The following is a 230,036-nucleotide window of genomic DNA, read 5'->3' on the forward strand; positions in this document are numbered from 1 at the left end:
CAAAATTCTTGGTCTCTCTCCGGGTACGATTGCAGTAAATGGCTTGTGTATTCGGGTCGGTGTGATCCGTTGCCATAGTGCTGCAATAACCCTGAAGCTCAAGCGTGAAGTCAGCGAAGAAGAATTTGCAGAGCTTGTGACGCATTCCCATCCATGGGTTAACTATGTGCCCAATAATAAGGATGACAGTGTCAGTAAATTGACTCCCGCTAACATTAGCGGTTCGCTGCAGGTGGGTATTGGCCGTTACAAGAAAATGTCGCTTAACAATGACCCTATTTACTCGGTTCTGACGGTCGGCGATCAGCTGTTGTGGGGCGCTGCGGAACCCTTGCGAAGGATGTTGAATATTCTGTCTGGCAAAGTCTAATCACGCTCACACGGCCGTGGCGCGCTGCGCGTAAGGCGTGGGTTTAACGAGAAGCTGGAGACTTAACTCCAGCCTTAAGGAATGGGTTTCAATCTGAGGCCGTTTCGCCTGGGGCTTCCTTTAACGATTCGATACTTATCTCTGAGTCATTAGTTTCGAGTAGCTGGGTTAATAAAATCAGGTTATTGAATTCGTTCAGTAACATTTCAGCGTCGGATTTGAGCGGCGTATCCGCTGCTTCAAGTGCCGCGTTGATCGCTTTTCTGACATTCTCGAGCATTTCGTTCATACCGCCATTTTTACCAATGGTCAGTAACAACGCGCCTATCAACAAAGACTGTGCTTCTACTTTGGCCGCCAGCTCTTTAGCTTCAGCGTCCATTTTGGAAATTTTTGCGATAACACTGAGTATCAAGTTTTTCATAATGCCCCCTTATTTTCTTTGCGAGATTAACTCCTTAATAAATTTTGAGCGAGGTTTATTTTATGGTGACAGCAATTGTCTTTGTTGATGAAGCAGGGCACGGTGCCAGCAGTGATCAACACCGTGCGCTTCCTGTTAACGGAAGAAGTCTGCCAGGGCCTCACTCAGTGCCTGAGGTTGTTCATCGGGAATGAAATGACCGCAATGAGCAAGCGTAATGCCACTCACCGTCTCTGCAAACTGGCGAAGCGGGGCAGCCATATCGGCAATCGAACCCTGATCGGCACTGACAGCCAGCAGCGGCACCCGAAGTTCTTGCGTTTCAGCCAGCGTCCGGTTCTGAACAGCGGAGACCGCCGCTTCTCTGTAAGGTGCCAGCCCGGCACGCAGCGCGCCGTTTTGCTGCATCAGGCGGACATACCGGGCGATATCCGCATCGCTAAAGGCCATCGGACTGGCGGTTTTTCGCCGCAGGAACCATTCGAGGTAAATCTCTTCACGCCCGCTAATTAAGGCTTCCGGCAGGTCGGGGAGAAGATGAAACGCGAAGTGCCAGGTTTTCCAGGCTTTTTCTGGCGTCGCGGGCAGGGCGTCCGGCAAAGTAATACCCGGGATACCGGCATCAAGCAGAGCCAGCTTGATTACCTGCTGTTCATAACGAAGGGCATACGGCCAGGCAACCCATGCACCTACATCGTGGGCGGCCAGGTAATGTCTTGTGATCCCGAGTGCCTGCACCAGCCCAAAAACCGAACTGGCAAGCGTAAGGGTATCGTAGCCAGACTGTGGCTTATCGGAGTCGCCCTGGCCCGGGAGGTCGAGTGCGATGATATCGTAACGATCGGCTAAAAGAGCCATCACCTTATGCCAGGCAAACCCGCTTTGCGGGAAGCCTGCAAGCAGCACGATTGTTTCACCTTGCGTCTGTCCGCCTCTGACATAGTGCAGACGAACCCCATCGACCGTTGAGTAATAGTGCGCAAAACCGGGCAAGCCCGCGACAGGCTGCGACCACGGAAGGGGGATTGAATTCTCAGACATGACTACCTCCAGCTATTTAGGAAATGATCATTTCCTTTATGGATAAATTTTTTAGGCGAGTAGCGCCATCACCGTCTCTACCAGCCGTTCGCGTGCCGGTAATTCTCCGGCTTTGCCCGCCACACGCATGCCCAGGACCAGGCACAGCAGAACGCCGCTCAACGCTTGTGCGTCGTGACGTGAATTAACTGAACCGTCCTGCATACCCTGTTCGATCAGCTGGAGGATCGCGTGCTGATTTCGCGCAAGCGCGCTCTGCACCAGCCCGGCAATTTCGCCGTCAAACTGGCTGAGTTCAAGGGTGCTGCCGACCACCAGGCAGCCGCGGCGCCCTTCGACAGCGCTGGCCGATTCAAGATAAAAGTTCAGCAGCTCGGCTATTTTGGCCCGGCCATCAGGTTGTCGCGCCAGACGCTCGCGCAACGATTGATTACGCAGGGAGGTATAACGTGCGAATACCTGCAGGAAAAGGCCACGTTTATCGTGAAAGGCTTTATAAATACTGCCCGCAGTGAGCTGCATCGCGTCGCTCAGGTCACTAATCGACGCGCTGTGGTAACCCTTTTCTCTGAATACCGGCATCGCCAGATCCAGGGCCGCATCGAGATCAAACTGCCGCGGACGTCCGCGCTCGCGTGCGTTCTGTAGCTTCTCAGACATTGTGCTCATCATTTAGGAAACAATCGCTTCCTAAATACTCCCATAAATGGGCGTATCTGGAAAGCGTGAAGTTCTAAAAAAGAGTTTGCCGCGGCAGAAGAGTGGAGAGGTCATTTTAGCTTCAACACGCTCCGGTATACTGCATCGTGATTTTAACAGGGCGTCGAACGTAAAGGCCGTCGCTAACAGAGCCAGCCAATATGCAAAAGGCAGGAAGTATGTCTCTTCGTTCACTGCGGGCGTTGTGCCTGACAAGTTTTTTCATTGCTGATGTTCGCGATGGCCTCGGGCCCTTTTTCGGCATCTTCCTGACGGAACGTCACTGGACCCCGGATGATATCGGCATCCTGATGACCGCCGGGGGGCTGGCGGGATTATTGGCAACGCTGCCGGCGGGATTTATTACGGATACCTCCCGCAATAAGCGTTCGGTTCTGGCACTGCTTTGTATCGCCATTACGCTGAGTACGCTGCTGCTCTGGTTTAGTCAGCAGAGCGGCGTCGTCGCCGTCTCGCAAATTATCACCGGTATCTGCGCGGCGTTTGTGGGGCCACTGATTGCGGGTATTACGCTGGGTCTGACGGGCCCGAGCGGGTTTAGCGCGCAGATGGGGAAGAACGAGGCGTTCAACCACGCCGGCAATTTCCTGACGGCGGTGATTGCGGGCGGCATTGCCTGGTTCTGGGGCGTCGGGGGCATTTTCCTGCTGATGACCTGTACGACGCTTCTGACGTTGTGCGCGCTGCTTGCCATTCGTCATACAGATATCGACAACGATGCGGCGCGGGGGCTGACCTCTTCAGACCGTCAACCGGTCCCCGGCGTCGCGGTGCTGATTAAAAACCGGGCGCTGTTGATAACCGGGCTGACGCTGCTGCTGTTCCATCTGGCCAATGCCGCACTGCTGCCGATGCTGAGCATGAGGGTTGCTGCGGCACCGGCAACAATCAATCCCGGATTATTTGCGGCGGCCACCGTCATCATTTCTCAGGCGGTGATGATCCCCGTCGCCATTGGGGTGGCAGGCCGAATTGAGCGCTACGGTTACTGGCGTTTCATCATGCTGGCCCTGCTGATCATGCCCGTTCGGGCGGCACTGGCAGCCTCCACAGACGCCCCGTTGATGATGATCCCGGTACAAATTCTTGATGGTCTGGCCGCGGGGATCCTGGGCGTTGTCGTGCCGTCGTTTATCGTGGTGCTGTTGCGCGGGAGTGGGCACGTGAATGCCGGGCAGAGCGTGGTAATGCTGATGCAGGGTGTCGGGGCAGCAATGAGCCCGGCGTTAACCGGCACAATTGCCGGTCATTACTCTTTTGCGACGGCCTTTAGTGTGCTCAGCGCCATTGCGCTGCTGGCTGTCGTGCTCTGGTGGTGCTTTGCTCACCGGAGCTGGACACCAGACCGGGCGTAGCTGGCCGGGCAGGGCAGAGCCGCACCCGGCACATAGGTTTACACGATAGCGTTAGGGCACTCTTCACCCTTTTCAAGCTGCTGCAAGTTCCCCAGCGTGGTTTCTGAAATGCTGATCAGCGCTTCGGCAGTCAGAAACGCCTGGTGTCCGGTGAACAGGACGTTATGGCAGGCAGACAGACGGCGGAATACGTCGTCCTGGATCACGTCATTAGATTTGTCTTCGAAGAACAGATCGCGCTCATTCTCATACACGTCCATCCCCAGCGCGCCAATCTTCTGGGTCTTCAGCGCTTCAATAGCGGCCTGGGAATCAATCAACCCGCCGCGGCTGGTGTTGATGATCATCACGCCATCTTTCATCTGGTCAAACGCCGCCTGGTTGAGCAGGTGGTAGTTTTCCGGCGTCAGCGGGCAGTGCAGGGAGATAACGTCAGACTGTGAAAACAGCGTCGGCAGGTCGACATATTCCACGCCCAGATCCAGCGCGGCAGCGCTTGGGTACGGATCAAACGCCAGCAGACGCATACCAAACCCTTTCAGAATGCGCAGGGCGGCGACGCCAATCTTACCGGTACCGATAACGCCCGCGGTTTTACCATACATGGTAAAGCCGGTCAGTCCTTCCAGAGAGAAGTTGGCGTCACGGGTACGCTGATAAGCACGGTGAATACGACGGTTCAGCGACATCATCATACCGATGGCATGTTCCGCGACCGCTTCCGGAGAATATGCCGGGACGCGGACCACCTTCAGCCCCAGCTCTTTTGCGGCATCAAGATCCACGTTGTTGAAGCCAGCGCAGCGCAGGGCGATATATTTCACGCCCTGTTTTTTCAACTCTTCCAGCACCGGACGGCTGCCATCATCATTCACAAAAATGCAAACGCCTTCACAGCCGTGCGCCGTTTTGGCGGTTTTTTCGGACAGCAGAAAGTCGAAAAATTCAAGCTCAAACCCGTAAGCCTCGTTAACATGTTGCAGATACTTTTTGTCGTACTGCTTTGTGCTATATACCGCGAGTTTCATAAGACTTTCTCCAGTGATTTTGCATTCACGTTAGCATGATTAAAATTATCTTACAATTTCTGAAATATTATTGAATTCAATAAGTTCTATCAATTATTTTAGAGCATCTATCCTTAAATTTGGCATTCTCTTCAACTGACTGGCTAAACATGCGACAATGATCGGCACTGTCGGCTTAATTCTTTCGCTAAATCAGGATATTAACTGCCCATGAGGGGTACATACAAAGCCGCAATCGCGCTCTTACTGCTGTTCATTCTGGTGCCGCTGACGCTGCTGATGACCCTTGCCCAGTGGGTACCAACCCTTGCCGGGATCTGGCTTCCTGTCGGGACGCGCATCGCCTTTGAACAAAGTCCCAGACTCACGCGTCATGCCCTGATTATCCCCGATCTTCGCTATCTTGTGGATGACTGCGAAATTGCCCGAGTCGATAACGCGACCCTGTCGCACCCCAGCCGCTGGAAACTGGATGTCGGCGCGCTCGAACTGAACTCCGTTTGCCTCAATAAAATTCCCCAGTCCGCACCGTCCACGGTCGCGCCCAAAACGCTGGCGCAGTGGCAGGCGGTGTTACCGAATACCTGGCTTACTGTCCATCGTCTGACGCTCTCGCCCTGGCAGCAGTGGCAGGGAGAACTTCAGGCGTCGCTGACGCCCGCCCGTCAGGAGATTGCCTACAACGGTGAGCAGGTTAGCATTAAAGGGATGCTCCGCGGTCAGACCCTCTCTGTCACCCAGTTCGATGTACAACTTCCCGACCAGCCACAGCCGATAAAACTGGTGGGACAATTCACCCTGCCGCTGGTGCCGGACGGCGTGCCGGTTAAAGGCCATGCTGTTGCGACCTTTAACGTGCCACAGTTAACCTCGCTGGTCGATGCCGATCTCGACTGGGAAGCCAATCAGGGGCAACTGGTGGTCATGGCGCGGGATAACCCCGATCCGCTGCTCGATCTGCCGTGGCAAATAACCGCGGAACAGCTGAATATCAGTGACGGACGCTGGAACTGGAACCTTTCCGGCATGCCGCTGAGCGGGCGCGTTGGCCTTCGTGTCGATAACTGGCAGGCGGGGCTTGAGAAAGCGACCCTGACCGGGCGTCTGAATGTGCTCACTCAAGGGGATGCGGGGAAGGGCAACGCGGTGCTGAATATCGGACCGGGCAGGCTCAGTATGGAACAAAGCGACATGCCGCTTCATCTGAGCGGCGAGGCGAAACATAACGACCTGGTGCTCTATGCCAGACTGCCGGCAAAACTGACCGGAAGCCTGTATGAACCGCAGCTCTCCTTTGAGCCGGGCGCGCTGCTGCGCTCACGTGGTCGCATTATCGATTCACTGGATATTGATGAAATTCGCTGGCCGCTGGCGGGCGTTAAGCTGACCCAAAAGGGGGTCGATGGACGCCTGCAGGCCATTTTGCGGGCGCACGAGAACGAGATGGGTGATTTTGAACTGCATCTGGATGGCCAGGCCAGTGACTTTTTACCCGACAACGGCCTGTGGCAGTGGCGCTACTGGGGCAAAGGGGGCTTCACCCCAATGAATGCGCGCTGGGATGTTGCCGGAAAAGGCGAATGGCGCGACAAACTTATTGAGCTGACCGCGCTTTCAACCGGTTTCGACCAGCTCAAGTACGGTGCCATGGAGGTCAGTAAACCCCGACTGGTGCTGGATAACCCGGTGCGCTGGTATCGCGATCCTGACAAGCCGACGTTCAGCGGAGCGCTGTCGCTGAATGCCGGGCAAACCCGTTTCAGCGGCGGCAGCGTATTGCCGCCGTCGGTGCTGACCTTCAGCGTAGACGGAACAGACCCGACACTGTTCCAGTTCAAGGGCGATCTGCATGCCGATGCTATCGGACCGGTACAGGTGAACGGACGCTGGGACGGGGAACGCCTTCGCGGGCAGGCCTGGTGGCCGAAACAATCGCTCACCGTGTTCCAGCCGTTGATCCCGCCAGACTGGAAAATGACGCTGCGTGACGGCGAACTGTATGTGCAGGTGGCCTTCTCGGCCGCCTCGGGTCAGGGCTTTGAGGCGGGCGGTCACGGCGTGCTGAAAGCCGGTAGCGCCTGGATGCCAGACAACCAGATCAACGGCGTCGACTTTGTCCTGCCGTTCCGGTTTAGTGAGGGCACCTGGTCGCTGGGAACGCGCGGCCCGGTAACTTTGCGGATTGGCGAGGTGGTAAACCTGGTGACCGCGCGGAATATCACGGCGGACCTGCAGGGTGACTACCCCTGGAGTGAGGCGAACCCGCTTTTGCTCACCAATGTGAAGGTGGAAACCCTCGGCGGAAAAATCACCATGCAGCAGTTGAGGATGCCGCAACACGATCCGGCGCTGTTGCGGGTAGACAATATCTCCTCCAGCGAGCTGATCAGCGCTGTTAATCCGAAGCAGTTTGCGATGTCTGGCCCGGTGAGCGGGGCGCTGCCGTTCTGGCTGGACAATGAAAAATGGATCATCAAAGATGGCTGGCTGACCAACCCCGGCCCGATGACGCTGCGTATCGATAAAGACACGGCGGACGCCATCGTAAAAGATAATATGGTGGCGGGCGCCGCAATTAACTGGCTGCGCTATATGGAAATTTCTCGCTCGTGGACAAGAATCAATTTAGATAATCTGGGTGAATTAACCATGCAGGCGACCCTTAAGGGAACCAGCCGGGTAGAGGGTAAAAGCAGCTACGTTAATCTGAACTATACCCATGAAGAGAATGTCTTTACCCTCTGGCGTAGCCTGCGTTTTGGAGACAACCTGCAAACCTGGTTTGAGCAACACGCGGCAATACCTGGTATCCGCAGTTCGACTGGCAAGGAAAGTGAGGAACAACAATGAAAAAGATGGCTGGTGTGCTCACCGTTGCCGTTGCCGCGCTACTGACCGGCTGTACGCCGCGCATTGAAGTCGCCGCGCCGAAGGAGCCGATTACCATCAATATGAATGTCAAAATCGAACATGAGATCCACATTAAGGTCGATAAAGACGTTGAAACCCTGCTGAAATCACGCAGCGATCTGTTCTGAGGATGCCATGAAACGATTAGCTCTGATGTTACTGGTGCTCGGCATGAACGTGCAGGCGGCAACGCTGACCTTAAATGACGCCCGGACGCAGGGGCGCGTGGGGGAAACCCTGAGCGGTTATCTTGCGCCAATCAAACAGGATGCGGAAACGCTGGCGCTGGTCAATCGCATTAACGCCGCGCGCACGGAAAGCTATCAGAAGCTGGCTGACAGCAACAATCTGCCGGTGGATGAAGTGGCGAAAATGGCAGGGCAAAAGCTGGTTGCCCGCGCCCAGCCGGGCGAGTACGTGAAAGGCATCAACGGGAAATGGCTGAAGAAGTAGTTAGCGAAAGCGCTTACGATATTCGCCAGGCGAGACGCCAAAACGCTGCTTAAAGGCGGTTGAAAAATGGCTGTGGTCGGAAAAGCCCCAGCTGTAGCCAATGCCCGCCAGCTTTTCATCATCGCTGGCGGAGCGCAACACTTGTGCGCACAGGTCGAGACGGCGGTTTTTAATGTACTGGGCGACCACCAGCCCCTTATCAGCAAACATGCGGTAGAGGCTTCGCACCGACATCCCGCTCTGTGCGGCAATCCATTCCGGTCGCAGTGATTCAGACTGAATATGATCGTCAATCAATGACAGCACATTGCGGAACAGGCGTTCTTTACGCGGCTGAGCCACGTCGCGCTGCTGGAACGCGGGGCGAAGCAGACAGATCATCGCCTCCAGCGCCGCTTCACTCTCCCGGTCACTCAGATCGGCATTCCCCATACTTTCCATCAGCAGGTGGTGGCTTAACTGAACGGTGGGCAGCGTGCGCGAAAGGGTGAGCGCGCAGCTTACCTCCTGAAAACGACACTGTTGCTCAATAATCTGGCGCGGAACCAGCAGCGAAATCTGGCGGGATTTTTCATGCCAGGCAATGGAGCACGGGCGGGAAGCATCAAGCAGCATGATATCGCCGGTCTTCAGTACCGCGCGGCGGTCGTCCTGTTCAATCTCCGCGCTGCCTTCCAGCTGAAATACGGTGTAGAACCAGGCATCGTTACTGTCGTTGATCTCATGGCGGGAGCGGAACAGGTTAACGCCACCTGCGGTTACGGTGCTTAACTTCAGGCTACGGGCATAGCTGGTTTCCAGCTCGCCGACGAATTCCCCCTCCAGCGGACGCGCATTAAAACGCCCGCAGACCTGGTTAATTTGTGCCAGCCACTGTTGATACTGTTCCTCTTCGCTTGCACACGCCATCGCTTATCTCGCTGCACCGTCAATGTTTTTGCATTGTTGCATTTGTGTTGCATTTTGTCAGAGCTATGAGGCTGACTATAGGAAAGAACACTCACCGGTAACAGCGTTATAAGACGGAATTATCACGATTTGCGGAGCCTGTCACAGGTGGCAAAGCGAATGTCACAGAGACAAAAGCGAGAATCCAAAACCCCTCTTAGACTGCATTAACACCCTGCGAATAAAAACGAAGGAGTACCCTATGTCTGAATCACAGGTAGCCGTTCAGCCTGCCGTACAGCAGTTTTTAGACCGACATCATGGCCTGTGGATTGAAGGGCGTCAGGCCGCGTCGGACAGTGAAAAGCGGCTCAATGTCTATAATCCGGCTACGGGCGACGTCATCGCCTCCACCGCCGATGCCAGCGTTGATGATGTCGACCGCGCCGTGATGTCCGGCTGGCGTGCGTTTGTTGCCCGTAGCTGGGCCGGAAAATTACCGGCAGAGCGTGAGCGTATCCTGCTGCATTTCGCCGATCTGGTTGAGCAGCACAGCGAAGAGCTGGCCCAGCTTGAGACGCTGGAGCAGGGGAAATCCATTCATATCTCCCGCGCCTTTGAAGTGGGCTGCACCCTGAACTGGATGCGCTATACCGCAGGGCTTACCACGAAAATTGCCGGTAAAACCCTCGACCTCTCCATCCCCTTACCGCAGGGGGCCCGCTATCAGGCGTGGACGCGCAAAGAGCCGGTTGGCGTGGTGGCCGGGATTGTGCCGTGGAACTTCCCGCTGATGATCGGGATGTGGAAAGTCATGCCTGCGCTGGCGGCGGGGTGTTCCATTGTCATTAAGCCTTCAGAAACCACGCCGCTCACCATGCTGCGCGTGGCGGAACTGGCAAGTGAAGCGGGCATCCCCGACGGGGTGTTTAATGTGGTCACGGGAAGCGGTGCGGTGTGCGGTGCCGCGCTGACCTCACATCCGCATATTGCCAAAGTAAGCTTTACTGGCTCAACGGCGACAGGCAAGCAAATTGCCCGCGCGGCGGCGGATACGCTCACGGGGGTGACGCTGGAGCTGGGGGGTAAAAACCCGGCTATCGTGCTGAAAGACGCTGACCCGGCCTGGGTAATTGAAGGTCTGATGACCGGCAGCTTCCTGAACCAGGGGCAGGTTTGTGCGGCGAGCTCCCGTATCTATATTGAAGCGCCGCTGTTTGACACGCTGGTTAGCGGGTTTGAGCAGGCGGTGAAATCCCTGAGCGTCGGGCCGGGCATGTCGCCGGAGGCGTTCATCAACCCGCTGGTCTCCCGCGCGCACTGCGATAAAGTGCAGACCTTCCTCGACGAGGCAAAATCGCGCAATGCGGAGTTGATCACCGGTAACCGGGGGCCGGATGGCAAAGGTTATTACGTGTCGCCGACGCTGGTGGTGAACCCGGATGCCGCGCTGCGACTCACCCGCGAAGAAGTGTTCGGCCCGGTGGTCAACCTGGTGCGCGTCGCGGATGGCGAAGAAGCGCTGGCGCTGGCCAACGACACCGAATATGGGCTGACGGCCAGCGTCTGGACGCAAAATATCAGCAAGGCGCTGGAATACACCGACCGGCTGCAGGCGGGAACCGTCTGGGTGAACAGCCATACGCTGATCGACGCCAACCTGCCGTTTGGTGGCATGAAGCAGTCCGGCACCGGGCGCGATTTCGGCCCGGACTGGCTGGATGGCTGGTGTGAAACCAAATCGGTATGTGTACGGTATTAAAACAAAGCCTGTCGGGCTGGCGCAACGGCCACCCGACACGGCTATCGTGACCAGCGGTCCCGTCCGGCCGCTTTCGCCCGGTACAGCGCCTCATCGGCGCGGGCGATAATCTCCGTCCCCGCCAGACCCTCTGCCATTCCTGCAATGCCCATGCTTACGGTGACGTGATCGCTGACTTTTGAGGCGTCGTGCGCTATCGCCTCCGCGCGCAGGCCGTCCTGAATACGCATGGCAACTTTTTCGGCTGTGTTTTCCGGGCAATCAAAGAGGATCACCACAAACTCTTCACCGCCGTAGCGAGACACGACATCGTCAGGTGTTCGCACCGACTGCCGGAGCACCTGCGCCACGCGGGTCAAACATTCGTCACCGGCCTGATGACCATAGGTGTCGTTGTAAAGTTTGAAATAATCTATATCCAGCATAATCAGCGAGAAGGCTTTTTTCTGCTCAACGGCATTCTCCAGCACCACTTCCATCTTGCGACGGTTGGCGGTCTGGGTTAACGGATCCTGATGCGCCAGCGCTTCCAGCCGCGAAATCAACAGCTGGTTTTGCTGGTTACGTCGCCAGGCCTCATCAAACCAGCTTATCAGGATGAAACGCCCGCAGAGCAAAATCAGCGTAAAGACGGTCCAGACGGCGGCAAAGTGAAGGTTGACACCATCATTGAGTACCCAGCTTGCGATCGGTAGCGTGACCCAGAGCGGGATCACGAAGGCGAGTAACCCACGGGGGTAAAAGTAGAGCGCCGTCAACCCGGCGAGTAACAGAATCGCGCACAGGGGCCAGACGTGAGGCAGCAACAGATCGGTGATAAACCAGAAACAGGATATCGACCAGATGACGCTACAGAAAAAGAGCACCACGCTGATGCCGGCAATACGTCGCCAGGCCATGATGATTAACGCAGCTGACAGAATAATAATGCCGAACATCGAGGCATCGATAAACTTCAGCAGAGGCAGCGACCGGAGGTAGAGGGGGTCGTCGGGCTTAAGCGAGACGTGGCGCAGCAGGATCATCACGGCGAAGCTGATGTTGACGAATGCCAGCCACGGCAGGTTCATCGCCAGCCCGTGCATGACCATCGCCTGACGCGTCGGCCAGGCAGCCCGCTCTGGCGTCGTTTTTTTTCTTTTTTCCATAAATGCTCTTTACCCTTTCCTGGGAGCAAGTGAAGCAGGAACGGGCGGAAGGACCGGACCGCCCGTCTGTTTTGCACCGTTACGGTGTCACAATATTAAACCAGAAATCGAACTTATCCATATAGCCAAGCATAGCGTCCAGTTTGGCACTGTCGCCGCTGATCTTGATATCGCCACTGTCCTGCGCCTGTTTGAGCGTGACTTCTTTCAGGATAATTTTATTCAGGGTATCACGGTTCAGGGTAAGCGTAGCGTCAGCGTCTTTCGCTTCGGCATTTGCCGTGTGGTTCAGCACGCCGTTTTCCAGTTCAAGTTTGTATTTGCCGCCATCGCTGCCCAGATCGATGTTAAACACCGATTTGGCATCGCCGGCTTTTTGGCCATTGATATGAACGGCAAGGTAGTCGAAGAACATCTCTGGCGTCATCGCCCGCACGGTATCCGGGCTGGCGGTGTTCGGGGTCGGGCCTTTCACCACGCCGTTACGCAGCTCTTGCGCGCCGGTCAGGTAGAAGTTACGCCACGGGCCGGATTCCGCCTGATAACCCAGCTGTTCCAGCGCATCTGCTTCCAGATTACGCGCGGCCTGATTGTTCGGGTCGGCAAACACCACTTTACTCACGACCTGCGCCACCCAGCGATAGTTGCCCTGATCAAAGTCAGTTTTCGCTTTGTTCAGAATGGCCTCCGCGCCGCCCATATACTCAACGAATTTCTTCGCAGCCTCTTCAGGAGGCAGTTCATCCAGCGTGGCGGGATTACCGTCGAACCAGCCCAGATAGAGCACATAGGTGGCTTTAACGTCATGACTGACAGAACCGTAGTAACCGCGGTTAGCCCAGGTATGGGCGAGGGAATCCGGGAGTTTAAAATTAGCGGCGATTTCATCACGCGTCAGGCCTTCATTCGCCATGCGTAACGTCTGGTCGTTGATGTAACGGTAGAGGTCGCGCTGGCTCTTCAGCAGTGTGACGACATTATCATTGCCCCAGGTTGGCCAGTGATGCTGTGCCATGATGATGTCGGCTTTATCGCCCCAGCGCACAATCGCCTGGTTAATATATTTTGACCAGGGCAGCGGTTCACGAATTTTTGCGCCGCGCAGCGAGTAGGTGTTATGCAGCGTATGGGTCACATCCTCTGCGGATTCAATGATTTTTTTCTCTTCGATAAACCAGAGCATCTCTGAAGGCGCTTCAGAGCCGGGGGCCAGCATAAAATCGTAGGTCAGCCCGTCAATGACCTCTTTTTGTCCGTCTTTTTCAATGATGTTGGTCGGCGCGATAAGGGTGACGGTACCGGCGGACGTGGTCGTCCCCAGACCCGCACCCACTTGTCCTTTTGCATCAGGCTTCAGCAGGTTGCCATACATATAACTGGCGCGACGACTCATAACGTTGCCCGCCATGATATTTTCCGCAACCGCCGCCTCCATAAATCCGGAAGGGGCATAAACTTTTACCTTGCCAGCCTTCACGTCTGCTTCATCAACCACACCCCGCACACCGCCATAGTGGTCAACATGACTGTGGGTATAAATCACCGCCACGACCGGTTTTTGGCCGCGATTTTTGTAATAAAGATCCATGCCGACTTTGGCGGTTTCTGCCGAGACCAGCGGGTCAACGACGGTAATCCCTTCTTTGCCTTCGATGATGGTCATATTTGACAGATCGAGATTGCGGATCTGATATACCCCTTCGGTAACTTCAAACAGACCGCTGATATTAATCAGCTGGGATTGACGCCATAAACTGGGGTTTACCGAATCCGGCGATTTATCACCTTCTTTAATAAATGAATACTGTTGGGGATCCCAGATGACATTGCCTTGTTCGCCTTTGATAACGTCCTGAGGAAGTGGAGCGATAAATCCTTTATGGGCATTGGTAAAATCAGTGTTATCGGAGAAAGGAAGCTGGTTAAAAAGGGCATTGTTGGCTTGTTGTGTTGCGGCAGACGCGTCCTTTGGTGCTTCCGCCGCATAAGAGGGACTGTTGGACATGATCATTCCAGCCAGCACGAAACTTCTGACAATCAGATTCAATTTCATTTAAAACCTCTCAGAGAAAGTACTACGTCGTTTGTGAAAACTTCGCGTCCTGGCTGAAAATGTTTCAAAAGATGCAATCGGAATGAGTGGAGTAAAATAACTATAATCAGGATGAGATATTCAGCAAATAAACGAATAAAAAACCGGGCATTACGCCCGGTCTGTTTTTATTTTTGTTCGTCTTTTTTCCTGCCGAGTGTCGGCGTTTCGTCGAAGAAGTTCCACGGTTTGAGCAGGGTATGCACCCATTCCGTTGGCATGATTGGCCACTCTTCGGCGCGGGCGACGTGGGTTGTGCCGGTGGTCATCCAGACGACGTCATCCTGATCGTTTAGCGACTCGTTATCTTTGCTGTATTTGCCAAGCCCCGTATCGTGGGTTGAGCGGTTTGGGAATTTGCCCTCCGGGTACATCTCATCCGGATGGTAACGCGTCACCCACAGCTGTTTATCCATAAAGCTCAGGCGGTGATAGATCCACTCGTCCGGGGCAAATTTCGCGCCGGTCGCCACCGGGTGCGTCCCCCCGGCGTAAGGGATTATCTGATACGAAATTGGGTTCCCCATGCGGTTCTCTTTGCTGGTGTTGCTCAGCAGACGAATGGTGCCCGGGTCAAATTTCTGCGCCGCCTGCTGCTCGGTATCAATAGCGTACTGATTGATCTGCATGGTGCTGGTTCGCGGGCCGCCGGCGGTGTTCGGTTTCACCTGTGGATCCATTGCCACCAGCGTGTTGTTGATGCCATCCACATCCATATCGAGACGGAAGTTATAGATGTGCTGGTGGGTGGTCCCGACGATGTTGTGATCAATTAATGTGCCGTATCGGGTATCGTCTTTGGCAGTAGGGTCATGCATCGTTTTCGCCTGTACGCCTTTCACCGCCTCAATCCCCGTTGCACCGGCATCAATCCCGATGGTGCCATTTTCGTGGAATACCCAGTCGAAAATGTAGTCGTAGTTGCCAACGGTGCTCACCCAGCGAACCACCAGCTCGCGCCGTTCGGTACTGACGTTAGGCTGACCCATCTCCTGGTGTTTATATTCCGGTCCTGCGTAGCGTTCAAAAATGGCGATGGCGCGGGGGATCTCCATCGGCGCACCGGTATAATCGGCAATGGTTTCATTGAGCATCACGGCGTTGGACGGCACGTCTTTGCCGCGCACCAGCGGAGAGGTCAGGGTGCCCATGCCGTAATCGCCGGAATCCAGATAGGCTTTGAAGTACCAGCCCACGTCAGGGTCACCGTAAGGAACGATCATCCCGCCCAGGGAGCCCTGATACATAATCTGGCGTTTTTTGCCGTTGTCATTGTAGGTGACGGTAGAAATCATTGGGCCCACGCGGGAATCCAGACTCAGATGGAAATCCCAGTTCTGCCAGTGAATCATATCGCCGGTGATGGTGTAGTTTTTGCCTTCCGGCTCAATGATGTCGAGCGGCTTTTTCGGCGTATTAATGCGATCACGTCCATCATACGGACGCGGCGTCATCGGCACCGGCACAACGGCACCTTCTTCAATCTTCTGGATCTTCTTCTGCTCAAGGTCGACCACTGCCACCAGGTTCTCAATCGGGTGCGCCCAGTAGTTGCCGTCGCCCACGTCCAGATAGCTCACCACTTTCAGCAGCCGGTCTTCCTGTTTCAGGCCATCTTTGCCGTCGAAATAGCCGACGGTCAGTGGCGTGGTGATCACTTTCTTCGTATCGGTAATACCGCGCTTTTTCAAAACCTCGGCAAACTCTGCACTCTCGTTGATGATCTGCTGAACGGTCGCAAAATCATCCAGCAGCACCATGCCGTGGGCATCTTTAACGGCGTCCCAGCGCAGGATCTTTTTATCCTTCAGGTCCACCAGACTTTCAATAACGTGTTTCCCGTCCAGCATGGTGATGTTCGCCTGGCGGGGAGAGTCCACCGCCGTGCCGTTGAGCACAAAGTCCCACACTTTGGCTTTCTCGGGTTCGGCCAGGGCTATCTGGGTAAAGCGGGTGTTCGGTTTATAATCCGCAGAGCCTTTCACAATCTCCACGGCTTGCTTAATTTCGTCAGCCGTTAGCGCGTTTAACGGGTGAGGGCGTTTTTCAACCTGGAAGGTCTGGTCGAGACCCGACTGGAAAACGTCGTTGATGAAGGTCTCGGAGATGAACGCTTTTTTGCCTTTCATGACCACCGGCACCTGCAGCGTGAGGGTTTTGCCGTTCACAATAGCGGTTTTCGCGCCGGGCTTGACCTTCACATATGCCCCGTCCTTCGCAAGGGTAAACATCTGTGCGTAATCATCCCACTGCACATCGGCGCCAAACGCCTGCAGCGTTTTGTCCATCGGAACCATATGCGCCTCACTGCCGTGTGCGAAAACAGGTGATTGCCAGGCGCAACACAGCGCAACGGCCATAGCCAGTGCCGTTCTACGGGCAGAAAAAGAAGAATTGCTTCCCATCGTAGACCTCATCTTGTTGTGTTTATTGTGTTGTGACAGCCTTATCCTGACAGGCGCCCGAGAAAAGCGTTTGCCTGCATCTGCCAGGTTATTTGTTAGTCTTGCCAGGTTAAAAAAAGACCGGGGCAATATCACACCCCGGTCAATGTGCGAGAGAGGAACGTGTCAGAAGTCGCCGTGCTGGCGCGCCACCAGCGTCAGGATGGAGTAGAGCGCGACCGCCTGCTGGTGCTGGTTAAAGATCTCAACGGCCCATTCGACCACGCCGGTCGGCTTCTCATCGGCGGTCCGTTGTTTCTTCAGCGTTTTACGTTTACAGGTGAGGCGCACCTGAATGGTATCGCCCGGCTTAACCGGTTCGATAAAGCGCAGGTTTTCCATGCCGTAGTTAGCAATCACCGGCCCAACGCCGGCATCAACAAACAGACCCGCCGCGGCAGAGATCAGGAAGTAACCGTGTACCACCCGTTCGCCAAAGATGGATTCTGCCGCGCCGATTTTGTCCATATGGGCGTAGAAGTGATCGCCGCTCAGGCAGGCAAAGTTAACGATATCGGCTTCCGTCAGGGTGCGGCGCGGGGTCAGCAGGCTGTCGCCCGGCTGCAGTTCTTCAAAGTATTTCCGGAACGGATGAACGCGATCTTCATGAACCGCAGCACCCCGTACCCACTGTTTGCCGATGGTGGCAAGCATGGTCGGGCTGCCCTGAATGGCGGTGCGCTGCAGATAGTGCTTCACCGCACGCAGTCCTCCCAGCTCTTCACCGCCACCTGCGCGGCCAGGACCGCCGTGCACCAGCTGCGGCAGCGGTGAGCCGTGTCCGGTGGACTCCCTGGCGGATTCGGCGTTAAGGATCTGAATTCGTCCGTGCGCCCGCGCCGCGCCGGCAATAAACTGGCGGGCGATAGCCGGGTCGGCGGTGACCAGCGTACCGGCCAGACTCCCGCCACCCGCCCGTGCCAGCTGCATCGCGTGGTCTGAATTGCGGGAGGGCATCAGCGTGGCGACCGGCCCGAAGGCTTCGGTGCAATGCACGGCGGGGGTTTCATCTGGCTGTGGGCAGAAAAGCAGCGTCGGCGGGAAGAATGCCCCCGCAACCTGCAGATCGGCTTTTCCGCCGAGTCTGATCTGGCAACCTGCCGCAATCAACAGATCGACTTTCTCCTGCACGTCTGCGCGTTGCTCGCCGTTCACCAGCGCGCCCATCTTCACCCCGTCCTCTGCCGGGTCGCCGACGACCACGTTTTGCAGCCGTGCGATCAGCGCCTGACTGACGGCATCCATCCGATCCTGAGGCACAATTATGCGGCGGATGGCGGTACATTTTTGCCCTGCCTTGGCGGTCATTTCGCGTACCACTTCGCGAATAAACAGCGCGAATTCTGGCTGTTCCGGCGTCACATCCTCACCCAGAACGCAGCAGTTGAGGGAGTCGGCTTCCATGGTAAAGGGAATGGAATTCGCCACGATATTCGGGTGAATGCGCAGGCTCTGGCCGGTGCTGGCGGAGCCGGTAAAGGTCACCACATCCTGGCTGTCGAGATGATTCAGCAGATCGCCCGCGCCGCCGCAGACAAGGCTGATAGCACCGTCCGGCACCAGACCGCTCTCGACAATCGCTTTCACCATCGCCTGCGCGACCTGCGCGGTGGCGGTGGCGGGTTTGATAATGGCAGGCATCCCCGCAAGCCAGGTGGGCGCCAGTTTTTCCAGCATTCCCCAGCACGGGAAATTAAAGGCGTTGATATGGACCGCCACGCCCGATTTTGACGTCAGTACGTGACGCGCAGCAAAGCCGCCTTCCTTCGACAACGGGATCAGCTCATCTTCCGGCCAGAGTGTGTCATCAGGCAGCTCGCGACTCCCCAGGCTGGCATAGGTGAACAGCGTCCCGATCCCACCCTCAATATCCACCCAGCTGTCCGCTCGGGTCGCCCCGGTCTGGGCAGACAGGGCATAGAACGTCTCTTTCTCACTAAGCAGATGTTTCGCCACCGCCTTCAGCATGGCGGCACGGTCGATAAAGGTCATGGCGCGCAGGGCTTCGCCGCCACGCGCGATCGCATAGCGACGTGCATCCGCCATGTCCAGCCCTTCGCTGGTCACAGACCACAGCGCTTCGCCACTGATGGCGTGATGGATAGTACGTTCGCGGCCCCGGCCAGACTGCCAGGTGCCGGACAAGAAGCTGGCTAACTGCTGCATCGCTTATCTCCAAGTGTTACGTAATTTCACTATCAATAGTTTAATCATGAATCATAAAAAGCAAGCTGAGTTTTAATGAATTGTTAACATTGTGATCCAGCGTAATGAAGTGGAAGGCCGGAAGCCCCGTTGTGCAGGCCTTGTGCAAAAAGCCTTGCGAGCACCATCACAAAATGGGGAAACATTTCTTGGGGTTATATTTAACCTTTGTGTAACTTTTAAGAAATGAAGTGATTCAGTATTTCACTTTAAGTGGTAAATAATCGAATCATAAAGGTGATGACGTGACGCAAGAACAACGCTTTGAGCAGCGCATAGCGCAGGAGACGGCGATTGAGCCTCAGGACTGGATGCCTGATGCCTATCGTAAGACGTTGATCCGCCAGATTGGTCAGCACGCGCACTCCGAAATTGTCGGCATGTTGCCGGAAGGAAACTGGATCACCCGCGCGCCGACGCTGCGCCGCAAAGCGATCCTGCTGGCGAAAGTGCAGGACGAAGCCGGGCACGGTTTGTACCTCTACAGTGCGGCCGAGACGCTGGGCTGCGCGCGGGAAGACATCTACCAGAAGATGCTCGACGGCAAGATGAAATACTCCTCCATCTTCAACTACCCGACCCTGAGCTGGGCGGATATCGGGGTGATCGGCTGGCTGGTGGACGGTGCGGCGATCGTCAACCAGGTGGCGCTGTGCCGTACCTCATATGGCCCCTATGCCCGCGCGATGGTGAAAATCTGTAAAGAAGAGAGTTTCCACCAGCGTCAGGGCTTTGAAGCCTGTATGGCGCTTGCGCAGGGGAGTGACGCCCAACGCCAGATGCTGCAGGACGCCATTAACCGCTTCTGGTGGCCCGCTCTGATGATGTTCGGCCCAAACGATGACAACTCGCCGAACAGCGCCCGCAGCCTCGCCTGGAAAATCAAACGCTTCGGCAATGATGAACTTCGCCAGCGCTTTGTCGACAACACGGTTCCGCAGGTAGAAATGCTGGGCATGACGGTCCCGGATCCTGACCTGCGTTTTGACGAAGAGAGCGGTCACTACCGCTTTGGCGAGATCGACTGGCACGAGTTTGATGAGGTCATTAACGGGCGCGGTATCTGTAACCACGAACGTCTGGCTGCCAAACGTAAAGCCTGGGAAGACGGGGCGTGGGTGCGTGAAGCCGCACTGGCGCACGCGGAAAAACAACACGCCCGCAAAGTGGCTTAAGAGGAAACACGATGAGCAATGTCTACTGGCCGCTGTACGAAGTGTTCGTACGCAGCAAACAAGGGTTGTCCCACCGTCATGTGGGAAGTCTTCATGCCGCCGACGATCGCATGGCGCTGGAAAATGCGCGTGATGCCTATACCCGTCGCAGTGAAGGCTGCTCTATCTGGGTGGTGAAGGCGAGCGAGATTGTCGCCTCTCAGCCGGAAGAGAGCGGCGAATTCTTCGACCCGGCGGAAAGTAAGGTTTACCGCCATCCTACGTTTTACACCATCCCTGATGGCATCGAGCACATGTGAGGTCAGGGATGAAAACATTATCCGCATATGCCCTGCGTCTGGGCGACAACGGTCTGGTGCTCTCCCAGCGTCTGGGCGCCTGGTGTGGTCACGCGCCGGAGCTGGAAATCGATCTCGCGCTCGCCAACATCGGCCTCGACTTGCTAGGGCAGGCGCGCAATTTCCTGACCTATGCTGCAGAGCTGGAAGGTCAGGGCGATGAAGACACCCTGGCGTTTGGGCGTGATGAACGCCAGTTTCACAACGTGTTGCTGGTGGAACAGCCTAACGGCAGTTTCGCCGACACGCTCGCGCGCCAGTACTTTATGGATGCCTGGAACGTAGCGCTGTATGAACGCCTGACCCACAGCAGCGACAGCCAGCTTGCCGCCATCGCCGCGAAAGCCATTAAAGAGGCGCGCTACCACCTGCGCTTCAGTCGTGGCTGGCTGGTGCGTCTGGGTGACGGAACGGAAGCATCTTCACAGCGTATGCAGCAGGCGGTCGACACCCTGTGGCGGTTTACGGCCGAGCTGTTTGAAGCCGATGACGTCGAGCTGGCGTTGATTGCCTCCGGCGTCGCGGTTGATCCGCGCGAGCTTCGTCAGCCGTGGGAGCAGGAAGTGTTTTCCGGTTTGCAGGAGGCCACCCTGAGCGTGCCGTCGGAAGTGGCGTATCGCACGGGGGGCAAGCGCGGGCTGCATACCGAACATCTCGGCCCAATGCTGGCAGAAATGCAGTATCTCCAGCGTGCCCATCCGGGTCAGCAGTGGTAAGTACGGAGGTTAAGATGCAGCGTTTTGCCGGGATTGCACCCGCGGAGATCCCTCAAATCTGGTCGCTGTTAAGCCAGATCCCGGACCCGGAAGTGCCGGTGTTAACCATCACCGATTTAGGCATGGTGCGTAGCGTATCGGCACAGGGCGAAGGCTGGGTTATTGGCTTTACGCCAACCTATTCAGGCTGCCCGGCGACGGAACATTTGCTTGGCGCGATTCGCGAGGCGATGACCGCACACGGCTTTACGCCAGTGCATATTGTGCTTCAGCTCGAACCGGCCTGGACCACCGACTGGATGACGGCGGATGCGCGTGAACGCCTGCGCGCATATGGCATCAGCCCACCGGTGGGCCACAGCTGCCACGCGCATGCCCCGGTCGAGGTGAGTTGCCCACGCTGTGCCAGCACACATACCTCGCTTATCAGTGAATTTGGTTCGACGGCCTGCAAAGCGCTTTATCGCTGCAACGACTGCCGTGAGCCTTTCGACTATTTCAAATGTATTTGAGGTTGCCATGACAACGTTTCATTCATTAACAGTGGCAAAAGTGGAACCCGAAACCCGCGACGCGGTGACCATCACTTTCGCGGTACCGCAGGCGTTGCAGGACGCCTATCGCTTTCGTCCCGGACAACACCTGACCCTGAAAGCGAAGCTGGGTGAGGATGAGCTGCGTCGCTGCTACTCCATCTGCCGCAGTACCGCGCCGGGTGAGATCAGCGTAGCGGTGAAAGCCATCGAGGGCGGACGTTTTTCCCGCTATGCCCGGGATGAGATCAAACAGGGCATGGCGCTGGAGGTCATGGTGCCGCAGGGCCAGTTTGGTTACCAGCCGCGCGCCGACCGGGAAGGGCACTATCTGGCCATTGCCGCGGGTTCAGGCATTACCCCAATGCTGGCCATCTTATCCGCCACGCTCGCCACCGAGCCGAACAGTCATTTCACCCTGATCTACGGCAACCGCAGCAGCCAGAGCATGATGTTTCGCGAGGCGCTTGCCGATCTGAAAGACAAATACCCGCAGCGTCTGCAGCTGGTCGCCATCTTCAGCCAGGAGGTGCTCGACAGCGATCTGCTGCATGGACGTATCGACGGTGAGAAGCTGCAGGCGCTGGCGAAAACCCTGATCAACTTCCGCCAGTACGACGAAGCCTTTATTTGTGGCCCGTCCGCCATGATGGACGACGCGGAAGCGGCGCTGAAAGCGCTGGGGATGCCAGAGAAATCGATCCACCTTGAGCGTTTTAATACGCCAGGCTCGACCGTCAAACGCACGGTCAGCGTGCAGGCTGAAGGGCAGAAAGTCACCGTGCGTCAGGACGGTCGCGACCGGGAAATTACCCTCACGGCAAACGATGAAAGCATTCTTGATGCCGCCCTGCGTCAGGGCGCCGACCTGCCGTATGCCTGCAAGGGCGGCGTATGCGCGACCTGCAAATGCAAAGTGCTGCGTGGCAAAGTTGATATGGCGACGAACTACAGCCTTGAGCCGGACGAACTGGCGGCCGGGTATGTGCTGAGCTGTCAGTCGCTGCCGTTAACCGCTGACGTGATCGTCGATTTCGACTCCAGGGGGATGGCATGAGCGAACTGATGGTCACCCGTCATGGTCGTGTCCTGCTGCTGACGCTTAACCGTCCGGCGGCACGCAACGCGCTGAATAACGCCCTGTTAGAGCAGATTGCTGACGCGCTCGACGCCGCTGCGGCCGATCGCGATCTCTCCGTTTGCGTGATTTACGGCAACGCACGCTGCTTTGCTGCCGGCGCAGATCTCAACGAAATGGCGGAGAAAGACCTGCCTGCCACCCTGAACGATATCCGTCCCCAGCTGTGGGCCCGGATCAACGCCTTCAATAAACCCCTGATTGCCGCCGTCAACGGCTTCGCGCTGGGTGCGGGCTGCGAGCTTGCGCTGCTGTGCGACGTGGTGATTGCCGGGGATAACGCCCGTTTCGGTCTGCCGGAAATTACGCTCGGGATCATGCCCGGGGCGGGCGGTACGCAGCGCCTGATTCGTAGCGTGGGCAAATCGCTGGCCAGCAAAATGGTGCTGACCGGGGAGAGCATTACCGCGCAGCAGGCGCAGCGCGCCGGGCTGGTCAGCGATGTGTTCCCGGCTTCATTGACGCTGGAATATGCCCTGAAACAGGCGGCGCTGATGGCACGACACTCACCGCTGGCGCTCCAGGCGGCAAAGCAGGCGCTGCGCCAGTCTCAGGAGGTTTCCCTGCAGGCCGGACTGGTCCAGGAGCGACAGCTGTTTACGCTGCTTTCAGCGACCGAAGACCGGCGAGAAGGCATCGACGCATTCTTACAGAAACGTACCCCCGACTTTAAAGGACGCTAATCGTGGAATTTATTCTCAGTCATGTAGAACAAGGCGTGATGACCCTGACGCTGAACCGTCCGGAGCGTCTGAACAGCTTTAACGACGTGATGCATCAGCAACTCGCTGAGTGCCTGAAGCAGGCCGAGCGCGATGACACCATCCGCTGTCTGCTTATTACCGGGGCGGGGCGCGGCTTCTGCGCGGGTCAGGATCTTAATGACCGCAACGTCGACCCTAACGGTCCGGCGCCGGATCTGGGAATGTCCGTGGAGACGTTCTACAACCCGCTGGTTCGCCGTCTTGCGACGTTGCCGAAACCGGTGATTTGCGCGGTCAACGGCGTGGCCGCCGGGGCCGGGGCCACGCTGGCACTGGGGTGTGACATGGTCATTGCCGCCCGTTCTGCCACCTTTGTGATGGCTTTCAGCAAGCTCGGATTAGTGCCGGACTGCGGGGGAACATGGTTCCTGCCGCGCGTCGCCGGGCGCGCCCGCGCAATGGGACTGGCGTTGCTCGGAGACAAACTCAGCGCCGAACAGGCTCACGCCTGGGGGATGATCTGGCAGGTGGTGGATGACGAACACCTCTCCGCCACGGCCCAGCAGATGGCGCTGCACTTTGCTTCTCAGCCCACCTTTGGTCTGGGGCTGATTAAGCAGGCGATTAACGCGGCAGAGACCAACACCCTCGACGCCCAGCTTGACCTGGAGCGCGATTATCAACGTCTGGCTGGTCGCAGCGACGACTACCGGGAAGGGGTCAGTGCCTTCCTTGCCAAACGCGCACCGATATTCACGGGGAAATAATATGGCGATCACGGTTCGTACTGTCGCCGTCATTGGAAGCGGCACGATGGGCGCGGGAATTGCGGAAGTCGCGGCGAGTCATGGGCATCAGGTTCTGATGTATGACATTGCTTCAGACGCGATTTCACGCGCGATTGACGGGATCCGCCAGCGTCTCGCCTCCCGGGTGACTCGCGGAAAACTTTCCGCCGATGCTGGCAGCCAGATTCTTGCCAGGCTGCTGCCGGTAACGGATATCGAAGCGCTCGCCGCGGCAGATCTGGTGATTGAAGCCGCGTCTGAGCGTATCGACGTCAAAAAAGCGCTGTTTGCGCAACTGGCTCAGATTTGCCCGCCGCAGACCTTGCTGACCAGCAATACCTCCTCCATTTCTGTTACGGCGATTGCGGCGGATGTTCACCATCCGGAGCGCGTCGCGGGGCTGCATTTCTTTAATCCTGCACCGGTCATGAAGCTGGTCGAGGTGGTGAGCGGTCTGGCGACATCGCCCGAAGTGGCCGATGCGCTGTGCGAGCTGGCGCTGAACTGGGGGAAACAGCCCGTCCGCTGCCAGTCAACGCCAGGGTTCATCGTCAACCGCGTTGCGCGTCCGTTCTATTCTGAAGCCTGGCGCGCCCTGGAAGAGCAGGTCGCCGCACCAGAAGTGATTGATGCCGCCCTGCGCGACGGCGGCGGTTTCCCGATGGGACCGCTGGAGCTGACCGACATGATTGGTCAGGACGTCAACTTTGCGGTGACCTGTTCCGTGTTCAATGCCTTCTGGCAGGAACGTCGTTTCCTGCCGTCGCTGGTGCAGCAGGAACTGGTGCTGGCGGGGCGACTGGGCAAAAAAGCGGGAAGGGCGTTTACGACTGGCACGGTGAGAAACCGGCTGTGCCGTGGCTTGACGCAGTAAACGACAGCTTTACCCCCATGCGCGTGCAGCGAAGAGGTGACGGTGTCACGGAAATTGATGAGCTCCTGTTGATTGAAACCCAGGGGGAGACCGCTCAGGCGCTGGCCCGGCGTTTTCACTGTCCGGTCGTGGTGATTGACCGCATTGAACGCGACGTGGCGGTGATCGCAGCCGCATCGGATAACCCACATACCGCCACGCAAAAAGCCGTCTGGTACCTGCAGCAGCAGGGACACCGGGTACTGCGCATTGCCGATTACCCCGGTCTGCTGGTCTGGCGGACGGTGGCGATGATCGCCAACGAAGCGCTGGATGCGTTGCAAAAAGGGGTGGCCAGCGAGAAGGATATCGACACCGCCATGCGCCTCGGCGTGAATTACCCGAACGGGCCCATTGCCTGGGGTGAGCGTCTGGGCTGGCAACGGCTGTTAACGCTGCTGGAAAATTTGCAACGCCATTACGGCGAAGAACGCTATCGCCCTTGTTCACTGCTGCGCCAGCGTGCGCTTCTGGAGAGTAGCTATGAGTCATAACGCCTGGCATAACGCCCGCACCATGTATGAACAGGACGCCTGCGCCCAGGCGCTGGGGATCGACATCATCGACATGGACGATGGCTACGCGGTAGTGACGATGACCATCACCCCGCACATGCTCAACGGCCACAAAACCTGCCACGGAGGACAGCTGTTTTCACTGGCCGATACCGCCTTTGCCTACGCCTGCAACAGCCAGGGGCTGGCGGCAGTGGCGTCAGGCTGTTCAATTGATTTTCTGCGCCCGGGGTTTGCCGGCGACACGCTGACCGCCACCGCGCGGGTTAAGCATCAGGGCAAACTGACCGGCGTGTATGACATTGAAATTCAGAACCAACAACAGAAAACCGTTGCCCTGTTTCGCGGAAAATCTCACCGCATCGGCGGCAGTGTGACAGGAGAAGCCTGATGCGTGACGCTTTTATTTGTGATGGCGTTCGAACCCCGGTGGGGCGCTATGGCGGGGCACTGGCCAGCGTTCGCGCCGACGATCTCGGCGCGGTGCCGCTGCGTGCGCTGCTGGCCCGTTATCCGCAGCTCGACCTCGAGCGGATTGATGATGTGATCTTCGGCTGCGCCAACCAGGCGGGGGAAGATAACCGCAACGTGGCGCGTATGTCGCTGCTGCTGGCCGGACTGCCTCAGACGGTCTCCGGCACCACGCTGAACCGCCTGTGCGGTTCGGGTCTGGACGCGATTGGCTTTGCCGCGCGGGCGATCAGGGCGGGTGATGGCGACATGCTGCTTGCAGGCGGCGTCGAGTCAATGTCCCGGGCGCCGTTTGTAATGGGTAAAGCCACGGCGGCGTTCCAGCGTCAGGCGGAGATTTTCGACACCACACTCGGCTGGCGATTTGTGAATCCGCTCATGCATCAGCAATTCGGAACTGACAGCATGCCGGAAACGGCAGAGAATGTAGCTGAATTGTTAAATATCAGCCGGGCCGATCAGGATGCTTTCGCGCTGCGCAGCCAGCAGCGTACTGCTCAGGCGCAGCAGAACGGCATTCTGGCGCAGGAGATTGTGCCGGTGCAGGTGCCCGGCAAAAAAGGAACGGTTACGGAAGTTTCGGTAGATGAGCATCCCCGTGCTGACACCACGCTTGAACAACTTGCCGCGCTGAAAACACCGTTTCGCAAGAACGGTGTCGTGACGGCGGGTAACGCCTCCGGTGTAAACGATGGCGCTGCGGCGCTGATTATCGCCAGCGAGTCGATGGCGCACGCGCAAGGGCTTGTCCCGCGCACGCGGATCGTGGCGATGGCTACCGCTGGTGTGGAGCCACGCCTGATGGGCTTAGGGCCGGTGCCAGCCACCCGCAAAGTGCTGGAACGTGCCGGGCTCAGCATCAACGATATGGACGTGATTGAGCTTAACGAAGCTTTCGCTTCTCAGGCGCTGGGCGTGTTACGTCAGCTGGGATTGCCGGATGACGCTGAACACGTTAACCCGAACGGAGGGGCCATTGCGTTGGGCCACCCGCTGGGCATGAGCGGTGCCAGACTGGCGCTGGCCGCGAGCAATGAATTGCATCGACGCAACGGGCGCTATGCGCTGTGTACGATGTGCATCGGTGTGGGTCAGGGCATTGCCATGATCCTTGAGCGTGTTTGAGCGAATAACAGTGTGAGTACCCTACAATGACAAATACAACAAAGCTTGATCCGATCGAAACGGCCTCCATTGACGAATTACAGGCGCTGCAAACCGAGCGTTTGAAATGGACGCTGCATCACGCCTATAACAACGTTCCGATGTACAAACGCAAGTTTGACGCCGCGGGCGTTCGCCCTGACGATTTTAAAACGCTGGAAGACATCCGTAAGTTCCCGTGCACCACCAAGCAGGACCTGCGTGATAACTATCCGTTCGATACCTTTGCCGTGCCGATGGAGCAGGTGGTGCGTATTCATGCTTCTTCCGGCACCACCGGAAAGCCAACCGTCGTCGGTTATACCCAACATGACATCGACAACTGGGCTAACCTGGTGGCCCGTTCTCTGCGCGCCGCGGGCGGCAGTGCGAAAGACAAAATTCATGTGGCCTATGGGTATGGCCTGTTTACCGGTGGGCTGGGCGCGCACTATGGCGCAGAGCGTTTAGGGGCGACCGTTATCCCGATGTCCGGCGGCCAGACGGAGAAACAGGCGCAACTGATCCGCGATTTCCAGCCGGACATGATCATGGTAACACCATCCTACTGCCTCAATCTGATCGAAGAGCTGGAACGTCAGATGGGAGGCGATGCCAGCGCCTGCTCCCTGCGTGTGGGGGTATTTGGCGCAGAGCCGTGGACGCAGGCCATGCGCCGCGAAATCGAGAAACGTCTGGGGATCACCGCGCTGGATATCTATGGGCTTTCCGAGGTCATGGGGCCAGGCGTGGCGATGGAGTGTATCGAAACCGCCGACGGTCCGACCATCTGGGAAGACCATTTCTATCCGGAGATCGTCAACCCGAACGACGGCACGCCGCTTAATGATGGCGAGCAGGGCGAACTGCTGTTCACCACGCTGACCAAGGAGGCGCTGCCGGTGATTCGTTATCGCACCCGCGACCTGACGCGCCTGCTTCCTGGGACCGCCCGCACCATGCGTCGTATGGACAGGATCAGCGGTCGCAGTGACGATATGCTCATCATCCGCGGCGTCAACGTCTTCCCGTCCCAGCTGGAAGAGGAGATCGTGAAGTTCGAACACCTCTCCCCGCACTATCAGCTGGAGGTCAACCGCCGCGGCCATCTTGATTCACTTTCCGTGAAGGTGGAGCTCAAAGAGAGCAGTCTGACCCTGACCCACGAGCAGCGCTGCCAGGTGTGCCATCAGCTGCGCCATCGGATTAAATCGATGGTCGGGATCTCCACCGACGTGATGATTGTCAACTGCGGCAGTATCCCGCGCTCAGAGGGCAAAGCCTGTCGGGTGTTTGATTTGCGTAAAGTTGCGGCTAACGGTTGAGTTTCCCTCACCCCCTCATCCTAACCGACGTTGTCCCCCTCTCACTTTGGGAGAGGGCCGGGGTGAGGGGAATATGCTATGATTCATCCAGACCAAAAATAACAACAGAATGAATCACATGAATAAACTCGATGCCTTTATCCAGCACGCGGTTAGCTCGGTTCCCGTTAGCGGAACGTCGCTTATCTCCTCATTATACGGTGACGCGCTTTCACATCGCGGTGGCGAGATTTGGCTTGGCAGCCTCGCCGCCTTACTGGAAGGCATGGGGTTTGGCGAGCGCTTTGTGCGCACTGCGCTGTTTCGTCTTAACAAAGAGGGCTGGCTGGATGTGTCGCGCATCGGACGACGCAGCTTTTACCGGCTGAGCGACAAAGGGCTGCGTTTGACCCGCCGCGCGGAGAGTAAAATCTACCGTGCTGAACTCCCCGCGTGGGATGGCAAGTGGCTGTTGCTGCTCTCGGAAGGCCTGGATAAAACCACCCTTGCTGACGTCAAAAAGCAGCTGATCTGGCAGGGTTTTGGCACCCTGGCTCCCAGCCTGATGGCCTCCCCGTCGCAGCATCTGGCGGATGTGCAGTCGCTTTTACACGACGCAGGCGTGGCGGAAAACGTCATCTTCTTCGAGGCCCATTCGCCGCTGGCGCTGTCCCGCGCGGCGCTGCGTGCCCGGGTCGAGGAGTGCTGGCAGTTGACCGAACAGAACGCGATGTACGAGACGTTTATCCACTCGTTCCGTCCTCTTCTGCCGCTGCTGAAAGAGGCCGCGCCGGACGAATTAACGCCGGAACGCTGCTTCCAGATCCAGCTGTTGCTGATCCATTTTTACCGTCGCGTGGTGCTGAAAGACCCGCTGTTGCCGGAGGAGTTATTGCCTGCACACTGGGCCGGACAAAGTGCGCGACAGCTGTGCATTAATATTTATCAGCGTGTGGCACCGGGGGCGCTGGCGTTTGTCAGCGAGAAAGGTGAAACCTCCGTCGGCGAACTGCCTGTGCCCGGCACGCTCTACTATCAACGCTTTGGTGGTCTTACTATCGTATAAGGAGTGGAGATGCCCGTTTATCAAATTGACGGTCTGACGCCGGTGGTGCCTGATGAGAGCTACGTTCACCCGACGGCAGTGCTCATCGGCGACGTGATCCTGGGCAAAGGCGTGTATGTTGGCCCGAATGCCAGCCTGCGCGGCGATTTTGGCCGGATTGTGGTGAAAGACGGCGCGAACATTCAGGATAACTGCGTCATGCACGGTTTCCCGGAGCAGGACACGGTGGTGGAAGAGGACGGACATATCGGCCACAGCGCGATTCTGCACGGCTGTATTATCCGCCGTAACGCTCTGGTAGGGATGAACGCAGTGGTCATGGACGGCGCGGTGATTGGCGAAAACAGCATTGTCGGCGCGGCGGCCTTTGTGAAAGCGAAAGCGGAGATGCCCGCCAACCATTTGATCATTGGCAGTCCGGCAAAAGCGATACGTGTGCTGAGCGAGCAGGAAATTGCCTGGAAGAAGCAGGGCACGCGTGAGTATCAGGTGCTGGTGGATCGCTGCAAGCTGACCCTGCATCAGGTCGAACCCCTGCGCGAAGTGGAGCCCGGTCGAAAACGTCTGGAGTTTGACGAGGATCTGCGACCAAAATCGGCGTCATGAAGGGGCGCGCACCTGCGGAAGTAAAGCAGCGCATCGAAAAAGGCCCCGTCAGGGGCCTGTGCATGTTTACGCTGGCCTGATGCGTTGCGCGAAATCAGAACCGGTATTGCAGACCGGCGGTAACGGTATAGTTTTTGTTGGAAATGCCCGCCGCATCACCGCCAATTGACCCGGATTCGCCCGTGTTAGTATCAATAATCTGCGTGCCGCCTTTGCCCTCTTTGTAACGGCTATACGCGAACTCGGCAAAGACTTTGGCGTGTGGCGTGACGTAATATCCTGCATCCACTGACGCACCATAATAGCGAGAGTCTGAAGTTTTCTCGCGGAAGGTCAGGTCGCGCATATAGTGCTCGTCGTTATCATGAGCGCGCACCCAGTCACTGAATTTAAACAGGCCATTAAATTCGAAATTATTAATACGATACTGCCCCACAAGCCCAATATAAGGCATTGAGAAGCGCTGGCTATAACCAATGCCGCGTTCGCCCGCCGGGAAATTCCCCGTGTTGGTACCGTTATCATAATTATAAGAGCCACCGGTGGCCGTCCAGCTAAAACGGGTTTCCTGATAACCGGCAGTCACGCCCGCTTTATAGCTTTCGCCCTGCAATATCCAGCCTTTTACATTGAGATCGTATTCATTGGCATAATTGACGTTAGTTGCCGGATGCGTCGAATGATCTGTCCAGCTGGATTGTCTTTCGTTCATCCAGTCATAGTCATCCATATGACCCGACCCGGATGCCAGCGAGGTCCAGCCGCGTGCGTTCAGGGTCAGGAAAGGGTACGCATCCCAGGAAATATCGCCTTTCAGGATAGCGACGTTTTTAATTTTCCAGTCCAGCTGGCTGATTTTTCTGCCTGTGACGTCGTCATACACCATTTCATGGGATTTCCCGCTGAGCATCCCGCCCGAGGCTGAAACGGTGACGCTGTCAGGTGAGAAATTCGGCGTAAATTGCGTTTCCCCTGCGTATACTGCGCCTGAAAAGGCGGCCATCATTGTCAGTAAAAGCGTATTTCTTGTCATTTTTATGTCCCTAATTAAAATTTAATAAATACCTTGCAATTAAATTTTAAAAGCCACGCAAATAACAATCAACTGCCAGTTTTAGTCATTATTCGCATTTGTGCTGTATATTCCTTTCACAAGAAACGTCCCTGAAAGAGATAATATTGCCGTCCGGCCTCCGACAATTAGCGTGAATATCTTTAGCAGGATATTAATCAAAGTACGGTTTTAAAATGACTTCCGTCCAGTGCATAAAAGCTCTGACACGCTGCGATAAATTACGCCGATGGGCGACCACGAAAGCGGCATTAAGCGGTTCAGGAGGCAAATGGGGAAGCACTTCAACCAGCGCGCCGCGCTGGATATGGGGCGCCAGCGCGGAATACCCGCCCTGAATTAAGCCCAGACCCGCCAGCCCGGCTTCATGATAGGCCGGTACGCTGTTGACCCGCGCGGCGCCGGGTAACATGACGGACCGGTAGCCATCACCGTCCGGGTATTGCCAGCCATCAGGCCGGGCACCAAAATTTCGCATGTAATGCACCATTCGGTGTCCCTGACGAAGCAGGTCGTCAATCGTCTCGGGCACCCCGACGCGCTCCAGATAGCGTGGGCTGGCGGCGTTAATCATCCGTAACTGACCCAGCGGTCGGGCAATGAGGGTCTCATCAACAATGGGCCCAAAACGAATGACGCAGTCAAAGCCTTCCTGAACCAGATCGACTCGCCGGTCTGTGCTTGAAAGTTCTATTTCAAGTTCAGGATGCGCGTCCAGCAGTTGTGGCAGGGCGGGAATCACTACGCTTTGGGCCAACACTGCTGGCATATCGACGCGTAAACGTCCCCGCAGTGACATGCCGCCAGGCGCGAACATGGACTGCAGATCTTCAGCATCTGACAACAAATCCCGGGCGCGGGAATAAAAAGCCCGACCGTCTTCGGTCAGCTGTACCGCGCGGGTAGTCCGGTGCAACAGCGTCGTCCCGAGGTCATGCTCAAGCTCACGTACGACCGTTGAAACGCGGCCTTTCTTAATGCCCAGGCTCTCCGCCGCCTGAGTAAAGCTCTGCATTTCTGCGACGCGCGCAAAAATAGTCAGTGCATGCAGGTTTTTCATTGTTCACCTTCCGGGTAACAGTGCGTTATTTTTTGGGTGATTTATTCCCTTATTGATGACTAATAGAGTGTCTTCATACCGCGTAACGCTGTCAAACAGGTTGATGCGCTTTACACCACCGGCAACAGTCCTCAGGAAGGATAAAGAAGATGAATAAAGGTTATTTAATCGCCCACGTGACCGTCACAGATCCTGCTGCCTATGCAGAATATGCGAACGCTGCCGGGGAAGCGCTGCAGGGGTTCAACCCCCGGGTCATCGTCTGGTCAGGGGAATATGAAAATCTCGAAGGGGAGGCGCATGAACGCCATGTCGTTTTAGAGTTTGATTCGTATGCTGAGGCCAAACGTTTTTATAACAGTCCCGGGTACGTGGCCGCCAGAAAGCTGCGCGCGGGGGCGGCAACCGGGACATTTGTTGTGGTTGAAGGGGCTTAATCCTGCGCCAGCGGCAGGAAGGTGTCAGCAAATATGTCCGGCTCATACCCGGCTGAGGTAAAGAGATGATGACGTGATTCATCAATGGCCTCGCGAAGGCGGGTGATGTCGACCCCCAGCACGTTGCCGTCTTGCTTCACGATTCGTCCGGCAATCATGACGGTATGGATGTTGCTGCGCTCTGCCGCATGGACCACCGTGCCAAATGCATTGCCGGACGGATAGAGGTTGAGATCGCCGGCGTTAATAAGCACCAGGTCGGCCTGTTTGCCCGGCGTCAGGCTGCCGATGCTCTCCTGTAACCCTGCACAGGCCGCACCATCGACGGTGGCTGCTTTCAGGAGCTGTTGGGTATGAAGCGTATTTACGGTGTGCGCTGAACCACAGCAGTGCTGCTGATGCATGCCCATGACGCGCTGGAGGTAAAAAGCCACGCGCATTTCCATAAACATGTCGCCGCTGTACGACGTTTCATTGTCAACGCTGAGGCCGGGGCTGATGCCGTGGCGCAGCGCGGACTGAAGGGCAAACATGCCGTCTTCAATCCCATAGTGCGCATCGGAACGGGGGCAGACGTTCACGCGTACGCCCGCGTCCCGCAGGATTTTCCATCCGTCGTCCGGCAGTGCGGTGCAGTGATTAAAAATATTGTCCGGTCCCAGAAGCCCCTGCTGATGCAGCGCCTCAAGCTGCGACGCCATTTCACCCCCAAAGAATTCGGTCACGATTGGCAACCCCAGCCTGCGGGCCTCCAGCCATTTCTCCGGTTCCAGCTGGGCCATGACCGCCAGCGAAACAAGACTTTCAGGGTTATTCTGGAAATACTTTTCTTGCAGGCGCTGCCAGTTACCGGGCCAGTGCGGGCGGTCCCATTCTCCGGACACCGGTGCACCGGAAGCGTGTACGGCGCGGATCCCCGCATCCAGCAGGGCCTCAACGGCCGCGTCCGAATGCGCAGCGGTGCGGCTGTTATGGGAATTATCAATCACCGTGGTGATACCGGCATCAATACACCCCAGGGCGGTGAGCAGGTTGCCGATATAAATATCGGCAGGGCGATAATACCTGGCGAATGAGAAGTGCGTGGCGTTGCAGTAATCTTCAAGCGTTTTGGCGTCGGGGTTAATGCGGCGCAGTTGTCCCTCCCAGGCATGGCGATGGGTATCTACCAGGCCCGGCATGGCAATCATATGTGTGGCATCTATTATGCTGGCGCCTTCTGCTGCCAGATTTTCACCAATGGCGACGATCTTTGCGCCTTCGATAAGGATATCGCCGCGTTCAAAATTACCCACCCTGTCATCCATGCTGAGCAGGGTTGCGCCCTTAATCAACGTGGCGGGTGGAGTTATGCTTTGATTGTTAATCATATTTCTCAGGTAATCGCTCATCTTCTTGTCCTTTGTCTCTTCATGGGTGAGAAATTACGCCACCCGATTACGGCGAAAAAGATGCTTAACGTGTTTTCATTATTCATAATCTACGAAGAATAATGTGAGCGACGGTCGGGGGAGAAAAAATGGATCGTATTCAGGCAATGCAGATCTTCATGCGGGTAGCGCAGGCCGGAAGCTTTGTCCGCGCAGCCGAAACGCTTTCTCTGCCTTCGTCAACGGTCACCAGCAGCATAAAAAATCTGGAGAGTTACCTCCAGGTGCGCCTGCTTAACAGAACGACAAGGCGGGTGAGCCTCACCGCTGAAGGTGTGCAGTATCTGGCGCAATGCCAGGAAATACTGGCGTTAATCGAGCATGCGGAAACGAGCCTGACGGCGTCAGTCCGGCGCCCGCAGGGACGCTTGCTGGTGGACATGCCGGGCGGGATCGCGGATTTCATCGTGATGCCTCACCTGAAAGATTTTTACCGGCTTTATCCGGATATCTACCTGATGTTGGGCGTCAACGATCGGCAGGTTGATCTGGTGCAGGAGGGGGTGGACTGTGTGATCCGAACGGGGGATCTGAATAGCTCGACTCTTGTTGCCCGTCCTCTGGGCCGGTTTCGCTGGGTGACCTGTGCCTCACCGGACTATCTCAGGAAGTTCGGTACTCCCCGCTCGCCAGACGACTTATCACAGCATCGGGCGATACACTATTTTTCCGATCAGACCCGACGGGCGGATGAGCTACGCTTTGTCCGCGGGACTGAGACCGTCTCCATCCCTGTCCGCGGCGAAGCGGCCGTAAATGCCACCGGGCTTTATATCAACATGTGCCTTGAAGGTTTCGGGCTGGCGCAGCTGGCTGAGCGTATTGTCTCAGCGCATTTGCGGGAGGGAAGGCTGGTTGAGGTTCTGGCTGACTGGCAACCGCCTTCGGTGCCCGTCACGTTGCTTTATCCCCATCAGCGTTTTCTCTCTCCCGCAGTGCGTGCCTTTGCAGACTGGATTGCCGGGCTTATCCCGGACGCCAGCCTGGCACCGTCAGGCGGCGGGCTTGATCCGAAACCAGATCGCATACATCGCAGGCAGGAAGACGAGGGTAATAATGGTTCCCCCTAGCGTTCCGCCAATCAGCGTGTAGGCCAGCGTTCCCCAGAACACGGAGTGCGTCAGGGGAATGAACGCCAGCACGGCGGCCATGGCCGTCAGTAAGACCGGCCTCGCGCGCTGTACGGTCGCCTCAACCACGGCGTGGAACGGATCGAGACCGTCCTTCTGGTTGTGATCGATTTGACCAATGAGTATCAGTGTATTTCGCATCAGGATCCCCGAAAGCGCGATCAGGCCGACGAGGGCATTGATGCCAAACGGCTGATTGAAAAGCAGCAGCGTAGGAACCACACCAATAAGCCCCAGCGGTGCGGTCAGGAATACCATGACCATGGCCGAGAGTGAACGCACCTGCAGAATGATTATCAGCAGCGTCAGGGCAATCATGATGGGGAACAGCGGGGCCATGGCCTGGGTGGCTTTGCCGGATTCCTCAATCGATCCCGCCATTTCGATGCGATAGCCAGGTGGAAGCGAATCAACAATGGGTTGCAGCTGTTTCATGATGGCGGTTGACACATCCGGGGGCTGAAGGTTTTCGGCAATGTCTCCCCGCACGGTAATCGTGGGCGTACGATCGCGGCGGCGCAACAGCGGATCTTCCATTCGGATCTCAATCTCCCCGATTTGTGACAGCGGAACGCGTTGTCCGGCGTTACCCACCAGGGTAAAGCCCTCTATCTTCGCCGGATCAAGACGGATATCACCCGCGGCGCGGCCCGTAACCTGTACCGAGCGAATATCTTCCCGCACGGACGTGATGGGAACGCCCGACAGCAGGAACTGAAGCTGCTGGGCAACGGCGTTCGACGTTAAGCCGGTAGCCTGCAGGCGGTTCTGATCGAGGGTGAAATGCAGGGTCGGTACGCGTGAACCCCAGTCGGTATTGACGGTTCTCATCATCGGACTGGCCTGCAGCACACCTTTAACGTTCTCTGCAATGTCACGCAGTTTATCGACATCCGGACCCATTACACGCCAGGCGACCGGGAAGGGAGAATAAGGCCCGAACACCAGCTGCGTGACCCGCACGCGAGCCTCCGGAGCCAGCCCGCGGGCGACCGCTTCGCGAAGGCGGAACTTAAGCGCTTCGCGTGACTTCTCGCTGTCCGTCATGACGACAACCTTCGCGAAAGAGGGATCGGGCAACTCAGGGGCCATCGCCAGATAAAAACGCGGCGAACCCTGGCCAATGTAGGCGGTGACGATGCTGGCTTCAGGCTGTTTGCGCAGCCACGCTTCGATTTTCGCGGTGGCGGCGCTGGTTTGCTCAATCGATGTGCCATACGGCATCTGCACTTCCACCAGCACCTCGGGGCGGTCGGACGTCGGGAAAAACTGTTTTTTAACCAGCCCCATCCCCAGTACTGCGAGGGTGAAGATGGCCACGACGGACGCGGCGACGATCCATTTTCGGGCGATCACGCGGCTCAGGGTATAACGAAAACGGTTATAGCGCGGGGTGTCATAGATGGCGGCATGACCGCCTTCGACTTTTGCGATGTCCGGCAGAATTTTGACGCCCAGATAAGGGGTGAACACCACCGCCACAAACCACGAAGCTATCAGGGCGAGGCCGACTACCCAGAACATATTGCTGGTGTACTCCCCGGCGGTTGACTGCGCAAAACCATTCGGCATAAACCCGATGGCTGTCACCAGGGTTCCGGCCAGCATTGGCGCGGCGGTATGGCTCCAGGCGTAGGCGGAGGCTTTGATTCTGTCGTAGCCTTCCTCCATTTTTACCACCATCATTTCGATGGCGATAATGGCATCATCAACCAGTAAGCCGAGGGCAAGAATAAGGGAGCCCAGGGTAACGCGGTCGAAGTTTATACCGGAGGCTTCCATCACGACAAAAACGACCGCCAGCGTCAGCGGCACTGCCGCCGCGACAACGATGCCCACGCGCCACCCCATACTGACAAAACACACCACCATCACCACCAGCAGGGCGACGAAGAACTTGATCATGAACTCATCGACCGACGAGCGGATATTCACCGACTGATCGGTGACTTTCGTCAGGGTCATCCCCAGAGGCATATTGGCATTGATGTTTGCCGTTTCAGCATCCAGCGCTTTACCCAGCGCCAGGCCGTTCCAGCCTTCACGCATCACAATACCGAGCAGGAGGGTGGGTTCTTGCTGGTTACGGATCTGCAGGGTCGGAGGGTCCTCATAGCCCCGTTCAACCGTTGCCACGTCGGACAGCCGGAGCGTTTTGCCCTGCGCGATCAGGGGCGTATCGCGGATCTTCTGCAATTTATCGAAAGCGCCGTCGAGGCGGATAAAGATTTGCGCCCCGCGCGTTTCAATCGAGCCCGCCGCGGTTAATGCGTTCTGGCTGTTGAGCGTGGTGAAAATATCCTGCGGCGAGAGTCCGAGGGTCGCCAGACGGTCATGCGAAAAGGAGATGTAAATCCGCTCGGCCTGTTCCCCGATGATGTTCACTTTCTTTACGCCCGGAACGTGCAAAAGCTGCTGGCGCAGGGCTTCGGCGTCACGCACTAACAGACGCTGTGGTTCGCCTTTCGCTTTCAGTGCAAAAAGGGCAAAGGTGACATCGGAAAACTCGTCATTGATCATCGGCCCCATGACGCCCGCCGGAAGGTTTTTGGTTTCATCCCCCAGTTTCTTTCGCGCCTGGTAAAACTCTTCCTGAACCTGAGAAGGCGGGGTTTTGTCCTGCAATGACAACGTGATAAACGCCATACCGGGGCGGGTATACGTTTCCGTACGGTCATACCATTTGAGTTCCTGCAGACGTTTTTCCAGCGGCTCGGCGACCTGATCCTGGATTTCCTGCGCGGTTGCGCCGGGCCAGACGGTGATAACTGTCATTTGCTTAACCGTGAAGGGCGGATCTTCCGCGCGGCCAAGGCCAAAAAACGAGAAAATACCGGCAAGGGTAACCAGAATAATCAAGAACAGCGTGACCGAGCGCTCGCGTACCGCAAGCGCTGACAGGTTGAAACGACCTCCACTCATGGTGTCATCCCCGCCTGAGTGGCATCGCGCTGTTCCGCCAGCCGGACCGCTTCGCCTTCGTGCAGAAGATGGACACCTAACGCAACAATCTTTTCTCCGGGCTGCACGCCGCCGGTTACTCTGGCGATATCATCCCCTACGCTAAGCACCCTGACAGGCTGCCAGACGACTTTTGTCGGCTGAGCGGAAATACGCCAGACGCCAGGCCCTTTCCCCGCATCGTAGAGAGACGCCAGAGGAACCTGCATAACCCGGCTGTCGCCTTTGCCGTGTTCGATGCTCAGCGTCACGGTCGCCCCCAGCGGCGCGTTCGCCAGCGCGCCGTTCAGCACGTATCGGGCCTCAAAGGTACGGGTGGTCGCATCGGCTGAATCAGACAGCAGGCGCAGCTTCGCGCTAACGGGCTGTTTTTCGTTACCGTAGAGCGTTGCCAGGGCTGTACTTCCTACGGCAGGGCGCAGGGTTTCCGGCAACTGGACCAGCGCCTCGCGCTGCCCCGCGCGGGCCAGACGGATCACCGCCTGCCCGGCGCTGACCACCTGTCCAGGCTCGGCAAGCGTCTCCATCACCACGCCGTCTGAATCGGCAAGTAGCACGGCATAACCGGTGGCGTTTTGCGCCACGCCTGCCTGTGCCCGGGCAGCGCTGAGCTCCGCTCTGGCGCTGTCGGCTGCGGCTTTAATCTGGTCGTATTCCGACGCCGACACTGCACCGGATGCCACAAGGCCGCGATAACGCGCCTCATCGCTGGACGCTTTACGTGCGCGCGCCTGGGCAGCATCCACCGCTCGCTGCTGGGCCTGCGCCTGTAATTTCAGATCAACAGGATCCAGACGCATTAAAGGCTGGCCCTGCTTAACGGTTTGACCCGTATCGACAAGACGTTCGAGAATTTTGCCCTGCACCCTGAAGCCTAAATCACTTTGCGTTCTTGCCACCACCACGCCGGTAAAGGCGCGTGACGTCTCGTTCGCAGGGATCACGGACGCAGACCTGACAAGCGGTGGCTGCGTGCGCGGATCGTCACTGGCGTGGTTATCGCCGCATGCCACCAGGGCAAACGGCAGGAGGCATACGGCAAGGCGGGCTGAATGAAGCCTGAGCATGGGAACCCTTATTACATTAACAGGACAGTATCCGCATTCTCATTCTAGTGACCAATAAAGTCAATGGTCACTAATCAGGGGGCCAGGCTTCGCAAAATCAGAGAGGAGAGGACAACCGCCGCGGTCGGGGCGGCTTCAAGGTTGTACTGCAGCTGAACAGGGTTAATGAAAGGGCACATCACCATATAGATCGCCAGTGTAGCTTCGTCCAGAGGGGTTTTTCTCTCGAACTCACCGGCTTTTCTGCCCTCGACAACAATGCTCTCAATCAGCTTCAGCAGACGTTCTGAATACCTTTCGGTTGAAGGCCACTTGTCCCGCGCGGCAACGGCGGCGATGTCGTAGAGTTTACGCTCATGGAAAAACAGTTCACTTCCCGCCTCGGTGAGCGCCCTGAACAGACGACGCAGCTTTTCGCTGGCGGATGGCGCATCAGCGATGGCTGCATTGACCGCCGCCATGATCATATCAAGACGGTTCGCGCAGATGACCTCGCCGATTGCCTGCTTGGAATCAAAAAATTTATAGATATAGGCTTTTGAAAAACCGATGGCTTTGGCAAGTTCGGCGACGGTGGTTTTTTCATAGCCGTAATGGCCGAAATGCTCATACGCAGCTTCGACGATTTGCTCTCGGACCGTGTGATCGAGTGGACCACGTGTGGATGGGGTGTTCATGTCTTTAGTCATTATTTCAGCTTAGCGTGACAGGCTCCGATTGACAACGTGTGACCATTTGGTGATTAGGTCACATGGTTGAGTGGGCAGATGGCACATGCACAGTCGTCTGTGGAACCCGAGGGATAATACTCGTTAGCCCTGAGCCGTTAAGACTGCATCATCAACCAGGTCGGCTAAGTGTATCACTGTTTTTCGCGGGATATTGTCAGTCTTTGCGAGAGGTTGCGCGCGTTTCAGTGCAATTGCGCGGCACTGAAACGTCACGCTTTGACCTGAACGGGATTATGCGTCTGAACGCGCACCCTGACCGGCGGGCTTAGGTCGTAATACTTTTTCAGCAATGATCGCCAGACGTCGGCGGGTGACAAACCGGTGTAACTGGCCCAGCAGCCAGTTACCGCAGCCGGGGATCAGCGTGTTGCGTTGTGTATCCACAGCTCGTAACGCCAGCGCGACCACGTTCTGCGCTGGCATTCTTTTGCCCACTGACGCTTCCTCGGCGTTCACCACCTCAAAAAAGGCGGTATCCGTTGCGCCGGGGCAAAGCGCCAGCACGCGGATGCCGTGAGCGCGGTATTCTCCCCACAGCGCGTTCGAAAAGGAGAGTAAAAATGCCTTTGTTGCCCCATAAATTGCCATATACGGATCCGGTTGCATGGCAGCGGTTGAGGCCACGTTAATCATCACGCCTGAACCTTTACGCAGCATGGCGGGCAGCAGGGCGTGCGCGAGTGCCACGGGGGCGACGCAGTTGACGTTGATCTCTTCACGCTGGCGCGCCAGAGATAGCTTTTCAAATCGCCCGTAGGTGGCAAATCCCGCGCTATTAATCAAAATATCGGGATAAAGCCGTAACGCTTCCAGCCGTTCCACAATGTAGGTAATGGCCTCAGGCAGCGTTAAGTCCTGCACGATAACGGTGAGTGATACGCCGTGCGTTTTGTGAAGCTCAGCCGCAAGCGCCTGCAGCGTTGCCTCGGAGCGGGCAACCAGGATCAACCCCACGCCACGGGCCGCGAGCTGGCGGGCGAACTCCCGTCCGATGCCCGAGGATGCACCGGTAACCAGTGCTGTTTTTCCTGTATAATCAAAAGAATTCATAACATAAATCCCGTTTTCCCTGTCTGTGCGGCACAGGATAAACCGTGTACTCAGGTACACGGTCAAGCGTGATTTTTACAAAGTGAGAACGACGCGATGAGGATCGGCGAGCTGTGTGCCAGAACGGGGTTATCGAAAGAGACGGTGCGGTATTATGAAAGGGCGGGCTTGCTGGAAAAAATTCCGCAGCCAAACGGCAGTAATAACTACAAAGTCTACTCGGCTGTGGATTTACAACGGCTGAAGCTGATCGGGCATGCCAAAATGCTGGGGTTTACCCTGGCTGAAATCGCCGAAGTTCTGGCGGTCTGGGTTGATGACCGCTTTACCGCGGAGGAAAAACAGGCCGCTTTGCGGCGCAAACTGGCGCAACTGGCGGAGAAAGAAGCGGCGCTGAATGAACTTCGGACCCGCTTGACCGATGCCCTTCATAAAGTCGGTCAGCCGTGTGTTGATGTATTTTAAACGGCTGACGCGGGCCGTTTAACGCAACAGGCGGCTTTACGACGTCATCAGCTCACCGCGTTCAGTCTTTTTAAGCCAGTCGATAAAAAACTGGCTAAATGCGGTGACCTGAAGCGGCTGGAGTTTCCGTTGCGGATAGACAAACTGTAGCCCGACATCTTTGCGATCAAACCGGCTAAAGCCGGTGAAGCTTCCGGCAAGCAACACTTTCAGCCTTCCTTTCTCGACATCGTCCTTCACGTCCCACCACGATTTGCCCGCAATGCCAGCCCCGTCGAGGGCCCACTGACGAAGCAGTGCCCCGTCATCACAGACCATGGCAGGCTCTACGCGAACGACGCGCGCTTTCCCCTCAACCTCAAACCGCCATTCATTCATCACCACCCCTTGCGACTCCAGCGCCAGACAGCGGTGGTCCGTCAGCGCGTCACAGGAGGCAGGGATACCCTGGTCGTTAAGATACGCTGCTGATGCGACCAGCACCCGGTGATTGGGACGGATATTTCTGACCACCAGGCTGCTGTCCGGCAGGTTGCCGAAGCGAATGCTCATATCCAGCCGGTTAGCGACCAGATCCTCTACGTGTTCTCTTAAGTAAATGAAAAATTTGATTTCCGGATGCAGGCGGGAAAATGCCATGATGGCGGGGCTGAGATACTGCCTGCCAAAGTCAGAGGGGGCGGAAAGACGAATGTTGCCGCTGAGCACGCCCTCTTTTTGTGCCAGTAACGACTCGGCATGATGCATCTCTTCCAGCACGCGCAGTGCCGCATGGTAAAACTCTTCACCCGCCCGGGTGAGGGAGATAGCCCGCGTGGAACGGTGAAACAGGCGCGTCTGGTAGCGTTCTTCAATCGCTTTGAGGCGGGCGGTCATGGTGGCCGGGGAAAGTGACAGGCGGCGGCCAGCGGCGGAAAGCCCGCCAGCCTCGGCCACTTCAACCAGCAGCGCCATATCTTCGAGTTTACCCATTATTCATATTTTCCGAAAAGTGCATCTGATTTTAGTGTAATTATCAAAATCAGATGCCGCCTGTAAAGTGATTTCATCGTAACCACAAGGGACGTCCAGATGAACCAGACCTCACTTTTTGAACGCTACAGGTTAGGGGATCTCAACCTGAAAAATCGCATCGTCATGGCACCCATGACCCGTGCCCGCGCTCTTCAGCCGGGAAATATTCCCTCGACGCTGATGGCTGAATATTACCGACAGCGGGCCAGCGCGGGCTTAATCATCACCGAAGCCACGCAGATTTCGCCTCAGGGCCAGGGCTATTCATGGACTCCGGGGATCCATACGCCAGAGCAGGTTGCGGGGTGGCAACTCACTACCGGCGCGGTCCATCAGGCGGGAGGGGTGATTTTTTCCCAACTCTGGCACGTGGGGCGGATGTCTCATGCCCGTTTTCACGAAGACGGACTGCCCGTCGCGCCCTCCGCGCTGGCACCCGATGCGAAAGTATGGGTGGTGAATGAACATGGCGAAGGTCAAATGGTTGACTGCCCGACGCCACGCGTGCTGTCGCGAAAAGAGATCGCGCTCGTCGTCGAACAGTACCGACAGGCGGCGCTCAATGCCATTCAGGCCGGATTTGATGGCGTGGAGGTGCACGGCGGAAACGGCTATCTGATTGATCAGTTCCTGAGATCCACGTCAAACATCCGCACGGATGAGTATGGCGGCAGTCTCGTGAACCGGATCCGCTTCGCGCAGGAAGTGCTCGATGCCATTGCGCAGGCCATAGGCGCTGAGCGCACCGGTATCCGGCTTTCGCCGTTTATTACACAGCGGGGAATGAACGATCCGCAGGTCATCGAAGCCATTCTCGCCCTCGGGGCCTGGTGCCAGCAACGAGGCATTGCGTTTATTCACCTGGCGGAAGCCGACTGGGATGATGCGCCACAGGTTCCGGAAAGTTTCCGCAAAAAACTGCGCGAAACATTCCGTGGCACCCTGATCGTGGCAGGAAATTATACTCCCGAAAAGGCGGAAAAAATCCTCGCAGCAGGGTATGCCGATTTGATTGCGTTTGGACGCCCGTTTATTGCCAATCCCGATTTACCACAGCGGCTGGCGCATCACTGGCCGCTGAATGACGTCAGCGATCCCGCCACGCTCTTTGGTGGTACAGCGGTGGGGTATACCGATTACCCCACTTACAACCTGTGTGAGGAAAAATGATGACCCGTAAGACGTTAATTATTGGCGGCGCGTCCGGTATTGGTTTTGCTGTAGCCCGTGCCCTGGCAGCACGCGGCGACGACATTATTCTCGCGGGACGCAATAAAGAGAAACTGAGCGCTGCCCGCGCGCGGCTCTGTCCATCTCCCGCCTCTGTTGAGACCCTCGTCCTCGATATTAGCAATGAAGCAGAGGTGATCGCGTTAAGCGAAACGCTGGGTGAGGTCGACAATATTATTGTCACGGCCGGCTCTCAGGCACCGGGAGGGCCGCTTTCGACCCTCGACCCTGGCGCGGCGAGACTGGCTTTTGATACCAAATTTTGGGGCAGCATGCATGTCGCCAGGTATCTGAGCGGGAATATTTCGCCCCGCGGTACGCTGACGCTGACCAGCGGATTTGTTGCACGCCGCGTGGTAGCCGGTGCCATAGTCAAAACCACCATGAACGCCGCCATCGAGGCGGCAACAAAAGTGCTGGCAAAAGAACTTTCACCGCGTCGCGTAAACGTCATCAGCCCGGGTCTGACCGATACCGAAGCCCACGCCGGGATGGATGCGGCTGCACGGGAAAAAATGCTGACTGTTGCAGCACAAACGTTGCCCGCTAAAGCGTGGGGACGAGCGGAAGACGTTGCTCAGGGCTATCTCTTTGCCATCGATAATGCCTTTGTTACGGGCTCGGTGATTGATATTGAGGGCGGGGCATTAATTAACTGACCCTGCGTTGATCCGAATTTATTCCGGCAGTGAACATGCTGGCGGAAAACGTAATCACAGGTTGTAAGCGTTTATGCAATATTCAACATATGCACGTCCAGCTGTGCTGGCATTAATTCTGGCTGGCGTATCCGGCGTGGCTTATTCGGCCCAGAGCGACCGGGTGAAACCGAATCTTCTAATCGTGGATAACACGCTGTCGCAAACGCAATTAACGGCGAGCGAACATGCGGCCGTTACGTATGCCACGTTCTGGGATACCGGTAAAGAGTCTCTGGCGCGGGAAGCGCTGGCGGTTAATTTTGTGGATAAAACCCCACCGGAAGGCCGTAAACAGGGGCCAGAGGGTGCCATTATGGCCTCGAGGGCATTTCGCACCGCGGTGCCGGATTTACGCTGCGAGGTGGAACAAATGATCGTTACGGGTAATCGTGTCGTGTCCCATTTGCATTTCCACGGTCATTTCAGCGGGACATTTGGCAAAATAAAAGGGCAGGGTCAGAACGTGGATTTTATCGCGACGGATATCTATGAGATCGGCAACGGTAAAATAGTGTCCAACTGGCATATTGAAGATAACCTGACGCTGATGAAACAGTTGGGTGTGATTTAAATAATAGTCTGCCTCTTTTTCGTGGTGTAAAAGATAAGCCCGCCCGGGTAACCGAAAGGTTACCCGGAGCGTATGACCCCCCGTAATGGCGAAGCATGATCCTGACGAAACCTACAGCCCCAGGTCGCTCAGTGAAGGGTGGTCATCAGGACGTCTGCCCAGCGGCCAGTGAAACAGGCGCTCAGACGCTTTTATCGGCATATCGTTGATGCAGGCGAAGCGGCGCTTCATCAGACCATCCGGCTCGAATTCCCAGTTTTCATTACCGTAAGAGCGATACCAGTTGCCAGAATCATCATGCCATTCATAGGCATAGCGCACGGCGATACGGTTTTCCGTAAATGCCCACAGCTCTTTGATCAGACGATAATCCAGCTCTTTTTTCCATTTGCGCTCCAGGAATGCCTGCGCTTCCTGACGGTTGGTGGCAAACTCCGCGCGGTTTCGCCACTGGGTATCCAGCGAATAGGCAAGTGCGATTTTGGCCGGGTCGCGACTGTTCCAGCCATCTTCTGCCAGTCTGACTTTTTCGATGGCACTTTCACGCGTAAAAGGCGGTAAAGGGGGGCGTGTGTTCATTTCGGCTACCTCTGGTTGGTATTGGGTAGACAGGTCTGTCTACTGGTGTTAATCTAGGCCTGAAAAATAACGCTGTCAACCTGTCAATTGAGGCCGTCGATCTGTGAACAGAGTCAACTTGAATAACGATAAAACAATCAGTGTGAGGGAAAAAATATTGCTTACCGCGCACGATCTGTTTTATTCCAGCGGATTTAAAGCAACGGGCGTGGATACCATTATCAAGCAGGCTAAAGTCACGAAAGTGACGTTTTATCGCCATTTTCCGGGAAAAAGTTTACTGATTGTTGCCTATCTCCACTATCGACACGAAATATGGATTGACTGGTTTGAAAGCACGCTGCGTCGACATCTTGCTGCGGGTAAAACCCCGGCCAGTGCATTATCTGACACGCTGTATGAATGGTTTATTTCGCCGTTATTCCATGGGTGCGCCTTTATTAATGCCAGCGCAGAAGCAAAATCTGAAGAAAATGAACGCGAAATAAAAGATATTTGCCGTAATCATAAAACCGAAACAAAGGCAAAAATAGCGTCCCTGACCGGCATAACCGATGAGAAAACCGTTAATGAAATCATGATGCTGATCGACGGCGCGATTATTCATGCGCAAATGGGGATCGCAGCGGATGAGGTCATAAGCTCATTGAAAAAGGGAGTAGAACGGCTGACAGAAAACGCCGCCTGACCCGGGGCACGATTGGCCGTCGACGAAATACGCTTAGCATGGAAGGGCTGGCGCTGAGCCTGGCAGTAAATGCCAGGCTCCTGCCTTTAGTCATCATCTTCTGCCCGTTCCGCCATCGCCAGCGAGCTGGCACTGGCCGGATCAAACAGGGAAATACTCTCGATCTGGTTCAGCATGATCACCTTTCTGAAGTCCATCGCACTTCCGGGTTCTGAATCCAGAGTAATGTCGTGGCGGGCATACCATTTGCTGTAATTATTTTCGATGCAAATTCGCATTGTCTTTTCATCGCGATAGCCGCTTAGCATAGGGATCAGCACGATATTGGCGGTTTTTTCATACTCGAGCGTTGCGGTGTGGATCATGCCGACATAAATCCGTCTCGAGCGCAGCGTCACCTGCGCCAGCTCCCCTTGCTCCATACACTGATACAGCAGTTGTTCGATACCGCTCGACTGCGCGAGACGTTTGTAGAGCTTCTTCCTGCCTTCTCCGTCCAGCCTGGCGCTGCCTGCCCAGTTAGAACGATAAAGACAAAACAGGATGGCGAAGGCCAGCATGACGACAACCGGTGCCTGAATACCTAAAAAGCTCCAGTTCATAAAATCTATTTGCCAGTCGGCATAGGTTTGCGCCGTGAAGTGGAAGGTGTTGTCGGCGGCAGAAAGTGCATAGAGCAACAGCCAGAGCAGCCCCGTGGCGATCACCCCTTGCAGAACGAAGATACAGCCATACAGGGCAACGAGAAAATAGACATCCCAGCCGAAAGATCGCTTGATTTTAAAACGGGTCGACAGGTCACGGCTGGTGTACCAGTACCCACAGACCATCAGCACCATAAAGATAGCCGTTCCCATATCAGGCCCTCTTCAGCGCGTTAACATGACGCAGGAAATCCTGTCGCACCTCGTTGCTCTTGTAGTTTACCGAGGCGTTCCCGTCCTGGTCGATGATGATGCGATCGCCATCCTCCACGGCTTCGATAATTTCCTGCTGGCTCATCACCTGGAGCAATGATTCCGGGCTGGAGAAAAGTGACAGAAAGAAACGTTTCATCTCGGGGTTTCCTCATCCTTATGATTAAAAAGGATAAGTCTGGAAGAAGAAGGGGAAATTCGCCTTAAGGTAAAACTGAAAAGCAAAACGGGAAACAGGTGCGTCAGAAAAGGTTCTGAAAAAAATATCGGCAACACAGGTGTAACTTTTTGAAAAATAATATAAATAAAAAATAGTTTTACACAAACTTGGACAAATAACGTTAATTGTGTAAGTTTTAATTATGCGATTACGCCACGTTGTTTACCGCCAGGATGTGACCCATGAGCACTTTGCCCTCTGTCGTGAGTCGGTTTGTTGAGTACTACACCGCACTGGATAGCCAGCCGCCCTCAGCGCTGGTCGGGCTTTATCATTCGGATGCCACGCTTATCGATCCGTTCGGCGAGCATGACGGGATTTTCGCGCTCCAGCGCTATTTCACCCATCTGCTGGCCAATGTTGAAAATTGCCGTTTTACCATTGATCCTCCGCTGTTTGGTGACCGCCGTTTCGTTGTCACGTGGATTATGCACTGGTCGCATCCGCGCATTGCCGGAGGCGAGCCGCTCGACCTGCCGGGATGTTCGGTGGTGGAGACCGAACATGGGTTGATTACTCGCCAGCGTGACTATTACGACGCCGGAGAGATGATCTACGAACACCTTCCGCTGCTCGGTTGGGCAGTGCGCGGCGTGAAGCGGAGGGTGAACGCATGAGCACGGTTCTGATTACCGGAGCAAGCTCGGGCATCGGCGCCGGGCTGGCGAAATCCTTCGCTGCTGACGGCCACACGGTTATCGCCTGCGGGCGCGATCCGGCGCGTCTGGACGCCCTGCATCAGCACAGCCCCACTATCACGGTTCGCCTGTTCGATATGACAGACAGGGACGCCTGTCGCCAGGCGCTGACGGGCTGCTATGCCGACCTGGTTATTCTCTGCGCCGGTACCTGCGAATACCTTGAGCAGGGCGTGGTGGATGCAGCGCTGGTAGAGCGGGTGATGACAACCAATTTCCTCGGGCCAGTGAACTGTCTGGCCGCGTTACAGCCGCAGCTGGTTTCAGGCAACCGCGTGGTGCTGGTCAGCTCCATGGCGCACTGGCTGACGTTCCCGCGCGCAGAGGCTTACGGCGCGTCCAAAGCGGCGCTGAGCTGGTTTGCCGACAGTCTGCGGCTCGACTGGGAGCCGAAAGGGGTCGCCGTGACGGTGGTATTCCCGGGCTTCGTTGATACGCCGCTGACGCGAAAAAATGACTTTGCCATGCCGGGCAGGGTGAGCGTTGAGGAGGCCGTGCAGGCCATTCGGGCCGGCCTGGCGAAAGGGAAAATGCATATTGCGTTTCCGGTGGGGTTTGGCCTTATCTTGCGGTTGCTCTCAGGGCTTCCCGCATTTCTTCAGCGCGCACTGCTGCGCAGGATGGTGCGTTCATGAAGATTGCCATTATCGGCAGCGGCATCGCCGGGTTGACCTGTGCCTGGCGTCTTGCTGGTCATCACGAGGTGACGCTCTTCGAAGCGGGGGCCACTCCCGGCGGTCATACCGCGACGGTTGACGTGCCGACGCCACAGGGCACTTTCGCCATCGATACCGGTTTTATCGTCTACAACGACCGTACCTACCCACGATTTATGGGCCTGCTGAGCGAGCTGGGTATCAGTGGGCAAAAGACGCAGATGAGCTTTTCGGTGCATAACCCGCAAACCGGGCTGGAGTACAACGGACACACCCTGACCTCGTTATTTGCCCAGCGTCGAAACCTGGTGAACCCGTCGTTCTGGCGGCTGCTCGGGGAGATTGTCCGCTTTAATCGCCTGGCGAAACAGGCGCTGGAGAGCGAGCCAGATCCGCACGCGACGCTGCAGACGTTTCTGGACAGGCACCGCTTTACGCCGTTTTTCGCGCGTCACTACATTCTGCCAATGGGGGCGGCCATCTGGTCATCGTCGTTGCAGGAGATGAAACGTTTTCCGTTGCCGCTCTTTTTGCGTTTCTTTGACAATCACGGCCTGCTGGATGTGACGCATCGTCCGCAGTGGTACGTCGTGCCCGGAGGTTCGCGGGAATACATCCGCGCCATGCTGGATAAACTCGGTGACCGCCTGACGCTGCACCTCAACGCCCCGGTGCTGCGGGTGATTCGTCAGCAGAATGGGGTAACGATCCAGCTCGACAACGCGAGCCACAGCGTTGATCAGGTGATTTTTGCCTGTCACTCCGGGCAGGCGTTGGCGATGCTTGACGCGCCGAGCGCGGCAGAGCAGGACGTACTGGGCGATATCGGCTGGCAGCGTAATGAGGTGGTGCTTCACAGCGATCCGCGCTGGCTACCGGTACGTCAGCGTGCCTGGGCGAGCTGGAACTACCGTCTGAGCCAGCAGGATCAGGCCAGCGCCTGCGTCACCTACAACATGAATATTTTGCAGGGGTTGCCTGCGGGTAGCCCGCTGTTCTGCGTCACCCTTAATCCGGACATCCCCGTGGATGAACGCTTTGTTCTGAAACGCTTTGTCTATGAACACCCGCTGTTTAACCCCAAAAGCTGGCGTGCACAGGCGCGTCGCGGTGAGATTAACGGCCACCAGCGTAGCTGGTTCTGCGGCGCTTACTGGTACAACGGCTTTCATGAAGATGGCGTGCGCAGTGCGCTGGACGTGGTGAATGCGATAGCCGCCGGGGAGGGGAACTGAAATGAACAGCTGCCTCTATCACGGTGTATTACGCCATCGTCGCTTCCGGCCGAAAGCGCACCAGTTCCGCTACAGCGTCTTTATGGCCTGGCTCGATCTCGATGAGCTGGAGACGTTGCCTGCGGTCGGGGTCCGTCGCAATCGTGTTGCCGCCGCCTCGTTCCATGATGCGGATTATCCGCTGGGCACGCCGCTTAAAGAGAATGTCCTCACCAGGCTTGAAAGCCTGACCGGAGAACGGCCGCAGGGGCGGGTTATGCTCCTGACGCAGCTGCGCTACTTCGGATTCCATTTTAATCCGGTCAACTTTTACTACTGCTATGACCGGGCGGAGACGCTGCGCTGGGTGCTGGCGGAAGTTCGCAATACCCCGTGGAATGAGCGTCATTACTACGCGGTGAATGGGCAGGATGCGCGTCCCACAGAAAAAGCGTTTCATGTTTCCCCTTTTAACCCGATGGACATGGTTTACCACTGGCGCTTTAACCCGCCTGACGACTCGTTGCATATGCACATTGAAAACCATCAGGAAGCGAAGGTGTTTGACGCCACGCTGGCGCTACGCCGGGAGCCGCTTACCCGGGCGGCACTGCGGTCGCTGCTGCTGCGCATTCCACTGATGACCCTCAAAACCGTTTTCGCTATTTACTGGCAGGCGCTGCGGCTGTGGCTCAAGCGCGTGCCGCTGTATAACCATCCCGTCAGCAGGAGTGAACGCTCATGACCGATCCCGTCTTTACGCTTGAACCCGATATCCCGCGCAACGTCCGCATCGCGCGCTGGCTGCTGTTTCGTCTCTTAAGCGGTATCCGCGGCGGCTCGCTAACCCTGCGTGAGGGTGCGCAGACGTTCCATTTCGGCGAGACATCCGCTGCGCTGCATGCCAACGTTCAGATCCTGAGCCCGGGCGTGTATTGGCGTGTCTTAACGGGGGGCAGCCTCGCCGCCGCTGAGGCCTGGATGGATGGCGAATGGGAAACCACACAGCTCACACCATTGCTTGAGATCCTGGCGCTTAACGGGCAGGTGCTTGGCCGGCTGGAAAAGGGATTTCGTCTGTTCAGCAGGCCACTTGAACGGCTTCGCCACTGGACGCGGCGAAACTCACGCGCCCAGGCCCGCGAAAATATTGCCGCGCATTACGATCTGGGTAACACCTTCTATGCCCATTTTCTGGACAACGAGTTGCTCTACTCCAGTGCGCTGTTCACCGCAGATGAGCAGGATCTCACGGCGGCTCAACAGGCCAAAATGGCTCGCCTGTGCGATCAGTTGGCGCTGAACGCCAATGATCACCTGCTGGAAATTGGCACCGGCTGGGGCGCGATGGCGGAATATGCCGCCCGTCATTATGGCTGTCGGGTGACCACCACGACGCTGTCGCAGGAGCAGTATCTCTGGGCGAAAGAACGGATTGTCCGCGCCGGGTTGCAGGATCGCGTTGAGGTACTGCTGTGCGATTACCGCGATCTCACCGGAGAGTACGACAAGCTGGTCTCGATAGAGATGATTGAGGCCGTGGGGCAGCGCTATCTGCCAACCTTCTTCCGCACCTGTCAGGCCAGGCTGCGACCGGGAGGTCGTATGGCAATACAGGCCATCACCATTCAGGACCAGCGCTATCGCGACTACAGCAAAAGCGTCGACTTTATCCAGCGCTACATTTTCCCCGGCGGTTTTTTACCAAGCATCACCGCCATGAATGAGCTTATGACGCGCCACACCGATTTCGTGATGCGCAATCTCTTTGATATGGGGCCCGACTATGCCCGCACGCTGGCTCTCTGGCGCCAGCGCTTCGTGCATGCATGGCAGGAGATTGAAAAGCTCGGGTTCGATGAGCGGTTTCGTCGGATGTGGCTGTACTACCTCGGCTACTGCGAAGCCGGGTTTAACGCCCGCACCATCAGCGTGGTGCAACTGACCGCCGAGCGCGTATGAAACATTATTTGCAGGTCTTTCTGCTGGCTATCGCGTTCGATTTTTACTGGGCGCTGGTGGTGCTCTTTCGCGAGCAGGGCCTGATTATCTGGATCGTGCTGGCGGTCGTGGCCTGCCTGCTGTTGCCGTCCGCGTACCGACTTTACGCCATTGCGCTGGCCGCGGCAGGGAGCCTGCTGGATGCGCTCTGGGCGTTGACGGGCCTGATTGCGTTTACGGGTGAGTCACTGATGCCGCTGTGGATGGTGGCACTGTGGCTGATGTTCGCCACCGTCTGGACTCAACTGACGCGCACAACAACATTACCCGGCTGGCTGCTGACCCTGCTGGCAACCGTGGGTGGGCCTGTCGCCTATCTGATTGGCGAACGGCTTGGCGCCATTACTTTTCTGGAGCCGACCTTTATTGTCATCAGTTGGATGGCACCGGGCTGGCTGGTATTGATGCTGTTTTTCCATCTGCTGGTGGGTAGACAAAAATGAGAGCTGCGGCACTGCTTCTCTTACTGATAATCCTGTCCCCCGTGGCTCAGGCTGCCGACTGGCTGACCTGGCGCAAGGTCGGTGACGCCACGCTGACCTGGGGGCCGTTCACCGTCTATACCTCACAGCTTCGCACGCCGGAGGGGCGTTACAGCGGGGAGAACGGAGATCGGGCGCTGATCATCACTTACGCGCGTGAAATCGACCGTGACGACCTGGTTGAGGCAACGCGCGATCAGTGGCAGGCTCAGGGGATCCTCGAGCAGGAACCCCAAAGCGAAGCCTGGCTGCGTATGCTCCAGTCGCTCTGGCCCGATGTTGGGCCGGGCAGCCAGCTGGCGTTTGTGGTCACCGACAGGCAGGGGCAGTTCTGGTACCGCGCTTCGGCGGTGCAGAAAAACTTTATTCCGCTGGGACCACGTCAGTCCGCCGCGTTCAGCACGCGCTTTCTGGCAATCTGGCTCAGTCCCCGCACGCAATATCCCGCGCTGCGTCAGCAGCTGACAGGAGGGCAACAATGAAACGTATACTGGTCATCGCGCTGGCGGTAACGATGCTGCTGGCCGGCTGCAGTACAGAGGTGACGGAATACCGTCAGCAGCAGCCGAAGCTGGATATCTTCCGCTATTTTCAGGGGAAAACCGAAGCGTGGGGCATGGTGCAGGATCGCAGCGGTAAACAGTTGCGCCGGTTTCACGTTGAGATTGCCGGGGACGTTATCGGCGATACGCTGACGCTCAATGAACATTTCGTCTATGACGACGGCGAAAAGCAGCAGCGGGTATGGCATATCCGACGGATGGGGGGCGATCGCTACGAAGGCACGGCAGGGGATATCGAAGGGGTGGCGACCGGGCAGGCGGCGGGAAACGCCTTCAACTGGCATTACAGCATGCAGGTGAAAGCCAATGGTAGCACCTGGCTGCTGCACTTTGACGACTGGATGTACCTGCAGGATGAAACCCATCTGTTCAATAAAACAGAGCTGAAGAAACTGGGCGTCACCGTCGCCACGGTGACGCTGTTCTTTACCCGCAAGGCGTGACGTTACTCGCTCCCGGGCGCCGGTTCGGCGGGGGTTTTGCTGCTGAGGTAGATGAAGATCAGCGCAATGGCCAGGCAGACGATGGCCCCGAGACGGCTCAGCGAAAACGGAATGACCGCGTTACCCAGCCAGCCAAAGCTGTCAATCAACATGCTCATGGTGAGCTGGCCGAAGATCACCGCGACCGTGGCAACGGCGGTACCGATACGTTGTACCGCCAGTACCATTATCACAATGTAGGGCACGCCGAACAGGGCACCGAGCAGCTGCCATTTGGGCACGTCCATCAGGGTAATGGCCTGTTTGGGTTCAAAGAAGAAGATCAGCAGGGCGGTGACCAGCGCACCAACGGAAAACGTCAGAAACGCGCTTTTAAAGACGCCCACGCTGCTTCCCAGCTGTCCGTTGATGGCGGCCTGGATGCTCAGCGTCGCGCCGCCACACACTGCCAACATAATCATAATCAGTGTCATTTTGTTACCCCTGTGCAACCAGAACCAGCGCGGCAATGATGAAAAGCAGCGCGATGATGCGTTTACCGTTAATCTTTCTGGGCGTGGTGCCCAGCAACCCATAGTGGTCAATGATAAGACTCTTAAAGACCTGACCTGCCAGAATGCCAATCATCGTCAGGGCAATGCCGATGGCCGGCGTGGCGAGGGTCAAAATGACGACGTAAACGGGCCCGAGTACGCCGCCGAGCAGTTGCCATGCGGGCTGTGTGAAAAACGACGGGCTGTTACGCGGGCTGAAAAACAGCATCAGCAGAAACGTCAGCGCGGCACCTGTACCGAAAATACTGAACGTGGCCCATAAATCGCCGACTTCCCCACCCAGTGGCCCCAGCAAGCCAGCCTCTACGGAGAGGCCCATGCCGCCGAGAATAACCAGTAAAATTAACATCCATTGCATATTCATTATCTCTACGTTCTGAAGGCGAAACAGACTAGCCCTGAACATCGATGAGAAAAATGCCATAATGCAGGAAACACCTTTGCAGGAAATGCACTAATGGTTGATGCCGGAAATATGAATATCCGCTCGCTGCGGGTTTTTATTGCGGTTTACGAAGCGCAAAACTTTTCTGTGGTTGCCCGGCGGGAGGGGATGTCTGCTTCGCAGGTTTCACGCGTTATCTATCAGCTTGAGGACGCGCTCGGCCAGCAACTTTTCTATCGTAATACCCGGGCGGTGATCCCAACGGAAAGCGGCCACCTTTTTATCCGCTACGCCAGAGCGATGGTGGAAAGCCTGGAGGAGGCGCGTCGGGAACTGGATGAGCGTTCGACGGAGCCTTCCGGCACGCTGCGCATTAATGGCCCGGTGTACTTTGGGCAGCGACACGTTGCCCCTGGCCTGCCTGCACTGGCGGCGCGGTATCCCCGGCTGAATATAGAGCTGACGCTGACCGATGACTTTATCGACCCGCACAAAGATGCCGCCGACGTTATCTTTCGCATCGGCACGCTGACGGATTCAACCTTTCACGCGCGGGTTTTTGGCCAGCAGCGTTACCATCTGGCCGCGTCGCCGGACTATTTGCGAAAACACGGTGTGCCAGACGGGCCGGATGACCTCAGTCGTCACCGGTGCCTGGTCTACCGCGGGTCGTCAGGTCCCAATCGCTGGCTGGTGCGAGGTCAGGGGGACGCCTGGGTGCATTACCCCGTGGTGCCGCTGATGACCTCCAATAATGCGGAGTCGCTGCTCATTGCCGCGCTGGGCGGGATGGGGATCGTGCTGTTTCCGGACTGGCTGATTGGCGACAGACTGCAGAAGGGGGAACTGGTCGCACTCCTCGTGGAATGGGAGTGCGCCATAAATACCGAGCCGCTGAACATTGCGGCGATCTATCCTCACGCCCGTCACCCGCCCCTGAACGTCAGGGCGGTGATTGATCATTACGTGGCGCTTTTCGGCACCCCGCCTTACTGGCAGACGTAGCGATTATGCGCCGAGTTCTTTACGGATAATGTCGGCGCCGGCGCTCAGGGCGTTGAGCTTTCCGTTGGCAACCTGACGTGAGAGCGGGGCCATCCCGCAGTTTGTTGATGGCCACAGCTTGTCGGCATCGACAAACTGTAGCGCTTTACGCAGCGTATCGGCCACTTCCTCTGGCGTCTCAATGGTATTGGTCGCCACGTCAATGGCACCCACCATCACCTTTTTGCCGCGGATCAGTTCCAGCAGGTCCATCGGTACGCGGGAGTTGTGGCACTCCAGAGAGATGATGTCGATATTGGACGTCTGCAGTTTAGGGAAGGCTTCTTCATACTGCCGCCATTCTGAACCGAGCGTTTTTTTCCAGTCGGTATTGGCTTTGATGCCATACCCGTAGCAGATATGGACCGCGGTCTGGCAGCGCAGACCTTCGATGGCGCGTTCCAGCGCGGCAATACCCCAGTCGTTCACCTCATCAAAAAACACGTTAAAGGCCGGTTCATCAAACTGGATGATATCAACGCCTGCCGCTTCTAACTCTCTCGCTTCCTGATTGAGAATTTTGGCAAATTCCCAGGCCAGCTTTTCGCGGCTTTTATAGTGAGCGTCATAGAGGGTGTCGATCATGGTCATCGGGCCGGGCAGAGCCCACTTGATCGGTTTATCCGTGAGCTGGCGTAAATACTTTGCATCATCAACGAACACCGGTTTTTGACGCGCGACGGCATCCACCACGGTCGGCACGCTCGCGTCATAGCGGTTACGAATTCGCACGGTCTGGCGGTTCTCAAAATCAACGCCGCTGAGGTGTTCAATAAAGGTGGTGACGAAGTGCTGACGAGTCTGTTCCCCGTCGCTGACAATATCAATGCCCGCACGGATCTGCTCATCCAGAGATAAACGCAGCGCATCCTGTTTACCGGCAAGTAATTCCTGATCCTGCAATTTCCATGGCGACCAGAGCGTTTCGGGTTGCGCAAGCCAGGTTGGCTTAGGCAAACTGCCAGCCGTTGAAGTCGGGAGCAATGTTTTCATAGTAGAAGACCTTTATTATCGATTAATTAAAGCGTGTTGTGACCTGACCACTGCTCAAGAAGAGGTTTATAGGGCTTGATAAAATACGCTTCCGTAAATTTGCCCTGTTCAATTGCCAGCCGGCTGCGTTCTTCACGGTCATAAACAATTTTTGTTAATGAATGATCCTCATGATTCAGATCGGGCTGGTAGCATTCTCCGGCGGTCGAGTTCGCATTGTAAATTTCAGGGCGATAAATTTTCTGGAAAGTCTCCATGGTGCTGATGGTGCTAATCAACTCCAGGTTGGTGTAATCCCGTAATAAATCGCCGGTGAAATAAAACGCAAACGGCGCTGCGCTATTCTCAGGCATAAAGTAACGAACCTGCAGACCCATTTTCCCGAAATACTGCTCGGTTAAGGATGTACCGTCCGGACGATACTCGATGCCCAGCACCGGGTGCTGGTTGCCCGTGCGGCGGTAGGTGTCTTTGCTGGAGACGCTCAGGCAGATCACCGGTGCCTTTTTGAAGTTCTCTTTGTATTCAGGTGAGTTAACGAAATGCCGGAAAATAGTGCCGTGCAGCTCACCAAAATTATCCGGGATCGCGAAGCGGGACTGATTTTTATTGTGCTCCGGCAGCAAGACGCTGAAATCATAATCGCGGACATAGGACGAGAAATTATTTCCAACGATACCGTCGATGCGCTCATGGGTCTTTTTATCAACGATCGTTGTCTGCAATATTTCGATAGCCGGGAAGGGCTTCTCAGCGCCGATATGCAAATCCACAGAAATAATGTCCAGTTCGAGCGCATAGCGATCGGCTTTTGGGTTATCCCAGCGCGCTAACGCGTTAAAACGGTTATTCATCATCACCAGCGTATTTCGCAGGTTTTGCTGGCGTTTTTCGCCACGGGCCAGGTTGGCGAAGTTGGTGGTGGTACGCGTATTTTCTGAAGGGTTATAATTTTCATCAAAGCAACTACGCTTAAGGCTAAATGTAAAAGCATTACTCATCGTCGTTATACATCCTAAGTTCTTGTTGCTAAGAAGTTACCAATGCATAATTTATGCCTGAGCCCGTGACGGAGGGGAAGTGACTTAATTTCACTGCAACATGAGCTATCTTCATGAACAGCGCCTTTCCAGGTATAATCCCCAAAATTTCAATACGGTTTAGAAACGATCATGACAAAACTCACCCTACAAGAGCAGATGCTGAAAGCAGGCTTAGTCAGCAGTAAGAAGATGGCTAAAGTTCAGCGCACGGCCAAGAAATCGCGCGTTCAGGCCCGTGAAGCAAGGGAAGCAGTAGAAGAGAATAAAAAAGCGCAGCTCGAGCGTGACAAGCAGCTGAGCGAGCAGCAGAAGCAGGCGACGCTGGCGAAAGAGTTTAAAGCGCAGGTCAAGCAGCTGATCGAAATGAACCGCATCACCGTGACCAGAGGCACCATCGCCTTTAACTTTACCGACGGCAATCTCATCAAAAAAATCGAGGTCGACAAGCAGACGCAGGCCCAGCTGATCAATGGCCGCCTGGCGATTGCGCGTCTGGTGATTAATGCCAATGGCGACTGCGACTATGCGATTATCCCGGCAGTGGTGGCCGATAAAATCGCCCAGCGCGATGCCGAGAGTATCGTGTTAAACAGCGCCCTGAGTCAGGAAGAGCAGGATGAAGACGATCCGTACGCAGATTTCAAAATTCCTGACGATTTGATGTGGTAAGTCGCGCTTAAAACGGTGCGGCGTGACGGGCGTTAATTGCCTCTGCGCTCACCGGATGCACAAAATCCAGCTCGCTGGCGTGCAGCATCAGCCGCGGTATCTGTTCGGTGCCCGGCAGTGCAAGACCACCATACAGATCGCAGCCTAAAATAGGGTAGCCCAACTGCTGGCAGTGAATACGCAGCTGGTGGGTTCGCCCGGTCTCCGGGGTCAGTCTGACCCGCGTCAACGGCAGTGCCGCATCATAAAACCGGTCCATCACCTGATAGCGTGAGCGTGCGGGTTTGCCGGTAATTGCACAAATCGACATCAGCGGAAACAGCGCCGGATCTTTAGCAATCGGGGCATCAATCACTCCCTCGTCGTGTTCCACATGCCCGCAAAGCAGGGCGCTGTATACCTTTCGCACGGCGCGCTGGCTGAACTGGTGACAGAGGGCGGCGTTAATCGCTTTATTGCGCGCAATTACCATCAGCCCGGATGTACCGAAATCCAGACGATGCACCAGCGTGCAGCCGGGAAACGTCTGTACCAGTCGATAATGCACTGAATCGCGATTTTGCGGATTTTTGCCTGAAAGGCTGAGCAGACCGGAAGGCTTATTAATCAGGACCAGATGTTCGTCCTGCCAGAGGATCTCGATCTCGTCGTGACACGGTGGGGCAATAAAAGAATCTATAATCGCAGACATCAGACGGCCCGACAGAAGAGTGGGTGCGGATGATAGCGAATTTTTAGCGGCGGGGACAGAAAGAAACCCTCCCACCAGGCGGTGAGAGGGGGATGATTAAGCGGCTACGAGGCTGTCGATAGCGGCTTTCGCGTCGGTCTGCGCTTTGGTCGCAACTTCCGGGCCGTAGGCAATACCTTCAGCAAACACGAAATTCACGTCGGTAATACCGATGAAGCCCAGGAACAGAGTCAGGTACGGTGCAACCAGGTCAGTTGGGGTGTCTTTGTGAATACCGCCACGGCTGGTCAGTACAATCGCACGCTTACCTTTCACCAGACCTTCAGGGCCGTTTTCAGTGTAACGGAAGGTTACGCCGGCACGGGCCACCAGGTCGAAGTAGTTCTTCAGCTGAGTAGGGATGTTGAAGTTGTACATTGGCGCGTTGATCACGATAACGTCGTGCGCCTGCAGTTCAGCAATCAGCTCGTCAGAGAGGGCCAGGGCTTCCTGCTGACGTGGCGTCAGGGGAGCGTCGCTTGGACGCAGCGCGCCAACCAGTTCGCCATCCAGCACAGGAATCGGGTTTGCAGCCAGGTCACGCACGGTGATTTCATCAGCAGAATGCTGTTCACGCCACTGTTCAACGAAGTAGTCAGAGAGCTGACCAGACTGTGAGTACCCTGCCAGAATACTGGATTTCAATACTAATACTTTGCTCATGGGTGATTCCTGTTTTTGCATTTGATTGAAGGGGGTTGCCCCGTTGCTTGTTGACACTCTATTCACAATCCTGTCGCAGGGATAGCGCAATATATCGAAGTCTATGTTCGAATTTTTTGAATAAGGCACTCAAAGCGCCAATGTGATACTCTATAGCAATCATTAAAAAGAGATTTTACCCGGCAGTGCACTGCCCGTTAACGCTATGACAGAACAACAAAAATTAACCTTCCCGATGCTCCTGCAACAGCTTGATTCACTGATGCTGCGTGATAAACAGCGGTTTGCCCGCCGTCTGCACGGGGTGAAGAAGGTTAAAAATCCTGATGCACAACAGGCCATTTATCAGGAGATGGCGAAAGAGATTGAACAGGCGGCAGGGAAAGTCGTGCTGCGCGAAGCCGCACGTCCGGAGATTACCTACCCGGAAAACCTGCCGGTCAGTCAGAAAAAACAGGACATTCTTGAAGCCGTGCGCGATCACCAGGTGGTGATTGTCGCAGGGGAAACCGGTTCAGGGAAAACCACTCAGCTGCCGAAAATTTGTATGGAGCTGGGGCGTGGGGTGAAAGGGCTGATTGGTCACACCCAGCCGCGTCGTCTGGCGGCGCGTACCGTGGCGAACCGTATTGCCGAAGAGCTGCAAACGCAGCCCGGTGGCTGCATTGGGTATAAGGTGCGATTCAGCGACCACGTTAGCGATAACACCATGGTCAAGCTGATGACTGACGGTATTCTGCTGGCGGAAATCCAGCAGGATCGTCTGCTGATGCAGTACGACACGATCATTATCGATGAAGCGCACGAACGCAGCCTGAATATCGACTTCCTGCTCGGGTATCTGAAAGAACTGTTACCGCGTCGCCCGGACCTGAAAATTATCATCACCTCCGCCACCATCGATCCGGAGCGTTTCTCAAAGCATTTCAACAATGCGCCGATTATCGAGGTCTCTGGCCGAACGTATCCGGTGGAGGTGCGCTATCGCCCGATAGTGGAAGACGCGGACGATACCGAGCGCGACCAGCTGCAGGCCATCTTTGATGCCGTCGACGAGCTGGGAAATGAAAGCGCGGGCGACATTCTGATTTTCCTGAGCGGCGAACGGGAAATTCGCGATACCGCTGACGCCCTCAGCAAGCGCGATCTTCGCCATACCGAAATTCTGCCGCTGTATGCGCGCCTGTCAAACAGCGAACAAAACCGCGTGTTTCAGCCGCACAGCGGACGTCGTATTGTGCTCGCCACCAACGTGGCGGAAACCTCGCTTACCGTGCCGGGCATCAAATATGTGATTGACCCGGGTACGGCACGTATCAGCCGCTACAGCTACCGCACCAAAGTGCAGCGCCTGCCAATTGAGCCGGTTTCTCAGGCTTCCGCTAATCAGCGTAAAGGGCGCTGCGGCCGTGTGTCGGAAGGGATCTGTATTCGCCTCTATTCCGAGGACGATTTCCTGTCGCGACCGGAGTTTACTGACCCGGAAATTCTGCGCACCAACCTGGCGTCGGTCATCCTGCAGATGACTGCGCTAGGGCTTGGCGACATCGCCGCGTTCCCGTTTGTCGAAGCGCCGGACAAGCGCAATATTCAGGACGGCGTGCGCCTGCTGGAAGAGCTGGGTGCCATCACCACCGACGAGCAGGCTAGCGCCTATAAACTGACGCCGCTGGGCCGTCAGCTCAGCCAGCTGCCGGTTGACCCGCGGCTGGCGCGCATGGTGCTGGAAGCACAGAAACACGGCTGTGTGCGTGAAGCAATGATCATTACCTCCGCGCTCTCGATTCAGGATCCGCGCGAGCGTCCGATGGACAAGCAGCAGGCGTCTGATGAAAAACACCGTCGGTTCCACGATAAAGAGTCCGACTTCCTCGCCTTTGTGAACCTGTGGAACTACCTCGGCGAGCAGCAGAAAGCGCTGTCGTCGAACCAGTTCCGCCGCCAGTGCCGCGTCGATTTCCTCAATTATCTGCGCGTGCGCGAGTGGCAGGATATCTACACGCAGCTGCGTCAGGTGGTGAAAGAGCTGGGCATTCCGGTTAACAGTGAACCGGCGGAGTACCGCGAAATTCACATTGCGTTGCTGACCGGGCTGCTCTCCCATATCGGGATGAAGGATGCCGACAAGCAGGAGTATACCGGGGCGCGTAACGCCCGTTTCTCCATCTTCCCGGGGTCCGGTTTATTCAAGAAACCGCCTAAATGGACCATGGTGGCCGAACTGGTGGAAACCAGCCGCCTGTGGGGCCGCATTGCGGCGCGCATTGATCCCGAATGGGTTGAACCTGTTGCCCAGCACCTGCTGAAGCGCTCATACAGTGAACCGCACTGGGAGCGCGCGCAGGGCGCGGTGATGGCGACCGAAAAAGTGACCGTTTACGGTCTGCCGGTGGTTGGCGCGCGCAAGGTTAACTACAGCCAGATAGATCCCGCGTTGTGCCGCGAGTTGTTTATTCGTCACGCGCTGGTGGAGGGCGACTGGCAGACGCGTCATGCATTCTTCCGTGAAAACCTCAAACTGCGTGCCGAAGTGGAAGAGCTTGAGCATAAATCCCGTCGCCGCGACATTCTGGTCGACGACGAGGCGCTGTTTGAGTTTTACGACCAGCGTATCAGCCACGATGTGATTTCTGCCCGCCACTTCGACAGCTGGTGGAAGAAGGCCAGCAAAGAGACCCCGGACCTGCTCAACTTTGAAAAGAGCATGTTGATCAAAGAGGGAGCGGAGTCGGTCAGCAAACTCGATTACCCGAACTTCTGGCATCAGGGCTCTCTCAAGCTGCGTCTGACCTATCAGTTTGAGCCGGGCGCGGATGCGGATGGCGTCACCGTACACATTCCGCTGCCGCTGTTAAACCAGGTCGAAGAGAGCGGATTCGAGTGGCAAATTCCGGGGCTGCGTCGCGAGCTGGTGATTGCGCTGATCAAATCGCTGCCAAAACCGGTGCGTCGTAACTTTGTGCCTGCGCCAAACTATGCCGAAGCGTTTTTATGCCGCGTAACGCCGCTGGAGTTGCCGCTGCTGGATTCGCTGGAGCGTGAGCTCAGGCGCATGACGGGCGTAACCGTCGACCGCGACGACTGGCACTGGGATCAGGTGCCCGATCACCTGAAAATCAGCTTCCGCGTGGTGGACGACAAAAACAAAAAGCTGCAGGAAGGCCGATCGCTGACCGAACTGAAAGAGGCGCTGAAAGGTAAAGTCCAGGAGACGCTTTCTGCGGTAGCTGATGACGGTATCGAGCAGAGCGGATTGCACATCTGGAGCTTTGGAGAGCTTCCGGAAAGCTATGAGCAAAAACGCGGCAACTACAGGGTGAAGGCCTGGCCTGCACTGGTAGATGAGCGTGACAGCGTGGCCATCAAACTCTTTGATAATCCACAGGAACAACAGCAGATGATGTGGCGTGGTCTGCGTCGTTTGCTGCTGCTTAATATTCCGTCACCGATTAAATATCTGCACGAGAAGTTACCGAACAAAGCCAAGCTTGGCCTCTACTTTAACCCGTACGGTAAAGTGCTGGATCTGATTGACGACTGCATCTCCTGTGGCGTGGACAAGCTTATCCACGAGGCGGGCGGTCCGGTCTGGTCAGAAGCGGAGTTTGCGGTACTGCATGAGAAAGTCAGGGCAGAACTGAACGACACCGTGGTCGACATTGCGAAACAGGTCGAGCAGATCCTCACCACCGTGTTCAATATCAACAAACGCCTGAAAGGGCGCGTGGATATGACCATGGCGCTGGGGCTGTCGGACGTGAAAGCGCAGATGGCCGGGTTAGTGTACCGTGGATTCGTTACCGGCAACGGCTTCAAACGCCTTGGCGATACGTTGCGTTATCTGCAGGCGATCGAAAAACGTCTGGAGAAAATGGCTATCGATCCGCATCGTGACCGCGCGCAGATGCTGAAAGTGGAAAGCGTGCAGAAGGCATGGCAGCAGTGGCTCAACAAATTGCCGCCGGCGCGCCGTGACGATGAAGACGTGCAGGCGATCCGCTGGATGATCGAAGAGCTGCGCGTCAGCTTCTTTGCCCAGCAGCTCGGAACGCCGTATCCCATTTCGGATAAACGTATTTTGCAGGCAATGGAGCAGATTTCGGCGTAACGTCGGGTGTTCGCCCTCTCTCTGTGAGAGAGGGCATCTGCGTTTAGCGATTCACCACGGCCAGGGTAAAGCCATCCCATCCTTTACTGCCCACCGTTTGTAGCGCGGTCGCCGTCAGGCGCGGGTTATCCCCGATCATCTCAATAAATCGTCTGACGCCCTGTACGCGGGCATCGTCACTTTGCGCGTTAATCACTTCGCCGTCACGAACCACATTATCCCCGACGATCAGCGTTCCCGGGCGTGAGTAGTACAGTGCCCACTCCAGATACCCCGGATTGTTTGGCTTATCGGCATCGATAAAGATCAGGTCGAACGGTGGAACATCACCGACGTGTTCAAGAGAGTGCAGCGCAGGGCCTTCAATGAGCTCAATCCGATCGCTGAGCCCCGCCAGCTGGATATTCTGACGTGCAACGCGGGCATGGATGGGGTCCGCTTCGAGGGTGATCAACTTCCCGTCAGGTGGCAGCGCACGCGCCATCCAGATAGTGCTGTAGGCGCCCAGCGTGCCGATTTCAAGGATCCGCCGTGCCTGCGTCATGCGGACAAAAAGCGCCAGCAGCTGCCCCTGATTGGCTGCGACATCATGTTCGGGTAAACCAGCTCGCTGGTTGTTTTCCAGCACCCGCTGGAGGATATCATCCTCGGGAATGAGTGAAGAGATCATGTAATTATCGACTGCAGACCACTGTTGTTGCATAGATTGACTCCTGAGTGGCAAACACCGGGTTGCGCTGCGATCCGGTTTTCGCCCTCTCCATGCCGGAGAGGGCTTGTGGGGTATCAGGTCACGCGTTGCTCCAGCCTCCGCCCAGTGCTCTGTACAAATCAACCTGCGCCAGCAGCAGGTTATTTTTGACCTGCACGACGCTGGTTTGTACCGAGAACAGCGTGCGCTGGGCATCCAGCACATCCAGGTACGACGAATAGCCGTTGCGATAGCGGTTTTGCGCTATGCGCAGCGTCTCTTGCGCCACATCTTGTTGGGCAAGCAGCTCCGTCAGTTGTTCCTGATAGCGCGTGATAGCATCAAGACTGTTATTGACCTCGGCAAAGGCGTTACGGACGGTTTTTTCATAACTGTAAAGCGCCTGGTTGCGCTGGGACTGCGAAATATCCACCTGTGCGTTCAGCGCCTGGCGGTTGAGCAGCGGAGCAAGAATGCTGCCGCCGACGCTCCAGAGCTGCAGCGGGTTGTCGAGTAAGCCGGAGAGCGTGCGATCCTGTATCGATCCGGTTGCGGTCAGGTTGATCGACGGCAGCAGGCTGGCGCTTGAGGCAGCCAGCGAGGCATCAGCCGCAACCAGTTGCTTTTCAGCCTGCACAATATCCGGACGGCGATTAAGCAGCGAGGAGGGCAGTTGCGAGGGCAATGTCAGGGGCGTCAGGGCCGCGAAGTTTTCACTGCGCGCGACCTCGCCCGGGTTGCTCCCCAGCAGCAGGCTCAGGGCGTTCTCCTGCTGTGCAATCTGATGCTGCAGCAGGGGAACCTGCGCCCGCGTGGAGCGCAGTTCGGAGTCGGACTGCATCAGCTCCAGGCGTGAACTGTAGCCCGTTTCAAACTGGCGTTTAGCGAGAGTGAATGCCTCTTCCCGAGACTTCAGCGTGGAGCGGGTGACGCGAAGCTGTTCATCGAGGGACAGCAGGGTGATATAGCCGGAGGCGACCGAGGATGCCACGGTAAGATCTGCCGCCGCCGCCGCGGCTTTCTGCGCGTCCAGCGAGGCTTCAGCCGCATTCGCGGTGCTGCGGTTTACGCCCCAGATATCGACATCATAGCTGGCGGTGAGGCTGCCTTTATACAGGCTGCTGTAGATCGGCAGACCGGTGGCAGCAGATTGTGTCCGCGCGCGGGTGCCCGTGACGCCAGCATCCAGCGACGGAAACAGGCTGCCGTCGGCCGCGTAGACCCGTGCCTGATACTCGTTAATCCGTTCGCGGGCAATCAGCACGTCGCTGTTGTTCTTAAGCGCCAGGTCCACATAGCGGTTCAGATTATTGTCGTGGAAATTACGCCACCAGAGCTGTTCTGCAGGGCTTGCCGGGCCTGCTGTTGCTCGCCATTGCGTGGGGATGTGCAGCGACGGCTGCGCCGGTTTCACGTCGACCGACTGGCAACCGGCCAGCACGGTCATGATCATCAGAACGGCTATCGGGCGAAGGGTCATTGCTTCGCCTCCCGCGTATCAATGGTCACCTGCACCGACATGCCCGGACGCAGAAGCTGATAGGCTTCCTGGTCACCCAATACTTCAATTCGCACCGGAATACGCTGGGCAATTTTGACAAAGTTACCCGTGGCGTTATCCGGCGTGATGGCGCTGAACTCAACGCCGGTTGCCGGAGAGATGCTCTCCACGCGGCCCTGATAGGCCTTATCATTTAATGCATCGACGGTGAATTTCACCGGCTGACCCACCCGAAGCTCCGCCAGCTGCGTCTCTTTAATATTGGCGATCACCCAGTGCTGAGGCGGCACGAGGGTGGTGAGGTGGGTTCCGGCGGTAACGTAAGCGCCCAGACGAACGGCGATCTGACCAAGCTGGCCGTCGCGAGGCGCCACAATGCGCGTGTTTTGCAGGTCAATTTGCGCCAGCTCCAGCGCCGCTTTGGCGTTTTCCACATCCGCCTCCAGCGCGCCGCGATTGACGATCACCGTTTGCAGATCCTGGCGCGACATTTCCAGCGTGGCTTTCGCCTGGTCAATGTCGGCGCTGCCCTGGGCTGCGCTTGCCAGCGCGGCGTCGCGCTCACGGATAGACAGTGAACCATCCGCCGTCAGGTCCTTTACGCGTTTCAAATCCGCCTGGGATTTCAGACTCTGGGCGCGGGCATTTTTCAGAGCCGCTTCGTTTTTGGCGATCACCGCTTCGGCGCTTTTGCGCTGTTGCAGGTTGTTGTTCAGGGCGGCAATCTTCATCGCCAGCTGCGCTTCGGCCTGATGCACCCGCTGGCGGTAGATACGGTCATCAATCTGCAGCAGCAGCTCGCCCTTTTTGACCCGGTCGAAATCCTGCACCTTCACCTCAGTGATATAGCCGTTAACCTGCGGGCTGATAAAGGTCGTCTGTCCGCGCACGTAGGCATTATCAGTAAACTGCGAGTGGCGGGTGAACGGGGGTAGCTGCCAGGCGTAGAGGATCACCAGTACGCCGACAATACCGATTGCCGCCGCGGTGAAAACCGAAACGATACGGACATTTTTACGGGTGTTGGCCTGCTCTTTAGCGGCATCCTGCTGACTCATAACATCTCCAGAGAAATCATCTTCATATTCATTACTTGTTGCCTGTTGCCTTCTTCAGGGCCATACGGGCAGTCAGGCGCAGGCGCAGCAAGCGCCATAAAATCCAGACCAGGGTGGCGGCGGCGATGCTCGCCGTCAGTAAATAAGTATCGTTATAAGCCAGAATATTTGCCTCAAGCGTTGAAACCGTTTGCAGCTGGGTGATGGCCTGGGTACCCAGCAGCGAGCTGTCGCCAATCAGGTTCCGGTACAGCCCGGTGTAAGCCTGAATACGGTCATTCACCAGCGGGTTCAGGGTTGTGAGCTGATCGGCCAGCATGCTGGAGTGGTATTTCTCGCGCCAGGTCTGGAAGGTCCCCAGGATGGCAGAGCCGAGCAGGCCGCCGAGGTTCTGGCTCATGCCAAACATCACCGAGAAGCTCACCAGGTTGCGCGGATCGGCGATAACCCCGCCAATCGCGGCCAGCATGGCGGGCGCGAGGAAGAAGGCGCTGCCGAAGCCCAGCAGGAACTGGCTTAGCATCAGCTGGTCCGGGCGGGTCAGGTTGTTCGACTGGCTGTCCAGCAGGGAGGCAACAATCATAAGCGCCAGCGAGGTAATGATCGGCCACGCCAGTTTTGTGGGCTTGATGGTCAAACAGCTGGTCACAATCCCGCAGACAATACCGGCAAAAATAGACCACGCCAGGTGGGTCATCTGCTCATTCTGCAGGCCGACATACTGCAGCCAGCCGATAACGCCGGTGTTTTGCTCCGCCAGCACGATGCGGATCAGCAGCATAATGAGCCCGAGACGCACGATGCTGCCGCTCGACAACCAGCGGGTATTCAGCAACGGGTTAGAACGGTTATGTTCAAACACGATCGCAGACACGATTAATACCAGCGCTAATGCCAGCGACCAGCCGATCCACGGCGCTTCAAACCACCAGTAAAGACGGCCTAAGGAGAGCACCGCGCAGAGCAGCGCCATCCCCGGGGCCAGTAAAAAGAAGGTGATGAAGTCTTTTTTCTCGAAGACCTTGCGCCGGTCGCCAGGAGGCAATTTCAACGCTATCACGCAGGCCAGTGAAATGAGCGCCAGCCCGAGCTCAAAGAAGTAAAGCCCGCGCCACTCGTCAAGCTGCAGCAGCTCGGTCGAAAAGAGGCGGGCGAGGGGGATGGCGAGCGATGACCCGGTAATCCCGATGGTCAGTGCCTTCAGACGGTGTTTCGCGGGCCAGGCCTGTATCTGGTAGTAAATACCGAGGGAGCTGAGCGCGGCGGCCACCATCCCGTGTGCGGCACGCACCATCAGCGCGGAGCTGAGATCGTTTACAAACAGGTGGAAAAAGGTGACCAGCACATACAGCACCAGAAAACCTTCCGTGAAGGCGCGCAAACCATACTGCTGGCGGAATTTCACCAGCAGCAGGTTGATGGAGATGTTGGTCATCACATACACCGCCGGGAGCCAGGCGATTTCTGTCGACCAGGCCCCGAAGGTTCCCTGCAGATTTTGCAGATTGGCGGTGACCACCGCATTACCCAGCGCCCCCGTCAGGCACACCAGCAGACCGACAACCCCGTAGGCAATCCGTTTTGGCGTGCTGTGTTCTGGCGTGGAGGGCGAACCCAACAGGGCGGGTTTCTCATGAGGCTGCCACTCGCGAGGAGCATAAGGGTCGCGTTCGGGCAGGCGCATAACGTCTTTTACCTTAGAAAAAATTGAATAATGAGTGGGCTAACGATTCTACGTTTGCCGCAAATGATAATTCAAGTGAATATGATTTTCGCAGGTTAATCAAATGTTGAAGAACAGGTTAAGGAAAAAGAGCGGCCCGGGAGGCCGTTGTTTTGTCGATCTGAAGTCGTTAATCTGAACCTGAGCAACTGAGGACATCACCATGGTTCAGACGCATTTTCCCCTTCTGCCGGAGTCAACCCTGGCGGCGATCAACACGGTCGGCCAGTGGCTGGCACAGGATGATTTGGGCGATACCCGCGACGTGGCGGCTGTTGACAGGGTTATTCTGGCCGGAAACGCGGTGATGCCGACCATCGACGCTGCCTGCCGTATTGCCGCTGAACACGACGTTCCGTTACTGATTAGCGGAGGGATTGGCCATTCGACCGCGTTTTTGTATGCGGCCATCGCTCAGCATCCGCGTTATCACACTGTCCCGGTAACGGGGCGAGCGGAAGCAAGCATTCTGGCCGATATTGCCCGCCAGTTCTGGCAGATCCCTGATGCGCACGTGTGGGTTGACGATCAATCAACCAACTGCGGAGAAAACGCGCGTTTTAGCTGGAACATGCTCAAACAGCATCAACAGACGTCCGGGCGCGTGCTGGTCGTGCAGGATCCGACCATGCAGCGCCGCACGATGGCAACCTTTGCCCGCGTGTGCCGTGACGAGTCTGCTTCGCCGCAGTGGGTCAGCCACCCGGGCTATACACCGGTGCTGAAAAATGGCGAAAACGGGCTGGTGTTCAGCGGGGAGAGTGCTGGTCTCTGGCCGGTAGAGCGTTATCTCTCGCTCATTTTAGGCGAGCTTCCGCGACTCTGTGATGACATGAACGGCTATGGCCCGGCCGGGCGTGATTTTATTGCACACGTTGAATTCCCCGACGAGGTGACTGCAGCGTGGGCACGGTTAAAGCAGGATCCTGTGCTTACGGATGCCCTGAACCACCGGTCGCTTCTCTGAGCAGAGGCCGTTTGCGGTATTCCCCTCTCCGCGGAGAGGGGACAGGCATTACAGCGAGGCGAATTTGTCCAGCGTGCGCACCAGCTGGGTGACGAAACCGTATTCGTTGTCATACCAGGCGACGGTTTTCACCAGTTGCAGATCGCCAGCCTCTGATACCTCGGTCTGTGTGGCGTCAAAGACAGAACCAAAGTGAGAGCCAATCACATCAGACGAAACAATCTCTTCATCGGTATAACCAAAAGATTTATTCCCCTGTGTCGCTTTTTTCAGCGCGGCGTTGATCTCCTCAACGGTGACCTTTTTACCCAGAATCGAGACCAACTCGGTTACTGAACCGGTTTTCACCGGTACGCGCTGGGCGTGGCCTTTCAGCTTGCCGCTGAGGGCCGGAATCACCAGACCGATGGCTTTGGCCGCCCCGGTGGTGTGCGGAATGATATTCTCCGCCGCGGCGCGTGAGGCGCGAAGATCTTTCCCGCGCGGGCCATCCACCAGCGCCTGCGTGCCGGTATAGGCGTGAATGGTTGTCATGGTGCCCACTTTTATTTCAAACGCATCGTGCAGGGCTTTTGCCAGTGGGGCGAGGCAGTTGGTGGTACAGGAAGCAACGGAGATAATCGTATCACTGGCGTCAATAGTATCGTCATTCACGTTATACACGATGGTTTTCATCTCACCGGCAGGGGCAGAGATCAGCACTTTTTTGGCACCGGCCTCAAGGTGGGCCTGTGATTTTTCTGCCGACGTGTAGAAGCCGGTGCATTCCACGACGATATCGACGCCCGCGGCTTTCCACGGGATATGTTTTGCCTCTTTTTCGGCGTACACGGCGATAGTTTTTCCGTCAACAATCAGGGCGTCTTCGGTGAAATCTACGCTCCACGGGAAGCCACCGTAGTTGGAATCATGCCTGAGCAGATAAGCCAGTACTTTGGGAGAGGTGAGATCGTTGATGGCGACGACGGTGTTGCTGTCCTGGGTTTCAAGAAGGCGACGCAGGACAAGGCGTCCTATGCGTCCAAATCCGTTAATGCCAATTTTACTCATGGTGTACTCCTGTGAACGCGTCTTTGCGACAGTTTGAACTCATCCAGGCTTAGACCATCACGGACAGGGCGGCAATTGAAGAAGCTTCATGCGAGGGGAAGTATTTGAAAAACCATACAGAAAAATTAATGAATTTTTAAGGAAAGGGGATTATGTTGGCGCGATATCGGTTATTTATCAGGAAATCTCATGCGTACTAAATATACAAGCCTGCAAATTGCTATCCACTGGCTGGTGTTTTTGTTAATCATCGTCGCCTACTGCGCGATGGAATTCAAAGGCTTCTTCCCACGCACCGCCCGGCCGGTAATCAACATGATCCACGTTTCGTGCGGCATCTCTGTGCTGGTGTTGATGGTGACGCGTTTAGTGGTTCGCCTTAAATTCCGCGCACCGCCGATTGAACCAAAGCCAAAACCGATGGTGACCGGGCTGTCCCATCTTGGTCATCTGGTGGTGTATCTGCTGTTCATCGCGTTGCCGCTGATTGGTATTGTCATGATGTATAACCGCGGTACTGACTGGTTAGCCTTTGGTCTGGTGATGCCGCACGCGGCAGAATCGAATTTTGATCTGGTCGACGTTCTGAAAGAGTGGCACGAGACGCTGGCCAACGTGGGGTACGTTGTGATTGGTCTGCACGCGATGGCGGCGCTGATGCATCACTATTTCTGGAAAGACAACACCCTCCTGCGCATGATGCCAAAAAAACGCCAGTAACCCATAACAGCGAGCCCTGCAGCAGTCTGCAGGGCTTTTTTTTAGCGTTTTATTGCAGTTGAGCGCGCTCTTCCGGGGTTAACTCCAGCGCCTGAGTGGTGCCCGTCTCTGAGGATTTCACGGCCGCTTCCAGTACCGCCATCACCGCCAGCGCCTCGACCGGATGAACCGGATTGGTGATTTTTCCGAGTAGCGCATCACGCACGTTGATGTAGTACTGACGCTGATCGCCTTTCGGCGTGGTAACGGTCTGCGGCTCACCGTTTGCACCAAAGAACACCATGCTGTCACTGTCCTCGCCCCAGGCCTCACTGCCGGGGATCACGCCCGCCAGCAGTTGCGCTTCCTGTTGGTCGATTCGGGCTTTCACCACGCTGCCTTTATCGCCGTGAACGGTAAAACGTGCCGTTCCGCCAGCCACCAGCATGCTGCAGTGCAAAATCACTTTATGTTGCGGATAATCTAAGACCACGTGTGCCCAGTCGTTAATTTCCGCGCCGTCACGCAGCGTGGCGATATTGCCCTGTACCGACTGTGGCAGTCCAAAGAGCTGCAGCGTCTGGTCAATCAGGTGCGGCCCCAGATCAAACCACAGACCGCTACCGGGCACGTTTTGCTCTCTCCAGCGCACGCGCACTTCCGGGCGGAAACGGTCAATGTGCGACTCAAGGTGTTTGACCTTGCCAAGGGTTCCTTGCTCAATAACCTGCTTAATGCCGAGGAAGTCGCTGTCCCAGCGGCGGTTATGGAAGACGGAGAGCAGCAGTTGCTTCTCTTGCGCCAGGGCAATCAGGTCGCGGGCTTCCTGCATGTCGAGCGTGAACGGTTTATCCACGACCACATGTTTGCCTGAATTCAGGGCAAGCGTTGCCAGCGGCGCGTGGGTGGCGTTAGGGGAGGCAATCACCACCAGATCGACATCGGGATGCTGAATTGCCTCTTCCGGGGTTGCCACCACCTGAACATCAGGAAGATCGCGTTTAACCTTCTCTTCATCACGAGACGAAACCACCGCCAGCTTGAGGCCGTCCACGGACTGGATCAGCGGGGCATGGAAGGTCTTGCCTACAAATCCATACCCGATCAGCGCAATGTTGATTGTCTTCTCTTTACTCATGACCTTCTCCACGTTATTTCGCGCAAACCGTAATGTGCATTGCGCCAGGGTCCCCAAGCTCAGGCCAGGGACGATCTAAAAAGAGGTGCTGGATGTTGGATAATCCGCTGACCAGATACGGTTCACAGCGGTTTAGTTTCAGATGGTCGGCGACAATCCAGCGCTCATGGCTGGCTGCGAGCATCGCCCGTTTGACCTCGGCATCGGCCTCTTTTCCGGCGCTCAGACCGAGTTCAGCATGGATAGCACAGGCCCCCAGAATGGCGATATCCGCGCGGTAGCGTGACAGCAGGGAGAGGGTGGCGCTGCCGGCAAACAGTCGCTGCTTGTGATCCCATTTTCCGCCGAGCAGGATCAGTTCGATATCGTCACGGTCGCTGAAGTGCCACGCGATATCCAGCGAGGTGGTGATGATTGTCAGCGGTCCCTTCAGGAACGAGGCGACAGCCATTACCGTGCTCCCCGCATCCAGAAACAGCGTCGAACCTGGCGGAACAGCCTGCGCCACCTGTTGACCAAGACGTTGTTTGGTTTCCGGCAGCAGGGTATTGCGCCCCTGACGATTCATGGCCGACAGATTCAGGGCAATTGCCCCGCCGTGGTTCTTTTGCGCCAGCCCCTGTTTCTCGAGATCGGTCAGATCCCGGCGGATGGTGTCCGCTGAGACCTGCAGTTTGTCCGCCAGTTCCGTAATGCTGGCCTGCCCGTGCTCACTAATGATATCAAGCACATATTTTTGTCTGGCCGTTTTGTGCATGGGTAAATCCCGCAAAATATCGCAATAAGTTGCATATTACAGCATTTTACCGCAGAGGGAAGGGTGTTGATCGCCAGTAAGTATCAATGTCCGGTATTGTTCACATTGGTTATTATTAAAATGTTATTAATACGGTGTGAGTGATTCATTCCAAATGTTAACAGCAATGTTACTGTTGTGTTTTATTAAACACACTGGCGGATATAACCATTGTGATACCAATATGCAACCATTAATGCTTTAATGAAATTAATAAATAGCAATAAATTCTGTATATTTTTATATTAATAGATATTAATGTTGTATATGGTGTTATGGTTACTTAAACTGACATTTCTTTGAAAATCTTTGTGTCTGACGCATGCTGAAATTAACGCAAAAATGTGCATCCGGCGATTCTAAAATTTTACTTAAATAACAAAGACTTTATTTGTTTCATTTGAAAGCCCCTTTTTAAGGTTTTGTCCAGAAACCCCATCTTTTTTCTTATCTGTAACACCACATTAACATTGTGGGTGTAGTTGCCTATAGCGCATTTTGTTATGCTGCAAACCAGTTAAAGAAATAAGTAAATTCTTATTGTCATAAGAATATGGTCGGCTCTCATCTCCAATGGAAATGGGGTTGGGGAGCGTTTGTCCAATATTTATTCGGACCCAGGTAAGATATTTGTCGAATTATTTATACCCCTTTAGGGGTAAATATTTAAACGTCATTCAGAGTCAGGGAGATAAAAATGACTATCATGCGAAATAATATGTTGCTGAGATTTCCAGTCGCCCTGGCATTAATTTCGTTGGCCTTTAATACGGCCTCTGCGAATAGCCGCCAGGTGGGGATTGCTCCGATTGCTGCGACAACATTAAAAGAGAGTATTCTTTTTGCCATCGATCGCGATCCGTCGATTAGCCAGCAGGCCGCGCAACTGGGAATAGGTCAGGCACAAATAGATGAAGCACGCAGCGGCTGGATGCCACAAATATCGTTAAACGGTAGCACCGGCCATAGCCAGACCACCGATTCCAGCGGCTCGCTGCGCAATTCTGCGGCCTGGGGATTGAGTCTGACGCAGCTGGTATACGATTTTGGCAAGACCAACAACAGCATCGACCAGTCCACGGCGCAGCGCGATAGCTATCGTTACCAGTTGATGAGCACCTTGTCTGCGGTGGCGGAAAAAACGGCGCTCAGCTACGTAGAAGTTAAACGCTATTCCGACCTGTTACAGGCCGCCAAAGAGAACGTTCAGGCGCTCAAAAACGTTGAACAACTGGCCAAGCTCCGCGCCGACGCAGGCGTCAGCTCAACCTCTGACGAGCTTCAGACGCGCACGCGCATTGCCGGTATGCAGGCCACGGTCGAGCAGTATAACGCAGCGTTAAACAGCGCCCGCGCACGGCTTGCGGTGTTGACTGGCATGGAGGCCGAGCGCTATTCACCTGTACCGGCGAAGCTTGCCGTTGAGCAAGATTCGCTTAATCGCATTGATTACTCGGCCATTCCCGCGGTCATGGCCGCGCAGAATATGGAGCGTTCAGCTCAGTATGGCGTGGCAACGGCAAAGTCTCAGCACTGGCCGACGTTAAGCCTGAAAGGAGGCCGCACCCGCTACGAGTCCGACAACCGTTCTTACTGGGATGACCAGATTCAGCTCAATATTGACGCACCGCTATACCAGGGGGGCGCCGTTTCAGCCCGCGTTCGCCAGGCCGAAGGGGCAAGAGCCATGGCATCGTCTCAGGTTGACCAGGCGCGGTTCGATGTCCTGCAAAAAGCCTCTGTCGCGCAGGCTGACTGGACCGGCGCGCAGGGGAGAATGCAGGCGGGGAAGCTGCAGCTGGAAAGCGCGTTACGCGCCCGGGATGTTTACAGAAATGAATATACCCTGAGCAAGCGGAGCATTAACGATTTGCTCAGCGTTGAACAGGATGTCTGGCAAGCCACCTCAGCCAAAATAATGGCTGAATATGATGGCTGGAGTTCGGCGATTAATTACGCATCTGCCGTTGATAATTTGATGCCAATGATCGGCATAGAGAAAAACGCTGCCGCAAAATTACCTGATTTGAGTTAAAAAACACGCGTCTTTTTGTGCGAAATAAGTAAGAAAATAATGGGTGCTTTTTCCCAGGGATAGCTACATCCATTTGGTGGACATATCCACAGGAATCCGGACACCTGCAAGGAGAGGAAAATGAGTAACGTAAAAATTGTTGATGTCATCATTCGCAAAACGGCCGAGAAAACGAAATTAACCGGTGAGGGTAATTTGTCGGTTTCTATTTCTTCGCCGAGTGTGATTGAAATTCAGGGTTCTGCTCAGGATGTTGTGCGTTATGTTCGCCAGGGTAAAGACCTGCTTATTTATATGAAAGACGGCAGCGTTATTCGCTGCAATAACTATTTTGTTGAAGATCCACAGACCCATAATCAATCAGAACTGGTCTTCAACGATCAGCAGGAACTGACGCATATTTCTTTTGCCGATGCCGGGGAAGCGTCTGGCGTTGCTGTCACCGAGTTAACCGCGCAGGCTACGCCGGTTGCCAGCATTGAGCCTTTCCTTGAGCAGGGAAGCGTTCTCAATGACGCGCCATGGGGATGGATTGCAGGCGCTGCGTTGGGCGGCGGTGCCATTGGCGCACTGCTGGCGCACGGGGGTGACGGCGAAACCAAAACCAAAGTCATCGACAACACCAAAGATGTTGAAAGCGCGACGCCGACCTTTTTGCTGACGGACAACGCGGGTGATAAGCAGGGTGTGCTGAGTGGAAAAGCGATCACGGACGACAACACCCCAACCTTTAGCGGTACCGGGCAGCCGGGCGCGACCATTCAGATCAAAGACAGCAGCGGAAGCACCATTGCCAGCACCATGGTCGGGAAAGAGGGTACCTGGACCGTAAAACTCCCGACTCAGGCTGACGGCGAACATACCTGGTCTGTCGTGCAAATCGACGGGAGCAAAACGACGCAGGCGGGCAGCATTACCGTCACAATTTCTACCGCTGACGCCAGCATCACGCTGGGGACAACGGCCGGTGACAACGTGATCAATGCCAGCGAACACTCCGCTGGCTTTACGCTGTCCGGCACCAGCAAAAATCTGGCGCAGGGAACCGGGCTTACCGTCACGCTGAACGGCAAAACCTACACGGCGGAAGTGGGGGCCGGCGGCGCATGGAGCGTGAACGTGCCTGCCGCGGATGCACAGGCGCTGGGTGACGGCACCTGGACGGTGAACGTCAGCGGTAAAGACGCCGCGGGCAATACCGTGAGCGGCAGCCAGACGATAGGTGTGGATACCAACGCGCCAGCGCTTTCTGTTGATACGATTGCGCAGGACAACGTCATCAACGCGGCTGAGCACAACCAGGCGCTGACGCTCACCGGTAAAACCGATGCGGAAGCCGGCCAGATTGTGACGGTAACGCTCAACGGGAAAAATCATACCGCCACGGTGGGGAGCAACGGCACGTGGTCCGTTACGCTTCCCGCCAGCGAGGTGCAATCGCTGGCGAATGGCGACCATACGCTAACGGTGAACGTCAGCGATAAAGCGGGGAACGGATCTTCCACGACCGTCGATTTCACCGTGGATACCGCCGCCCCGGTCGTGACGATTAACACCGTTGCTGACGACAATATCCTCAATACCAGCGAGCAGGGCCAGGCGCAGATTATTTCCGGTACGGCGAGCGGCGCCGCAGCAGGGGATGTCGTGAGCGTAACCGTTGGCGGTCAGACCTTCACCGGTGTGGTGCAGGCGGACGGCAGCTGGAGCGTGGGGGTGCCTGCGTCCGTGGTGGGCTTGCTGGGAGAAGGCAACCACAACATTACGGTTTCCGTTACCGATGCCGCGGGCAATACCGGCAGCGCCACACACGGCATTACGCTGAGCGGTAACCCACCGGAATTTACCGTTCATGCCATCAGCCAGGATAACGTTCTCAATGCTCAGGAGGCTATGCAGCCGCTGAGCCTGACCGGCACCAGCACGCTGCCAGACGGCAGCGCCATCACCGTGACGCTGAACAACGTCAATTATCAAACCGTTGTCGAGAACGGGAGCTGGTCAGTTCAGGTACCGGTTTCCGACGTCCTGCAACTGGCGAACACGCTGTACACCGTCAGCGTCAGCGGTACCGACAGCGTGGGCAACAGCGGCTCAGCGGAGGCCACACTGCTGGTTGATACCGTGTTGCCACAGGTGGTCATTAATACCTTTGCCGGCGACAACCGGGTGAATAACGCCGAAGTGGCCGCCGATCAAACGATCAGCGGTCGTGTCACGGGTGCAGCGGCAGGGGATACGGTGTCTGTTTCCGTTGGCGGCAAGCATTACAGCGCCACCGTGGGTAGCGATCTGACCTGGAACCTCACTATCCCGTCTGCGGATCTCAGGGCATTCGGCGACGGCGACCTGACCATTACCGCGTCAGTCACCAACAGCCACGGCAATACGGGCAGCGGCGAGCGCGATATCAATATCAACGCGGCGCTGCCGGGTCTGCGCGTCAACACCCTTTCCGGTGATGACGTGATCAATGCCATTGAGCAGCATCAGGATCTTACCGTGACCGGCTCCAGCAGCCATCTGGCCGCAGGCACGCAGATCACCGTCACCATCAATAACGTCGACTATGTCACCGTGGTCAACGCCACCGGTGGCTGGCAGATTGGTGTCCCGGCGAGCGACCTCCAGTCCTGGACGCCGGGCCATATCGCAGTGCACGTCAGTGCAGAAGATGCGTGGGGCAATGCCGTTGCCGCTGAACATCCGATCGAACTCGACCTGAACGCCGTGGCGGTTACTGTTGATGTCATCTCCGGTGATGACCGACTGAACGCGGCGGAAAAAGGCAGCGATCTCACGCTCTCTGGCCAGACGCAGGGCGTGGAAGCCGGGCAGACTGTGGTGGTGAAATTCGCCGATCGGACCTATACCGCGCAGGTGCAGCAGGACGGCTCCTGGAGCCTGACCGTACCGGCCAGCGCCATGGAAACGTTGATTGACGGCCGCGCGCAGGTGAGCGTCAGCGTGACGAACGTTAACGGCAACAGCGCCGATGCGTCGCGCGTGGTGACGGTCGATACGCTGCCTCCGGACATCACGATCAATAATCTGACCGATGACAACATCATCAGTGCTGCCGAAGCGCAGCAGGATATCGTGTTAAGCGGTAGCAGCACGGCGGAAGCGGGCCAGACGGTCACCGTCGCGCTGAACGGTAAAACCTACCAGACCACCGTTCAACATGACGGTAGCTGGCAACTGACAGTACCAGCTGCGGACGTCGGCGCACTGGCCGATGGCACCGTCACGGTAACGGCAACCGTGAGCGATGTGGCAGGTAACAGCAGCAGCACGGATCGCGTCGGGCTGGTGGATGCCACCGTACCGCAGGTGACCATTAACGATTTTGTCACCGATACCAATACCATAAACCAGCTTGCCCATACCCAGGCGCAGGTCCTCAGCGGCTCCGTGACCGGAGCGGCAGCGGGTGATTGGGTCACGGTGACCATCAATAACGTGGATTACACCACCGTGGTGGATGCGGCGGGCAACTGGAGCCTCGGCCTGCCTGCGTCTGTGGTACAGGGCCTGGCGGACGGAACCTGGACGATAACGGTCTCTGTGACCGATCAATCTGGCAACACCGGCAGCAGCACGCTGGAGGTGGTGGTTAATACCGTGACGCCGCAGATAGGTATTCACACTCTGGCGGCGGACGACGTGATTAACGCCACCGAAAAAGGCGAAAACCTGCTGCTTTCCGGGACCAGCAACCAGCCAGAAGGCACCTCGATCACCGTGGCCCTGAATGGCATTCACTACACCGCCATTACGGATGCCAGCGGTAACTGGCGTGTTACCGTACCGGCCTCCGCAGTAAGCGCGCTGGGCGAGGCGCACTATACGGTGACGGCGAGCGTCACGGACAGTGTGGGTAACAGCGCGTCGGCCACGCACGATGTGCTGGTAGACAGCTCGCTGCCGGTGGTCACGCTCAACACGCTGGCGGGCGATAACATCATCAACGCGGCGGAACTGGCGGCAGGCCAGACCCTGACGGGGAAAGTCGCCAACGCGGCGGCAGGCGACATTGTCACCCTTACCCTGGGCGGCAAGACGTATACCGTTGCGGTGCAGGACGATCTTACCTGGAGCCTGCCGTTAACCCAGAGCCAGTTAACCGCGCTCGGTAACGGTGAGCTGACGGTTACGGCCAGCGTGACGAATGCGCACGGAAACACCGGTTCTGCCGCGCTGGACTTCACCATCGACGCCCAGTTGCCTGGTCTGCGTATTGATACCGTGGCGGGCGATGATGTTATCAATATCATCGAGCACGGTCAGAATCTGATTGTTTCCGGTACCAGCACCGATCTTGCAGCGGGCAGCACCGTTACCGTGACCATTAACAACATTGAGTACGTCGCCACGGTCCTGGCCGACGGAACCTGGAAAGCGGCGGTGCCTGCGGCAGATGTCAGCCAGTGGCCGGACGGTCCTCTCAACATTACAGCCCGCGCACAGGATGCTTCCGCCAACCCGGTGAATATCGGGACCGTGGTGGATGTCGATCTCGCCCCGGTCGCGATAAGCGTTAACAGCGTGACCCCTGATAACGTGCTCAATGCGGCAGAGAAGGGACACGATCTGGCGCTCTCCGGCACCACGTCTGGGGTCGAAGCCGGTCAGACGGTGACGGTCACCTTTGGCGGCAAAAGCTACACCACCACCGTGGATGCGAATGGCAACTGGGCTTACACCGTTCCGGCTGCGGATGTAAGCGGCCTGAAAGAGGGCGATGCCCGCGTTCAGGTGAGCGTGAGTAACGTGAATGGCAACCCGGCCTCTTCGTCACACGAATTCAGCGTCGATACCACTGCGCCGGCGGTCACCATCAATACGGTCAGTCACGACAACATGCTCAATGCGGCAGAGGCGGCACAGGATCTCACCCTGAGCGGCACCTCGACTGCCGAAGCGGGGCAGACGGTCACGGTGACCTTTAATGGCAATCAATACACCGCACAGGTACAGGCTGACGGCAGCTGGACGCTTGACGTGCCGGCAGCCGATCTGGCCGATATCACCGACGGCACAGCCGTCGTTACGGCGACCGTGTCGGATAAAGCCGGTAACCCGGCCAGCACGGATGCGTCTGTGCTGGTGGACACTACCGTGCCGCAGATCACCTTCAACACCGTTGCCGGTGATGACATTCTGAATATTGCTGAACACGGTCAGGCGCTGATCGTTTCTGGCACAGTCACCGGGGCACAGGCAGGCGACGTGATCACCGTGACGCTGAACGGTAAAAATTACAGCGCAATGCTGGACGCGTCCGGCAACTGGAGTATGGGTATTCCGGCGGCTGACGCGGGCGCGCTGGGCAATGGCGACCATACGATGTCTGCGACCCTCACCGACAAAGCGGGCAACAGCACCACGCAGACGCATGAGATTGCGGTTTCCCTGACAGCTCCGGTTATCGCTATCAATACCGTTGCGGGCGATGATGTGATCAATGCCATCGAGAAAGGCGAAGATCTGCAACTCTCCGGCACCAGCAACCAGCCGGACGGCACCACGATCGTCGTGACCCTGAATGGCATTAACTACACTGCCACGACTGACGCCAGCGGCAACTGGAGCGTGACGGTACCGGCAGCAAACGTCTCGGCGCTGGGCGAAGCGAACTACACCGTCACCGCGAGCGTGACCGATACCGCAGGCAACAGCGCGAGCACCAGCCATCAGGCACTTGTCGACAGTGCGCTACCGGTGGTGACCATTAACGCTGTCGCCATTGATGATGTCATCAATGCGGCGGAAGTGACTGCGGGACAGACCCTGAGCGGAAAAGTCAGCGGTGCCGCAAGTGGTGACACTGTCATGATTTCAATGGGGGGCAACACCTGGACCGCCACCGTTCAGGATGATCTGAGCTGGTCGGTCAATGTGCCGCCTGAAGTCTTAAAGGCCATTGGCAACGGCGATTTGACCGTGACGGCAAGCGTCACTAACGGTCACGGCAATACCGGCTCCGGCAGCCGCGACATCACCATTGATGCCAACCTGCCGGGTCTGCGGGTCGATACCGTGGCGGGCGACGATGTGATTAACAGCATCGAGCATGGTCAAAACCTGATTATTAGCGGCTCCAGTGATGGGCTGAAAACCGGCTCCGCGTTGACGGTGACCGTCAATGGTAAAACCTATGCGGCGACGGTTCTGGCAGACGGGACCTGGACGGCAGCGATCCCTGCCGCCGACGTCAGCGCGCTGAACGCAGGCAAGGTGACGGTAACCGTTGAGGGTCAGAGCACCGCAGGAAACCCGGTGACGATCGCGCATGACGTCACGGTCGATCTGGCCGCGGTGGCGATCAGCGTCAACGCGATTGCCACCGACGACGTGATCAACGCGGCGGAAAAAGGCACGGACCTGGTCCTGTCGGGTACCACCACCCACGTCGAAGCCAACCAGACCGTGTATATCACCTTCGGCGGCAAGTCTTACACCGCGACCGTGGATGCCAGCGGTAACTGGACCGCTACCGTGCCTTCTGCTGATTTAGGCAGCCTGAAGGAGGGCGATGCCAGCGTGCAGGTTAGCGTTACCAACGTGAACGGTAACAGCGCGTCAGCGGGCCGTGAATACAGCGTGGATACGACCGCGCCGACGGTCTCTATCGACATTGTCAGCGACAACAACATCATTAATGCGTCTGAAGCGCAGCAGGATTTGGTGGTTAACGGCATCACGAACGCGGAAGCGGGACAGACCGTGACTGTTACGCTGAACGGCAAGGATTACACCACCACCGTGCAGGCGGATGGCAGCTGGAGCCTGAGCGTACCGTCAACCGACCTGAGCGGCATTATCGACGGAAACTACACCATCACCGCGGCGGTATCCGACAAAGCGGGTAACCCGGCCTCGGTGGATCGTGACGTGCTGGTGGATACCACGGTGCCGCAGTTGACCATTCACACCGTTTCGGATGACGACGTCATCAACAGCGTTGAGCACGCGCAGGCGTTGATTGTCACCGGGTCTGTCACCGGCGCGGCAGCGGGTGATGTGGTCACCGTCAGCATCAATAATAAATCTTACACCGCCACGCTGGATGCTGCGGGCAACTGGAGCGTGGGAGTGCCTGCGGCCGACGTCAATGCTCTGGCCGCCGGGGATCACACCATCACCGCGACCCTGACCGATAAAGCGGGCAACAGCAACAGTGCGACGCACGACGTGGCCGTCAACCTTACCGCTCCGGTGCTGACCATTGACACCGTTTCAGACGACGATGTCATCAATAGCACCGAGAAAACGCAGGATCTCACCCTCACCGGCACCGCGTCAGGTCTGGCGGCGGGCGCGATCGTCACCGTGATGCTGAACGGCAAAGCCTACAGCGCGACGGTGGATGATAACGGGCTGTGGACGGCTACCGTTCCGGCGGATCAGGTCGGCGCACTGGGTGAAGCGATCTACACCCTCACCGCGTCTGCAACCGATGCTGTTGGCAACAGTACCAGCGTGACTCACACCGTGAACGTGGAGTCTGTCCTGCCGGGTGTCACCATCAACACCGTGGCTGGCGACGATATTATCAATACCGCGGAGCTGGCGACCGGCCAGACTCTCAGCGGTACCGTGGTGAACGCCGAAGCGGGCAACACCGTCACCGTGACCCTCGGCGGTAACACCCTGACCGCAACGGTGCAGGATGACCTGACCTGGTCCGTCAACGTACCGGAGTCCGTATTAACCGCACTGGGTAACGGCGAACTGACCGTCACCGCCAGCGTGACTAACGGCGTGGGCAACAGCGGCTCCGGCGAGCGCGATATCACCATCGACGCCAGCCTGCCGGGCCTGCGTGTGGATACCGTGGCGGGTGACGATGTGATCAACAGCATCGAGCATGGTCAGAACCTGATCGTGACCGGCACCAGCGAAGGACTGGCGACAGGAACCGCACTGACCGTAACGGTAAATAATAAAACCTATCCGGCCACCGTGCTGGCTGACGGCACCTGGAGTGCGGCTATTCCGGCGGCCGATGTTGGCGCGCTGGCGGAAGGCACGGTAGCGGTCACCGTTGAGGGGCAGAACAGCGCCGGTACGCCGGTGTCCATTACCCACAATGTGACGGTGGACCTTGCGGCGGTCGCCATCGGGATTGACGCCATTGCCACGGATGATGTGATTAACGCGGCTGAGAAGGGCGCGGACCTGGTGCTCTCTGGCACCACCTCCAACGTGGAGGAGAATCAGACCGTTAGCATCCTCTTCGGCGGTAAAACCTATACGGCGTCGGTGGATGCTGACGGCAAATGGACGGCGACGGTGCCGTCTGCAGACCTGGCCGGCCTGAAAGAGGGCGATGCCAGCGTGCAGGTGAGCGTCACCAACGTCAACGGCAACAGCGCGTCTGCGGGTCGCGAGTACAGCGTGGACACCACCGCGCCGTCCGTAACGATTAACACCCTGGCGGCTGACGACATCCTGAATGCGACCGAAGCGAAAGCTGACCTGACGGTGTCCGGTACCAGCACCGCTGAAGCGGGCCAGACGGTCACCGTAAGCCTGAACGGGAAGAACTACACCGCTACCGTGGGGGCAGACGGCAACTGGACGCTGGACGTTCCGGCAGCCGACCTGGCGGCGCTCACGGACGGCAGCGTGACCGTGACGGCCGCCGTCAGTGACAAGGCGGGTAACCCGGCCTCGGTGGATCATAACCTGACGGTCGACGTGACGGTGCCGGTCGTGACCATCAACACCGTGGCGGGCGACGACGTGATTAACGTGGCTGAGCATGCGCAGGCGCAGATCGTCAGCGGCTCTGCCACCGGCGCGGCGGCGGGCGATAAAGTCACCGTGACCGTTGGCAGCCAAACCTACACCACCGTGCTGGACGCCGCGGGTAACTGGAGCGTGGGCGTTCCGGCGAACGTGATTTCTGGCCTCAGCGACGGCACCGTGACGGTCAGCGTCAGCGTCACCGATGCCGCGGGCAATACCGGATCCGGCACCCATAACGTGACCGTCGATACCGGGCTGCCTTCTGTGGGCTTCAGTACCCTGAGTGGCGACAACGTACTGAACGCGGTTGAGAAAGGTCAGGATCTGAGCGTCAGCGGTACCAGTGCCAACCTTGCGGAAGGTACCCTGGTCACCGTGACCCTGAACGGCAAACAGTACACCGCAACAACCGCGGCGGACGGCGTCTGGAGCCTGACGGTACCGGCAGCGGATCTGGCCGCGCTGGGTGAGGCGAACTACACCCTGAGCGCAACCGCGACGAACACCGTGGGGAACAGCGTCAGCAATACGGCGAACCTGCAGGTCGATACCGCGCTGCCGACCGTCACCATCAACACCGTGGCCGGTGACAACGTCATCAATGCGGCGGAAGTGGCTGCCGGTCAAACCCTGAGCGGTACCGTGGCCCACGCGGAAGCGGGCAATACCGTCACCGTTACGATGGGCGGTAACAGCTGGACGGCGACGGTGCAGGATGACCTGACCTGGTCCGTCAACGTGCCTTCAGAGGTGCTGACAGCGCTGGGTAACGGCGGGCTGAGCGTGACGGCCACCGTCACCAACGGGCACGGCAATACCGGTTCCGGCGAACGCGATATCACTATTGACGCCAGCCTGCCGGGCCTGCGTGTCGATACCGTGGCAGGCGACGATGTGATTAACAGCATCGAGCATGGTCAGAACCTGATTGTCAGCGGCTCCAGCGATGGGCTGGCAGCGGGCACGGCACTGACCGTCACCGTGAACGGCAAAACCTATGCGGCGTCCGTACTGGCGGACGGGACCTGGAACGCAGCCGTGCCGGCCGCAGACGTCAGCGCGTGGCCGGAAGGCACCGTGAAAATTACCGTTACCGGCGATAGCCCGACGGGCAACCCGATGACCATCAGCCACGACGTGACGGTGGATCTGGCGACCGTGGCGATCAGCATTAACGCCATCGCTACCGACGACGTGATTAACGCGGCAGAAAAAGGGACCGATCTGGTGCTGTCAGGTGCGACCACCAACGTGGAAGCCGGACAGACCGTCTCCCTCGCCATGGGCGGTAAAATCTATACCACCACTGTCGATGCCAGCGGTAACTGGACTTATACCGTATCGTCTGCTGACCTGGCCGGTCTGAAAGAGGGCGATGCCAGCGTGCAGGTGAGCGTCACCAACGTCAACGGCAACAGCGCGTCTGCGGGCCGCGAGTACAGCGTGGACACCACCGCGCCGTCCGTAACGATTAACACCCTGGCGGCTGACGACATCCTGAATGCGACCGAAGCGAAAGCTGACCTGACGGTGTCCGGTACCAGCACCGCCGAAGCGGGCCAGACGGTCACCGTGAGCCTGAACGGGAAGAACTACACCACCACCGTGGGGGCAGACGGCAACTGGACGCTGGACGTTCCGGCAGCCGACCTGGCGGCGCTTACGGACGGCAGCGTGACCGTGACGGCCGCCGTCAGTGACAAGGCGGGTAACCCGGCCTCGGTGGATCATAACCTGACGGTCGACGTGACGGTGCCGGTCGTGACCATCAACACCGTGGCAGGCGACGACGTGATTAACGTGGCTGAGCATGCGCAGGCGCAGATCGTCAGCGGCTCCGCCACCGGCGCGGCGGCGGGCGATAAAGTCACCGTGACCCTTGGCAGCCAGACCTACACCACCGTGCTGGACGCCGCGGGTAACTGGAGCGTGGGCGTTCCGGCGAATGTGATTTCTGGCCTCAGCGACGGCACCGTGACGGTCAGCGTCAGCGTCACCGATGCTGCGGGCAATACCGGATCAGGCACCCATAACGTGACCGTTGATACCGGGCTGCCTTCCGTGGGCTTCGATACCCTCAGCGGCGACAATGTGCTGAACGCGGTGGAGAAAGGTCAGGATCTGAGCGTCAGCGGTACCAGCGCCAACCTTGCGGAAGGTACCCTGGTCACCGTGACCCTGAACGGCAAACAATACACCGCAACAACCGCGGCGGACGGCGTCTGGAGCCTGACGGTACCGGCAGCGGATCTGGCCACGCTGGGTGAGGCGAACTACACCCTGAGCGCAACCGCGACGAACACCGTGGGGAACAGCGTCAGCAATACGGCGAACCTGCAGGTCGACACCGCGCTGCCAACCGTCATCATCAACACCGTGGCCGGTGACAACGTGATCAATGCGGCGGAAGTGGCGGCAGGCCAGACGATCGGCGGGAAAGTGGTGAACGCCGAAGCGGGTAACACCGTGACGGTCTCTGTCGGTGGCAATACCTACACCACAACGGTACAGAGCGATCTGAGCTGGTCGGTTGATGTCCCGCAGTCCGTGCTGACCGCGCTGGGTAATGGCGACCTGACCGTCACCGCAACGGTTACCAACGGACACGGCAATACCGGTTCCGGCGAGCGTGATATCTCCATCGATGCCAGCCTGCCGGGCCTGCGTGTTGATACCGTGGCAGGCGACGATGTGATCAACAGCATTGAGCATGGTCAGAACCTGATTGTCAGCGGCTCCAGCGATGGGCTGGCAGCGGGGACCATGCTTACGGTAACGGTGAACGGCAAAACCTATGCAGCGTCCGTACTGGCTGACGGGACCTGGAACGCGGCTATTCCGGCGACGGATGTAAGTGCGCTGCCGGCAGGAACGGTAAGCGTTACCGTTGCAGGCCAAAGCACCACGGGCAATCCGGTGACCATCAGCCATGACATCACTGTTGATCTGGCGACCGTCGCCATCAGCATTGATACCATTGCCGTTGACGATGTGATTAACGCGGCGGAGAAAGGGGCAGATCTGCTGCTTTCCGGCACCACCAGCAACGTGGAAGCCAACCAGACCGTCAGCATCACCTTTGGCGGCAAGCACTACACGGCCACCGTTGATGCCAGCGGTAACTGGACGGCGACGGTACCGTCTGCTGACCTGGCCGGTCTGAAAGAGGGCGATGCCAGCGTACAGGTGAGCGTCACCAACGTGAACGGCAACAGCGCCTCAGCAGGGCGCGAATACAGCGTCGATGCGACCGCGCCTGCCGTGACGATTGATACGGTTGCCGGCGACAACGTGATCAACGCCAGCGAAGCGTCTGCAGGTGTGGCCATCACCGGCACCACCACGGCAGAAGCGGGTCAGACGGTCACCGTAACGCTCGGCAATAAGCAGTACACCGCGCAGGTTCAGGCAGGCGGCACGTGGAGTGTGAATGTGCCCGGGGCCGACCTGACTGCGATGGCCGACAACGGCTACACCGTACAGGTTAGCGTGAGCGATGCGGCCGGTAACCCAGGCAGTGCGGATAAAGCCATTACCCTTGACACCACACCACCGGTGATCAGCTTTAACGCGGTCGCCGTTGATGATGTGATCAACAGCGTGGAGCATGCGCAGGCGCAGATCGTCAGCGGTAGTGCAACCGGTGCAAACGTCGGCGACAGGCTGGTGATTACCGTCGGGTCTCATCAGTACACGACAACGGTGGATGCGAGCGGCAACTGGAGTGTGGGCGTACCGGCCAGCGTAATTTCCTCGCTGGCTGACGGCACTGCGACCCTCAGCGCAACCATTACCGACAGTGCGGGCAACAGCAGCACGAAGACCCATGATGTGGTGGTCAACACGGCCTCGGTGGCGCTGACCGTGAATACCATTGCCGGCGACGACGTGATCAACGCGGCAGAAGCTGGCACCTCGCTGGTGATTAACGGCTCGAGCGCACAGTTTGCCAGCGGGACGCAGGTCACGGTAACCCTGAACGGTAAAAGCTACACCGCCACCATTCAGAGCGACGGCTCCTGGACGACTACCGTGCCGGCTGCTGATGTGGGCGCACTGACCGATGGCGGACATTATCCTGTCTCCGTTGCTGCCCAGGACAGCGCGGGCAACAGCGCGTCGGCAACGCACAGCATCAGCGTGGATACCACCGCGCCGGTGATCGGTGTGAATACGCTCTCTGGCGACGACGTGTTAAATGCAGCAGAAGCACAGCAGCCGCTGACCGTGCACGGTTCTACCAGCGCGGAAGCCGGGCAGACCGTTACCGTAACGCTGGGGGGTAAAACCTACAGCGCAACGGTGGCGAACGATGGTACGTGGACGCTGGATGTGCCGGCCGCCGACCTGGCGGCCCTGAATGAAGGGGCGCTGACGCTGACCGCTTCAGTCAACGATAAAGCGGGTAACAGCGGACAGGCCACTCACACCCTGACGGTGGATACCGTGGCGCCAACCGTAACCATCGGCACTGTGGCGGATGACGATATTGTCAATAACGCTGAGCAGCTGGCAGGCCAGACCATCAGCGGCACCACCACGGCGGAACAGGGCCAGACGGTGACGGTTTCCTTCAACGATCACCGCTATCAGGCGACCGTGGGGGCGGACGGCTCGTGGTCGGTCTTTGTGCCGGGGCATGATTTCCTCGGCCTGAGCGACGGGAATTACACCCTAACGGCGACGGTGAACGATAAGGCCGGTAACCCGGGCAGCGCGACGCACGACGTGACGCTGAACGGTGATGTCCCGACCATAACTATCCACACCTTTGCGCAGGACGATATCGTCAGCGCCGCTGAACATGGTATCCCTCTGGTGGTCAGTGGTACCACCGACGCGCCTGCGGGCCAGACGGTGACCATCACCCTGAACGGCAAAACCTACACCACAACCGTGCAGGCTGACGGTAGCTGGAACTATACCGTAGGCAGTGCAGACGTGACCGCGCTGGCAGACGGAGGATCGTATGTGATCCATGCCCAGGTGAGTAACACCATCGGTAACACTGCCAGCGACGATCACACCGTGACCGTGGATCTGACCGCGCCGTCAATGGGGATCAGTATCGACGCCCTGCAAAACGATACCGGGCTGAGCGCGAGTGATTTCATCACCAACGACAGCCAGATTATTGTTAACGGTTCATTGACCGCGCAGCTCGGCAATAACGAGAAAGCGCAGATCAGCGTGGACGGCGGGGCGAGCTGGATTGACCTGGCCGTCACGGGCACCACCTGGCGCTACACCGATGGCCGCACCCTGACGGACGGTACGTATCAGTACCAGGTCCGCGTGATTGATAACGCGGGTAACGTAGGGGCAACGGACAGCCAGAACGTGGTGGTGGATCTCACCGCGCCTGCGGCGACGACCATTACGGTCGATTCCGTCAGTCAGGATACCGGTTTGTCTGGCAGCGACTTTATCACCAGCGATAACCAGATCAGCCTGAAAGGGACGCTCGGTGCGGCGCTGGGGAGTGGCGATCACGCGCAGATCAGCCTCGACGGCGGCGTAACCTGGACGGATGTCAGCGTCAGCGGACTGAGCTGGACCTGGGTTGATACCCGCACGCTGGCGGACGGCGATTATAACTATCAGCTTCGCGTGATTGACGATGCAGGCAATATCAGCGCCACCACCAGCCAGGTGGTCACCATTGATACCGTGGCACCCGATGCCAGTAAAACCATCGCCATTGACAGCATCAGCGATGACACTGGCCTGAGCAGCAGCGACTTTATCACCCATGATACCTCGCTGACGCTGCATGGCTCGCTCGGTGCGACGCTGGCTGACGGCGAATATGCGCAAATCAGCATCGACGGTGGCGTGACCTGGCAGAACGTGATTGTCACCGGCAATAGCTGGTACTACGTGGACGGCCGTACGTTGGGTAATGCCACTTATGACTATTATGTGCGCGTGGTGGATGCCGCAGGTAACGTGGGATCCAGTGCCCATCAGCAGGTGACTGTCGATACGGTCGCCCCGGATGCGGTGATTACGGTGACCGTGGACAACATCACCGTGGATACCGGCTTTGACAACAACGACTTCCTGACCAGTTCAACGTCATACACCCTGAACGGGACGCTGGGGGCGCAACCTGGTGCGGGCGAGTATGTTCAGGTCAGTATGGATGGCGGCACCACCTGGGTTAACGCGACGGTGAATGGCACACAGTGGAGCTATAACGACACGCGTACCCTGGCCGACGGTAGCTATAACTATCAGGTGCGGGTGGTCGATCTGGCCGGAAACGTCGGGGCAACCACGTCGCAGGCGGTCACGGTTGATACCCACGCGCCTCAGTACGGCATCACCATTGACAGCATCAGTGAAGATACCGGGCAGTCCGGCACTGATTTCATCACCATGGACACCACGCTTACGCTCAACGGCTCGCTTGGCAGCGCGCTGGCCAATGATGAACGCGTGCAGATTAGCCTGGACGGCGGGAATACCTGGACAGATGCAACGGTAACCAACCAGCGCTGGAGCTACACCGATACCCGCGATCTGGCTGACGGTGATTACACCTACCAGGTGCGGATTATCGACCAGGCGGGCAACGTGGGCTCAACCTCATCGCAGGTGGTGACGGTGGATACCACGCCGCCAACCACCGTGGGAACCGTGGTGAGCTATACCGATGACGAAGGTGAGCGTCTGGGCTCCTTTGGCAGCGCGATGGCGACGGATGACAGCTCGCCGCTGATCAACGGAACGCTGAACCGCGCGCCGGATGACGGTGAGATTGTGCAGCTTTATCGTGACGGGATCCTGCTGGGCCAGGTCACGATGAACGGTAGCGCAAGCTGGTCCTTCCAGGATAACGGCCTGAGCGATGGCAATCATACGTATATCCTGCGGGTAACCGATAAAGCCGGTAACTATACGGAATCGGACGGGTTTGTACTGAACGTCGATACCAGTATCCCGACCACCACGGCGGCAATTACCGCGCAGACAACATCGGATACCACGCCGATTGTCAGCGGAACGGTCTCCGCGGATCTGGTGAACGGCGAGTACCTGGTGGTGAATGTGAACGGTAAAACCTACACCTCGCAGACGGGCGGCGCGGTGGTGGTCGACCCGGATCACAACACCTGGTATCTGCAGATCCCGGACAGCGATGCACTGAGCGTTGCCAGCTATAACGTAACGGCACAGGTGAAGAGCAGTGCGGGTAACGGCAATACCACCGGGACGGCGAGCGGCAGCCTGGTGATTGACACCACCACGGTGAATACCAGCTGGGCCACCACGGCGGGTAACAGCGAAAACTCGACCATGACCGTCGGCATGAACAGCAGCGGCCTGTGGAATATCATTGCTAACGGACAGTCCTATTCCAGCAGTGATGATTCAACCTACGCGGCGAACGCGCTGACCAATACGCGTGGCTTCCCTGCCGTAAGCCAGACCGCCGCCGATTTTGACCGTAACGGCACGCAGGACATCTTTGCGACTGAAACCACCTACGGCGGGTCTACACAGGTGATGTGGACCTACGATGGCAGCACTTACAACGCCAGCCAACTGGGTATGGGAACCACTATCTGGTACGGCGGTGTCATTGCCTACGATAAAACCGGTGACGGGTATCTGGACCTTGCGTATGGCGATGCCGGTGCGGACTCCATTACCTACCTTATTAACAACAAAGGGGTGCTCACGCCGGATGGGAACTATGGCGGCGCCGGGTTCTGGGGACAATTCACCACCATGCGTGAAATCTCCGGCGTCGACCTGAATAACGACGGCACCGTGGATGTGGTTCAGCACACCAACCGCAGCGGAGCGTACTCGCTTACCGTGATTAACAACAACGGTAACGGGACGTTATCCCTCGGTCAGAACCTGACTAACGTGTTTGTGGCAAACGTGGCGAATACCACCACAGCGGCGTCGATGACGTGGGCGGATTTCAACGGCGATGGCTACATGGATCTGTACCTGGGCAGCAGCTACAACAACAACGGCGGGGTGATCTACTACAACGACGGTACCGGGAAACTCTCCACCACCAAGAGCGCGGTTGAGGCCTCTAACGCGTCTGCAGGGTATCTGTCGGTGGCGGTGGACTGGAACGCAGACGGCCAGATGGACGTCATCAAGCTCAGTACCTACAGCGGATCGCAGACCGCAACCCTGTTTACCAACAACGGTTACGGTTCAAGCTGGACATCAAGTCAGCTGGCTTCCGGACTGGCGAACGTCACCGGTGTGGCCGCCGTGGATTACAACTGGGACGGCGCGCAGGATCTGCTGGTGTCGCAGCAGAACGGCAAGGTGGTGCTGGTGCAAAACAGCAAAACCGTTGCCGACGGCACGGCGATGCATCTGCACATTGTCGACAGTGAGGGTATCAACGCCTACTACGGTAATACGGTCAATCTGTATAACGCGGCGGGCGTACTGGTGGCCTCGCAGATCATCAACGCCCAGTCCGGTATCGGTTCGAACGATACCTCTGCACTGGTGAGTTTCTACGGTCTGGATCCGAATGAAACTTACTCGGCCGAGATCCTGAAAATCACCAATGGCGTGTCGGATAACGTCACCTGGAGCGGTCTGGAAGCCGGCAACGGTAAAGAGGGCTACGTCCTCACTGCCGAAGCAGCAACCGGGGGGCACAGCGGGACGCTTACCGGTACCGGGTATAACGACACCTTTATCGCCGAGGACGGCACGTATACCTATAACGGTTCCGGCGGCTGGACGACCCACTCGGATCACGACACCTGGAGTAACACCGGGGGGATGGACGTGGTGGACTACCGCAATGCGACGTCCGGCGTGACCGTCGACCTGCGTCTTTCTACCGCGCAGGACACCGGGTTTGGTACCTCACGCCTGCTGAACATTGAGGGCATTAACGGCTCGGACTTTGACGATGTCATTACCGGCAACAGCGGTAACAACCAGTTCGAAGGCCGTGGCGGTAACGACACGTTCAATATTGGCAGCGGCGGTCACGATACGCTGCTCTACACGTTGATCAACGCCTCCAATGCCACAGGCGGTAACGGCAGTGATGTGGTGAACGGCTTTACGGTAGGCACCTGGGAAGGCACGGCGGATACGGACCGTATTGACCTGCGCGACCTGCTTTCAGGCAGCGGCTACACCGGTACGGGCTCAGCGAGCTATGTGAACGGGGTCGCCACGCTGGACGGCAGTGCGGGGAATATCACCGATTACATCCGCGTGGTGCAGAACGGCAGCAATACCGAAATCCAGGTTGACCTGGACGGTAGCGGCGGTCAGTTCTCACCCACAACGCTGGTCACGCTGAACGGCGTGCAGACCGATCTGGCTACGCTGCTGGCAAATCATCAACTGTTAATTGCGTAAAACTATGCCGCGAGGAGCGATCCTCGCGGCCTTTTGCGTGGCTACAACGAAGAGCGATAAAAGATTTCACAACATTATGAAGACACATCCACAGTACGAACCCTGGTTGCAGGGCATGCTCATCATCGCGAAGCACTATCGGCTGGACTTCTCGGCAGAGCATGTTCGGGTCACGATTAACCATGAAAGCCAGTCTCCACGCCAGCTGGTGCTGGAAGAGATGGCACGCCAGCTTGGGTTAGGGATGCGTATGGTGGCGGCCGACGCGGTCTCCCTCGACCCGTGGCGTTTACCTCTGCTTGCGGAATTTACCGGCGGACAAATCGCGGTCATTAACCGCATGGACAGCGAGGGCAACGTGAGCCTGCAGTTCAGCGGTGACGGCGGCCTGGAGACGACGCTGACGCGTGAGGCGCTGTGCTCACGGTTAACAGGACTGCTGGTGCTGCGCCCGCTCGAGTCCACGCCGGATGCCCGGGTGGATGATTACATCAAACCGTATGAGAAAAACTGGTTCTGGCAGCTGGCCCTGAAGGACTGGCGACGCTACAGCGATATTATGCTGGTGGCGCTGGTCGCTAACGTCCTGGCCCTTTCCGGCATGGTCTTTTCCATGCAGGTGTATGACAGGGTGGTGCCCTCGCAATCGGAAGCCACGCTGTGGGTACTGTTTGGCGGCGTAATGATCGCCATTGTTTTCGAATTCATCATGCGCATGCTGCGCGTGCACATTTCGGATGTGGTGGGTAAACGCGCCGACCTGCGTATTTCTGAACGCGTTTTTGCACACGCGCTGCGGATTAAAAACGGAGCCCGCTCTAAGTCAACCGGGTCGTTTATTGCCCAGATCCGCGAGCTGGAGTCGGTTCGTGAACTGATCACGTCCACCACCATTGCGGCCATCTCCGATCTGCCATTCTTCCTGCTGTTTGTGTTCATTTTGTGGATGATTGGCGGACCGCTGGTACTGGTTGTCCTGCTTGCCGTGCCGCTGCTGCTTATCCCGGGCCTGCTGGTCCAGCGCCCGCTGGGCAAACTGTCCAGCGAAGGGATGCGCGAGTCTGCCATTCGTAACGCCACGCTGGTGGAAGCGGTTCAGGGCATTGAAGACATCAAGCTGATGCGCGCTGAACAGCGCTTCCAGAATCAGTGGAATAACACCAATGATGTTGCCGCTAACGTCGGCATGAAGCAGCGCTGGCTGACCGGGCTGTTGCTGACCTGGACGCAGGAGGTGCAGTCGATTGTGTATGCCGTGGTGCTGCTGGTGGGGTGCTACCTGGTTATCAGCGGGGACATGACCACCGGTGCGCTGGTGGGGACCTCTATTCTCGCGTCGCGGACCATCGCGCCGCTGTCGCAAATTTCAGGCGTGCTCTCCCGCTGGCAGTCCGCGAAAGTGGCGCGTAAAGGACTCGACGATCTGATGCAGCGCCCGATTGACGATCCTCAGCAGGGCAAGAAGGTGCATAAAGCCCATCTGCGGGGGGATTATGCGCTGGAAGAGGTGGGGTTCTGGTACGACGATGAAGAAAAACTCACCGTTCTGAACATCATCAAACTGCAGATTCGCGCCGGTGAGCGGGTGGCGGTGCTCGGACGCAATGGCTCCGGCAAAAGCACGCTGCTGCAACTGCTGGCAGGGATGCAGGAGCCTCAGCAGGGCAGCATTCTGCTGGATAATATCGCGTTGAACCATCTGGACCCGGCTGACGTGCGCCGCGACATGCAGCTGCTGAGCCAGCAGGCGCGGCTGTTCTTTGGCTCTGTGCGGGACAACATTCTGATGGGCAACCCGCTGGCCACCGACGATGAAATCCATCAGGCGCTGGTGAACAGTGGTGCGCTGGAGTTTGTCCGCAAACAGAAAATGGGGCTCAACTACATTATCAACGAAGGCGGTGCGGGCCTGTCCGGCGGGCAGCGTCAGGCGTTATTACTGGCTCGCGCCCTGATCACCTCTCCGAACATTTTGTTGCTGGATGAACCTACCGCCTGGCTTGACGAGATGAGTGAGAAGCAGTTTATCCAGCACCTTAAACCGTGGTTGGGCAAGCGCCGGACGCTGGTGGTCGCGACCCATCGTCTGCCTATTCTGGAACTGGTTGACCGTATCATCGTGCTGGAAAACGGCAAGGTGATCATGGATGGCCCGCGCGACGCCATCCTTCGCCAGCACGGTATGGCGCCGCAAAAAGCCTCACAGCGTACCGTGACCATGAAACCGACACCAGTAGCAGAGGAGGGCGTAGCATGACTGATTTCTCTCGCGTCAACAGCCGCCTGAAGGAGCCACGCTTGCCGCGGTCAACCTGGGTCGCCTGGTCGCTGTTCGCCCTGCTGGCGGTATTTATCACCTGGGCAAGCCTGTTCAGCCTTGATGAGGTCACCACCGGTAGCGGCAAGGTGATCCCCTCTTCGCACGAGCAGGTGATCCAGTCCCTCGAAGGGGGCATTATTCACAGTTTGCTGGTGCGTGAAGGCGACATCGTTGAGCGTGGTCAGCAGCTGGCACAGCTTGACCGGACGAAAACCGAATCAAGCGTGCTGGAAAGTGAATCGCGCCTGAATGCCGCGCTGGCAACCGCCTCGCGTCTGAAGGCCGAAGTGAACGACACGGCACTGGCTTTTCCGGCAGAGCTGGATGATGACGTTGAACTGGTCAAACAGGAAACGGCGCTGTATCAGTCTCGTCGCGAAAGTCTTGAGAAAGGGCTGGCGGGTTTACGGCAGGGGGCCGAGCTGGTGCAGCGTGAGCTGTCGCTGACCCGTCCGCTGGTGACGCAGGGGGCAGCCAGTAAGGTGGAGGTGTTACGTCTTGAGCGTCAAAAAAATGAGCTTGAGAACAAAATCACCGAGATGAAAAACCAGTATTACGTTCGCGCCCGTGAAGAGCTGGCGAAAGCGAACGCGGAGATTGAAGCGCAACGTTCGGTGATGAAAGGGCGTGAAGATTCGTTGACCAGACTGACCTTCAATGCGCCGGTGCGCGGGATCGTTAAGGATATCGACGTGACAACCGTGGGAGGGGTGATTCCGCCAAACGGCAAGCTGATGAGCCTGGTTCCGCTTGATGACCAGATGGTAATTGAAGCGAAAATCTCGCCGCGCGATGTCGCCTTTATTCATCCGGGACAAAAAGCACTGGTGAAAGTGACCGCCTATGACTACTCCATTTACGGTGGGCTGGAGGGCGAGGTGACCATGATTTCGCCGGATACGCTTCAGGATGAGGTGAAAAGGGATGTGTATTACTATCGGGTCTATATCCGCACTGACAGTAACCATCTGACCAATAGACAAGGCAAAGCCTTCCCGGTGTTTCCGGGGATGATTGCGACCGTTGATATTAAAACAGGCAGTAAAACGATTCTGGATTATCTGTTAAAACCGCTTAATAAGGCGAAAGAGGCACTGCGGGAACGGTAAACAAAGGGCGTTCGGGAAACCGAACGCCAGAAACATTATACCGTCGACGTTACGTTAACAACGTGGCGTCGTTCTTTAGGAACAACGTTGATATAGTGAGTCACATAGGCGAAGTATAATCCGGCATAGTTTTCGACCAGTTCTATAAACGCCGGGTAAATCGACATCTGGCCATCACCCTGATCTTTAAGATAACCCGCCTCTTGCGCCGATTTAATAATGCGGTTGACGTGAATCCGTGAAACAAAAAATTCTTTAGCCAGTAAGTTGGCTGAATAAGGTATTACTGCGCCATGTGCGGTTTTATTTTTTATGGCCTGCAGGTAAAGATATAACATTATCATCCGCCCTCCGTCTTTATCAATAAACAATCCCACTTCAGGCAAAACCTTCCTGAACGTTAATCCCCTGAAAAGGTATTCCGCTGCGCGACGGAAAAAGTTATTTCGCAGGATGTCGTTATCCAGCAGATTAACGTTGATATTAAACTTTGGGAAAAGAATACTTACCGGCAAAAATGCGCCGGACATGTAGCGTTTAAGTTCATTAAGTCCCTTTTCAGTCGGTGCAATTCTCGTTTTGCGTCTGTCTTCACTGCAGCGCCAGGTCTTGATGCGCCCGGTGGTTCTGAGCAAGGTGATGATCGCAATCACACTGTTGGGGCTGGCTATTTTATAACGGGAACATAATTCTTTAATTTCTGATACTGACTCAGCCTGATTTCCAAAGATAAAACAACACATGGAAAGAATAATGTTGAACCGTGATTCCTGAAGCATCGTTTTGTAGAACAAAGGTTGTTTTTTGTAGATGGCGTCATTAATGGTGTAGTGCTCTGTTATTGCCTCACTGAATCGCGGATTGTTTTTAATGACATCCCTTCGATGTAGCAAGGCCCTGGATGAGATATGATTATCCATAGCGTTTGTCTCTTATATGAATGAGCCGATAGATGAAGTATCCAGTCTTCTTTCGGATTTTTCATTATACCTTGAGATTGACATATTTACCGTTATTATTTGATGCGAATTTTATATTTAAACTGCATATGGATACAGACGGTGATTAACACAAAGATGTTCTCGTTAGTCACGTTGATAACGGTTTCTTAACCTGATGGTGTACTGTAAAATTATTATCAACAACAGGGTTTTTATATTTTGTTACATTCACAAATGGGATATGTGTTTTTGTGCCCAGGAGCAGGTTATGACCCAAAATATTTCTTTCAGAAATGCTGCTTTTTATGAGCAAAAATTTGTCATCTCAACCTGCCATTTCACATTTCAGGGGTACAGTCTGTTGCTTAAACAGTACGGTATAGATGCTTCGCACGTTCGTTTTGAGGGGGATGAACCTTCCCGGCAGGATCTGGAAAATATCCTTATCAGTCAAAATGCTCAAATCTCGGTGTTCCTCGGCAAAGGTGTGGTCTCTCTGCTGGAGAGCCTGAAGCGACTCGCTTGCGTGCTAAATAAACTTCCTGTTATTCGAAAGGTAACCCTGTACGGGGAAATGCCGGATGGCTGGCTGTATCGAACGCTGGGGAATCTTTTAAATAATACTTTCCAGCTTTCATTGATTCGTATAGCCAGCGTGTCTGATGTTATGACCTGTTTTCGTATGCATAATGACGTATTTAAGGATAACTCACGTTCATTGCGTGACCAATATTGGGGGTTGTCTTATCAGGAAAACGTAAAAGGTTTAACCGAAAGAGAGGTAAGCGTTTTATTAAATTTTTATCGCGGAATGTCAGTGAAAGAGCAGTGTGAAAAAATGGGGCTGTCTAATAAAACGGTTTATACTCATCGTAAGGAAGGGGTGAAAAAATTACACCAGATCCGACGCTGGCTGAAAGATCCGCATGCCTTAAGAATGGAAGGAAGCACGGAACGGTTAACGCAAAAAGAAAGTCTCTCTGCCAAAGAGACGGCGGTGTATAATGCATTGCTAAAAAGAGAGATATTCCCTGCGTATCAGATCATAACCGATCGTTATAAGAAGGGCGTGGGGTTTGAGATACTCATTCGCTGGAATAATAATGGTAAAATTATCAAGCCAGTTAATTTTCTTACTGATATTTCAAGCCAGGAAATATGGCTAAAAATTACTGCGCTAGTGATACATGCTGCGGTGTCAGGCATTAATAAATATAACGGTAAATATTATTTTTCCGTCAATATCCCCCCGCGACTTGCCTCGGGTAATGCACTTCCCGACATGGCCAAAAAGGCTGTGGCGATGCTGCTCAATCCGCAGTGGGCCGACAAACTGGTCTTTGAATTTGCCGAAGATATTGATGTAACCAAGGATAGGACGATCCCAGAAACCATGCGGCGTTTACGCAATACCGGGTGCCGGCTGTTTCTCGATGACTGCTTTTCCAACCATCAAACCATGTTCCCGGTAAGGCAGGTGCATTTTGATGGATTAAAGCTTGACCGGGATATCGTCGAGCATTTTGTGGCGAATGACAACGATTATAATCTTATTAAAGCAATACAGATATACAGCGATATGACCGGCACGGATTGTATTGCTGAAGGGGTGGATAGCGAAGAGAAGTTTGAAAAGTTAGTCGCCCTTGGGGTTAAAAGTTTTCAGGGCTATTATCTGTCGCGGGCCGTGAAAGAAGACGAATTAGATCGCATGGTCAGATTGTTTAGCTAAAGCGCAAAAATAAAGCCCCGAAGGGCCTTTATTTATTTTCGACCCAGTAACAGGCCGAGAACAATACCTACCGCCCCCGCAGCAATTAAACCCGTCAGGGGATTGTTCCTCACCGCTTCAGTGACATCGGAAACGGCGTCGCTGGCCTGCGCGGCATATTTTTTGGCAGCACCTTTAACCTGATGCTTAGGGGAATCAACGAAATCGCCAAACTGCTGTTGGGCTGAGCCTGCCAGTTCATCGAGTTTATTTTTCGCTTTGTCTTCTGCAAACTGTGTATTTTTATCAGTATTGAAATCAGTCATTTTTGCCTCCTTGTGTTGATAGTATAAGGATAGCCTCTCTTTTGCGTTTTAAGGGACGCAGGGCGGAATTTGGCACAAAATCCTCCTGTTTTCGGATATATCTCTATGCCATAAACCCTTTATTTCTCATTCTCATCCTGACCGTAATACAGTTTCCCAATCCGGATAAGCGGGCGGCCCTGAGATTTGCGGTGCAGGTTACTGTCCCTGAGCGAATACACGCACCCGCAATATTCCTGCTGGTAAAACTGTTCTCGCTTGCTTATCTCAATCATGCGTGAGGAACCGCCCTGTTTGCGCCAGTTGTAGTCCCAGTAGACCATCCCCGGATAGCGCGCTGCCGCACGCTGGCCGCAGTCATTTATCTGCTGCATATTCTTCCAGCGGGAGATCCCTAATGAACTACTGATGACGCGAAAACCATTTTCTGCCGCATACAACGCTGTGCGTTCGAAACGCATATCGAAGCACATGGTGCAGCGGATGCCGCGCTCGGGTTCCCATTCCATGCCCTTAGCGCGTTCAAACCAGTTATCGGTGTCGTAATCGGCATCGACAAACGGCACGCCGTGTTTTTCCGCAAAGCGAATATTCTCCTCCTTACGGATGAGGTATTCCTTTTGTGGATGAATATTGGGGTTATAGAAAAATATGGTGTAATCAATTCCCGAGGCCTGGATGGCTTCCATCACTTCTCCCGAGCAGGGTGCGCAGCAGGAGTGCAGCAGCAGTTTGTCGGCACCGTCTGGCAGGGTAAGTTGAGGGCGGATAAAGGGGGTTGTACTCATCGTATCAACTCTATGTGAATGAAATTTATTGAATTGTAGTCCCGTAATCGAAGAAAGTGAACGTTCAGGGCAAACCCCGGCGAACATAAACATCCACGTTTCTTTTCTATGGCTCCGATCACGTCACCTCGTATTCCCCTGATCCTGCGACAACTCACAGCAATCATGCATTGACCGAAGGAATAAATTCGACATAATTTATTTCTGTGGTGAATCCTCTCTGACGAGAGGGCGTTCCAGACTACTGCTGTCCGCAGGTATACACGCGTTTTTGATTACCTGGGGAGAGTCACTGGGATGCACCCGACACCACGATTCTTCTTTAATTTTTTATCCCATTGGAAGGGTATAGAGTGCACAAGTTTAATTCCTCTCTTCTTGCGATTTTTTTGCTGACAGGTTGTAGTTCCGATCTGGTTCTCAGCCCACCTCAAAAACCTGAATACAAGGCTATGCCAGAGATAACCCAGTCTGTGACACCATCCCAACAGCGTGCGATCATGGCTGGTGAGAGGCCTGATTGGTCAGAAAGGACGCCAGTCGGCGCCATTAAACGATATTGATAAATACCTAACGACCAGGGCTGCCATTCGGTGGCCTTTTTTATTGTGATGAATGAGCGGGATGTGATGGCCGCAGCCAAAACGCAGAAGGCATGGTGAAAACGACCCTGCGCCTGGCGTTGATAATCACCAGACGTGTGGAATGCAACTGAATCAAGTTAATGTTCTATATGCTTATTTTATCAATGCACCAATTCCTGATAAGATTGTTCCTAATTTTTACTGATGGAATAGGGACATGAAAAAAATTGTTGGCGTGATATTACTTTCCTGCTTACTTGCCGGTTGCGATAAACCTAAAATTGACTCATCAACTGATGATGCAATGAAATCGTCTATAGCTAAAGTCAGAGAGTCACTTCCGGAGAATAAGCGGGAGGAGTTTGATAGCGCTCTGCAAGTTGTGGCATTCAGTAACATCAACATGGCTGATCTCATGCATGCTTCATCAGACAATGACAAAGAAGACCTCAGCAAAAAGATGCGCGAACCCCTGTCGGGAAAGACTGCTGAGGAAGTCATTTCTTATGCTCAGAAAGTAACAGCAGAGCGAGAGCTTAAGCAGAAAGAACAGGCAATTCAGGAAATTAAAACGCTAGAAAAGAAAAAAGCTGACTCAGATATGGCTAAAGAGGAGCTGAAGAAAATCCAGGTTTTATCAGCCAGATTTACCAGGGAGCCTGAGGCAGACGGTGAGCCACAACCCGTAATTAGACTGGTTGTAAAAAACAAGAGTGAAAACGTTATTTCCAGAGCCTACCTGCATGGAGTGATAGCAAGCAGCGGACACTCAGATCCCTGGTTGGAAAGTAAGTTCTTTTACGATATTCCTGACGGGCTTAAACCGAATGAAGAAGCTACATGGGCTCTGGCTCCGCCTAAAAATTCTGAATGGGGTCAACTTTATGCCCCAAGCGACGCTGTTTTCACTGTGACAGTCATGAGAGTAGACGGTACTGATAAGCGGGCGTTGTTTGATGCAACAATGTTTACAGAGGAAGACGGTAACAAGCTTGATGAACTGAAGAAAAAATACCCGTGATTTTTAGCTAAAAAATTGACCCGCTTAGGCGGGTTTTTTTACGTCCGGAGGAAACGTGGCGACAGATATATTAACCTGGTGAACCCAGATACGGGCAGAAAGGTTTAGCCACACGATTCGTTCTGCATTCTTTGGTCATGGTTATGAGCAAATCGCAGGAGATGAACTAACCCTGAGCAGCAATTCTGGCTGATGACCCTCTCAGCTAACTACACGATAACCACGTCAAACCTAATGTTTACATAAAGCTGTTTTAAAAGATACAATACCCCCCTATAGTATCAGGAGGGCGTATGCCGCATTCACCCGCAGATAAAAAACGTATTCTGACGCGCGTCCGCCGCATTCGAGGGCAGGTTGATGCTCTTGAGCGTGCACTGGAATCGGGCGACCCCTGTCTGGCCATCCTGCAGCAAATTGCCGCCGTGCGCGGTGCTGCGAATGGGCTGATGGGCGAAATGGTTGAAATTCACCTCAAAGATGAGCTGGTGACCGGGGAGACAACGCCGGACCAGCGGGCCGTTCGCATGGCAGAAGTCGGCCATTTGCTGCGCTCTTATCTAAAATAAACCCACAGACCTCACAATAAGGGAAGAGACATTATGAAATCTCGCGCTGCTGTCGCATTTGGCCCCGGCCAGCCGCTCAAAATCGTTGAAATCGACGTGGCTCCGCCGAAGAAAGGCGAAGTCCTGATCAAAATTACCCATACCGGCGTGTGCCATACCGATGCGTTTACCCTTTCGGGTGACGATCCTGAAGGCGTTTTCCCGGCGGTACTCGGCCACGAAGGCGGCGGGATTGTGGTGGAAGTCGGCGAGGGCGTGACCAGCCTGAAACCGGGTGACCATGTGATTCCGCTGTACACGGCAGAATGTGGTGAGTGTAAGTTCTGTAAATCCGGCAAAACTAACCTCTGCCAGGCGGTTCGCGCTACTCAGGGTAAAGGTCTGATGCCAGACGGTACCACTCGCTTCTCCTATAACGGTGAGCCGATCTATCACTACATGGGCACCAGTACCTTCAGCGAATACACCGTGTGTGCGGAAATTTCGCTGGCGAAAGTGAACCCACAGGCGCCGCTGGATAAAGTTTGCCTGCTGGGCTGCGGCGTGACCACCGGGATTGGCGCGGTGCATAACACCGCAAAAGTGAAAGAGGGCGACACCGTTGCGGTGTTCGGTCTGGGCGGTATCGGTCTGGCGGTTATCCAGGGGGCGGTGCAGGCGAAGGCGGGTCGTATTATCGCTGTCGATACTAACCCGGAGAAATTCACCCTGGCAGGCGAAATGGGTGCCACTGATTTCGTGAACCCGAAAGACTACGATAAGCCGGTTCAGGATGTGATCGTTGAGATGACCGATGGCGGCGTTGACTTCAGCTTCGAATGTATCGGTAACGTTAACGTGATGCGTTCCGCGCTTGAATGCTGCCACAAAGGCTGGGGTGAGAGCATCATCATTGGCGTTGCCGGTGCGGGCCAGGAGATCAAAACCCGTCCATTCCAGCTGGTGACCGGCCGAGTGTGGCGTGGTTCAGCGTTTGGCGGCGTGAAAGGGCGCACCCAGCTTCCGGGCATGGTGGAAGATGCAATGGTCGGGAAAATTCAGCTCGACCCGTTCATTACCCATCGCCTGCCGCTGGAGCAAATCAACGACGCGTTCGATTTGATGCACGAAGGTAAGTCCATCCGTACCGTGATTCACTTCGGCGACAAGTAACTCTTCTGCCAGCGGTTTTTTTGCCGCTGGCGTTTCCTGCATAATCTTCTCTAAAGTGTGACCTGCCTTGCGCTTTTAGCCGTAAGCTAATCTCCAGCCGTGCCGATGACTATTTTACAGGCGTGTTTTTACGCATCTTACCTACAAGAGAGTCGACGGTCATGGACAACACAACAACGATGCAGGCGCAGCGCACGCTGAGCTTTTTGCATCATATCAGGCTGGTTCCGCTGTTTTCCTCCATTCTCGGTGGCATTATTTTGCTGTTCGCCTTGAGCTCAGGTCTGGCGGGCTATTTCCTGCTGCAGGCAGACGCCGATCAGCAGGATGTCACATCAGAAATTCAGGTGCGTATGGGGCTGTCGAACAGTTCTAACCATCTTCGCACCGCGCGTATCAATATGATCCACGCTGGCGCGGCCAGCCGTATCGCCGAGATGGATGCAATGAAGCAGAACATCAGCGAGGCGGAAAAACGTATTAAGCAGTCTCAGGATGGCTTTAATGCGTACATGAACCGCCCCGTTCGTACGGCGGAGGATGAAGCGCTGGATGCCGAACTGAAAACACGCTTTGACGCCTATATCGCGGGCCTTCAGCCGATGGTTAAATTTGCCAAAAACGGCATGTTTGAAGCGATCATTAACCATGAAAACGAATCCGCGCGCCCGCTGGATGACGCCTATAACGCCGTCCTGCTGAAGGCGATTAAGATCCGTACCGACCGGGCCAATGCCCTGACGGCGCAGGCGCACAGCCGCACGCAGCTGGGCCTGATGTTTATGGTCGGGGCGTTTGCCCTGGCGCTGGTGTTGACCGCGCTGACCTTTATCGTGCTGCGCCGCACGGTCATCAATCCGCTTCAGCGTGCTGCCACGCGAATCGAGAACATTGCGAAAGGCGACCTGACGATGCCGGATGATGTCGCCGGGCGCAGCGAAATTGGCCGACTGACGCGTGACCTGCAAACCATGCAGCACTCGCTGGAGACCACGGTTGGCACCGTACGCCAGGGGGCGGAAGAGATCTATCGTGGAACCAGTGAAATCTCGGCTGGCAACACCGATCTCTCATCCCGTACCGAACAGCAGGCGGCCGCCATTGAGCAGACTGCCGCAAGTATGGAACAGCTGACCGCGACGGTGAAACAGAATGCCGATAACGCGCACCATGCCAGCAAGCTGGCGGAAGATGCCTCCGGTAAAGCCAGCCGTGGCGGCCAGATGGTCTCCGGCGTGGTGAAAACGATGAGCAATATCTCCACCAGTTCGAAGAAGATCTCTGAAATTACTGCGGTAATTAACAGCATTGCATTCCAGACCAATATCCTGGCGCTCAATGCGGCAGTAGAAGCAGCGCGTGCGGGTGAACAAGGACGCGGCTTTGCGGTGGTGGCAAGCGAAGTGCGTACCCTGGCGAGCCGAAGTGCAAATGCCGCGAAAGAGATTGAAAGCTTGATCAACGAGTCGGTTTCCCTGATCGATCAGGGTTCGGGTGAAGTGGTCGCCGCGGGCAACACCATGAACGACATCGTCGATGCGGTGAAACGCGTCACCGATATTATGCTGGAAATTGCCGCCGCCTCCGACGAACAGAGCCGCGGTATCGAGCAGGTCAGCCAGGCGATTTCGGAGATGGACAAAGTGACGCAGCAGAACGCCTCGCTGGTGGAAGAAGCCTCTGCGGCGGCGGCCTCCCTGGAAGAACAGGGCGCGCGTCTGACCGAGGCTGTCGGGGCATTTCGTCTGAGTGGCGCAAAGCCTGGCCGTTCAGTCTCGTCTGCGCCAGCGGCGAAAAACGCACCTTTACGTCCTGCGCCTGCGGTGTCGGGTGATAACTGGGAAACGTTCTGAGTCGTCCGGGGTAAACGGGTGAAAAAAAAGGGACCGTCAGGTCCCTTTTTTATTGCGTTACTGCTTATCCGGCAGCGCGTAGGCAATCACGTAATCACCGCGATCCGGCGACTGACGGGCACCCCCCGCGTTGATGATGATGTACTGTTTACCGGTTTTCGGTGAAACATAAGTCATCGGTCCGGACTGGCTACCGACCGGCAGACGGTCTTTCCAGATCTCTTTCCCGGTGGCGGTATCAAACGCGCGCAGGTAGAAATCCTGGGTGCCGGCAAAGAACAGCAGACCGGACTGGGTAGCGAGGGACGCGCCCAGGGTCGGCATACCGATTGGGATCGGCATATGCATGCGAATGCCAAGCGGGCCAGTATCTTCCACCGTACCGACCGGAACCTGCCACACCAGCTTGCCTGATTTCAGGTCAACGGCTGACATGGTGCCAAACGGTGGCTTCTGACACGGAATGCCCAACGGCGACAGGAAGCGTTCACGCATAGCCCCGAACGGCGTACCGTCCATAGGCACAATACCCATCTCAATGCCGCTGGCGTTTTTCGCCACGTTGGCACGCGGTACCATGTAGTTAGCCAGGCCCAGGCGCATATCGTTCACGAACATCAGGCTGTTGTTCGGGTCGATTGAGACGCTGCCCCAGTTCATCCCGCCAAGGGAGCCCGGGAACTGCAGGGAACGGTCGAGACCCGGTGGGGTGAAGACGCCCTGGTGACGCATCTCTTTAAACTGAATGCGGCACAGCAGCAGGTCTACTGGCGTCGCCCCCCACATATCCGATTCGGTCAGCGTCTGGTTGCCAATCATCGGCATGCCAACAGAGTACGGTTGGGTCGGGGAGTAACGTTCACCTTCAACGTTACCGGCCGGTACCGGGCGCTCTTCCACTTTCGCCACGGGCTTGCCGGTTTCGCGGTTGAGCATAAAGATCATGCCCTGCTTGCTGGTCTGCACCAGCACCGGCGTGGTGCCACCTTTACCGTCGGGTAAATCGTACAGCAGCGGCTGGGAAGGGAGATCAAAGTCCCACAGGTCGTGGTGGGTGGTCTGGAAATGCCAGCGCACCTGACCGGTGGCGGCGTCCACCGCCACGATGGAGGAGCTGTACTTGTCATCCAGCGCCGTACGCTCACCCGCCCAGAAATCTGGCGTGGCGTTGCCGGTTGGCAGATAGATCAGGTTCAGTTTTGCATCGTAAGACATGGCAGACCAGACGTTCGGCGTGCCGCGTGTATAGGTCTGTCCTTCCGGTGGGAGGCCGGTCAGTTGCGGATTACCCGGATCCCATGCCCATGCCAGCTTACCGGTATGAACGTCATATGCACGCACGACGCCCGGCGGTTCGCCGGTGGAGAAGTTATCCGCGATACGACCGCCGACCACCACCACATTCCTCGCGACCAGCGGTGTGGAGGTCTGCTGATAGTAACCCGGCTTGATTTCCCCCATCCCGATGCTCAGGTCAACGGTGCCACGATCGCCAAAGTCTTCACAGACCTTGCCGTTATCCGCATTGATAGCAATCAGTCGCGCATCGGTGGTCGGCAGGAACAGACGACGAGGGCATGCCGCAGGCTGTGCATCTGCCTGTGACGTTGTCACGCTGTTGTGGTCTTCAAAATAACCCAGACCGCGGCAACGCTGCCAGTTCGGTGCCGAGGCTTTCGCGTCGTAACGCCATTTCTCTTTACCGGAGTCGACGTCCAGCGCCAGGACTTTACTGTACGGCGTACAGACATACAGCGTGTCGCCAATTTGCAATGGGGTGTTCTGATCTTCCGCACCGGAGCCGTTGCTCTGAGGAATATCCCCCGTGTGGGCAACCCAGGCCACCTTCAGATCGTTCACGTTTTGTTTGTTAATTTGATCGAGGGCGGCGAAGCGGTCACCGTGGGTGGTATTGCCCCAGTGCGCCCAGTTTTTCTGCTCCTGACCTGGTGCGACCGGTTTTACCGGTACCGGCTCATTCGCCGCCACCAGCGTTTGCGGCTTGAACATCCAGCCGAGGTTCACCAGCATCACGACCGCCAGAACGGCCGCGACGCCAAACGCCGGTGCTTTGTTCGGGGCGTTGTGGTTTGCTGCGCGCATAAACGGCCAGACGATGGCACAGAGGAAGGCCAGCACGGCAAACGTAAAGAGGCGCGAGAAGAGCGGCCAGAAATCCCATCCGGCATCGCTGACGGCCCAGAACAGCGAGGCGATAAATGCGATGCCATAGAGGACGATCCCGCTGGCGCGGTTGATGAAAATCAGAACGGCGGCAATCACCATCGCCACGCCCATGATCAGGAAGTACCCACTTCCGCCTACGGTAACAAGCTTTAAACCTAAGCCGCCAACAGCCAGACCGATGAGCGTCATCAGTCCGGCAAGGAGCCACTGCAGGATACGGGGTATCCCACGTGGCGCGCTGCCAAATGCCATTTCTGTCTCCTTTAAATCCCCCGCGTTGCGGAACGGTGCCGAATATGTACCAATTGGGTAATAATCGCGGAGGGGGATGAGGTTTTATACGGTTTATCCGCATCATGTGCGGTTGAATTCCTGTTTAACAAATAGCATGCGAACCATTTGGTGAATTCGCGGCTATGATAAAACTGTTAAATTGTTTTACGCAATTGTTAATGGATGATTTCGCATTTTTTGACCACAGAAACAAAAAACCCGTCGACAGGACGGGTTAGTGGTTGAGGTTGTAAAGGCGTCTCAGGCAGGCATGGATTTGCGGATGGCGCTGAGCAGCGTCTGCGCACCCGGGGAGAGCGGGGTATCCACGCGGGTTAATATGCCGATAGGTTCGCCCGCACCTGGCGACGTCACCGGCAGTGCGGTAAGCGTGCCCTGGCGGAGATCATCTTTCACCGCGCCGGAGGGAACGAACCAGACGTAGTCATAATCCACCGTAAGCTGGCGCGAAAGCGAGGCCGACAGCGTTTCGATGCAACCTGAAGGCAGTGAGCAGCCCTGCATCTGCAGCAGTGTCTCGGCGTTCTGACGCGGAACGGTGCCTTTTGGGGATACTACCACCGGCCACTCCATTACGCGGCTTAACGTCACCGTATCCTGCAGCAGGGGGTGACCGGGACGCACGACCAGCTTCAGGGATTCCAGGAACAACAGCTCGTAGTTAAGCCCGCCCATAAGCTCGGGGTCGGACATGCGCCCGATACCGAGATCCAGTTCGCCGGATTTTAGCCCGGCGAGCAGCATGGTGTTATTCATGGTGGCAACCTGAATAGTGGTATGCCGCTGATGTTTGTGGAACTGCCCAATGACCGGAGGCAGAATGCCGAGCGCCGCCGTTGGCAGGGCACCCACGCGCACAATCTCCGTGGCGTGCTCCTCTTTGCGGTTGAGCGACTGTCCGGCAGTATTCAGCGCATCGAGAACCTTGACGGCGTGCGTAAGGAATTGTTCACCCACGAGGGTGAGTTGTGCACCCAGCCGACCGCGGTCGAAGAGACGGGTTCCGGTGAGTTGTTCCAGCTCGTTCAGCGTTTTGGAGAGCGCAGGCTGGCTTAGGTTGAGAGTTTCAGCCGCTCGCCCCAGCGTTCCCTGTTGAGCGACGGCCACAAATGTATGCAAATGGCGCAAGCGTATGCGCTGACTGAACAGACCATTTTTTTCCATAGGCGATGTTAAAAACAGAGCGATGCGGGTGACAAGCTAAGTTGTTTAATTTTGATAACTTGATAGCAAAATATTTTTAACATTTGATCTGTTTGAGTTACAACATGTTTTTTGGCAGGGGGGAGAGGAAGAACGTCCTTGTTCTTTTCGAGCACATTGAGAGCGTTACGTCAGTGTATAGCCGGGTTAAATCACGCCATCACCGCCGTCAGAGCACCATACCTGACCGGAGGTAAATGAGCATTCATCCGAGGCCAGCGTGACATAGAGCGGTGCGATTTCAACAGGTTGACCCGGACGCCCCAGCGGGGTATCACCCCCAAACTCTTTCACTTTTTCCATCGGCTGGCCGCCGCTGGATTGCAGCACCGTCCAGTAAGGGCCCGGGGCAACCGCGTTGACGCGTATTCCTTTTGGACCAAGCTGTTTCGCTAAGGATTTGGTGAACACCGCCAGACAGGCTTTTGTCTGGGCATAATCCAGCAGCACAGGGCTGGGCTTAACCGCCTGGACCGAGGAGGTATTAATGATAGAGGCCGACGGTTTCAGATGGCGCAGCGCCGCTTTGGTTATCCAGAAAGGCGCATAGACATTGGTTTTGAAGGTCGCGTCAAAATCTTCCGTGGTGAGCTCTTCAAGGGATTCCCGGTATTGCTGACGACCGGCGTTATTCACCAGAATGTCCAGTCCCCCCAGTTTGGCCACCGCCTCTTCTACCAGATTCTGGCAGAACGTCTCATCACGTATGTCACCCGGCAGCGCGACGGCAATGCGTCCTTCCGCTTTGATAAGCTTAATGACGTCAACCGCGTCTTTCTCTTCTTCAGGCAGATAGTTGATTGCGACGTCAGCCCCTTCACGGGCGTAAGCGATCGCGACTGCGCGACCAATACCGGAGTCGCCTCCGGTGATCAATGCTTTCTTGCCGGCAAGGCGGGCATGACCTTTATAGCTCGTTTCCCCGTGGTCGGGTACGGGTTGCATTTCTGATGCCAGTCCCGGCGGCGTTTGAGGTTGCTCCGGGAAAGGGGGTTGCGGGTAAGCGTTCTGACGTTGTGTAGTATCACTCATAGCTGACTCCTTAAGCCAAGGGGTGAGATTTGATGGATAGTTGCAGCGTTAACGCTTCGCTGAATTATTTCTGCAAATGATCGACGCGCACGACAGGCGGCGATGATTTCTTATCAAGCGATCCGTTGATACTGATCATCTGATCGGGTTTTACTGTTCTGCCGTCGAATACTGCCTGGGGAATAATAACGTCTATTTTTCCGGTTTTATCCTGGAATACAAACTTATCGCCGCTACCGTCAATAAGGTTTCCGCGTAATGAAATAGTCGCACCATCATGCATTTCTTTTGCATGATCGATGGTCATAATTCGTGCGTCATCGGTTCCACGATAACCGCTATCCAGTGCGTGCGGCGGTGGCGGTGCTTCACCTTTTTGTAACCCGCCGTTATTATCTGCCCATGCGGCCGGTACCAGAAATATCAAAAAAGCGGAAATAAGCGATAATTTCATCTGATATCCTTCATTTTGTGTGTCTTGACTTATTAAGTATTGTTGCTATTCCTTTATGTGGCAAATGTGATAAGTCTTAAAAACATTCGCTTTTGAAATCAAAAATATCGGTTAATAAGCGAAACGGTGATAGCCGCCATGAAGCATCAAAGTGATAAGTTACCTGGGATAGATGAGAATTACCGATTGCTGACGTTTGAATATGGATTTCGTCAGGTGGGTTTTATTGTCCTGCTGGCCATTATCGTTGCGGCGATAGCGGGCTTCTTTTCAAGCGGAGTGGTGAGTGATACGCAAAGAACAAACTCGGCAAAGTCGCTGACCATCAACTACGAGCGCTTTGGCCGACGCCAGACGGAGTCGAAGATCCACCTTTCATTCCCGGTCAGAACAGAAGGGAAATACACCCTGAGTGTGACCAGCGAGAGCAACGATGTTTACGAGCCAGGAAGCGTTTGGCCGCAACCGGACAGCATGTTCAGTCGCGGGAATACGCTCTTTTTTGTTTATAACAACCTGAAAATGTCCGACAACTTCTCTGTCTTACTTTTCACGACCCCTGCACGCGCAGGTAAATGGGACAATGTCGTTCGCATAAACAACGAGCCGGAAATCCCTTTCTGGCAATTTATTTACCCGTAGGAGGCTGATATGGATATGGTCTTTCGTGCGCTGGCTATTTACCTGTTCCTCGTCGTGGTATTTAAAGTTGCCGGACGGCGCGCTTTGCTGCAGATGACCAGCTTTGATCTGATTCTCCTGTTAATTATCAGTGAGGCGACGCAACAGGCGCTGCTCGGGGAAGATTTTTCGGTCACCGGCGCAATGATTACCATTACCACGCTGGTGGCAGTGGATATTATCTTTGGGATACTGAAAAAATATTTCTCACCGGTAGAAAATATTCTTGATGGCACTCCGGTGATATTGGTTGAGAACGGTGTGCCGCTAGCAGATAAACTCAAAAAAGTCGACGTTTCCTGTGATGATATTCTGGTATCGGCACGCCAGAATAATGGTGTTACGCAGCTGAGTGAAATTAAATATGCCATTCTTGAGCGCAATGGTCATATTTCAATCATTCCTTTTGAGAAGTAAGAGGCCACGAAATGAGCAACCTTCACCATGATAACAATTATACCGTCGCCGAACTGACCAAAAAAGTGGCGAGCAAATTGACAGACTTAGGGCTTCGCTTAACCACGGCAGAATCCTGCACCGGCGGAAAACTCTCCGTCGCCCTTTGTGCTGAAGAGAACACGGCCGAATTTTATGATGTCGGCCTGGTCGTGTTCAGTGACGGCGCAAAAGAGCGCATTCTGGGCGTGCGTCCTGAGACCCTTGAACGGTATACGGCCGTGAGTGAACAGACGGTAACCGAAATGGCCGCCCGGATCCTGGAGATTGCCCAGGCAGATGTCAGTATTGCCATCAGCGGTTATGCCGGGCCAGAAGGGGGTGACGATGGCACGGCGGCAGGGACCGTTTGCTTCGCCTGGAACCTTCGCGGACACACGGAAACCCGTACCGTCCTGTTTTCCGGCGACTGCCAGGATGTGGTAGAGAAGGCGGTGCAGTATTCATTGTCTGAATTAGTGACCAGATTATCCGGCTGGGATAACGAGTAAATTAACGCGGAGGTTCTATGGCTGTGATTGTCATTACCGGCGGTACGGCGGGTGTGGGGAAGGCAACGGCGCTGCACTTCGCAAAGGCAGGCTACGATGTGGGCATTATTGCCCGCGATGAGACAAGCCTGCACTCGACCCAGGAGGAGTTAACGCGATTTGGCGTCAAAGCCTGTGCGGTACAGGCGGATGTCGCCGACAGCCAGGCGGTGGTGGACGCGGCAAACGAGATTGAATATCGCCTCGGCGCAATTGATGTGTGGGTTAACAATGCGATGGGTGCTGTGCTGGCACCGTTTCGTACCCTGACGCCGGATGAATTTCGCCGCGTCACTGACGTGACCTATCTTGGCTTCGTAAACGGAACCCGCGCCGCGCTGGAATTGATGGTGCCACGCGATCGCGGCGTGATTATTCAGGTCGGGTCCGCGCTGGCCTACCGCTCGATCCCGTTACAATCGGCCTACTGCGGCGCCAAAGCGGCGATTCGGGGATTCACCGATGCGGTGCGCACGGAACTGATGCATGAGAACAGCCGGGTGCAGCTTTCAATGGTGCAGATGCCGGGGCTGAATACACCGCAGTTTGACTGGGCAAGAAACAAATTCGCCTGGGCTATGCGTCCGGTTCCGCCAGTGTTTGAGCCTGAAGTTGCCGCGAGCGCGATTTTTAAGGTCGCGCAAAAACCGGTGCGCGAACTGTGGGTGGGCAGCAGTACCATTCAGTCGATCGTCGGACAATTCCTCTTCCCGGGTTTCCTGGACCGGCTAATGGTGAAGAAGGCCTGGGAAGGTCAGATGACTGACGATCTGAATGACCGGGATCGCCAGGATTATCTCGACCAGCCGGTCAACGACCTGCACAAAATCCATGGGCGTTTTACCCCGGAAGCGAAAAACCGCGCCACGGCGATCACCTCAGGTGTGCCCGGGAAAGTCTTGTTAGGCTCCCTCGCGGTGGCGGGCGTTGTGCTGACGCGGCTGATGACCCGGCGTAAAAGGTAATCAGCGCAGCGCGCTACGGTTAGTCCAGAACCAGCGATAGCCGTAGCCGCTGAGGGTAAGCTGGACGGTTTTGCCACAGATCAGCGCGTCGTCATAGCGTTTATCCGCCAGGCAGGCGGTCCAGGTGGCGTGACGGATCCCGCGGGCGGTAAACTGGACCGGCTTGTCGCTAAAGTTAACGAAGGTCAGGATACTGCGCGCTTCGGCCTCGTAATAAATGCCCAGTACCGCGTCATCATCAATATTGATGAGACGAAACGGTGCGACAGCAATCTCCGGAAATTCAGAGCGCGTATTGGCCATGTCGATGATCCGGTGCAGCAGGGAATTGCGGTGCAGCAGGGAATCGGCCACGTTGATTTTCTGATAACGCCAGGGACCGCGATCGATGATCGGGGCGATAAACCGCTCAGGATCCGCTGCTGAAAAGCCACCGCCTTCTGACCCCGCCCACTGCATTGGCGTACGCACGGCATAGCGCTCTTCCAGCGTCAGATCATCACCCATGCCAATCTCATCGCCGTAGCGCATGACCGGCACGCCCGGGAGTGAGAAGAGCACCGCGTGGCAGAACGCCAGCCGTTTTTGATCGCCCTTTAACATCGGTGCCAGACGGCGTCGTATCCCGCGCTGGTAGACGTTCATCTCTTCGTCAGGGGCGAAGGTGTCGACCACAATCTGTTTCTCTTTTTTACCGATCCCTTCCAGATCCAACTCATCGTGGTTGCGCAGCCAGTTGGCAAAGCAGCACGAGTCAGGCGGGACAATCATCTTCTTTATGGCATTGCGCAGCGGTCGGGCGCTTTTCCTGGCAAGGCTGACGTAGAAATACTTATTGAGCCAGAAATTCAGCACCAGATTCAGACGGTTATTTTCGCCGAAATAGTCTTTATACGCCTCCACGTCGACGTCCACCTCACCGAGCAGGATCGCTTCCGGATTACGTGCTTCAATAAGGCGGCGCATATGCTCCAGGATCCATAACCCCTTTTTCTCGTCACCGCCGCCTGCCTGCGCGGTCAGGTGCGTTGCGGCATCGAGGCGAAATCCCGACACCCCGAGCTTGAGCCAGAAGAGGATAATATTTTCGATCTCGTTGAGCAGCGCGGGGCAGGTCAGATTCAGGTCGGGCTCGTGGTGATAGAACATATGTCGGTAGTATTGCCCGGCCTCGTCATCCCATGTCCAGACGCTCTCTTCCACGCCGGGAAACATCGGAGAGGTATCATCCTCGTTATTATCCGACCAGATGTAATAGTCACGAAAAGGTGAAGTTGGGTTGCGGCGAGCCTGCTGAAACCAGGGATGGGCGTCCGAGGTGTGCTGAATCAACAGCTCAATAATGACCTGCATACCCAGCTCCCGGGCCTGTTCAATAAAGGCGATAATGTCGGCCAGCTTTCCGAAGCGAGGATCAACCTGCAGATGGTCGCTGACGTCGTAGCCTTCATCCAGAAACGGGGTGAGGTAGAAAGGGGTGATCCAGATAACCGTCGCCCCCATGCGGCGAATGTAGCGCAACTTTGCGCCAATCCCGGCGATGTCCCCGCAGCCATCGCCGTTTAAATCATAAAAGAGTGCAGTATCAATCTGATAAATAATGGCTCGGGTATGCCAGTCTGCCATAGTTCACCTCAGTGATAACCTTCCGTGTCGGAAACTTTGCCCCGGAAAACGTAGTAGCTCCAGGCGGTGTACACCAGAATCACCGGAATAATCAGTAACGTTCCGACCAGCATAAACAGCTGGCTGGCCGGTGGTGCCGCAGCCTCCCACAGGGTAATGTGCGGCGGAATAATGTTAGGCCACAGGCTAATGCCCAGACCGCTAAATCCGAGGAAGATCAGCCCAAGGGTCAGCAGGAAGGGACGCGAGTGGCTGGCCGGGTTGCGCGTTAGTCGCCAGATCCACAGGCTAAACACGCCTACCAGCAGGGGAACCGGCAGGAACCAGATGAAGTTGGGGAAGGTAAACCAGCGGTCGGCAACGTACTGCCAGCCGAGCGGCGTCCAGATACTCACCACCGCGATCACCACCACCAGCGCCAGCAGCACGTGCCGGGTCAGCTCACGCATGCGGTTTTGCAACGCGCCTTCACTTTTCATGATAAGCCACGTAGTACCGAGCAGGGTGTAGGCCACTACCAGCCCGATGCCGCAGAAAAGATTGAAGGGCGTTAACCAGTCAAGGGCGGAGCCGACAAAGCGCCGGCCCTCAACGTCAAAGCCGTTAATCACTGCTCCCACCACCACCCCCTGGCTGAAGGTGGCAAGCAAAGAGCCGCCGGCGAAGGCGTAGTCCCAGAATTTGCGGTGCGAAGGCGTTGCCTTAAAGCGGAACTCAAAGGCCACGCCGCGAAAGATAAGGCCAATTAACATGGCGGTAAGAGGGATGGTCAGCGCATCGATAATCACCGTATAGGCCAGCGGAAACGCGCCGAATAACCCCGCACCGCCGAGCACCAGCCAGGTCTCGTTGCCGTCCCACACCGGCGCCACGCTGTTGACCATTACGTCACGCTCTCTGGCATCGCCCACGAAGTTAAAAAGCAGCCCGATGCCCAAATCAAAGCCATCCATGATGATATACATCAGCGTGGCGAATACGATGATGGCAAACCAGATAACTGAGATATCGACGCCCATCAGTTTCTCTCCTGTTCCGGAACAGACTCAGCGGCAGACAGCGGACGGGCAGGGGTGCCCGAGGTATTTGACGTCAAGGTATCAACGGGCTGCGGACCTTTCTTGATAAGCCGAATCAGGTAGACGTAGCCCACGCCAAACACCGACGAATAGACCACAAAGAAGGCCAGCAGGCTGATGCTCATCTGCAGCGTGCTGTGCAGCGAGACCGCGTCGATCGTGCGCAGATAGCCATACACCACCCACGGCTGACGACCCACTTCGGTGGTGACCCAGCCGGCCAGCAGCGCCAGTAGGCCCGCCGGTCCCATGCACAGCGCGAACCAGTGGAAGGGCCGCGACTGGTAGAGTCGATGGCGATAGCGTAGCCAGACGCTGACCAGACCCAGCGTGATCATCAGCAGACCCATGCCGACCATAATGCGGAATGACCAGAAAACAATCGGTGAGTTCGGGCGATCTTCTTTCGGGAAGTCTTTCAGTGCCGGGACCTGTTTATCCAGGCTGTGGGTCAGAATCAGACTGCCAAGGGCAGGAATTTCCAGCGCGTAGCGGGTGCGCTCCAGCTCCATATCCGGCAGGCCAAACAGCAGCAGCGGTGTCGCTTCGCCTGGCGGGTTCTCCCAGTGACCTTCGATGGCGGCAATTTTGGCCGGCTGATGTTCGAGGGTATTCAGGCCATGCATATCACCGACGACGGCCTGAATGGGCGCGACCAGCAGGGCCATCCACATCGCCATGGAAAACATAGTGCGTATCGCGGGCGTGTCGTTGCCGCGCAGCAGATGCCATGCGCCCGACGCCCCCACAAACAGTGCGCTGCTCAGGAACGCGGCGATAGCCATGTGAATGAGACGGTAAGGGAAGGAGGGGTTAAAAATGATGGCCACCCAGTCCTCCGGAATGACCTGACCGTTCTGAATACTGAACCCCTGGGGCGTGTGCATCCAGCTGTTGGAGGCGAGGATCCAGAAGGTGGACATCAGCGTACCCAGCGCGACCATACAGGTCGAGAAGAAGTGCAGGCCCGGGCCGACCTTGTTCCAGCCGAACAGCATCACGCCAAGAAAACCGGCTTCGAGGAAGAAGGCGGTTAAGACTTCATAGGTCAGGAGGGGGCCGGTGATACTGCCGGCAAACTGTGAGAATCCGCTCCAGTTTGTGCCGAACTGATAGGCCATGACCAGACCGGAAACGACCCCCATACCGAAGTTAACGGCAAATATCTTTAGCCAGAAATGGTACAGTGAGCGCCACACCTCATTTTTGGTGCGAAGCCACATCCCTTCGAGCACCACCAGATAGCTGGCAAGACCGATGGTGATCGCCGGGAAGAGAATATGGAACGAGACGGTAAAAGCGAACTGGATTCTGGCGAGGTGAAATGCGTCGAGTTCGAACATGGTCCGTACCTCTGGAACTGTTGCGCACGAGGATTGCCAGGCAGTCCGGGGCTGCCTGGCAAAATCGGTTACGGTTTTTTCTTCCCGGCACCCAGTTCGGCGCCGGTCAGCGGGTCGGAATGTGGAGCGGACTTCGTGCGGGCCGACATCGCTTTGACCAGCGTGGCCTGTTCGGTCGTCAGCGTCACGCTTGCACTCCCGTCTCCGCCGTCAACGGCAGGTTGGGGGGATTCAACGTAGTCGAAATGTTTATCGCTGTTCCAGCTTCCGCGAACCTCTCCACCTTCAGACATATTGTAGTACTTGTTGGTGTATTCCTCGATTGGGGGCAGTTTTCCCGGAGGGAAATTATTACGAATGGACTGAAGCGCCTTCTCAAAGGAGAGCTGATGCGCCGCCTCACGCGTCATCAGAAACGCCAGCGCATCCTTCACGCCCGGATCGTCCGTGACGTTAATCAGCCGTTCATAGATGATCTTCGCTCGGGCCTCGGCAGCCACATTTGAGCGCAGATCGGCGGTCGGCTCGCCAATGGTGTCGACATAAGCCGCCGTCCACGGCACCCCGGCGGAGTTGGTCAACGGAGTACCGCCACCGTAAAGCAGGGAGGTAATATGGCTGTCGTTACCGTTTTCGGTCATGGACCGATACAGCTCGGCTTCATTTTCCACGCCCTCCGCCAGTGCGCCTTTAGCCCCTTTATTAAGCATACCCACCAGGGTACCGATAATTTCAAGGTGGCTTAACTCTTCGGTCGCGATATCCATCAGCATATCTTTACGACCCGGGTCGTCATCACTCAACCCCTGAGTAAAGTAACGGCAGGCGGCGGCCAGCTCGCCCTGAGGACCGCCGAATTGTTCCAGTAATAAATTGGCAAGGCCGGGATTCGGTTCGGCAACCCGAACCGTATATTGTAATTGTTTGACGTGTCGAAACATGTCTTCTCTCCTGAGGTTATTTTTTTGCTTCGACACCGGATGCGTCTGAACGCAGCAGGAACTGTTCGGTGGTCTGTGGAATGTGGCGAATCAGCCAGTCGGCCATCTCGCGCTCTTCCGCCAGGATACTTTCGATGGCGGGCACGGAAGCCATGTCGCCCGCTTTTTTGGCCGCGGCCAGCAGGGAGGTGTAGCAGGCTATTTCAAACTGTTCGAAAACATAGCCGCTGATAGACCCTTTGACGATCTCATCAGAGGGGAACATCCCGCCAATGGATTGTCCGAGCGCCGCCATTTTACTCATCGAATCTTTTAAAACCGAACGAGAAATATCATTACGGTCGAGGATCTCTTCCAGTAAGGTAATTTGTCGCTTTGTTTCACTAATATGCTGCTCAATTCTGGCGCGAACATCGGGATAATTATCGATACGGCTGGCCATGGATTCCAGCATAGATTCGGCTTGCTTTTCCATCGCATGGGCATCGCGTAGCCAGTCATGGTAGTGTTCTACGTGATTCATTATAATGTCCTCATTATGGTGTCGCTTATTTGGTCTCACTCTCAGCAGCCTGATCGGCACGCGCAGCACTGTAGCCAGATAAATGGCCGACAATATTGGCGTAGATACTGATGATAATGACCCATAGCACGCTGCTCTTCCACCATAAAACGGAAGGGATAGCGAGTATGAACCATATTATTACTGCCGTTAAATGGCACCGTTTAATAGTCCTGGGACTGATGCTCATTTTATTTAACCTTTGCTATAGCGTCATTTTTGCGCTTTTTGGTTAATATTGCCTACGGCCAGGTCGGTAAGTTTAAGATCGGTTTCTTTCTCTTCTTCCAGCGTTTCGGCCAGAAGTTTAACGGCTTTTTTATAGCCCAGTTGTTCTGCTAATGTGGCGAGGGTACCGTAACTGGCAATTTCGTAATGCTCCACTTTTTGTGCTGCGGCAATTAATGCGGCGTCACGCACCTCATTTTTCTCGGTGCTCTCGATGACCTCATTGGCCTCTTCAATCAGGCCTTCCATTGCTACGCACTTCATACGCTTGAGCTTAAGGCCAGATTCTTGCTCGATAATCTGGTCGATACGCTCAATCTGTCCCTGCGTCTCTTCAAGGTGTGCACTAAAGGCTGCGCTCAGTTTTTCACTGGAGGCAGCACGAGCCAGTTTGCCGAGCGCGCGGGTCAGCTGCTTCTCAGCGCTGTAGGTATCGGACAGGAGGTGAATAAACACATCTTCGACACTTTTCATATTCATCATTACGCTCCGGTAAAATAAATAAAGAAGGGGTACTGCGAGCCTGGAGGCCCGCAGCATGCTCTCTGTTTTAAATAAAAGAGATTTACATCAGATCAGGAGTTTTTACGGCCACCACCGTGGCTGTTTTCTCCTCCTTTCTTACCTGCTTCAGATGCGCGTTGCGGATCGTTTTTAAAATTACCGCCGCTGTGCTGGCCACCTTTACGTCCAGCTTCTGATGCTTTTTCACGGTCTTGTGCGAAATTACCGGAACCACCACGATGCTCTGCCATATTAAACCTCATATATTGGTTATGTCAGTTAAGATACGAAAATATTCCGTATCACTCGTCGTTCGAATAATAACTTTAGTCGGTGTTTCATATTCGTCAAATATGTTTTGTAAACCATCGCTTCGTTGCTGAGATATTTCTGATGGTTAACGCTTCGTTTAATATGAATATATCCTGGATGGCTTGCGGTTAACTGTCTGTCTTCATGGGGTTAATCCGCGAGCTGCAGGGGATAACTGTTTTTCTTGCATTGTTTATGCCTGAAGCGCGTGCGGCAGTCTAAAAATTACAGATTAATCTTAAGGAGAAATATTGAAAATCCGCTTGTTGCGTTAACGAAATAAGATATATGCCACTAATATTTGTTTTTAATGAGATATTACCTCTTAAGATAATGCTATTTATTACCTCTTAATGGTTAAGCGATGAGGTTATTAATAATACAGTTTGATCAGAAAACGCTTTATTTAGAGAAGGTGAATCTGCCAGGTCATATGGGTGTCAGGGCAGGCCAGCACACGCTTTAACCACTCCTGTCTTAAGATCACAAATCGGAAATTCTTCCCCCCAGAGGGAACGGGTTTCTCTACACTCCAGGTAATATTCACTGGAGGCATGACATCATGGCGAACACCATCACGGCTGATGATATTCGGGAACACTTTTCGCAGGCTATGTCGGCGATGTACCAGCAGGAAGTTCCGCAGTACGGCACCTTGCTCGACCTGGTTGCGGACGTAAACCTGGCGGTTCTGGAAAATAACCCACTATTACATGAACAACTGGCGAACGCGGATGAACTGGCGCGCCTGAATGTGGAGCGTCACGGGGCGATCCGCGTGGGTACCGCGCAAGAGCTTTCGACCTTGCGTCGTATGTTTGCCATTATGGGCATGTACCCGGTCAGCTATTATGACCTCTCTCAGGCGGGCGTGCCCGTCCACTCCACGGCGTTTCGCCCGGTCGATGATGCGGCGCTGTGCCGAAATCCGTTTCGTATCTTTACCTCGCTGCTGCGCCTCGAATTGATTGACAACGTCGTCCTGCGTGAGCGCGCCGCGGAGATCCTGTCTCACCGCAATATCTTTACCCCGCGTTGTCTGGAGCTTATCGCGCTGCATGAGGCAGAAGGGCACTTTACGGATGCGCAGGCGCAGGCGTTTGTACAGGAGGCGTTAGAAACCTTCCGCTGGCATCGTCATGCGACGGTCGACCAGGAGACCTATCTGGCATTGCATAACGAGCACCGACTGATTGCGGATGTGGTCTGTTTCCCGGGGTGCCATATCAACCACCTCACGCCACGTACGCTGGATATTGACCGGGTGCAGGAGCTGATGCCGAAGTACGGGATTGAACCCAAAATTCTGATTGAAGGACCACCGCGCCGCGAGGTTCCCGTATTACTGCGCCAGACCAGCTTTAAAGCGCTGGAAGAGCCGGTGCTGTTTGCCGGGGAGCATACAGGAACGCATACCGCGCGCTTTGGCGAAATTGAACAGCGCGGCGTGGCGCTGACGCCAAAAGGTCGTGCGCTTTATGACAGCCTGCTTGCAGAGGCCGGTACCGGTAAAGACAACATGACGCACCAGCTCCATTTGCGCGAGATCTTCAGCGCCTTCCCGGACAGCGAATTGTTGATGCGCCGTCAGGAGCTGGCCTATTTCCGCTATCGCCTGACGCCATCCGGGGAAGCGCATCGACATGCGTTTCGTCCGGGAGACGATCCACAACCGTTAATTGAGCGCGGGTGGGTTGTCGCTCAGCCGATTACCTATGAAGATTTCCTCCCGGTCAGTGCCGCAGGGATTTTCCAGTCGAATCTGGGCAATGAAACCCAGGCGCGTAGCCACGGTAACGCCAGTCGCGACGCGTTCGAAGCGGCGCTGGGTTGCCCGGTGTACGATGAGTTCATGCTCTATCAGGAGGCTGAAATCCGCAGCAAACAGCGTTGCGGTTTGCTCTGAAATCGTTACTCTTCTGGGGTGTGATGGAAACAGAAGGTTGTTATGCAAAATCCCTCCGCCCCTGTGATTGAAACGCGCCAGGGCGCACTGTCTGGTTTAACGGATGAAAACGTTCATCTCTGGTGTGGTATTCCCTATGCGGCGCCTCCCGTTGGCAACTGGCGCTGGCGTTCGCCACGGCCGCCTGAACGCTGGGAGGGGCTGCGTCTGGCCACCGCTTTTTCGCCCTCAAGCTGGCAGAACAGTGAGTATTGCCAGGCGTTAGGCGGTGGCGACCCCGGCAGGTTTTCAGAAGATTGTCTGTATCTTAACGTCTGGTCACCCGTCGAGCGCCCGACGCCGCTTCCCGTCATGGTCTGGCTACACGGCGGGGGGTTTACCATTGGCGCGGGTGGCCTGCCGCCCTATAACGGTAAGGCGCTGGCAACGCGCGGCGTGGTGGTTGTGACGATCAATTACCGTCTTGGTCACCTTGGCTTCTTTGCCCATCCTGCGCTGGAGGGAGAAGAAGACCGGGTGGTGCATAACTTTGCGCTGCTGGATCAGATCGCTGCCCTTGAATGGGTTCGGGAGAATATTGCCGCTTTCGGTGGCGATCCTGACAACGTCACCCTGTTTGGCGAATCCGCCGGCGCGCGCAGCGTGCTGTCGCTGCTGGCGTCTCCGCTGGCGAAGGGACTCTTCCACAAGGCGATTGTGCAAAGCGGATACACCCTGCCGGATACGCCGCGGGAACAGGCCCTGCAAAAAGGGGAAGCGCTGGCGGCGCATTTCGGCCTTGAGGAGGCGTCAGCAGAACAGTTACGTGCCATTCCACCCGAAGCGTTCTGGCCGCTGGCCGCGCCGCTGAACATCGCCCCGGCCCCCATCGTCGGAGACTGTGTTCTGCCGGAATCAATGCTCGATGTGTTCTTTGCCGCGCGTCAGCATCCTGTTCCGGTGATGATCGGGTCGAACAGTGACGAAGCCAGCGTGATGGCGGTATTTGGTATCGATCTCGCCGGTCAGATCCAGAAGCTTCGCCGTGAACGTCGCTTTGGACTGGGGCTGATCAAACTGCTCTATCCGGGGGTGAAAGGGGATGTGGAGCTTGGCAGGCAGGTGTGCCGGGATATGGCTTTTACCACCATGGGATATGTGGTGATGCAGGCCCAGCAGCGCGTGGGCGGCTTGTGCTGGCGTTACTGGTTCGACTATGTGGCGGAAGCAGAGCACGCAACCTATATCAACGGTGCCTGGCACGGTAATGAGGTGCCGTACGTGTTTGACACCCTTGGTGAGATTGAGCCTTCCTGCCACTACGTTAATGCGCGAGACCGGCAATTCGCAGCGCAGGTTGCAGATTATTGGGTGAGTTTTGCGCGTGACGCCGGTCACCGGGAAAGTCTTCCTGGCCCGACGCACTGGCCGGCCTGTCGAAAAGGAAGGGACGTGCTGCTACGTATCGGCGTGAATAAACATGCAGGTTTCAGGCTTGAAAACCGCTTTATGCGCGCGCGCATGAGCCTCTTTAAGCGCGTCATGAAACACCATGTGAGCCTCGACTGAGCAGGCAGGCGCGAAACGCCGCCAGCCCATTTTCCTGGCCAGGCGATTCGCGCAGAACCAGTCTGTAGCTCGCACCCGTTTTAATGCTGCTCTCAAAAGGTCGCGCCAGCCTTCCGGCGCGGACATCTTCTTCCACCAGCGTTTCGTCAGCAATGGCCACCCCCAGCCCCTGAATGGCGGCCGTGATGGCAAGGTCCATCGTGTCGAAGTGTTGATTTTTGTGCATAACAACCCCCGGGCCTTCCTGCTTCGCCAGCCACAATGACCAGTCTGTCTTATCCCGTGTCGGGTGAAGGAAGGTTAACGCACCCAGTTCGCAACCTGCTCGCAGGGGGCTCATTACCGGGGTTAACGCCTCTTCAAACAGCAGATCGCCCGCGCTCATATGGGTGCCAAATACAATGGCCGCGTCGTAAGATTCCGTTTTGAAATTGACGTTATGGTCCGTAGTGGTGGTCAATGCTATCTGCAGATCCGGCTGCTCGCGTTCCACCTCCAGCAGACGAGGCACCAGCCAGCGCATGGCGCAGGTGGGTGCTTTGAGTCGGATCACGGTTTGCTGGGTACGGGCCCGATCGGCCAGGGTCAGCAGCGTTTCAAAAGTGGATTGCAATTCCGGAAGCAGGGCGCTGCCCTGTGGGGAGAGGCGCAGGCCGCGCGCATGGCGCTCGAACAGCGGAAAGCCGAACCACGCTTCAAGGGTGGCGATTTTGCGACTTACGGCTCCCTGCGTCAGACAGAGTTCTGTTGCGGCATGGGTCAGATTCAGATGACGCGCGGTGACTAAAAAGGCGTCGATGGCATTAAGCGGGAGCGAACGGCGCGACATTAAACACCTCAGGTATGCGTTTTTCTCATGGCTATTATGACAACAATTCGATTGTCCCGACAACTGACTTGTTGTTTGAATAGTTATGCATTTATCATGAGAAAGGAAAGAGGATGACGTTACACACTCCGGTGCACACCCGTTCCAAATTACCCGATGTGGGGACCACGATTTTTACCGTTATCGGCCAGCTCTCCGCCCGGCATAACGCCATCAATCTTTCTCAGGGTGCACCCAATTTTTCCTGCGATCCCAAACTGGTCGCCGGGGTGACCCGGGCGATGGAGGCAGGGCACAACCAGTACGCGGCAATGACCGGCCTGCAGCCGCTTAAAGAGCGTATTGCGGATAAAATTGCCACCCTCTACGGCACGCACTATGACCCGGCCAGCGAAGTGCTGGTCACCGCCAGTGCCAGTGAAGGACTCTATTCGGCGATCAGCGGGCTGGTGCACCCGGGCGACGAAGTGATCTACTTTGAACCGTCGTTTGACAGTTACGCCCCGATTGTTCGCCTGCAGGGGGCCACGCCGGTTGCCATTAAACTGACGGTGCCGGATTTTGCCGTCAACTGGGATGAAGTCCGTGCGGCGATCACCCCACGTACGCGCATGATTATCATCAATACCCCGCATAACCCGAGCGGGCAGGTCTTTTCAGCAGAGGACCTGCAGCAGCTGGTGGCGGTGACCCGCAATACCGATATCATTATTTTGTCTGACGAAGTGTACGAACACGTCGTCTTTGATGGTGAACCGCACCACGGTATGGCGACACATCCGCAGCTGGCGGAGCGGAGCGTCATTATCTCTTCCTTCGGAAAAACCTATCACGTGACCGGCTGGCGCGTGGGTTACTGTGTTGCTCCGGCGGTACTGATGGATGAGATTTGTAAAGTCCATCAATTTCTGATGTTTTCTGCCGATACGCCAATGCAGCATGCGTTTGCAGAGCACATGATTGACCCGCAAACCTGGCTGTCGCTGGCGGCGTTTTATCAGCGCAAACGCGATCTGCTGCAAAGTTTGCTGGAAGCATCACCGTTCAGACTCTTGCCGAGCGCCGGTTCGTTTTTCCTGCTGGCCGACTACAGCCAGTTTAGCGATGAGCGCGACAGTGAACTGGTGAAACGGCTGATCGTTGAATATGGAGTGGCCACCATTCCGCTGTCGGCGTTTTATGCGGATGGTACGGATAATAAATTGATTCGTCTCTCTTTTGCGAAAGATGAGGCGACGTTACGGGCAGGTGCCCAGGCCCTGTGTCGGGTTAAACCACGCTAAGGAGTTGGAGATGAAATTACGCGCGTTAGTTGTCGGCATGGGATTGCTGTGTACGTTTTCGTCATTCGCGGCTACCGAACTGCGGTACGGGCTGGAGGCGGAATATCCGCCGTTTGAAAGCCGAAATGCTGCTGGCGAACTGGAAGGGTTTGACGTTGAGCTGGGCAATGCCATCTGCAAAGCCGCAGCGCTGAAATGCACCTGGGTTGAAACCTCTTTTGATGCGTTAATACCGGGCCTGGTGGCGAAGAAATTTGATGCCATTAACTCGGCGATGAACATCACCGAACAGCGACGTAAAAGTATTGATTTTACCCAGCCGATTTACCGCATCCCGTCGCAGCTCGTTGGCAAGGCCGGTACCGCGGTAGAGGCAACGCCCGCGGGGCTTAAGGGCAAAACCATCGGTGTCCTGCAGGGCTCAATTCAGGAAACCTACGCGAAAGAGCACTGGGAAAAGCAGGGTGTCACCGTGGTGTCTTATAAAGATCAGAATATGGCCTGGGGCGATCTGCTGAATGGCCGTATCGACGCCTCGCTGGTTATGTCCGCGGCCGGGCAGGCAGGTTTCCTCAGCAAGCCGCAGGGGAAAGGGTTTGGCTTTATCGGCAAACCGGTGTCGGACGACACTATCCTCGGCAGTGGGATCGGCTTTGGGTTGCGTAAAGGGGACGAGGCCACCAAAAAGCAACTTGATGCCGCAATTGATAAAGTGCGTGCCGATGGCACGATCGCTAAACTCGCTGATAAGTACTTCCCAGGTATCGATGTCAGCGTAAAATAACCGCCTCATTTGCCCCGACTGACGATGTCCAGCCGGGGCATTTTTATACACGTCTTTATACCTTTCTTTACACCTTTTTCGGGTCGTTCTGGTCGACAGAAAATATTTCGCACTTTGTACAGATAATCGCCGCCCAACAATTGGATTCTTAACCATTTTTGTTTAGGCTGTGCGTTCTTTCTTGCCGTCATTTCGCCGAGTGCGAAACACATTCACACGACCATAAGGACGTTTTTCCAGGCATGAATCGCAGACGTTTTCTAAAAGGCTCGCTGGCAATGGCAGCCCTGAGCGGCACAACTGGCCTTGCTTCCCTGTTTTCCAAAGCGGCTTACGCTGCTGACTCTGACATTGCTGACGGTCAGAGCCGTCGTTTTGACTTCTCCGTACTGCAATCCATGGCCCATGACCTGGCGAAAACCTCGTGGGGCGGAGCACCGCGACCGTTACCGGACACGCTGGCGACCATGACGCCGCAGGCCTATAACGCCATCCGTTACGATGAAAAACAGTCACTGTGGAATAACATTGAAGGCCGTCAGCTGGACGTGCAGTTCTTCCATATGGGCATGGGTTTCCGTCGCCGCGTGCGCATGTTCTCGCTGGATCAGTCAACGTCACAGGCGCGCGAAATCCACTTCCGTCCTGAGCTGTTCAGCTACGGTGAAACCGGTGTTGATACGAAGCAGCTGGAAGGGCAAAGCGATCTTGGGTTTGCCGGTTTCCGTGCCTTCAAGGCACCGGAACTGGCGCGTCGCGATATCGTCTCATTCCTGGGGGCGAGCTATTTCCGTGCGGTTGATGATACCTATCAGTATGGTCTTTCCGCGCGGGGTCTGGCGGTGGATACCTTTACCGACACGCCGGAAGAGTTCCCTGACTTCACCGCGTTCTGGTTTGAAACCGTCAAACCGGGCGACACCACCTTCACCGTCTATACGCTGCTGGACAGCCCAAGCATCACCGGTGCGTATAAGTTCGTGATCCACTGCGAGAAGAGCCAGGTGATCATGGAGGTGGAAAACCATCTCTATGCGCGTAAAGACATTAAACAGCTCGGCATTGCGCCGATGACCAGTATGTTCAGCTGCGGTACAAACGAACGCCGCATGTGCGATACCATCCACCCGCAAATTCATGACTCCGACCGTCTCGCCATGTGGCGCGGTAACGGGGAGTGGATTTGCCGTCCGCTGAACAACCCGCAGAAGCTGCAGTTCAATGCGTTTGTGGACAAAAACCCGAAAGGGTTCGGCTTGCTCCAGCTCGATCGCGATTTCTCGCATTATCAGGACGTCATGGGCTGGTATAACAAACGCCCAGGCCTCTGGGTGGAGCCGCGTAACGACTGGGGTAAAGGTGCGGTTGGCCTGATGGAGATCCCGACAACGGGTGAAACACTGGATAACGTGGTCTGCTTCTGGCAGCCAGAAAAACCGGTGAAAGCGGGCGATGAGCTGGACTTTAAATACCGTCTTTACTGGAGCGCCATGCCGCCGGTCCGTTCCCCACTGGCGAATGTCTTTGCGACCCGCACCGGTATGGGTGGGTTCCCGGAAGGCTGGGCGCCGGGCGAAAACTACCCGAAAGTGTGGGCCCGTCGCTTTGCTATCGACTTCGTCGGGGGCGATCTGAAAGCTGCCGCGCCAAAAGGCATTGAGCCGGTCATTACCCTCTCCAGCGGCGAAGCGAAGCAGGTTGAGATCCTCTACGTTGAGCCGTTTGACGGCTATCGCATTCTGTTCGACTGGTATCCTACCTCGGATTCGACCGAACCGGTGGACATGCGCCTGTTCCTGCGCTGCCAGGGGGATGCGATCAGTGAGACCTGGCTGTATCAGTATTTCCCGCCTGCGCCGGACAAACGTAACTACGTTGACGATCGCATCATGCGTTGACCATTTATTCCCTCTCCCCGGCGGGGAGAGGGTGACGGGAAGGGACCATGACCGCCACTGAATCTGAAATTATCCCGGTGACTGACCATCTCGAGCTTCGCGCCGTCGAAGAGCGCTATACCGCCGATCTGCACAACATGGTCATCAGAAACAAAGCCTGGCTGCAAACCGCCTTTGACTGGGCGCAGCATGTGGGCACCGAAGATGACACCCGTCGTAATGTGCTGAGTAATCAGATGCTGCACCAGCGCGGCTACGCCAAAATGTTTCTGATTTTCAAGGATGAGGACCTGGTCGGCGTGCTGTCGTTTAATGCGATTGAACCCGCCAACAAAGCCGGATACATCGGTTACTGGCTGGATGAGGCGCATCAGGGACAGGGCATTCTGTCGCAGGCGCTGCAGGCATTTATGCGCTATTACGTCGAGCGAGGCGAGATCCGCCGTTTTGTCATTAAGTGTCGGGTGGCGAATAAACCCAGCAACAACGTTGCCCTGCGCAACGGTTTTACGCTGGAGGGGTGCCTGCGGGAAGCAGAGTTCCTGAATGGCCGTTTTGACGATGTGAATCTCTACGGCAAAATTTACCCGCTATAACGCCCCCAACAGAGGCGTACGGGTGATGCGCTGGTCGCCGTTAATAACTTTTTCTCCGCGCAGGTGGATGTTCTCACCGGCAAAAGCCTCAATCACCGCATCGTCGGTGATTTCAACCCGATGCTCAATAAGCACATCGCCGCTGATACGCGCCCGCCCCTGGATCACGACCTTATCGTCAAGCAGGATAGGGCCGCCGCGCAGCCAGGCCTGACCGCCAATCAGGACGTGGTGTTTAATGACACAATTTCCTTCCACCACCGCGTTCTCTGCCACCTGAGAGCTGTAGCGGACGGTAGGGATGGCATCGTCGTCAAAACCGGCAATGACGCGGGCGTTACCGTACACTTTTGCGCAGTCACATACCCAGACGTTATTGAGATCGTTGCCTTCGAGGATGGCGCTGTCGAAAACTTCCGCCCGGTGTTCAACGAAGGCATAATTAACCATTGCTTCGCCGTAGATTTGCGCCTGATGCACAATGCGTGACTGGCTCACCGTCGCCTTGTCATAAATTTTCAGGATCTGCTCATGGTCCGGCGTAAGCCCTTTGGCAGCAATCACCACGCTGTTATGAAGCACCCGCGCCTCGCCGAAAATATGGCATTCGCCGCGCACACAGGATTGCTGTATCGTGACGTTGTCACTTATGCGCGCACCGTGACTGACCTCCGCGCCGTCCAGCCAGCAGTTGTCGCCAATCTGCGCGTCATGACTGACGATGCAAGGCAGGGTAAGGCGCGCGTTGCCGGACACCGTCGCACCGGCAAAGACGACGCTGTTTTCATCGTAGATCCAGCAGTCGCCTTCGTGCGCGAGGGCGCTCTCATCTTCAACCCAGCCGCCTTTCGTGCCGCTCACGATGTCGTTAAAATTCGCCGTGGCAATAATCTGTCGTAACGACGTCGTGTGCGTTGTCTCGCCGTTTTTCCATTGCCAGAGGCGGGTGTCCTCGCTGAGCCTGTACTTTTTCATCATGGAGTCTCGGGTAAGCGTCTCCACTAAACGTAGCAAACTTTCGGCGTTTCGTAGTGCTGGCATCCGTCGCGGAAACCCCTTAAAATGGCATTTAAAATACATTTTAAAAATTCAAATTAATGAATAAAAATAACAACGCTCAACAAGTGCTTAACCTGCCCGCGGGTTACTTCGGTATGGTGCTTGGCATCATTGGGATGGGGTTCGCCTGGCGATACGCCAGCACGCTCTGGCCCGTAACGCGCTGGCCTGGTGAGAGCCTGGTGGCCCTTGCGATTGTGATTTGGTTTTTGCTGACGGTGGCGTTTATCGCCCGGGCGATCCGTTTCCCGCGAAGTGTGCTGGCCGAGATGCGCCACCCGGTGATGAGCAGTTTTGTCAGCCTTTTTCCCGCCACAACGATGCTGGTCGCCATCGGTTTTGTGCCCTGGCTGCGCCCGGTGTCACTGGTGTTATTTGGCGTCGGGGTGGTGATACAGCTGGCTTATGCTGCCTGGCAAAGCGCCGGATTATGGCGCGGTAACCATCCGCAAGAGGCCACCACGCCGGGGTTATATCTGCCCACGGTAGCAAACAACTTTATCAGCGCCATGGCGTGCGGCGCGCTGGGGTTTAACGATGCCGGGCTGGTGTTTCTCGGGGCGGGCGTTTTTTCCTGGCTCAGCCTTGAGCCGGTAATTTTGCAACGACTTCGTAGCGCCGGGGAGTTGCCTTCCGCGCTGCGAACCTCGCTGGGTATTCAGCTGGCCCCCGCGCTGGTGGCCTGCAGCGCCTGGTTTAGCGTCAATGGCGGTGAGGCGGATACATTCGCCAAAATGCTGTTCGGCTACGGCCTGTTGCAACTGCTGTTTATGTTACGGCTGATGCCATGGTATTTATCCCAGCCGTTTAACGCCTCGTTCTGGAGCTTCTCATTTGGCGTGTCGGCCCTGGCCACCACGGGGCTTCATCTTGGGCAGAGCAGTCCGTCGGGCTTTTTCCACGCCATTGCCGTCCCACTGTTTATCTTTACCAATGTCATCATCGGGATGCTGCTGGTACGAACGTTTATCTTGCTGATACAGGGCAAACTTCTGGTGCGCACTGATAAAGCGCTGCTTATGCAATCTGAGGAAAAATAATGGCTGTTGATGAAAATTACTTCACAGAGAAATATGGCTTAACCCGTACGCACTCAGAAGTGCTGTACAGCGCGGGCATTGTGAAACCGGGTAAAACGCTGGATCTGGGCTGTGGTAACGGGCGTAACAGCCTCTATCTGGCAGCCAACGGTTACGACGTGACCGCGTGGGATAAAAATCCCCTGAGTATCGATAATATTGAGCGTATCAAAGCGGAAGAAGGCATCGTAAACCTGCAGACGGCAATCAAAGATCTGAACAACCTGAGCTTTGAGGGCGAATACAATTTTATTCTCTCTACCGTGGTGCTGATGTTCCTGGAAGCGAAAACCATTCCGGGCCTGATCGGCAATATGCAGCGCTGCACCAGACCCGGCGGTTATAACCTGATTGTTGCCGCGATGGACACGGCGGATTACCCGTGCACCGTCGGCTTCCCGTTTGCGTTCAAAAGCGGTGAACTGAGCAACTACTACGAGGGCTGGGCGTTGCTCAAGTACAACGAAGAGGTGGGCGAACTGCACCGCACCGACGAGAACGGTAACCGCATCAAACTGCGTTTTGCCACGCTGCTGGCGCGCAAGCCCGCTTAACGGGCGGCCAGCAGGCAGAGCTGCAGGGCCGTGTTGTATGAGGCCTCGAACGACGACAGCGGCAAAAACTCAAACTTCGAGTGGAAGTTATGCGCGCCGGTGAAGAAGTTTGGCGTGAGCAGGCCTTTTGCCGAGAGCGCTGCGCCGTCAGTACCGCCGCGCATTGGCGTCGGTTTGGGCGTGATCCCAAGGGATTCTATGGCCTCAAACATCAGGTCGATAGCGCGACGATCCTCACCAATCGCATTGCTGATATTGCTGTAGGTATCTTCAATGCGATACTCCACCTTTGCCGTAGGATGCTGTCCGGCAATCAACGCCGCGGCATCGGCAATCTGCTGCTTGCGGGCGGCAAAATTTGCTTTATCGAAATCACGGATATTCGCTTTTAAGACGGCCTCGTTTTGCCCCGCCTGAATGCCGTTAAACCAGATATAGCCTTCACGCCCCTCGGTGCATTCCGGGGTTTGCTGGCGGTCAAAATGGCTGATGAAGTCTGTCGCCATCAGCAGTGGGTTAACCAGCACGCCTTTGGCGGACATGGGGTGAGCCGTTACGCCGGTAAAGCGAATTTCTGCCGCCGCGGCGTTGAAGTTCTCGTAAACAATCTCACCCAGCTCACAGCAGTCGATGGTCCAGGCAAAATCAACGTCAAAACGGTTTAGATCCAGCGCCTTCGCGCCACACAGGCCGATCTCCTCATCCGGCACAAACGCGACCACAATGTCGCCATGCTGATGTTCTGGCGTCAGATTTTCCAGCAGCGTCATGACCACGGTGACGGCGGCTTTATTATCTGCGCCTAATACGCTGGTCCCGTCGCTGAAAATAATCTCTTCACCCGGGTAAGCCAGAATTTCCGGATGCTCTTTTACGCGTAACCAGATTGATTTCTCTTTATTCAAACAGAGGTCTTCACCCGTAAATTTTAATATTTGTGGATGAATATCCGGTGATAAACCGACATCGACGGTATCAATATGGGTAATAAAACCGATGCGTGGCGCCCCGGCTACATTACCTTTTTTAACCGCAGTAACCGTCGCGTATTCATCAATGACAATATCGTCTAAACCCAGCTGCGCCAGCTCCTGGGCTAGCTCACGCGCCATGTCGTGCTGGCCCGGCGTAGAGGGAAGGGTGTTCACTCTGGGATCGCTCTGGCTGGTGATGGCGAGATAGCGGAAGAAGCGGTGCGTTAATTGTCTGGAGAGTGCCGAGCCCATAGTGATTCCTTCTGTATTTATTTTTCAGGTGTTTGCTACATCACTTTAATGATATTTATGAAATGGCAAAAGAATTAATTAGCCGTCGAATTAAAAAGACAGGAATAAATGATGAAAAGCAAACTCACAATGTTAACGCTGGCACTTGCTGCGCTCACGGTCAGTTCCACCGTCGCGGCAAAAACGCTGGTGTATTGCTCTGAAGGATCGCCGGAAAACTTTAATCCTCAGTTATACACGTCGGGAACCAGCGTGGATGCCAGTGCCGTGCCGGTCTATAACCGGCTGGTCGATTTCAGGGCGGGTACAACGGAACTGGTCCCGAGCCTCGCGGAACGTTGGGAGGTGAGCGAGGACGGCAAGGTTTATACCTTCCATCTGCGTAAAGGGGTGAAATTCCAGAGTAATAAATCGTTCAGGCCGACGCGCGACTTTAACGCCGACGACGTGATTTTCTCATTTATGCGCCAGAAGGATGTAAACCATCCCTATCACAACGTCTCTAACGGCAGCTATTCCAACTTCGAGAGCCTTGAGTTCGGTAGCCTGATCACGGCCATTGATAAAGTCGATGACCACACCGTGCGCTTTACGCTCGCTCATCCGGAAGCGCCGTTTGTCGCCGATCTGGCGTGGTATTTCGCCTCGATCCTGTCGGCGGAGTATGCCGACGCGATGCTGAAAGCCGGCACGCCGGAAAAGGTGGATATGGACCCGATTGGCACCGGGCCGTTTAAGCTGGCGCAGTACCAGAAAGATTCGCGCATCCTGTTCACTGCGTTTCCGGAGTACTGGCAGGGCAAATCGAAGCTGGATCGACTGGTGTTTAGCATCACGCCCGATGCCTCGGTGCGTTTTGCCAAAATCGAGAAGAACGAATGTCAGGTGATGCCGTTTCCAAACCCGGCGGACCTGCCGCGCATGAAGGCTAACAAAGACATTAATCTGATGAGTAAAGCCGGGCTGAATACCGGTTTTCTGGCCTTCAATACGCAAAAACCTCCGCTGGATAACGTGAAGGTTCGCCAGGCGCTGGCAATGGCCATCAATAAGCCGGCCATCATTGACGCGGTATTCCATGGCACCGGTACGGCGGCGAAAAACCTGCTGCCACCGGGCGTCTGGAGCGCCGACAGCGAACTGAAGGATTACGACTACGATCCGGAGAAAGCGAAAGCGTTGTTGAAGGAGGCTGGTTTTGCAAACGGCATCAGCATCGATTTATGGGCGATGCCGGTTCAGCGCCCCTACAATCCGAACGCAAAACGGATGGCGGAGATGATTCAGGCCGACTGGGCGAAGGTTGGCGTCCAGACCAAAATCGTCACCTATGAATGGGGCGAGTATCTTAAGCGGGTGAAGGGCGGTGAACATCAGGCCGCGCTGATGGGCTGGACCACCGCAACCGGCGACCCGGATAACTTCTTTGGTCCGTTATTTACCTGTACTTCGGCTAACGGTGGATCTAATTCCGCCAAATGGTGCTACAAACCATTTGATAAAATTATCGCTGAAGCGAAATCGATAACCGATCATGATAAACGCGTGGCGCTGTATAAAGAGGCCCAGCAGATGATGCATGACCAGATGCCGGCAGTAATGATTGCCCATTCGACGATTTTTGAACCGGTGCCCAAGGAAGTCACGGGCTATGAAATCGATCCGTTTGGCAAGCATTTGTTCTGGCAGGTTGATATTAATCAGTAGTTTTTCTCTGCCCGGCGTTCAGTCGGGCAATCTTTTCGCAATTTGTGCTGCTTACATCATTTTTTGTCACAACAAACCCGCCAGACTTTTGCTATAACTTCAAATGCATACTTGCAGATAACATGGAATACCATCATGCGTACTCACACTTTTTTTAAAGTTGCAGTGCTTTCTGGTCTGTTGGCGTTAGCGGGCTGTTCGTCTAAAGTCGCCGCCCCCGAACAATATTCAGGCTTTTTAAAAGATTATTCTGGATTGCAGCAAACAACGTCCGCAACGGGTAAACCGACGCTGCGTTGGGTCGACCCGTCGTATAACGAGGCAAATTACGACAGTATTTTATGGACGCCAATCACCTATTATCCAGCGCCAAAACCAACGACCCAAATTGGTCAAAAAACGCTTGATGAGCTTCTGGCTTATACCAACACCAAAATGAAAGCGGCAATCAGCCAGCGTAAACCTGTTGTTACGACGCCAGGTAAACACAGCCTGATCTTCCGCGGTGCGATTACCGGTGTGAGTTCGCAGAAAGAAGGTCTGCAGTTCTATGAAGTAGTGCCCGTCGCGTTAGTGGTTGCAGGTACGCAGATGGCAACGGGGCACCGCACCATGGATACCCATCTCTTCTTCGAAGGCGAGCTGATTGATTCGGCGACGAATAAGCCGGTCATGAAGGTCGTGCGTAAAGGCGAAGGTAAAGAGCTGGCGAACGAAAACACGCCAATGGGCTTCGCAACGTTAAAACAGGTTGTGGATGACATGGCGACGGATGCCACCATGTTTGATGTTAAGAAAACCGCGAAATAATCAAAACGGCCTGCAGCAATGCAGGCCTTTTTTTTATGCCATACGCAAACGTCTGAACCAGGTTTCCGGTTTCGTAAACATCACCATATTCCCGCCCAGAATCAGCAGTAATCCAATGATGCCGTTGAGATGCCACACGTAACCTTCATAGACCGTGGAGATGGACAGCGCCACCAGCGGGAAGAGCAGCGTACTGTATGCCGCTTTGCCCGGGCCAATGCGTCCCACCAGCGTGAAGTAGGCGCCAAAAGCGATGACCGAACCAAAAATGGCGAGATAAAGCAGCGCACCAATGTAACTCACCGTCCATTCGGGGATAAAACTGTCACCCCGGAACAGGGCAATGCAGCCCATAATGACCGTACCGTAAAACATCGCCCAGGCGTTGGTGGTCATGGTCTCCAGCCCTTTTCGCTGGTGGCGCATGCTGATCATATTGCCCAGCGAGAACCCGTAGGTCCCCAGTGCTGAAAGGCCAATCCCCGTCAGCAGGGAGGCACTCCAGCCACTCGCCAGCAGGTCGTCCCAGAAGAGGGTGATGATCCCGATAAGTCCCAGGGCCGCCGCCGTCCAGAAGCGTGCGGGTGGGCGCTGACCGAAGAAAATAAAACTGTTGATAGCGTTATACAGTACGGCCATTGAGAAAATGACCGACTCCAGCCCGGTATTGATGTGCGCGGCGGCGGTATAAAAACACCAGAAGTTGAAGCAAAAAACGCAGCATCCCTGCAGCATGCAAAAGAGATGGTCCCGCAAGGCCAGCTTACGAAGCCGGCGCAGGGCAATTAAGACGATCATGATCGTGGCGCAAGCCACGGCAAAGCGCCAGAAAATTGACACCGGGGCTGCGACTGGCCCCTGTTGCAGGAAAATGGCAATCCAGGTTGTTCCCCATATCACCACCACCAGTCCATAGAGTAATGCGTTCATTGTTGCTCTCTTCTCACACAGCGAAAAGTGCAGTCTGGCGCGAGTGGCATGACATTGCTTTCACCGATTTGCGGTGGACTTGCATATTCTTGCGCTTTTTTGTGGCTGCAGATCTGGCATCGTAGCGCAACACTTCATAGACTGAGAGTCTGATTACTCACCCGTTAATAGCTATGTCTCGCGCTTACGATACCTTTGAAACGCTACGCCAGCAGAACGCCGTGCTGCGGGAAACCGTTGCGCTGAATTCCGGTATTCAACTGGCAGCCTGGTACAACAAGCACGACACGATAACCGTGAAAAGTAATCACCATACCCTCAGCCTGTACGTGGCGGACGGTTATGAGAGCTATCAAAAAACGCCGGGCGGCTGGAAAAACGGCGGCGGCCCGGACCGTTTCTGTCTGATGCCAAAAGAGAGTGAATCGACGTGGGATATTCGCGATGACCTGACGTTTGTCCATCTCTACTGCACCGATGAGCATCTGCGTGATGTCGGGGAAAAAATCTGGGACAAGCGCCCGCTGTCCCTGACGCTGGATGAAAAGATCTTCGGCAGCGACCCGAAAATTACCGCGCTTTACCGTCAGTTTTTGCTCGGCTGCGACTGGCAGCAAAAAGCTAACCAGCTCACCCTGAGTACCGCGTCTACGCTGTTGATGACCCACCTGTTACAGAATTACTCCAGCGTGCAGTGGAAACTGCCGGTGGTGACCGGCGGGTTGTCGCCGTTTGTGCTGCGTAACGTGCTGGCGTTTATCGAAGAGAACCTTTCCCAGCCGCTGACGCTGGCGGAACTGGCCGAACAGGCCGCGCTGAGCGAGTATCATTTCGCCAGAATGTTCCGTCAGTCCATGGGGCTGGCGCCACATCAGTACGTGATGCAGCGTCGGATGGAGAAAGCCAAAGCGCTGGTGCAGCACACAAGCACACCGCTCACCGATATCGCGCTGGCCTGCGGGTTTAACTCCGCCAGCCATTTCAGTAACCGCTTTCGCAGCATGATGGGCATAACGCCCTCGCAGCTACGCGCGGCGAAGGTGTGAAAAGACCGTATAACATACGCCGCCCAGCACCAGCCCCCAGAACGCAGAGCCAATACCCAGGATCGTGACGCCGCTGGCGGTCATCAGAAAGGTGACTATTGCCGCGTCGCGCTCCGTTTCGTTGTTCAGTGCCTGATACAAGCTCCCGCTGATGGTGCCCAGCAGCGCCAGGCCGGCGAGCATCTGGATCCAGCTCAGGGGAAGGGAGGCCATCAGCCCGGAAATGGATCCGCCAAAAATGCCCGCCAGCAGATAAAACCCGCCTGCGGCCATGGCGGCAAGCCAGCGTTTGCTGGCATCCGGGTGCGCATCCGGACTCTGGCAAATCGCAGCGGTGATCGCGGCGATACAGATGGAAAAGACGCCGAACGGGGATAACACCAATGCCAGCCCTCCGGTGACGATCATCAGCGGTGATACGGCCAGCGGATAGCCGGAAGCCTGCATCGTGGCGAAGCCCGGCGCATTCTGGGACGCCATGGTGACCAGGAAGAAGGGCACGCCAATGCTTATCAGACTGGTTAACGTAAAGGTCGGTGCGATAAACGTGGGCATCACCACGGAAAGGGTTAACTCTTTTGTGACAACGTCACCTCCCGCCCAGGCCACCATACTGCCCACCAGCAACGTGGCGACAATGGCGTAGCGAGGGGCCAGCGCTTTGGCGAACAGCCATGCCGCCAGCATGCTGCCGCACAGTAAAAAATGTCCCTCAAGATTGCTGAACGCCTGCAGTCCAAACCTGAGCAGCACCCCGGCGAGCATAGCGGCGGCAAGGGAATGCGGGATAAGCTTCATCAGGCGAGCAAACAACCCGGTTACGCCGCACAGCAGAATGAGCGCGTTGGCAAAGATAAAAATCCCGATGGTCTCGGCAAGCGTTACCCCGTGCAGGCTGGTGGCTAACAGTGCCGCGCCTGGTGTAGACCAGGCGGTGAGCACCGGGGCTTTATACCACCAGGAAAGCGCCAGCGTGCTGACCCCCATACCTATCCCCAGGGCCGTCATCCAGCCGGCGATCTGCTGCGCGTTTGCGCCTGCGGCAGCGGCGGCTTGCCAGATAATGGCGGCGGAACTGGCATATCCCACCAGAACGGCGACAAAACCGGCGAGAACGGCAGGAAAGAGTGAGGATGAAGGGCGCATAAAAACTCCGTTGTGCGTTATAACGTCCACTTTAAGGTAACACTGTGCGTTATAGCGTACAAGTGGTATGATCGGTCGCATCAGGAGGGAACATGGACATCACACAACATCTTGCTTACACACTGAAAACCGAGCGTCAGGCGCGTGGCTGGAGCCTCGCCAGACTGGCGGAAGAGACCGGCGTTTCAAAGGCCATGCTCGGGCAAATCGAGCGCAATGAATCCAGCCCGACGGTATCCACGTTGTGGAAAATCGCCACGGGGCTGAACATCCCTTTTTCTGCCTTCATCACGCCGGCAGCTGACAGGCAGGCGGTATTCGACCCGGAACAGCAGGCGATGGTGGTGAAACCGTTATTCCCGTGGGATGAGACGCTAAAGTTTGACCACTTTTCGATAACCCTCGCTGCCGGCGCCCTGAGCGAATCCACGCCCCACGAGGCTGGCGTGATTGAACACGTGGTGGTGATCAGCGGCGAACTGGAGATGAACATCGATGGCGAGTGGCAGACCATTAGTGCCGATTCGGGGGTGCGTTTTGCCGGGGATAAACCGCACGCCTATCGCAACAGCAGCGACCGGCCGGTGCATTTTCACTCCCTGATCCATTATCCCCGCTGAAGCGACGCAAAACTGTTTCGCTGCCGCATACTTCTGACTACAATAGCCGCCATTTTGACCATAACGGATAACGACGAAGTATGCGCCTGCAATCCCATCATCTCGAACTCTTAAGCCCGGCCCGCGACGCCTCTATCGCCCGTGAAGCGATCCTTCATGGTGCTGATGCCGTCTACATTGGTGGGCCTGGCTTTGGTGCCCGCCATAACGCCAGCAACAGCCTGAGCGATATTGCTGAACTGGTGCCGTTCGCCCATCGCTTTGGGGCGAAAGTGTTCGTGACCCTGAACACGATTCTGCATGATGATGAGCTGGAGCCTGCGCAACGTTTAATTACCGATCTCTACCAGACCGGCGTCGATGCCCTGATTGTGCAGGATATGGGCGTGCTGGAGCTGGATATTCCCCCCATTGAACTGCACGCCAGTACCCAGTGCGATATCCGCACGGTAGAGAAGGCGAAGTTTCTTTCTGATGTGGGTTTTTCCCAGATCGTGCTGGCGCGTGAGCTGAACCTGAACCAGATCCGCGATATTCACCAGGCGACCGACGCAACCATTGAATTCTTTATCCACGGCGCGCTGTGCGTCGCCTATTCTGGTCAGTGCAATATTTCCCACGCCCAGACGGGGCGCAGCGCCAACCGCGGCGACTGCTCTCAGGCATGTCGTCTGCCGTATACCCTGAAAGACGATCAGGGCCGCGTTGTGGCGTTCGAAAAACACCTGCTCTCGATGAAAGATAACGATCAGACCGCCAACCTGGGTGCGCTGATTGACGCCGGTGTGCGCTCCTTCAAAATTGAAGGGCGTTATAAAGACATGAGCTACGTGAAGAATATCACCGCTCACTATCGTCAGATGCTGGATGCCATCATTGAAGATCGCGGTGACCTGGCGCGTGCGTCGGCCGGTCGTACCGAGCATTTCTTTATTCCGTCAACGGACAAAACTTTCCACCGCGGCAGCACTGACTACTTTGTGAATGCCCGTAAAGGGGATATCGGTGCGTTTGATTCACCGAAGTTTATCGGGTTACCGGTGGGTGAAGTGCTGAAAGTGGCAAAAGATCACCTCGACGTGGAAGTGACCGAGCCGCTGGCCAACGGCGATGGACTGAACGTGATGATCAAGCGTGAAGTGGTGGGCTTCCGTGCGAATACGGTGGAAAAAACCGGTGAAAATCGCTATCGCGTATGGCCAAACGAGATGCCTGCGGATCTCTACAAAGCGCGCCCTAACGCGGCACTGAACCGTAACCTTGACCACAACTGGCAGCAGGCGCTGCTGAAAACCTCGAGCGAACGTCGTATCGCGGTGGACATTGAACTGGGCGGCTGGGAAGAGCAGCTGATCCTGACCATGACCTGTGAAGACGGTATCAGCGTGACGCATACGCTTGATGGTCTGTTCGAGGTGGCAAACAACGCGGAAAAAGCCCTTAACAACCTGAAGGATGGCGTGGCGAAGCTGGGGCAGACCCTTTACTACGCGCGTCATATCGACGTTAACCTGCCGGATGCCCTGTTTGTTCCGAACAGCCTGCTGAACCAGTTCCGCCGCGAGACGGCAGAAATGCTGGATGCCGCCCGCCTGGCTAACTATCCACGCGGCAGCCGCAAGGCCGAAACCGTTCCTGCGCCGGTTTACCCTGACACGCACTTGTCCTTCCTGGCGAACGTCTATAACCACAAAGCGCGTGAATTCTATCACCGTCACGGCGTACAGCTGATTGACGCAGCCTATGAAGCGCATGAAGAGAAGGGCGACGTGCCGGTGATGATCACCAAGCACTGTCTCCGCTTCGCTTTCAACCTCTGCCCGAAACAGGCGAAAGGGAATATTAAAAGCTGGAAGGCCACACCGATGCAGCTGGTAAATGGCGACGAAGTGCTGACCCTGAAATTTGACTGCCGTCCGTGCGAAATGCATGTGATTGGCAAGATGAAAAATCATATTTTCAAAATGCCGTCGCCGGGTAGCGTTGTGGCCTCCGTGAGCCCGGACGATTTAATGAAAACCCTGCCGAAGCGTAAGGGTAATTAATTACCGAAAGTGCGTGTCTGGTTTGCGCGATTTCTGCCACAGGTGGTGTTCGCGCAAACCTTCCGCTGACTCTTCTGCAACGCTGCGTAATTCATCGCTATCCGCTTCATGGCGGAGCTGATGTTCCACATTCTTTACCCACACATATTCATGGCCTTTATGTCCTGCCATGAGCTGACCTGAAAATAATCCACACACCAGCAATATCAGCGTTAACCCTTTTCTCATCATTATTTCACCGTTGAATGCCATCGCGGGACTATCATGCCAATAATTTCTTCGGGAAATTATTCAAAAATTCAAATTAGCGCAAAGAGAGTGTCAAATTCTGTGCGGCGACAGCTGTGATGAGACTTTTCCTAAAATTAGCATCAAGTTTGTTAACCGCCAATTCTGGTACGTAATTAGCCACTAGCTTTAAGGATAAATCCTATATAATGGTTAAACTCTGGCTAAGGAATGGGTCTTGTTAAATGAAAAAAATGATAGCGCTTGCGCTGCTGGTGGTTGCTGTTGGGGCGGGTGCAGGTATTTACTCTATTAGTAATGACGAACCAGAATATATTCAGTCCGCGAAAGCGCGTGTTGGGTCATATTTAACCAGCGATTACGGACGCGTGGCCTGTAATAGCACCAAAATTGATGACCAGCGCTGGCAATTAGGCTGCACCAATCAGGCAAGAGGTAAAACATTCGAGTTCGCGGTTTATCCGTCTGAAAAAGCACCGTATGGTGTGTCGCGTTCGTTTTATCTGGAAGCCATCAATGATGATGCAAAACAGAGCGCGGAGCAGGGTCTGATGCGTTATTTGCAAATCAATACCAAAGCGGGTTAATCAGGCTGTTTACCTTTCATTGAGACTATGGATGTTAGTTTGTAAGAGATCCGCTGCCCGGCCATGGAGTGTCGGGACGTAGAGACCAAAATACAAATCTATCCATGCAAGCATTTACCGCCATATTATGGCGGTTTTTTTTGTCTGCAATCCGGCCACTAGCGGGCAGGACGCGAATAGTGTTTGCGATACTGGGCCGGTGAAAGGGCGAACTGCTGCCGAAAATGGTGACGCAGGGTCGATGCCTGACCGAATCCGGTCTGCTCCGCGATGCTGTCGATACTTAAACGACTGCTTTCCAGATAATCTTTTGCCCTCAGCAGGCGCTCATTGAGCAGCCAGCGCGCGGGCGTGGTGCCGGTCGCATCCTGAAAGCGGCGCAGAAAGGTGCGTTGACTCATGCCGACCCGACGCGCCAGTGAATCAACGCTGTGCGATACGGCAAGATGGGTGTGCAGAAAATCAAACAGCTGACCGAGACGTTGACTTTCGCGCAGTTGCGCCACCGGGCGGCTTAGCTGCTGCGGCTGTGAGCCATCCCGGTGCGGGGGAATGACCAGACGACGCGCTACGGTGTTGGCGATTTCCATCCCATAATCCCGCCGGACCACGTGCAGGCATAAATCAATGCCTGCCGCGCTGCCCGCCGAGGTGAGAATGTCGCCGTCGTCCTGATAAAGTACATCTTCAACCACCTCGATGGCCGGGTACCGGGCCTTAAGCGCCTCAATATAGCGCCAGTGCGTTGTGGCTTTACGCCCATCCAGCAGCCCGGCAGCGGCAAGAACAAACACGCCGGAACAGATCGACAAAAGCTGGCATCCCCGCGCATTGGCCTTACGTAATGCCGCGCAGAGCGCGGGCGGAACCGGTGAATCCAGTCCTCGCCAGCCGGGCACAACGATCAGGTCGGCCGTCTCAAGCAGGGTTAAATCGCCGTCGGTGATGAGGCGAATCCCCCCGGTCGCCCGAAGTTCACCGCTGTCTACGCCCGCCACGGCAAAACGATACCATTCGTCTCCCAGCTCCGGACGCGGCAGACCAAAGATTTCCACTGCCACGCCAAACTCAAAGGTACACAAACCGTCATACGCCAGCACAATGACCTGAGGGCGGGAAATCTGTCTTAAGTTTGTCATCTTTTTGCTGTTTTCTGGCATAAGCGAGCGCATTCACGGGCTGAATTTGTGGATAGAGTAGTGTTAACACAAACGCCAAAGATGAGGAAGGATCATGAGTTATGTTACTGAATTTCCGGCTGCTGAACCCCAGGAAGCCGTTACCCATTTTCTGCGACGCCTGAGCGTCGAGACCGATTGCGCCGATGTGCATCATGCCATCACGAATCACGAGCAGGATTTCGTCCTGCTGCACGTCGTCGGGAGCCCGCAGCAGTTCGCCCGCCGTCACGTTCCCGGTGCGCTACATATGCCGTGGAGTCAGATCACCGCCGAACGCATGGCCCAGTGGCCTGACGGCACGCTGTTTGTGGTCTATTGCGCCGGGCCTCACTGCAACGGTGCGGACAGAGCCGCGCTGAAGCTGGCGCGTCTGGGGCTGCCGGTGAAAATTATGCTCGGTGGGATCACCGGCTGGGAAGATGAAAAGTTTGAGTTTGCGAGCCAGGAATCGCTCTCCGCACTGTGAAGATGAATTTTTTTCAACACCCGTGAAATTTTCTCGTTTGCCGGCTGGCGGCAGGTATGACATCTTTTTTGGACATTTAGACATCCAGAAGTCTAAAGATTCAAATAATGAATTATCACTGCAGGCAATTATTGTCGGCAGATAAAGGAGATTTCCATGCAACGTCACCATGCCCCATACCGCGCCGATGTAGTCGGCAGCTTTTTACGTCCGGATGCCATCAAACAGGCTCGCCTGAAATTCGCCAGCGGCGAAATTGATGCCGGGCAGCTTCGTGCGGTTGAGGATGAGGCGATCCGCCATGTTGTCGAGCAGCAGTGCGCCTGTGGCTTGCATGTGGTGACCGACGGTGAATTTCGTCGTGCCTGGTGGCACTTTGATTTCTTCGACGGTCTGCAGGGTGTTGAGCGTTACGATTCTCAGCAGGGTATTCAGTTCAACGGTGTACAGACCAAAGCCCACGGCGTGCGCGTGACCGGCAAGCTGGGCTTTGGCGATCACCCGATGCTGGAGGATTTCCGCTACCTGAAAAGCATTAGCGGCAATGCTCAGCCGAAGATGACCATTCCCAGCCCGAGCGTGCTGCATTTCCGCGGTGGACGCAAAGACATTGATGCGACGGTCTACCCGGATCTGAAGGACTATTTTGACGATCTGGCGACCACCTGGCGGGACGCGATCCGGGCGTTTTACGACGCGGGCTGCCGTTATCTGCAGCTGGATGACACCGTCTGGGCCTATCTCTGTTCGGACGATCAACGTCGTCAGATCCGCGAGCGTGGTGAAGATGCCGACGAGCTGGCGCGTATTTATGCCCGCGTTCTGAATAAGGCACTGGAGGGCAAGCCGGACGATCTCACCATCGGGCTGCATGTCTGTCGCGGAAACTTCCGTTCAACCTGGATTTCCGAAGGGGGCTATGAGCCGGTGGCTGAAGTGCTGTTCGGGACGGTCAACGTGGATGCCTTTTTCCTTGAGTACGACAATGACCGGAGCGGTGATTTTGCGCCACTGCGTTTTGTTCGCCCGGGCAAGCAGCAGGTGGTGCTCGGCCTTATCACCACCAAAAATGGCGAGCTGGAGAACCCGGAAGGGGTGAAGGCGCGTCTGGAGGAGGCGGCGAAATACGTGGCTAAAGAGCAGATTTGCCTGAGCCCGCAGTGCGGATTTGCCTCTACCGAAGAGGGCAACAGCCTGAGCGAAACCCAGCAGTGGGACAAAGTCCGCCTGGTGACGCAGATCGCCAGCGAAGTCTGGTAAACCCTCCGCCACAGCGCTGCATTATAAAAGTGCAGCGCTGTACCATTCTGAGTCGTTCTTTTTACATCCTTCGTTACTTCTCCTGTCATAGCGCTTTATCCATCCTGGCATCCTTTTTGCTCTCTCTAAGCTGACGTTTTTATTTTCTGCGTCCACGCCGTAACGGACGCCTTTGCACAGCTTTCTTTTTCAGGAGTGAAAATATGCACCGTCGTACCTTATTAAAAGCCTTCGCATTGTCCGCGTCTGTCGTAGCTATGGGGATGAGTTTTGGCGCTCAGGCGGCCGATACCATCAAGGTGGGGATCATGCATTCCCTTTCCGGCACGATGGCGATTTCCGAAACGCCGCTTAAAGATGTTGCGCTGATGACCATCGATGAGATCAACGCCAAAGGGGGCGTGCTGGGTAAGAAGCTGGAACCGGTAGTGGTTGACCCGGCCTCGAACTGGCCGCTGTTTGCCGAAAAAGCGCGCCAGCTGTTGAGCCAGGACAAAGTAGCGGTGGTGTTTGGTTGCTGGACGTCGGTGTCGCGTAAATCGGTGCTGCCGGTGTTTGAGGAGCTGAACGGACTGCTGTTCTACCCGGTGCAGTATGAGGGTGAAGAGATGTCACCTAACGTCTTCTATACCGGTGCCGCGCCAAACCAGCAGGCTATCCCGGCGGTGGAGTACCTGATGAGTGAAGACGGAGGCAGCGCGAAACGCTTCTTCCTGTTAGGCACCGACTACGTTTATCCCCGCACCACGAACAAAATCTTGCGTGCTTTCCTGCATTCGAAAGGGGTGGAAGACAAAGACATTGAAGAGGTATACACCCCGTTTGGTCACAGCGATTACCAGACAATCGTTTCCAGTATCAAAAAATTCTCTGCCGGAGGGAAAACCGCGGTGGTTTCCACCATCAACGGCGACTCCAACGTTCCGTTCTATAAAGAGCTGGCTAACCAGGGCCTGAAAGCTACCGATGTTCCTGTTGTGGCCTTCTCCGTGGGAGAAGAGGAGCTGCGCGGGATCGACACCAAACCGCTGGTGGGCAACCTGGCGGCGTGGAACTACTTTGAGTCCGTTGATAACCCGACCAACCAGGCGTTTGTGGCGGATTACAAAGCGTATGCCAGGGCACACAAATTGCCGAACGCCGACACCGTGGTCACCAACGACCCGATGGAAGCCACCTACGTCGGGATCCACATGTGGGCGCAGGCGGTTGAAAAAGCAGGTACCACCGACGTCGATAAAGTTCGGGCGGCAATGGCCGGTCAGTCCTTCAAGGCACCTTCAGGCTTTACGCTCACCATGGATGCCACCAACCACCATCTGCATAAGCCGGTCATGATTGGCGAAATTGAAGGTAACGGCCAGTTTAATGTGGTCTGGCAGACGGAACAGCCGGTGCGCGCCCAGCCGTGGAGTCCCTTCATTGCCGGTAATGACAAAAAGCCCGATCAGCCGATGAAAACCGCCAGCAACTAAGTTATCACCGCAGGGAGAAAAGTCATGAACGCCATACGCACGATCATCGCTATTGTGTGGCTTACCGGACTGCTGCCAGGGATGGTGCAGGCATCGGATGCCGACCAATTCGTGGCCGCCAGTCGCAGCCAGCAGGCAGAACTGTTGACGCAGTGGGCAACCGCGCCGGAGGCGGCACGGTTGCCGCTGCTCCAGGCGCTGCAGAGTGAAAGTCTCTACACCGACAGCCAGAAACATGCGTTTGCACAACGCCAGGGGGCAATGGTTCCCCTGGGTGAAACAAAAGCCGCAGCAGGCCAAACCAAAGCCGTGCGTCTGACCAACCGGCTGCGCAATCTGGTGGCGACGGCAATGGCAACCCATCAGCTCGTGAGTGACAGTGTCACGGAAAGGCGTGCGGCAGCCCGTCAACTCCAGCGGGATGCGCAGCCTGAAATGCTCGATTTCCTGCAAAAACAGGTGAGCAGCGAAACGGATGATGTGGCCCGTCAGTCGCTGAAGCTGGCGCTGGCGAACCTCCAGCTGGCAAGTCCGAAGGCTGCGGTGCGCCTGAACGCTGTGGCGCTGTTAGGGCAATCAGACGATCCGGACGTTCAGTCCCGGCTGATGCCGTATACGCAGGCAGGATCGGAGCCGGATGCCGGCGTGCGTGCTGCCGCTGCCGAAAGTCTGAAACAGATTGAGCATCGCCTGATGTGGGGCGATCTGCTTGGTCAGGCGTTTATGGGGCTCTCGCTGGGGTCGGTACTGTTGCTCGCCGCGCTGGGGCTGGCAATTACCTACGGCCTGCTGGGGGTGATTAACATGGCTCACGGGGAGATGCTGATGCTGGGCGCGTACGCCACCTGGATGGTTCAGCAGCTGATGGCCGGCTTCGCCCCACAGTGGCTGGCGCTCTACCCGATCGTTGCGCTGCCGGTGGCGTTTATTGTGACCGCCAGCATCGGGATGGTGCTCGAGCGTACCGTTATTCGTCATTTGTATGGCCGACCGCTGGAAACGCTGCTGGCGACATGGGGTATCAGCCTGATGATTATTCAGCTGGTACGCATGACGTTTGGCGCCCAGAACCTGGAGGTGGCAAACCCGGCATGGCTGTCCGGTGGCGTGCAGGTGTTTGCCAATCTGACGCTGCCGTGGAACCGCATTGTGGTACTGGGTTTTGTGCTGCTGGTGCTGTTCTTCACGTGGCTCATTCTGAACAAAACCCGTCTTGGACTGAACGTGCGCGCAGTGACGCAAAATCGCAGCATGGCAGCCTGCTGCGGGGTACCGACAGGTCGCGTCGATATGCTGGCCTTTGGGCTTGGCTCGGGGATTGCGGGTCTGGGGGGCGTGGCGTTATCGCAGTTAGGCAACGTTGGGCCAGAACTGGGCCAGGGTTACATCATCGACTCGTTCCTCGTGGTGGTGCTTGGCGGGGTGGGTCAACTGGCAGGTAGCGTGGCCGCGGCGTTTGGGCTGGGGATCTTTAATAAAATTCTCGAACCGCAAATGGGGGCAGTATTGGGCAAAATCCTGATCCTGGTGGCGATTATTCTGTTTATTCAGAAACGTCCGCAGGGGTTATTCGCACTGAAAGGGAGGGTTACTGACTGATGAGCCAGCCGCTTACCTTAACGCTGGCGCGCAAAGCGCCACGCACGACACAGATAGCCGGTAGCCTGATCGTGGCCTGCCTGCTGATTTTACCGTTTTTCGCCTTACTGCCCTCGACGCATCCGCTGGCGATCTCGACCTGGATGCTCACGCTCACGGGTAAGATCCTCTGCTATGCCATTGTCGCCGTGGCGCTCGATCTGGTGTGGGGCTATGCCGGAATGCTCTCCCTGGGCCACGGTATCTTCTTCGCGCTGGGCGGCTATGCGATGGGCATGTACCTGATGCGCCAGGCGGCGGGTGACGGGCTGCCCGCGTTTATGTCGTTTCTCTCCTGGAGCGAACTGCCATGGTTCTGGTGGGGGACGCAGCACTTTGTCTGGGCACTGGTATTAATTGTGATGGTGCCGGGGATGCTGGCGCTGGTGTTTGGCTGGTTTGCCTTTCGCTCAAAAATCAAAGGGGTCTATTTTTCGATCATGACCCAGGCGCTGACGTACGCGGGGATGTTGCTGTTCTTTCGCAATGAAACCGGCTTTGGCGGGAATAACGGATTTACCGGTTTTACCACGCTGCTCGGGTTTTCCGTTACCGCGACCACCACCCGTATTGCGCTGTTTCTGGCTACCGTGATGCTGTTGCTGATAGCGCTGGGCACAGGCTTCGCGCTGGCGAAAAGTAAGTTCGGTCGCATTCTGACCGCGGTGCGTGACGCCGAAAACCGCCTGACGTTTTGCGGGTACGATCCCCGCGGTTTCAAGCTGCTGGTGTGGACACTTTCAGCCGTACTCTGCGGTCTGGCCGGTGCACTGTATGTGCCGCAGGTGGGCATTATCAACCCGGGTGAAATGTCGCCAACCAACTCAATTGAAGCGGCCATCTGGGTTGCGCTGGGGGGGCGCGGCACGCTGGTCGGCCCGGTGATAGGCGCGGCGCTGGTGAACGGTGCGAAGAGCGTCTTTACCGTTGCCCTGCCGGAATACTGGCAGCTGTTTCTGGGGCTGATTTTCATCGCCGTGACGCTGTTTTTACCGCGCGGTGTCTACGGTCTGTTTCGTAAGGGAGAACACTAATGCAGCCAGCCGAAGGATTATTTACCCGCCAGTTACCCGGGGATCGCTATCGCGACCAGACCGATCCGGTACTGCAGCTTGAAGCCATCAACGTGAATTTTGATGGTTTTCAGGCGCTGACGGACCTCTCACTGAACATTGGCGTGGGTGAATTGCGCTGCGTGATTGGCCCAAACGGTGCGGGAAAAACGACATTAATGGACGTGATTACCGGCAAAACGCGGCCTAAAAGCGGCAGAGCGCTGTACGATCAGTCCATCGACCTGACGGCGCTTGAACCCGCCGAGATCGCCCGCCAGGGCATCGGACGTAAGTTCCAGAAGCCCACGGTCTTTGAAGCGCTCACGGTGTGGGAAAACCTTGAGATTGCGATGAAAACCGACAAATCCGTCTGGGCGAGCCTGCGGGCCAGACTCAACGGCGAGCAACGGGACCGTATTGACGAGATGCTGCTCTTGCTGCGGCTTGGCGGTGAGCGCAATCGCCGCGCCGGGCTGCTTTCGCACGGGCAAAAGCAGTTTCTGGAGATTGGCATGCTGCTGGTGCAGGACCCGCATCTGCTGTTGCTGGATGAACCGGCGGCCGGAATGACCGACGCGGAGACCGACTATACGGCTGAGCTGTTCAGAACCCTTGCGGGCAAACACTCCCTGATGGTGGTCGAGCATGATATGGGCTTTGTCGAAACCATTGCCGATCACGTGACGGTACTGCACCAGGGACGCGTGCTGGCGGAGGGGTCACTTCGCCAGGTACAGGCGAATGAGCAGGTCATAGAAGTCTATCTGGGACGCTAAGGAGTCGTCATGTTACAGGTGAACGAACTGAATCAGTATTACGGCGGCAGTCATATTCTGCGCGGGGTCAGTTTTGAGGCGGCGACCGGCGAAGTGACCTGCCTGCTGGGGCGCAACGGGGTGGGGAAAACCACGCTGCTCAAGTGTCTGATGGGCCTGATCCCGGTAAAAACAGGAGACATTATCTGGCAGGGAAAAAAAATCACCCACAGCAAGCCGCACCAGCGCGTGCAGTCGGGTGTGGCCTATGTTCCGCAGGGGCGTGAGATTTTTCCACGCTTAACGGTCGAGGAGAATCTGTTGCTCGGGCTGTCACGCTTCCCCGCCCGCGACGCAAAGCGCGTCCCGGAGGATATCTGGCAGTTGTTCCCGGTGCTTAAAGAGATGAAGCATCGTCGTGGAGGCGATCTCTCCGGCGGTCAGCAGCAACAGCTGGCGATTGGTCGCGCCCTGGCGAGCCGGCCACAGCTGTTAATCCTCGATGAACCCACGGAAGGTATTCAGCCGTCGGTAATCAAAGAGATAGGCCTGGTTATCCGCAAGCTGGCGGACAGAGGGGATATGGCAATCCTGCTCGTAGAGCAGTTTTACGATTTCGCCGCTGAACTTGCCGACAGCTATCTGCTGATGTCGCGCGGGACCATCATCCAGCGTGGACGGGGCGATACAATGGAACAAGAGGGCGTTCGCGGACTGGTTGCGATTTGAAATGTTATATTATAACATACTCATTCTTATAAAACGGAGTGAGGAGTTTGTTTTGGCTGCACATATTGGCAAATTTGCAATGACTCTGGGGGCGCTGCTGGTAAGTGGTCAGCTGTTTGCCCATTCGCATGGACATCAGATGACGGAAGCGGAACAGAAGGCGGCGAACGGCGTCTTTGAGGATAAAGACGTCAAAGACAGAAAGCTGTCTGACTGGGATGGGACATGGCAATCCGTCTATCCGTTTTTGCTCGATGGCGCGCTGGATCCGGTTTTTAAACAGAAAGCGCAGAAGGACAAAAAATCCTTCGACGAGGTGAAAGCCTACTATCGCACAGGGTATGCGACGGACGTTGAGGCTATCGGCATCGAAAACAACGTGATGGAATTCCACAAAGGTAAGGCTATCAGTCGCTGCCAGTATGATTACAGCGGCTATAAGATCCTGACTTATGCATCAGGTAAGAAAGGGGTTCGCTATCTGTTCGAGTGTAAAGATCCGGACAGCAAGGCGCCGAAGTTTGTCCAGTTCAGCGACCATACCATCGCCCCAAAAGCCTCTTCCCATTTCCATATCTTTATGGGCAACACCTCCCACGAGGCGCTGCTAAAAGAGATGGATAACTGGCCGACGTACTACCCGAACGAAATGTACAAACAGCAGGTGGTCGACGAGATGCTGCACCATTAATGGCCTGCCCGATGCCGGGTGGGCGCCATGCCGCCCGGCGTTGAGGACTTAAGCCACTTTCGGCATTTCGCACCACGCCTTCACGCTCATTCCACGCAAAATCATCAGCCAGGCAATCACGATGGCAACCATCATGATCGCAAACAATGACCAGTGCGGCAGGTTGGTAAGGATAATACCGGTGATCATCGGGTTTGCCGCCGCCCCAAGCCAGCCCAGCGCCTGTGCAGAGAAATAACTCGCTTTCATACCCGGCGGGGCAATATTGTCGATCAGCATATATTCGCCCGGTGCATAGATAATCTCACCCAGCGTAAACACCGCTGCCGCAATGCCCCAGTAGACCAGGTTTTCCCCGGAGAGCATAAAACCGCCCAGACCCAGGACGAAGAAGAGTGTTCCCACCGTCATCAGCGGACGTATATTGGTGGCGGAGATCTTGCGACCGATAACGTATTGCAGGGTGACGACCACCGCAGCATTCACCGGCAGCACCACGGCAACCACGTTTTGCGCAAAGTTGCTGTCGGCATTCGCAGCCAACACGTACTGCGAAATACAGCTGGCGAATGACCCGCCCACATACGACGCCAGCAGGCCGGAAAGGGTGTACCAGAAGAGCGCGCGGTCTTTAAGCAGTACTGACGGTTGCCACGGCATTTTCTCTTCGGTGGCATCGAGCGCAACGCTTTTTTGCACGAAGAAATGGATAAAACCGAGCGGCAGTGCGGCACAAAAAGCGGCCAGCCAGAACGGCAGCTGCAGGCTGTACATCACCAGTAAGGTGCCCACCGGCGGCCCGATCGTCCAGCCAATGTTCAGGAAGCTATAGTTTAGCGAGAAAACGCGCGCTTTTTGGCTCGAGGTTAGCACATCGGCAAACCAGGCCTTCAGCACCGTTGAAAATACCGAATAGGCGCAGTTAATCAGGGAAAAGAAGAGCACCACCAGCGTGACGTTATCCACCAGCGGGATAGCAACAAACCCGGCAATAAAGGCGACGATAGACATCAGCATGTAGCGCTTTTTATCAAACTTATCGGCGAGGATGCCAAACCCCATACTGAATACCACACCGACGGTAAGCGCAATGGTCAGGGCATAACCAATATTCTCAACGCTCATATTAAATACGCGCGTGAGATAGATGGTCATAAACGGCAGCGTTGCCCCACGACCAATGGTTAATAATAACGACGACGCCAGCAGCGCTGCGGTTGAGCGCCTGAGTGATGGTTTCATATTCCTGCCTGACAATTGCGTTTGTTTTTTTTGAGCCGCAGAGATTCTGGCCGCGCTTGCTCGCCGCCATCCTGCAACGTGTATTATTTTAGGTATATATCAGGAGTATCACGACATAAGGGGCTTGTATAGCGCCTAATTTATCCGTAAGTGCTTCAGTTGACTGCCAGAAATAATGATCTTCTCGTGGCATGTTTTTTTCGTTACCTTGAAGTGTTTACAAAAATTTAATCATTCAGGGGCAGAGTATGACGCGAAAAGACGGGCTGCTGGCGTTGCTGGTGGTCATCGTATGGGGTCTGAATTTTGTGGTCATCAAGCTTGGGTTGCATAACATGCCCCCACTCATGCTGGCCGGTTTGCGTTTTCTGCTGGTGGCTTTCCCGGCGCTCTTCTTTGTCGCGCGCCCGAAAATTCCGTTCAGACTCTTACTGGGATACGGCCTGACCATCAGCTTTGGCCAGTTCGCGTTTCTGTTCTGCGCCATTAAGTTCGGGATGCCCGCCGGTCTGGCTTCTCTGGTGTTACAGGCTCAGGCGTTCTTTACCATCATTCTCGGGGCGTTTGTGTTTGGCGAGCGTCTGCAGGGTAAACAGCTGGCGGGGATCACCCTTGCGGTGTTCGGCGTGCTGGTGCTGATAGAAGCCAGCCTGAACGGGCAGCACGTGGCGTTACTGGGCTTTATGTTAACGCTGGCGGCGGGGTTGAGTTGGGCCTGCGGAAATATCTTCAACAAGCTAATTATGCAGCATGAGGCGCGCCCTAACGTGATGTCGCTGGTGGTCTGGAGCGCCTTGATCCCCATTGTTCCGTTTATGGTTGCGGCGCTCATTTTTGATGGGCCGGACGTGATGCTGAAAAGCCTGGTGGAAATCGATCTCACCACCATTTTATCGCTGATCTACCTGGCGTTTGTGGCCACCATTATTGGTTACGGGATCTGGGGATCGCTGCTGGGTCGCTACGAAACCTGGCGCGTGGCGCCGTTATCCCTGCTGGTTCCGGTGGTAGGGTTGGCCAGCGCCGCGCTGTTGCTCGATGAAAAGCTGAGTGCGCTGCAGCTGCTGGGGGCCGTGCTGATCATGGCCGGGCTGTACATCAACGTGTTTGGTTTGCGCGTGCGTCGGGTAACGCGGGCAAGAGGATAGGCATAAAAAAAGCCCCGCATCCGCGGGGCAAAAACGAATCAGAAGCTGTGCTGATTATAATAAGGCACGCCTAACTCGTCGGATTTGTCACTACCAGCACCCATGTGGTTGAAGTCATAAGGTGACTGGTCATGTGCTGACGGCAAAATCATCGTATCACGATTATTTTGCTGCGTTGCACGAGGGGTTTGCTCCGCGAAGGTCTGGCTGGAAAACAGCACCAGCAAGGCGAGGGCGGCGGAGGCTGTAACTTTCATGATTTCCTCGGTTACGTCTTTACAGGCGATGATTAACTACAATGTTTTAGTGGATACAGGTATCGGGATTCACCCGGCACGCTGGTAATACGGTATTTGTGAGGCGGCACGTCGAAGTAGTTCTTAAACGTACGCGTCAGGGTTTGCTGTGATTCAAAACCGTAACGTTCCGCCAGATAAAGGATCGGCTCATTGCTTTCTTTCAGCTTCTGGGCAATTTCCGTCAGCTTGCGGCTGCGAATATATTGACCTAATGAATGGCCGGTCTCTTTTTTGAACATCCGTTGCAGGTGCCATTTGGAGTAACCTGAACGCTCTGACACTTTTTCAAGGGAGAGCGGCGATTCCAGGTTATCTTCGATCCAGTCCAAAATGCTATGAATAGTAATAGCGTCAGTATTGCGTCTGGACATCGTCATACCTCTTTTTCTGTTTACGGCAGTATTTTCTTAAGCAAAAGCTCAAGCGTTGCCACTTCATCTGCCGTTAAGTTTTTTGTTAGTTCCTGATGCAGTGTTTGTCCTACTAGTTGATGACATTGCTCGCACATAGCCGCGCCATCGCTGGTGAGTTTCACCAGGACGCCGCGTTTGTCATTCGGGTTAGGGCTTCGTTCTATCCATCCTTTGCAAACGAGACGATCGAGCATGCGGGTTAGCGCACCCAGATCGACAGAGAGCACCTTTTTCAGCTCAACCGGCGTGATACACACTTCGCAGCGAATGGAGCACAGCACTTTGAACTGCGTGGCGGTGATATCCAGCGGTGACAGATAGTCATTGAGCAGGCGATCTTTTTTCTGGTTAACCATATGAATAAGACGACCCAGCGGAATAATGTCGTTAAAGAGATCACTGGTGCTTTTCACAATGGTTGCCCTGGCAAGTAGTTTAGTCACGGCAGATATTATTGCTCAGGCAAGTATAAGTCAACTGAATGGATCAACGGATGCCACGAATTGCTAAAACGTTTCATGAACTTTTTTTGCATGCTTTCAATTCAAATAGATAACGAAGGGTTATCGTTAATGACCGTAAATAATCGTTACGTTGAGCGAATGGCTGAACGTCACACTTTCACCCTATAATGGCGGTGATAAACATGGATAAGGACAACGACGCACTATGTTGGATTTGATTAAAGCAATTGGTCTGGGGCTGGTGGTATTGCTGCCGTTGGCTAACCCGCTAACGACGGTTGCGCTCTTCCTGGGGCTGGCAGGGAACATGAACAGCGCCGAGCGTAACCACCAGTCGATGATGGCCTCGGTCTATGTGTTTGCCATCATGATGGTGGCTTACTACGCCGGACAGCTGGTGATGAACACCTTCGGAATCTCTATCCCGGGTCTGCGTATTGCCGGCGGACTGATTGTCGCCTTCATCGGGTTCCGTATGCTGTTCCCTGCGCAGAAAGCGCATGAGTCACCTGAGGCCAAAAGCAAATCCGAAGAGCTGGAAACCGAGCCCAGCGCGAATATTGCTTTTGTCCCGCTGGCGATGCCCAGTACGGCGGGGCCAGGAACGATTGCGATGATCATCAGCTCCGCGTCAACGGTGCGGGATGGTTCGACCTTCCCGGACTGGGTCATCACGGTTGCGCCCCCGCTGATTTTTGCACTGATTGGTATCATCGTATGGGCATCCTTGCGCAGTTCAGGCGCGATCATGCGCTGGGTCGGCAAGGGCGGCATTGAGGCGATTTCCCGCCTGATGGGCTTCTTACTGGTGTGTATGGGCGTGCAGTTTATTATCAACGGCGTGCTGGAGATTATTAAGACGTACCATTAATCACCCGCGCGGTAGTGCAAAACGGCAACCTCGGTTGCCGTTTTACGTTGACTGCGGTCTACCCGTGATGGGCCTGTTCTTCCAGTGCGACCGGCCATTTACGGAAGATGAGCAGGGACCAGATGAGCGCCACCAGTGCCGGAATGGCACCCAGATAGCCAATCGCCGACATCGACACGTGAAGGCTAATCTGATTTCCCAGCAGCGCGCCCGCGCCAATACCAAGATTGAAAATCCCCGAGAACAGTGACATCGCCACATCCGTTGCGTCCGGCGCGAGGGCCAGCACCTTCACCTGCATACCCAGACCGATAATCATGATCGCCACTCCCCAGAACAGGCTCAGGACGGCCAGATGACCCTCGCTGCCCGCCGCTGGCATGAGTAACACCAGGCACGCCAGCAGTAAACCAATGGCGCTGCTGACCAGCGCCGACGCGTGCTGATTGCCGAGCTTACCAAACAGAATACTGCCAATAATGCCCGCGCCCCCCAGGATCAACAGCAGAACGGTGGCAAAGTTGGCGCTAAAGCCGGCCACGACCTGAACGAACGGCTCAATATAGCTGTAGGCGGTGTAATGTGCCGTGACCACAATGACCGTAAGCAGATAGATACTCAGCAATGCCGGACGACGCATTAACAGCGGCAGGCTTTTCAGCGAGCCGGAGTGTTCGCTTGGCAGCTTCGGCAGCAGTTTAATCAGGCAGACCAGGGTGATCATTGCCCCCATGCCGATAGCGAAGAACGTGGTTCGCCAGCCAAAGTATTGCCCAACGATACGGCCAATCGGCAGGCCCAGGACCATAGCCAGTGCCGTGCCGGTGGCTATCAGGCTCAGCGCCTGCGCGCGTTTACCCGCAGGTGCCAGGCGGATGGCCAGTGACGCGGTGATCGACCAGAATACGGCATGGGCAAAGGCGATACCGACGCGGCTGATGACCAGCACCGTAAAGTTCCACGCCAGAAACGACAGGACGTGGCTGACGATAAACAGGGCAAACAGCCCGATCAGCAGCTTTCGCCGTTCCATCTGGCTGGTCAGCAGCATAAACGGCAGTGACATCAGTGCCACCACCCAGGCATAGATGGTCAACATAATGCCCACCTGCGCGGTTTCCATCTGGAAACTTTCAGCGATGTCAGACAACAGCCCAACCGGAACAAATTCTGTGGTATTAAAAATAAACGCGGCAATTGCCAGCGTGACCACGCGTAGCCACGCGACTCTGCGGGTAACTGTGTTCGTTGTCATAGCGATGTCGGAGATTCGTTGCTGAAAAGAAGAGGAGACGATCTTAAAACGTCAACCGGCGAAAACTCAACCATTATGTGATGCAGATCTCAAAATTCACCTGGTAAAAGCGGTAGCCGGGGGCATGGTTTTCATTGAATATAAAAGAACATCACAACAAAAACAGGCGGTAAGACAATGCAGGAGATTGATTTTTATCTGGTAGATGCGTTCAGCAATGCTTCTTTTGGTGGAAACCCGGCGGCCGTGTGCCCGTTAGACGCATGGTTGCCTGATGAGACACTGCTCAGAATGGCACAGCAGCATAATCAGTCGGAAACGGCGTTTTTCGTCTGCAGTAAAGCGGGAATTGAGTTACGCTGGTTTACCACCCTTACCGAAGTCAACCTTTGCGGACATGCCACACTGGCAGCCGCGTACGTCCTGTTTAATGAACTCAACTATCCTGACTCGCGTATCCACTTTGATACCGCCTCTGGCCAGCTGACGGTTAGCCGGGAAGGGGACTGGATGACGCTGGACTTCCCGGCATGCCCGACGCAGGAAGAGACGCCCCCGCCGGCGATGCTTGCGGCGCTGGGGATCGGCCATTACGTTGAGGCCCGTAAGGGGCGAGCCTGGATGGTGGTTCTGGAAAACCGCCAGCAGGTTGAGGCGCTTGCGCCGAATATCTCGGCAATGACACCTGGCGAACATAAGGTCAGCGTGACGGCGCGGGGAGAGGGGGATTATGATTTTGTGAGCCGCTTTTTCTCACCGGGAGTTGCCGTCTGGGAAGATCCGGTCACCGGATCCGCGCATACAATGCTTATTCCCTACTGGAGTGAAAAACTGGGTAAAACAGCGATGTTTGCCCGCCAGGTGTCGGCTCGTGGCGGTGATATGCGCTGCGAACTGAAAGGTTCACGCGTGCTGATGAGCGGGCAGGCCTCGCTTTATCTGAAAGGCACCGTCTTTCTGCGCTAAATAACCATAACAAAAGAGGAAGAGAGAATGCAGGAAATTGATTTCTATCTGGTCGATGCCTTCAGCGACAGGGCGTTTGGCGGCAACGCAGCGGCGGTTTGCCCCCTGGAAGAGTGGCTGCCGGACGAGACGCTGCTCAACATGGCACAGCAGCACAATCAGTCTGAGACGGCCTTTTTCGTACGCACTGACGGCGGATTCGAGCTGCGCTGGTTCACTACCCTTGACGAAATTAACCTGTGTGGACATGCCACACTGGCGGCATCGCATGTCATTTTCGAATACCTTGATTATCCACACACGGAAATCACCTTCACCACCCGTTTCGTCGGCGAGCTGACGGTAAAACGCAGCGGTGACTGGCTGACGCTCAACTTCCCGGCCTGGCCGACGGCGGTCGTCGACAATCCGCCAGCGCTGCTGTTGAGCGCGCTGGGCATTGAGCGGGCAAAAGAGGTGCGTGTCGGGCGCGACTACATGGTGGTGCTGGAGAACCAGCAGCAGGTAGAGGCCCTTACGCCGGATATCTCGGCAATGATTCCACTGGATAAGATGGTCTGCGTCACGGCACCGGGCGATGAATATGACTTCGTCAGCCGCTTCTTCTGTCCGGGAGAAGGGGTGCCGGAAGATCCGGTTACGGGGTCCACTCACAGCATGTTGATTCCCTACTGGAGCGAAAAGTTGGGCAAAACCGTGCTGAACGCGCGCCAGGTCTCGCGACGGGGCGGGGATTTACGCTGTGAGCTGGCGGGGGACCGGGTGTTAATCGGCGGTCAGGCCACCCTGTATCTGAAAGGGCATATCTATTTACGCCAGGCGATGTAAGCCAGGAATGGGCCACCGTCATTTCATCATCGGGAATGACGGTGGCTTGCGTTAATCAAACGTTCGTTTTTCCCCTTGCCAGCCAGACGTAATCAGAAATTCACGCCACGTTAAGGTGGCAGGGTTTATGGTTCTGCTCCAGGTGAGATCCCGGTCTTTTCCGTAATAGCCGTAGTTCACGGCATATTCCGTCATGCCGGTAATTTCACTGACCAGTGCCGCGTTGTCTGCGAAATCGGGGAAGTGGTGAAGGAGTGCTTCTCGCGTGTAGGCTGAGCGATACCGGGCTTTTATGCCGGTGACCTCCGTGAAGGTTTCCACCATCTCACGCGGCGAAAGACACTCACCGACAACGGGTAACGTCATGCCGTTGTAGTGTTCAGGGTTATCGAACATCTCAAGCACCGCAGGGCCGGTCGCCGTGAGCGGGTCGACAAAGGGCGCCCGAACGTCTTCCGGGAGATAGAGGGGAAAGATCAGCTCGTCGCCTTCTTTACGCGGCGGATAATATTCGGCCAGATTGGTGTAAAAGAACGCCAGTTGAATAAACGACGCGCTGACGGGGAGTGTGCGGATGTACTCCTCAATTCGGCCCTTATCGCTGAAATGAGGAGCCCATAGAGTTCCGGCCGTTATTCTCTCGACGTTTTCCAGACTGCTGAAGACAAGGTGTTTTACGCCGGCGTTGACGGCGGCATCTGCAAGCCTGTAACCCAGCGCCGTTTCACCCGTTGGCATCTGCGTCGATACGGGGATGAAACCTGGTGTCATCAGAAACGCCCCGTCTGACTCGGCAAACGCCCCGATCAGATGCGCATCATTGCCCGTCTTAAGGGTGATTTGTCTCAGTTCAGCACCCCGTTCCGCCAGCTGTTTCGCCGCAGGAGAGTCCGTGTTTTGCGTTAAGGCGCGCACCCGATAGCGCCCACTTTGCAGCAGGGTTCTGGTTACGCTACGTCCTTGTTTACTGGTGGCACCAAAAACTGTTATGAGTGGTTTTTTATCATACGACATTTCATTCTCGCTCTGTGTTGTTGCGGTAGTGCATTATCGGAATGCGGGCGGCGAGCGTGAAATCGATTTATTTCTTACATGATATCCATCCTATGAATACCAAAAAGCCTGACGTAAACCTGCTGCTGACTCTGGAAGCGCTGGTCGCGGAGCAAAATGTCACCAGGGCCGCCAGCCGGCTTTGTCTTAGCCAGCCTGCCGTCAGCGCGCAGCTTAACCGGTTGAGGGGGATGTTTAACGATCCGTTATTGATCCCGGGGCGCAGGGGGATGACGCCAACCCCCAAAGCTCTTGAGCTGATGGCGACGCTTGGCGGGGCGCTGGCAAAAATACGGGATACGCTGCAATCACATGAGGACTTTGATCCGCTGCACGATTCGCTAACGGTCTCTCTGGCCTGTACTGATTACGTGCAGGCCGCGGTCATTATGCCGCTGATTGTGACCCTGCAAGAGATTGCCCCCGGCGTGCGTATTGCTATCAGGAATTACGATCCGCATCAGCTAGCCCATCAACTGAGCTCAGGCGATGTTGATGCTGCCATTGCTACGCCAGACCCTGCGCAGGCGCAGCTCAGAACGCAACATCTTTATGACGAATCGTACGTGCTTATCGGGCGCCCTCAGCATCCCGAACTGAACGACCAACTGACAATGGAAGCGTTCGCAAAACTTGAGCATATTATCGTGTCCCCCTCGGGAGGCGGTTTTACCACGCCGCTCGATGTCATGCTGGCGGAGTCAGGGTTGCAACGTAAGGTTGCGGTGTCTGCGGCATCATTTCTGTTTGTTCCCGGCATGGTGCAGATGAGCCATCTGGTAGCACTTGTGCCCCGACGATTGATTATGGGAACCGTTAACCCGCTCACCGTGGTGGAACTCCCCTGGCTGAAAGAGACGTTTGACGTCAGTCTTATCTGGCATGAACGCAGCCATAACCACGCCGGACACCGCTGGTTAAGGGATACCCTCGTCAGCCTGAACCGCAATGCTGATATAAGTTAACGGTATGAAGCACGTGTGCAGGGCTGCGCTATGTTGAAATAAAAACAACAAGGAGCCCGCCATGTATTCCATTACCGCTGAATCTGCACATCACCCTGATATTTTGCATCTGATTGCCGCGCTTGACCGCTATCAGAACGAACTCTATCCCGCTGAAAGTAACCACCTGCTCGATCTGACCGAACTGCCGACAGCCTCGCTGATCCTGATGATTATTCGGGACCGGCAGCTTCATGCCGTCGGGTGTGGTGCCGTGGTGCTCAACGGCGACGGGACCGGTGAAATGAAACGGGTGTATATCGATCCGGCTCATCGCGGGCAACATCTCGGCGAGATGCTGCTGGCGGCGCTGGAAGATGAAGCCCTGAGCCGTCACTGCCACACGCTTCGCCTGGAGACGGGCATCCGGCAACATGCCGCCGTCCGTCTGTATGAGCAGTGCGGCTATGAGCAACGTCCGGCGTTTCCGCCGTATGTTGATGACCCGCTGAGCCTGTTTATGGAGAAGGCACTGGTGGTTGACGTTCGTTTAGCAGCGCTATAAAAGCCTCCAGCGGGCGGGTCATAGCCCCGCGGCGCCAGACCAGCCAGGTGGTGAGCCAGCGCCAGTTTTCTGCCAGCGGCCAGGCTTCCACCTGATGGTGGCCTGGCATACTTTCCAGCATCGAACGAGGCATCAGCGCGATACCGGCGCCCGCAATGACGCAGGCGAGCATGCCGTGATAAGACTCCATTTCATGAATACGCCCGGGCGTGGCTCTGTCGGCGTGAAACCAGCTTTCCAGATGTCGGCGATACGAACAGTTTGCGCGAAAGGCGTAGACGTCACTGCCGCTCACCTGCGTGGCGCGTGCCACTTCTGCATGCCCGGCGGGCGTGACCAGCATCATCTCTTCCCGGTAAACCGGCATGCCTTCCAGTTCCGGATGCGAAAGGGGGCCGTCGACAAACGCGGCGCTTAAGGTTCCCTCCAGTACGCCGTCAATCATTGTGCCGGACGGCCCGGTAGAAAGGGCAAACTGGATACGTGGATAGCGCTGATTAAACTGCGCCAGGCTTTCCGGAATACGCACGGCGGCGGTACTCTCCAGCGCACCAAGCGCAAACAATCCCTGCGGTTCATCACCGGCGACGACCATTCGTGCCTCATCGACCAGCGCCAGGATCTGCTTGCTGTAGCGCAGGAAGTTATGCCCGGAGGGGGATAAACGTAAACGCTGGTTCTCACGAATAAACAGCTCCACGCCAAGATCGGCCTCCAGCTGGCGGATGCGGGTGGTCAGGTTCGACGGAACGCGATGCACCTTTTGCGCCGCCTGGGTGATGCTGCCGGTGAGCGCCACGGCGTTAAACATTTCAAGCTGAGTTAAGTCCATACCATTCTCGATTCGTGAACAAGGTGGTTAGTATTATTCATTTTTAAGAAATAGCAGAGTGCGCCACAATGAATCAACCGTTATTACGTGGAGACCATCATGACTTATTCCTCTGCTACACATGCCCTCTCTGTTAACCCAGCCACCGGTGAGACGCTCGCGGCGTATCCGTGGGCGAGCACCGACGACGTTGAACGCGCAATTGCGCAGGCTGATGCCGGTTTTCGTCAGTGGAGACGCGTAAGCGTTTCAGACCGGGCGCAAAAGCTGCGCGATCTCGCCAGCGCGCTGCGAAACCGTGCAGACGAGATGGCCCGAATGATCTCCCGTGAGATGGGCAAACCCATTTTGCAGGCGCGTGCTGAAGTGGCAAAATCCGCCAGCCTCTGCGACTGGTATGCGGAACACGGCCCGGCAATGCTGCAGCCTGAACCGACCCTGGTAGAAAACCAGAACGCGGTGATTGAATACCGGCCGCTGGGACCTGTTCTTGCCGTCATGCCGTGGAACTTCCCGCTCTGGCAGGTACTGCGTGGCGCGGTACCCATCCTGCTGGCCGGGAACAGCTATCTACTCAAGCATGCGCCAAACGTACTCGGCTCGGCCGACCTTATTGCGCAGGTATTTGCTGACGCCGGTTTTCCGCAGGGTGTCTTTGGCTGGGTGAATGCCACGAATGAGGGCGTGAGCCAGGCGATCAACGACCGTCGTATTGCTGCCGTAACCGTAACCGGCAGCGTGCGCGCGGGGGCGGCGATCGGTGCGCAGGCGGGGGCAGCACTCAAGAAATGCGTCCTGGAGCTGGGCGGTTCAGATCCGTTTATTGTGCTCAATGATGCTGATTTGGATCTGGCGGTGAAAGCAGCCGTGGCCGGACGCTATCAGAATACCGGACAGGTTTGCGCCGCCGCTAAGCGCTTTATTGTGGAAGAGGGCATCGCTGATGCTTTCACCCAGCGTTTTGTCGAGGCGACGGCAGCCCTGAAGATGGGGACGCCGGATAGCGAAGAAAACTTTATTGGCCCGATGGCGCGATTTGACCTGCGTGATGAACTGCATCAGCAGGTGCAGGCCACGCTGGCCGAAGGCGCCACGCTGCTGCTTGGCGGGGAGAAAGTCGCCGGTGAAGGTAACTACTATGCACCGACCGTGCTGGGGAATGTCACTGCCAGCATGACGGCATTTCGTCAGGAGTTGTTTGGTCCGGTTGCGGCGGTTAGCGTTGCGAAAGACGCGGAGCACGCGCTGCAGCTGGCTAACGACAGCGACTTTGGTCTGTCCGCAACCGTCTTTACCGCGAACGATACGCTGGCGGAGAAATTTTCCCGTGAGCTGGAGTGCGGTGGGGTGTTCATCAATGGTTTCAGCGCCAGCGATGCGCGCGTGGCCTTTGGCGGCGTGAAGAAGAGCGGTTTTGGTCGTGAGCTTTCCCACTTCGGTCTGCACGAGTTCTGTAACGTGCAGACGGTATGGAAGAACAGAGTCTAGTTCGCTCTCCGATAACGGCCTTCAGCACGAAGGCCGTTGTCATTTTCCTGCAATGGTTCTGTCATTTTCGTTTCGTAGACTCGCACGCGTCTAACGTCTTGTTACTGAAGAAAATTATGAACCTAACGCAAATTTTTCGCCGTATTGCGCAGCGCCTCATCCCTCGTCAGTTTGGCCTGCTGACCGGTATTTTCTGTATTATTGGTCTTTTCTCCGCACTGCAACTCTCCTCTTCATTTTTGCTCAATGCTTCCCTGAAAGACGCTCAGCGCAACGAGCAGCAAAATTTGCTGGCGTACCAGCAACAGAGCAAACTGGATCTGGCCCGCGTGTCTCTGCTGGCAGCAAGCGATCTGCTTAACCGCTCCGGCGTCTGGTTTATGCAGGATAAAGAGACCGGCTCTGAAGGAAGCTGGCACAGCCTGATGGACGAAGCTCAGGCGTCGCTGACGGTTTCTCAGCAGGCCTGGAACGCCTGGCTGGCGCTCAATCCGCCAAAAGATGATGCCCTGATCACCAGCTACCAGCTTTTCTACGGTGCCATCAAGGAGCAGGCGGAAGGGCTCATCAAGACCAACACGATCGACGCCTTTTTTGCCGTACCTGCCCAGGCTTTTCAGACTGACTTCAACGAAAACTATGCCCGCTATCAGCAGGCCAGCGAGAAGCAGGCGATGCAGGGCCGCCAGAGTCTGATGGCGCAACTCTCTGGCCTGCAAACGCTCTTCCTGATTGCACCGGTTCTGCTACTTGCCATCGCCGTTCTGGTGTGGTTCGGCATGTCCCGCTGGGTCATTACGCCGCTGCGTCGGTTGATTGCTCACATTAACCAGCTGGCGGCAGGAGATCTGTCCGGTACTCCGCCGGGCGTACTGCGCTTTAACAAGGAGATCGGACAGTTGAGCGACAGTGTTTCCACCCTGCAGCACGGACTGCAGGAACTGGTGACCCAGGTCAGCAATGCCACCCACGCAATGGTCGAAAATATAAGCTCGCTGGCGCAGGGCAACCAGAAGCTGTATCTGCAGTCGGCTCGTCAGGCGAAAGAGCTTGAGGATGTGACGACACACATTGCCTCGCTGGAAAACCACGTGGAAGGGAATACAGGATATGCAAAACTCGCCAGCTCCAGGGCGGACGAGGCGCGCCAGGTAGCCGCGGGTGGCGATCGGATGATGACGACCGTCAATGCCTCCATGCAGGCGATCGTTGACCGATCGTCAGAGATGCGCGGGATCGTGGCGATGATCGACAGCGTGGCGTTTCAGACCAACATTCTGGCACTGAATGCGGCCATCGAGGCCGCCCATGCGGGGAACCACGGGCGCGGGTTCGCCGTTGTCGCCCGGGAAGTGGGGCTGCTGGCCAGAAAGAGCAGCCACTCGACGCAGACTATTCAGGCACTGATCAATCACTCTTTGCAGGGCATCGAAGACGGTTCCCGGGCCGTTAACCTGCTGGAAGATAATCTGCAGCAGGTGATCGGGCTGGTGGCTAATTTAAGCAGTCTGCTGAATGAGATCTCGGTAGCGACCCTGAGCCAGGGGGAGAGCATTCATCAAATGACGCGGCAGCTTCAGGCGTTAAATCAGGTTTCCCGTCAGACCGACATGCTGGTGTCTGACGCGTCGGATGCCTCTGAACGGCTGCATAAGCAATCCGATCTTTTATTGCAGGCGGTTTCGCGTTTTCGTCTTAGCGCCTGACGCAACATATAAGCCTCTGTTATACTCGCAGCCCGTTTTAGCCTGAGGGCAAGGAGCAAAGTGTGGCTGCGGTCATCCATAATGAGATGTTGGACGAGATTCTGTCGCAGGTTCGTCCGTTAATTGGAAAAGGGAAGGTTGCCGACTATATTCCGGCCCTTGCCTCGGTCAGCGGGAACAAGCTGGGTATTGCCATTTGTACGGTAGACGGGCAGCGTTACCAGGCCGGTGACGCAACCGAGCGTTTTTCAATTCAGTCCATTTCAAAAGTACTCAGTCTGGTTGCGGCCATGCGCCAGTATGAGGAAGACGAAATCTGGCATCGCGTGGGGAAAGATCCGTCCGGGCAGCCTTTCAACTCACTGCTTCAGCTAGAAATTGAACAGGGTAAGCCGCGTAACCCGTTTATCAATGCCGGTGCGCTGGTGGTTTGCGATATGCTGCAAAGCCGTCTCAGCGCCCCTCGCCAGCGCATGCTTGAAATTGTCCGCCAGCTCTCGGGCGTCGCGGATATTGCCTACAATGCGGTGGTGGCGCGCTCGGAGTTTGAACACTCCGCCCGTAACGCGGCTATCGCCTGGCTCATGAAATCGTTTGGTAACTTCCATAACGATGTCGCCACCGTGCTGCAAAACTATTTTCATTACTGCGCGCTCGAAATGAGCTGTGTTGAACTGGCACAGACATTCTTGTTCCTCGCCCATCAGGGGCATGCGCCGCATCTCGCGCAAGATGTTGTCTCGCCCATGCAGGCGCGTCAGGTGAATGCCCTGATGGCGACCAGCGGGATGTATCAGAACGCCGGAGAGTTTGCCTGGCGCGTCGGTCTTCCGGCCAAATCGGGTGTCGGCGGCGGGGTGGTGGCAATCGTGCCTCACGAAATGGCGATTGCCGTCTGGAGCCCGGAGCTGGATGAAACGGGAAATTCACTTGCCGGTGTGGCAGTTCTGGAGAAACTGACCCAACGTCTGGGACGTTCCGTATACTGATGTCGACCCTGGATCCGCTTTTTGTCCGCCTGTCGCGATCGCCTTTTCGTTCGCGCTTTCGCTTAGGCACGAAGGAACGGCAGTACTGCTGGGACAAAGGTGCCGAAACCATTGACCAGCACGCCGCCGATTTTATTGCCCGGCGTCTTGCACCGGCCCATCCCACCAATGACGGGAAACAGACGCCCATGCGCGGTCATCCGGTGTTTATCGCTCAGCATGCCACCGCCACCTGTTGTCGTGGCTGTCTGGCAAAGTGGCATAACATTCCGCAGGGTGTTCAGCTCAGCGCGCAGCAACAGCATTATATCGTCAGCGTGATCCACCACTGGCTGGTGCTGCAGATGAACGCCTAAATTTGACGAGTTATGATCCTGTTGTATTTGTGTTATAGATGCAGGTTAAGTTAGTTCAGATCCTGCTGACGATCGACATAATCGCCATAAGTTATTATACGGAATGATATTTAATGCGTTCTGCTCTCTCTGCCTTCAGGTTTTTTCAACCCGATACTCCGCTGCGTAATGCGTCGTGGATCTTTATTCTCACCACCTTATTCTATTTTGTGGGTGCTGAATTGCGTCTGGTTGAAGCGTTGTCGCTGTTCTGGCCACTGAATGGCGTTATGGCGGGAGTATTCGCCCGTTATGCTTATCTTAATCGTCTGCATAACTACGCGGTCGCGTATGTTGCCATGCTGATGTACGACGCGGTCACCACCAGCTGGGGAATGGCCTCGCTGGTGATTAACCTGTCGAATATGATTTTTATCGTCGTGGTCGCCATACTGGTTCTGCGTGATAAACGGCTGATGAAAACCCCCGATCCGCTTAATGCGCTGCGTCTGTTTAACTACTGCCTGATTGCTGCGCTGCTGTGTGCCTTGCTTGGCGCGGTGGGGTCGGTCGGTATCGACAGTCACACCTTCTGGCCGCTGTTTGCCGACTGGTTTAGCGAGCAGTTTTCAACGGGGGTGCTGATTGTGCCGTGTATGCTGACGATTAGTCTGCCCGGGCGTGATATTCAGTTACGTCTGGAGCAGCTGTTCCCGGTTATGGCGTTGATTGTCTCGGTGGTCGCGTCGGTGGTGATTGGCGGCGCGGGGAGCCTCTGTTTCCCGCTGCCGGCGCTTATCTGGTGTGCGGTACGCTACCCGCTGCCCGTCACCTGTTTACTGACGTTTCTCACGGGCGCCGTTGAGATCATTCTGGTTGCCAACTCCATTATCAATATTGCCGTCGCGACACCGCTTTCGACCCCGATGATGTTCTCAGCCCGGCTGGGCATTGCCACTATGGCTATTTGTCCGGTGATGGTCTCTGTCAGCGTGGCGGCCATTAATTCACTGATTCGTCAGGTGTCACTGCGGGCAGATTATGATTTTCTGACGCATGTCTATTCCCGCTCCGGGCTTTATGAAGCGTTAAAGCAAGAAGAGGCGCACCGGCATTCGCGTTTTTTAACCGTCATGCTGCTGGATATCGATTACTTCAAAAGCATCAATGATAACTACGGTCACGAGTGCGGTGACCGCGTACTGGCGGCCTTTGCCCGGCAGGTTCAGCAGGTTGTCGGTGAGGACGGTATGGTGGCGCGAATGGGCGGAGAAGAGTTCGCGGTGGTCGTGAACTCCGGGGATGCGCAGCACGGTTTTGAACTGGCTGAACGCATCCGAACCACCGTCGCACATCATCCGTTTACCTGGCGCCAGCAGACGCTGTATCTGACCGTCAGCATTGGCCTGGGCAGCGGTAAATCTGAGTCATGGCAGTTGACGGAGGTCTTTAATAAGCTGATGGCTGAAGCGGACGATCATCTCTATCGTTCAAAGAAAGCGGGGCGAAATCGGACCAGCGCCCGGCTGTCGGATGAGCAGGTTACTGCAACGTCCGGCAGCGAAACATCACTGCATTAGTCGTCATGAGCCAGTGACGTTAACAAATAGCGTCTGAACAGGATATTCGTACACTGACAATGTCTCTGTTTAAGCTACGCTTTTAGTAAAGCTTGCGTCAGGAGACGTTATGAAAACACCTGCAACCCCTGAAAACGAAACGGAACGTCTGAACTCGCTGCGCGAATCAGGCCTGCTTGAAATCGACAGTTCGCCGGCCTTTGACCGCCTGACGCGTCTGGCAAAACGCTTTTTCCAGGTGCCGCTGGCGATGGTCAATCTTATCGATGAGCATTCGCTGATCGTGAAGTCAGCGGATGGCCAGGCACCGGACTCTGTCCCGCGCAATATCTCATTTTGTGGCCATACGATCCTCAGCGAAGCGCCGCTGGTGGTGGGGGACATGCGTCAGGATGACCGCTTTGCCGATAATCCGCTGGTGGCCGGTGAGCCCGGCGTTCGTTTCTACGCTGGTTTCCCGCTGCGTCTGCGCGACGGCGCGAGCGTCGGATCGCTTTGCCTGATTGATTATTCTCCGCGCGAGTTTACGGCGGCCGATCTTGCCGTACTGGGAGATCTGGGCGCGCTGGCAGAAGATGAATTTGCCGCCGTCAGTGCGGCGACTACCGATGAACTGACGGGCTTATTCAACCGTCGGGGCTTTAATCAGCTCGTCCGGTTTACCCTGTCCGTCGCCCGACGCCGTGCAGAGCCGTTAACCCTCGGCTGGCTGGATCTGGATCGTTTTAAGGAGATAAACGATCGCTACGGTCACGAGGAAGGCGATAAGGCGCTGAAGGTGATGGCGCAACTGATGCGGTCCTCCTTCCGTGAGGCGGATCTGCTGGTTCGCTTTGGCGGGGATGAGTTTGCCGTGCTGTTCGCCGATACGGATGAGCAGGGGGCCTGGATTGCGATGCAGTATCTGGCCGAGCAGGTCGAAAATTATAATGCCCGCAAACTGCATCCGTGGTCGCTTCTGTTCTCGTGGGGCCTCAGTGAATTTGACCACAATGGCCATGACCTGCAACAGTGGCTAAAAGAGGCCGATGAAAAGATGTATGCCATGAAGCAGCAACGCCACCGTGAAAGATGACATAACAAAAGCCTATGATCGATCCGTTTGCGTTAATAAGATGTTAATTGCACAGTGACGGTATTCAACGTAAGGAAAAACAATGAATACCTCACTGCACATCAAAAACCTCACCCGGGAAGAGATCCTCACCCACCTCGATGCGTTGTCCGCGATCCTCGAAAACTGCGTTAACGGCGGCGCATCCGTCAGTTTTATGTTGCCCTTTAGCCTGGAGAAAGCGCGTGCTTTCTGGCGCGGTATTGCTGAGAGCGTGGGACGCAATGAACGTCTTGTGCTGGCCAGTATCGATCCGCAGGACGGCGTTATCGGCACGGTACAGTTGATCACCGATCAGCCGGAGAATCAGCCGCATCGCGCGGATGTGGCAAAACTGCTGGTCCATGAAAAAGCGCGCCGTAAAGGGGCGGCAATGGCCCTGATGGAAGAACTTGAAGTTCAGGCCAGAGCCAGAGGCATTTCGGTCCTGGTACTGGATACGTCCACCGGCAGCGGTGCCGAGACGTTCTACCAGCGTGCTGGCTGGCAAAAAGTGGGGGAGATCCCGCGCTATGCATTGATGCCGGATGGCGCGATGACCGCCACCTCCGTGTTCTATAAGTTCTTATAATTATTTTTCACAACTCCATCATGAATTGATCAAAACAGGGTTCCCGGTCGTAAAGTTTTGATAAGTTATCGTACCAATCTTATCAGGCTGTATGACTAATTATAAAAGGAACCCATTGTGAACACACTTAACCGTCATGATTTTCCCGGTCCACACTATCCGGAACGTATCATTCAGTTTGGTGAAGGCAATTTCCTGCGGGCGTTTATCGACTGGCAAATCGACCTGTTAAACGAACATACCGATCTCAACGCCGGTGTGGTGGTCGTTCGTCCCATTCAAAGTGATTTTCCGCCGTCGCTGAATACGCAGGATGGACTGTATACCACGATCATTCGCGGCCTGAACGAGAAGGGCGACGCGGTGAGCGATGCACGTCTTATCCGTTCCGTTAACCGCGAAATCAACGTTTATAATGAATACGATGCGTTCCTCAGGCTGGCTCATAACCCGGAGATGCGCTTTGTGTTCTCGAATACCACGGAAGCCGGGATCGGTTATCACGCGGGCGACACCTTTGAAGATGCGCCTGCCGTCAGCTACCCGGCGAAACTGACGCGATTGCTCTTCGAGCGTTTCAGTCATTTTAACGGTGCGCCAGACAAAGGCTGGGTCATCATTCCGTGTGAACTGATTGACTACAACGGGGATGCGCTGCGGGAACTGGTGCTGCGCTACGCGCAGGAGTGGGCGCTGCCGACGGCCTTTACTGAATGGTTGAACGATGCCAACTGCTTCTGCTCGACCCTGGTTGACCGCATTGTAACGGGTTACCCGCGTGACGAAGTGGCCGCCCTGCAGGCTGAACTGGGTTATCAGGACGGGTTCCTGGATACCGCCGAACACTTCTATCTGTTTGTGATTCAGGGCCCTGACTCCCTTGCCAGCGAACTGCGTCTTGATAAGTTCCCGCTCAACGTATTGATCGTGGATGACATCCGGCCTTACAAAGAGCGTAAAGTCGCCATTCTGAACGGTGCGCACACGGCGCTGGTACCGGTAGCCTTCCAGGCCGGGCTGGACACGGTAGGCGAGGCGATGAACGATGCTGACGTGTGTGCTTTTGTCGAAAAAGCTATCTATGAGGAAATTATTCCGGTACTGGATTTGCCGCGTGATGAGCTGGAATCGTTCGCCAGTGCGGTAACGGGCCGTTTCCGTAACCCTTACATCCGGCATCAGCTGCTGTCGATTGCCCTCAACGGGATGACCAAGTACCGCACCCGCATTCTGCCGCAGCTGCTGGCAGGGCAGAAAGCAGCCGGGTCATTGCCTGCGCGACTGACGTTTGCTTTAGCGGCACTGATTGCGTTTTATCGCGGGGAGCGTAACGGGGAAAGTTACCCGGTACAGGACGACGCGCACTGGCTGGCGCGTTTCCAGCAGCTGTGGACACAGCATCACGATCGCCAGATCACTACCCGCCAACTGGTAAAATCGGTACTGAGCGTGAGCGAACACTGGGAGCAAGATCTTACGCAGGTTAACGGCCTGGTCGAGCAGGTTACGCGGGATCTGGATGCTATTCTGCTTCAAGGAATGCGTGCGGCGGTTAAACCGCTCTGCTAACACCGTTGCCCGGCTTCGGCCGGGTTTTAATGGGGATCTTATTAGTTACAACATACTATTTGCTCTGTTTTTAAAAAACACCTCTGACACCGTGCGGTTTAGGCTAACCAGGTCAGAAAATTCAATGTTTTATTAACATGCTTGCAACCGTGAGGGGGATCACGTTTAATAGCCACGCTCTTTTTCTTTCCTGAAACTCACTATGATTGTTCGTCCTAAACAGCACTGGTTACAACTCATCTTTGTCTGGCATGGCTCGGTACTGCCAAAAATCTATACCCGCTTGCTACTCAACTTCCTGCTTTCTATCGCCGTGATCCTGATGCTGCCGTGGTACACGTCCCTTGGCATCAAATTTACCGTTGCGCCATTTAGCATTCTCGGTGTGGCGATCGCTATCTTTCTCGGTTTCCGAAACAACGCCTGCTATTCCCGCTACGTTGAGGCGCGCCAGCTTTGGGGGCAACTGATGATAGCGGCACGCTCTCTGTTTCGCGAGGTAAAAAACACCTTGCCGGACGATAAACATCTCGGCGAGTTTGTTCGACTGCAGATTGCCTTTGCCAACTGTTTGCGCATGACCCTGCGCCGGGAAACGAATGCCGAACAACTTTCCCGTTATCTTCCGGAAGATGATTTACGCAAGGTGATGAACGCCAACTCGCCGGCGAACCGTATTTTACTGATCATGGGGGAGTGGCTTGCCGTCAGGCGCCGCAATGGCGAGCTCTCAGATATCCTGTTCCACAGTCTCAACAACCGACTGAACGACATGTCCATCGTCCTGTCGGGTTGCGAGCGTATTTTGACGACACCCGTACCGTTTGCTTACACGCTGATCCTTCATCGTACGGTGTATCTGTTCTGCATCATGCTGCCGTTCGCGCTGGTCGTCGATCTGCACTACATGACGCCTTTTGTGTCGGCGCTGATTTCTTACACCTTTATCTCGCTGGATACGCTGGCGGAAGAGCTGGAAGACCCGTTTGGTACCGAAGATAACGACCTGCCGCTGGACGCCATCTGCAACATGATGGAACGTGACCTGTTGCAGATGAACGATGAAGAAGAGATCCCCGAAAGACTGTTACCGGATAAGTATTATCAACTAACCTGACGGGCATTCCATTCGTCACGGGTGATCTCCCACAGTTCGGAATCCAGCATGCCGCTGACGTACGCTTTCTTTTCTGTCCTGATAAGCCGCATGCCGCTACTGTCTGAAATACGACGGGAGCGGCTGTTAGCAGCCGCTTTTGGCGCACGCAACACCGGCTTGTTCAGGGTGTTAAACCAATAATCCGTCGCCGCAATACTGGCCTCACGCATGTATCCCTTACCCTGAAACTCCGGCGCCAGCCAGAACCCACGGTTATTATCTTCAACATCGTACAGACAGATAATCCCCATCAGCTCATCCGGTGCCTCGCGACGTCGAATACTCCAGAACCAGGCAATGCCTTTTTCCATATCCGGCAGCGCAACGTTATTAACATAATACTCCGCGCCGTTATCCGGGTAGGGCCAGGGCACTGAGGAGACCATATAGCGAACGATTTCCCAGCGCGGATAAAGCCGCTGTATCTGGACGGCATCTTCCGCGACCAGGGGAATGAGTAACAGGCGTTCTGTCGTTAGCGTCGGTATTGTCATCCGTGGTTCTCCCTGTTTAAGCGTTATGTTTTTGTTCACCTTCTGGTATTTTCATCTCTATCACATTCTTTTTCGGTGTGCTGGAATTCTTTACTACCAATAACTGCTTTTAAAAGGCTTTCGATTTGTAATATGAGGAATATATGGCTGTTACGGTAAGAGCTTTACGCGCAGAAGATTATTCCCAGTGGCGTCCGCTGTGGGACGGCTACACTCATTTTTATGACTGTGTCCTCGATGAGTCCGTGACCGCCGCGACATGGCAAAGGGCGCTCGACGAGCGATCATCGATGTTTTGCCGGGTTGCGGAAAGCGACGGCAACGTCATCGGCTTCGCCATGTGTATTTTGCACGAAGGAACCTGGTCGACAGCGCCCGTTTGTTATCTGGAAGACCTGTTTGTTGCTGCCAGCCAACGGGGAGCAGGGACTGGAAAAGCGCTCATTGACGCCCTGATGGACGAAGGCAAGCGCGAAGGGTGGTCAAAACTTTACTGGGTCACGCGGCAGAACAACCCGGCACGTAAACTCTACGACCAATATGGCGAAGCCGACGATTACGTTCGTTATCGCGTCTCGCTTTAAGACGCAATGACCTGTGTTTGTATCACATTGTATCAACGCCTCTGATACATACACAGGCTTGCAATAAAGGCCCATTCGCACATATCCGCTATACAAACCGATGTTGTTATATCCCCGTGAATCGTACTCAATCGGAGATAACAACATGTTCAGCAAACTCGCATACTCAACTCTCGCATTAACCGTTTCTCTTGGTACCGTCATGTCCTGTCAGGCCGAAGCAACCGGTACTGATTTCGCGACGGCGTTTGATCATCCTCAGCAGATTAACGCCGGCGATCTTAACGTCGGTTATGTCGACATCGGCCCGAAAAATGGTCAACCGATCATTTTATTACACGGCTGGCCCTACGATATTCATAGTTATGCGCAAGTTGCTCCCGCGCTGGCTGCCAAAGGATATCGGGTGATTGTGCCTTCTCTGCGTGGCTACGGAACTACCCGTTTCCTCTCAGACAAAACGCCGCGTAACGGCCAGCCTTCGGCCATGGCGAAAGACATTGTGAACCTGATGGATGCCCTGAACATCAAGCAGGCCGTTTTTGCAGGATACGACTGGGGTGCCCGTACGGCGGACATCGTCGCGGCGCTGTGGCCAGAACGCGTTAAATCGCTGGTCTCCGTCAGTGGATACCTGATCAGCAGCCAGCAGATTGGCAAACAACCCTTACCGCCGAAAGCAGAAGTTCAGTGGTGGTATCAGTTCTATTTCGCCACCGAACGTGGTGCTGAAGGCTACGCCAAAAACACCCATGACTTCGCCCGTCTGATCTGGTCACAGGCATCACCTGACTGGAAATTTAGCGATGCAACGTTTAACGCCAGTGCCAAATCCCTTGATAACCCGGACCATGTCGCGGTGACGCTCAGTAACTATCGCTGGCGTTTAGGACTGGAAAAAGGGGAGCGCAAATACGACAGTTATGAGCAAAAACTGGCAACGCTTCCGAATATTACCGTCCCGACGATCACCATTGAAGGCGGAAACAACGGGGCGCCACATCCTGCTCCACAGGCCTACGCCGGGAAATTCACCGGTAAGTATGAACACCGTACCTTTGGCAAAACCGTAGGTCACAATCCTCCGCAGGAAGATCCGCAGGATTTCGTCAACGCAGTTGTGGACGCAGATAAACTCTGAAATGTGCTATTTTCAATACGTTACCCTTCAGTCTGGAGATTTCTGTGGAGCATATTGATCATATCCTTGTCGTCGATGACGACAGGGATATTCGTGAGCTGATTGTCGATTACCTCGTTAAGTCCGGATATCGCGCCTCTGGCGCGGCAAATGGCAAAGAGATGCGAGTTGTGCTTGATAAACAGCATATCGATCTTGTGGTGCTGGATGTCATGATGCCCGGCGATGACGGATTAACGCTGTGTCGTCAGCTCCGAAGCGGTAAACATAAAGACTTGCCTATTCTGATGCTCACGGCGCGTAACGAGGAAACAGACCGGATCCTGGGGCTGGAGATGGGGGCAGACGATTATGTCGTGAAGCCTTTTGTTGCACGCGAGTTACTCGCGCGGATCAAAGCCATTTTACGTCGTTTTCGCACAATGCCCCCCAATTTACAGGTGACGGAGGCCGGACGACTGGTCACGTTCGGAGAATGGCAACTGGACACCGTGGCCCGTCATTTAATCGACAGTGAAGGGATGGTGGTGGCGCTCAGCGGGGCGGAATATCGTCTGCTGCGCGTGTTCCTCGATCACCCTCAGCGCGTCCTGACCCGGGATCAACTGCTAAATCTGACCCAGGGGCGCGATGCCGAGCTTTTTGAACGATCGATTGATCTGCTGGTGAGCCGGGTGCGTCAGCGTCTGAATGAAGACGCCCGCACGCCGGCCTATATCAAGACCGTGCGCAGTGAAGGTTATGTCTTTACAATGCCGGTGATCATAAAAGAGGCCAATGAATGACGCTTTGGCCACGCTCGTTGCTGTCCCGGCTGTTGGTCATCGTGCTGGCTGGACTCTTACTGGCCAATACCCTCAGCCTGACGCTGGTGATGGTTGAACGCATGCACAGCGCCCGCACCGTAATGCTGGGTAATCTGGAAAACGATGTAGCCACTAGCGTGGCCATTCTTGACCGGCTTCCCGCTCAGGAGCGGGCGGCCTGGCTGCCTCGGCTGGAGCGCGGTAACTATCGCTATATTCTCGGGCCTGGAGAACCGGGCGCACCGCCTGAGGATAAGCGTTCACGCGATGCCATTCGAACGCTAAAAGAGACCCTTACGGCTGACTACCCGCTCACGTTTACCGCCGTTCCCGGTCCCATTTCCCATATTCAGGCGCATCTCACCTTACGGGATGGCGCACCGTTGACCATCGATCTGACACCACGCATGCCGCCGGTCGCCAGCTGGTTACCTGTCGTGCTGGTATTGCAGCTGCTGCTGCTTGCGGCCTGTGCCTGGATCGCCGTGCGTCAGGTGATTCGGCCTTTTTCTCAGTTTACCCGTGCAGTTGACGCGCTGGACCCGGCGGCAAACACACCAATGACGGAGAAGGGGCCGGTAGAAGTGCAAAGAGCCGCGCATGCCTTTAACGCGATGCAGGCGCGCATTCAATCCTATCTTCGCGAACGCGCGCAGATCCTGGCATCCATTTCTCACGACCTGCAGACGCCCATCACGCGCATGAAATTGCGCGTCGAGATGGCCGATCAACCCGAGTTACGCGACAAGTTATTGAACGACCTCGATAACATGACCCGTCTGGTGCGGGAGGGGATTGCCTATGCCCGGTCATCAGAATCCCTGGAAGAGACCTCGCTAAAGCTGGAGCTCAATGCCTGGGTAAACAGTATTGCCTGTGATTATCAGGACATTGGTAAAAACGTGCAGTTTCAGGCAAACGACGCCCGCCTGCCGATAGTGACTCGGCCGCAGGCGCTTCGCCGGGTGATGACCAACCTCCTGGATAACGCGCTTAAGTTTGGTGGCTATGCCGTTATTGAGATTGATGATTCTTCTGCCGGACACATTGCTATCCATATTCTGGACGGCGGGCCGGGGATACCCGAGGCTGAACTCGACGCGGTATTACAGCCTTTTTATCGGGTAGAAACATCGCGTAACCGTGATACCGGCGGAACCGGCCTGGGGCTGGCGATTGCCGCGCAGCTGACCGCGCAGCTTGACGGGAAACTGCGGCTGGCAAATCTTCCTGAAGGCGGGCTGAAGGTCACGGTAACGCTGCCGCGTCGCTAATTGTATGGTTTTGTATCCGGTTGCGTGACCGATACGAGAGCAGACAAATCGTCCCGTTTTGCACACATCCCAAACACATCCGTACGATGAAATACCCTCACTGCAGCGTCGCAGGCCATCTGTAATGAGAGGTTTTTATGTTTTTGATAATCGCGTTTCTGGGCGGGATGATAAGCCTGCTCAGTCCATGTACGCTCCCGGTGATACCTCTTCTGTTTGCCGGTTTTCAGGGGCAGCGAAGACATATCCTGGCTCTGCTGGCAGGGATGATCGTGATGTTTACCGTGGTGGCGATGGTTGTCACGGTTGCCAGCGAATGGATCACGGATGCCACGATAATAGGGCGCTGGCTGGCACTCATTATTCTGGCTACAGCCGCGCTGGCCTTAATTTTCCCGTCCTTCGCCCAGCGCATAGCCGGGCCTGCGGTCAGCGCGGGCAATATCCTCAACACCCGCAGCGGACAAACGCGCGGAATGTTTTCCGCTTTCCTGGCCGGACTGGCCGTCGGTCTGCTCTGGTCTCCCTGTGCCGGACCGATCCTCGGGGCTATTTTCAGTATCAATATTGCGGGTCATTCGGCCATCACCACCGGCGCGCTGCTGGCGGCGTATGGCAGCGGATGTGCGCTTATGTTGGGCCTGCTTATGGCCGGCGGTCGGAAACTGATGACACCGCTGCGGGCCAAATCAGCGCTGATGGAAAGGTTGCGCAAGGGGGCGGGCGTGGTGATGTTAGCGGCTGTGGCGTTCAACGCCACGGGGATGAACTCGGTGCTGAAAGGTGCAAATGGGGTGGCAGACCGTCTTGAAACCACGCTATTGACCCTGGCGAAGCCCGCCACTGCGCCAGTAAAACTGCAGCCGGTCGTCATGACCGAACCCAGCAGTCAGTTGCCTTCGTTAAGTGGCGGAACCGGGTGGATTAATGGTGACCCTGTCACGTCTGAATCATTGCGAGGTAAAGTCGTCCTGATTGATTTCTGGACCTGGGACTGTATCAACTGCCAGCATACGCTCCCGCATGTCCGCGACTGGGCCACGCGATATCAGTCCCAGGGTCTGGTGGTCATCGGCGTGCATACGCCTGAATACCCGTGGGAAAAACCGCTCTCGTCGGTGAAAAACGCGGTGAACAAATGGCAACTGCCGTATCGGGTCGTGACGGATAATAACTACCAGATCTGGAACGCCTTCGGGAACCAGTACTGGCCGGCACATTACTATTTCGATGCCAAAGGGCAGTTACGTTATACCTCTTTTGGCGAAGGTAACTATGAAGAACAGGAAAAAGTTATCCAGCAACTGCTTAAAGAGGCCCGCTCATAACGTTGCTCAGGGCTGACGTTGAGCAATGATAAACAACCGTGGAAAAGCCAGCAGTATCTGCCCGTTTTCCTGGAGCGGATACTGCTCTTCCAGCATTTCATGGTAGCGCTTGAGAAAACGTTTCTGCTCGCTCTCATTAAGCTCCTGCAGCCACGGACGTAAACCGGTCGCGCTTACCCAGTCAATGATGGCCTGGTGTGAGCTCATTTTATGGAAATAGGTTGTCCGCCAGATATCCACATCACAACCGGCGTCTGTCAGAATGTCGTAATAGGCATGCACGCCGGGCAAGGCTTCACGACCCCGGTCAGGATAACCTTGCTCCCAGGCAACTTCACGCATCGCCACATGAGTGGGCTCAAGCCAGTTGTCAGGCATCTGAATGGCCAATACGCCATTTAACGTGAGCAGAGAGACCAGGTGCGGCAGGAGATCGTAGTGGTCGGGCACCCACTGCAACGAGGCATTGGCGTAAATCAGGCTCAGCGGCTGGCCAGGCTTAAACTGGCGGATATCGGCCTCAACAAAGTGGCAATCCGGTAAGGCGCTGCGGGCTTCGTCGAGCATCGCAGGTGAGTTATCGACCCCTGTGACGTGCGCTGAAGGCCAGCGATGTTTTAACAGCGCCGTACTGTTTCCAGGCCCGCAGCCCAGATCGACGATGGATGACACGTCATCCAGGGGAATTCTGGCGAGCAATTCAGCGGCGGGGCGCGTACGTTCGGCTCCGTATCGCAGGTACAGGGAAGGGTTCCAGTCAGCCATCTTTGCATCTCCGTTGTGCATGCTTCAGCAAGAATAGCACACACAGACACCTGCACTGCGGCAGGTGTCTGTCCTGCAGCAATTACAGAATGCCTTTCAGGGCAATATGATAAAGCAGCATGATGGTTTTCCCGTCGACAATCCTGCCCGTTTCAATGCCGCGCAGTGCCTCTTCCAGCGTCATTTCCAGTACGTCGATATCCTCACCCTCCGCTTTGAGTCCACCGCCTTCACTGGTTCTGTCTTTCGGCTGGTATTCGGCGAGATAAAAATAGAGTTTTTCAGTGACGGAGCCCGGGCTCATGTAAGCTTCAAAAATTTTCTCAACGCGGGAAACGCTATAGCCGGTCTCTTCTTCCGCTTCTGCTTTAATCCGGCTTTCCGGATCCATGTTATCGAGCAAGCCCGCAGCAGCTTCAATAAGGTCATCTTCGTGCCCGTTAATAAAGACAGGGAAGCGGAACTGGCGGGTCAGGATCACCGTCTTTTTATCCCGGTTATAAAGCAGGATGGTGGCTCCGTTTCCCCGGTCGTAAACTTCGCGATTTTGCCGCTGCCATTCGCCATCGCGTCGCTGTAGATCAAAGGTATATTTTTTCAGGATGTACCAGTTATCAGACAGTGTTTCACTTTCTATGATGCGTACATCTGCACGTTTTGATTGCACGGTTGTTCCTCCTTACGTAGAGTAATTATCATAAACAGCATGGTCGTGCAGTTTCAAGATTAAACGTGCAATATCAGGAATTCCTTATGCTCACAACGCAGCGAAAACAATTGATCCTTGAAAAGCTCGAGGCTGAAGGTCAGGTCCAGTCGAAAGCGCTCAGCACGCTTTTCGCGGTGTCTGAAGACACCATTCGGCGTGATTTACGCGAGCTGGCGGCAGAAGGGCGTTTACAGCGTGTTCACGGCGGGGCGCTGCCGTCATCCTCGGCCATTGCCCCGTTTGCTGAGCGTAAATCGGTAAAGATGGATGCCAAGAAAAATGTCGCCCGTAAAGGTGCGCAGCTGATTTCTGACGGCCAGGTGGTGATCATTGACGGCGGCACGACCACGTCAGAGCTGATTACGTTTCTGCCTCCTGATTTGAAGATAACCGTGGTCACGCACAGCCCTGGCATTGCGCTGGGACTTGTCGAACATCCCTCCATTGAGGTTATCCTGATCGGTGGCCGTCTGTATAAACACTCTATTGTTGCGGTCGGCGCGGCTGCTATCGAAGGCATCGAAAAAATCCATGCGGACCTGTTCTTTATGGGAGTGACCGGCATCCATCCTGATGCGGGCCTGACGACCGGTGATTTTGAAGAGGCGAGTATCAAACGTGCATTTTCCGGCAGAGCCGCCGAAACGGTTGTGCTGGCTTCCCCCGAAAAAATCAATACCGCGTCATCTTTTGTGATTGGCGATCTGTCGCTGGTGAACACGATTGTCGTTGAAGACGATACCGATAGCGCCTGGATTAACGCGGTAAAAGAAAAGGGGGTTTCCGTGGTGATGACCTTTGAACCGGAAAAGGCATAACCCACGCGAAAAGCCTTTATGATCCGGCCTGTCGGTAAGCCGACAGGCTGGCAGGCCACATCAAACCTGAGGGATATCCTCAAGCGTAGTGTAAATCTTAAGCCCCAGCGTTTGCGCCACCTCAATGTCCATATCGGCCCCTTTGGACGCGCCGGCAATCCGGTAGAGAGCATCACATTTCGCAATGAGTCGGTGCGCGACGGGATACAGCATTGCTTCACTGATTTCATCACCCATCGATTTCGAGCCAGCCGCTTTTGCCAACGGTAAGGCCAGCCATTCGCCAATAACCGGAACGTGGCCACGTTGATAGACGGCTAACGCCGCATTTTCAAGACGAGCAAGGTTTTCATCAATGCGCGCCTGCACGCCATCGGTGCCGCTACGATAGGGGCCGGCGATTAAAATCAACTGTTGTGTCATATCAACCTCAGTAAGTTAAAGTGCATGAATTTGCACGTTTATGCATTTTTTGTTTCTGGATTCATATTAATCGCCAGTTTCGTGCAATTTCAAGCAATATTGTGCATTATGGTTTTTTTAAGACAGTTGCAGAAGAGTAGAGCTGGTCTATGCTCAAAAAAGCAGAGATCAGTCATTCTCTGGGCGTATTGAAAAATAACAATAATCTTGCGTTTCAGGGGGGGGAATGAAGAGGATCCTGCTCGTTACATTGTCATGCTTGCTCTCGGTAATCTCCTTTCTCAGCGTAGCCGCAGAGCCGCGCCAGGAGCCGACAGATCGGGAGCGCGCCAGAACGGTTTATATTTTCCATCAGCCGATTGTTATGCTGCAGGCAAAATTCGGTCTGACCACGCCTGAAGAGCGAGTTTTGCGCATTCGTAATACGCTGCGCAATTTCTCTCAACAGGATGTTCGGGAGCCCCTGAAAATGATTCCGGTTACCCGTTACAACCAACCGGGAAGACTGATTGTGATGAACGGCAAGCCGGTGATGTTACTGGCACAAGCCGATCTCGATGAGGGTGACGACCTGACGCTTGATGAAGCTGCTCAACGTGTGCTGACTCGAATGGAGGCACAACGTACGGCGCTTCGCGATCAATATGACGCCGGGTGGTTGGCATTATCGGCAGGCAAAACGGCCGCAGGGCTGCTGGCACTGTTTGTTTTCTGGTACGGTGCCTGGCGGTCATGGCGTGGAGTAAGGCGTTTTTATCGAGGCCGCATTCTTGAGAACCGCAGTATCATTCCACAAAGCTGGCGCAGGTTTGTCGGCGCGATTGAGACTCGTTTGTATGCTTTGCTGATGATTATTCTGGGTATTCTCGGGCTTTATATCTGGCTAAGTTGGGCATTCAGTCTGTTTCCCTGGACGCGCGTTTGGGGGGCATCGCTGGGTGACTGGACCATGCGTGTTCTGCGGGATATCGCACTGTCCATTGTCTCGGCTATGCCGGGCATTTTAATCGTCCTGATTATTTTTCTTATCACAGCCTTCATTCTAAAACTCCTTAAAGTCTTGTTAAATCAGGTAGAAGCAGGGCGTTTACACCTTCCCGGGATCCATCCTGAAACCGTCGGCGCGACGCGGAAGTTAATTTCTGTGGTGGTGTGGTTATTTGCTCTGTCTGCAGCATACCCGTTTTTACCCGGGGCCAATTCACTGGCCTTTAAAGGTATCAGTGTATTCTTTGGGCTGATGTTGACCCTGGGATCTGCCGGGGTGATGAACCATGCCATGAGTGGCCTGGTACTGATTTACTCGCGAGCATTGAGAAAAGGCGACATCATTCGGGTCGCGGATAACGAAGGGTTGGTCACCGAGATAGGTATGCTCGCGACGAAAATCATTACGCGGGAGAATTACGTTGTAACCGTACCGAATGCTGTCGTAGTTAGCGGCAAAATCACTAATCTCAGCGCGCAAAATCCAGATGGTGGCGTGAACCTGACGACAGGTGTCACTATCGGATACGACACGCCATGGCGGCAAGTTCATGCCATGCTGGAGATTGCCGCCAGACGGGCGAAATGTATCGATCAGTCACAACAGCCGCTGGTAAGACAATTGAGTTTGATGGACTGGTATATTGCTTATGAACTTCAGGTGAAGCTGCGTGCCGGGCAGTCACTGGCGGAGGCCCGCAATGAACTGCACAGCAATTTAGAGGATTCGGAGCAGATAAGGTGCATTAGAGGCTGTCAAACACCAGAACAAGGATGACCATAAAAAGCCAGATTCTGCCTTAATCTATGTAAGTGCGCATAATGTATATTATGTTAAATTGATTATTATGATCCATTCCTGAGCAATGCTAATTACGCAATCCTACCCTTTTCTAATTCCTACCTATTCTGGCTGGCCCCAAGATATTGGATCAAAGTTTTAACACTGCTATCATCGAAATCATAAAATTACTCTGCTTGCCGTTTGAATATTCAGGCAGTCCACAAAAGCGTCATTTGCCCTCATGGAACGAAGGAGTTCTCTGATGAACCTCCCTGGTCAACCTTCACCTGACAACACTTTACCTGGTTACGACCTTTCTCGCAGTCTCGGTAATCAGACAGGTGCAGATATCGATTTTAAAAAACTGGCTGAACAGCTGGACTGCATGCGAAATTTTTACAACGTCGGTATTATTTTTGACGATGGTAGACAACGCTGGCTTGTACGCCCTTCCCGCCGTATCGCGGATGCTAATCAGAGCACCGTGAGCCATGTGGTGATAAGTAAAGTGCCGGATATCAAGCAACACAGTGCAGAAAAAGCCGTTGTTGCTGCTCTCACAGCGCCGTCACTGGCCACTGAAATTACCTCAACTGGTTTTGCCTGTGGTGCGATGATCGTAACGTTGGTCATGGCGTTTGGTGCCGGTGCGGCAGTACCAATGACTGCGGGAGGATCCGGGGTAATAGCTGCAATTAGTCTATCAGGTGCACTCGCGACCGGTGCGCAGTGCATGATTGGAGCTGGCAGACTGCTGGCTATTAATAACGATCACGGATCCGATGTTGCCTGGCTGGACAGCCAGGACTGGTATATTGCCACTTCTACAGTCTTGGATGTTATTTCGCTGGCTGCTGCTGGAACGGCACTGAAAGGTACATTAGAAACTTACAAGCTGATGAAAGCGGCTTCCTCAAGTAAAGTTATAACTTGGTTCCAGAGCCTTAGTCGTGCTGAGAGAAAACGAATTACAGAAGAAATCATCAAAGCTCAGAATCCTGGCATCTCCAGTTCCGGAGTTAAGGCTGCAATTCGTGCAGGTGTTTATCCGAAACGATTCCCCAGCGAATCATTGCAAAAATCACTGCAGCGTGAGTTGGTTAATGCGGTAACCAATGCCTCGGCATTTGTTGGTAGTTCACTTACGGGCACCATTCGAAATCCACAGAACACAGTCAAGTCTGGGCGCTATGTGGTAGGACTATTACAGTCATTTTCCCCAAATTAAGCGTAGAGTATTCAAATGCTTAAAGAGCTATCCCGTCGTCTACAACACTGTAATGACATAGCGGTACGTATAAATAATGCCAACGCTTCACAGTTGCAAGAACTGAAAACGCAGTTGGCCCAGCAGATGGGTAAGCCCGTGGGACTACATACTATGGGCATCCCTGCGGTAATCAGCACCCTCGGGGTGATTGTCAGTTTTGCTATTCCGCAGCTATGGTTGGGCTACGGCGTACTCGCCGCACTCAATCAGCCGGCAGAAAAGGTATTTGTGTGGGTAGTGCTGATTGCCCTTCTGTTCGCCGGCATCAACGGTCTGACGATGTTTATGATGGGTAAAGGCAGCATTCGCGCCGTGCGGGTACATCTTTCTCTGGCATTCATAAGCCTTCTGCTGACGGTCATTTATCTGCTTGCGGCTCTGAGCGGCACCATCTGGCCAGGCGTCAATTTAACAGCCGCACTGGTGAGTGTTGTCATGTTGCTGCTCAGCGGTTTCTGTATACGATCTCCTTCCTTCTATAAGATGCTGCTATTTACCCTTCATAATCGCGCATGGCGCCAGCAAATTCGCCAGACACGCAATAACATGCAGCGTTAAACACATTCCCGCCACTACTGGCGGGACTTCGCCCTGTGCCTGCGCAACCTTATCGCTCGGTCGCGGAGATCAGAAAATCAATCAGGGCTTTCACCCTTTTCGTTTTCCCCGCGTTTTTCGGGTAATAGAGATACACTGGCGGATAGGTTTTCCAGAATCTCTCCATCACAGGTACAAATTGTTCCCGATCTGGCTGTAACCGCCAGATGGGTTCGAACAAGCGCCCAATTCCCAGTCCGTTACGAATTCCGTCTGCCATAACGTCAATATCGTTGCTGATTAACTGTCCGGGCATCTCAACGGTTAACTGTTCTCCGCGATCGTTCAGGATCAACGGAAGGATGCGGTTGTTAGTGATAAAACGGTAACCAATCAATCGGTGATGACTGAGATCTGCCGGCACCTCAGGCATACCCTGTTCAGCGAGATAGGCAGAGGATGCGTAAAACCCTTCACGAAACGGTTTCATTAATGGCCGTGCTACCACCCCACCCTCCAGAATATCGCCAAAACGAATCCCCAGGTCAAAACGCTCCTCGATAATATTCACGGTACCGTCGAAGACCGAAATTTCCAGTTGGATCCTTGGGTATTGCTGACAGAACGCAGCCATTGCAGGCTTGAGAATTAACAGATAGGCAAAACGCGAGAGCGTAATTCTTACCACACCAGAGGGTTCATGATTCCGATCGCGAATGCTTTCCAGCGATTTTTCCAGCGAATCCACCGCGGCGGCCGTTTGTTCCAGCAACTGTTGCCCGGTTTCGGTCAGCTCAATACGCCGGGTCGTGCGCACAAAAAGCGGATGACCAATATGCTCTTCCAGCAACTTAAGCGCATTGCTGACGGATGGCGGCGTAATTTCAAGCTTCCTCGCGGCTGCCGAGATGAACGCGCTTGCAGAACGCGAAGGGCTGACGCCCTTTGTTTCCATGCAGAGTCACTACAACCTGATTATGCGTGAAGATGAACGTGAGCTCTTCGGTTTATGCGCTGAGGATGGGATTGCGTTGACGCTTTATAGCGCGCTGGCAAGCGGCCGCCTCTCCCGTAAAGAAGGCCACACGCGGCGAGCCGTCGAGGATGACTACGCCCGCGGGAAGTATGACCGTACGGCAGAACAAGATCGGATCATTATCGAGCGCATTGCCGAGCTTGCCGAACAGTATCAGGTATCCATGACGGAAATATCACTCGCCTGGCTACTGACCAGGGTCACCTCACCCATTGTTGGTGCCACGCAAAAACGTCATGTCGAAGGTGCGGTAAATGCCGTGAGTCTGCAGCTGAGCCCGGAGGCGATCCGCTATCTGGAAGAATGCTATCAGCCCCACTTTCTGACGGGGGTTATGGCGCAAAATACGCCGCATACCAAAGACGTTAAGCAGGTCTGGACGCGGTAGCCTGTTTCTGGTTTAGAAAAAGGATCATCATGAAAAAGAGTCTCATGTTTTTAGCTTACCTGCTAATAAGCAGCCCTGCCTTTGCAAAAAGTCAGGGCATACAGGATACGCCTGTGATGAATATCGTTGAGATAAGCATCACACCCGATCGGGACAGGCATTTTGATGAGGTTGCCAGGCAAACAATCACCGCTTCGGTTGATCATGAAGTGGGCACGCTGGCGATGTACGCGCTGAAACGCAGTGACAATGCGCGTCAGGCATATATGGTTGAGCTTTATGCAAGCGAGTTGGCCTACCGCAAACATCTGGATGCCTCTCCATACAAAGCGTTTGTTACTCAAGCACCTGATATGATTGATCGGAAGCTGAAAATCACACTCGTGCCGCAATTTACAGGGGACAAACACATCATACCCGATGAGCGGACCATCAATAATCTGGTGGTAGTTGAGGTGAAGTCGGAATATCAGACTGAATTCAAAAACATTGTCCTTCCTGAAATGGCTCAGTCGCTCAACATAGAAAAAGGCGTGCTTGCCATGTATGCCGCGACAGACGTAGATGATCCCCACCGCTGGTATTTCTATGAGATTTACGCCAGTGAGGAAGATTATCAACTCCACAGACAGACGCCGCACTTTAGGGATTATCTAAAGCAAACGGCGCACATGAGTACCCGTAAAACGTCTATTCCTGTCAAACCACTATTTCTGCGTAATAAAGGCGGGATAACCGCAGAAATCGCCCCTGGCGGCTAAAGCGTAGAAAAATGGCGTTTACGCAGGCCAGGTGTGATACATTCCGGGCGCTCTAATGACCACCACACATGACAGGTATGCAGAACATAACTCAACATTTTCGCTGGCTTCTGCTTGTTATCCCGTCACTGAGCGGTTGTGGCACCCTCTCGCAAATGTCCTCCCCGGCAGGAACACAGGAACTCCTCACCCATAAATCGCTGGACGGCGACGTTGATAGCGTGGTCCGTCACTATATGGCGCAAAAATCCGTTCCCGGGATGACGGTTGCGGTGATCCATAATTACGGTTCTCCGCAGTTTTACAGTTGGGGCGTAACTGATGCGGCCAATCGCTACCCGATCGGGTCCAATACCTTGTTTGCCCTCGGTTCGCTCAGCAAAGGGATTACGGCGGAAGTGGTGGCTTGTCTGGTGAACGAAGGAAGGCTGAGTTGGGACGATAACCTGTCGACATTGCTGCCACCGGGTACGCCCTTAAGCGCAGATGCACAAAAAATTACTCTACTGGAACTGGTGACCCACACCTCTGGCCTGCCCCGTCAGAATATGGATGTTCCGATGCTGGGAAAATTCATCAGCTATTTAAGCAGTGGTGATAACTTTTATGGCGAACTGGATAGCGATAACGTATTGCGCTATTTAGCCAACTGGCATGCACCGCAGCATAAAATGCCGCAATACTCTAATACCGGCTATGCCCTGATTGGCTATATCCTGAAACACAAAACCGGCGAAGATATTCAGAGTTTAGCCTCGCGCTATATTTTTCAACCGCTGCAAATGGCTAACAGTAGTTTTACTCCCCAGACGTTAAAGGGATACCCGCAGCGTGCGCTTGGCCACGCTGGCGATCAGCCCAAATTCATCCCGCGCGGTCAGCTGACGCCCGACTGGCATTTTTCCAACAACATGGTAGCGGCAGCGAGTTTATACAGTAACGCCGAAGATCTGGCCGCGTATGCTCGCTATCACGTGGCGACAACCGACAATCGCTTATTGGATAGCGTCTTTGCTGAAGTCAGTAATACCGATATTCAACGCCCCGACGGTGTACAGGGCATTGCCTGGACCACCGACTTTATCGGTCTGGAAAAAATTACTTATCAGGTCGGCTATATTGGCGGCTACTCAAGCTTTATCGGTTTCGATAAACAAAAAGGCAATGCGGTAGTCGTGCTTCAAAATGCGTTTAACTGGAGTAACTATATTGGTATCGCGCTATTAATGGATATGGCGAAAAACGATAGCCAGAGAGAAGAACATTCTCGCGCGCTGTAACCTCGGCAGGTCATGTCTGCAAACCAACTGCAGCGCTTCTCCGTATCGGCATGATACTGCTCAGCGGTGGCTGCATTCTTACTGCGACCTTCTAAAAGATGCTGAAAACGCCCCTCACTCGAGGAGCGTATACCCGTGACATCCACCACGCGCCAGTTAATTCGCCTGATTCATACGGCGATGTTTCTCTGCCTGTTGCTGGTGAATAACAGAAGACTGCCCATTGTTCGCCGTTTCATGCACAACGGCGGCCTTCTCATGCTCATTCATCGCAGAGAAAGACTTTGCCGATTCGGGAGTAGTATTACAGGGGCCAGCTTTGAGCATTTTCTTGTGCATCTCAGCCATGGTTTGATGCGCAGTTGCCTGAGCGTTATTAACCTGGTCGTGCATGTTGATCGTTTCTGCTGCCCAGCCAGATGATGTGACAGCCATAATGGTGACAATGGATAACAGGATCTTTTTCATGGTCGAATCTCCTAAGTTTACATGCTCTGCAATATCGCTGAATGAAAAGTCAGAGATAAATGCATCGGCGTCTGAATTATCATTGATTATAAAAACCGACCTCTGTTTATCCCGTGACGGGCTGATGACATTTCTGTCACTGGGCCATACGGGGAATAACCCCCTGCCCCATACGCATAAAAAAGGACACTCCAGCGTGTCCTTTTAATATCGTCGCGCGTTTATTTATGTCTTCGCAGCCAGATTAATTTGTAGGCGGCCGGAATAATGAACAGGGATAACAGCGGAGCCGTAATCATTCCTCCAATCATCGGCGCGGCTATCCGGCTCATGACTTCTGAGCCCGCACCGGTTCCCCAGAGGATGGGCAACAGACCTGCAATGATAACCGCTACGGTCATTGCTTTCGGTCTCACGCGGAGTACCGCCCCCTGATAAAGGGCTTCATCGAGACCTTCCGCGGTAAAGGTTTCCCGCTGGGCTAGCGCCGGATGGGCTTCAATGGCATGACGCAAATACATCAGCATCACCACGCCAAACTCTGCTGCCACCCCGGCCAGGGCAATAAAGCCGGTTCCGGTCGCCACGGACATATGGAAGCCCTGCCAGTACAGGAACCAAATTCCGCCGACCAGGGCGAATGGCAGACTCATCAGAATAAGCAGTGCCTCATCAACACGACGGAATGCCAGATATAACAAAATGAATATGATCATTACCGTCATTGGCACCATCAGTTTCAGTTTTTTATTGGCGTGCTCCAGCAATTCAAACTGTCCGGAGAAAGAGACACTGGTGCCCGGTCTTAATTTTACGTGCTGGCTGATAGCGGTTTTAATGTCGTTTACAACCGATACCATATCCCTGCCACGGGCATCAATATAAATCCAGCTGGCAGGACGGGCATTTTCCGTTTTCAGCATGGTAGGTCCGGAAACGACACGAATATCAGCGACATCGCCCAGGGTAATTTGCTGTTTCATAGGCGTCAGAATGGGCATCTGTTTCAGTGCCTGTGGGCTGTTTCGGTAATCCTGAGGGTAGCGGATATTGATCGGGTAACGGGCTACGCCCTCAACCGTCTCGCCGGTTGTTGCGCCACCGATGGCTGATGAGACAAACAGCTGCACATCACCCACCGTCATTCCGTATCGGGATGCTTTCTCCCGGTTGATATCCACGTCGATGTAGCGTCCGCCTTCCAGACGTTCTGCCAGTGCTGAAACCACGCCCGGCACGGTTTTGGCCACCGCTTCGATACGTTGTGCCGTGACATCAATATCAGACAAAACGGTGCCAGACACCTTGATACCGATTGGGCTTTTAATGCCGGTGGAGAGCATATCTATACGGTTACGGATCGGCGGTACCCAGAGGTTAGCCAGGCCGGGCAAACGCACGGTCTTATCCAGTTCATCAACGATCTTGTCAATCGTCATTCCTGGTCGCCACTGATCTTCAGGTTTGAGCTGAAGGGTGGTTTCGACCATTTCCAGTGGCGCGGAGTCGGTCGCCGTTTCGGCCTTACCGGTCTTACCAAATACGGAGGCCACTTCAGGGACGGTTTTGATTAATTTGTCTGTCGTCTGCAAGAGCGCGGCAGCCTCTGCCGGCGATACGCCAGGTAACGTTGAAGGCATGTACAGCAGATCGCCCTCATTGATCTTTGGCAGAAATTCCCCCCCGACCTGACTCAGCGGCCATATGACCGTAAAAATAGTTAACGCCGCAACCAGCAAGGTCGTTTTCGGCCAGTGGAGCACGCGAAGCAGTAACGGGTGATAGGCATTAATCAGCAGTCGGTTCAGCGGGTTGCTGGTCTCCGCGGGGATTTTCCCTCTGATCCAGAACCCCATCAGTATAGGAATGACGATGATTGCCAGCGCGGCCGCGCCCGCCATGGCATACGTCTTCGTGAAGGCCAGCGGCCCAAACAGGCGCCCTTCCTGTCCCTCAAGCGTGAAAATGGGGATGAACGACAAGGTGATGATCAGCAGGCTGATAAACAGCGCCGGGCCCACTTCAACGGACGCATCGGTAATGACCTTCCAGCGGGTTGCGTTGTCTATCTGCTCCCCTGGGTGTTGATGACCCCACTCTTCCAGCCGTTTATGCGCATTTTCAATCATCACAATGGCGGCATCCACCATCGCCCCCACGGCAATGGCAATCCCGCCCAGAGACATAATATTGGCGTTTAGCCCCTGGAAATGCATGACGATAAAGGCAATGCACAGGCCAAGCGGCAGAGAAACGATCGCCACCAGCGCAGAGCGGATATGCCAGAGGAACAGCGCACAGACGATGGCTACCACGATAAACTCTTCAAGGAGTTTATTACTCAGGTTATCAATGGCGCGGTCAATTAACTGGCTGCGATCGTAGGTGGTCACCACCTCGACACCTTCTGGCAGGCTGGCTTTCAGCGTCTCCAGTTTGTCTTTCACTGCGGTAATGACTTCACGTGCGTTTTTCCCCGAGCGCAGGATCACGACGCCACCAGCAACTTCGCCCTGGCCGTTAAGCTCTGCAATGCCGCGCCGCATTTCCGGGCCCGTTTGCACGCGTGCCACATCGCGCAGATAAACCGGCACGCCGTTCTCGCCAGTTTTCAGGACGATATTATTGAAATCATCAATGGACTGAAGGTAACCGCTGGCGCGGACCATGTACTCCGCTTCCGCCATTTCAATGGATGATCCCCCTGCTTCCTGGTTAGATGATTCGAGAGCCTGTTTAACGTCGGGCAGCGTGACACCGTACTGAGCCAGCTTCAACGGGTTAACCTGAATCTGATACTGCTTAACCACGCCGCCTACTGACGCAACCTCCGCGACGTTAGGGATGGTTTTCAGCTCGAATTTCAGGAACCAGTCCTGAAGGGAACGCAGTTCTGCAAGATCGTGTTTTCCGCTGTGATCCACCAGGGCATATTCAAATATCCAGCCGACACCGGTGGCATCTGGTCCTATTTCTGAGCTTACACCGGCAGGCAATTTGCCCTGAACCTGGTTCAGGTATTCCAGAACGCGCGAGCGGGCCCAGTACAGGTCGGTACCGTCTTCAAAAATGACGTACACATAGGAGTCGCCAAACTGGGAAAAACCACGCACGGTCTTTGCGCCGGGTACCGACAGCATGGTTGTCGTGAGCGGATACGTGACCTGATTTTCAACAATCTGCGGGGCCTGACCGGGATAGCTGGTTTTTATGATCACCTGCACATCAGACAGATCGGGCAATGCATCCACAGGGGTATTGATGATAGTCCATGTTCCCCAGACGCTGAGAAACAAAGCGCCCATCATCACCAGGAAACGGTTGGCGACGGAGCGCCGGATAATCCATTCAATCATCATCGTCTCCTTAATGGCCCGAATGCGCGTCGTCAGTTTTTTCAGGATGACGCATGCGCTCTAATGCACCGCTAATATTGGCTTCGGAGTCAATCAGGAACAGACCGCTGACCACGACAGCATCGCCTTCGCTCAGTCCGCTGCCAATCGCGGACTGCTGCTGAGATTCATGCAGAACATGAATGCTTTTCGGCACAAAACGCCCTTCCGCATCGACCACAATCACCCGCTGTTCTTTGCCCGTATCAATCACGGCCTGGGATGGGATCAGCAGCATCTCCTGGCTCATGGCGTTCAATTTCAGGTAGGCGTTCATGCCGGGTTTCAGGCTTTCGTCTTGGTTGGAGACCTGCAAACGGACCTGCAGCGTGCGGGTAGTTTGATCCACGCTGGGGAGAATGTTCCATTTTTCAACGGCAAACGATTTATCCGGATACGCGGGCACTGAAATTTCAAACTGCGAGCTGTCTTTGAGAAGATACGCAATGGATTCCGGCACGGCCGCACTGATCCAGACCGGATCCATCCCCTGTATCTGTGCCACCACGTTATCTTTGGTAATGTTCATGCCCGTGCGCAGGTTAAACGCCGTAATCACGCCATCTATGGGAGCCTTGATAGTAAAACGGGTCTGGATACTCCGGGTCGCACGCAGTCGTTGAACATCCTCTTCCGGCATGCCGGCAAGATGTAGTCGCTCCAGAACACCTTTTATCTGGGTAGGGGTTCCGCCTGTACCCGATAACAACAGGAACTCGCTTTGCGCTTCCACCCATTCCGGAATGGTGATATCGATAAGCGGCGTCCCTTTTTTGACATGATCGCCCACGGTCAGTGGGTATACTTTCTCGACGAAACCCTCAGAACGCGCCTGCACAATGACAAACTGATATTCGTTATAACTGACGTTGGCCGGTATGGTCTGGGCGTAATTCAGCGATCCCCGCGTCACTTTCTGCGTTTTGAGTCCCAGGTTCTGAACCTGCGTCGGGTCAATACGAATACCCTCACTGCTTTTTTCGTCATTTTCATCGGCATATTTCGGCACCAGATCCATATCCATAAACGGAGACTTGCCGGGTTTATCAAACCGGGTATCCGGCTTCATCGGGTCATACCAGAAAAGTACCTTTCTCTCCGTCGGGGTCTGTTCTGTTTTTTCTGCGGAATGCACAGACTGCCAGGCGATAACTGAAATCAGCCCTCCTGCAATAAGGCTGCCGAGGGTGACGGCAGCAAATTTTATTCTTAAAGAGGCCATGCTTTTTCTCGCTATTTAATGCTCTTGAGTAAAGAGATATTGCCCTGCTGAACAAACGTAAAATTAACGTGGCTGCCGGCTTTTAAGGCGAGAATAGTTTCGTCTGCCTGGACAAAGGTGAAACGCATGGTCATGGCGGGCCAGCCAATCGCTGGAATAGCATCGTGCGCGATAGTGATTTTTTTAGTGCTCAGATCAACCGCTTTCACCACGCCGGTTCCCGCGATAACCTGCTCTGGCGTGGCTTGTGCTGCTGTGCTCATCTCCCCGTGCTGATGTGTTTCAGCATGCAGGCCTGCAGAAAATATAACGGAGAGTGCGCCCAGTACGACCGCGTTAAATAAACTGTTCATTTTTTGATTTCCTGATGGAGTAATTAAAAGAAATTACTCAACCCAACCACCGCCCAGCGCGGTGAATAAGTTAATTTCATTCACCTGTCGGGAATAGATAAGGTCGAGAATGGTTTGTTGTGTTGCAAAAAGAGAACGTTCGGCATCAAGCACTTCAATGTAACTGACCGCGCCACTGGAATATAAACCTCTGGCTCGCTGCAGGGTGATGTGTAGCGAATCAAGATAACGTTGCTGGGCGTCGAGTTGCTGACTGATGCTGTCCCGCAATGCGAGCGCGTCGGCGACCTGTTTAAAAGCCGCCTGAATTTTTTGTTCGTAATTGACGATTGACTGCTGCTGGCGAATTTCAGCCAGTTTGAGATTGGCTTTATTCCTTCCAGCATTAAAAACAGGAATGTCAATTTTCGGAATAAAATTCCACATCCCGCTTCCTGCGGTGAAGAGGCTGGATAATTCCGTACTGCTTGCTGAAAGCCCGCTGGTTAGCGTAATAGACGGGAAAAAAGCGGCACGCGCCGCGCCAATATTGGCATCAGCCGCTTTCAGTTGATACTCCGCTTCCATAATGTCCGGGCGCTGAAGCAATATTTCTGACGGCAGACGAGGCGGCAGTTTGACGGGTGTAATCTCATCGACGCCGCCTCCTTTCTCTGCCGGCAGCGCGCGATAGGTTCCCAGAACCTGCTGCAGGGCATTATTGGCCTGAGCCAGCTCGCCTTCTCTTTTCGCTATTTCTGCACGGGTACTTTCAATCTGCCCCCGGGCCTGTTCAAGTGCCAGAACGTTGGTGCTGCCCGTTACCAGCTGTTGTTCAACAAAAGCCCAGGATTGTTGATAGTTTTTTAGCGTATCGCGGGCAATACGACGTTGTTTGTAGGCCAGCTGCTGGCTGAAATAGCTCTGCGACACGCTGGAGACAAGCAGGATATGCACGGCACGGCGAGCCTCCTCGCTGGCAAAATAGTTCTGTCTGTCAGCATCACTCATATTCCTGAGTTTGCCGAAGAAATCGAGTTCGTAACTGAGGTTCAACCCTGCGTCGTACTGCTGTGTGGTCGGCTTGTCCGTTTTCAGCCCACCGCTGTAGGTCACACCTGACGAGGCATTCACCTGCGGATACCGGTCGGCATCCGTCACGTTGAACTGCGCGCGCGCCTCTTCAACCTTAAGGGCGGCCATTTTTAAATCACGGTTATTATTCAGGGCTTCGGCGATCAGTGCTGCGACCTGAGGATCGGTAAAAAAGCTACGCCATCCGCTGTCGTGATACCCCGCCACCACCGGTGTGAGGCTATTTCGGGATAACGAGAACTGCTGCGGAACCGGTGCTGGCGGACGCGCATATTCTGGTGCCAGCGAGACGCAGCCTGCCAGGAAAAATATTGTGCTAATGCTAAGTCGTTTTAATGTGCACATCACGCTTCTCGTCCAGTCAGGCCTGGTAAATGTTTCAAATGAAGTCCAGAGTATTACCAGGGTTACTCTACAGCGTGCTTCCTGTTTGCCTGGTGACAGGATAATGACAATGTTGTCATTCTTAACGTAAGTCATTGATAACGGTTTGAGGCTCTCTAGAATGTCCAGAGCAGCCAGTCAGGGGAGCAAGATGAAAATACTGATCGTTGAAGACGAGATAAAAACCGGGGAGTACCTCAGCAAGGGGCTGACTGAGGCGGGGTTTGTGGTGGACCACGCTGACAATGGCCTGACCGGATATCATCTCGCCATGACCGCCGAGTATGACCTCCTGATTCTGGATATCATGCTTCCCGACGTGAACGGCTGGGATATCATCCGCATGCTACGTTCTGCCGGTAAGGGAATGCCGGTTCTGTTACTCTCAGCCCTTGGCACTATTGAACACCGGGTGAAGGGTCTTGAACTGGGCGCGGATGATTACCTGATCAAACCCTTTGCCTTTGCGGAGCTTCTCGCCCGCGTCAGGACGCTTCTGCGACGGGGCAATACGGTGATCACGGAAAGCCAGTTTCAGGTGGCTGATCTGATGATTGATCTCGTGTCCAGAAAGGTGAGCCGCGCGGGAAACCGCATCCTGCTGACCAGTAAAGAGTTCAGCCTGCTGGAGTTTTTTATGCGACACCAGGGGGAAGTGCTGCCCCGCTCCCTGATTGCATCCCAGGTCTGGGACATGAATTTTGACAGCGACACCAACGCGATTGATGTCGCCGTCAAACGGCTTCGCGCGAAAATAGACAATGATTATGAGCCGAAGTTGATCCAGACGGTCCGCGGCGTGGGGTACATGCTGGAGGCACCGGATGCGCGTTAAATTACCCAGACGCCCTTTTTCATTAGCCCTGAGGCTGACGTTTTTTATCAGCCTCTCCACGATACTGGCATTTTTCGCCTTCACCTGGTTTATGCTGCACTCCGTTGAAAAGCATTTTGCCGAGCAGGATATCAACGATCTGCAGCAAATCAGTACCGCGATGCACCGTATCCTGCAGTCCCCGGCAGATCCGGACGAGAAGAAAATCAGTAAAATCAAAGAGTCAATTGCCAGCTATCGCAACGTTGCGGTTCTGCTTCTCGACGCGCGTGGAGAGGTGTTGTTCAGTACGGCGCAGGGGGCAGCGTTACGCCCTGCCGTGAACACGGCGGCGTTCAGCACGCACAGCCGGGCACGGGATGTGTTTCTCTGGACGGTAGATGCCCCCACCCTGCAGAGTCATTCCGGCGCTGAGATGAAAAGTGACACGTACCGGATTATCGCCTCGTCAGGCACGGCAACGCTGCAGGGAAAAGCGCAGAATTACGTTATGCTGATCGGGCTTTCAATTAATTTCCACCTCCATTACCTCGATGCGCTGAAAAAGAACCTGATTGCGATTGCCGTGGTGATCAGCCTGCTGATTATTCTTATCATTCGAATCGCGGTCCGTCAGGGACACCTGCCGCTGCGTAACGTCAGCAATGCCATTAAAAATATCACCTCTGAAAATCTCGATGCGAGGCTGGAACCGTCACGCGTTCCGGTTGAACTGGAGCAACTGGTGATTTCGTTCAACCATATGATTGAAAAGATTGAAGATGTGTTCACCCGCCAGGCGAATTTTTCTGCCGATATCGCCCACGAAATCAGAACCCCCATCACCAATCTGGTGACCCAGACTGAAATCGCACTCAGCCAGAACCGGACGCCGAAAGAGCTGGAAGATATCCTCTACTCCAGCCTTGAAGAGTATAACCGGATGACCCGGATGGTCAGCGATATGCTGTTCCTGGCGCAGGCGGATAATAATCAGCTGATCCCGGACAGGGTGATGTTTGATTTAAGCACGGAGGTCGTTAAAGTCTTTGATTTCTTCGAGGCCTGGGCGGAAGAACGTCATATCACGCTGACGTTTCACGGGATGCCCTGCCTGATCGAAGGCGATCCGCAGATGTTCAGACGCGCAATCAACAACCTGTTATCCAATGCCCTGCGCTATACGCCGGAAGGCAAGACGGTGACCGTCTCAATCGACGAACGGGAAAACGATTTTGAGCTGATGATTGCCAACCCCGGGAAACCTGTCCCGCAAGAACATCTACCCAGGCTGTTTGACCGTTTTTACCGGGTGGATCCTTCAAGGCAGCGAAAAGGCGAAGGCAGCGGGATTGGTCTTGCCATTGTGAAGTCAATTGTCACCGCGCATCATGGCAAAGTCCGCGTCGAATCGGATGCTCAGTCGACGCGCTTTATCTTGTCCGTGCCTAAGCGGGTTACTCAGCACTGAGTGGTTGCTGCACAGCCCGACACACGTCCAGCACTTTCTCTCTCAGCCAGCGGTGCCCCGGATCCCTTTCCATTCGCGGGTGCCACATCTGCGAAACCGTTATGGTTCGGGTTTTAAACGGCAGTTCAAAGACATGCACACTCTGCGCCATCGGCTGGTTCAGCAGATACAATGCCGGAACCATGGCGATCAGATCGGACGCCAGCGCCACGGATAACGCCGTCGGGAAACCGGGCACGACGCTGGCAATTTTGCGCTTCATCCCCACTTCTGCCAGTGCATCGTCGACAAAGCCGTGTAGCGACCCGTCGGGCGCGGCAACCACGTGGCCCCAGGAAACATAATCGTGAAGGCTGACCGTGGGTTGTGCCGCCAGCGGATGTCCCTTACGCACCGCGGCAATGAACCGATCCTGAAATAATCGCTGCAGGCGTATTTCAGGTCCCATGTTGCTCTGCACGCCAATTTCCAGGTCAACCAGCCCTTCCCGCAGATAGTGTGACGTTTTCTCAGGCTTCGGCGAGAACCGAATACACACATCGGGCGCAGCTTCGGCCACGGCGGCAATCAGCAATGGGCCAAATGCAACCACAAAACCATCATTGGCTCTGATGGTAAACAGCCGCTCGAGGTTTTCCACCTTCAGCGTTTCAGTGGAGGGCTGCAGTACGGCTCTTGCCTCATACACGGCGCCTCGGGCTCGCTCCCGGGTGGCCTCGGCCCAGGGCGTCAGCACCATATTACGCCCTGCCCGCACCAGGATCGGGTCGCCGGTCACCTCTCGCAGCCGGCTCAGGGTACGGCTCATGGCTGACGTACTCAGGTTTAAACGCCGCGCCGCGCCCGCCACGCTGGCTTCGGCCAGCAGGACGTCGAGGGCGACAAGCAAATTAAAATCCGGATCGGACATGATGCATCCTCAGATAAGGCGTTATATGCAACTGAACAGTGCAACTGCTGCGTCTTCCGCCTTGTATATCCCATGATTATAGTTTCGTCATCAACATTCTTTCCGGAGTTACGACGATGACGCTATTTTCAAACCAGCCCGGCGACGAAGGATTGCCCGGCCATGAACGCGCCCGGGTGATGGCCGCGGTAATGACCACCACGCTGATGGGCGTTTTTGATGGCACCATGATCAACATCGCCTTGCCTTCGATGGCCAGCGCGATGCAGGTGCCCGCGAATGTGGCCGTCTGGTTCGCCAATGGGTATCTGTTGTCCGCGGCCATGACTCTGGCCATCTTCGCTGCCCTGGCGGCCCGCGTTGGCTACCGCCCGGTGTTTCTGACCGGACTTGCCGTCTTTACACTCACCTCGCTCGGCTGCGCGCTGGCCCGCACCCCGGACATGCTGATCGGGATGCGGATTTTGCAGGGGATTGGCGGGGCGGCCACACTGAGTATTGCCCCAGCGATACTGCGCGCCGTCTTCCCCGGTCGACTGCTTGGCCGCATTCTGGGACTGCACGCCCTGCTGATCGCCTCCAGCACGGCCATTGCACCCGTACTGGGCGGGACGATCCTGGACGTACTGCGCTGGCAGTGGTTATTCGCCATTAACCTTGTTCCCGGAACGATTGCCCTGCTGTTGGCCTGGAAGGCATTACCACGACAACCGGCTTCAGATCCCTCTCCGTTCGATGCCCCGGGGGCACTGCTCTCCACGGTCCTGTTGGGGGCGATGATCATGACGGCCAACAGTTTCCAGCATGCTTCGCACCACATCAGCCACGAGGCCATCAGCTGGGCGCTGCTCGCCACGATTAGCGCCATCACCTTTGTCTGGCATATTCGCCGCGCCCGAAGCCCCATACTGCCTCCCGTTATTTTTCACAACGGACGCTTTACGCTCGCCGCGCTCACGTCGCTGGCCTCGTTTGTGAGCCAGGGCATCACCTTTATCGCCCTGCCGTTCCTGTTTCAGAGCGTATATGGCTACAGTCCGGTGGTCTCCGCGCTACTGTTCACGCCCTGGCCGATAGGCATCGTACTGATTGCGCCGCATGCAGGCCGCTGGGCAGACACAATTTCAGCCCCGCTGATATCTACCCTTGGGCTTATCGTGTTTGTGGTGGGGTTGATCCTGCTCGCGACACTGCCCGCCAGCCCTTCCGCATGGAATATCTGCCTGCGAAGCCTGGTGTGCGGGATCGGTTTTGGCTGTTTCCAGAGTCCCAATAACCGGGAAATGCTCTCTAACGTGGTGCGGGAGTATGCCAGCTACGCATCCGGCGTACTGGCTATCGTGCGGACGTTTGGACAATGCCTGGGGGCTGCCGTGGTCGGCGTTCTGCTGGCCACAACGCAGAATCAACCGGCCTTTGACGATCGGGCCGTTCATTATTCACTGTGGATTGCGGTCATTGCTTCGGCGGTTTCTGTCATGTTTAGCGTGAGCCGGCTGCGCGCCACGCGTCAGGCTACGGCATAAACACGGTGCAGCGCACTACGCGCTGCACCTGTGATTTACTCCAGCGCCAGCAGCGCAAAACTCGCCAGCCAGTGTCCACCGCTGTAGTGGCTTCCCACCACATGCTCGACGCTTGCCGCCAGATGTCGGTTGACTGCCTCGCGCAGCGCCTGTTGTCCCGGATGGTTATCCGGCAGCGCGCGGGCAATATGCTTCATGCACCAGGCGCGGCTGAGGTTTAACCCATCCAGATGGGCAATTTTCGGGTCGGTACGATCGCTCACTTCTGCCGGGTGCATCAGGGCCGAAACAGACCCCACATCAGGAAGAAAGGCGTCAAACCACGCCGGGAAATGCTCCGCCACCTTACTCATCAACAGCGCTTCCGTCAGCGCGCCGGAAATGTACTCATCACCACCCGGTTCATAGTGGGCCGGGTAATGCGTGTCAGCCAGATAAAAGCGCGTCGCCGCCGTCAGAATAGCCTGTTCAAGGGCGTTATCCTGCACTTCACGGGCGTAATCAATCCCCAGCGCCAGGGCAAAAGCGGTGTTGTAATGCGTACCGACACGGACCGGATAGGTGAGCTTGCTGAGGTAATCCACCAGTCTGTCGCGAATGTCCTGCGTTAACGGCTGCAGTGTCTGATACCAGCTGGCGGCCTGAGGTAACGCGGATTGCTTCAGCTCCTGCGTCAGCGCCAGAAGCCAGCCGTAGCCATAAGGGCGCTCGAACGAGGCGCGAAACGGTGCCTTGAAATAGGCCAGCTCTTTCGCCACCTTCTCCTGCGTGATGTGTTCATCAAACAGGGCGACAATTTCATCCCGGCACGACAGTTCAGGGTAAAGCCGCACGCAGCGCAGCAGCAGCCAGTAGCCGTGCACCGCCGAGTGCCAGTCGAAGCAGCCATAAAAAATGGGGTGCAGTTTGCGGGGTGGCAGGACATCACCGTCATCATTAAGCAGGTGCATAATGTGGTTCGGATATTCCTGGCGTAAATAGGTCAAAGGCATGCGGGCAAACGCGTCGGCCTGGTGTTGCGTTAATTCCATATCAGCTCCTTAGATCGTTGCCGCGCTTAGCGAAAAACGAGGAAATACATTAAGAACACGTTGACCACCAGCAGGGTTAACGCCGTTGGGATCTGGATCTTGATCACCTGGTACTTATCTTTAAGCTCCAGCAGCGCGGCCGGAACGATATTAAAGTTGGCCGCCATCGGCGTCATCAACGTGCCGCAGTAGCCCGCGTACATGCCAATCGCCAGCAGCGGTGCCGGGTTACCATGATGAACGTTAATCAGGAACGGCAAGGCGATACCGGCGCTGAGCACCGGGAATGCCGCGAAGGCGTTGCCCATGATCATGGTGAAAAGCGCCATGCCCACGCAGTAAATCACCACCAGCATGAACCGGCTATCGGGGTTCACAAACAGGCTTACGACCTTCTGGACTGACTCGCCGGTGTTCGCCACCACAAATACCCCGCCCAGCATGGCCAGCATCTGTGGCAAAATCACCGCCCAGCCAATGGTGTCGACCAGGCGTCGGGACTGGCGAATAGCCTGCAAGGGCGTGCCTTTTGTCAGCCACCAGCCGGTCAGGATCGCCGCCACACAGGCGACGCACAGTGCCGCCAGCGTGAGCTGTTTCTGGTCAAGAAGGAATACGCCCCCTATCGACACCCCTTTCAGGAATAATGTCCCGATCACCGTAACCACCGGGATCATCAGCGCAGGCAGGAACAGCCAGTTTTTCAGCCGCGTTGACGAGGCTTCGCGCTCGGCATCGGTAGCCATTTTATAGTGCCCTTTGCCGACCAGACCAAAGCCCGCCAGCAGAGCAATCACAATGACGCAGCCGCCGATAATTCGATAAGCAAGGGATTTGCCCAGCTCCTGCACCATCAGGTCGCCAAACAGGAAGATCCCGCCGAACAGGAACCAGAACAGCGCGGTAGTAAAACGTTTAGGATTCGCGCGATCGCGCAGGGTCATCACGACCAGCAGCATCACGACAAAGCCGATCAGGTAATACACGCGGTTAATGGTGATCAGGGTCATCATGGCGCGATCTCCTGTGTACCCTGCTCAGCGCGCCAGGACATAACGTCACGACGGATGCTGGCATCCAGACGCAACAGGCGCGTCATATGAATAATCAATGCCGCGATGGCGGTCGGAATGGCCCACAGACCGATATGCAACGGTTCAATGCCCTGTATCCCATTCTCTTTCAGGAAAGCGTCGATCAGCAGCACCGCGCCAAACGCGATAAAAATATCTTCGCCAAAGAAAACCGCGATGTTGTCGCACGCCGCGGCATGCGCTTTGATCTTGTCCCGGATATGTTGCGGCAGTTCGCCATACTCATTGAGCGCTGCGCCTTCGGCCATCGGTGCCAGCAGCGGACGAACGGTCTGAGCATGCCCACCCAGCGACATCAATCCCAGCGCGGCCGTCCCTTCACGCGCCACAAAATAGAGCATCAGAATACGTGCCGAGGTGGCGCTGGCAATCTTTGCCACCCACGCCTGCGCCCGCTCTTTCAACCCGTAATATTCCAGCAGGCCAATAACCGGCAGGATCAGAATAAAGGTTGCCAGGGAACGACTGTTGACGAACTTCTCGCCAAAGGTCTCCAGCAACATCCCAAAATCCATGCCAACCAGCAGTCCGGTAGCCAGCCCCGCCACCACAACCACCAGTAGCGGGTTGAAACGCAGAGCAAAACCAATAACCACCACCGGTATACCGATGAGCGGCAACAGTGTCGAACCGTCCATAAACGTTTACCCTATCCAAAGTGAGCGTTGCGCGCCGGCGGCTATTTTTTTAATACTTCGCATCATGGCGAAGCGGGATGCAGTGCGGCGCGCGATGTTGTGTTTTGCGTCAGGCTCCGCAGAACCTGCACTAAAAAGCTATATCTGAACCACAAAAACATGTAAACAATTTATCAATAAAATGTTCTTATTTTATCGATGAGTTTACATTTCCGGGCCAACGTCACCCCCCGTAAGGAACGTTATGACTGCAAAGAAGAGTGCTGGATCATCAAATCACGACGATATAACCGATGGCCGTATCGTGTCCTCTCGCCATCTGGTATCGGAACGTTGCGCGGAATTATCAGAGCTGGAGTACGCGTTGATCATGACCAGCAACGCGTTTAACAAATGGATGGTGCGCTGCATGACCGCCGCCGGTGAGCCAGATATGGGCGCTTTTGATGTCTCGCTTCTGCATCACGTGAACCACCGCGATCGCAAGAAAAAGCTGGCCGACATCTGCTTTGTTCTGAACGTGGAAGATACCCATGTGGTGACGTATGCACTGAAGAAGCTGGTCAAGGCGGGCTACGTGACGAGTGAAAAAGCCGGAAAAGAGCTCTATTTCTCAACGACGGAGGAAGGGAAAGCGTTATGCATGAAATACCGCGACGTGCGGGAAGCGTGCCTGATCAATATCCATGCGGAGAGCGGGATTTCCGGAGCGTCTATTGGTGACACCGCGCAGCTGCTCCGGACCATATCTTCCCTGTATGACACCGCCGCGCGGGCGGCGGCATCACTGTAGTTAAGGGCGTCTGAAAAGCGAAATACTTCGTCCGGCCAGATTGTATTCCACGGCTTTGGTGATGACCGTCCCGGGGACAACGTCATCCGCCGTGGAGAGTTCCAGTACCCAGCCTCCTTCGCCAAACTGGGGGATCTGGAACGGCACGGTACCTTCAAACGGGTTAAACAGCATCAGCACATCGTGCCAGAGGCCCGGCTCCTGTCTGAGGTCCGGTCTGCTGATGGATACGCCGAGGGTTGAACCTTCATCCCACTGCTCATCCTGCTGCGGGCCGCCGCCGGCGTTAAACCAGCGGATCTCAAGCCCGTCGCGCCAGCTTTCTCGCCGCAGCAATGGCTGTTTCGCGCGAAGGGCAATGAGATGGCGGGTAAAGTCGCGCAGGGCAGTGTCGTTTTCCGATAACCCCTTCCAGTCGATCCAGGAGATCTCGCTGTCCTGGCAATACCCGTTATTGTTGCCCTTTTGCGTACGGCCAAACTCGTCCCCGGCCAGCAGCATTGGCGTGCCGTGAGAGAACAACAGCGTGGTGAGGAAATTACGCTTCTGCCGCTCCCGGGTAGCGATAATATCCGGATTCTCTGTCGGCCCTTCCTCTCCGTAGTTATACGACCGGTTATCGTTATGTCCGTCGTTATTGTCTTCACCATTGTCGGCATTATGTTTTTCGTTGTAAGACACCAGGTCGTTCAACGTAAAGCCGTCGTGGGCGGTAATAAAGTTGATGCTGGCCCACGGACGGCGTCCGCGCAGGTCGTACAAGTCACCGGAACCGAGCAGGCGCGCGGCGAAGTCGTTAGACACGTTATCGCCCTTCCAGTACTCACGTACGGTATCGCGGTATTTGTCGTTCCACTCCCCCCAGCCTGGCGGGAAGCCGCCGACCTGATAACCGCCGGGGCCGATATCCCAGGGCTCACCAATCAGCTTCAGACGGGATAACACCGGATCCTGCGTGACGGCATCGAAAAAGCCACCGCGTGGATCAAAGCCTTCGGGCTCGCGGCCCAGAATTGTCCCGAGGTCGAAACGGAAACCGTCAATATGCATCGATTCGGCCCAGTAGCGCAGTGAATCCATCACCATCTGCAGCACTCTCGGGTGGGAGGTATTCACCGTATTCCCCGTGCCGGTGTCGTTAATGTAATACCGGTGTTGATCGGGTAAGGTGCGGTAATAGCTGAAGTTATCGATGCCCTTAAACGACAGCGTTGGGCCGAGCTCATTGCCTTCTGCCGTGTGGTTATAGACAACATCAAGGATCACCTCGATGCCTGCGTCATGATAGGCGCGCACCATATCGCGAAAACCCTGGATCCCCACCGGACCGTAATAGCGTGACGCCGGTGCAAAGAAGCCGAGCGTGTTGTAGCCCCAGAAGTTTTTCAGCCCCCTGTCGAGCAGGTGTTGATCGTCCGGGAACCAGTGAACCGGCAGCAGTTCAACCGAGGTGATGCCAAGGCTTTTGATGTAATCGACCGAGGCTTTGTGTCCCATCCCTTCAAACGTACCGCGCAGTTCAGGCGGGATCGCCGGGTTAAGCTGGGTAAAGCCCTTCACGTGGCTCTCATACACAACGGTATTCGGCCACGGAATGGTTGGCCGGTTATCATCCTGCCAGTCAAAAGCATTGGGGTCGATGACCTTGCATTTTGGCGTGAACGGCGCGCTGTCGCGGGTATCAAAACTGAGGTCGAGATCGTCATGACCCAGCTCATAGCCGAAATGGGCGTCGTTCCAGTCGATATCGCCCACCAGTTCACGGGCATACGGATCGATAAGCAGTTTATTGGGGTTGAAGCGATGCCCGTTTTCCGGGTCATAGGGGCCGTAAACACGATAGCCGTACAGCGCGCCAGGCTTCAGATCCGGCACATAGCCGTGCCACACTTCATGGGTATATTCCGGCAGCTCCAGCCGGGCGATTTCGGTTTTTCCTGAAGGGTCAAACAGACAGAGCTCAACCCGCTCCGCATGTGCTGAAAACAGCGCAAAGTTGACCCCCTTCCCGTCATAATTTGCGCCTTGCTGCTGGCCATGACCGGCCCGAATTTCAAACGTATTATCCTTTGGCATTTTTTGTTCTCCACGATCATTCGCAGGTAAGCAGAACCATTAAGCATCCCGTTTCAGACGTTACATCCAGCGTCTCTTGCAGAACCCGGCTTTCACCGGTGAACAGATCCCGGTAGCGTTTTCCTGCCAGCGCATCGGGTATAGCAATAGTGGTATTGGCCCACAGTGCTTCATGGGTTGTCACGTCGAAGACCAGCCGCGGCACGGCAACAATCAGCGCCTCCTCGTCTTTTACGCGTGCGTAAACAATCAGGTTCTCCGCCCGCTCGCCGCTCACCTTCAGCGGCAGCCAGTCACCGTAATGGAATAGCGCGGCATAATGTGGACGAAGCCGTAACAGCGTGGCGGTGACATATTGCTTAACGCTTCCGTCTCGCCAGCATTCCGGGCGGGCAAATACCCCGGCATCCGCCGTGCTGAGGTGGTGCACCAGCGCGGGGAAATCCGGTTCCCGTCGGTTATCCGGGTCGACAAGGCTAAAGTTAAGCGCTTCGCAGCCCTGATAGATGTCCGGTACCCCGGGTGCGGTAAGTTTGATCACCGTCTGGCTGAGGCTGTTCATCAGCCCGGCACGGATAAAGGGCTGCATCGCCTCACTGAAATCTTTCAGGAACAGCGTGTTGTCCGGTGAAAGCAGATGCCGGGCATAGCTCAGCACCACGCTCTCATAGCTTTCGTTGCTGTCTATCCAGTCTGTGCGTTGTTTGGCTTCGCGCAGCGCTTTCTCCAGGAAGCCGAGGAAGCGCTCTTCGAGTGATTTCAGCCCGTCGACATCGTCAGGTGACAGCGTGGCGGGCCAGACGCCGGCCAGAGCCTGATAAATCATCCAGGTATCGGCAGCGTTCGGCGCGGTACCGTCGCTCAGAAAACGTACGTGGGTTTGATTCATCTGCCGCCAGCGGGCCAGATTTTCGCCCCACTGTTCCGGCGCTTCCGTCAGGGTATAGAGGCGTGCCCGGGCATCTTCACCGCGCTTCGTGTCATGGGTGGATGTCCCGAGTAAGGCGTCAGGCTGGCGGGCAAGACGGATGCGCATTTCCTGATGAAATCGCGATAGCGAAAAGGCGCGCGGCGTCGGGTCTGCCCCCACTTCGTTAAGCGCCAGCTCCAGGTTATGGCGAAAGAACAGCGTATCTTCCACGGATTTCGCCATCAGTGGCCCGGTGAGTTGCTGGAAGCGGGTTCTGAAACGTGCCGCGTCGTCGTGGCAATTTTCAGGAAGATCGCCGGTAAGAATACATACGATCAGGCTCAGAGCCGCTTCAGAGGTGTTAACGCTTGCGACAACGCGATTGAGCAGCGCCACGTCAGAGGCGGTTAATCCTTCACGGGTGCCGTAGGTCCGATACACCGGAAACGCGATCAGCAACTCGCGCAACGCATGGTGGATCTCATCGGGTTGCAGTTCAACCGCATTGCGTCGGGCAAGATCGGTGGCGATAGTTAACAGGGTAGTGAATTCGCCCTCAAAATTGCGATCGGTCATCAGCCCTTTGGCATCCCGTAACGCTGCAAACCGATCAACGGTTTCCCCGAGCGTGTCGTCATGGATTTTCTCCAGGCGGTCAAGGCGGCTGTCGTCCACCAGAACTTCCGCCAGCGAGGCAATAAACTCGTACCCCGTGGTGCCGGAGACTGGCCATTCGACGGGCAACTGTTCCCCCTTGGCGAGAATTTTTTCAACCGTGATGTAACACGCCGGTCCGGTTGCCTGGCGCAGACGCTGCAGATAGCCCAGCGGATCGGCCAGACCGTCGATATGGTCAATTCGCAGACCGTCAACGACGCCAGAATGAACCAGTTCAAGGATCAGTCGGTGTGTATCACTAAATACCGACGCGTCTTCAACCCGCACGCCCACCAGGCCGGTGATTTCAAAGAAACGCCGCCACGAGAGCTGTTTCGGGGCTTCACGCCAGGACATCAGCCTCCAGCTCTGGGCCTCGTGCAGCGCCGCAAGGCTTTTACCCTCCACAAAGGTCCCGGGGTTAAGAGGATAGGCGGTGTCGTAGTAGACCAGCGCGGCTTTGTCCGTGACAGGGTCACGTTTTAAAGCAATCGCACCCTTCTCAAGCTCCGCCTCAAAGGTGTCGCCCAGAAACGGCAGCGTAAGCGGCCGTGACCAGTCAATATCGAAATAGCGTGCGTAGCGGCTCTGTTTGCCATGCTCAATCACGTCTCGCCACCAGTGATTCTCCAGCGAGGTCGACATGTGGTTAGGCACAATATCCAGTATCAAGCCCATTCCCGCCTGCCTGAGCGCGGCCGCCATACGGTCGAATCCTTCTCGTCCGCCAATGGCGGGGTCGATTTCATTCGGGTCGGTCACGTCATAGCCGTGCGTAGAGCCGGTTGTGGCGGTAAACACAGGTGAGGCGTAAAGATGGCTGATGCCGAGATCTTTCATATACGGCACCAGTTCCACGACACGGTCAAACGTCATGCCGTTACGGAACTGAATACGGTAGGTCGCGGAAGGGATCATAACGATGCTTCTCCATCAGCAAAGCGAACAACAATACTGTTCGGCGGTAACACCTCGTTCACCTCCGGCCAGCTAAAGAGCGTTTCTCCTGCCAGTGCAGGCACATCAACAGCCTTATTGCCGGTATTGAACGCCAGAGACAACGTTCCGGTCGGGAATCGCCAGCTCACTGCAATCATGCCGGGTGCCGTCCTGATGACCTTGCCCTCCACCGTGACGCCCTTTCGCAGTAACGGAACGATATGACGATGGCGCAACGTCAGCAGCGTTCGCGTGAAGCGAAGCCACGTTTTACCGTCATCGGTGGCGACCTTATTCCAGTCAATTTTAGAGCGAACAAAGGTCTGCACGTCATTCGGGTCGGGGACGGACGCACCGTGCCCGGCATGGCCGGTAAACTCTTTTGCGCGCCCTTCTCTCACTGCTTTGGCAAGCTCACCGTGAAAATCGGTAAAGAACAAAAACGGATTGGTTTCACCAAACTCTTCCCCCATAAACAGCAGCGGAATATGGGGCGAAAGCAGCAGTGCAGCAAGCAACACCCGTGTTTTATCGGCCCCCGCAAGGGCGATCAGTCTCTCTCCCTGAGCGCGGTTGCCGGTTTGATCGTGGTTTTGAATAAAATCGACAAAAAACTGTGGCGGCTGCGTGTGACATTCCACGCCGCGCGATTTGCCGGTCTGGAGAGAAACCTCGCCCTGATAGACAAAACCTTCTGTCAGCGCACGGGCGAGTTTTTTCTCCGGTTCAAAGGCAAAATCCTGGTAGTACGCATGCGTTTCGCCGGTGGCAAAGACATGCGCGGCATTGTGAAAGTCATCGTTCCACTCCGCGGTAAAAAGCGGTGTCGCACCGTGTGCGTCGCGCGGATGCAGGAAGATAACGTTACGGCTGTCTTCGGTGGTGAGATGGATCTGCCGCCCGGGGATAGCCTCGCGAATGCGTTCGGCAATCTCCTGCAGGATATGTTTATCCGATGCGTCTTCAATCTGGTCGATGGCATCAAACCGTAACCCATCAAGATGGTATTCCGTCAGCCAGAACAGCGGGGCTTCGGTAATGTATTGTCTGACCGGTTCAGCCTCGTAAGCAATCCCGTTGCCCCAGGGCGTCATCCGTTCCGCGTCGAAAAACGCGGGTGACAGCACAGGCAGATAATTGCCTTCCGGGCCGAAGTGGTTAAGCACAATATCCAGCACGACAGAAAGCCCAAGCCCATGCGCAGCATCGATAAAGGCGTGGAAGTCTTCTGGCGTGCCATAGGCAGAGTGCGGTGCATACAGCAATACCCCGTCATATCCCCAGCCGCGCGATCCGCCAAACTGTGAGACGGGCATGACTTCAATCTGGGTAATGCCAAGTTCAGCCAGGTAAGGCAGTTTTTCAATGGCGGCCCGGAAGGTGCCCTCCGGGGTAAAGGTGCCGATGTGCAGCTCGTAAATCACCGTGTCTTCCCACGGACGCCCTGCCCACTCCCGGTTGCCGGGCGGATACCGTCTGGCATCGATAACAACCGAGGGACCGTTAACATCCCCAGCCTGGGCGCGCGACGCCGGATCGGGTACGGCCATGCCGTCCGGCAAAACATACTGATATTCTGTGCCGTGCGTGACGCCGGGGACGTCAATCTGGAACCAGCCGCTGCCGACCGCCGTCATTGGCAAGTCGTTTTCTGCCAGACGTAGCGTAAGTTCTTTCTGTCCTTCTGCCCAGACGCGAAAACGTACAACGTCATTGGAAATAAACTCAGCACCCCAGTGTTTTTGAAATGTCCTGAATTCCATTCATTGTCCTCGAATGACCCACATTTTACGCGGAATGAAGTACAAGCTTAGTTCAGGATCAAAAGAGTGTTACGCCAGCGGTTTTAATGGCTTCATCTATTATTTATAAAAATATTCGCCACAAGGAATACCATGCAGATTCGAAAAGGATTAAATACCGACCTCGCACGTCTTGAATGCTGTGACTTTTCATTCACCGTCAGTCACGTTGCGCGGGAGCCTTTTATACATTGTGATTTGCATATCGACGCTGTCGCCGTGCCTTATCGTAAAACGTATGAGCTCGATATGCAGACCCTTGAAAATCATTGCGTTAATCCGGATGCCATATTTCTTGTGGCCGAAACAGATGAGGGAGAAATTGCCGGTTTTATCACCGCGTCAATGAGCTGGAATAAATTTATCGCCGTTGACTATATTGCCGTTGAGCGCACGAAACGCAGAGCTGGCGCGGCGCAAAAATTGATGGCGGCCGCACACGTGTGGGCGAGAAGCGTCAACGCGGCTGGATTAAGGCTCGAAACCCAGAATGTGAATGTTTCGGCCTGCCTGTTCTACCGTCATTATGGCTTTACGTTAGGCGGATACGATCGTTTCCTCTACAACGCATTACCGGAAAAAGACGAAATCGCCCTGTTCTGGTATTACATGCTGATCTGACCCTGGCTCTAACGGATATTGGCGGACGAAAGCGATTTGTCTGAAAATTATCCACCCGGCGCGCAAGGGAATGTGCGTCAGAATATGACTCGCCTGCCTCCCTTCATTTTTCTGTCACTTAATTTCAATACGCTTACATGATTTTGACAATGACGTTAAGGAAAGAAGAGTGAATTCAATGGCTAAGGCATTACTGCTGGCATTACCTGTTTTGAGCGCGACCGCCACGGCAGCCGACCACGAAATCTGTGAGCCGAAAGCGTATGAGATGGCGCTGCGCTACCAACAGAAATCGGCAGAAATCATGGCACTTCAGCTGCAGACCTACCGTTTCGCCACCGAGCGTTTTAACGAAAAAATAAAAGGGCTGACTGCGCCTGAGCACTATGCCGTTGTGATGGATCTTGATGAAACGGTGCTGGATAACACTCCGTTACTGGCGCGTGATGCCGAACAGTGCCACGACTACACGAAATGGGACACCTGGAGTGACTGGGAAAAGCAGGGAAAACCGGGATTAATTCCTGGCGCGAAGGCGTTTCTTGATCGCGTGAATCACAGCAAGGTCCGTATTTATTATGTATCTGACCGCATGCAGGAAAACAAAGCAGATACGCTCAATACGTTAAAATCCCTTGGCTTACCGCAGGTTTCAGAGGATAGCGTTCTGCTCGATACGGTCAGTAAAGAAGCCCGCCGCCAGAGCATCCTGAAGAAACAGCAGATAATCATGCTCTTCGGTGACAGCCTGCCTGATTTCGCCGCGCAATTTAAAAACAAAAAGCCGAGCGAAGCGCAGCGTGAACTCGTTGAGGCCAGCGCCGATCGCTTTGGCAGTGACTGGATTGTGCTGCCCAATGCCGCGTATGGCTCGTGGTCAAAAGCCACGCTTGAAGGCTGGAAAGCCCCGCTGAAGCAATAACGTCTGGCTTGCCGGGTGGCACATTGCTGCCACCCGACATTTGACCCGACCTATTCATCCCGTTTATAGGTCCTATCATTATCAGGCGGGTTCATATAATTTTACGGAGAAGTAAGATGAGCTCTTTCTGAAGGAGACCCTTATGCTGACCGTAAAAAAACTTGCCCTGACAACGCTGATTTCCAGTTCGTTATTGTTCTACCCTGCGCTTCAGGCTTCTGCAGAAACGCCCCAGCACGTTGTTAAACAGCCTGCCGGGGGCTACAGTGTGCAGGTTGGCGATATTATGGTGACCTCGTTTACCGACGGTACCGTGGCGCAAGACCTGCACAAATTACTTCGTCGGACGACCCCGCAGAAGACCGATGCGTTGCTTACACAAAATTTCCAGACCAACCCGGTAGAGGCGTCCATTAATGCGTTTCTGATTGCTCTGCCCGGCCACAAGATTCTGGTGGATACCGGCTCAGGCCAGCTTTTTGGCCCCGGTAACGGCGGGCGACTGATTGAGAGTCTGGCAACGCAGGGGATCGCGCCGCAGGACATCACCGAGATTTTACTGACCCATGCACACTCCGACCATGCCGGTGGCCTGGTCAAAGATGGCAAGGCGGTGTTTACCAATGCGCGCGTTTTTGTCGGCAAACCTGACATCGACTTTTTCTTTAACAACGATAATCAGAAAAAAACCGGCTACGACCAGAACTACTTCGATGTCGCGCAGAAAACCTTAAAACCGTATCGTGATGCCGGCAAGGTGGTTCCTTTTTCCGGAACCTCGCAGCTTCTGCCCGGGATAACCGGTACGGTTCACCCGGGCCATACGCCTGGTTCGGCCTTCTATACGCTGGAAAGTAAAGGCGAGAAAATCACCTTTGTCGGCGATATTATCCACGTCGCGGCGGTACAGTTCCCGCAGCCCGCCGTGACCATCGCCTACGACCAGGATCAGGACGGTGCGGCACGTGTCCGCCAGGATGCTTTTGCTGATTTTGTGAAAAACAGAGACCTTGTCGCAGCCCCCCACCTGCCGTTCCCGGGTATCGGTTACGTCACGAAAGGCGAGCACGGCGGTTACGCCTGGGTGCCCGTCACCTACACCAATCGCGACAGCCACAGCGCAAAGTAAAACGGATAACACGATGACGCCCGTTGCTGAGATGGATATCGACCTGATCCTGACGCTGGATGCATTGCTCCAGGATCAGAACATCACCCATGCGGCCGCGCGGCTCGGCATCAGCCAGCCCGCGATGTCCGCCCGTCTGGCGCGCCTGCGTTCGCTCTTTGGCGAACCGTTGTTTATCCCTTCCCCACATGGACGTGGGGTGTTGCCCACGCCCAGAGCGGAGGCGCTAAGGCCGCAGGTCATGACCGTATTGCAGGGCATTAACGCGATGTTTGCCCCCACCACCTTTGATGCGCAAACCAGCCAGCGGACATTTGTGATTGCCCTGCATGAAAATCCGGCCCTGATGCTGGGTGCCGAACTGCTTAATCAGTTCCGGGCCCATGCCCCGGGGATCCGCTTGCGATTCGCGCTGCCAGAAATGGCAACCCTGCCACAGCAGCTGGAAAAGGGTGATGTGGATGTCTATATCGGTGTGAGCACCGGCGCGCACGACGGCTGGGTCAGACGTAAACTTTTCGATGACCAGTTTGCAACAGCCCAGCGAAAAGGCCACCCCCGCGGTGTCGGGCCACTGGATCTGGAGCACTATTGCGCGCTCTCTCATCTGGTGGTCTCTTCAGAGGGTGACCCGTTTACCGGCTTTGTGGATCAAACCCTGGGCGGACTGGGGTATCAGCGCAACGTGGTGATGTCCACGCAGAGCTACGCCATGGCACCTCCGCTTGTCGCCAGCACGGATCTGCTCTGCACCTTACCGGAACGTATGCTGCAACGCTTTGCCTCGACGCTGGATATCTTTCCCCCGCCGCTGCCGCTGCAGCCGATTACCATCAGCATGTACTGGCACCCGAAAAACAGTCAGGATCCGGCAAGCCTCTGGCTGCGCGAGCAACTGCTGCTGGCCGCGGGACGTCAGATGTGATCGAGGGTTTGCAGGAATTTCTTTAACACCTCTGAGCGAATGATCCGGTGGCACACCAGCTTCAGCTCGCTTTCCCTTAGCCTGTCAATGATGTCGACGTACACGACATTCTCCACGCTGACTGCCCTGGCGGAGGCCGGCAGTAGCGCCATGCCAAACCCCGCAGAGACCAGGCTGATGACAGTAGGTACGTCGGTGGCGTTTTGTACCACCTCAGGCTGGAAACCTGCGCCGTAACAAACGTCATAGAAGTACTGTTCGAGGCCCATTCCCTCCGGGTCGCGCAGGGAGATCCATTTTTCATCTTTCACCGAGGCGAGCGTAAGCGCGGACGATTTCGCCAGAGGGTGCTGTGAAGAGAGCGCCAGCACCGTTTTCTCGGACGTAAACGGGCGGCTTTGCAGGTCGTCAGGCAGAGACGGCAGCGGCGCCCGGATGATGGCCACATCCAGCTGGTTGCTTTGCACGGCGGTATAGAGCGTCTGCACATTCCCCGTCATTAGCGACATGGTGATGGCAGGCCACCGACTGTGCATCTGGCGCAGCGCGGCAGGCAGCCTGGTGTCAAACATGGCGCTCGATACGCACCCGAGATTCAACACCCCCTGCTCCCCCCTCGCCGTTTGCCTGGCGTCCAGTACCGCCTGTTCCGTCAGGGCGATGGCCAGCCTGGCTTTCTCCAGGAAAGCTTCACCGGCCGGCGTCAGGGTTAAACGGCGGTTCGCCCGGCTAAAGAGCGTAACGCCTAACCGTTCCTCTAACGTTTTAATCTGCTGACTCAGCGCGGGTTGTGCCATGTTCAGGCGCTCCGCAGCCCGGTGCATGTGAAGCTCTTCCGCAACGACAATGAAATTACGCATCTGACGAAATTGCATAACGCTTCCCTGGATTTTTTGATAACAAATTTATTATCAAAATAGCAGTAATGATGCAATTGATGCTATGGGCTATTGCCATAAAAATGGAGGCATGCAAACACGGGAGGAAAAAATGGAAAGCCCAGTCAACGATCTCAGAAGTGCCATCGCGTTACTGCAACGCCACGAAGGACAATATATTGAAACGGATCATCCGGTGGATCCCAACGCGGAGCTGGCGGGTGTTTATCGACACATTGGTGCGGGCGGCACGGTGAAACGCCCTACCCGAACGGGCCCGGCCATGATGTTCAATAACGTTAAAGGTTATCCGGATTCGCGTATCCTGGTGGGCATGCACGCCAGCCGGGAAAGAGCGGCACTCCTTCTGGGATGTGAACCCTCGACGCTCGCGCAGCACGTCGGTCAGGCCGTGAAAAACCCGATCGCGCCGGTTGTTGTCCCGGCATCGCAGGCCCCTTGCCAGGAGCAGGTATTCTACGCTGACGATCCTGATTTTGATCTGCGTAAACTGCTTCCGGCCCCGACCAACACGCCGATTGATGCTGGCCCGTTCTTCTGTCTGGGGCTGGTACTGGCAAGCGATCCGGAAGACAGTTCGCTGACTGACGTCACGATTCACCGTCTCTGCGTTCAGGAGCGCGATGAGCTTTCCATGTTCCTGGCCGCGGGGCGCCACATTGAGGTCTTTCGTAAAAAGGCTGAAGCAGCCGGAAAACCGCTGCCGGTGACGATCAACATGGGGCTCGACCCGGCGATTTATATCGGCGCCTGCTTTGAAGCGCCCACGACGCCATTTGGTTATAACGAACTGGGCGTTGCCGGGGCGCTGCGTCAGAAACCGGTCGAACTGGTGCAGGGCGTGGCGGTAAAAGAGAAAGCGATCGCGCGGGCTGAAATCATTATCGAAGGCGAACTGCTGCCAGGCGTGCGCGTTAGAGAAGACCAGCACACCAACAGTGGCCATGCAATGCCGGAATTTCCGGGCTACTGCGGCGAGGCAAACCCTTCTTTGCCCGTCATCAAAGTGAAAGCCGTCACCCTGCGTCACCAGGCAATCCTGCAAACGCTGGTGGGGCCAGGTGAAGAGCACACCACGCTCGCAGGCCTGCCAACGGAGGCCAGCATCCGCAATGCCGTTGAAGAGGCCATTCCGGGCTTCCTGCAAAATGTCTATGCGCATACCGCGGGCGGCGGTAAGTTCCTCGGCATTCTGCAGGTGAAAAAACGCCAGCCATCCGATGAAGGACGTCAGGGACAGGCGGCGCTTATCGCACTCGCGACCTATTCCGAGCTGAAAAACATCATTCTTGTCGACGAAGACGTGGATATTTTCGACAGCGACGACATCCTGTGGGCGATGACCACCCGCATGCAGGGAGATGTCAGCATCACCACTATTCCAGGGATCCGCGGCCACCAGCTCGATCCGTCGCAGTCGCCGGATTACAGCACGTCGATTCGCGGAAACGGCATTTCCTGTAAGACCATCTTCGACTGCACGGTACCGTGGGCGCTGAAGGACCGCTTCGAACGCGCGCCGTTTATGGAGGTTGACCCACGTCCGTGGGCACCAGATTTGTTTGGCACAAAACACGACTAGCGCGTTCGCGATACAGAAGAGCGTATGGCTTTCGGGTCATACGCTCTTCTGTTTTTCATCGCAGGTAAAAAGGGAAATTGCCGCTTCCCCTGCTTTCTTGTACCCTTTCGTCGTTAACCCCAACCCCACAAGAACTGAGACATCCGGACGCTTATGACTGCACACCTTTCTAAAGACCCTTTACATGGCGTAACGCTGGAGATGCAGGTCAATGCCCTGGTTGCACGATATGGCTGGAGTGAGTTGGGCGATCGAATCAAAATTAACTGTTTCAGAAAAGACCCAAGCGTTAAATCGAGCCTGAAATTTCTGCGCCGCACACCCTGGGCTCGCGCAGAAGTTGAAGCCCTGTATCTTGATTCCCTGAATGATGAGGGGATCGCAGAACCGGACGAACCCGCCTTTAACCCCTGGGCTAACAGTCGGATAACCAAGAGCTAAAACGCAAATGACGCGACATGTAAAACGGATTGGTGCGCTGACTGCCTGCGCACTTTTACTTGTTAGTTGCTCCTCAAAACCACCAAAATCACTGGTAACGCCTCTCCCGACCGCGAGCAAACCGACCCAGCAGGCTAACGAGCCGATGCGTGGGATCTGGCTGGCAACCGTCTCACGCCTGGACTGGCCCCCGGTGGCCTCAGTGAATGGCCGCGATGCGCAAGACCGCATCGCGATGCAAAAACAGGCCCTGACGAACAAGCTCGACAAGCTTAAGCACCTCGGTATTAATACCGTGTTTTTCCAGGTCAAACCGGACAGCACGGCGCTCTGGTCGTCTAAAATTCTGCCGTGGTCAGATATGCTCACCGGCAATATCGGCGAGTACCCGGGCTACGATCCGCTGCAGTTTATGCTCGATGAAGCGCACAAACGCGGCATGAAAGTCCATGCCTGGTTCAACCCTTACCGCGTTTCAACCAATACCAAACCGTCGACCATTGCCGCGCTGAACCGCACGTCGTCATTGCACCCTTCCAGCGTTTATGTCCAGCATCCGGAATGGATTCGTATTGCCGGCGATCGTTTTGTACTCGACCCCGGCATTCCGCAAGTGCGCGACTGGATAACGCAGGTGGTCACCGAAGTGGTTGCGCACTATCCCATTGATGGCGTGCAGTTTGACGACTATTTCTATACTGAATCACCGGGATCCGCGCTCAATGACGCGCAGACTTTCAGACAATACGGTCAGGGATTTGCCTCTAAAGCAGACTGGCGCCGCCACAATACGCAGCAGCTGATTGTGCAGGTCTCCCGGGCCATTAAGCAGACGAAGCCTGGCGTGGAGTTTGGTGTCAGCCCGGCTGGCGTATGGCGTAACCGCTCATTCGACCCGGCAGGCTCAGACACGCGCGGTGCCGCAGCCTACGATGAATCCTACGCCGACACGCGTCAGTGGGTGCAGCAGGGCCTGCTGGACTATATCGCACCACAAATTTACTGGCCTTTCTCCCGGGATGCGGCGCGCTATGACGTGCTGACGAAATGGTGGGCAGAGGTGGTGAAACCGACGCATACCCGCCTGTATATCGGCATTGCGTTCTACAAGGTAGGTGAACCGTCGAAAAATGAGCCGGACTGGACGGTTCAGGGCGGCGTGCCGGAGCTGAAAAAACAGCTCGATCTCAACGATTCACTGCCCAACGTGAATGGCACGATCCTGTTCCGCGAAGATTATCTTAACCAGCCGCAGACGCAGGAAGCCGTCAGCTACCTGCGCGGACGCTGGGGTAGCTGACCGGTCAACATCAGGCAGAAACACCCTGTTTCTGCCTGTTTTTTTTACTACGGCTTCGGCCCAAACATCGCCTCAAGCTGTTTCTCATCCGGCATGCCGACCACCTGCTGAAGCTCATTATCGGCATTCAGATAATAAATGGCGGGCGTAGCGTTCGCGCCCAGGTTGTCCATTAACGTCTGGTGTTTTTGCAGTATGTCGACGGTTTCACGGGATGCAGTGCCCTGCGGTTTTGGCAATTTTTTCCCGCCAGAAAGCTCGTAATCACGCCAGGCCGAAACGGGATCTTTCGCATTCAGGATAGCGGAGGCATTACGCCCACTGTTGGGGTTGAGAAACGCCACCAGCAGCGTATTAAGCTGCACCTTGCCCGCTTTCACCCACGGCTGCGCCTCGGACCAGAATTGCTTACAGTACGGGCAGAACGGATCGGCGAAGACGAAGACTTTGCGCGGAGCGTTATCCGCTCCCTCTTTCAGGGGATGCGCCGCGTTCAGTTGCTTCCACATTTCGCGTCCCATCGGGGCGTAGATCTCTTTCTGGAAATAGCCTTCGCTCAGGTTTTTTCCTTTTTCATCGTACAGATAGCCAGAAATTACGTGCTTGCCGTCAGGGGTTAAAAACAGCGTAACGCCCATATCCTGATACTGCCCCAGCCAGGCCGGCGCGCCCCCTGGCGCATCAATTTTCTTAATGATTTTGATATTCTGCTGCTCGCTGAAGAGCTTCACCACATCCGGTATCGCTTCAGCGGCCTGCGCCAGCCCTGACGTTGCCAGCACCGACAGTAACAGTAATTTTTTCATTTTCCGCTCCGGGATTATTGGGGGCGAATCGCCCCCTTCACGTTAACGATTTTTCAGTGCGTCACTGACCATTTCATCGAACTGTTCAAAAGGAACCCAGCCCGGGAGTAACCCTTCGCCAATCAGCGTGGCCGGTGTTCCCTGGATACCCATCTTTTCGGCGATGATCAGGCTGCGTTTGATCGTCACCAGGCTCTCATCATCAGGCGTTGTGACGTTCACCCCGGCCCGTTTTTGCGCCTCCTGAATGCTGGCGTCATCGTGATATCCCTTTTTGGCCATCAGGGTATGGTTAAATTTCATAAATTGCTCAGGATGCGCGCGCCAGACGGTTAAGGCATCGCGTGCTGAGGTCAGTGAACTTTCCGACCGGAAAGGCAAAAACTTAAATACCACCGCCACATCCGGGTGTTTTTCGACGATCTTTTCCAGGTAAGGATCGAATTTCTTGCAGTACGGGCAGTTGTAATCCGTAAAGACCACCAGGGTGAGCTTCGGATCCTTAGCGCCAATGCGCGGCGAGTCCGGGTCGTTAAACAGAAAGTCATAAACCATCTTCTGTGCACGTTGCTCCTGTTCCGGCGTCATGGTCTGCGCCGCCATCACCTGCGCTGAGGTCAACAGTAGCAGAAGCGTAATAAGGATTCTTTTCATAATACATTTAGCCTTTAGCGTTGTTCAGGGTGGCAATAAGCGTGTCTTTATCCAGCAGCGGCGAAAGCATCTCCCCCTCAGGGAAGCCCGGGCCGTACACCTCATTAAACGGGATGGCGTAACGGTTTCGCTTTTCAAGGAATTCGGCGATAAACGCTGACGGCTTGCTCCAGTCGCCACGCAGCGCCACCACGTCCGGCTGGCTAAGCGCGGCAATAACGTCAGGCTGATTCAACACCCGATGCTCATTTACCTTGCAGGTGACACACCAGTCCGCGGAGATATCCACGAAGACCCGTTTGCCCTGCGCAAGGGCACCCTGAATAGCGTCTTCACTTAGCGGTTGCCACGGGATTGCCTGAGCGACGCTTGCGGTGTTTGTTACAGGCGGTGAGGTAAGCAACCCGCGCAGCTGGTATCCGCCAAAGGCTGACAGCGCGATCACCACGCACCAGAACAGCGGCGAGGTTTTCTGCCCGGTCATCGCAAGCAGTGCGATAGCGACGACGATAAGCACTAACATCACGCTCTGGCTCACCGCCTCACCCAGATGCGGGCTAAGCAACGTCACCAGCCACAGGCTGGAAGCCAGCATCATCAGGCCAAGAATAATTTTCAGGCCGTTCATCCAGCGACCGGGTTTTGGCAGCAGCATGGCGGTTTTTGGAACCAGCGCAACGAACAACCACGGCAAACTCATCCCCACGCCGAGCATCAGGAAGATAAGCCACAGGGAATGCAGCGGTGCGCCAAGGGCAAATGCCACCGCCGTGCCGAGGAACGGCGCAGAACATGGTGTGGCCAGCAGCGTGGCAAACATCCCTTCGCAGAAACTGCCGGCAAGCCCCGTTCCCCCTGCCGTTGCCAGCCGTCCTGCGGCGGCAGATGGCAGCAGCATCTCAAACGCCCCGAACAGATTGAGTGCGAAGAGGAAGGTCACCGCGACCATCAGGCCAATAAACCACGGATTCTGGAACTGAATACCCCAGCCCAGCGAGGCACCGGTCAGCTTAAGCGCGGTCACCATTGCGGCCAGCAGCATAAAGGAGACCAGGATCCCGGCACTGGTTGCCAGAAAACGGAGCCTGATCATCCGCCTGTCTGAGCCCGCATGGAGCACGCTGTTGAGCTTCATGCCCATCACCGGCAGCACGCAAGGCATCAGGTTCAGGATCAAGCCGCCCAGTAGCGCAAAGAGCACCATTTTGCCGGTTCCCTCAGACACGCCCGCCGCTGACGGTTCCGCGGGCGTTGCCCCGACGGTCATCACGGTTTGCTGCGCTTTATCGCCATTGGTGAGCACAAACGACAGCGCTTTTCCCTGCAGCGAAGTGGGTTTATCTCCCCACTCATCGGTCACGGGCACCGTTACCCTAAGCTGATTGCCGTCGGCTTTGAGGGTCGGTTCACCGGGAAGAATGTCGCCTTCCAGCGGGTCAAAATAGATCCCCGGCTTGTCCCATTGCCCTTGTGTGGTTCCCGTAATGATCAGCTTGTCGTCTGATAACCAGGCTGACAGGTCTGCGGACACGCCAGATGTCGCGGGAATGGCCTGCATCGCGCGTTCAAACGCGTGGCTGAACCCCTCATCCACCGGCTGGTTAAAATCAAGATGCAGCTTATAGTCCGTCAGCAGACAGACATTGCTGCACGTGGAAAGGGTAAGCGTCCCGTCGAGCGCATCCCCCGCCGCACCGTCGAGGGTGATGGGGATGATGACCTTATCGTGATAGCCCTGGGTGGTCATCCCGGAGATATCAAAGCGCGAAGGCACCGGCCAGTGCCAGTCATCCGTTACGCCAGCAGGCCAGGTGATTTTCGGGGCTACGCCGCCCTCGCCGGGTGAACGCCAGTAGGTTTTCCAGCCGGGCTGCAGCTCAACGGTGAGCAGCGCGAGGATGCGGTTTTGCTCCCTTTCCGCCTGAACGCGGATCCGGGCATGATCGTTTTGCGGGGAAACCAGCCAGCCTGTATCCGCCGCATGGACAATGCCGATGCAGGACAGCCACAGGAAGACGAATCCCCTGAAGAGGTTAAACATGTTTTACTCCGTGAATAGTGAAAATTATCGTGTGGTGACGATGCTTTTCATTCACGGAAAACGCAGTTTTTGAGGTGTATTCGGGGAGGCGGTGCCTGAACGGGCTGTTCTCTCGGAACGCATGCCCGCCCTTGCGTAAACAACTGAAGTAGCGCGAAGAAGATGATAATCGCCGGTAGCGCACCATCAAAGAACAGAGGCTGAGCACAAAGCAGCGAGTGTGCGCCTAACTGACACGGCGATGGCCCGGACGGCTCAGCGTCGTTGGTTTGAACCGGGGCATCAGCAATCAGGGTCGTTTGCGGATCCAGTCCCTGCAAAAAATGGTTGAGAAAAACCGCACGCTGCACCAGGCAAATAGCCATCGCCAGACACGTGATTATCAAAAGCCATTTTCCCAGAAGCTGACGGTTGCGCATAACGTTCCAAATTTACCAGACGCCCCGATCATAAACGATAGTGATGAATCTACAAGTCCTGATAATGTAAGGTTTTGTCTGTCGGCGTTAGCCACCGGTCAGCGCATCATAGACGTCCCGCAGTCGCGTGCGCAGGAAAAGCACCGCCTTGTGCTTACGCGATAACAGCGCCTGCTCGCTTGCCCCGGTTTCCTCTGCCAGCATTTTAATGCTGTAGCCCTGGAGCTCCGTTTTTTCAAAAACCTCGCGCTGAGGCGGCGGAAGTTCAGACAGCGCCTGACCCAGTTCTTCCCACAGCAGCGTTTTAAGGTACTCCTCCTCCGGCGTATGCGGGACACCGAACAGGGTTTCCGCCAGTTCATCTTCGGGGAAGTCCTCATCATCATCCCCGGTAAAATATCCTGAAAGAGAGACCTCACGCTTTTTCCGCGCCCGGTCGGTCATCTCATTACGTGCCGCGCGAAACAGCCAGGCGGCGACGTTTTCGACCGGCTGCTCCACTTTCATCAGCTGATAGGTAACTTCCTGCAAAATATCGTCGGCATCATCGCGCACGGACGTTCGTCCGCGGATAAAGGCTTTCAGCCGGGCGCGGCAGGCATTAAGCGCCGACATCAGCAATGACTCTCCCGCCAGCCCGGTTTTCATCTCGCTCACTCTGCTTCCGGCGTTTTCGGCGTGCTGTCGTCGCGTTTATCTTCGCGATGACCGTGCCAGCCGCAGTGCCCGCGACCATGGCGACCAAAGCCTTCGCGACGCTGCTGAATAAACGCCTCACGCTGTTCGGGGGTCATATTCATCCAGCGTTCGTGCATACGACGGTGCGCGCCGAACATCCCCGGACGGAAGCCTAGCCCACCGAACAGGATCCGGCTTAATACCAGAATCCCCAGCGCCTGCCAGAAACCGATGGCTTTCACGCCAATAATGGCCGGGAGTAAGGCATTCCACAGGGTCATGACCACCAGTCCCAGTACAAGGACGATTACCGCACCTATCACCAGCCCTTTACCCATACGGTGGCGGCCAAACCCGCGTCCGTGCCCTCTTCCGTGCATATCGAAATCTCTCATGGTGTTTACCTCATTTACAGTGATTGATTATGGCTTGTGATGAGGTAGACGGATGAGGCGGGGAAATATTGCTGGGGAGAATAGAAATTTTTTGTGCTTACGGATTTTAACGCATATCGCTCACGACGGGTGGGCGCTATGCGTCGCCTCATGGCACATCATCTCGTACGAAACATTCGTTTAACTAATTCGGTGGCGATAACGGCCAGTATGATTGCCAACAACGTAAGGAAGATGAGTGAGGATAATAGCGGGTTTAGCATGCCACCTAAACGGGTAAAGTCACTCGCGGAATAACACGCGGCCATAATCTGCAGGCGCAACGCCGGTGTCGGTGGCTGGTCAATCAGCGCCGACAGAAGCGAGCCGTATTCACGACGCATGACGCGCGAGCCAATCGCTGTGACCAGAATGTCGCGCACGCTCCTGATATGCTTAACCTCAGAGATACTGAGGCCGGTCTGGCTGTTTATTCCGAGATAGCGCACCGTCATTGTGTCCCCTTAGTCCAGCTCCCGCCGCTCTGTACGTTGCCGTGCGCGTGGTCATCCACCTGCACGCCGTTGCTGATAAATTTCCTGCCGGTGTGCTCGATGTTCCCGGTCATCTTCCCGCCTTTCTGCACTTCCAGCGTGCCGGTGGTCAGCTTGTTGGTGCACAACACCTCGGGTGTATCGAGCGTGATGCGGGTCGAGGCTTTCACCAGTACCACCGGCACGGTCGCCGTAATGGAATCTGACGCGGTGACGTCGGCGGTTTTGATGCCTGACACGGTGAGCGCACTGTTTTGAGGTTCGTACTCGATGACAGCGCCATCAGGAAATGACACATGAAACGCATCGGGTGAGGCCGAGGGCGCGGGATGGTCGTCAGAGAAAATGCCAGGCAGCACAAAAGCGGTATCGAGCTCGCCGCCGATGGCCAGCAATAACACCTGCTCACCGACGGAGGGAGCCCACCACACACGAGAGCGACCGGCGCGACTGGTGAGCCAGTTAATCCAAGTGGTTTCGATGCCTCCGGTCTGGACGCGACAAAGTCCCTCGTCGAGGTCGACGTCGGTCACGATGCCGGTGCGGATAAGGTTGCGGATCGCGCGTGCGATTCCCTGCAGAGAATTTAGATTATTCATGGGGAAAGGATGCCGCCGGGCGAGGCCAGCGGCAATGGAACGGTGTTTTGTGGTGGATACAACAACACCCTCAAAAGTTCATGTTCCATGATGCTTTGAATATCTTTGATTGAGAAATGTTGAAAATTTGAAAACCTTTAACTTTTCCTATTTAATCTGAAGATATTGATTCAAACATAAGGAATTGAGATGTACTTTTATAAATACTTCAAGGCCGACAATTTAAACTTTTCAATGCTCCGTCATGGTGAGGTTTTCTTTGCATCACCAAAAGAATTAAACGACATACATGAATGCAAACCGCAATTCACGTTTAATGCAAACCGTGAAGTATGGTCAAGGTTCATCGAGGAGGTTCTTTTTAGAATCTGCATCCAACTAAATTTAAAACCAGAATCCCAGCTAGCTTATGAAATACTCTCATTTAAAAAAGATGTTTTAGCCGACCTTCTAAACAAAAAAAAGGCATTATCACTAAAATATGAAGAGACAATCAGCAAAATCACAGATGCCTTTGGCAAAAAGGCTTTCGCAGAATTAAGTTACAATGATGCAACTAATGCTATGCACGCGCTTAACTTATATATGCAAAATGAATTAGACACAAAATTAAATGACACGTTATATATTACATCCTTTTCGAAGAACGCCACCATTTTAACGATGTGGGGTCTTTATAGTAATGCTGAAAAAGGTTTCGCCATCATTTACGAGTCAACCGATGGAACTATCAACCTCGAAAGCAATATAGAAATGTTTCCTTCTTTTACTAAGCTTTCCGATTCATCCTCATTATTCGGAACGTCTAAGCTAGGCAAAGCACAACTCCTTGAGGTGGATTACAAGAACAAACCAGTTAGAGCAAATGGTTTTAGAAAGCTTGTCCCTACCTTCGCTTTCAGTGACCAAGAGGATTTTTACGATTGCGGCGAAACTCTCCTGTCAGATTTACCGAAATACAACGAAAATCACATCGGACGTGTAAAATACACTGACTGGAAATATGAAAAAGAGTTAAGGCTACACTTACCTGTTTTTGACGAGCTACCTTCAGCGCTTCGAAGCATAAAAATATCAAAACATCACATAAAAGGCATTATCTTTGGTTCAAAAACAAATGAGGATGATAAGGAAAAAATCCTCGCCGCTTGTTATCATTTAAAAAAAGCGCAACCACCCGAAAGTGACATATATATTTTTCAAGCAAAAAGCATGCCTGGTCAATATAAAATTATAGTTACACCCATAGGAAGAGTTTGTGACATTCATGGAAGATGGCTTCCTTTTATAAACGAAGTTGAATGGAATGACCAAATCCGTTCAGAAGAATTAAAGAGAATATTAGAAGCGATCAATGCAAGTTAATATTTGCACGTTCTGCAGCCCCTCATATCAAGGGGCTTTTATCTTAACCATTTTTAAAATGATTTATTATCATTGCCTCCATCAAATCTTTATCATTCTGGCTAAACCCCAGTAACCGGCGCTCTGCATACTGCACGTCACGGCTGTGCGGGTTTGGCCGGCCTTTTAGCCCGTACTGGTGAACGCGAGCGATGCGCTGCACTTTGCCGGTAAATTCCACCACTGCACTGTTTTCACTGCCAGTGGCTTTCATGTAACGGCTCGCGCGCAGCTTCTGAAACATCGCCCTTTTGATTCGGCCGGTCTTTGCCCTGAGCGGCTGGCGCTTTCTCGCCTGATACGGTGAGCCGTCCGGGGCTTTTTGCTGTTTGATGCGTTGCTGTTGCGACTTGCGCAGCTCCTTTGCGATGTCACCGGCAAGCTTCCGACGTCCTGCCGGTGACAGGGAAGAAAGCAGCCCGGCGAGCTTGTCGTCAAAAGGCTTAAAGTCACTCATCCCACTTACTCACCAGTTCGCCGTTGATGTAGAGCTCTTTTGGCCGGGTGACGGGCTCAGGCGGTGGCGGCTCAGGAGCATAGCTCACGTGCAGCGCGCCGTTTTCCTCTTTGATGATGGTGCGCTCGGTGAGCTGCAGGCTGATGCTGATATCAACACTGTCCCCGTCGTTTAAATCCATCTGGAAACGGTAGCCCTTTTTGCGTCCGTCATCGAGCGTGCAGATATCCGGCTGATTCTCACGCAGCCATGCGGCCACCGGCACGAATATCAAATCGGGGTCGCCCACAAAGTCACACACGATCACATTCAGTGTGTAAATCTTTTCGTGTGACAGCGTGGCCGCGAGCCGCGCATCGATATTCCACTCATCGGCAAAGATACGCATCATTTCGGGGTTCGTTTCCAGTTGCGGAACGGCTTTAATCAGCGCTTCGCGCAGGCTGCGTGCTTTCTTCATCGAGTTTATCCTGACAGTCTTTGACGGTTTCAACCTGCAGCGCGCAGGCGGCGAGCGCGAGCTCAAGCCTGCGAATATCGGCGCTGAGGTCGCCATTAGTGAGCGGTTCGCTTTCCGGCATCGGGCAATAGCTCACTTTCGGGCAGGCGCTGTAAACAATGACCGGCGGAGGCGCAACCGGCGCGGGTGTGCAGCCTGCGCACAACATCAGGCAGCTTGTCGCTATACCAGCGGCGTAACGTTTCATTCTCATTTATCAGCCTCGTAATGGTTTCTTCACGCCGCACGGCCATCGCACCGGCGGCCAGCAGTTCCCCGCGTAAACTGACCTGCGCGGTTTCATTTCGCCTGGCGATTCGCTGCGACACGGAAAGCTGATTTTTCAGCATTCCGATCACGTTTTTTTACTACGAGGCGCGGCCATGCCGCTTTTTAAAGTCAAAGGCTCAAAGACCAAAAGCTTTGGAACGATACACCATTCGGCTACTCGGATAATTTGTACCAGCTCAGAGCCCAAGTGCTGGCCGCTGATGCTCACAACGCTTTCCCACGTAAGATTGCTAGCGCAACTTTTCAGCTACACCAGACATTAAAAAGGCTCCCTCAGGAGCCTTTAAAAACGCTTCAACCCAATGAAATAAAAGGATTTATTTTTGAACATGTCCACACATTGACCACATCGGTAAAAAAAGCCCCGTACGACAGGGGCTTTTAATCTAATTGAAGTTTCATAGAGTCGAGTTGTTGGAATGAAATGAGTCTGATGCTTTTGTTGTTTGAAAGCGGGTATTTGATAATAAAATATTTAAATAAAAGATTTTCAGCAGAACTGCTATGTTGTCAGATCACAACATATCGCTGCTATTTCTGGATGGCGCAAACGAGCAATTTCCATTTGATGGGTTGCCCATTCGTATGTTGATGATGGTTTTGGGGAGGTAGAGTATGACCCTTCGCTATTCCAATTTCATCTCCGCAGTTAACACAACGATAGATTCCCGCGTTCACTGCCTGACTACCGGGCGAGAGTTCATCATCAAATGCTTGATGGTTATTTTGCGCTAAGTCATTGCTGTATTTATAAAGTGCCATAATTTTTCCTTATTGTGCATACCCGCTTTTCTTGTACCTAATTAATGTAGATAGAGAAATATGCACTTTCGAGGAACAAATTTTTTTTCTTTTGATAATATGACTTTGATCATCAATACAGCTTTTGGCATGTTATTCACTACCATCATTTGAAACTTACCAGCTTTGTGAAACATTTATTTTTCAAACGGTTATCACACAACTGATAACCCCGCACATGCAGGGTATCATTTTGCTTATTGCCAGTGGATTTGTTGCTGACCCGATGATGTCGGGTGCGGTGCCGCTGGCACTACTACCCCCGGCGAAACGATAAAGCGCTCTATCGTTTCAGTGGTCACAAACGTCGCGCTGCAGTTGATATTTGTGCATTGATGATAACGCTCTTTTGTCGTGTCGGAAAAATAGCGACTTGTGCGAGCGTGGGCGGCGTAATGGCATTTAGGACAGTGAAACATGGCGAGCACCTCAGAGCGTTATTGATGCATCGATTTTAACCATTAAAACCTTACATATCAAATATATAAACAACTTTCATTGTGTTATATCTTCGCTTTCATACTCCACATCCGAAACCTTAACCTCAAGCTCTAAGCCCGTCGTGTAGCCGTTCCCGTTAAGGTTATGCACCACCCGGCTGATTATCCAAGCCTGCTCGTCTATAACGTGCTTAAAGCCTTTGACTGCTATCGGCGTTTCAGGAAATAAATCTGCCCGGCCAATAGCCAGCGAGATTGAAAACTCCGCGACGCCGCGCTGCAGCTTGTCCCACTTTGCCTGAGCGGCGCGCATGGCCTGCGCCTTTGTCGCGTAGATGGTCGTCAGCTCCAGCACGTTGTCAGACTCACCGACCATGTACTCGCCCTCGCGCGCTTCCTGCTCCTTTTTAGCTTTGGGCTTTGACGTGGCTTTGGTGGCCTTTGGGTGCTGCAGCGCGCGCAGGTGCTGCTCTTTGAGCTTGCGCTTAAGCTTCACCTTTTGCTTTTGCGGCTTCGGGTCTCTGGTGTGCAGCCATTTGGCCGTAACGCCGGTGTAGGCTTCGCGGTCAGCAATCGCAAACTGGTGCCGGTCGCCGTCGCCGCGTTCAAGTGTCATCTGAGGAATGGGCTTCCCGCTGGCCGTCTTACCGCTTCCGGCTTTCAGAAATAACAGATTCCCCGCTTTTACAGAGACCGCTGCACCGTTCCGGTCAGCCAGACGGGACAGAAACACCGCGTCGGATTCCTGAGTCTGGTCAATGTGAGGGACGGGGATCGCTTTCAGCGTATCGACCACGCTGGCCTCAAGCTTATTGCGCGCTGCGATAGTCTCAACAATTACCCCGATTGTGGTGTCGTGCCATGACTGTTCCCGGCGTGAGTTCAGCGACCCGCGAAAATCAGCGCTGCGCCCCCGGATGGTCAGCGTATCTGGCGCGCCACGATGCTCGATTTCATCTACCGTAAAGGTGCCTTTTTTTATCAGGGCGCTATCCTGCCAGCCCAGCCACAGCGTTAACGTTGCGCCGCGCGGAGGCATAGCGATTTGCCCGTCGGTATCATCGAGCTCGATATCGAGCTGGTCGGCCTCGAATCCGCGATTGTCCGTCATGGTCAGGCTGATTAGCCTGTCGCTGAAATCCTGCGTAATATCTTCGTTATCCTGCTTGAGCATAAACGCCGGGGCAATCTTTGCACCGGCCTGAATATTCATACCCATAGTCATCCCGCAAGCCCTCCCAGCCACTTACCGGCAGACGTCACCAGATTGTCGGCCTGCGTTTTCAGGTCGCCGTAAATTGCCGCGAGCGACTCATCGACCCGTTTCAGCGAGAGGCTAAACTCGATTTTTCTGGCCGCGCCGTCGCTGAATAATTCGCTGTGCGTGTGGGTCACTTTATCGATGACATACATGCCGTGGATCATGCCCGTTCCGTCAATCAACGGCCACGCCCTGCCTTCGTCGGCCATCAGCTCGATGGCGGTCAGTGAGAGGCGACCGCCGGTGATTTCGGGGTACAGCACGCCCGAAAGCGTGCGCGAGGTTTCCCCCTCCCCGAGAAACTGATAGGCCGGTGGTTTGCCGATGCGGTCATTTGACGCCCAGCGGTACTCTTTCGAATACTGCATTGACTGATGTGGCAGCGTGCGGCGCTCAAACACAAATAAACCTAAAACCATTAACATGCTTTAGCCCTCATCCATCGTGACGCATACTTGAGCGCTGACGCGCACGGTTTTGCTGGTCGAGTCTTTCGACGGCTTCGCGGAGCTGCCGGTCAAGGTCTGTACCCGGTGCGATGCCACCATGTAGGGTGATGTTATATTCTGGCTTGCTCTGGTCTACGTAGGTCTTCCCGGCAGGAACCGGCACCGGGTGATACCACTGAGAATCGCCAAACAACGGGGTTGGTCTGATACTTAACTCTTTACCTGAACCCGTTGCCGCATTGGCTTTTGCGGCTTTCTGGTCAAGGTCGCTCGACTCTTTATTGATAACCCCGAGTTTCTCCAGTAACCAGTTAACGCCGCCGCGCAGTTTGTTAAAACTATTGAGCGGTAACATCAGCGCGTCGGCCAGTGCCTTACCGAACAACACCCCCGCATTTTTACAGCTGTCGAGCGTCTCCTGCGTTGCCTTAACCGGCGCTATCAGGTTAGTGAACCACTGCCAGACCCCGCGCAGTTTTTCGATGATGGAATCAAACACCGGCGCGAGCGGCGAGAAGATTTCCGCCACCGGCGCAAAGGCCGATTTTAATCCCTCTACCACACCCGAGAAGAATACGCTGATGGGCTCCCAGTATTTACGGATGAGCAGCGCACCGGCCACCACGGCAGC

At 55.4% G+C, this 230,036-nt stretch carries 208 protein-coding genes and 2 pseudogenes (2 of these 210 only partly in view); 113 read left to right on the forward strand and 97 right to left on the reverse strand.

The window, feature by feature from the left end; all coding sequences use genetic code 11:
* Positions 1-370, forward strand: partial view of an aspartate-semialdehyde dehydrogenase gene (gene asd, locus AC2FAP_RS05025; protein WP_449541616.1) — the 3' end only. It extends 749 nt beyond the left edge of the window; 370 of the gene's 1,119 nt are visible here — the last part of the coding sequence; the start codon falls outside the window, past its left edge; its stop codon occupies positions 368-370.
* 88 nt (positions 371-458) lie between these two features.
* Here the strand turns inward: asd and iraP are convergent, their stop codons facing one another.
* The 3 genes from iraP to AC2FAP_RS05040 all read right to left on the reverse strand — a co-directional run bounded on the left by iraP (position 459) and on the right by AC2FAP_RS05040 (position 2,495).
* Positions 459-794, reverse strand: coding sequence for an anti-adapter protein IraP (gene iraP, locus AC2FAP_RS05030; protein WP_014169912.1), 336 nt, complete (start codon positions 792-794; stop codon positions 459-461).
* Positions 795-929: 135 nt separating this feature from the next.
* Positions 930-1,835 carry an alpha/beta fold hydrolase gene (locus AC2FAP_RS05035; RefSeq protein ID WP_449541617.1) on the reverse strand — a complete coding sequence of 302 codons (906 nt, stop codon included), beginning with the start codon at positions 1,833-1,835 and terminating at the stop codon, positions 930-932.
* Positions 1,836-1,886: 51 nt separating this feature from the next.
* Positions 1,887-2,495 (reverse strand): TetR/AcrR family transcriptional regulator, encoded by a 609-nt coding sequence (locus AC2FAP_RS05040; protein WP_074146999.1) that lies wholly within the window; start codon positions 2,493-2,495, stop codon positions 1,887-1,889.
* Between the two features lie 218 nt (positions 2,496-2,713).
* Here AC2FAP_RS05040 and AC2FAP_RS05045 point away from each other — a divergent pair, with 218 nt between their 5' ends.
* The gene (locus AC2FAP_RS05045) at positions 2,714-3,910 is read left to right on the forward strand and encodes an MFS transporter (RefSeq protein WP_449541618.1); all 1,197 of its coding nucleotides are present in this window, start codon (positions 2,714-2,716) and stop codon (positions 3,908-3,910) included.
* Between the two features lie 38 nt (positions 3,911-3,948).
* On the opposite strand, the gene AC2FAP_RS05050 is transcribed toward AC2FAP_RS05045, so the two are convergent.
* Entirely contained in the window at positions 3,949-4,938 is a 990-nt protein-coding gene (locus tag AC2FAP_RS05050) for a 2-hydroxyacid dehydrogenase (RefSeq protein WP_014169916.1), read from the reverse strand.
* A gap of 210 nt (positions 4,939-5,148) precedes the next feature.
* Here AC2FAP_RS05050 and AC2FAP_RS05055 point away from each other — a divergent pair, with 210 nt between their 5' ends.
* The 3 genes from AC2FAP_RS05055 to AC2FAP_RS05065 are packed head-to-tail and all read left to right on the forward strand — an operon-like array spanning position 5,149 to position 8,301.
* On the forward strand, positions 5,149-7,788 hold the full coding sequence (locus AC2FAP_RS05055; protein WP_449541619.1) for a YdbH family protein: 2,640 nt from the start codon (positions 5,149-5,151) through the stop codon (positions 7,786-7,788).
* Positions 7,785-7,976 carry a YnbE family lipoprotein gene (locus tag AC2FAP_RS05060; protein ID WP_014169918.1) on the forward strand — a complete coding sequence of 64 codons (192 nt, stop codon included), beginning with the start codon at positions 7,785-7,787 and terminating at the stop codon, positions 7,974-7,976. Before AC2FAP_RS05055 ends, AC2FAP_RS05060 begins: the two co-directional genes overlap by 4 nt.
* 7 nt (positions 7,977-7,983) lie before the next feature.
* The gene (locus tag AC2FAP_RS05065; protein WP_044859140.1) at positions 7,984-8,301 is read left to right on the forward strand and encodes a YdbL family probable chaperone protein; all 318 of its coding nucleotides are present in this window, start codon (positions 7,984-7,986) and stop codon (positions 8,299-8,301) included.
* Here the strand turns inward: AC2FAP_RS05065 and feaR are convergent, their stop codons facing one another.
* Complete coding sequence (gene feaR, locus AC2FAP_RS05070; RefSeq protein WP_485452846.1) at positions 8,302-9,210, reverse strand: transcriptional regulator FeaR; 909 nt, start codon at positions 9,208-9,210, stop codon at positions 8,302-8,304.
* A 241-nt stretch (positions 9,211-9,451) separates the two neighbouring features.
* Here feaR and AC2FAP_RS05075 point away from each other — a divergent pair, with 241 nt between their 5' ends.
* Positions 9,452-10,951: an aldehyde dehydrogenase family protein gene (locus AC2FAP_RS05075; RefSeq protein WP_014169921.1), complete on the forward strand. Its 1,500-nt coding sequence runs from the start codon at positions 9,452-9,454 to the stop codon at positions 10,949-10,951.
* A 41-nt stretch (positions 10,952-10,992) separates the two neighbouring features.
* Here AC2FAP_RS05075 and AC2FAP_RS05080 read toward each other — a convergent pair whose 3' ends face one another.
* The 4 genes from AC2FAP_RS05080 to paaZ all read right to left on the reverse strand — a co-directional run bounded on the left by AC2FAP_RS05080 (position 10,993) and on the right by paaZ (position 18,801).
* Complete coding sequence (locus AC2FAP_RS05080) at positions 10,993-12,099, reverse strand: GGDEF domain-containing protein (RefSeq protein ID WP_449541620.1); 1,107 nt, start codon at positions 12,097-12,099, stop codon at positions 10,993-10,995.
* Positions 12,100-12,178: 79 nt separating this feature from the next.
* Entirely contained in the window at positions 12,179-14,152 is a 1,974-nt protein-coding gene (locus tag AC2FAP_RS05085; RefSeq protein ID WP_047744588.1) for an alkyl/aryl-sulfatase, read from the reverse strand.
* Between the two features lie 167 nt (positions 14,153-14,319).
* The gene (gene tynA, locus AC2FAP_RS05090; protein WP_449541621.1) at positions 14,320-16,596 is read right to left on the reverse strand and encodes a primary-amine oxidase; all 2,277 of its coding nucleotides are present in this window, start codon (positions 16,594-16,596) and stop codon (positions 14,320-14,322) included.
* A 165-nt stretch (positions 16,597-16,761) separates the two neighbouring features.
* Positions 16,762-18,801 carry a phenylacetic acid degradation bifunctional protein PaaZ gene (gene paaZ / locus AC2FAP_RS05095; protein WP_447839446.1) on the reverse strand — a complete coding sequence of 680 codons (2,040 nt, stop codon included), beginning with the start codon at positions 18,799-18,801 and terminating at the stop codon, positions 16,762-16,764.
* A gap of 284 nt (positions 18,802-19,085) precedes the next feature.
* Here paaZ and paaA point away from each other — a divergent pair, with 284 nt between their 5' ends.
* The 13 genes and pseudogenes from paaA to paaY all read left to right on the forward strand — a co-directional run bounded on the left by paaA (position 19,086) and on the right by paaY (position 30,250).
* Positions 19,086-20,015 (forward strand): 1,2-phenylacetyl-CoA epoxidase subunit PaaA, encoded by a 930-nt coding sequence (gene paaA, locus AC2FAP_RS05100; RefSeq protein WP_014169925.1) that lies wholly within the window; start codon positions 19,086-19,088, stop codon positions 20,013-20,015.
* 11 nt (positions 20,016-20,026) lie between these two features.
* Complete coding sequence (gene paaB, locus AC2FAP_RS05105; RefSeq protein ID WP_003857353.1) at positions 20,027-20,314, forward strand: 1,2-phenylacetyl-CoA epoxidase subunit PaaB; 288 nt, start codon at positions 20,027-20,029, stop codon at positions 20,312-20,314.
* An 8-nt stretch (positions 20,315-20,322) separates the two neighbouring features.
* Positions 20,323-21,069, forward strand: coding sequence for a 1,2-phenylacetyl-CoA epoxidase subunit PaaC (gene paaC / locus AC2FAP_RS05110; RefSeq protein WP_449541622.1), 747 nt, complete (start codon positions 20,323-20,325; stop codon positions 21,067-21,069).
* A 14-nt stretch (positions 21,070-21,083) separates the two neighbouring features.
* On the forward strand, positions 21,084-21,581 hold the full coding sequence (gene paaD / locus AC2FAP_RS05115; RefSeq protein WP_040017387.1) for a 1,2-phenylacetyl-CoA epoxidase subunit PaaD: 498 nt from the start codon (positions 21,084-21,086) through the stop codon (positions 21,579-21,581).
* 7 nt (positions 21,582-21,588) lie between these two features.
* The gene (gene paaE / locus AC2FAP_RS05120; RefSeq protein ID WP_086532566.1) at positions 21,589-22,659 is read left to right on the forward strand and encodes a 1,2-phenylacetyl-CoA epoxidase subunit PaaE; all 1,071 of its coding nucleotides are present in this window, start codon (positions 21,589-21,591) and stop codon (positions 22,657-22,659) included.
* A complete protein-coding gene (gene paaF, locus AC2FAP_RS05125) occupies positions 22,656-23,423 on the forward strand; it encodes a 2,3-dehydroadipyl-CoA hydratase PaaF (RefSeq protein WP_086532565.1) in 768 nt (255 codons plus the stop codon). The genes paaE and paaF overlap by 4 nt, the downstream gene beginning before the upstream one ends.
* Positions 23,423-24,211, forward strand: coding sequence for a 2-(1,2-epoxy-1,2-dihydrophenyl)acetyl-CoA isomerase PaaG (gene paaG, locus AC2FAP_RS05130; protein ID WP_163304848.1), 789 nt, complete (start codon positions 23,423-23,425; stop codon positions 24,209-24,211). Before paaF ends, paaG begins: the two co-directional genes overlap by 1 nt.
* 1 nt (position 24,212) lies before the next feature.
* Positions 24,213-25,639: pseudogene (gene paaH / locus AC2FAP_RS05135) on the forward strand (3-hydroxyacyl-CoA dehydrogenase PaaH).
* Positions 25,629-26,051 carry a hydroxyphenylacetyl-CoA thioesterase PaaI gene (paaI, locus tag AC2FAP_RS05140; protein WP_047955553.1) on the forward strand — a complete coding sequence of 141 codons (423 nt, stop codon included), beginning with the start codon at positions 25,629-25,631 and terminating at the stop codon, positions 26,049-26,051. The pseudogene paaH and the gene paaI overlap by 11 nt, the downstream one beginning before the upstream one ends.
* Positions 26,051-27,256 carry a 3-oxoadipyl-CoA thiolase gene (pcaF, locus tag AC2FAP_RS05145; protein ID WP_040017391.1) on the forward strand — a complete coding sequence of 402 codons (1,206 nt, stop codon included), beginning with the start codon at positions 26,051-26,053 and terminating at the stop codon, positions 27,254-27,256. The genes paaI and pcaF overlap by 1 nt, the downstream gene beginning before the upstream one ends.
* A gap of 26 nt (positions 27,257-27,282) precedes the next feature.
* Positions 27,283-28,599 carry a phenylacetate--CoA ligase PaaK gene (paaK, locus tag AC2FAP_RS05150; protein ID WP_449541623.1) on the forward strand — a complete coding sequence of 439 codons (1,317 nt, stop codon included), beginning with the start codon at positions 27,283-27,285 and terminating at the stop codon, positions 28,597-28,599.
* Between the two features lie 109 nt (positions 28,600-28,708).
* Positions 28,709-29,644, forward strand: a complete 936-nt coding sequence (gene paaX, locus AC2FAP_RS05155; RefSeq protein WP_014169935.1) for a phenylacetic acid degradation operon negative regulatory protein PaaX — start codon at positions 28,709-28,711, stop codon at positions 29,642-29,644.
* Between the two features lie 9 nt (positions 29,645-29,653).
* Entirely contained in the window at positions 29,654-30,250 is a 597-nt protein-coding gene (paaY, locus tag AC2FAP_RS05160) for a phenylacetic acid degradation protein PaaY (RefSeq protein ID WP_020884237.1), read from the forward strand.
* Between the two features lie 94 nt (positions 30,251-30,344).
* On the opposite strand, the gene AC2FAP_RS05165 is transcribed toward paaY, so the two are convergent.
* Positions 30,345-31,283 carry an omptin family outer membrane protease gene (locus AC2FAP_RS05165; protein WP_025204278.1) on the reverse strand — a complete coding sequence of 313 codons (939 nt, stop codon included), beginning with the start codon at positions 31,281-31,283 and terminating at the stop codon, positions 30,345-30,347.
* Positions 31,284-31,476: 193 nt separating this feature from the next.
* Positions 31,477-32,382: a LysR family transcriptional regulator gene (locus tag AC2FAP_RS05170; RefSeq protein WP_014169938.1), complete on the reverse strand. Its 906-nt coding sequence runs from the start codon at positions 32,380-32,382 to the stop codon at positions 31,477-31,479.
* 149 nt (positions 32,383-32,531) lie between these two features.
* On the opposite strand from AC2FAP_RS05170, the gene AC2FAP_RS05175 reads away from it, so the two are divergent.
* Positions 32,532-32,819 carry a DUF1330 domain-containing protein gene (locus tag AC2FAP_RS05175; RefSeq protein ID WP_014169939.1) on the forward strand — a complete coding sequence of 96 codons (288 nt, stop codon included), beginning with the start codon at positions 32,532-32,534 and terminating at the stop codon, positions 32,817-32,819.
* Here the strand turns inward: AC2FAP_RS05175 and AC2FAP_RS05180 are convergent.
* A complete protein-coding gene (locus AC2FAP_RS05180; RefSeq protein ID WP_449541624.1) occupies positions 32,816-34,210 on the reverse strand; it encodes an amidohydrolase family protein in 1,395 nt (464 codons plus the stop codon). The genes AC2FAP_RS05175 and AC2FAP_RS05180 overlap by 4 nt on opposite strands.
* A 128-nt stretch (positions 34,211-34,338) precedes the next feature.
* Here AC2FAP_RS05180 and AC2FAP_RS05185 point away from each other — a divergent pair, with 128 nt between their 5' ends.
* Positions 34,339-35,319: a LysR family transcriptional regulator gene (locus tag AC2FAP_RS05185; RefSeq protein WP_449541625.1), complete on the forward strand. Its 981-nt coding sequence runs from the start codon at positions 34,339-34,341 to the stop codon at positions 35,317-35,319.
* Here AC2FAP_RS05185 and AC2FAP_RS05190 read toward each other — a convergent pair.
* From AC2FAP_RS05190 to AC2FAP_RS05205, 4 genes are all read right to left on the reverse strand, one after another.
* Positions 35,242-38,301 (reverse strand): efflux RND transporter permease subunit, encoded by a 3,060-nt coding sequence (locus AC2FAP_RS05190; RefSeq protein ID WP_449541626.1) that lies wholly within the window; start codon positions 38,299-38,301, stop codon positions 35,242-35,244. The genes AC2FAP_RS05185 and AC2FAP_RS05190 overlap by 78 nt on opposite strands.
* Entirely contained in the window at positions 38,298-39,407 is a 1,110-nt protein-coding gene (locus AC2FAP_RS05195) for an efflux RND transporter periplasmic adaptor subunit (RefSeq protein WP_126488592.1), read from the reverse strand. Before AC2FAP_RS05195 ends, AC2FAP_RS05190 begins: the two co-directional genes overlap by 4 nt.
* Before the next feature lie 74 nt (positions 39,408-39,481).
* The gene (locus tag AC2FAP_RS05200) at positions 39,482-40,096 is read right to left on the reverse strand and encodes a TetR/AcrR family transcriptional regulator (protein WP_014169944.1); all 615 of its coding nucleotides are present in this window, start codon (positions 40,094-40,096) and stop codon (positions 39,482-39,484) included.
* 273 nt (positions 40,097-40,369) lie between these two features.
* Positions 40,370-41,188: an SDR family NAD(P)-dependent oxidoreductase gene (locus AC2FAP_RS05205; protein WP_241189599.1), complete on the reverse strand. Its 819-nt coding sequence runs from the start codon at positions 41,186-41,188 to the stop codon at positions 40,370-40,372.
* 96 nt (positions 41,189-41,284) lie between these two features.
* Here AC2FAP_RS05205 and AC2FAP_RS05210 point away from each other — a divergent pair, with 96 nt between their 5' ends.
* Entirely contained in the window at positions 41,285-41,653 is a 369-nt protein-coding gene (locus AC2FAP_RS05210; protein WP_044859799.1) for a MerR family transcriptional regulator, read from the forward strand.
* A gap of 36 nt (positions 41,654-41,689) precedes the next feature.
* On the opposite strand, the gene AC2FAP_RS05215 is transcribed toward AC2FAP_RS05210, so the two are convergent.
* Positions 41,690-42,625 carry a LysR family transcriptional regulator gene (locus AC2FAP_RS05215; protein WP_241189600.1) on the reverse strand — a complete coding sequence of 312 codons (936 nt, stop codon included), beginning with the start codon at positions 42,623-42,625 and terminating at the stop codon, positions 41,690-41,692.
* A 99-nt stretch (positions 42,626-42,724) separates the two neighbouring features.
* Between AC2FAP_RS05215 and AC2FAP_RS05220 the strand changes: the two genes are divergently transcribed.
* The 3 genes from AC2FAP_RS05220 to AC2FAP_RS05230 all read left to right on the forward strand — a co-directional run bounded on the left by AC2FAP_RS05220 (position 42,725) and on the right by AC2FAP_RS05230 (position 45,169).
* Positions 42,725-43,837: an alkene reductase gene (locus tag AC2FAP_RS05220; RefSeq protein ID WP_479435784.1), complete on the forward strand. Its 1,113-nt coding sequence runs from the start codon at positions 42,725-42,727 to the stop codon at positions 43,835-43,837.
* On the forward strand, positions 43,834-44,556 hold the full coding sequence (locus tag AC2FAP_RS05225; RefSeq protein ID WP_449541628.1) for an SDR family oxidoreductase: 723 nt from the start codon (positions 43,834-43,836) through the stop codon (positions 44,554-44,556). Before AC2FAP_RS05220 ends, AC2FAP_RS05225 begins: the two co-directional genes overlap by 4 nt.
* Before the next feature lie 73 nt (positions 44,557-44,629).
* Complete coding sequence (locus tag AC2FAP_RS05230; protein ID WP_014169950.1) at positions 44,630-45,169, forward strand: ester cyclase; 540 nt, start codon at positions 44,630-44,632, stop codon at positions 45,167-45,169.
* 111 nt (positions 45,170-45,280) lie between these two features.
* On the opposite strand, the gene AC2FAP_RS05235 is transcribed toward AC2FAP_RS05230, so the two are convergent.
* Entirely contained in the window at positions 45,281-45,748 is a 468-nt protein-coding gene (locus tag AC2FAP_RS05235) for a nuclear transport factor 2 family protein (RefSeq protein ID WP_014169951.1), read from the reverse strand.
* A gap of 103 nt (positions 45,749-45,851) precedes the next feature.
* Here AC2FAP_RS05235 and AC2FAP_RS05240 point away from each other — a divergent pair, with 103 nt between their 5' ends.
* Entirely contained in the window at positions 45,852-46,436 is a 585-nt protein-coding gene (locus tag AC2FAP_RS05240) for a TetR/AcrR family transcriptional regulator (protein WP_163304823.1), read from the forward strand.
* 86 nt (positions 46,437-46,522) lie between these two features.
* On the opposite strand, the gene AC2FAP_RS05245 is transcribed toward AC2FAP_RS05240, so the two are convergent.
* Both AC2FAP_RS05245 and AC2FAP_RS05250 read right to left on the reverse strand, forming a co-directional pair.
* Complete coding sequence (locus AC2FAP_RS05245) at positions 46,523-47,293, reverse strand: hypothetical protein (RefSeq protein WP_047744605.1); 771 nt, start codon at positions 47,291-47,293, stop codon at positions 46,523-46,525.
* A 1-nt stretch (position 47,294) separates the two neighbouring features.
* Positions 47,295-47,492: a hypothetical protein gene (locus AC2FAP_RS05250; protein WP_008502331.1), complete on the reverse strand. Its 198-nt coding sequence runs from the start codon at positions 47,490-47,492 to the stop codon at positions 47,295-47,297.
* A 263-nt stretch (positions 47,493-47,755) separates the two neighbouring features.
* Between AC2FAP_RS05250 and AC2FAP_RS05255 the strand changes: the two genes are divergently transcribed.
* Genes AC2FAP_RS05255 through AC2FAP_RS05290 form a run of 8 tightly spaced genes read left to right on the forward strand, consistent with a single transcriptional unit; the run spans position 47,756 to position 53,630 of the window.
* Positions 47,756-48,190 (forward strand): nuclear transport factor 2 family protein, encoded by a 435-nt coding sequence (locus AC2FAP_RS05255; protein ID WP_014169955.1) that lies wholly within the window; start codon positions 47,756-47,758, stop codon positions 48,188-48,190.
* The gene (locus AC2FAP_RS05260; protein ID WP_040017413.1) at positions 48,187-48,906 is read left to right on the forward strand and encodes an SDR family NAD(P)-dependent oxidoreductase; all 720 of its coding nucleotides are present in this window, start codon (positions 48,187-48,189) and stop codon (positions 48,904-48,906) included. Before AC2FAP_RS05255 ends, AC2FAP_RS05260 begins: the two co-directional genes overlap by 4 nt.
* Complete coding sequence (locus AC2FAP_RS05265) at positions 48,903-50,162, forward strand: NAD(P)/FAD-dependent oxidoreductase (RefSeq protein WP_040017414.1); 1,260 nt, start codon at positions 48,903-48,905, stop codon at positions 50,160-50,162. Before AC2FAP_RS05260 ends, AC2FAP_RS05265 begins: the two co-directional genes overlap by 4 nt.
* A 1-nt stretch (position 50,163) precedes the next feature.
* Positions 50,164-50,886, forward strand: a complete 723-nt coding sequence (locus AC2FAP_RS05270; RefSeq protein ID WP_014169958.1) for a DUF1365 domain-containing protein — start codon at positions 50,164-50,166, stop codon at positions 50,884-50,886.
* Positions 50,883-52,103, forward strand: coding sequence for a class I SAM-dependent methyltransferase (locus tag AC2FAP_RS05275; RefSeq protein WP_485452847.1), 1,221 nt, complete (start codon positions 50,883-50,885; stop codon positions 52,101-52,103). Before AC2FAP_RS05270 ends, AC2FAP_RS05275 begins: the two co-directional genes overlap by 4 nt.
* The gene (locus AC2FAP_RS05280) at positions 52,100-52,585 is read left to right on the forward strand and encodes a DUF2878 domain-containing protein (protein ID WP_040017417.1); all 486 of its coding nucleotides are present in this window, start codon (positions 52,100-52,102) and stop codon (positions 52,583-52,585) included. Before AC2FAP_RS05275 ends, AC2FAP_RS05280 begins: the two co-directional genes overlap by 4 nt.
* Positions 52,582-53,106, forward strand: coding sequence for a hypothetical protein (locus AC2FAP_RS05285; protein ID WP_449541630.1), 525 nt, complete (start codon positions 52,582-52,584; stop codon positions 53,104-53,106). The genes AC2FAP_RS05280 and AC2FAP_RS05285 overlap by 4 nt, the downstream gene beginning before the upstream one ends.
* On the forward strand, positions 53,103-53,630 hold the full coding sequence (locus AC2FAP_RS05290) for a DUF3833 domain-containing protein (RefSeq protein ID WP_032681071.1): 528 nt from the start codon (positions 53,103-53,105) through the stop codon (positions 53,628-53,630). Before AC2FAP_RS05285 ends, AC2FAP_RS05290 begins: the two co-directional genes overlap by 4 nt.
* Before the next feature lie 2 nt (positions 53,631-53,632).
* Here AC2FAP_RS05290 and AC2FAP_RS05295 read toward each other — a convergent pair whose 3' ends face one another.
* Both AC2FAP_RS05295 and AC2FAP_RS05300 read right to left on the reverse strand, forming a co-directional pair.
* Positions 53,633-54,103, reverse strand: a complete 471-nt coding sequence (locus AC2FAP_RS05295) for a DMT family transporter (RefSeq protein ID WP_086532546.1) — start codon at positions 54,101-54,103, stop codon at positions 53,633-53,635.
* 4 nt (positions 54,104-54,107) lie between these two features.
* Positions 54,108-54,542: a DMT family transporter gene (locus tag AC2FAP_RS05300; protein WP_449541631.1), complete on the reverse strand. Its 435-nt coding sequence runs from the start codon at positions 54,540-54,542 to the stop codon at positions 54,108-54,110.
* A gap of 99 nt (positions 54,543-54,641) precedes the next feature.
* On the opposite strand from AC2FAP_RS05300, the gene AC2FAP_RS05305 reads away from it, so the two are divergent.
* Positions 54,642-55,574, forward strand: coding sequence for a LysR family transcriptional regulator (locus tag AC2FAP_RS05305; protein ID WP_449541632.1), 933 nt, complete (start codon positions 54,642-54,644; stop codon positions 55,572-55,574).
* A 3-nt stretch (positions 55,575-55,577) separates the two neighbouring features.
* On the opposite strand, the gene AC2FAP_RS05310 is transcribed toward AC2FAP_RS05305, so the two are convergent.
* Together AC2FAP_RS05310 and AC2FAP_RS05315 are read right to left on the reverse strand one after the other, a co-directional pair.
* Positions 55,578-56,606 (reverse strand): methionine synthase, encoded by a 1,029-nt coding sequence (locus AC2FAP_RS05310; RefSeq protein ID WP_025204256.1) that lies wholly within the window; start codon positions 56,604-56,606, stop codon positions 55,578-55,580.
* Between the two features lie 26 nt (positions 56,607-56,632).
* Positions 56,633-57,607 (reverse strand): DUF1852 domain-containing protein, encoded by a 975-nt coding sequence (locus AC2FAP_RS05315; RefSeq protein WP_014169967.1) that lies wholly within the window; start codon positions 57,605-57,607, stop codon positions 56,633-56,635.
* 171 nt (positions 57,608-57,778) lie between these two features.
* On the opposite strand from AC2FAP_RS05315, the gene AC2FAP_RS05320 reads away from it, so the two are divergent.
* Complete coding sequence (locus tag AC2FAP_RS05320) at positions 57,779-58,318, forward strand: DUF2058 domain-containing protein (RefSeq protein WP_014169968.1); 540 nt, start codon at positions 57,779-57,781, stop codon at positions 58,316-58,318.
* Positions 58,319-58,325: 7 nt separating this feature from the next.
* Here the strand turns inward: AC2FAP_RS05320 and AC2FAP_RS05325 are convergent, their stop codons facing one another.
* Positions 58,326-59,009 carry an RluA family pseudouridine synthase gene (locus AC2FAP_RS05325; protein ID WP_032678112.1) on the reverse strand — a complete coding sequence of 228 codons (684 nt, stop codon included), beginning with the start codon at positions 59,007-59,009 and terminating at the stop codon, positions 58,326-58,328.
* A 96-nt stretch (positions 59,010-59,105) separates the two neighbouring features.
* Positions 59,106-59,711: an FMN-dependent NADH-azoreductase gene (gene azoR, locus AC2FAP_RS05330; RefSeq protein ID WP_017693462.1), complete on the reverse strand. Its 606-nt coding sequence runs from the start codon at positions 59,709-59,711 to the stop codon at positions 59,106-59,108.
* 205 nt (positions 59,712-59,916) lie between these two features.
* Between azoR and hrpA the strand changes: the two genes are divergently transcribed.
* Entirely contained in the window at positions 59,917-63,819 is a 3,903-nt protein-coding gene (hrpA, locus tag AC2FAP_RS05335) for an ATP-dependent RNA helicase HrpA (protein ID WP_449541633.1), read from the forward strand.
* Between the two features lie 43 nt (positions 63,820-63,862).
* Here the strand turns inward: hrpA and AC2FAP_RS05340 are convergent, their stop codons facing one another.
* From AC2FAP_RS05340 to AC2FAP_RS05355, 4 genes are all read right to left on the reverse strand, one after another.
* Entirely contained in the window at positions 63,863-64,522 is a 660-nt protein-coding gene (locus AC2FAP_RS05340) for an O-methyltransferase (RefSeq protein ID WP_032681065.1), read from the reverse strand.
* A gap of 88 nt (positions 64,523-64,610) precedes the next feature.
* On the reverse strand, positions 64,611-65,990 hold the full coding sequence (locus AC2FAP_RS05345; RefSeq protein ID WP_044866485.1) for an efflux transporter outer membrane subunit: 1,380 nt from the start codon (positions 65,988-65,990) through the stop codon (positions 64,611-64,613).
* On the reverse strand, positions 65,987-67,069 hold the full coding sequence (locus tag AC2FAP_RS05350; RefSeq protein ID WP_014169974.1) for an HlyD family secretion protein: 1,083 nt from the start codon (positions 67,067-67,069) through the stop codon (positions 65,987-65,989). The genes AC2FAP_RS05345 and AC2FAP_RS05350 overlap by 4 nt, the downstream gene beginning before the upstream one ends.
* Positions 67,070-67,100: 31 nt before the next feature.
* Positions 67,101-68,753 carry an MFS transporter gene (locus tag AC2FAP_RS05355; protein WP_044866484.1) on the reverse strand — a complete coding sequence of 551 codons (1,653 nt, stop codon included), beginning with the start codon at positions 68,751-68,753 and terminating at the stop codon, positions 67,101-67,103.
* A 202-nt stretch (positions 68,754-68,955) separates the two neighbouring features.
* Here AC2FAP_RS05355 and AC2FAP_RS05360 point away from each other — a divergent pair, with 202 nt between their 5' ends.
* Positions 68,956-69,759 (forward strand): YdcF family protein, encoded by an 804-nt coding sequence (locus AC2FAP_RS05360; RefSeq protein ID WP_086463409.1) that lies wholly within the window; start codon positions 68,956-68,958, stop codon positions 69,757-69,759.
* A gap of 48 nt (positions 69,760-69,807) precedes the next feature.
* Here the strand turns inward: AC2FAP_RS05360 and gap are convergent, their stop codons facing one another.
* On the reverse strand, positions 69,808-70,809 hold the full coding sequence (gap, locus tag AC2FAP_RS05365; RefSeq protein WP_020884211.1) for a type I glyceraldehyde-3-phosphate dehydrogenase: 1,002 nt from the start codon (positions 70,807-70,809) through the stop codon (positions 69,808-69,810).
* Positions 70,810-70,998: 189 nt separating this feature from the next.
* Between gap and cybB the strand changes: the two genes are divergently transcribed.
* The gene (cybB, locus tag AC2FAP_RS05370) at positions 70,999-71,529 is read left to right on the forward strand and encodes a cytochrome b561 (protein ID WP_025204247.1); all 531 of its coding nucleotides are present in this window, start codon (positions 70,999-71,001) and stop codon (positions 71,527-71,529) included.
* Positions 71,530-71,578: 49 nt separating this feature from the next.
* Here the strand turns inward: cybB and AC2FAP_RS05375 are convergent, their stop codons facing one another.
* Positions 71,579-72,646: an oxidoreductase gene (locus AC2FAP_RS05375; RefSeq protein ID WP_108648305.1), complete on the reverse strand. Its 1,068-nt coding sequence runs from the start codon at positions 72,644-72,646 to the stop codon at positions 71,579-71,581.
* Positions 72,647-72,659: 13 nt separating this feature from the next.
* Entirely contained in the window at positions 72,660-73,403 is a 744-nt protein-coding gene (locus tag AC2FAP_RS05380) for a DeoR/GlpR family DNA-binding transcription regulator (RefSeq protein ID WP_032681059.1), read from the reverse strand.
* A gap of 736 nt (positions 73,404-74,139) precedes the next feature.
* Between AC2FAP_RS05380 and AC2FAP_RS05385 the strand changes: the two genes are divergently transcribed.
* The 4 genes from AC2FAP_RS05385 to AC2FAP_RS05400 all read left to right on the forward strand — a co-directional run bounded on the left by AC2FAP_RS05385 (position 74,140) and on the right by AC2FAP_RS05400 (position 97,032).
* Positions 74,140-75,477 (forward strand): TolC family outer membrane protein, encoded by a 1,338-nt coding sequence (locus AC2FAP_RS05385; RefSeq protein WP_014169981.1) that lies wholly within the window; start codon positions 74,140-74,142, stop codon positions 75,475-75,477.
* A 120-nt stretch (positions 75,478-75,597) separates the two neighbouring features.
* Positions 75,598-93,603 (forward strand): Ig-like domain-containing protein, encoded by an 18,006-nt coding sequence (locus tag AC2FAP_RS05390; RefSeq protein WP_485452848.1) that lies wholly within the window; start codon positions 75,598-75,600, stop codon positions 93,601-93,603.
* Positions 93,604-93,679: 76 nt separating this feature from the next.
* Positions 93,680-95,860, forward strand: coding sequence for a type I secretion system permease/ATPase (locus AC2FAP_RS05395; RefSeq protein WP_485452849.1), 2,181 nt, complete (start codon positions 93,680-93,682; stop codon positions 95,858-95,860).
* A complete protein-coding gene (locus tag AC2FAP_RS05400; protein WP_014169984.1) occupies positions 95,857-97,032 on the forward strand; it encodes an HlyD family type I secretion periplasmic adaptor subunit in 1,176 nt (391 codons plus the stop codon). The genes AC2FAP_RS05395 and AC2FAP_RS05400 overlap by 4 nt, the downstream gene beginning before the upstream one ends.
* 35 nt (positions 97,033-97,067) lie before the next feature.
* On the opposite strand, the gene AC2FAP_RS05405 is transcribed toward AC2FAP_RS05400, so the two are convergent.
* Positions 97,068-97,952 carry a MarR family transcriptional regulator gene (locus AC2FAP_RS05405; RefSeq protein ID WP_014169985.1) on the reverse strand — a complete coding sequence of 295 codons (885 nt, stop codon included), beginning with the start codon at positions 97,950-97,952 and terminating at the stop codon, positions 97,068-97,070.
* A 289-nt stretch (positions 97,953-98,241) separates the two neighbouring features.
* Here AC2FAP_RS05405 and AC2FAP_RS05410 point away from each other — a divergent pair, with 289 nt between their 5' ends.
* On the forward strand, positions 98,242-99,705 hold the full coding sequence (locus AC2FAP_RS05410; protein WP_252069500.1) for an EAL domain-containing protein: 1,464 nt from the start codon (positions 98,242-98,244) through the stop codon (positions 99,703-99,705).
* A 32-nt stretch (positions 99,706-99,737) separates the two neighbouring features.
* On the opposite strand, the gene AC2FAP_RS05415 is transcribed toward AC2FAP_RS05410, so the two are convergent.
* Positions 99,738-100,010 (reverse strand): ElaB/YgaM/YqjD family protein, encoded by a 273-nt coding sequence (locus tag AC2FAP_RS05415; protein WP_014169987.1) that lies wholly within the window; start codon positions 100,008-100,010, stop codon positions 99,738-99,740.
* Between the two features lie 119 nt (positions 100,011-100,129).
* Positions 100,130-100,798, reverse strand: coding sequence for an epoxyqueuosine reductase QueH (locus AC2FAP_RS05420; RefSeq protein WP_020884202.1), 669 nt, complete (start codon positions 100,796-100,798; stop codon positions 100,130-100,132).
* A gap of 801 nt (positions 100,799-101,599) precedes the next feature.
* On the opposite strand from AC2FAP_RS05420, the gene AC2FAP_RS05425 reads away from it, so the two are divergent.
* From AC2FAP_RS05425 to AC2FAP_RS05440, 4 genes are all read left to right on the forward strand, one after another.
* The gene (locus tag AC2FAP_RS05425; RefSeq protein ID WP_020884201.1) at positions 101,600-102,403 is read left to right on the forward strand and encodes a DUF6694 family lipoprotein; all 804 of its coding nucleotides are present in this window, start codon (positions 101,600-101,602) and stop codon (positions 102,401-102,403) included.
* A gap of 293 nt (positions 102,404-102,696) precedes the next feature.
* On the forward strand, positions 102,697-102,972 hold the full coding sequence (locus tag AC2FAP_RS05430; RefSeq protein ID WP_014169989.1) for a metal/formaldehyde-sensitive transcriptional repressor: 276 nt from the start codon (positions 102,697-102,699) through the stop codon (positions 102,970-102,972).
* 33 nt (positions 102,973-103,005) lie between these two features.
* The gene (locus AC2FAP_RS05435) at positions 103,006-104,124 is read left to right on the forward strand and encodes an S-(hydroxymethyl)glutathione dehydrogenase/class III alcohol dehydrogenase (protein ID WP_014169990.1); all 1,119 of its coding nucleotides are present in this window, start codon (positions 103,006-103,008) and stop codon (positions 104,122-104,124) included.
* 161 nt (positions 104,125-104,285) lie between these two features.
* Positions 104,286-105,977, forward strand: coding sequence for a methyl-accepting chemotaxis protein (locus tag AC2FAP_RS05440; protein WP_219372983.1), 1,692 nt, complete (start codon positions 104,286-104,288; stop codon positions 105,975-105,977).
* A gap of 57 nt (positions 105,978-106,034) precedes the next feature.
* On the opposite strand, the gene AC2FAP_RS05445 is transcribed toward AC2FAP_RS05440, so the two are convergent.
* The 4 genes from AC2FAP_RS05445 to AC2FAP_RS05460 all read right to left on the reverse strand — a co-directional run bounded on the left by AC2FAP_RS05445 (position 106,035) and on the right by AC2FAP_RS05460 (position 111,147).
* Entirely contained in the window at positions 106,035-108,416 is a 2,382-nt protein-coding gene (locus AC2FAP_RS05445; RefSeq protein WP_449541635.1) for a glucose/quinate/shikimate family membrane-bound PQQ-dependent dehydrogenase, read from the reverse strand.
* A gap of 282 nt (positions 108,417-108,698) precedes the next feature.
* A complete protein-coding gene (locus AC2FAP_RS05450; RefSeq protein ID WP_014169993.1) occupies positions 108,699-109,622 on the reverse strand; it encodes a LysR substrate-binding domain-containing protein in 924 nt (307 codons plus the stop codon).
* A 186-nt stretch (positions 109,623-109,808) separates the two neighbouring features.
* Complete coding sequence (locus tag AC2FAP_RS05455) at positions 109,809-110,693, reverse strand: SDR family oxidoreductase (protein ID WP_422713748.1); 885 nt, start codon at positions 110,691-110,693, stop codon at positions 109,809-109,811.
* Between the two features lie 64 nt (positions 110,694-110,757).
* Positions 110,758-111,147 carry a YdeI family stress tolerance OB fold protein gene (locus AC2FAP_RS05460; RefSeq protein ID WP_020884197.1) on the reverse strand — a complete coding sequence of 130 codons (390 nt, stop codon included), beginning with the start codon at positions 111,145-111,147 and terminating at the stop codon, positions 110,758-110,760.
* A gap of 138 nt (positions 111,148-111,285) precedes the next feature.
* Here AC2FAP_RS05460 and AC2FAP_RS05465 point away from each other — a divergent pair, with 138 nt between their 5' ends.
* Genes AC2FAP_RS05465 through AC2FAP_RS05480 form a run of 4 tightly spaced genes read left to right on the forward strand, consistent with a single transcriptional unit; the run spans position 111,286 to position 113,779 of the window.
* Positions 111,286-111,789: a hypothetical protein gene (locus AC2FAP_RS05465; RefSeq protein WP_020884196.1), complete on the forward strand. Its 504-nt coding sequence runs from the start codon at positions 111,286-111,288 to the stop codon at positions 111,787-111,789.
* Between the two features lie 9 nt (positions 111,790-111,798).
* On the forward strand, positions 111,799-112,245 hold the full coding sequence (locus AC2FAP_RS05470; RefSeq protein ID WP_449541636.1) for a DUF421 domain-containing protein: 447 nt from the start codon (positions 111,799-111,801) through the stop codon (positions 112,243-112,245).
* An 11-nt stretch (positions 112,246-112,256) separates the two neighbouring features.
* Complete coding sequence (locus tag AC2FAP_RS05475) at positions 112,257-112,775, forward strand: 2-oxo-tetronate isomerase (protein ID WP_014169998.1); 519 nt, start codon at positions 112,257-112,259, stop codon at positions 112,773-112,775.
* Positions 112,776-112,792: 17 nt separating this feature from the next.
* Positions 112,793-113,779, forward strand: a complete 987-nt coding sequence (locus AC2FAP_RS05480) for an SDR family oxidoreductase (protein WP_025204235.1) — start codon at positions 112,793-112,795, stop codon at positions 113,777-113,779.
* Here the strand turns inward: AC2FAP_RS05480 and AC2FAP_RS05485 are convergent, their stop codons facing one another.
* The 8 genes from AC2FAP_RS05485 to AC2FAP_RS05520 form a co-directional block, all read right to left on the reverse strand.
* Positions 113,780-115,405, reverse strand: a complete 1,626-nt coding sequence (locus AC2FAP_RS05485) for an alpha-amylase family protein (RefSeq protein WP_020884193.1) — start codon at positions 115,403-115,405, stop codon at positions 113,780-113,782.
* Positions 115,406-115,413: 8 nt separating this feature from the next.
* Positions 115,414-116,424, reverse strand: a complete 1,011-nt coding sequence (gene cydB / locus AC2FAP_RS05490) for a cytochrome d ubiquinol oxidase subunit II (RefSeq protein WP_485452850.1) — start codon at positions 116,422-116,424, stop codon at positions 115,414-115,416.
* Positions 116,424-117,827, reverse strand: a complete 1,404-nt coding sequence (locus AC2FAP_RS05495; protein WP_449541637.1) for a cytochrome ubiquinol oxidase subunit I — start codon at positions 117,825-117,827, stop codon at positions 116,424-116,426. Before AC2FAP_RS05495 ends, cydB begins: the two co-directional genes overlap by 1 nt.
* A gap of 68 nt (positions 117,828-117,895) precedes the next feature.
* Complete coding sequence (locus tag AC2FAP_RS05500; protein WP_485452851.1) at positions 117,896-118,768, reverse strand: manganese catalase family protein; 873 nt, start codon at positions 118,766-118,768, stop codon at positions 117,896-117,898.
* A gap of 16 nt (positions 118,769-118,784) precedes the next feature.
* On the reverse strand, positions 118,785-119,291 hold the full coding sequence (locus tag AC2FAP_RS05505; RefSeq protein WP_014170004.1) for a ferritin-like domain-containing protein: 507 nt from the start codon (positions 119,289-119,291) through the stop codon (positions 118,785-118,787).
* Positions 119,292-119,316: 25 nt separating this feature from the next.
* Positions 119,317-119,520: a hypothetical protein gene (locus tag AC2FAP_RS05510; RefSeq protein ID WP_449541638.1), complete on the reverse strand. Its 204-nt coding sequence runs from the start codon at positions 119,518-119,520 to the stop codon at positions 119,317-119,319.
* Between the two features lie 23 nt (positions 119,521-119,543).
* Positions 119,544-120,038, reverse strand: coding sequence for a YciE/YciF ferroxidase family protein (locus tag AC2FAP_RS05515; protein WP_020884188.1), 495 nt, complete (start codon positions 120,036-120,038; stop codon positions 119,544-119,546).
* A 95-nt stretch (positions 120,039-120,133) separates the two neighbouring features.
* Complete coding sequence (locus AC2FAP_RS05520) at positions 120,134-120,313, reverse strand: con-10 family general stress protein (protein WP_020884187.1); 180 nt, start codon at positions 120,311-120,313, stop codon at positions 120,134-120,136.
* A 623-nt stretch (positions 120,314-120,936) separates the two neighbouring features.
* On the opposite strand from AC2FAP_RS05520, the gene hglS reads away from it, so the two are divergent.
* The gene (hglS, locus tag AC2FAP_RS05525) at positions 120,937-122,280 is read left to right on the forward strand and encodes a 2-oxoadipate dioxygenase/decarboxylase HglS (RefSeq protein ID WP_014170009.1); all 1,344 of its coding nucleotides are present in this window, start codon (positions 120,937-120,939) and stop codon (positions 122,278-122,280) included.
* A 42-nt stretch (positions 122,281-122,322) separates the two neighbouring features.
* Positions 122,323-123,828, forward strand: a complete 1,506-nt coding sequence (locus AC2FAP_RS05530) for a carboxylesterase/lipase family protein (RefSeq protein WP_050736770.1) — start codon at positions 122,323-122,325, stop codon at positions 123,826-123,828.
* On the opposite strand, the gene AC2FAP_RS05535 is transcribed toward AC2FAP_RS05530, so the two are convergent.
* Positions 123,800-124,657 (reverse strand): LysR family transcriptional regulator, encoded by an 858-nt coding sequence (locus AC2FAP_RS05535; protein ID WP_020884185.1) that lies wholly within the window; start codon positions 124,655-124,657, stop codon positions 123,800-123,802. The genes AC2FAP_RS05530 and AC2FAP_RS05535 overlap by 29 nt on opposite strands.
* Positions 124,658-124,770: 113 nt before the next feature.
* Between AC2FAP_RS05535 and AC2FAP_RS05540 the strand changes: the two genes are divergently transcribed.
* From AC2FAP_RS05540 to rimL, 4 genes are all read left to right on the forward strand, one after another.
* Complete coding sequence (locus tag AC2FAP_RS05540) at positions 124,771-125,940, forward strand: pyridoxal phosphate-dependent aminotransferase (protein ID WP_014170012.1); 1,170 nt, start codon at positions 124,771-124,773, stop codon at positions 125,938-125,940.
* A 10-nt stretch (positions 125,941-125,950) separates the two neighbouring features.
* Positions 125,951-126,724: a transporter substrate-binding domain-containing protein gene (locus AC2FAP_RS05545; RefSeq protein WP_025204230.1), complete on the forward strand. Its 774-nt coding sequence runs from the start codon at positions 125,951-125,953 to the stop codon at positions 126,722-126,724.
* A 242-nt stretch (positions 126,725-126,966) separates the two neighbouring features.
* Positions 126,967-128,622 (forward strand): glucan biosynthesis protein D, encoded by a 1,656-nt coding sequence (locus AC2FAP_RS05550; RefSeq protein ID WP_049022859.1) that lies wholly within the window; start codon positions 126,967-126,969, stop codon positions 128,620-128,622.
* 47 nt (positions 128,623-128,669) lie between these two features.
* Entirely contained in the window at positions 128,670-129,218 is a 549-nt protein-coding gene (gene rimL, locus AC2FAP_RS05555; protein WP_063214482.1) for a 50S ribosomal protein L7/L12-serine acetyltransferase, read from the forward strand.
* Here rimL and ydcK read toward each other — a convergent pair.
* The gene (gene ydcK / locus AC2FAP_RS05560) at positions 129,213-130,193 is read right to left on the reverse strand and encodes a YdcK family protein (protein ID WP_025204226.1); all 981 of its coding nucleotides are present in this window, start codon (positions 130,191-130,193) and stop codon (positions 129,213-129,215) included. The genes rimL and ydcK overlap by 6 nt on opposite strands.
* A gap of 122 nt (positions 130,194-130,315) precedes the next feature.
* Here ydcK and tehA point away from each other — a divergent pair, with 122 nt between their 5' ends.
* On the forward strand, positions 130,316-131,317 hold the full coding sequence (tehA, locus tag AC2FAP_RS05565) for a dicarboxylate transporter/tellurite-resistance protein TehA (protein ID WP_047744633.1): 1,002 nt from the start codon (positions 130,316-130,318) through the stop codon (positions 131,315-131,317).
* Positions 131,317-131,910 carry a tellurite resistance methyltransferase TehB gene (tehB, locus tag AC2FAP_RS05570; protein ID WP_049022857.1) on the forward strand — a complete coding sequence of 198 codons (594 nt, stop codon included), beginning with the start codon at positions 131,317-131,319 and terminating at the stop codon, positions 131,908-131,910. Before tehA ends, tehB begins: the two co-directional genes overlap by 1 nt.
* Here the strand turns inward: tehB and pepT are convergent.
* Positions 131,907-133,136: a peptidase T gene (pepT, locus tag AC2FAP_RS05575; protein WP_449541639.1), complete on the reverse strand. Its 1,230-nt coding sequence runs from the start codon at positions 133,134-133,136 to the stop codon at positions 131,907-131,909. The two genes, tehB and pepT, sit on opposite strands and share 4 nt — an antisense overlap.
* A 111-nt stretch (positions 133,137-133,247) precedes the next feature.
* Here pepT and AC2FAP_RS05580 point away from each other — a divergent pair, with 111 nt between their 5' ends.
* Positions 133,248-134,843 (forward strand): ABC transporter substrate-binding protein, encoded by a 1,596-nt coding sequence (locus AC2FAP_RS05580; protein ID WP_485452852.1) that lies wholly within the window; start codon positions 133,248-133,250, stop codon positions 134,841-134,843.
* 135 nt (positions 134,844-134,978) lie between these two features.
* Positions 134,979-135,653 carry a DUF3313 domain-containing protein gene (locus AC2FAP_RS05585; protein WP_020884175.1) on the forward strand — a complete coding sequence of 225 codons (675 nt, stop codon included), beginning with the start codon at positions 134,979-134,981 and terminating at the stop codon, positions 135,651-135,653.
* A gap of 33 nt (positions 135,654-135,686) precedes the next feature.
* Here AC2FAP_RS05585 and AC2FAP_RS05590 read toward each other — a convergent pair whose 3' ends face one another.
* Positions 135,687-136,583, reverse strand: coding sequence for a DMT family transporter (locus AC2FAP_RS05590; RefSeq protein WP_014170023.1), 897 nt, complete (start codon positions 136,581-136,583; stop codon positions 135,687-135,689).
* A 173-nt stretch (positions 136,584-136,756) separates the two neighbouring features.
* Between AC2FAP_RS05590 and AC2FAP_RS05595 the strand changes: the two genes are divergently transcribed.
* Positions 136,757-137,629 carry a helix-turn-helix domain-containing protein gene (locus tag AC2FAP_RS05595; RefSeq protein ID WP_279259265.1) on the forward strand — a complete coding sequence of 291 codons (873 nt, stop codon included), beginning with the start codon at positions 136,757-136,759 and terminating at the stop codon, positions 137,627-137,629.
* On the opposite strand, the gene AC2FAP_RS05600 is transcribed toward AC2FAP_RS05595, so the two are convergent.
* Positions 137,609-138,775: a benzoate/H(+) symporter BenE family transporter gene (locus AC2FAP_RS05600; protein WP_078774035.1), complete on the reverse strand. Its 1,167-nt coding sequence runs from the start codon at positions 138,773-138,775 to the stop codon at positions 137,609-137,611. The two genes, AC2FAP_RS05595 and AC2FAP_RS05600, sit on opposite strands and share 21 nt — an antisense overlap.
* Before the next feature lie 92 nt (positions 138,776-138,867).
* Between AC2FAP_RS05600 and AC2FAP_RS05605 the strand changes: the two genes are divergently transcribed.
* On the forward strand, positions 138,868-139,395 hold the full coding sequence (locus tag AC2FAP_RS05605; protein WP_279259267.1) for a helix-turn-helix domain-containing protein: 528 nt from the start codon (positions 138,868-138,870) through the stop codon (positions 139,393-139,395).
* 80 nt (positions 139,396-139,475) lie between these two features.
* A complete protein-coding gene (locus AC2FAP_RS05610; protein WP_014170027.1) occupies positions 139,476-141,440 on the forward strand; it encodes a peptidase U32 family protein in 1,965 nt (654 codons plus the stop codon).
* Here the strand turns inward: AC2FAP_RS05610 and AC2FAP_RS05615 are convergent, their stop codons facing one another.
* Positions 141,441-141,671: a DUF2554 family protein gene (locus tag AC2FAP_RS05615; protein ID WP_025204219.1), complete on the reverse strand. Its 231-nt coding sequence runs from the start codon at positions 141,669-141,671 to the stop codon at positions 141,441-141,443. It abuts the gene before it with no gap.
* A 242-nt stretch (positions 141,672-141,913) separates the two neighbouring features.
* Between AC2FAP_RS05615 and AC2FAP_RS05620 the strand changes: the two genes are divergently transcribed.
* Positions 141,914-142,276 (forward strand): hypothetical protein, encoded by a 363-nt coding sequence (locus AC2FAP_RS05620; protein ID WP_020884170.1) that lies wholly within the window; start codon positions 141,914-141,916, stop codon positions 142,274-142,276.
* Between the two features lie 158 nt (positions 142,277-142,434).
* Here the strand turns inward: AC2FAP_RS05620 and ftrA are convergent, their stop codons facing one another.
* The gene (ftrA, locus tag AC2FAP_RS05625; RefSeq protein ID WP_032670382.1) at positions 142,435-143,436 is read right to left on the reverse strand and encodes a transcriptional regulator FtrA; all 1,002 of its coding nucleotides are present in this window, start codon (positions 143,434-143,436) and stop codon (positions 142,435-142,437) included.
* A 73-nt stretch (positions 143,437-143,509) separates the two neighbouring features.
* On the opposite strand from ftrA, the gene AC2FAP_RS05630 reads away from it, so the two are divergent.
* The 8 genes from AC2FAP_RS05630 (at position 143,510) to zinT (ending at position 151,526) form a co-directional block, all read left to right on the forward strand.
* Positions 143,510-143,923: a rhodanese-like domain-containing protein gene (locus AC2FAP_RS05630; protein ID WP_059305983.1), complete on the forward strand. Its 414-nt coding sequence runs from the start codon at positions 143,510-143,512 to the stop codon at positions 143,921-143,923.
* A gap of 156 nt (positions 143,924-144,079) precedes the next feature.
* Complete coding sequence (locus AC2FAP_RS05635; protein WP_078774036.1) at positions 144,080-145,183, forward strand: cobalamin-independent methionine synthase II family protein; 1,104 nt, start codon at positions 144,080-144,082, stop codon at positions 145,181-145,183.
* Between the two features lie 203 nt (positions 145,184-145,386).
* Complete coding sequence (gene urtA, locus AC2FAP_RS05640) at positions 145,387-146,658, forward strand: urea ABC transporter substrate-binding protein (RefSeq protein ID WP_020884166.1); 1,272 nt, start codon at positions 145,387-145,389, stop codon at positions 146,656-146,658.
* Between the two features lie 24 nt (positions 146,659-146,682).
* A complete protein-coding gene (gene urtB / locus AC2FAP_RS05645) occupies positions 146,683-148,257 on the forward strand; it encodes an urea ABC transporter permease subunit UrtB (protein ID WP_032681020.1) in 1,575 nt (524 codons plus the stop codon).
* Complete coding sequence (gene urtC / locus AC2FAP_RS05650; protein ID WP_063924954.1) at positions 148,257-149,330, forward strand: urea ABC transporter permease subunit UrtC; 1,074 nt, start codon at positions 148,257-148,259, stop codon at positions 149,328-149,330. Before urtB ends, urtC begins: the two co-directional genes overlap by 1 nt.
* Positions 149,330-150,127 carry an urea ABC transporter ATP-binding protein UrtD gene (gene urtD, locus AC2FAP_RS05655; RefSeq protein WP_014170037.1) on the forward strand — a complete coding sequence of 266 codons (798 nt, stop codon included), beginning with the start codon at positions 149,330-149,332 and terminating at the stop codon, positions 150,125-150,127. Before urtC ends, urtD begins: the two co-directional genes overlap by 1 nt.
* Positions 150,128-150,136: 9 nt before the next feature.
* Positions 150,137-150,835: an urea ABC transporter ATP-binding subunit UrtE gene (urtE, locus tag AC2FAP_RS05660; RefSeq protein ID WP_014170038.1), complete on the forward strand. Its 699-nt coding sequence runs from the start codon at positions 150,137-150,139 to the stop codon at positions 150,833-150,835.
* Between the two features lie 52 nt (positions 150,836-150,887).
* A complete protein-coding gene (gene zinT, locus AC2FAP_RS05665) occupies positions 150,888-151,526 on the forward strand; it encodes a metal-binding protein ZinT (RefSeq protein ID WP_041162947.1) in 639 nt (212 codons plus the stop codon).
* A 48-nt stretch (positions 151,527-151,574) separates the two neighbouring features.
* Here zinT and ydeE read toward each other — a convergent pair whose 3' ends face one another.
* Positions 151,575-152,813 (reverse strand): efflux MFS transporter YdeE, encoded by a 1,239-nt coding sequence (gene ydeE, locus AC2FAP_RS05670; protein ID WP_376711904.1) that lies wholly within the window; start codon positions 152,811-152,813, stop codon positions 151,575-151,577.
* A 203-nt stretch (positions 152,814-153,016) separates the two neighbouring features.
* Between ydeE and eamA the strand changes: the two genes are divergently transcribed.
* Complete coding sequence (gene eamA / locus AC2FAP_RS05675) at positions 153,017-153,916, forward strand: O-acetylserine/cysteine exporter (protein WP_449541640.1); 900 nt, start codon at positions 153,017-153,019, stop codon at positions 153,914-153,916.
* A gap of 38 nt (positions 153,917-153,954) precedes the next feature.
* On the opposite strand, the gene marB is transcribed toward eamA, so the two are convergent.
* From marB to marR, 3 genes are read right to left on the reverse strand one after another with little or no spacing between them, the layout of a single operon-like run.
* Complete coding sequence (gene marB, locus AC2FAP_RS05680) at positions 153,955-154,173, reverse strand: multiple antibiotic resistance protein MarB (RefSeq protein WP_014170042.1); 219 nt, start codon at positions 154,171-154,173, stop codon at positions 153,955-153,957.
* A gap of 32 nt (positions 154,174-154,205) precedes the next feature.
* The gene (gene marA / locus AC2FAP_RS05685; protein WP_008502237.1) at positions 154,206-154,586 is read right to left on the reverse strand and encodes an MDR efflux pump AcrAB transcriptional activator MarA; all 381 of its coding nucleotides are present in this window, start codon (positions 154,584-154,586) and stop codon (positions 154,206-154,208) included.
* A gap of 20 nt (positions 154,587-154,606) precedes the next feature.
* Entirely contained in the window at positions 154,607-155,041 is a 435-nt protein-coding gene (marR, locus tag AC2FAP_RS05690) for a multiple antibiotic resistance transcriptional regulator MarR (RefSeq protein WP_020884159.1), read from the reverse strand.
* 256 nt (positions 155,042-155,297) lie between these two features.
* On the opposite strand from marR, the gene AC2FAP_RS05695 reads away from it, so the two are divergent.
* Positions 155,298-155,963, forward strand: coding sequence for a MarC family NAAT transporter (locus AC2FAP_RS05695; RefSeq protein ID WP_014170045.1), 666 nt, complete (start codon positions 155,298-155,300; stop codon positions 155,961-155,963).
* Between the two features lie 58 nt (positions 155,964-156,021).
* On the opposite strand, the gene AC2FAP_RS05700 is transcribed toward AC2FAP_RS05695, so the two are convergent.
* Complete coding sequence (locus AC2FAP_RS05700) at positions 156,022-157,218, reverse strand: sugar transporter (protein ID WP_020884157.1); 1,197 nt, start codon at positions 157,216-157,218, stop codon at positions 156,022-156,024.
* Between the two features lie 177 nt (positions 157,219-157,395).
* Here AC2FAP_RS05700 and AC2FAP_RS05705 point away from each other — a divergent pair, with 177 nt between their 5' ends.
* Together AC2FAP_RS05705 and AC2FAP_RS05710 are read left to right on the forward strand one after the other, a co-directional pair.
* On the forward strand, positions 157,396-158,184 hold the full coding sequence (locus tag AC2FAP_RS05705; protein WP_449541641.1) for a PhzF family phenazine biosynthesis protein: 789 nt from the start codon (positions 157,396-157,398) through the stop codon (positions 158,182-158,184).
* Positions 158,185-158,211: 27 nt separating this feature from the next.
* A complete protein-coding gene (locus tag AC2FAP_RS05710; RefSeq protein WP_032681016.1) occupies positions 158,212-159,012 on the forward strand; it encodes a PhzF family phenazine biosynthesis protein in 801 nt (266 codons plus the stop codon).
* Positions 159,013-159,063: 51 nt separating this feature from the next.
* Here AC2FAP_RS05710 and AC2FAP_RS05715 read toward each other — a convergent pair whose 3' ends face one another.
* Entirely contained in the window at positions 159,064-160,026 is a 963-nt protein-coding gene (locus AC2FAP_RS05715) for an NmrA/HSCARG family protein (RefSeq protein WP_449541642.1), read from the reverse strand.
* A 92-nt stretch (positions 160,027-160,118) separates the two neighbouring features.
* On the opposite strand from AC2FAP_RS05715, the gene AC2FAP_RS05720 reads away from it, so the two are divergent.
* Both AC2FAP_RS05720 and AC2FAP_RS05725 read left to right on the forward strand, forming a co-directional pair.
* The gene (locus tag AC2FAP_RS05720) at positions 160,119-161,030 is read left to right on the forward strand and encodes a LysR family transcriptional regulator (protein WP_449541643.1); all 912 of its coding nucleotides are present in this window, start codon (positions 160,119-160,121) and stop codon (positions 161,028-161,030) included.
* Positions 161,031-161,091: 61 nt separating this feature from the next.
* Positions 161,092-161,574, forward strand: coding sequence for a GNAT family N-acetyltransferase (locus AC2FAP_RS05725; protein ID WP_449541644.1), 483 nt, complete (start codon positions 161,092-161,094; stop codon positions 161,572-161,574).
* Here the strand turns inward: AC2FAP_RS05725 and ptrR are convergent.
* On the reverse strand, positions 161,528-162,406 hold the full coding sequence (gene ptrR / locus AC2FAP_RS05730; RefSeq protein ID WP_078774042.1) for a putrescine utilization regulator PtrR: 879 nt from the start codon (positions 162,404-162,406) through the stop codon (positions 161,528-161,530). The two genes, AC2FAP_RS05725 and ptrR, sit on opposite strands and share 47 nt — an antisense overlap.
* A 99-nt stretch (positions 162,407-162,505) precedes the next feature.
* Between ptrR and sad the strand changes: the two genes are divergently transcribed.
* From sad to AC2FAP_RS05775, 9 genes are all read left to right on the forward strand, one after another.
* Positions 162,506-163,894, forward strand: a complete 1,389-nt coding sequence (gene sad, locus AC2FAP_RS05735) for a succinate-semialdehyde dehydrogenase (RefSeq protein ID WP_041162600.1) — start codon at positions 162,506-162,508, stop codon at positions 163,892-163,894.
* A 116-nt stretch (positions 163,895-164,010) separates the two neighbouring features.
* Positions 164,011-165,600 (forward strand): methyl-accepting chemotaxis protein, encoded by a 1,590-nt coding sequence (locus tag AC2FAP_RS05740; RefSeq protein ID WP_078774043.1) that lies wholly within the window; start codon positions 164,011-164,013, stop codon positions 165,598-165,600.
* Between the two features lie 62 nt (positions 165,601-165,662).
* Complete coding sequence (gene glsB, locus AC2FAP_RS05745) at positions 165,663-166,589, forward strand: glutaminase B (protein WP_025204200.1); 927 nt, start codon at positions 165,663-165,665, stop codon at positions 166,587-166,589.
* The gene (locus AC2FAP_RS05750) at positions 166,589-166,945 is read left to right on the forward strand and encodes a DUF4186 domain-containing protein (RefSeq protein WP_078774044.1); all 357 of its coding nucleotides are present in this window, start codon (positions 166,589-166,591) and stop codon (positions 166,943-166,945) included. Before glsB ends, AC2FAP_RS05750 begins: the two co-directional genes overlap by 1 nt.
* Positions 166,946-167,058: 113 nt before the next feature.
* On the forward strand, positions 167,059-168,504 hold the full coding sequence (locus AC2FAP_RS05755) for a sensor domain-containing diguanylate cyclase (RefSeq protein WP_078774045.1): 1,446 nt from the start codon (positions 167,059-167,061) through the stop codon (positions 168,502-168,504).
* 109 nt (positions 168,505-168,613) lie between these two features.
* Positions 168,614-169,579 (forward strand): sensor domain-containing diguanylate cyclase, encoded by a 966-nt coding sequence (locus AC2FAP_RS05760; protein ID WP_063156410.1) that lies wholly within the window; start codon positions 168,614-168,616, stop codon positions 169,577-169,579.
* Positions 169,580-169,661: 82 nt separating this feature from the next.
* The gene (locus tag AC2FAP_RS05765) at positions 169,662-170,189 is read left to right on the forward strand and encodes a GNAT family N-acetyltransferase (RefSeq protein WP_047744651.1); all 528 of its coding nucleotides are present in this window, start codon (positions 169,662-169,664) and stop codon (positions 170,187-170,189) included.
* A gap of 117 nt (positions 170,190-170,306) precedes the next feature.
* Positions 170,307-171,758: a tagaturonate reductase gene (locus AC2FAP_RS05770; RefSeq protein ID WP_078774046.1), complete on the forward strand. Its 1,452-nt coding sequence runs from the start codon at positions 170,307-170,309 to the stop codon at positions 171,756-171,758.
* Positions 171,759-171,960: 202 nt separating this feature from the next.
* Positions 171,961-172,875, forward strand: coding sequence for a bestrophin family protein (locus AC2FAP_RS05775; protein WP_014170060.1), 915 nt, complete (start codon positions 171,961-171,963; stop codon positions 172,873-172,875).
* Here AC2FAP_RS05775 and AC2FAP_RS05780 read toward each other — a convergent pair.
* The gene (locus tag AC2FAP_RS05780) at positions 172,863-173,411 is read right to left on the reverse strand and encodes a GNAT family N-acetyltransferase (protein ID WP_050736792.1); all 549 of its coding nucleotides are present in this window, start codon (positions 173,409-173,411) and stop codon (positions 172,863-172,865) included. The genes AC2FAP_RS05775 and AC2FAP_RS05780 overlap by 13 nt on opposite strands.
* A gap of 143 nt (positions 173,412-173,554) precedes the next feature.
* Here AC2FAP_RS05780 and AC2FAP_RS05785 point away from each other — a divergent pair, with 143 nt between their 5' ends.
* The 5 genes from AC2FAP_RS05785 (at position 173,555) to AC2FAP_RS05805 (ending at position 178,544) form a co-directional block, all read left to right on the forward strand.
* Positions 173,555-173,995 carry a GNAT family N-acetyltransferase gene (locus AC2FAP_RS05785; RefSeq protein ID WP_014170062.1) on the forward strand — a complete coding sequence of 147 codons (441 nt, stop codon included), beginning with the start codon at positions 173,555-173,557 and terminating at the stop codon, positions 173,993-173,995.
* Between the two features lie 145 nt (positions 173,996-174,140).
* Positions 174,141-175,136: an alpha/beta fold hydrolase gene (locus tag AC2FAP_RS05790; RefSeq protein WP_020884143.1), complete on the forward strand. Its 996-nt coding sequence runs from the start codon at positions 174,141-174,143 to the stop codon at positions 175,134-175,136.
* 44 nt (positions 175,137-175,180) lie between these two features.
* Complete coding sequence (locus AC2FAP_RS05795; protein WP_032678151.1) at positions 175,181-175,921, forward strand: response regulator; 741 nt, start codon at positions 175,181-175,183, stop codon at positions 175,919-175,921.
* A complete protein-coding gene (locus AC2FAP_RS05800; protein WP_025204192.1) occupies positions 175,918-177,216 on the forward strand; it encodes an ATP-binding protein in 1,299 nt (432 codons plus the stop codon). Before AC2FAP_RS05795 ends, AC2FAP_RS05800 begins: the two co-directional genes overlap by 4 nt.
* A gap of 137 nt (positions 177,217-177,353) precedes the next feature.
* Complete coding sequence (locus tag AC2FAP_RS05805) at positions 177,354-178,544, forward strand: cytochrome c biogenesis protein/redoxin (RefSeq protein WP_032678153.1); 1,191 nt, start codon at positions 177,354-177,356, stop codon at positions 178,542-178,544.
* A 6-nt stretch (positions 178,545-178,550) separates the two neighbouring features.
* Here AC2FAP_RS05805 and tam read toward each other — a convergent pair whose 3' ends face one another.
* Positions 178,551-179,309 carry a trans-aconitate 2-methyltransferase gene (gene tam / locus AC2FAP_RS05810; protein WP_020884139.1) on the reverse strand — a complete coding sequence of 253 codons (759 nt, stop codon included), beginning with the start codon at positions 179,307-179,309 and terminating at the stop codon, positions 178,551-178,553.
* Positions 179,310-179,391: 82 nt separating this feature from the next.
* A complete protein-coding gene (locus tag AC2FAP_RS05815; RefSeq protein ID WP_047356491.1) occupies positions 179,392-179,976 on the reverse strand; it encodes an NUDIX hydrolase in 585 nt (194 codons plus the stop codon).
* 86 nt (positions 179,977-180,062) lie between these two features.
* On the opposite strand from AC2FAP_RS05815, the gene AC2FAP_RS05820 reads away from it, so the two are divergent.
* Entirely contained in the window at positions 180,063-180,836 is a 774-nt protein-coding gene (locus tag AC2FAP_RS05820; protein ID WP_449541646.1) for a DeoR/GlpR family DNA-binding transcription regulator, read from the forward strand.
* Between the two features lie 60 nt (positions 180,837-180,896).
* On the opposite strand, the gene AC2FAP_RS05825 is transcribed toward AC2FAP_RS05820, so the two are convergent.
* Positions 180,897-181,259 (reverse strand): TIR domain-containing protein, encoded by a 363-nt coding sequence (locus tag AC2FAP_RS05825; RefSeq protein ID WP_113656223.1) that lies wholly within the window; start codon positions 181,257-181,259, stop codon positions 180,897-180,899.
* A 226-nt stretch (positions 181,260-181,485) separates the two neighbouring features.
* Here AC2FAP_RS05825 and AC2FAP_RS05830 point away from each other — a divergent pair, with 226 nt between their 5' ends.
* The 3 genes from AC2FAP_RS05830 (at position 181,486) to AC2FAP_RS05840 (ending at position 184,858) form a co-directional block, all read left to right on the forward strand.
* Positions 181,486-183,024, forward strand: coding sequence for a mechanosensitive ion channel family protein (locus AC2FAP_RS05830; RefSeq protein WP_449541647.1), 1,539 nt, complete (start codon positions 181,486-181,488; stop codon positions 183,022-183,024).
* A gap of 268 nt (positions 183,025-183,292) precedes the next feature.
* The gene (ssp4, locus tag AC2FAP_RS05835) at positions 183,293-184,258 is read left to right on the forward strand and encodes an Ssp4 family T6SS effector (protein WP_063924941.1); all 966 of its coding nucleotides are present in this window, start codon (positions 183,293-183,295) and stop codon (positions 184,256-184,258) included.
* 138 nt (positions 184,259-184,396) lie between these two features.
* A complete protein-coding gene (locus AC2FAP_RS05840) occupies positions 184,397-184,858 on the forward strand; it encodes a hypothetical protein (RefSeq protein WP_230074987.1) in 462 nt (153 codons plus the stop codon).
* Between the two features lie 49 nt (positions 184,859-184,907).
* Here the strand turns inward: AC2FAP_RS05840 and AC2FAP_RS05845 are convergent, their stop codons facing one another.
* Positions 184,908-185,792, reverse strand: a complete 885-nt coding sequence (locus AC2FAP_RS05845) for a LysR family transcriptional regulator (protein ID WP_449541648.1) — start codon at positions 185,790-185,792, stop codon at positions 184,908-184,910.
* Between AC2FAP_RS05845 and AC2FAP_RS05850 the strand changes: the two are divergent.
* The 3 genes and pseudogenes from AC2FAP_RS05850 to AC2FAP_RS05860 all read left to right on the forward strand — a co-directional run.
* Positions 185,740-186,261 (forward strand): annotated as a pseudogene (locus tag AC2FAP_RS05850) (aldo/keto reductase); the annotation flags it as partial. The gene AC2FAP_RS05845 and the pseudogene AC2FAP_RS05850 sit on opposite strands and share 53 nt — an antisense overlap.
* Before the next feature lie 29 nt (positions 186,262-186,290).
* A complete protein-coding gene (locus tag AC2FAP_RS05855) occupies positions 186,291-187,022 on the forward strand; it encodes a putative quinol monooxygenase (protein ID WP_449541649.1) in 732 nt (243 codons plus the stop codon).
* A 77-nt stretch (positions 187,023-187,099) separates the two neighbouring features.
* The gene (locus tag AC2FAP_RS05860; protein WP_333061924.1) at positions 187,100-188,302 is read left to right on the forward strand and encodes a serine hydrolase domain-containing protein; all 1,203 of its coding nucleotides are present in this window, start codon (positions 187,100-187,102) and stop codon (positions 188,300-188,302) included.
* Between the two features lie 156 nt (positions 188,303-188,458).
* Here AC2FAP_RS05860 and AC2FAP_RS05865 read toward each other — a convergent pair whose 3' ends face one another.
* From AC2FAP_RS05865 to AC2FAP_RS05885, 5 genes are all read right to left on the reverse strand, one after another.
* On the reverse strand, positions 188,459-188,770 hold the full coding sequence (locus AC2FAP_RS05865; RefSeq protein WP_049022559.1) for a hypothetical protein: 312 nt from the start codon (positions 188,768-188,770) through the stop codon (positions 188,459-188,461).
* Between the two features lie 221 nt (positions 188,771-188,991).
* Positions 188,992-192,126 carry a Cu(+)/Ag(+) efflux RND transporter permease subunit SilA gene (gene silA / locus AC2FAP_RS05870; protein WP_346589283.1) on the reverse strand — a complete coding sequence of 1,045 codons (3,135 nt, stop codon included), beginning with the start codon at positions 192,124-192,126 and terminating at the stop codon, positions 188,992-188,994.
* A gap of 10 nt (positions 192,127-192,136) precedes the next feature.
* The gene (locus tag AC2FAP_RS05875) at positions 192,137-193,387 is read right to left on the reverse strand and encodes an efflux RND transporter periplasmic adaptor subunit (protein WP_449541650.1); all 1,251 of its coding nucleotides are present in this window, start codon (positions 193,385-193,387) and stop codon (positions 192,137-192,139) included.
* Positions 193,388-193,398: 11 nt separating this feature from the next.
* Positions 193,399-193,740 carry a cation efflux system protein CusF gene (gene cusF, locus AC2FAP_RS05880; RefSeq protein WP_014170083.1) on the reverse strand — a complete coding sequence of 114 codons (342 nt, stop codon included), beginning with the start codon at positions 193,738-193,740 and terminating at the stop codon, positions 193,399-193,401.
* 33 nt (positions 193,741-193,773) lie between these two features.
* Positions 193,774-195,159, reverse strand: coding sequence for an efflux transporter outer membrane subunit (locus AC2FAP_RS05885; RefSeq protein WP_049022558.1), 1,386 nt, complete (start codon positions 195,157-195,159; stop codon positions 193,774-193,776).
* 190 nt (positions 195,160-195,349) lie between these two features.
* Here AC2FAP_RS05885 and silR point away from each other — a divergent pair, with 190 nt between their 5' ends.
* Both silR and AC2FAP_RS05895 read left to right on the forward strand, forming a co-directional pair.
* Positions 195,350-196,033 carry a copper/silver response regulator transcription factor SilR gene (gene silR, locus AC2FAP_RS05890; protein ID WP_032670366.1) on the forward strand — a complete coding sequence of 228 codons (684 nt, stop codon included), beginning with the start codon at positions 195,350-195,352 and terminating at the stop codon, positions 196,031-196,033.
* Positions 196,023-197,483 (forward strand): Cu(+)/Ag(+) sensor histidine kinase, encoded by a 1,461-nt coding sequence (locus tag AC2FAP_RS05895; protein ID WP_449541651.1) that lies wholly within the window; start codon positions 196,023-196,025, stop codon positions 197,481-197,483. The genes silR and AC2FAP_RS05895 overlap by 11 nt, the downstream gene beginning before the upstream one ends.
* On the opposite strand, the gene AC2FAP_RS05900 is transcribed toward AC2FAP_RS05895, so the two are convergent.
* A complete protein-coding gene (locus AC2FAP_RS05900) occupies positions 197,470-198,393 on the reverse strand; it encodes a LysR family transcriptional regulator (protein ID WP_449541652.1) in 924 nt (307 codons plus the stop codon). The genes AC2FAP_RS05895 and AC2FAP_RS05900 overlap by 14 nt on opposite strands.
* A 116-nt stretch (positions 198,394-198,509) precedes the next feature.
* Here AC2FAP_RS05900 and AC2FAP_RS05905 point away from each other — a divergent pair, with 116 nt between their 5' ends.
* Positions 198,510-199,919, forward strand: a complete 1,410-nt coding sequence (locus AC2FAP_RS05905) for an MFS transporter (protein WP_410389496.1) — start codon at positions 198,510-198,512, stop codon at positions 199,917-199,919.
* A 35-nt stretch (positions 199,920-199,954) separates the two neighbouring features.
* On the opposite strand, the gene AC2FAP_RS05910 is transcribed toward AC2FAP_RS05905, so the two are convergent.
* From AC2FAP_RS05910 to AC2FAP_RS05920, 3 genes are read right to left on the reverse strand one after another with little or no spacing between them, the layout of a single operon-like run.
* On the reverse strand, positions 199,955-200,950 hold the full coding sequence (locus AC2FAP_RS05910) for a DUF2891 domain-containing protein (RefSeq protein ID WP_410389494.1): 996 nt from the start codon (positions 200,948-200,950) through the stop codon (positions 199,955-199,957).
* Between the two features lie 26 nt (positions 200,951-200,976).
* The gene (locus AC2FAP_RS05915) at positions 200,977-201,963 is read right to left on the reverse strand and encodes a DUF979 domain-containing protein (RefSeq protein WP_014170090.1); all 987 of its coding nucleotides are present in this window, start codon (positions 201,961-201,963) and stop codon (positions 200,977-200,979) included.
* Positions 201,960-202,682: a DUF969 domain-containing protein gene (locus AC2FAP_RS05920; protein ID WP_014170091.1), complete on the reverse strand. Its 723-nt coding sequence runs from the start codon at positions 202,680-202,682 to the stop codon at positions 201,960-201,962. Before AC2FAP_RS05920 ends, AC2FAP_RS05915 begins: the two co-directional genes overlap by 4 nt.
* A 244-nt stretch (positions 202,683-202,926) precedes the next feature.
* Here AC2FAP_RS05920 and AC2FAP_RS05925 point away from each other — a divergent pair, with 244 nt between their 5' ends.
* Positions 202,927-203,475: a winged helix DNA-binding protein gene (locus tag AC2FAP_RS05925; protein ID WP_014170092.1), complete on the forward strand. Its 549-nt coding sequence runs from the start codon at positions 202,927-202,929 to the stop codon at positions 203,473-203,475.
* Here the strand turns inward: AC2FAP_RS05925 and glgX are convergent, their stop codons facing one another.
* From glgX to treZ, 3 genes are read right to left on the reverse strand one after another with little or no spacing between them, the layout of a single operon-like run.
* Positions 203,476-205,551, reverse strand: a complete 2,076-nt coding sequence (glgX, locus tag AC2FAP_RS05930; RefSeq protein ID WP_485452853.1) for a glycogen debranching protein GlgX — start codon at positions 205,549-205,551, stop codon at positions 203,476-203,478. It lies immediately after the preceding gene.
* Positions 205,552-205,567: 16 nt separating this feature from the next.
* Positions 205,568-208,036 (reverse strand): malto-oligosyltrehalose synthase, encoded by a 2,469-nt coding sequence (treY, locus tag AC2FAP_RS05935; protein WP_044867070.1) that lies wholly within the window; start codon positions 208,034-208,036, stop codon positions 205,568-205,570.
* Positions 208,033-209,820 carry a malto-oligosyltrehalose trehalohydrolase gene (treZ, locus tag AC2FAP_RS05940; protein WP_262104993.1) on the reverse strand — a complete coding sequence of 596 codons (1,788 nt, stop codon included), beginning with the start codon at positions 209,818-209,820 and terminating at the stop codon, positions 208,033-208,035. The genes treY and treZ overlap by 4 nt, the downstream gene beginning before the upstream one ends.
* A gap of 132 nt (positions 209,821-209,952) precedes the next feature.
* Here treZ and AC2FAP_RS05945 point away from each other — a divergent pair, with 132 nt between their 5' ends.
* The 4 genes from AC2FAP_RS05945 to AC2FAP_RS05960 all read left to right on the forward strand — a co-directional run bounded on the left by AC2FAP_RS05945 (position 209,953) and on the right by AC2FAP_RS05960 (position 213,456).
* Positions 209,953-210,480 carry a GNAT family N-acetyltransferase gene (locus AC2FAP_RS05945; RefSeq protein ID WP_020884118.1) on the forward strand — a complete coding sequence of 176 codons (528 nt, stop codon included), beginning with the start codon at positions 209,953-209,955 and terminating at the stop codon, positions 210,478-210,480.
* 178 nt (positions 210,481-210,658) lie between these two features.
* A complete protein-coding gene (locus AC2FAP_RS05950) occupies positions 210,659-211,402 on the forward strand; it encodes a 5'-nucleotidase, lipoprotein e(P4) family (RefSeq protein ID WP_449541654.1) in 744 nt (247 codons plus the stop codon).
* Positions 211,403-211,544: 142 nt separating this feature from the next.
* Positions 211,545-212,531 (forward strand): MBL fold metallo-hydrolase, encoded by a 987-nt coding sequence (locus tag AC2FAP_RS05955; protein ID WP_014170098.1) that lies wholly within the window; start codon positions 211,545-211,547, stop codon positions 212,529-212,531.
* A 13-nt stretch (positions 212,532-212,544) separates the two neighbouring features.
* Positions 212,545-213,456 carry a LysR family transcriptional regulator gene (locus tag AC2FAP_RS05960; RefSeq protein ID WP_138013855.1) on the forward strand — a complete coding sequence of 304 codons (912 nt, stop codon included), beginning with the start codon at positions 212,545-212,547 and terminating at the stop codon, positions 213,454-213,456.
* Here the strand turns inward: AC2FAP_RS05960 and AC2FAP_RS05965 are convergent.
* The gene (locus AC2FAP_RS05965) at positions 213,447-214,331 is read right to left on the reverse strand and encodes a LysR substrate-binding domain-containing protein (protein WP_277492124.1); all 885 of its coding nucleotides are present in this window, start codon (positions 214,329-214,331) and stop codon (positions 213,447-213,449) included. The genes AC2FAP_RS05960 and AC2FAP_RS05965 overlap by 10 nt on opposite strands.
* Before the next feature lie 115 nt (positions 214,332-214,446).
* Here AC2FAP_RS05965 and AC2FAP_RS05970 point away from each other — a divergent pair, with 115 nt between their 5' ends.
* The 3 genes from AC2FAP_RS05970 (at position 214,447) to AC2FAP_RS05980 (ending at position 217,678) form a co-directional block, all read left to right on the forward strand.
* Positions 214,447-215,937 carry a UbiD family decarboxylase gene (locus AC2FAP_RS05970; RefSeq protein ID WP_032680977.1) on the forward strand — a complete coding sequence of 497 codons (1,491 nt, stop codon included), beginning with the start codon at positions 214,447-214,449 and terminating at the stop codon, positions 215,935-215,937.
* A gap of 153 nt (positions 215,938-216,090) precedes the next feature.
* A complete protein-coding gene (locus AC2FAP_RS05975; RefSeq protein ID WP_014170105.1) occupies positions 216,091-216,378 on the forward strand; it encodes a VF530 family protein in 288 nt (95 codons plus the stop codon).
* A 7-nt stretch (positions 216,379-216,385) separates the two neighbouring features.
* Complete coding sequence (locus AC2FAP_RS05980) at positions 216,386-217,678, forward strand: glycoside hydrolase family 10-like protein (protein ID WP_014170106.1); 1,293 nt, start codon at positions 216,386-216,388, stop codon at positions 217,676-217,678.
* 47 nt (positions 217,679-217,725) lie between these two features.
* Here AC2FAP_RS05980 and dsbG read toward each other — a convergent pair whose 3' ends face one another.
* The 8 genes from dsbG to AC2FAP_RS06020 all read right to left on the reverse strand — a co-directional run bounded on the left by dsbG (position 217,726) and on the right by AC2FAP_RS06020 (position 223,803).
* Positions 217,726-218,484 (reverse strand): thiol:disulfide interchange protein DsbG, encoded by a 759-nt coding sequence (gene dsbG / locus AC2FAP_RS05985; RefSeq protein ID WP_032678179.1) that lies wholly within the window; start codon positions 218,482-218,484, stop codon positions 217,726-217,728.
* Between the two features lie 42 nt (positions 218,485-218,526).
* Positions 218,527-219,138: a DsbA family protein gene (locus AC2FAP_RS05990; RefSeq protein ID WP_020884110.1), complete on the reverse strand. Its 612-nt coding sequence runs from the start codon at positions 219,136-219,138 to the stop codon at positions 218,527-218,529.
* Between the two features lie 7 nt (positions 219,139-219,145).
* Positions 219,146-221,179 (reverse strand): protein-disulfide reductase DsbD family protein, encoded by a 2,034-nt coding sequence (locus AC2FAP_RS05995; protein ID WP_063934319.1) that lies wholly within the window; start codon positions 221,177-221,179, stop codon positions 219,146-219,148.
* Between the two features lie 47 nt (positions 221,180-221,226).
* Positions 221,227-221,598, reverse strand: a complete 372-nt coding sequence (locus tag AC2FAP_RS06000) for a hypothetical protein (protein WP_395014760.1) — start codon at positions 221,596-221,598, stop codon at positions 221,227-221,229.
* An 87-nt stretch (positions 221,599-221,685) separates the two neighbouring features.
* Complete coding sequence (locus AC2FAP_RS06005; RefSeq protein ID WP_449541780.1) at positions 221,686-222,246, reverse strand: RNA polymerase sigma factor; 561 nt, start codon at positions 222,244-222,246, stop codon at positions 221,686-221,688.
* A 5-nt stretch (positions 222,247-222,251) separates the two neighbouring features.
* Positions 222,252-222,671, reverse strand: a complete 420-nt coding sequence (locus AC2FAP_RS06010) for a hypothetical protein (protein WP_449541656.1) — start codon at positions 222,669-222,671, stop codon at positions 222,252-222,254.
* A 158-nt stretch (positions 222,672-222,829) separates the two neighbouring features.
* Positions 222,830-223,165: a GPW/gp25 family protein gene (locus tag AC2FAP_RS06015; RefSeq protein ID WP_233093475.1), complete on the reverse strand. Its 336-nt coding sequence runs from the start codon at positions 223,163-223,165 to the stop codon at positions 222,830-222,832.
* The gene (locus AC2FAP_RS06020) at positions 223,162-223,803 is read right to left on the reverse strand and encodes a phage baseplate assembly protein V (protein WP_196354501.1); all 642 of its coding nucleotides are present in this window, start codon (positions 223,801-223,803) and stop codon (positions 223,162-223,164) included. The genes AC2FAP_RS06015 and AC2FAP_RS06020 overlap by 4 nt, the downstream gene beginning before the upstream one ends.
* A 189-nt stretch (positions 223,804-223,992) precedes the next feature.
* Here AC2FAP_RS06020 and AC2FAP_RS06025 point away from each other — a divergent pair, with 189 nt between their 5' ends.
* A complete protein-coding gene (locus tag AC2FAP_RS06025) occupies positions 223,993-225,168 on the forward strand; it encodes a DUF2971 domain-containing protein (protein ID WP_449541657.1) in 1,176 nt (391 codons plus the stop codon).
* Between the two features lie 43 nt (positions 225,169-225,211).
* Here the strand turns inward: AC2FAP_RS06025 and AC2FAP_RS06030 are convergent, their stop codons facing one another.
* The 9 genes from AC2FAP_RS06030 to AC2FAP_RS06070 form a co-directional block, all read right to left on the reverse strand.
* Positions 225,212-225,664: a phage virion morphogenesis protein gene (locus AC2FAP_RS06030; protein WP_063214431.1), complete on the reverse strand. Its 453-nt coding sequence runs from the start codon at positions 225,662-225,664 to the stop codon at positions 225,212-225,214.
* Entirely contained in the window at positions 225,657-226,124 is a 468-nt protein-coding gene (locus tag AC2FAP_RS06035) for a phage tail protein (RefSeq protein ID WP_063214430.1), read from the reverse strand. Before AC2FAP_RS06035 ends, AC2FAP_RS06030 begins: the two co-directional genes overlap by 8 nt.
* Positions 226,087-226,332 carry an Rz1-like lysis system protein LysC gene (gene lysC, locus AC2FAP_RS06040; RefSeq protein ID WP_074148059.1) on the reverse strand — a complete coding sequence of 82 codons (246 nt, stop codon included), beginning with the start codon at positions 226,330-226,332 and terminating at the stop codon, positions 226,087-226,089. The genes AC2FAP_RS06035 and lysC overlap by 38 nt, the downstream gene beginning before the upstream one ends.
* Positions 226,220-226,513, reverse strand: coding sequence for an Rz-like lysis system protein LysB (lysB, locus tag AC2FAP_RS06045; protein WP_080463577.1), 294 nt, complete (start codon positions 226,511-226,513; stop codon positions 226,220-226,222). Before lysB ends, lysC begins: the two co-directional genes overlap by 113 nt.
* A gap of 472 nt (positions 226,514-226,985) precedes the next feature.
* On the reverse strand, positions 226,986-227,216 hold the full coding sequence (locus AC2FAP_RS06050) for a protein L (protein WP_238460399.1): 231 nt from the start codon (positions 227,214-227,216) through the stop codon (positions 226,986-226,988).
* A gap of 236 nt (positions 227,217-227,452) precedes the next feature.
* The gene (locus AC2FAP_RS06055) at positions 227,453-227,674 is read right to left on the reverse strand and encodes a DNA-binding transcriptional regulator (protein ID WP_006175763.1); all 222 of its coding nucleotides are present in this window, start codon (positions 227,672-227,674) and stop codon (positions 227,453-227,455) included.
* Positions 227,675-227,750: 76 nt separating this feature from the next.
* Complete coding sequence (locus AC2FAP_RS06060) at positions 227,751-228,920, reverse strand: phage late control D family protein (protein WP_485452854.1); 1,170 nt, start codon at positions 228,918-228,920, stop codon at positions 227,751-227,753.
* Positions 228,917-229,381 (reverse strand): phage tail protein, encoded by a 465-nt coding sequence (locus AC2FAP_RS06065; RefSeq protein WP_485452855.1) that lies wholly within the window; start codon positions 229,379-229,381, stop codon positions 228,917-228,919. Before AC2FAP_RS06065 ends, AC2FAP_RS06060 begins: the two co-directional genes overlap by 4 nt.
* Positions 229,382-229,391: 10 nt before the next feature.
* Positions 229,392-230,036 carry the final stretch of a phage tail tape measure protein gene (locus AC2FAP_RS06070; RefSeq protein WP_485452856.1) on the reverse strand. It continues 1,806 nt past the right edge of the window, so only the last 645 of its 2,451 coding nucleotides appear in the window; its start codon lies off the right edge, out of view — the gene reads right to left on this strand; its stop codon occupies positions 229,392-229,394.

This window comes from Enterobacter cloacae complex sp. 394I7 (assembly GCF_057320345.1).

Bases quoted from the DNA above. Each gene is read 5' to 3' on its own strand.
- iraP (WP_014169912.1), bottom strand. From the start codon at position 794: ATGAAAAACTTGATACTCAGTGTTATCGCAAAAATTTCCAAAATGGAC.
- AC2FAP_RS05035 (WP_449541617.1), bottom strand. From the start codon at position 1,835: ATGTCTGAGAATTCAATCCCCCTTCCGTGGTCGCAGCCTGTCGCGGGC.
- AC2FAP_RS05040 (WP_074146999.1), bottom strand. From the start codon at position 2,495: ATGTCTGAGAAGCTACAGAACGCACGCGAGCGCGGACGTCCGCGGCAG.
- AC2FAP_RS05045 (WP_449541618.1), top strand. From the start codon at position 2,714: ATGTCTCTTCGTTCACTGCGGGCGTTGTGCCTGACAAGTTTTTTCATT.
- AC2FAP_RS05050 (WP_014169916.1), bottom strand. From the start codon at position 4,938: ATGAAACTCGCGGTATATAGCACAAAGCAGTACGACAAAAAGTATCTG.
- AC2FAP_RS05055 (WP_449541619.1), top strand. From the start codon at position 5,149: ATGAGGGGTACATACAAAGCCGCAATCGCGCTCTTACTGCTGTTCATT.
- AC2FAP_RS05060 (WP_014169918.1), top strand. From the start codon at position 7,785: ATGAAAAAGATGGCTGGTGTGCTCACCGTTGCCGTTGCCGCGCTACTG.
- AC2FAP_RS05065 (WP_044859140.1), top strand. From the start codon at position 7,984: ATGAAACGATTAGCTCTGATGTTACTGGTGCTCGGCATGAACGTGCAG.
- feaR (WP_485452846.1), bottom strand. From the start codon at position 9,210: ATGGCGTGTGCAAGCGAAGAGGAACAGTATCAACAGTGGCTGGCACAA.
- AC2FAP_RS05075 (WP_014169921.1), top strand. From the start codon at position 9,452: ATGTCTGAATCACAGGTAGCCGTTCAGCCTGCCGTACAGCAGTTTTTA.
- AC2FAP_RS05080 (WP_449541620.1), bottom strand. From the start codon at position 12,099: ATGGAAAAAAGAAAAAAAACGACGCCAGAGCGGGCTGCCTGGCCGACG.
- AC2FAP_RS05085 (WP_047744588.1), bottom strand. From the start codon at position 14,152: ATGAAATTGAATCTGATTGTCAGAAGTTTCGTGCTGGCTGGAATGATC.
- tynA (WP_449541621.1), bottom strand. From the start codon at position 16,596: ATGGGAAGCAATTCTTCTTTTTCTGCCCGTAGAACGGCACTGGCTATG.
- paaZ (WP_447839446.1), bottom strand. From the start codon at position 18,801: ATGCAGCAGTTAGCCAGCTTCTTGTCCGGCACCTGGCAGTCTGGCCGG.
- paaB (WP_003857353.1), top strand. From the start codon at position 20,027: ATGAGCAATGTCTACTGGCCGCTGTACGAAGTGTTCGTACGCAGCAAA.
- paaC (WP_449541622.1), top strand. From the start codon at position 20,323: ATGAAAACATTATCCGCATATGCCCTGCGTCTGGGCGACAACGGTCTG.
- paaD (WP_040017387.1), top strand. From the start codon at position 21,084: ATGCAGCGTTTTGCCGGGATTGCACCCGCGGAGATCCCTCAAATCTGG.
- paaE (WP_086532566.1), top strand. From the start codon at position 21,589: ATGACAACGTTTCATTCATTAACAGTGGCAAAAGTGGAACCCGAAACC.
- paaF (WP_086532565.1), top strand. From the start codon at position 22,656: ATGAGCGAACTGATGGTCACCCGTCATGGTCGTGTCCTGCTGCTGACG.
- paaI (WP_047955553.1), top strand. From the start codon at position 25,629: ATGAGTCATAACGCCTGGCATAACGCCCGCACCATGTATGAACAGGAC.
- pcaF (WP_040017391.1), top strand. From the start codon at position 26,051: ATGCGTGACGCTTTTATTTGTGATGGCGTTCGAACCCCGGTGGGGCGC.
- paaK (WP_449541623.1), top strand. From the start codon at position 27,283: ATGACAAATACAACAAAGCTTGATCCGATCGAAACGGCCTCCATTGAC.
- paaX (WP_014169935.1), top strand. From the start codon at position 28,709: ATGAATCACATGAATAAACTCGATGCCTTTATCCAGCACGCGGTTAGC.
- paaY (WP_020884237.1), top strand. From the start codon at position 29,654: ATGCCCGTTTATCAAATTGACGGTCTGACGCCGGTGGTGCCTGATGAG.
- AC2FAP_RS05165 (WP_025204278.1), bottom strand. From the start codon at position 31,283: ATGACAAGAAATACGCTTTTACTGACAATGATGGCCGCCTTTTCAGGC.
- AC2FAP_RS05170 (WP_014169938.1), bottom strand. From the start codon at position 32,382: ATGAAAAACCTGCATGCACTGACTATTTTTGCGCGCGTCGCAGAAATG.
- AC2FAP_RS05175 (WP_014169939.1), top strand. From the start codon at position 32,532: ATGAATAAAGGTTATTTAATCGCCCACGTGACCGTCACAGATCCTGCT.
- AC2FAP_RS05180 (WP_449541624.1), bottom strand. From the start codon at position 34,210: ATGAGCGATTACCTGAGAAATATGATTAACAATCAAAGCATAACTCCA.
- AC2FAP_RS05185 (WP_449541625.1), top strand. From the start codon at position 34,339: ATGGATCGTATTCAGGCAATGCAGATCTTCATGCGGGTAGCGCAGGCC.
- AC2FAP_RS05190 (WP_449541626.1), bottom strand. From the start codon at position 38,301: ATGAGTGGAGGTCGTTTCAACCTGTCAGCGCTTGCGGTACGCGAGCGC.
- AC2FAP_RS05195 (WP_126488592.1), bottom strand. From the start codon at position 39,407: ATGCTCAGGCTTCATTCAGCCCGCCTTGCCGTATGCCTCCTGCCGTTT.
- AC2FAP_RS05200 (WP_014169944.1), bottom strand. From the start codon at position 40,096: ATGACTAAAGACATGAACACCCCATCCACACGTGGTCCACTCGATCAC.
- AC2FAP_RS05205 (WP_241189599.1), bottom strand. From the start codon at position 41,188: ATGAATTCTTTTGATTATACAGGAAAAACAGCACTGGTTACCGGTGCA.
- AC2FAP_RS05210 (WP_044859799.1), top strand. From the start codon at position 41,285: ATGAGGATCGGCGAGCTGTGTGCCAGAACGGGGTTATCGAAAGAGACG.
- AC2FAP_RS05215 (WP_241189600.1), bottom strand. From the start codon at position 42,625: ATGGGTAAACTCGAAGATATGGCGCTGCTGGTTGAAGTGGCCGAGGCT.
- AC2FAP_RS05220 (WP_479435784.1), top strand. From the start codon at position 42,725: ATGAACCAGACCTCACTTTTTGAACGCTACAGGTTAGGGGATCTCAAC.
- AC2FAP_RS05225 (WP_449541628.1), top strand. From the start codon at position 43,834: ATGATGACCCGTAAGACGTTAATTATTGGCGGCGCGTCCGGTATTGGT.
- AC2FAP_RS05230 (WP_014169950.1), top strand. From the start codon at position 44,630: ATGCAATATTCAACATATGCACGTCCAGCTGTGCTGGCATTAATTCTG.
- AC2FAP_RS05235 (WP_014169951.1), bottom strand. From the start codon at position 45,748: ATGAACACACGCCCCCCTTTACCGCCTTTTACGCGTGAAAGTGCCATC.
- AC2FAP_RS05245 (WP_047744605.1), bottom strand. From the start codon at position 47,293: ATGGGAACGGCTATCTTTATGGTGCTGATGGTCTGTGGGTACTGGTAC.
- AC2FAP_RS05250 (WP_008502331.1), bottom strand. From the start codon at position 47,492: ATGAAACGTTTCTTTCTGTCACTTTTCTCCAGCCCGGAATCATTGCTC.
- AC2FAP_RS05255 (WP_014169955.1), top strand. From the start codon at position 47,756: ATGAGCACTTTGCCCTCTGTCGTGAGTCGGTTTGTTGAGTACTACACC.
- AC2FAP_RS05260 (WP_040017413.1), top strand. From the start codon at position 48,187: ATGAGCACGGTTCTGATTACCGGAGCAAGCTCGGGCATCGGCGCCGGG.
- AC2FAP_RS05265 (WP_040017414.1), top strand. From the start codon at position 48,903: ATGAAGATTGCCATTATCGGCAGCGGCATCGCCGGGTTGACCTGTGCC.
- AC2FAP_RS05270 (WP_014169958.1), top strand. From the start codon at position 50,164: ATGAACAGCTGCCTCTATCACGGTGTATTACGCCATCGTCGCTTCCGG.
- AC2FAP_RS05275 (WP_485452847.1), top strand. From the start codon at position 50,883: ATGACCGATCCCGTCTTTACGCTTGAACCCGATATCCCGCGCAACGTC.
- AC2FAP_RS05280 (WP_040017417.1), top strand. From the start codon at position 52,100: ATGAAACATTATTTGCAGGTCTTTCTGCTGGCTATCGCGTTCGATTTT.
- AC2FAP_RS05285 (WP_449541630.1), top strand. From the start codon at position 52,582: ATGAGAGCTGCGGCACTGCTTCTCTTACTGATAATCCTGTCCCCCGTG.
- AC2FAP_RS05290 (WP_032681071.1), top strand. From the start codon at position 53,103: ATGAAACGTATACTGGTCATCGCGCTGGCGGTAACGATGCTGCTGGCC.
- AC2FAP_RS05295 (WP_086532546.1), bottom strand. From the start codon at position 54,103: ATGACACTGATTATGATTATGTTGGCAGTGTGTGGCGGCGCGACGCTG.
- AC2FAP_RS05300 (WP_449541631.1), bottom strand. From the start codon at position 54,542: ATGCAATGGATGTTAATTTTACTGGTTATTCTCGGCGGCATGGGCCTC.
- AC2FAP_RS05305 (WP_449541632.1), top strand. From the start codon at position 54,642: ATGGTTGATGCCGGAAATATGAATATCCGCTCGCTGCGGGTTTTTATT.
- AC2FAP_RS05310 (WP_025204256.1), bottom strand. From the start codon at position 56,606: ATGAAAACATTGCTCCCGACTTCAACGGCTGGCAGTTTGCCTAAGCCA.
- AC2FAP_RS05315 (WP_014169967.1), bottom strand. From the start codon at position 57,607: ATGAGTAATGCTTTTACATTTAGCCTTAAGCGTAGTTGCTTTGATGAA.
- AC2FAP_RS05320 (WP_014169968.1), top strand. From the start codon at position 57,779: ATGACAAAACTCACCCTACAAGAGCAGATGCTGAAAGCAGGCTTAGTC.
- AC2FAP_RS05325 (WP_032678112.1), bottom strand. From the start codon at position 59,009: ATGTCTGCGATTATAGATTCTTTTATTGCCCCACCGTGTCACGACGAG.
- azoR (WP_017693462.1), bottom strand. From the start codon at position 59,711: ATGAGCAAAGTATTAGTATTGAAATCCAGTATTCTGGCAGGGTACTCA.
- hrpA (WP_449541633.1), top strand. From the start codon at position 59,917: ATGACAGAACAACAAAAATTAACCTTCCCGATGCTCCTGCAACAGCTT.
- AC2FAP_RS05340 (WP_032681065.1), bottom strand. From the start codon at position 64,522: ATGCAACAACAGTGGTCTGCAGTCGATAATTACATGATCTCTTCACTC.
- AC2FAP_RS05345 (WP_044866485.1), bottom strand. From the start codon at position 65,990: ATGACCCTTCGCCCGATAGCCGTTCTGATGATCATGACCGTGCTGGCC.
- AC2FAP_RS05350 (WP_014169974.1), bottom strand. From the start codon at position 67,069: ATGAGTCAGCAGGATGCCGCTAAAGAGCAGGCCAACACCCGTAAAAAT.
- AC2FAP_RS05355 (WP_044866484.1), bottom strand. From the start codon at position 68,753: ATGCGCCTGCCCGAACGCGACCCTTATGCTCCTCGCGAGTGGCAGCCT.
- AC2FAP_RS05360 (WP_086463409.1), top strand. From the start codon at position 68,956: ATGGTTCAGACGCATTTTCCCCTTCTGCCGGAGTCAACCCTGGCGGCG.
- gap (WP_020884211.1), bottom strand. From the start codon at position 70,809: ATGAGTAAAATTGGCATTAACGGATTTGGACGCATAGGACGCCTTGTC.
- cybB (WP_025204247.1), top strand. From the start codon at position 70,999: ATGCGTACTAAATATACAAGCCTGCAAATTGCTATCCACTGGCTGGTG.
- AC2FAP_RS05375 (WP_108648305.1), bottom strand. From the start codon at position 72,646: ATGAGTAAAGAGAAGACAATCAACATTGCGCTGATCGGGTATGGATTT.
- AC2FAP_RS05380 (WP_032681059.1), bottom strand. From the start codon at position 73,403: ATGCACAAAACGGCCAGACAAAAATATGTGCTTGATATCATTAGTGAG.
- AC2FAP_RS05385 (WP_014169981.1), top strand. From the start codon at position 74,140: ATGACTATCATGCGAAATAATATGTTGCTGAGATTTCCAGTCGCCCTG.
- AC2FAP_RS05390 (WP_485452848.1), top strand. From the start codon at position 75,598: ATGAGTAACGTAAAAATTGTTGATGTCATCATTCGCAAAACGGCCGAG.
- AC2FAP_RS05395 (WP_485452849.1), top strand. From the start codon at position 93,680: ATGAAGACACATCCACAGTACGAACCCTGGTTGCAGGGCATGCTCATC.
- AC2FAP_RS05400 (WP_014169984.1), top strand. From the start codon at position 95,857: ATGACTGATTTCTCTCGCGTCAACAGCCGCCTGAAGGAGCCACGCTTG.
- AC2FAP_RS05405 (WP_014169985.1), bottom strand. From the start codon at position 97,952: ATGGATAATCATATCTCATCCAGGGCCTTGCTACATCGAAGGGATGTC.
- AC2FAP_RS05410 (WP_252069500.1), top strand. From the start codon at position 98,242: ATGACCCAAAATATTTCTTTCAGAAATGCTGCTTTTTATGAGCAAAAA.
- AC2FAP_RS05415 (WP_014169987.1), bottom strand. From the start codon at position 100,010: ATGACTGATTTCAATACTGATAAAAATACACAGTTTGCAGAAGACAAA.
- AC2FAP_RS05420 (WP_020884202.1), bottom strand. From the start codon at position 100,798: ATGAGTACAACCCCCTTTATCCGCCCTCAACTTACCCTGCCAGACGGT.
- AC2FAP_RS05425 (WP_020884201.1), top strand. From the start codon at position 101,600: ATGAAAAAAATTGTTGGCGTGATATTACTTTCCTGCTTACTTGCCGGT.
- AC2FAP_RS05430 (WP_014169989.1), top strand. From the start codon at position 102,697: ATGCCGCATTCACCCGCAGATAAAAAACGTATTCTGACGCGCGTCCGC.
- AC2FAP_RS05435 (WP_014169990.1), top strand. From the start codon at position 103,006: ATGAAATCTCGCGCTGCTGTCGCATTTGGCCCCGGCCAGCCGCTCAAA.
- AC2FAP_RS05440 (WP_219372983.1), top strand. From the start codon at position 104,286: ATGGACAACACAACAACGATGCAGGCGCAGCGCACGCTGAGCTTTTTG.
- AC2FAP_RS05445 (WP_449541635.1), bottom strand. From the start codon at position 108,416: ATGGCATTTGGCAGCGCGCCACGTGGGATACCCCGTATCCTGCAGTGG.
- AC2FAP_RS05450 (WP_014169993.1), bottom strand. From the start codon at position 109,622: ATGGAAAAAAATGGTCTGTTCAGTCAGCGCATACGCTTGCGCCATTTG.
- AC2FAP_RS05455 (WP_422713748.1), bottom strand. From the start codon at position 110,693: ATGAGTGATACTACACAACGTCAGAACGCTTACCCGCAACCCCCTTTC.
- AC2FAP_RS05460 (WP_020884197.1), bottom strand. From the start codon at position 111,147: ATGAAATTATCGCTTATTTCCGCTTTTTTGATATTTCTGGTACCGGCC.
- AC2FAP_RS05465 (WP_020884196.1), top strand. From the start codon at position 111,286: ATGAAGCATCAAAGTGATAAGTTACCTGGGATAGATGAGAATTACCGA.
- AC2FAP_RS05470 (WP_449541636.1), top strand. From the start codon at position 111,799: ATGGATATGGTCTTTCGTGCGCTGGCTATTTACCTGTTCCTCGTCGTG.
- AC2FAP_RS05475 (WP_014169998.1), top strand. From the start codon at position 112,257: ATGAGCAACCTTCACCATGATAACAATTATACCGTCGCCGAACTGACC.
- AC2FAP_RS05480 (WP_025204235.1), top strand. From the start codon at position 112,793: ATGGCTGTGATTGTCATTACCGGCGGTACGGCGGGTGTGGGGAAGGCA.
- AC2FAP_RS05485 (WP_020884193.1), bottom strand. From the start codon at position 115,405: ATGGCAGACTGGCATACCCGAGCCATTATTTATCAGATTGATACTGCA.
- cydB (WP_485452850.1), bottom strand. From the start codon at position 116,424: ATGGGCGTCGATATCTCAGTTATCTGGTTTGCCATCATCGTATTCGCC.
- AC2FAP_RS05495 (WP_449541637.1), bottom strand. From the start codon at position 117,827: ATGTTCGAACTCGACGCATTTCACCTCGCCAGAATCCAGTTCGCTTTT.
- AC2FAP_RS05500 (WP_485452851.1), bottom strand. From the start codon at position 118,768: ATGTTTCGACACGTCAAACAATTACAATATACGGTTCGGGTTGCCGAA.
- AC2FAP_RS05505 (WP_014170004.1), bottom strand. From the start codon at position 119,291: ATGAATCACGTAGAACACTACCATGACTGGCTACGCGATGCCCATGCG.
- AC2FAP_RS05510 (WP_449541638.1), bottom strand. From the start codon at position 119,520: ATGAGCATCAGTCCCAGGACTATTAAACGGTGCCATTTAACGGCAGTA.
- AC2FAP_RS05515 (WP_020884188.1), bottom strand. From the start codon at position 120,038: ATGAATATGAAAAGTGTCGAAGATGTGTTTATTCACCTCCTGTCCGAT.
- AC2FAP_RS05520 (WP_020884187.1), bottom strand. From the start codon at position 120,313: ATGGCAGAGCATCGTGGTGGTTCCGGTAATTTCGCACAAGACCGTGAA.
- hglS (WP_014170009.1), top strand. From the start codon at position 120,937: ATGGCGAACACCATCACGGCTGATGATATTCGGGAACACTTTTCGCAG.
- AC2FAP_RS05530 (WP_050736770.1), top strand. From the start codon at position 122,323: ATGCAAAATCCCTCCGCCCCTGTGATTGAAACGCGCCAGGGCGCACTG.
- AC2FAP_RS05535 (WP_020884185.1), bottom strand. From the start codon at position 124,657: ATGTCGCGCCGTTCGCTCCCGCTTAATGCCATCGACGCCTTTTTAGTC.
- AC2FAP_RS05540 (WP_014170012.1), top strand. From the start codon at position 124,771: ATGACGTTACACACTCCGGTGCACACCCGTTCCAAATTACCCGATGTG.
- AC2FAP_RS05545 (WP_025204230.1), top strand. From the start codon at position 125,951: ATGAAATTACGCGCGTTAGTTGTCGGCATGGGATTGCTGTGTACGTTT.
- AC2FAP_RS05550 (WP_049022859.1), top strand. From the start codon at position 126,967: ATGAATCGCAGACGTTTTCTAAAAGGCTCGCTGGCAATGGCAGCCCTG.
- rimL (WP_063214482.1), top strand. From the start codon at position 128,670: ATGACCGCCACTGAATCTGAAATTATCCCGGTGACTGACCATCTCGAG.
- ydcK (WP_025204226.1), bottom strand. From the start codon at position 130,193: ATGAAAAAGTACAGGCTCAGCGAGGACACCCGCCTCTGGCAATGGAAA.
- tehA (WP_047744633.1), top strand. From the start codon at position 130,316: ATGAATAAAAATAACAACGCTCAACAAGTGCTTAACCTGCCCGCGGGT.
- tehB (WP_049022857.1), top strand. From the start codon at position 131,317: ATGGCTGTTGATGAAAATTACTTCACAGAGAAATATGGCTTAACCCGT.
- pepT (WP_449541639.1), bottom strand. From the start codon at position 133,136: ATGGGCTCGGCACTCTCCAGACAATTAACGCACCGCTTCTTCCGCTAT.
- AC2FAP_RS05580 (WP_485452852.1), top strand. From the start codon at position 133,248: ATGAAAAGCAAACTCACAATGTTAACGCTGGCACTTGCTGCGCTCACG.
- AC2FAP_RS05585 (WP_020884175.1), top strand. From the start codon at position 134,979: ATGCGTACTCACACTTTTTTTAAAGTTGCAGTGCTTTCTGGTCTGTTG.
- AC2FAP_RS05590 (WP_014170023.1), bottom strand. From the start codon at position 136,583: ATGAACGCATTACTCTATGGACTGGTGGTGGTGATATGGGGAACAACC.
- AC2FAP_RS05595 (WP_279259265.1), top strand. From the start codon at position 136,757: ATGTCTCGCGCTTACGATACCTTTGAAACGCTACGCCAGCAGAACGCC.
- AC2FAP_RS05600 (WP_078774035.1), bottom strand. From the start codon at position 138,775: ATGCGCCCTTCATCCTCACTCTTTCCTGCCGTTCTCGCCGGTTTTGTC.
- AC2FAP_RS05605 (WP_279259267.1), top strand. From the start codon at position 138,868: ATGGACATCACACAACATCTTGCTTACACACTGAAAACCGAGCGTCAG.
- AC2FAP_RS05610 (WP_014170027.1), top strand. From the start codon at position 139,476: ATGCGCCTGCAATCCCATCATCTCGAACTCTTAAGCCCGGCCCGCGAC.
- AC2FAP_RS05615 (WP_025204219.1), bottom strand. From the start codon at position 141,671: ATGATGAGAAAAGGGTTAACGCTGATATTGCTGGTGTGTGGATTATTT.
- AC2FAP_RS05620 (WP_020884170.1), top strand. From the start codon at position 141,914: ATGAAAAAAATGATAGCGCTTGCGCTGCTGGTGGTTGCTGTTGGGGCG.
- ftrA (WP_032670382.1), bottom strand. From the start codon at position 143,436: ATGCCAGAAAACAGCAAAAAGATGACAAACTTAAGACAGATTTCCCGC.
- AC2FAP_RS05630 (WP_059305983.1), top strand. From the start codon at position 143,510: ATGAGTTATGTTACTGAATTTCCGGCTGCTGAACCCCAGGAAGCCGTT.
- AC2FAP_RS05635 (WP_078774036.1), top strand. From the start codon at position 144,080: ATGCAACGTCACCATGCCCCATACCGCGCCGATGTAGTCGGCAGCTTT.
- urtA (WP_020884166.1), top strand. From the start codon at position 145,387: ATGCACCGTCGTACCTTATTAAAAGCCTTCGCATTGTCCGCGTCTGTC.
- urtB (WP_032681020.1), top strand. From the start codon at position 146,683: ATGAACGCCATACGCACGATCATCGCTATTGTGTGGCTTACCGGACTG.
- urtC (WP_063924954.1), top strand. From the start codon at position 148,257: ATGAGCCAGCCGCTTACCTTAACGCTGGCGCGCAAAGCGCCACGCACG.
- urtD (WP_014170037.1), top strand. From the start codon at position 149,330: ATGCAGCCAGCCGAAGGATTATTTACCCGCCAGTTACCCGGGGATCGC.
- urtE (WP_014170038.1), top strand. From the start codon at position 150,137: ATGTTACAGGTGAACGAACTGAATCAGTATTACGGCGGCAGTCATATT.
- eamA (WP_449541640.1), top strand. From the start codon at position 153,017: ATGACGCGAAAAGACGGGCTGCTGGCGTTGCTGGTGGTCATCGTATGG.
- marB (WP_014170042.1), bottom strand. From the start codon at position 154,173: ATGAAAGTTACAGCCTCCGCCGCCCTCGCCTTGCTGGTGCTGTTTTCC.
- marA (WP_008502237.1), bottom strand. From the start codon at position 154,586: ATGTCCAGACGCAATACTGACGCTATTACTATTCATAGCATTTTGGAC.
- AC2FAP_RS05695 (WP_014170045.1), top strand. From the start codon at position 155,298: ATGTTGGATTTGATTAAAGCAATTGGTCTGGGGCTGGTGGTATTGCTG.
- AC2FAP_RS05700 (WP_020884157.1), bottom strand. From the start codon at position 157,218: ATGACAACGAACACAGTTACCCGCAGAGTCGCGTGGCTACGCGTGGTC.
- AC2FAP_RS05705 (WP_449541641.1), top strand. From the start codon at position 157,396: ATGCAGGAGATTGATTTTTATCTGGTAGATGCGTTCAGCAATGCTTCT.
- AC2FAP_RS05710 (WP_032681016.1), top strand. From the start codon at position 158,212: ATGCAGGAAATTGATTTCTATCTGGTCGATGCCTTCAGCGACAGGGCG.
- AC2FAP_RS05715 (WP_449541642.1), bottom strand. From the start codon at position 160,026: ATGTCGTATGATAAAAAACCACTCATAACAGTTTTTGGTGCCACCAGT.
- AC2FAP_RS05720 (WP_449541643.1), top strand. From the start codon at position 160,119: ATGAATACCAAAAAGCCTGACGTAAACCTGCTGCTGACTCTGGAAGCG.
- AC2FAP_RS05725 (WP_449541644.1), top strand. From the start codon at position 161,092: ATGTATTCCATTACCGCTGAATCTGCACATCACCCTGATATTTTGCAT.
- ptrR (WP_078774042.1), bottom strand. From the start codon at position 162,406: ATGGACTTAACTCAGCTTGAAATGTTTAACGCCGTGGCGCTCACCGGC.
- sad (WP_041162600.1), top strand. From the start codon at position 162,506: ATGACTTATTCCTCTGCTACACATGCCCTCTCTGTTAACCCAGCCACC.
- AC2FAP_RS05740 (WP_078774043.1), top strand. From the start codon at position 164,011: ATGAACCTAACGCAAATTTTTCGCCGTATTGCGCAGCGCCTCATCCCT.
- AC2FAP_RS05750 (WP_078774044.1), top strand. From the start codon at position 166,589: ATGTCGACCCTGGATCCGCTTTTTGTCCGCCTGTCGCGATCGCCTTTT.
- AC2FAP_RS05755 (WP_078774045.1), top strand. From the start codon at position 167,059: ATGCGTTCTGCTCTCTCTGCCTTCAGGTTTTTTCAACCCGATACTCCG.
- AC2FAP_RS05760 (WP_063156410.1), top strand. From the start codon at position 168,614: ATGAAAACACCTGCAACCCCTGAAAACGAAACGGAACGTCTGAACTCG.
- AC2FAP_RS05765 (WP_047744651.1), top strand. From the start codon at position 169,662: ATGAATACCTCACTGCACATCAAAAACCTCACCCGGGAAGAGATCCTC.
- AC2FAP_RS05775 (WP_014170060.1), top strand. From the start codon at position 171,961: ATGATTGTTCGTCCTAAACAGCACTGGTTACAACTCATCTTTGTCTGG.
- AC2FAP_RS05780 (WP_050736792.1), bottom strand. From the start codon at position 173,411: ATGACAATACCGACGCTAACGACAGAACGCCTGTTACTCATTCCCCTG.
- AC2FAP_RS05785 (WP_014170062.1), top strand. From the start codon at position 173,555: ATGGCTGTTACGGTAAGAGCTTTACGCGCAGAAGATTATTCCCAGTGG.
- AC2FAP_RS05790 (WP_020884143.1), top strand. From the start codon at position 174,141: ATGTTCAGCAAACTCGCATACTCAACTCTCGCATTAACCGTTTCTCTT.
- AC2FAP_RS05800 (WP_025204192.1), top strand. From the start codon at position 175,918: ATGACGCTTTGGCCACGCTCGTTGCTGTCCCGGCTGTTGGTCATCGTG.
- AC2FAP_RS05805 (WP_032678153.1), top strand. From the start codon at position 177,354: ATGTTTTTGATAATCGCGTTTCTGGGCGGGATGATAAGCCTGCTCAGT.
- tam (WP_020884139.1), bottom strand. From the start codon at position 179,309: ATGGCTGACTGGAACCCTTCCCTGTACCTGCGATACGGAGCCGAACGT.
- AC2FAP_RS05820 (WP_449541646.1), top strand. From the start codon at position 180,063: ATGCTCACAACGCAGCGAAAACAATTGATCCTTGAAAAGCTCGAGGCT.
- AC2FAP_RS05825 (WP_113656223.1), bottom strand. From the start codon at position 181,259: ATGACACAACAGTTGATTTTAATCGCCGGCCCCTATCGTAGCGGCACC.
- AC2FAP_RS05830 (WP_449541647.1), top strand. From the start codon at position 181,486: ATGAAGAGGATCCTGCTCGTTACATTGTCATGCTTGCTCTCGGTAATC.
- ssp4 (WP_063924941.1), top strand. From the start codon at position 183,293: ATGAACCTCCCTGGTCAACCTTCACCTGACAACACTTTACCTGGTTAC.
- AC2FAP_RS05845 (WP_449541648.1), bottom strand. From the start codon at position 185,792: ATGGAAACAAAGGGCGTCAGCCCTTCGCGTTCTGCAAGCGCGTTCATC.
- AC2FAP_RS05855 (WP_449541649.1), top strand. From the start codon at position 186,291: ATGAAAAAGAGTCTCATGTTTTTAGCTTACCTGCTAATAAGCAGCCCT.
- AC2FAP_RS05860 (WP_333061924.1), top strand. From the start codon at position 187,100: ATGCAGAACATAACTCAACATTTTCGCTGGCTTCTGCTTGTTATCCCG.
- AC2FAP_RS05865 (WP_049022559.1), bottom strand. From the start codon at position 188,770: ATGAAAAAGATCCTGTTATCCATTGTCACCATTATGGCTGTCACATCA.
- silA (WP_346589283.1), bottom strand. From the start codon at position 192,126: ATGATTGAATGGATTATCCGGCGCTCCGTCGCCAACCGTTTCCTGGTG.
- AC2FAP_RS05875 (WP_449541650.1), bottom strand. From the start codon at position 193,387: ATGGCCTCTTTAAGAATAAAATTTGCTGCCGTCACCCTCGGCAGCCTT.
- cusF (WP_014170083.1), bottom strand. From the start codon at position 193,740: ATGAACAGTTTATTTAACGCGGTCGTACTGGGCGCACTCTCCGTTATA.
- AC2FAP_RS05885 (WP_049022558.1), bottom strand. From the start codon at position 195,159: ATGTGCACATTAAAACGACTTAGCATTAGCACAATATTTTTCCTGGCA.
- silR (WP_032670366.1), top strand. From the start codon at position 195,350: ATGAAAATACTGATCGTTGAAGACGAGATAAAAACCGGGGAGTACCTC.
- AC2FAP_RS05895 (WP_449541651.1), top strand. From the start codon at position 196,023: ATGCGCGTTAAATTACCCAGACGCCCTTTTTCATTAGCCCTGAGGCTG.
- AC2FAP_RS05900 (WP_449541652.1), bottom strand. From the start codon at position 198,393: ATGTCCGATCCGGATTTTAATTTGCTTGTCGCCCTCGACGTCCTGCTG.
- AC2FAP_RS05905 (WP_410389496.1), top strand. From the start codon at position 198,510: ATGACGCTATTTTCAAACCAGCCCGGCGACGAAGGATTGCCCGGCCAT.
- AC2FAP_RS05910 (WP_410389494.1), bottom strand. From the start codon at position 200,950: ATGGAATTAACGCAACACCAGGCCGACGCGTTTGCCCGCATGCCTTTG.
- AC2FAP_RS05915 (WP_014170090.1), bottom strand. From the start codon at position 201,963: ATGATGACCCTGATCACCATTAACCGCGTGTATTACCTGATCGGCTTT.
- AC2FAP_RS05920 (WP_014170091.1), bottom strand. From the start codon at position 202,682: ATGGACGGTTCGACACTGTTGCCGCTCATCGGTATACCGGTGGTGGTT.
- AC2FAP_RS05925 (WP_014170092.1), top strand. From the start codon at position 202,927: ATGACTGCAAAGAAGAGTGCTGGATCATCAAATCACGACGATATAACC.
- glgX (WP_485452853.1), bottom strand. From the start codon at position 205,551: ATGCCAAAGGATAATACGTTTGAAATTCGGGCCGGTCATGGCCAGCAG.
- treY (WP_044867070.1), bottom strand. From the start codon at position 208,036: ATGATCCCTTCCGCGACCTACCGTATTCAGTTCCGTAACGGCATGACG.
- treZ (WP_262104993.1), bottom strand. From the start codon at position 209,820: ATGGAATTCAGGACATTTCAAAAACACTGGGGTGCTGAGTTTATTTCC.
- AC2FAP_RS05945 (WP_020884118.1), top strand. From the start codon at position 209,953: ATGCAGATTCGAAAAGGATTAAATACCGACCTCGCACGTCTTGAATGC.
- AC2FAP_RS05950 (WP_449541654.1), top strand. From the start codon at position 210,659: ATGGCTAAGGCATTACTGCTGGCATTACCTGTTTTGAGCGCGACCGCC.
- AC2FAP_RS05955 (WP_014170098.1), top strand. From the start codon at position 211,545: ATGCTGACCGTAAAAAAACTTGCCCTGACAACGCTGATTTCCAGTTCG.
- AC2FAP_RS05960 (WP_138013855.1), top strand. From the start codon at position 212,545: ATGACGCCCGTTGCTGAGATGGATATCGACCTGATCCTGACGCTGGAT.
- AC2FAP_RS05965 (WP_277492124.1), bottom strand. From the start codon at position 214,331: ATGCAATTTCGTCAGATGCGTAATTTCATTGTCGTTGCGGAAGAGCTT.
- AC2FAP_RS05970 (WP_032680977.1), top strand. From the start codon at position 214,447: ATGGAAAGCCCAGTCAACGATCTCAGAAGTGCCATCGCGTTACTGCAA.
- AC2FAP_RS05975 (WP_014170105.1), top strand. From the start codon at position 216,091: ATGACTGCACACCTTTCTAAAGACCCTTTACATGGCGTAACGCTGGAG.
- AC2FAP_RS05980 (WP_014170106.1), top strand. From the start codon at position 216,386: ATGACGCGACATGTAAAACGGATTGGTGCGCTGACTGCCTGCGCACTT.
- dsbG (WP_032678179.1), bottom strand. From the start codon at position 218,484: ATGAAAAAATTACTGTTACTGTCGGTGCTGGCAACGTCAGGGCTGGCG.
- AC2FAP_RS05990 (WP_020884110.1), bottom strand. From the start codon at position 219,138: ATGAAAAGAATCCTTATTACGCTTCTGCTACTGTTGACCTCAGCGCAG.
- AC2FAP_RS05995 (WP_063934319.1), bottom strand. From the start codon at position 221,179: ATGTTTAACCTCTTCAGGGGATTCGTCTTCCTGTGGCTGTCCTGCATC.
- AC2FAP_RS06000 (WP_395014760.1), bottom strand. From the start codon at position 221,598: ATGCGCAACCGTCAGCTTCTGGGAAAATGGCTTTTGATAATCACGTGT.
- AC2FAP_RS06005 (WP_449541780.1), bottom strand. From the start codon at position 222,246: ATGAAAACCGGGCTGGCGGGAGAGTCATTGCTGATGTCGGCGCTTAAT.
- AC2FAP_RS06010 (WP_449541656.1), bottom strand. From the start codon at position 222,671: ATGAGAGATTTCGATATGCACGGAAGAGGGCACGGACGCGGGTTTGGC.
- AC2FAP_RS06015 (WP_233093475.1), bottom strand. From the start codon at position 223,165: ATGACGGTGCGCTATCTCGGAATAAACAGCCAGACCGGCCTCAGTATC.
- AC2FAP_RS06020 (WP_196354501.1), bottom strand. From the start codon at position 223,803: ATGAATAATCTAAATTCTCTGCAGGGAATCGCACGCGCGATCCGCAAC.
- AC2FAP_RS06025 (WP_449541657.1), top strand. From the start codon at position 223,993: ATGTACTTTTATAAATACTTCAAGGCCGACAATTTAAACTTTTCAATG.
- AC2FAP_RS06030 (WP_063214431.1), bottom strand. From the start codon at position 225,664: ATGAGTGACTTTAAGCCTTTTGACGACAAGCTCGCCGGGCTGCTTTCT.
- AC2FAP_RS06035 (WP_063214430.1), bottom strand. From the start codon at position 226,124: ATGAAGAAAGCACGCAGCCTGCGCGAAGCGCTGATTAAAGCCGTTCCG.
- lysC (WP_074148059.1), bottom strand. From the start codon at position 226,332: ATGTTGTGCGCAGGCTGCACACCCGCGCCGGTTGCGCCTCCGCCGGTC.
- lysB (WP_080463577.1), bottom strand. From the start codon at position 226,513: ATGCTGAAAAATCAGCTTTCCGTGTCGCAGCGAATCGCCAGGCGAAAT.
- AC2FAP_RS06050 (WP_238460399.1), bottom strand. From the start codon at position 227,216: ATGGCACTTTATAAATACAGCAATGACTTAGCGCAAAATAACCATCAA.
- AC2FAP_RS06055 (WP_006175763.1), bottom strand. From the start codon at position 227,674: ATGTTTCACTGTCCTAAATGCCATTACGCCGCCCACGCTCGCACAAGT.
- AC2FAP_RS06060 (WP_485452854.1), bottom strand. From the start codon at position 228,920: ATGACTATGGGTATGAATATTCAGGCCGGTGCAAAGATTGCCCCGGCG.
- AC2FAP_RS06065 (WP_485452855.1), bottom strand. From the start codon at position 229,381: ATGTTAATGGTTTTAGGTTTATTTGTGTTTGAGCGCCGCACGCTGCCA.